Raw genomic sequence first — 219,753 nt, forward strand, 5'->3', positions numbered from 1 at the left:
CGTGGACGAGATTCTCGACCTGCAGCAGAGCTGGCAGCGGGCCGCCGAAGCGACGCCGCATGGCCACCCGATCGAACTCGCCAACGATCCGCTGCGCTGATCCTCACGACGGGAACTGCCTATAGCATTCCTCGGCCACGGCGCGCAGCGACTCGCGCGAGATTTCGCCGGTGACGGCATAACCGAGTTCGCCGTCGATCCAGTAGAAGGTTTCGAGGTTGCCCGACGAGGCGAAGCGGAAGCTCGTCGTGCGGTTTTCCTTGTTGCGGCCGACAACGACGGTCAGGCGCTCGCCGGCCTGGTTCTCGTACATGAACATCGCGCCCGGCCTGCCGTCGACCGGCAGCAGTCGGCCGCCGACCAGCTTGAAGCCGAGCGGCTGCAGGTTGGGGATCTTGAGGTTCTGGATCGCCAGCCGCTTGCCAAGCCAGGTGGCGAGATGGGCTTCTTCGTCGGCGAAGACTTCGACGGGATGGCGGACTTCGGCGGCATAGACGGTGAAGGCGGTCTCGGCCTGTTTCGGCAGCGTCTCGGAACCGGCAAGCTGCAGGTCCGGCTTTTGAACAAGGGCCGGGCCATAATGGCCGGTGACGGCACCGAGGGCGAAGACGAGGAGGGCGGCGGCGGCGACGGCGAAGCGCTTCGCCGCCGGCGAGGCGGTGCGCGCCGGGGATACGAGCAGGGGATCGCTATCCCTGGCCATTTCGTAGCTGGCAAAGAGCGAGCGGATGCCTGCGTTCTGCACCTGCCATTCCGCGACCATCGCCGCCTCGTCGGGATTGTCGGCGAGGTAGGTCGCGATGCGGGCGCGCGCCGTTTCGGGCAGCTGGCCGTCGGCATAGGCGTGGAGATCGGCTTCGGTGACGATCGGGTTGGCGTCGTTCATTTCGGTCTCCGAAGCGTAATGATGTTATCGGCCTTCAGGTGTTCGGCGACACGTTGGCGGGCGCGCGACAGGCGGGACATGACCGTACCGATCGGGATGTCGAGCGCGGCGGCGACCTCGCTATAGCTATATCCCTCGATGACGATCAGCATCAGCACGGCGCGGTGTTCCTCCGAAAGGCTGTTCAGCGCATCGTTGAGCCGGGCGCGCTCCAGCGGATCGGCGACCGGTTCGGGGGCGGCCATATCCTCGGCGGCATCGAGCTCGACCAGGCCGCCGCGCGCCTTGCCGCGCCGTCCGTTGCGGTAGAGATTGGTCATGATCGTCAGGACCCAGCCGCGCAGATTGAGGCCGCGCCATTGGCCGCGGCGCGTCAATATCTTCTCGACACAGTCCTGCAGCAGATCCTCGCCGTCGGCATCCGAGCGCGTCAGGCTGCGCGAATAGCGCCTGAGCGAGGGGAGGAGGGCCAGGATCTGGCCCTCGAAACTTTCGGGTGCGGGTGTCTTCACGCCGGCTCTCTTGATGTCAGGGCCGCTAAGATCAAGGCTTGGCGAGATCCCAGTTGCCGCCGACGCCGTCGCCGGTGATGTCGCCGGCCTTCTTGTCCTTGACCCAGTAATAGAGCGGCATGCCGTCCTTGGCCCATTGCTTCGTGCCATCCTTGCGATCGATGATCGAATATGCACCATCGGCCTTGGCATCGGAAGCGGCCATCAGCGGCGGCCAGTTCTTGGCGCAATCGTCGTAGCAGTTGGAAACGCCCTTGGCGTCCTTCTTGAAGGTGTAGAGGGTCATGCCGTTTTCGCCGGCCAGAACCTTGCCCTTGGCGGAATCGACTTCCGTGACGGGGGCGGCGGCGAAGGCAGCGGTCGCGGCAAAGGCGCCGGCCGCTACGGCGGACAGGAATTTCACGGACTTCATGATGTTTCTCCTCGGGTTGGGCACGCGATTTCGCGCTACCTGAGATGAGACACCAGGCGAGGCGGTTTTATTCCCGAGGCGGGACAGTTTATGCCGGGCGGACGATCATTCGCCACAAGACCCTGCTTTGCAGGTCATTTACATCATGCCGGTTTGCGGATAATATATATCCTTAATTCCGTTCGCAGAACCAGCCATCACGCGAGTTGCTGAATGATCCTGAAAAGCCAGGTCGAGTGGGCGCTCCATTGCTGCGCCATTCTCGCGGGCCTGCCCGAAGGCAGGTATCTCTCCACCAAGGCGCTCGCCGAGCTTCATGGCCTGCCGAAGGAATATCTTTCCAAGGCGCTGCAGAGCCTTTCGCAGGCTTCCTTGGTCGATACCACCCTCGGCCCGAGCGGCGGCTACAGGCTTGCCAGGTCCTCGTCGGAGATCAATTTCCTCGACATCGTCGAGGCGGTCGAAGGCAAGGCGCGCAGTTTCATCTGCACGAATATTCGCGAGAACAACCCCTGCCGGCCGGCCGGCTATTGCGACAGCAAGCCCTGCGCGGTCGCCCGCGTCATGTGGGAAGCCGACGAAGCCTGGCGCAATACGCTGCGACGCGTCCGCCTCTCCGATCTCGTCGGAACCCTGTCCGAGGAGGTTCCGCCCGATATCTGGCGGGACACGTTCGAATGGGTGCTGAAGCGCGCCGGCTGAACTATGCTCTGAAAATGGTCCTGATGGTCTTCAGGATGGCATGGGCGCTGCGGATCTGTTCCGGCGGCAGGGCGGCGCCGTCGCGGAAGCGCTCGGCGCGGCCGGCGAGGTGTTCGGCGATTTCCTCGGCCAGGCCTGAGCGTTCGGCAAGCAGCGGCGCGAAGGCCTCCTGGTCGATTTCATAGGCCGTCACCGGCGTCAGCGCCTCCAGGGTGCAGACTTCCTGCAGGCCGGTCTCGCCGAAGAAATCGCCGGGCGCCAAGCGTCCGCGCTCCTCGCCCGCATGCCGGGCGGCGATGATACCGGCGCGCACCATCATCAGCGAGGGCAGCATTTCGCCCTCGCGCACGATGATATCGCCCTTGCGGAACTGCCGGGCAGCGGTGGTTTCGGCGAGCTTTGCCTTTTCCTCCGCCGTCAGCGTCGCAAAGACCGGAATGGCGTCGATCAGCGCAAGCGGCGTCACGCTCGGCGGCTGGGCGTTTTCCTCGGTCGGCAGGTTGGCCGTCAACACCGTTGCCGACGGCGGAATGGCGAGCAGCAGTCCGGCTGATTTGCAATGGCGATAGACGAGATCGAGCACCTCGTTTCGCGCCGGCACGCGCTGGCTCGGGCTCGTCACCCGGAACTGCAGCTCGACTTCGAGCGCGGTGGCGTCCAGCGCCTTCAGGGCGACCGCCGGCGGCGGGTCGCGCACGATCAAATTGCAGCTCGTCAGCGCCGTCAGCATGACCTGGCGGATCGATGCCGGCATGCGCGTCGGCGCAATGCGGATGGTGAGGATCAGCAGATGGGTCTCGTCCGGCCGGCTGACATTGGTCAGGCCGAGCTTGGCGAGAAAGCTGTTCGGCAGCACGACGATATTGTTGCCGGGGGTCAAGATGTGCGTCGCACGCCAGTTGCTCTCGACGACGCGCCCTTCCGTGCCGTCGCTCAAAAGGATCCAGTCGCCGATGACATAGGGCCGGCCGAGCGTCAGCGCGATGCCGGAGAAGACGTCGGCGAGCGTGTTCTGCAGCGCGAGACCGAGAATGATGGCGACGACGCCTGACGTGGCGACGAGGGTTCCGATCGGCACGCCGAAGACGAAGGCGAGGATCGAGAGCATCATGCCGATATAGACAATGCCGATGACGAGATCCTGGAGCAGGCGGGCCTCGCGCGGGCTGCCCTCCAGCACCAGATAGAGCCTGATGAAGCCGATGACGGCCCATGCCAGGTGAACCCACCAGAGCGATTTGGCGAGGATGACGAGCAGGGCCTGCGGGTCCTGCGTCTCATATCCCTGGAAGCGATGGGGCTCGATGCCGCTGCCGACGAGGATGAGCGTCATTGCGGCAAAGAAGAGGATCTGTACCACCAGCCGCGTCGTCGGCCGCTGGCTGGAGAGAAAGTACCAGACGACGATGCCGGCGAAGCCGACCGCTATGAGAGATATCAGAGGCTTGCCGAAGAGCGCGTCGTAGATCATCTCACTCTTTCTCCGGGAGGGGCGGGCGGCACATGATTGAGCATGTCGGCCAGCCGCGCAAGCTTGGAGCCCGCACGGCTGGCCTTTGGCGGATCGTCAGTTCTGCAGCGGGAACGTCAGCTCTTTCTGGTCGGTGTCGACAACGAAGACGGCGAGCAGGCGGGCGGGCTGCGTCTCGCTGCCATTGGCGCTGACGCCATGGCGGTCGCCCGGCATTTCCGAGAAGCTCTCGCCGGCCTGATAGGTCTTGACCGGGCCGTCATTGACCTGGCTGCGGATCGATCCCTCCAGCACCGTGGCGTAGATGAAGGCCGAGTCCGGATGGGTGTGGCCTTCGGAAAAGCCGCCGGGGCCGTATTCGACCAGCACGCCCTTGATGCTCTTGCCGGGCACGTTCGGCAGTTCGTGCTCATAGACGAGCGTCACCTTGGCGGACTTGCTGCTGTCATGGGCAGAAGCGCCGGTGGCCGCCAGAAGGGTGAGGGCGGCGGCGAGGAATGAGGACTTGATCATGGGAATCTCCTTGTTGGCAGGGGAGGAGGCCGGTCACTTCGGCCGGGCGGATGTGGCGAACCACTGTTCGAAGGTGATCGAGCCGAGGCGCGGATCGTCGTCGGACACGAGCGATTGGTCGTTCAGCCTGGCGCCGAAATATTTCGCCTCGGCGTCGGCCTCGACGGTCCTCGGATCCTTCATCGCCTTGAGATAGCGGGCGACGAGCTCGCTGAGACGGACGCGTTCCGGGCCGGATATTTCGATCGTCTTGTTGGCCGGGGCGGAGAGCGCCACGTCGGCCATGGCGTCGGCGACATCGTCGGAAGCGATCGGCTGCACATAGGCAGGCGACAGGCGAACCGTCTGGCCGACCGTGCCGGACTGGGCGATGCCGTTCAGGAATTCCATGAACTGCGTCGAATGCACTATCGTATAGGGAATGCCCGACGCCCTGATCAGCTGCTCCTGGGCGAGCTTGCCGCGGAAATAGCCGCTTTCCTGCAGCCGTTCGGTGCCGACGACGGAAAGCGCGATATGGTGCTTCACGCCGGCGGCCTTTTCAGCGGCGAGGAGATTGCGTCCCGACGTCTCGAAGAATTCGAGCACGGCCTTGTCCTCGAAGGAGGGCGAATTGGCGAGGTCGAGCACGACGTCGGCGCCTGTCAGCGCTTCTGCCAGACCTTCCCCGGTGAGCGTGTTGACGCCTGTGTTCGGCGAGGCGGCGATCACCTCGTGCCCGCGCTTGCGCAGGCGTTCGACAGTCTTCGAACCGATGAGGCCGGTTCCGCCGATGACGACGATTTTCATAACGGATCTCCTTTCGCCGCCGGGATGCCGACGGCGTCAAAGTTGAATCTTTTCAATGAATTTCGGAGTTTAGTTCAGGCCAGCTTTATCGAGGCCATAGGCCTTGTCGGCCGTGCCGGGCACCGTCTTGAAGCCGACATTGACGCGGTTCCAGGCATTGATCGCCATGACGACGAAGGTCAGGTCGGAGATTTCCTTTTCGGAAAGCTGGCCGCGCACGCGCTCATAGATTTCGTCGGAGATGCCGCCTTCGGGAAGCTTGGTCAGCGCTTCGGTCCAGGCAAGCGCTGCACGCTCGCGGGGGATGAACAGGTTCGATTCCCGCCAGATGGCGACGTGGTAGAGCCTGAGTTCGCTCTCGCCATGGATCTTTGCCTGCTTCACATGCATGTCGAGGCAAAAGCCGCATCCGTTGATCTGCGAGGCGCGGATCTCGACGAGCGCCTGCAGCTTCTCGTCGATGACACTGCTCTTCAGCGCCATGCTGAATTCCATGAATTTCTTGAAAAGCTCGGGGGACTGCTGGGCGTAGTTCAATCGCTGAGTCATGTGTTTCTCCTTCAATTAAGGATATTATGTATCCTTATGGATAAAAGATATCTGTAATAGCTGGACTGTAAAGCCATTCTCGCTTAGTCTGCCCGCATAAGGCCTATGCGCAAAAGTATGAGGGGGCAGGGATGGATATCGTTTCGGCATTGCGGACCTTCCAGCGCGTCGTGGAGACGGGGTCCTTCTCGGCGGCGGCGCACGATCTCGACGTGACGCAGCCGGCGGTCTCGCGGCAGGTCGCAGCGCTTGAAGGCCATTTCAACACGCGCCTTCTGCACCGCACGACGAGCGGCCTGTCGCTGACGGCGGAGGGGGAGCGGATGCTGCCGATGGCGCTCAGGATCCTTGAGGCAGTGGAGGAGCTTGGCGATGCGGCCGGTTCCGAGGGCGCGATGGCTTCAGGGAAGGTCAGGCTCAGCGTTCCAGCACCGCTCGGCCTCTATCTCAGCGAGCGGCTCGGCGATTTTCTCGCCGCCCATCCGAAACTCTCGGTCGAGCTGCTCTTTAGGGAGCAAAGCTCCGACATGATCGAGGAGCGCCTGGATCTCGAAGTGCGTCTGGGCCCGGTCGCCGACAGCAGCCTCGTCTGTCGGCGGATCGGCTGGACGACCGCCTTCCTCGTCGCGTCTCCCGCCTATCTCGCGCGCAAGGCCGCCCCGCGCACGCCCCGGGATATCAAGGACCATGAATGCCTGTGCTACAACAGGGCAGGCGAGGCCAACAGCTGGTCCTTCTCGAGTGGCTCGGAAGACATATCGATCCGGATTTCGCCGCGGCTGACCGCCTGCAATGCGGTGGCCATTCACCGCGCGGCCCTTGCCGGAGCGGGTCTTGCGGTGCTCTCGCACATCATCGCCAGGCCTGATATCGCCTGCGGCCGGCTGATCCCCGTGATGGAGAACTACCAGCCGAGCCGCCTGCCGGTCACCGTCGTCTATCCCTCGCGGCGCAACATGCCGCTGCGCGTCAAGACGGTTCTGGATTTTCTCATCGGCGCCATGGCGCAGGACCCGTCCATGTGCGCAAGTGGCTGAGCCTGCGCCGGAGAAAGGCCCGATCAAATTGCCTTCGTATTGAGGCGGATGGATTGGCCTATTGCCCGACTCGCGTGTCGAGTGAAGAAGCAACTTGAGCCTTATTGCGCATAGCAGTCAGCGAGGCCAGCAGCCTGTCGCGCTTATAGCCTCTGTACCAGTCGGCGCTGTCTCGGCGCACTTCGACGGTGTCGTGCACAAGCTCGGCGGCGAATTTGCCGTATCCGTCGAGAGTGAAAATAAACGGAATGCCAGGACCGAGATGTTCGGCGGCATCCGTCAGGTCGAGCACATCCATGCCATTCGCATATTGCTGATCGATGTGAAGCACGACGAAATTATCCGCCACATAGGCGTTGAGCCGTTCGGCGCTTTTTGAGATATCGGAAGGCGGACGTTCGTAAAGTGTTGCAGTATGGCTGGGTACAGGCTGGCTCGGGCTGCCAAAGCGATAGGTGAACTTATCCGTCTCTCCATGAATGTAAGCGTCGAAGACGTGGCACCATATGCACCATTCAGCACCGTAGGAGACCAGCACGGTTTTGTGCTCCGCAACTGCCTTCGCCATCGCCATTCGATAAATCTCAACCTGATCAGAACACTGATCATACAGCGTGGCACCGCCATCCCGGCACGTTTCACTTGTCTCCCTTGGAAAAGTTTCGATGGGTTTTCGCGCGAAAGAGGGTTCAGCGGCAACCAACGCAGCGGCAATCCCGATCGCACCAACCAAGGCAGCGCACGCAAAGGCAGTCTTCTTTGGCGATATCATGTTATTCTACATCACAACCATGGGGAGACTTCTTTGCAGGATTTTGCAACGCTTGTCACTGGTGCCACCTTGGATGAAGTTAATGAAGCATGTCATTCCTCCGTCACTCCGGTCGTTCCGCGTTAGTTTCCGCCTTGCCTAAATCAGGCGAATCCTGCCAAGTCGCCGATCATGCAATTTGCGCCGCAACAAGACGAAGCCCTGAAGGCTGTTTCGAAATGGCTGAACGAAGGGCGCTCGCCGCTCTTTCGCCTGTTCGGCTATGCCGGAACGGGCAAGACAACGCTTGCCCGGCATTTCGCCGAAAATGTCGATGGCGACGTGCTGTTTGCCGCCTTCACCGGCAAGGCCGCGCAGGTGCTGCGCTCGCGCGGCGCCTCCAATGCCAAAACCATCCATTCACTGATCTACCGTCCGCGCGGCGAAGAAGCGGTGGAGGACGAGGAGACCGGCAAGACCTCGATCGCGCCGATGTTTTCGATTAACCGGCAGAGCCCGGTCGCGAAAGCGGCGCTGATCATCGTCGACGAATGCTCGATGGTGGACGAGGCGCTCGGCAAGGACCTGATGAGCTTCGGCACGCCGATCCTGGTGCTCGGCGATCCCGGCCAGCTGCCGCCGGTTTCGGGCGGCGGCTACTTCACCAATCAGGAGCCGGATTACCTGCTGACCGATATCCATCGGCAGGCGCGCGACAACCCGATCATCAAGCTCGCCATGCAGGTGCGCGAAGGCAATGAGATCATGTACGGCGACTACGGCACCGCCAAGGTGATCTCGAAGAACGAGGTGACGCAGCAGCTGGTGCTCGATGCCGACCAGGTGCTCGTCGGCACCAACAGGACGCGGCGGCGCTACAATCAGCGTCTGCGCGAGCTGAAAGGTTTTAACGCCGATTATCCGCAGACCGGCGACAAGCTCGTCTGCCTCAGGAACGATCCGGCCAAGGGCCTGCTCAACGGCTCGCTCTGGCAGGTGATGACTTCGTCGAAGGAAACGACGAAACCCGGCATCAATCTCCTCGTCCGTCCCGAGGACGACGACATGGACCGGGGTGCTGCCAAGATCAAGCTGCTCAAGCAGGCCTTCGAGGATGTCGAAGGCGAGATTCCGTGGAACACCCGCAAGCGCTATGACGAGTTCGACTACGGCTATGCCCTGACCGTCCATAAGGCGCAGGGCTCGCAATGGAACGATGTCGTGCTCTTCGACGAGAGCTGGGCCTTTCGCGACACGCGGGAGCGCTGGCTCTATACGGCGATCACCCGCGCGGCGGAGACGCTGACGATCGTGCGCTGATTGTGATCGTGCCGCGATCCCGGTCGAACGGCTCGGTTGTCCGCCTAGGAAAGGCCCGCCTTTATCCGGCTGCCACTAACCCCTCCCCAACCCCTCCCTACAAGGGGGAGGGACTAACGCGGTGCGCCGGCTGCGCCAACCGTGAATGGAAGGCAACGGGCGCGGCAGGTTAGCCCTTCCCCCTTGTGGGGAGGGGTTGGGGAGGGGTCTTGTCATGCTCAAACGGGGAAGGGGACAGTGGCGGCCGTCGGACGGATTACGCCTGGACGATGCCGAGCAGGACTGCCTTGGCGATCGCCTGGAAGCGGTTGTTGGCGCGGAATTTCAGGATGATTCCGGCCTCGAGATCCCTGGTCTCGTCATGCTTCAGGTCGAGCGCCCGGGCGATGCGCTGGGTGGAGTAGCCTTCGGCCATCAGTTCCAGGCAATGCTTCTCCTGCGGGGTCAGGCTGGAATTGTCCTGATTGTCGTTGAGCGGCTGCGTCCCGATGCCCTCGTCGAAATCCAGGAGGTCGCCGACCTGCTGGAGCTGGCGGTGCAGCGTCGACATTTCGGCCGTCAGCTCGCGTTTGCGCACTTGCAGGGCCTCGCGGAACATCGCCTCGGCCGATTCCTGCGAATCGGCGGCGCGAAGCTCGTGCATCAATTCCTGGATGACGGCGATCGGCATGCCCGTCTCGCGGCAGACGGTGATGACGGCCATGCGCATCACGTCGTCTTCGCCATAGACCCGCATCAGGCCGATGCGATTGGCCGAAATCAATCCCTTTTCTTCGTAGAAATGCAGTGTCCTGTGCGTGACCCCGAATGCGTTTGCCATATCGGCAATCGGCACGGGGCCATCAGGCAAATCCGGCGGCAGCGCGGCCGAAGGCAGAAACCGGTATTTGGACCGGGCCTCCGAAGCGATACCGGCGGTAGCAAACAGGCGTTTGGAACCGTCTGGCATGAACCCTCCTAGGGCATCGTGTTGCACCTCATGCGGTCTTGCCAGTTGCTTCCCGGTCGCGGCGAGTGGGGTTTCCTCTAGGCGTTCTTCTATGGGAAAAGAAGCAGTACGCGGCCTACGTTTACGCGATACAATGTCCACGTTATGCGTGAACGATCTTTTTTATAAGTGCTAAAAATAATCTCTTTTAAATGGGATAGCAACGTGACGGCGTGTTCTGCGCGCTCCGGCCCCCATGCTGCGGAAAAAACACGCGCTGCGCCGCCGCAGCCGCCGACCTTCTTCGGAGGCGACGGAAACTACTATTTACGGTACGCGGTCGGTACTGCAAATGCGGATCCATCAGCGATCGGCATTGCATTCATCTGCGATTCTCGTTGGCCATTGCGAGACACTTGGCTTAAAAGCGGGGCCTCCCGTTTCCGAGACCGATGGATAATCCGCCATGCCAGCCAAGCTCTCCGTCAACCTGAATGCCATCGCCATGCTGCGCAACCGGCGCGATCTGCCCTGGCCGAGCGTCGAAGCGCTCGGGCGCATCGCGCTCGCCGCGGGCGCCAGCGGCCTGACGGTGCATCCGCGCCCCGACCAGCGCCACATAAGATTTTCCGACCTGCCCGTCATCCGCAATCTGATCGACGACGAATTTCCGCAAGCGGAGTTCAACATCGAGGGCTATCCCACCGAGGAATTCCTCGAACTCTGCGCCGGCGCCGCACCCGAGCAGGTGACGCTGGTGCCCGACGATCCCGCGCAGGCAACCTCCGATCACGGCTGGGATTTCCGCAAGCACCAGGCGCTCCTGACCGATGTCGTCGCGCGGCTGAAGACGATGGGATGCCGGGTCTCGCTGTTTGCCGATGGCGACGGCGATGCCGAAGCGGTGAAGCTGGCGAAGGCGACCGGCGCCGACCGGATCGAGCTCTATACCGGCCCTTATGGCGGCTGCTATGACGCGCCGGAGCGGGCAGCGCCGATCCTCGAAGCGCTCGGCAAGACTGCGGATGCGGCACTCGCCATCGGCCTTGCCGTCAATGCCGGGCATGATCTCACGGTGGCCAACCTGCCGGATCTGGTGAAGCGGATTCCGGCACTGGCCGAAGTCTCGATCGGCCATGGGCTAACGGCCGATGCGCTGGAGTACGGGATGGCCGAGACGGTGCGGCGGTTCTGCCGGGCTTGCGGGCAGGCGGTTTGATAGGACGCTGTTTCCCTCTACACTTTGGTGGGGGAAGAGGCCCGGCATTTCTGGCCGTGAGGGATATAACGCGTTTTGAGTCTCCTGCGCCCAAGGACTTGGGCGCGCTGGATTCCTATGACGAGCACAGGAATGAGGGTGGAGAGGTCGTGCTTCCCATCAACCGCTGCCTCAATGGACACGGCAAATTCGGGCAAGGCGTTCAATTTACCCTCCTCATTCCTGTGCTTGTCACAGGAATCCAGCCACGGCGCGTCTGCGCTGTGAGTGACTCACCGCACGTGATGAGATTTTCAGCGTCCAAATCAGAGCGCGCTCTTCCCGGCGGCAACGCAGGGATGAGCGGAAAGCTCAATGGCCTCCGGCGTTGCCAGCCGTCGTCAGCGCCGTCTTATGCGCCACGAAGAAATCCTTCAGCGGCTGCGGTTGTCTGCCGGTCAGCTTGGTGAAATCTCCGGTGACGATGTCGAAGTTGCCGGCGCGGATGTTGGCGTCGGCGGAGACCAGCATGTCGGCGACGAAGCCGGGGAGGCCGGCGCCGCGCATGCCCTGGCCGAGCTGTTCGTCATTGACGTCGACCACTTCGAGCGGCTTGCCTGATGCTTCGGCGACGATCGCCGCGATCTCGCGGTTGTTGAGCGATACCGCGCCGGTCAGCGTGTAGGTGGCGCTTTCGGAGGTGCCGGAGGCCAGGGCTGCGGCGATCGCGAGCGCGCAGTCGTCGCGCGAAATGGTCGAAACCTTGCCGTTGCCGGTGGCGCTGTACCATTTGCCGCCCTGCAGGTTGTGCGGCATGCTGTGCAGGTAATTGTCGTGATACCAGGCGTCGCGGATGATCGTATAGGCGATGCCGCTTGCCTTGATGGCGTTTTCGCTGCCGAGATGGTCGGGCGCGAAGGTGACGAGCGAGTTGTCCGGCGCCGGCATCGAGGTATAGGCGATGTGCTTGACGCCTGCCTTGGCGGCAGCGGCGACGGCGGCCTTGTGCTGGGCGAGGCGCTTGCCGGGGGTATCCAGCGCATCGGTGCTGATGATCAGCAGCCGGTCGATGCCGGTGAAGGCCTGTTCCAGGCCGGCGGCATCATCGAAATCGGCCTTGCGGGTGACGACACCCTTTCTGGCGAGCCCGGCGAGCTTCTCCGGGCTGCGGGTCGCCGCGACGATCTGGCCGGGGGCGACATGATAGGTCTCGATGAGGTGATGGATGACGCGCTGGCCGAGCTGCCCGGCGGCGCCGGTGACCAGGATGGTTTCGCTCATAGGTCGTTTCCTTTTGCGTTTAGCTGGTCTCGAAAAGAGACTAACGCTAGATTGGGAATTGACCTCGCGGTGTAAAGAAGGCAGTTTTTCGGCTGTAAGTTACCAGAAGGGAACCAGCAGATGAGCGGCGCAGTCCTCAGTCTGAAGAACAGGATGCCGGGGGCGCGGCGCGAGATCGATCTTGCCGGCCTTGATTTTTCCAATTGCCCGGTCCGGGACATGATGCAGCAGATCGGTGGGAAATGGTCGACGCTGCTGCTGGAAGTGCTGGCGGCCGAGCCTCGCCGCTTCGGCGAACTCAGGCGGATGCTTCCCGATATTTCGCAACGCATGCTGACGCAGACGCTACGCGACCTGCAGCGGGACGGCTATATCGGCCGCGAGGTCTTCCCGACGAAGCCGCCGAGCGTCGAATATTCGATGACCGATTTGGGCCGTTCGCTCTACCAGCCGCTGTCGCAGCTGTTGAACTGGGCGGAAGCGAACCACGATGCCGTGCGCGCTGCCCGCTCGCGTTTCGATTCAGCCGAAAGCTAGAGCATGATGCCGAAAAGTGTGAGCGGTTTTCGGACGACATCATGCTCTAACTCTTTAATTTAGAACAGGATTCAGATTTTAGGCCAACCGGGCCTAAAATCATCCTGTTCTAGAGCCTCTGTCACTTCGCGCGCGTAAACAGCGCGCGAAACAATTCCTCTGACCGCTGCAATCCTTCATCACTCAGAACGACCGACTTGGCCTTGCCTGCGGGATTGGCGATTAGACCCTTCTTGTACAGACGATCCATGACGTCCCAGTCGAAGCCTTTCCAGGCGCGATCGCCGTCATGCAATGTCAGCCAGAGCAAAGCGAGCACGGCATCGTCGATCTTTTCTTCATCCATTTCCATGCCGGAAGCATCCCTGTAAAAATGAGTGAATCCTGTCACCTCTCATTTAACCCGCGAATCGCCCCGAAATCGAATCCGATTTGCAGGGCTTTGCGACAGGTCGGTCTACTTCCCGCGTCCTTCCGTGAGGAACAGTAGGAAGGCGAGCGCCGGGAAGGCGAAGCCGATCCAGGCGGTCATGGTCCAGCCGCCGGTCGCATAGGCCCAGCCGCCGAGCGCCGAACCGAGCGCGCCGCCGGCAAAGAAGGTGGCCATGAAGAGACCGTTCAGCCGGCTGCGATGTTCCGGATTCAAGCCATAGATGGCGCGCTGACCGCAGACGAGATTGGTCGTCACGCCGAAATCGAGCGCGATCGCCGCCACCGTCAGCAGGACCAGGGCGGTAAGCGAGCCATCGCTCGCGAAATGGCTGATCAGGAAGGAGGCCATGCCGAGCAGCATGGCGATCGTCGAGGCGATCTTCGTCATGCCGCGATCGGCAAGCCGGCCGGCGATCGGCGAGGCGATAGCGCCGGCCGCACCCGCCAGCGCGAAGAGGGCGATGCCGTTCTGCGTCAGTCCGAAGGCCGGGCTTGCGAGCAGCAGCGGCGTCGTCGTCCAGAACAGGCTGAAGGCGCCGAACATGCCGGCCTGATAGAGGGCGCGGCGCTGCAGCACGCGCGAGGTCAGCGCCAGATGCGCCATGGAGGCAAGCAGTTCGCCGTAGCCGAGCTTCGTCTTCGGCACGCGGACCGGCAGGTTGGCGCGCAGGACGATGGCGAGCACGAGCATCAGTGCGGCGGTGACGTAATAGACCATGTGCCAGGAAGAGGCCTCGGCGACGAAGCTCGCGAAGGGGCGGGCCAGCATGATGCCGCAGAGCAGGCCGCTCATGACATTGCCGACGACCTGGCCGCGCGTCGCATCCGGCGCCATGTTGGCGGCGAAAGGCACGAGCACCTGGACGGCGACCGAGGCAAGGCCGATCGACAGCGAGGCGGTGAGGAACATGGCAGGCGTCGAAGACAGCGCGGCGCCGATCAGGGCGAGGGCCGAGACGGAAATCAGCAGCAGCACCAGGCGGCGGTTTTCGGTGAGGTCGCCGAGCGGCACGATCAGCAGCAGGCCGAGGCCATAACCGATCTGCGTCAGCGTGACGATCAGCCCGGTTGCGGCAGGCGTGAAGCCGAGATCGGCGCTGATCGGGCCGGCCAGCGGCTGGCCGTAATAAAGATTGGCGGCCACCAGCCCGCAGGCGGCGGCGAAAAGGAAAGTGAGCCAGGGGGATAGCGCTCGTGGAATGGCATTATCCGGGGTGGTGGCTGAAATGCTCATCAGAAACTCCGGTATGATTGAAAGGATTAGTCGCAAATCGTCTTACCGCCGCCACCCGTTTCCTGCCGCGGCGCTGGGGGCTAACTCCCGGGAGCGCCGGTCATCACCGGGGGAGTGTCATGTCACCAGTTTCATCGCGGCTTCGGCGGCGGTCGCCATTTCTTCGCCGCTGCGGCCCGTCTTGCCGATGACGCGCATGCCCTTGGTGAGGCAGAGAAGCGCCAAAGAGGTTGCGGAGACATCGACATCCGAAGAAATCGAGCCGTCGGCTTGGCCAAGGCGGATCAGGGCGGCCAAAAGCGTCTCGTCGGTCATGAAGGCGGTGGCGACGCGTTCGGCCGCCTCTTCGTCGAAGAGAGCGAGGTCGCCGGCGCTGCCGACGACGAGGCAGCCCTGCCTGCCGATTTCGCCATGGGACGAGCCGGCAAAGAAGGTGATCAGCGCATGAAGCTTGTCGCGGCCGGTCTCGACGCTTGCGAGGTCGGCGTCGAGCAGGCCGCGGCGCACGGCACGGTAACGATCGAAGGCGGCAAGGAAGACGCCGCGCTTGTCCTTGAACGCCTTGTAGATGCTCCCGGAGGCAAGGCCCATCGCCTCGGTCAGATCGCTGATCGAGGTGGCGTGGTAGCCGCGCTCGGAAAAGACCTGCAGGGCCGCATCCAATGCGGCGTCCATATCGAACGCGCGCGGGCGGCCGCGGCTGCGGGTTGTTTCATCCAATTTGAGGCTGGCGTCGGTCATGACGCCTAATTAGGAAATGATCGTTTCCAAATCAAGCGAAACTTTTGAGACGCAGCAAATTCAGAGGTTGAGCACCCAGGTCTGGCCGTTCGCCTCGGGGCCGAACATCCTATGTCTCTCCTCGGAGACAAGGCGGAATCCGGATTTGATGTAGATGGCGCGGGCGGTCTCCAGCATGTCGTTGGTCCAGAGCGAAAGCTCGCGATAACCCTTCTGCCGGCAAAAGCGGATGCATTCATCGACCAGCAGCTTGCCGAGCCCGAGGCCGCGGGCCGCCTTGTCGACATAGAGCAGCCGCAGCTTGGCGATGCCGTCGCCGCCATTGGCGACGAGGACCGAGCCGACATTGACGCCGCCGCGTTCGGCGATCCAGCAATATTCCATGGCGGGATCGAAGTTGGCGAGGAACTTGCCAGCGACCTCGGCGACCAGCGCCTCGAAGCGCAGATCCCAGCCATATTCCTCGGCATAGAACCGCCCCTGGCTCTGCACGATCCAGCCGATATCGCCGGCGCGGTGAGGGCGAATGATCGCGGGAGCGGGCTTGGCGGCCGGGTCGAGCAGGGCGCGGATCGTGTCCATGGCCGAGACGACCGCCTGCGGCTCGCCGGCGGCGAGAGTGTCGAAACGGGCGGCGATCTGGGCATTGGCGCGCCGGCCGAGTTCCTCGAATTCTCCACGTCCCCGCTCGGTGACAGCGATAATCTGGCTGCGCAGATCGGCCGGATCGGGGTTCGTTTCGATCAGCCCTTCGGCGCGGAAACGCTTGAGGATGCGGCTGAGATAGGCCGGGTCGAGATGCAGGTCGCGGACAAGAGGGGCGGCGCTGATCCCCTGATGCGAGCCGATCTCGAAGAGGATGCGGGCATCCGTCAGCGTATAGGGCGAGTCGAGATAGGCCTTGTTCAGCAGGCCGAGGAAATTCGTGTAGAAGCGGTTGAAGTCGCGAGCGGTTTCGATGAGGGCGGTGTCGGACATGGTGATCTCCGGATGGAGATCTCGCGAGCTGCTGACGAGGCTCGCTCCTCGATCGACGTCATCCTCGGCCTTGTGCCGAGGATCTGCTGCCCTATCAAACGGAAGCAGATGCTTGGGGCACAAGCCCGAGCATGACGGAAGAGAGGTTGGCGACTTATCCGAACAAGCTGACGAAAATCTCCTGACGGAAATATTTGTCATGCATTTAATTGACTGAGTCAACTAAATTATAGGCGCCTTAGGCAGCCTCCTCTGCCTCTTCTTCCTCCGCGCGAAGCGCGAAATCGACGGCCGCCCGGGCATGGATCGTCGTGGTGTCGAAGCCCGGCAGCGGCAGGCGGTCGGGGTCGAGGATCAGGCAGATCTCGGTGCAGCCGAGGATGATGCTGTCGGCGCCGCTTGCCGCGGCGCGATCGATGATATCGATCAGCTTTTCGCGCGAGCTGTCGTGGACCCGGCCGGCGCAGAGTTCGTTGAAGATGATGTCGTGTACGGTGGTGCGGTCGGCGGCTTCGGGCACCATGACGTCGACGCCGAGGCTCTTCATGCGGTCGGTATAGAAGCCATGCTCCATGGTGTAGCGCGTGGCGAGCAGCAGCGGCCGCTTGCGGCCAGCCGCATGCAGCGATTTCGCCGTTTCGTCGATGATGTGGAGCAGCGGCACGGAGATCCTCGCGGCAACCTCGTCGGCAATCAGGTGCATGGTGTTGGTGCAGATCAGGACGCAGCCGGCGCCGCCGGCCTGCAGGCGCTCCGCCACATCGCCGAGGCGGCGGGCGGCTCCGGCCCAGTCTCCGGCCTTCTGAAGAGCGACGATCTCCTCGAAATTGACCGAATGCAGGATGAGCTCGGCCGAGGCGAGGCCGCCTCTGCGGGCGCGCACCATCTCGTTGACCAGGCGGTAATAGACCGCAGAACTTTCGAAACTCATGCCGCCGATCAGACCGATCGTTTCCATCTCTTCATGCTCCCATGCTGCGAGTTTCGAAAATGATGCCGCAATGGCCGCGCGGCGTGTTTGCGTTGTTTGCCCTTGATGAGGAGGGCGTGCTATTATTTTGCACGGTTTGGCGAAATGGCGCAAATTTCGGGCGCGAGGTTCATTTCACACAATGCTTGACGATCGCGACAGACGCATTCTCGACATGCTGCAAAGAGATGCCGGCATATCCGTGACGGACCTCGCCGAGCGGGTGGCGCTTTCGGTCTCGGCCTGCTCCCGGCGCATCCAGCGGCTGGAGGAGAGCGGCCATATCCTGCGGCGCATCATCGTGCTCGATCGCGAAAAGATGGGCGTGCCGACGACGGTCTTCGCGCTCGTCAAGACGGCGCACCATTCCGACGAATGGACGGAAACCTTCCGCCGGATCATCAGCGACATCCCTGAAATTGTCGAGGCGCACCGGCTGACCGGCAATCACGATTACATCCTGAAGATCGTGCTGCCGCGCGTGGAGCATTACGATGTCATCTATAAGCAGATCGTGCGCAAGCTGGAACTCTTCGACGTCTCGGCGTCGATCTCGATGGAAGAATTGAAACACGGATTGGGCATACCCGTGGGTTATGTGCGCTGAGCCATCGCCTGGGGGAAGAGCTGTCAATCCTCGGCGCCATCGACAGCAAATAATTTGTTCCGATACGGAACGATTTTCGGCAAATTGCGTTCACCTTTGGTTCAAGAGGGGGAAGATGTGTCCTCCTCCTGAGGAGTAGAGGAGGACAGTCATGAGAAAGCTAACCGTTGCCGCGTTATGCTTGATCATGGGGATTTCCGGCATCACCCCGGCCCAGGCGTTTCCGGCTATCAATCCACCCAGGATCGAAGCTCAGCAGCAGATAGAGCATGTGCAATGGCGTGGCCGAGGCGGCTACTACCGCGGCGGATATCACGGGGGGCATCACCATAATGGATCGGGCTGGGGCTGGGCCTTGGGTGGTCTGGCCGTCGGCACGATCATCGGCGGCGCATTGGCCCAGCCCTATTACGGCTCGTATTACGGTTCGCCCTACGGCTATTATGGCTCGCCGTACCGTTACTATGGCTCGCCCTACCGCTATGGTCCGCCATACCGGTATTACGGCCGCTATTATGGCCGGCCCTATCGCACCTATGCGGCGCCCGCCTATTATGGAAGGGGAGGCCATGAGGCCTGGTGCTACTCGCGCTATCGTTCGTACAGGGCTTATGACAATACCTTCCAGCCCTATAACGGACCGCGCCGCCAGTGCATCGGTCCCTATTGATCGAGTTCCGCATCCGCGCTGTGAACTGGTTCCAGGCTGACTGAAGCGCGCCGCATCATGCGACGCGCTCTAAGCTATTTGTTTTGACGCCTGGCGTTATCCCGCACGTTCCCGATGACATGAATAAACATCTCGCGACCACCGAAGCTCGGCCCCGGCGGCGAAAACTGCGCCTGACATCCGCTCTAGAGACTTCGCTTGACTGCCGGGGGCGCAGGGCAGGCATGCCGAAACGGCGCTTGCAACCTTCTCCGCGAAGGCCAAATTGACGTTCAGCAAAATGGCGCAAAAGGGTAGGTCATGAGCGATCATCATGTCGTCGTTGTCGGCGGCGGTTTCGGCGGGCTGCAGCTCGTCAACGGGTTGAAGGGCGCGGGCGTGAGGATCACGCTCGTCGACCGGCGCAACCATCATCTCTTCCAGCCGCTGCTCTATCAGGTGGCGACGACCATTCTCTCCACCTCGGAGATCGCCTGGCCGATCCGCCGCCTCTATGCCGATCGGCCCGATGTGACGGTGCTGCTCGGCGAAGTCACGGATGTCGACAGCGCCGCAAAGACCGTGTCGCTGCGTAACGGCATGACTCTGGGTTACGACACGCTGGTGCTGGCGACCGGGGCGACCCATGCCTATTTCGGCCATGACGAATGGGAGCCGGTGGCGCCCGGCCTGAAGACGCTGGAAGACGCGACGACCATCCGCCGGCGCGTGCTGCTCGCCTTCGAAAAGGCCGAGATGGAGGCCGATCCCGCCGTGCGGGACGCGCTTTTGACCTTCACCATCGTCGGCGCCGGGCCGACCGGCGTCGAGCTTGCCGGCATCATCGCCGAGCTTGCGCATTTCACCCTGCCGAAGGAATTCCGCAACATCGATACGCGCAAGACCCGCGTCGTGCTCGTCGAGGCCGGTCCGCGCGTGCTGCCGGCCTTCGCCGAGGAGCTTTCGGCCTATGCTCAAAAGGCGCTGGAGAAGCTTGGGGTGGAGGTTCATCTCGGCAAGCCGGTGACCGAGTGCAGCGCCGACGGCGTGCGGATCGGCGAGACCTTCGTCGCCAGCCGGACGATCGTCTGGGCGGCCGGCGTCACCGCCTCGCCGGCGGCCCGCTGGCTTGACGTGCCGGCCGACCGGGCAGGGCGCGTCGTTGTCGAAAAGGACCTGAGCGCACCCGGCCTGCCCGATGTCTTCGTCGTCGGCGACACGGCCTCCGTCATGCGCGAGGACGGCAAGCCGGTGCCGGGCATCGCGCCGGCGGCCAAGCAGCAGGGCGGCTACGTCGCCAAGGTCATCCGCGCGCGTCTCTCGGGCAAACCAGCGCCGGCACCTTTCAAATATTGGCACCAGGGCAGCCTGGCGACGATCGGCAAAAGCGCGGCGATCATCGATTTCGGCAAGGTCAAGCTGAAAGGCTGGATCGCCTGGTGGATCTGGGGCATCGCCCACATCTACTTCCTCATCGGCACCCGCTCCCGCTTCTCCGTCGCCTGGAGCTGGCTATGGATCTATCTGAGCGGCCAGCACAGCGCACGGCTGATCACGCAGCGGGAGACGATGCGGGAGGAGGGGTAGGCTCAAGTTGGAGGACGGCGGGAGAGGATGTGCCGTGTGGCCCCCCTCTGTCCTGCCGGACATCTCCCCACAGGTGGTGAGATTGGCTGGGCGCGACGTCTTCCCCAACAACGAGAGTCACAGCCTGACGAAACGGTAGATAGGCGCAGAGTTTAGGCCACTTGCCGATCTCCCCCTTGTGGGGGAGATGTCCGGTAGGACAGAGGGGGTGCAACACGACATACCCTCTCCTCCGTCGTTCCTGTGCCTGTCACAGGAATCCAGCCACGGCGCGTCCGCGCCGTGAATGACTTTTATGAACGAAGGGTCTTTCGCGCCCAAGGACTTGGGCTTGCTGGATCCCTGTGACGAGCACAGGGATGAGGGTGAGTGGGGTGACGTCTGCGCTAGATTTACCGCCGAAATGACACTTGGTTTTCGCGAGGCTACGCCCAACCTTGACACATCTCCCCACCCGCCCTTAGCATCCCACCCGCGTCTGACCACCACGGTGGGATGCCGCATCCAGCCGTAACAACGGACAGAGGTTCCAATGCGCCGAGTCACTTCTCACGAAAATCACATCCGAATTTCTGAGAAGATGGTGGTTCATGCGCACTATGAATCTGGGCATCCTCGCCCATGTGGATGCAGGCAAGACTAGCCTTACCGAAAGACTGCTTTTTAACGCCGGCGTCATCGACAAGCCCGGCAGCGTCGATAGCGGCGATACGCAGACGGATACGCTCGAACTCGAACGGCAGCGCGGCATCACGATCCGGGCCGCGGTGGTATCGTTTGCGATCGGCGGCAGGACCGTCAATCTGATCGACACACCCGGCCACCCGGATTTCATCGCCGAGGTGGAGCGGGTGTTGGGATTGCTGGATGCGGCGGTGGTCGTCGTCTCCGCGGTCGAAGGCGTGCAGGCGCAGACACGCGTGCTGGTGCGGGCGCTGCGGCGGCTCGGCGTTCCCTTCGTCTTCTTCGTCAACAAGGTCGATCGCCTCGGCACCCGCTATGGGGAGTTGATGGAGGCGCTTGCCGCGCAGCTTTCGGTCCGGCCGATCGCCATGTCTTCGGTCAGCGATGCCGGCAGCAAGCTCGCGCGGGTGGAGGCGCTGGACCCGGGAAACGAACCGCTTTTTTCGGCGCTCTGCGAGGCGCTCGGAGAAAACGACGACGCGCTGCTCGACGACTATGTGCTCGCCCCCGAGCGCGTGACGCGGGAAAGGCTCGGCAGCGCCCTGGCCGATCAGGCGGCGCGCGGTCTGGTGCATCCGGTCTTTGCGGGCGCGGCCATGACCGGAGCCGGCGTGCCGGCGCTCGCCTCGGCCATCGCGGCGATCTTGCCCGAGCGGCATCCCGATCCGGATGGGCCGGTCGCGGGCAAGATCTTCAAGATCGAGCGCGGCTGGGGCGGCGAGAAGCTGTGTTATGTGTCTCTGACGGCGGGCACGGTGCGGCTGCGGCAATATCTCGATCTGCCGAATGGCCCGGAGAGAGTAACCGCTATCCAGCTCTTCGAGGCTGGGCGCAGTCATGGCGCCGAGAGCTTTGGCGCCGGGCAGATCGCGCGCGTCAGCGGGCTTGCCGGCGCCCGGATCGGCGATGCGGTCGGCGGCGATCCGGGTACGGCCGGAAGGGTTCATTTCGCGCCGCCCACGCTCGAAACCCGCGTCCTTGCGCGGCGGCCTTCGGAGAGGGCGGCGCTGTGGCTGGCGCTGAGCCAGATGGCAGAACACGATCCGCTGATCAACCTGCACCGGAACGAAGAGGCCGACGAGGTTTTCGTATCGCTCTACGGCGAGGTGCAGAAGGAGGTGATCCAAGCGACCCTGCTGACGGATTTCGGCCTCGATGCCAGCTTCGAGGAAAGCACGGTCATCCTGGCCGAGAGGCCGGCGGCAACGGGAAGCGGCCTGCAGATCCTCTTCAAGGAGCCCAATCCGTTTCTTGCTACCGTCGGCTTGCGGGTCGAACCGCGTCCGGCCGGGGCGGGCAACAGCTTCGTGCTCGAAGTGGATGTCGGCCAGATGCCGGTCGCCTTTTACCGGGCGGTCGAGGAAACCGTCTTCGAAACGCTGAAGCAGGGCATCTTCGGCTGGCAGGTCACCGATTGCCACGTGGCGATGACGGCGGCACGCCACAGCTCCCCAGCCAGCACCGCCGCCGATTTCCGGCAGCTGACGCCCTGGGTGCTGGCATCGGCGCTTTCTGCCGCGCAAACCGTCCTCTGCGAGCCGGTCGACCGCTTTCATCTCGAAACGCCGGCCGAGAGCCTCAGCGGCGTGCTGGCATTGCTGGCGAAATCCGCCGCGATGACGACGGATTCGGTGATCGCCGATGGCATCGCCCGGCTCGAAGGCACGCTGGCGTCTCAGATGGTCCAGAGCGTTCAGCAGCAATTGCCGGGGCTGACGAGCGGGGCAGGGACGATGGAGACGGGTTTCGATCACTATGCCCCGCTATCAGGGCCACCGCGCCGGCGCCCGCGTTCGGGGCCGGATCCGTTCAACCCGGCGGAGTATTTGCTGTGGTTGCGGGGAAGCGGGGAGCGCGGGTCGCGAGACGGTTGAAGCGGTTCGGGTGAATGACTCACCTCAAGAGAGATGATGAAGGGAGTGACAGTCTCTTCTCGCACTCATGCGGGGGGTCATTCACCGCGCAGACGCGCGGTGGCTGGATTCCTGTGACGAGCACAGGAATGAGGGAGGAAAAGTGGCGCCCCGACAACGGATGCAGCAACTCCTTGCCATTCCATCGAGTCATCCAACGCCCTTATATCGAGAGCAGATTTGATGCGAAGCGCTTACCCCAACCTCCCTCATTCCTGTGCTCGTCACAGGAATCCAGCCACGGCGCGTCCGCGCCGTGAATGACTCTTAAGCTTCCCGTAAAAGGCGGAGCCTCGTGCTTCGAGGCTCCGCCCTGCGGGCTACCCACCTCAGCATGAGGAAGCTCGAGAGTGCTGTCACAAAAAAAGCGGCTCCCGAAGGAGCCGCCCTGCATTCCTCAAGCCGCCAGCGAGGCGATGTCGATGACGAAGCGGTAGCGGACGTCGCTCTTGACCACCCGCTCGTAGGCTTCGTTGATATTCTGGATATCGATCTTCTCGATCTCCGAGACGATGTTGTGCTTGCCGCAGAAGTCGAGCATCTCCTGGGTTTCCTTGATCGAGCCGATCATCGACCCCGCCAGGCTCTTGCGCCCGCCGATGACCGAGAAGGCGTGGACCGGAACCGGGTGCTCGGGAACGCCGACCAGAACCATTGTGCCGTCAGACTTCAACAGGTTGAGATAGGCATTCCAATCGATTGCCGTGCCAACCGTGTTGATGATCAGGTCGAAGGTGCCGGCGAGCTTGGTGAAGGTCTCGGCGTCGCTCGTTGCATAATAGTCCTTGGCGCCGAGCTTGAGACCGTCTTCCTTCTTCGACAGCGACTGGGAAAGGACGGTGATGTCGGCACCCATAGCAGCACCGATCTTCACGCCCATATGGCCGAGACCGCCCATGCCGACAATCGCAATTTTCTTGCCAGGACCGGCTTTCCAATGCGCGAGTGGCGAGTAGAGCGTGATACCGGCGCAAAGCAGCGGGGCGCCGGAATCGAGCGGAATATTGTCGGGGAAGCGCAGCACATAGCCTTCCTTGACGACGATCGAGTCGGAGTAGCCGCCGAAGGTCGGGGTCGTGCCATCGGCTTCATAGCCGTTATAGGTCGGGACGAGGCCCGGCAGGTAGTGTTCGTAATCCAGATCACGCGTGGCGCAGCCGACGCAGGAATCGACGAAGCAGCCGACGCCGACGCGGTCGCCGACCTTGAATTTCGTGACCTTGGAGCCTACGGCGGAAACGACGCCGGCAACCTCGTGGCCCGGTACCATCGGGAATATCGAGTTGCCCCACTCGTTGCGGGCCTGATGAATGTCGGAGTGGCAGACGCCGCAATATTGAACCGCGATGACGACGTCGTCATCATTGGGTTCGCGGCGCTCGAAGGTGAAGGGGGTCAGCGGTTGCGACGCGTCGGTTGCGGCATAGCCTTTTGCAATAGCCATTTGAAGCTTCCTGTGGGTTGGGAGGGGTTGAACGGGATGGCGCACTATTGCCCGCAACATGGCGAGGGCGTTAGAGCGATCCTCTCGGCTTCTTGCACGATCCTGCAAAAGTGAGGCGCCCGGCTGTTTGCGAAATGGCAAAGACACTCTAGATAAGGGCGGTATCGCCCGCGCCAGACAGCTGACAGTCAGACAGCTGACAGAGAGAGTTGCCGCATGACCTTGCCCTTCAGCCCCTATCAGGAAATCGTCGATATCGCGATGCGCTTCGCGCCAGATGACGGCGAGTTCTCGACTAATATCGGCAATCTCCACATCAGCCGCCGGTCCAGGCCCAGCGATCCCTTGCACAGCAGCTACCGGCCCTGCTTCGCCTTCGTGCTGCAGGGGGCCAAGAGCCTGCAGCTCGGCACGGAACTCATCAGCTATGGGACCGGGGACTATCTGCTGACCTCGCTCGACCTGCCGGTCGCCTGGCGGGTCACGGAGGCCAGTCCCGAGGTTCCGCATCTCTGCCTGGGGCTGGCGATCGATTCGGAGAAGCTCCTGGAGCTGCTCAGCCGCATCGATATTCCGCGTCCGGCCGCCGATACCGACGGGCAGCGCGGCATGGTGGTGAACGTCGCGCCGCCGGAGCTGATGGATGCCGCTGTCCGCCTGCTGCGCTTGCTCGATCGTCCAGGCGACATTCCCGCCATGGCGCCGCTGATCGAGCAGGAGATCCTCTACCGCGTGCTGACCGGGCCGCACGGCGCGCGCCTGATCAACATCGCCACGGCGGACAGCCACAGCAACAGGATCGCGCGGGCCGTCGCCTGGCTGAAGGAGAATTTCGCGCGGCCGCTGCGCATCGAGGACCTTGCCGAGCGCGTCAATATGAGCGTCTCGTCCTTCCATCACCATTTCAAGTCGGTGACGGCGATGACGCCGGTGCAATACCAGAAGCAGCTTCGCCTGCACGAGGCGCGCCGGCTGATGCTGGTGGAGCGACTGGATGCCGGCACCGCCGGCCACCGCGTCGGCTATCAGAGCCCGTCGCAGTTCAGCCGCGAATATAGCCGCCTCTACGGGGCGTCGCCGGCCCGCGACATCGACGGCGTGCGCGAGATGATGGCGGCGGAATAGGTGCCGGCGGCGCCGGCCAAACGCGGTATTAAAGGATGCTTGACGTTTCCCGGCTAGGCTGGCGCCATCCATCAAGCAGGCACCGCCGTCCGCATGACGCAAGCACCGTTTCTTTCCATCGTCGCGCCTTGTCACAACGAGGAAGAGGGGCTGCGCGAATTTTGCCGCCGCGCCTCTGCCGCCGCGCAGAGCGTTGCCGGCGATGCCTTTGAGCTCATTCTCGTCGATGACGGCTCGTCCGACGGCACCTGGGAGATTATTTCGGAATTGGCGGCGAAAGTGCCGCAGGTGCTCGGCGTGCGTCTGTTGCGCAATCACGGCCACCAGCTGGCGTCGACGGCGGGTCTTTCCGCCTCGCGCGGCGAGCGCGTTCTCCTGATCGACGCCGATCTTCAGGACCCGCCCGAACTGCTTTTGATGATGATGCCGATCATGGAGCGCGGCGCCGACGTCGTCTACGGCCAGCGCACCCGCCGCGAAGGCGAAACCTGGTTCAAGCTCGCCACCGCTTCGCTCTTCTACCGCACGCTTTCCAGGCTCGCTTCCGTGACCATCCCGCGCGATACCGGCGATTTCCGTCTGATGCGCCGGCGCGTCGTCGATATCCTGCTGGCGATGCCGGAGCGCGACCGCTTCATCCGCGGCATGGTCAGCTGGATCGGCGGCCGGCAGGTGGCGCTGCCCTATGAGCGCGACGCCCGCTTTGCGGGGACGACGAAATATCCGCTGCGCAAGATGATCAATTTCGCGCTCGACGCGATCACCAGCTTTTCGACGACACCGCTGCGCATCGCCACATGGCTCGGCATGATCAGTGCCGGTGTCGCGGTGGCGCTGCTCGTCTATACCTTCGTGCGCTGGCTGCAGGGCGAAACGGTCACCGGCTGGTCGTCGATCATGGCTGCCGTCAGCGCCTTCAGCGCCATCCAGCTGATCTGCATCGGCATCATCGGCGAATATCTCGGCCGTCTCGTGCAAGAGAGCAAGAGGCGGCCGATGTTCATGATCGAGACGATCCTGCGCGGCGGCGAACATGCCGAGCTGCCGACGGCCTTTTCGGAAATGGGCGCCGCTGACAAGCGCGCCGCGCTGGATGCGGCCTTTGCCTCGGGCGAACCGCGCTCGAAAAAGAACAGCCGGACAGGATGATGGACCGGATTGCTGCGCCTGTTCATGCGGCAGCCGAGCTTGAGGATCTCACGGCCGGGCAGGATTCCACGGTTGCGATCATTGCTTTCGTGGCGCTTGCCGCGGCCCTGGTGGTGCTGTTCCGCTTTCCGCCCATTCTCGATTACGCGAACCACTACGCCCGTATCTGGCTTCTATCCGGCGGCATCGGCGAGCAGCCGTTTCCCGAGATCTATGCGATCGATTGGAACCGCACCTTCACCAATGTCGGGATCGATCTTCTGGCGGCCTGGATAGGGCCGCTCGTCGGCGCCGACCGGCTGGCGCGGGCCTTGCTTTTCCTGGCGATCGTGCTGCCGCCGCTCGGCGCGATTGCGCTGCACCGGACGCTCTTCGGCGGCCGGCACTATTGGCAGATCGCCATGCTGTCGCTCGGCTGGTGCGCGACAATGGTCGGCGGCTTCATCAATTTCCAGATCGGCCTCGGCATGGCCTTGTTCTTCGCCTGCGCCGACCTGCGGCTGCAGCGTGGAAATCCGGCATTGCTATTTGCCTGGCGGCTTGCCGCCGCGCTGATGCTGACGGTGATGCACATCTTCTCGCTCGGCTTCTATATGGCTGTTGTCTGCGGCCTCGAATTTTCCTGGCGTTTCGACATCTTGCGGTCGAAGGCGGGGCTGATGCGGCTCGCCGGCCGTTTGGCGCTGGCGATCGGCGCCTGCGCCCTGCCACCGCTCGCGCTCTATCTGCGCACCACCGCCTTGCCGAATGCCGGCGGCGATGGCCTTGGGCTGGTCTGGAACGATGGCATCGTTCTGATCGTCATGAACCTGCTTTCCGCCATCACCACCTATGTCCCGGCCGTCGATGTCCTGCTGGTTTTGCCGCTGATCCTCATCTGCACGCGCGCCGTTCGGGCAGAGGACATCCGTATTCATGCGGGCCTTGCCGTCACCGCCTGCGGGTTGCTGCTTTTCTCCTGCGTCGCCCCGCTCCACATGCTCGGCACCGGATGGATCAGCTGGCGCTTTCCGATCATGGCGACGCTCGTCGCCATGGCGATGGTGTGCCCTTTTGCCAATCTGACGCGCCGGCAGGCGTTGTCGCTGGCGCTGATGATCAATCTCGCGGTCTTCGGCCGGACCGGCTGGATCGGTTGGAACTGGTGGCTGGCGCAGAAGGACGTCGCTGCCGTCGAGATCGTGCTCAAAAAGGTGCCGGCCGGTGCGGCCATTCTGCCCCTGGGGCACGAAGCCGAGATCGTCGGCGGCTTTGCCCATTCCAACCGGCATTTCGCCTGGGGACTGGACACTTTCCGGCATCTGCCGACGCTCGCCGTGCCCTTTTCGCATGCTTTCGTGCCGACGCTCTTTACCGCTGGAGGCAAGCAGCCGCTCACCGTTCTGCCGCCCTGGTCGGAGATCGCGGTTCCCGAGGGCAATCTCGTGTCGATCGGCGTGCTTTCCTGCCCTGAGATGATGCAGGTATACAAAGCCTACGCGCCTTATCTTTCCGACTGGCGCGAACGTTTCGATTTCATCCTTGTCGCCAATGCCGATATTCCCGACCGTTATGTCGGCACCGCGATGCCGGGCGGACTGACTCTGGTCGAGGATGCCGGTTTCGCCAAGCTCTACGCGATCGACAAGGCGGCGCCGGCGGAACCTCTTTCGGCTCCCGCCGGTTGCGCGGCCGTTCTATGAACCGCTGCCTGCCCTGAGATCGAGTGCCAGCTGTCGCGCCTGGCGAGCCGTGTCTTCGTCGCAGATCAGCACGTTGCCCAGACCGGACAGCAGCACGGCGGCGATGGCCTGCGCCTTGTTCAGCCCGCCAGAGGCGAAGATGACGTTCGGAATGGCGCGCAGGGCTTCGAGCTCGGGCGCGATCGCGCATCTGTTGATCGCATGTTCGATCGGCCGCCCTGTCTTGTCGACGAACTGGCCGAGAACATCGCCGCAGGCGCCGGCTGCGACCAGTTCCTCGATATTGACGTTGCTCGGCAGGCCGTAGCGCATCAGCAGCGAGCGTTCGGTCATATCGCCGATGCTGAGCACGATGACGTCATTGGCCTCGATCTGGCGAAAGGCCGTTTCAAAAACGTCCTGCTTGATGATCGCGGTGCGCGACTCCGGGCTGCCGGCATAGATCGGCGCTGCCAGATAGGCGCATTCGGCATTGAGCTGGCGGGCGAGATCGCTCGCAATGTCGAACGTATTGATCTCGATGCCGTGCGTCAGCCCGCCCATGACCGAATTGACGCAGAGATCGGGCCGTCTCAGCGACGGCATGTGGCGCACCATTTCGCGCAGCGTCGCCCCCCAGCCGACGCCGACGCCGCGGATGTTGCCGCCGTTCAGCAATTGCACGAGATAATCGGCGGCCGCCTGGCCGAGCAGGACGGGGATCAGTTCCGCATCCTCCGGCGTCGGAACGATGATTGCCCGATTGAGGTTGAATTCCGCGGCCAGCTGCTGCTCCAGGGCGACGCAGGAGGTTAGCCGGGAATTGAGGGTGATCGTCACGAGGCCGGAGCGGCGCGCCTCGGCGATGATCTTGTTGACGCGAAGCCGGTTGGTCGACAGCGCTTCGGCGATCTCGCCCTGCGTGCGTCCCTCCATGTAATAGAGCCAGACCACGCGCACCTGCATCTGCTCGTCGGGCAGCGCTACGGGCGCGATAGAAGCACTTCTGTTCTGTGACATGCGATAAACTGCGCCTCCGCTTCGACGCCATGGATCTCAAATCCCCGGCGCTTGTCAATCGCAGGGGCCGGCCGTCAGCCGGTCAATCGGTTCGCCGCCCCGTCGTCCGGTTGAAGGGATGCAGATCATCCCTTCGCACATGACAGGACATGCGCTCGCCTTCCCGCAGGTGCCGATCGGTGGGGACGCTCGCGACGATGCGTCTATCGCTGCCGTCGATGCGCAGATGCACGTTGTTCTCGTCGCCGACGGTCTCGATCAATTCGACATAAGCGTCGAAGCGAAGATCGTGCGCCGATCCGGCGCCGAGATCGACCGCACCCGGCCTGATGCCGACGAGATCGGTATCCCTCGGCAGCGGGAGGTCGCAGGGGCCGAGCTCGTCGAGATCGATCAGGTTCATCGGCGGAGAACCGATGAAGCCGGCAACGAACACGGTCTCGGGGCGGCGATAGACCTCGATCGGCGTGCCGATCTGCTCGATCCGGCCGCCATTCATGACGACCAGCCGGTCGGCTAGCGTCATAGCCTCGAGCTGGTCGTGCGTGACATAGAGGCTCGTCGTCTTCAGCTGCCGCTGCAGCCTGCGGATTTCGACGCGCATCTGCACGCGAAGCTTGGCATCGAGATTGGACAGAGGCTCGTCGAACAGGAAGGCGGCGGGATCGCGGACGATGGCGCGGCCCATGGCGACGCGCTGGCGCTGGCCGCCGGAGAGCTGGCGGGGGCGCCGCTCGAGGAACTCGCCGATCTCCAGAATGCCGGCGGCGTTGGCGATTCGCCGGTCGATCTCGCCGCGCGGCACGCGGCGGTTCTTGAGCCCGTATTCGAGGTTTTGCCGGACGGTCATGTGGGGATAGAGCGCGTAGTTCTGGAAGACCATGGCGATGTTGCGATCGGCCGGATCGACATGGCCGATGTCGTTTCCTGCGATTCTCAAGTGCCCGGAGCTTATGGCTTCAAGGCCGGCAATCATCCGCAGCAGGGTCGACTTCCCGCATCCCGAAGGCCCGACCAGCACGATCATTTCGCCGTCGGCGACGCTGAGATTGATCCCTTTCACCGCGGGAACCGCGCCGTAATTCTTCTTCAAGTCGATGAGTTCGATCGCTGCCATGGCATCCTCCTTCGCCGTCGTCATACATTTGTAACACGCTATTGACATTTGTAACAAGTAACCCCAACCTTGTTTTATCGCCACTCTGGGAGGGGTTGATCGGCGCTAAGTGCGCTGGTCGGCGAACAACGGCTATGGAGAGGAAAACGAAATGACGGCAAAATCTTCGATAGGCGCCAGCATAGGGCGGACAATCCGCTCGTTCGCGGCGGGTGCAGCACTGGTGACGCTCGGATTGGCAGCTGCGGGTGACGCCGGCGCGGCCGATCGCGTCAAGGTCGAATGGTGGAATGCGGCAGGCGGGCGCCTCGCCGAGATCACCAACAAGCTGATTGCCGACTTCAACGCCTCGCAGGACAAATACGAGGTCGTCGGCATCGGCAAAGGCAATTACGAGGAGACCATGGCGGCGATGGTGGCAGCCTACCGCGTCCACCAGCAGCCGGTGCTGATCCAGGCGGCCGAGCGGGGATTCCTGACCATGTACAATTCCGGCGCCATCATTCCGGTGCCGCAGCTGATGGAAAAGGAAGGCTACAAGATCGACTGGAACGATTTCGTCGCGCCGGTCGCCGGTTTCTGTCTGGTCGACGGCAAGCCGGCGGCGATGCCCTTCAACAGCTCGACGCCGATCTTCTGGTATAATGCCGATCACTTCAAGGCAGCCGGCTTCGACAAGCCGGGCGAGACGTGGCAGGAGCTCGACAAGCAGCTGCGGGCCATCAAGGAGAAGGGCGTTTCGAAGTGCCAGATGGCGCTTGCGAACGACTTCTACTGGAGCCTGATCGAGAATTACGCGGCGATCCAGGACCAGCCTTACGGCACCAAGGCGAACGGCTTCGGCGGCCTCGACACCGAATTCATCTTCAACAAGAGCCCGCTCGTCGTCGGCCAGGTGACGCGTCTCAAGACGTGGCTCGACGCCGGCATCCTGCAGATCGCCGGGCAGGGACTCTCGCCCGACCAGCTTTTCACCTCGGGCACCTGCTCAACCTATGTGGCCTCCACCGCGGCGCATGCTGCCGTCGAAAGCGGTGCGAAATTCAATTGGAGCGCAACCTTCCTGCCGCATGAGGAAGGCATCGAGCCGAAGAACAGCACCATCGGCGGCGGCGCGCTCTGGGTCCTGAAAGGCAAGTCGGAGGAAGAATATGCCGGCGCTGCCGCCTTCCTGAACTTCCTCGCCTCACCGAAGACGCAGGTCTGGTGGAGCAAGCAGACCGGCTATGTGCCCGTCACCAACGCCGCCTATGAACAGGCCAAGTCCGAAGGCTATTTCAAGGATCACCCGACCCGCGAGATCGCCATTCTCCAGCTGACGCGCGGCACGCCGAGCGATAATTCGCGCGGTTTCCGCTTCGGCAATCATAACCAGTCGATGGCGCTTCTGGTGGAAGAGATCCAGGGCGTGTGGACCGGTCAGAAGACCCCGCAGCAGGCGCTGGATGCGGCGGCAGCGCGCGGCAACCAGATTCTTCGCCAGTACGAGCAGCTTCATGCAGCAAAGTAGAACCTTGGGAAAGATGGAAGGCGCCGCCCGGCGCCTTCGCATCCCGGATCTTCTGTCGACGGGGCGCTCGGTCGCGCAGCCGTCGGAGGCCGGGTTGAAGTCCGCCCATTTCAACAGGCCGTGGCTTGCCTTCGGCCTGGTCGCGCCGCAGCTGCTGATCCTGCTATTCTTCTTTTTCATCCCGTCCTACAAGGCGCTGTCGCTCGCCTTCGTTCAGGTCGATCCCTTCGGCGGCACTGAGATTTTCGTCGGGCTCACGAATTTCTACAATCTGTTCGCAAGCCCGGAATATCGCGGCAGCGCGCTGTTCACGCTCTGGTTCACCGTTGCCCAGAACGCCGCAACGCTTCTGCTTGCCGGTCTCTTTGCCTTCGCGACCGATTTCGTGATCAGGGGCAGGGGGATCTACAAGAGCATCATCCTGCTTCCCTATGCGATCGCGCCTGTCATATCGGGGGTGATCTGGGCCTTCCTGTTCAATCCGGCGGTGGGGCCGATCGCGCAGCTTCTGCATGGGTTCGGCTTCGAATGGGACCCGAACCGGCGGCCTTTCGATGCGCAGCTTCTGGTGACGATCGCCTCGGTCTGGAAGAATGTCTGCTACGACTACATCTTCCTTGTCGCCGCCTTGCTGGCCGTGCCTGCCTCGCTGCTGGAAGCGGCAAAGCTCGACGGCGCAAGGCCCGTGCGGCGCTTCTTCACCATTTCACTTCCCTTGATCTCGCCGACGATCTTCTTCCTCGTGGTGATGAACTTCGTCTACGGCCTGTTCGAAACCTTCGGCATCATCGACGCGGTCACCCGCGGCGGTCCGGCGGGCGCGACGAACAGCCTGGTCTACAAGGTCTATCAGGATGGTTTCGTGCAGCTCGACCTCGGCTCGTCGGCCGCCCAGTCGGTGCTTTTGATGCTGATCGCCATCCTCTTCACCATCGTTCAATTCCGTGCGCTCGAGCGCAAGGTCAATTACCAGGTGTAGCCATGCCCGAACGCCATCTCGGCCTTTCGATCTTCTGCCACGCCATATTGCTGATCGGCGCGGTTTTCGTCTGCCTGCCGCTCTATTTCGCCTTCGTCGCCGGCTCGCTGACCTTGCAGGAGGTTCAGCAGGCGCCGTTTCCGGTGCTGCCGGGCTCGCATTTCTTTGAAAACCTGGCCGCCGCCTGGCAGCAGGGCGAGTTCTCGCAGCTGTTCCTGAATTCGATCATCGTTACCGCCGGGATCGTCGTCGGCAAGCTGGCGATCTCGCTGATCGCCGCATTCGGCGTCACCTATTTCCGCTTCCCGTTCCGCATGACGGCGTTCTGGCTGATCTTCGTGTCACTGATGCTTCCGGTCGAGGTCCGCATCATCCCGACCTATGAGGCGGTCGCCGATGCCGCCGGGCCGCTTCGCTGGCTGGCCGGGACGATCGGCCTTTCCGGTATCGTCGAGCGGCTGACGGGATACAGCATCGAAGCCTCGTTGAAATGGAACATGGTCAACAGCTATGCCGGCCTGATCCTGCCGCTGATCGCCTCCGCCTCGGCGACCTTCCTGTTCCGGCAGTTCTTCCTGACTGTTCCCGACGAGCTTTGCGAGGCGGCCAAGCTCGATGGCGCCGGCCCCTTGAAGTTCTTCAAGGATATCCTGCTGCCGCTGTCGAGCGCCAATATCGCGGCGCTGTCGATCATCCTGTTTCTCTATGGCTGGAACCAGTATTTGTGGCCGCTGCTCTTCACCACCGACAAGGAAATGGGAACGGCGGTGCTCGGGCTGAAGCAGCTCGTTCCGGTCTCGGACTCCGCGCCCGCCTGGAACATTGCGATGAGCGCCGCCCTGCTCGTCATGCTGCCGCCGGCTGCCGTCATTCTCTTCATGCAACGCTGGTTCACCAAGGGGCTGGTGGACTCGGGAAAGTAACACGCCGAATTTCAAGGATATTCAGACGATGGTGCATATTATCGGCCACCGCGGTGGCCGCAATCTCTGGCCCGAAAACAGTCTCTCGGGCTTCCGCAACCTTGCGCAAATGCCGGTCGAGGGCGTGGAATTCGACATCCACCTGACGCGCTCGGGCGAAATGCTCGTCATTCACGACCCGACGCTCGAACGCACGACGGATGCGCGCGGCCCGGTCACCGATCTCGGCCCCGAAAAACATCGTGAAATCAACCTCAAGGACAGCGACGGGGAGGCGATCCCGACCTTGGAAGAGGTGCTTGCCGTCTTCCAGAACACGCCGCTCGAGCTTCATATCGAACTGAAGACCCATGCCGATGGCACGCCTTACGAGGGGCTGGCCGCCAAGGCATTCGCCGCCGTCGAGCGGCTTGGTCTGACGGAGCGCTCGATCCTGACGAGCTTTCATCCCGACGTGCTTGCCGATATCCGCAAGGCCGCGCCCGGAATTCGCACCCTGTCATCCTTCGACGCCAAGTCGGCCGAGCGTCTCGGCCTTGCGAGCGGCCTCAGCCTGATGAAGCAATGCTCGGATATCATCGCCGTCGAGAAGTCGCTGCTTCAGGCGCAGTGGGAGGAGATCACCCGTCTCGTGCCGCTCGACCGGCTCGGCGCCTGGGTTCCGAACGAGACGAGCGATCTCGAATACTGGCTCGCCAAACCGATCCGGCAGATCACCACGGACCGGCCGGATCTCGCCCTGCAGGCGCGGAGGTGAGGCATGCTCGATAGCCGCATCGACCAATCCGGCACGCGAGGCGCCATGGACAGCATCGACCTCGTGATCTTCGATTGTGACGGCGTGTTGATCGACAGCGAGCCGATCGCCAGCCGTACGCTGGCCGAAACGCTGCAAGGCGCGGGCATTGCGATCAGCGCGGCGGAGGCCCATGTCAAATTCACCGGCAATTCAGAAAGCATCATCGCCGAAATGTGCCGGCTTGAATACGGCATCGCCGACGTCGCCGCGCTGTTCGAGCAGTGGCATCGTCATCTGTTCGAGGAGTTCGCCCGTTCGCTGAAGCCGATTGCCGGCATTGCCGAGGTCGTCAACAGCCTCGACCGCCCGAAATGCGTCGCCTCGAACAGCACGATGCGGCGGCTGCGCAACAGCCTGGGCAAGCTCGATCTCTGGGGCGCCTTCGGCGAAGACGTGTTCAGCGCCGAAGTTGTCTCGCGGCCGAAGCCGGCTCCCGATCTGCTGCTGCATTGCGCCGAGCGTTTCCGGGCCCGCCCGGGCAAATGTGTGATGATCGACGACAGCGTCCACGGCGTGGCGTCGGCAATTGCCGCCGGCATGACGGCCATCGGATTCGTCGATCCTGCCGATCCGAGGCCCGGTCGCCGCGCGGTGCTCGATGCCGCCGGCGCCGCCGCCGTCGCGACGGGGGCAGGGGAACTCACCGCCATTCTGGAAAATGTCGGAGGGAGGCTGTGACGGCGAGCTCGCCAGCGCGTGCTCGCCTTGCCATGTCGCCGCGACCGCGTAATGTCAGCGTCCCCGGCCACGGCTGCCCATCAACCCGATCCCTGGCGATCTGAAACGAGAGACCATGAGCGACACATCCCACACCCCGGAAGCCGGCGCCAACTATGTCATCGGCGTCGATGTCGGCACCGGCAGCGCCCGGGCGGGCCTGTTCGATATGGCCGGCAGCATGCTTGCCTCCGCCAAGCGCAATATCAGCCTGTTTCATGAAGCCGGTTCCATTGTCGAGCAGTCGAGCGGCGAGATCTGGCGCGCCGTTTGCGCGGCCGTGCGGGAGACGGTTGCCGCAGCCGGCGTCGATCCGGCCTCCGTGGTCGGGCTCGGCTTCGACGCCACTTGTTCGCTCGTCGTCCTCGGCCAAGGCGGCAAGCCACTGCCCGTCGGGCCTTCGGAAGATCCGGACCGGGATATCATCGTGTGGATGGACCACCGCGCCGTCCCGCAGGCGGAGCGCATCAACGCCTTCGGGCATGACGTGCTGCGTTATGTCGGCGGCCGCATCTCGCCCGAGATGGAAACGCCGAAGCTTCTCTGGCTCAGGGAAAACCGCCCCCAGGTGTTCGATGCCGCCTGGCAATTCTTCGATCTTGCGGATTTCCTGACCTGGCGGGCGACCGGCGACCTCTCGCGCTCGACCTGCACGGTCACCTGCAAGTGGACCTATCTCGCCCATGAAAAGCGTTGGGATAGCAGCTATTTCCACCAGATCGGCCTCGGCGTGCTGGCAGACGAAGGTTTTGCCCGCATCGGCACGTCCATCGTCGAGCCCGGTTCGGCGCTTGGTCAGGGACTGACCGCTGCGGCGGCGGAAGAGCTCGGACTGGTGCCGGGCACGGCCGTCGCGGCCGGGCTGATCGATGCCCATGCCGGCGGCGTCGGCACCGTCGGCGCCGATCCGCAGGCCAATCTTGCCTATGTTTTCGGGACGTCCTCCTGCACGATGACCTCGACGGCGGAACCGTCTTTCGTTTCCGGCGTCTGGGGTCCTTACTATTCGGCGATGGTGCCGGGCCTCTGGCTGAACGAGGGCGGCCAGAGTGCCGCCGGCGCGGCGATCGACCAGCTTCTCTCCTCCCATCTGGCGGCCGGCGAGGCGAGGGAGCTTGCGACGAGCGCCGGCACTGCGCTGCCGGTCCTGCTTGCCGATATGGCCGCCGGCAAGGCGGGCCGTGCTTCCGATGCGGTCAAGCTGGCAGCCGGGCTGCATGTCGTTCCCGAGTTCCTCGGCAACCGGGCGCCCTTTGCCGATCCGCATGCCCGGGCTGTTATCGCCGGCCTCGGCATGGAGCGGGATGTCGACAGCCTGGTTTCGCTCTACATCGCCGGGCTTTGCGGCATCGGCTACGGCCTCAGGCAGATCATCGAAACGCAGGCCGAGGCGGGCGTCAGCGTCGAAAACATCGTCATCAGCGGCGGCGCCGGCCAGCACGATTTCGTCCGCCAAGTGCTCGCCGATGCGAGCGGCAAGCCGGTGGTCGCCACGACCGCCGAGGAGCCGGTGCTGCTCGGGGCGGCCATCCTCGGGGCCGTCGCCGGCCGCCAATTTGCCGATGTGCGCGCGGCGATGAGCGAACTCACCAAGGTGGAAACACGCTTTCAGCCGTCAGAGGGCGAGGTTTCCGATCTGCACCGCAGGCGTTACGAAGCCTTCAAGGAGCTGCAGACGCTGGCGCGCAAGCTTCGCAGCTGACATGGCTGCGCGAGGCTAATTGTTGATGGCGATGATCGCCCAATGGCTCTCGTCGCAGGCGTTGTCGTCGCAGACCGCGCCCATCCAGACGGCGCCGTTTGCGAGCATCACGCCCTCGCTGCTGACGAAGAGATCCTGATATCGCTGGCGGCCGACGGCGCGGCGGGTGTCGGGCGTCACCAGATCGTCGAAATTCTCGACGAAATCCTCGGCGTTCTCGACATCGTAGGTTTCGCCGTTCGCCTTCACGGTCAGCGGGTATTCGGCAAGGCCGGCAATGGTCTCGGCGTCGCCGGAGCGCATGGCGAGAACGAGCTGGCGCAGCGGCCGGTCGAAGCCCGCGGCATCGTCGTGCAATTCCTCGATCCGGTCATAGACCTCGTTGTCCGATTGCGCAGCGGCGCGGCCGGTGAAGGGCGCCGCTGCCAGGAGCATCGCTCCGGCCAGGAAAAAGGCGGCAGAAAGGCGAGACATGACTGGCTCCCAAATGACGTTCGACAAGCATTATGCAATCGCCAGCAGTGTCCGCCTATCCAATTCTGGTGCTGCGCCCGCCTTTCCCGTATAAAAATCTGCCGGGCCTGCTTGACGGCCCGATCGGTTTGACGCATAAAGCTCACGAACCGTACCGTACGGTACGTATATGGGAGCCATGACCGTGTCCGTCGATACTGCAGAGCCGAGCGAATTTTCGCCGCGCCAGAACGCCGTTCTGGAGCAGGCGCTGCGGCTGCTCGTCGATGGCGGCGAGAAGGCGCTGACGACCTCGGGGGTCGCGCGCGCCGCCAATTGCTCCAAGGAAAGCCTCTACAAGTGGTTCGGCGACCGTGACGGCCTGCTGTCTGCGATGATCGCCTATCAGGCAAGCAAGGTGCGCACCTTCGAGCGCAACGGCGAGCGGCTGACGGCGGCGAGCCTGCACGACCATGTGGTCATCTTCGCGCGCGACCTGCTCGAGGTGCTGGCCGGCGATGTCTCGCTGGCGCTGAACCGGCTGGCGATCGGCCAGTCCCATCGCGACGGCTCGAAGCTCGGCAAGCTGTTGCTGGAGCGCGGCCGCCGCCAGATCGACCGGCGCGCCATGGCGCTGATCGATGCCGGCAAGAGGGCGGGGCTGCTGCGCTTTGCCGATGCCGACGAGGCTTATCATACGCTATACGGCCTTGTCGTTTCCGACCTGCATGTGCGCATGCTGCTCGGGGAGCCCGGCCTCAAGGATACCGCGCGCCAGGCGGAGAAGGCGGTGACCGCCTTCCTCCGGCTCTACGGCACGGAAAAGGTACTGGCGGAGATGCCGGCTCTCGGCTGATTTCGCTGTAATGACAATCAACAGGACAAGCACAAGGGAAGGAACTTCAAATGCGCGTCTATTACGATCGTGATGCCGATCTCAACCTCATCAAGGCCAAGAAGGTCGCCGTCATCGGCTATGGTTCGCAGGGCCGCGCCCATGCGCTGAACCTGAAGGACAGCGGCGCCCAGAACCTCGTCATCGCTCTCAAGGCCGGTTCGCCCACAGTCAAGAAGGCCGAAGCCGACGGCTTCAAGGTCATGACGGTTGCCGAAGCCGCCGGCTGGGCAGACCTGATGATGATGGCGACGCCGGACGAGCTGCAGGCCGACATCTACAAGGCCGACATCGCTCCGAACATCCGCGACGGCGCAGCCATCGCCTTCGCTCACGGCCTCAACGTTCACTTCGGCCTGATCGAACCGAAGGCTTCGGTCGACGTCGTCATGATCGCGCCGAAGGGCCCGGGCCACACGGTTCGCGGCGAATACCAGAAGGGCGGCGGCGTTCCCTGCCTCGTTGCCGTGCATCAGAACGCGTCCGGCAACGCGCTTGAACTCGCTCTCTCCTACGCCTGCGGCGTCGGCGGCGGCCGTTCGGGCATCATCGAAACCAACTTCCGCGAAGAGTGCGAAACCGACCTCTTCGGCGAACAGGTCGTTCTCTGCGGCGGTCTCGTCGAGCTCATCCGCGCCGGTTTCGAAACGCTGACCGAAGCCGGTTACGCGCCCGAAATGGCCTATTTCGAGTGCCTGCACGAAGTGAAGCTGATCGTCGACCTGATCTATGAAGGCGGCATCGCCAACATGAACTACTCGATCTCCAATACGGCCGAGTGGGGCGAATACGTCACCGGTCCGCGCATCATCACCGAAGAAACCAAGGCCGAGATGAAGCGCGTCCTCAAGGACATCCAGACCGGCAAGTTCACCTCCGAATGGATGCAGGAATACCGCTCCGGTGCCGCCCGCTTCAAGGGCATCCGCCGCAACAACGACAGCCACCAGATCGAGGAAGTCGGCGCCAAGCTGCGCGGCATGATGCCCTGGATCGGCAAGAACAAGCTGGTCGACAAGAGCGTGAACTAAGCGATTTCGCTGATATTGAACGGGAGGCCGGGGTGAAAGCTCCGGCCTCTTTTTTTGGCTTAGCTCTTTTACTCAACGTCATCCTCGGCCTTGTGCCGAGGATCTGCTGCCCTATCGAACGGAGGCAGATGGCTCGGGACAAGCCCGAGCATGACGAAGGGTTGGTGGGCCGGCCTGCCAGCAATCCAATGTCGGGGCTGCGGCGTCCGCAGCAATCAGACCTTTCCGACAGAGACAGCCTCCTCGACCGCAAGCTCGGCCATGGCGAGGGCTGCCTCGCGGGTTTTGGCGGCGGCGATGAAGCGGCCGTTGTGGCAGAAGCTGGCGCCGGGCACGCCGCAGACGGCCTCCAGCTCGCCATTGGTCAGGCCCGCCCAGGCGGCGGGAAGATCGGCTCTCAGTTCGAAGCCTTCGTCGGCGCGGCGGATGCCGGTCACGCACCAATCCTTCTCGCGCGGGTGGACGACGAAGAGCAGGTGATCGGCGCCCGCCTTCACGATCGCGGGGCGGAAGGGCATTCCCATCGGCAATTCGAGAACGCGGCGCTCGGCGGTATTGCGTATGGCCTGATGCACGATGGCCTCTGCCCGCAATTTCGCGGCGCTCTGGGCGATCTTCGCTTCGACGAAGCTGCGGGCGACGGCAAGTGCGGCGTGGAAAGCGCGGCCGTCGGCCTCGGGATCGCGATCGTCGAAAACCGGTTTCAAGGTTTCCAGCAGGGCGGGCAGGGTGAGCCCGGCGAGCGGCCCGGAGGGGCTGAGCGCGCCATTGTCGGTCAGGTCGATCGGCAGGACGAAGCTCGCATCGAAGGAGGCGTGGAGTTCGGCGACATGTTCTTCGGGAATGCCGGCGGCGGCAAGATAATCATGGCCGTAATGCTTCCAGATCAGTCCGAAGGAGCTGAAGGGCTGGCCATCTCTCCGCAACGGCGCGCCACGCTGATGGTGATCGAAAATCCCAGCCTCGGCGTCATAGGCGCCGCCGACATCATAGATGATGCGGTCTGGCCCCGGCGTGATCCATTCCGGTGCGCGGCTGCGGACGATGCGGGCCTGTGGGAACAGCCGGGTCAGGATGACGCTCGACAGCAGTTCGTCGGCATGGAAGCCACCGGAATGGGTGACGAGGAAATCTGGGATCATGGAAGCCGTAGCCTTGTCGTTTGCGGAGGAACCCGCCTGAGTTTTGCCTGAGATAGCCGTTGCCGGAGACCATCTCAACCCATCATTCGCGCATCGAGGTGCTGCCCGGATGCCTGCGATCGGCGAAAGGCGGGCGTGCTTTACGAATTTGTATAGTTCGGGCGAAGTCCCGGTGAGTTTTCGGGCGCAGCTTGGTGCCGTCGTCACATCCAAGTCGAGGCCAGCTCTCATGAACATGCGCGCCGCAACCGCCGCCATCGCCACGGCAGTCCATCCGGTCAGCCTGCGGATCAATACCTATCTCATCAATCTCGACCGGGCGGAACTTCGCCGGTTTCGCATGGAGCGCCTGCTGTCGGAGATCGGCATAGGCTTCGAGCGCGTGGCGGCCGTCGACGGCGTCGGCATAACCTTGCCGCGCCGCGATTTCGACGGGCAATCCTATCTGCGCCGGCATGGCCGCAGGCCGAATCCTTTCGAGATCGGCTGCTATCTCAGCCATGTCGAGTGCGCAAGGCGCTTCCTTGCCGGCAACGGCGAATTTGCTCTCATTCTCGAAGACGATCTCGATTTCGACGACGACTTCGCCGAGGTGCTCGCCGCCGCGCTCGATCACCACGCATCCTGGGATATCCTGCGGCTTTCGACGGTGAGTACGGGACGCAAGCACAGCGTAGGGCCGCTGACGGCATCCCGCTCGCTGGCGATCGCGCTCACCCGCGAGAAGGGTTCGGGCGCCTATCTGATCAATCGCAAGGCCGCCGGCTGGATTGCCGATAGGCTGGTTCCGATGCGGCTGCCCTATGATCTCGCGTTCGATCTGGAATTCGACGAGGGGCTGCAAGCCTGTTTCGTCGATCCGGTTCCGGTCAGCCAGCGGGCCGATCGGCATTCCCAGATACAGGCGGGGCTCTCGACCTACCGGCTTGGCCGCCGCCGGCCGTGGAGCGTCCTGCCGTATCGCGCGGCGGCGGAAGTGCGCCGGTTCGCGGCGCGTTTTGTCAGGCTTGCGGCGCTACGGATGCGAGGCTGGAAAGAGGAGCCGGCGGCAGCGGAAAGCCTATCGAAACGGTGAGGCCGGGATGGTTGTCGCCCATGGCGATCTCCGCCGAATGCAGGTCGGCAACCGCCTTGACCAGGCTGAGGCCAAGGCCGCTTCCTTCCGTCGTGCGGCTCTTGTCGAGGCGGTAGAGACGGCGGAACACCTTGTCCCGCTCCTCGGCGGGAATGCCCGGCCCGCTGTCGGCGACCGCCAATATGGCGCGATTGTCCTGCCGCCGCAGCGACAGCGTGATGAAAGTTCCGGCTGGGCAGTGGTTGATGGCGTTCTCCACCAGATTGGCGATCATCTGCGTCAGCAGATCCCGGTCGCCCCAGACGAGTGCGGAACAGCGCTCAGCGATTGCCAGAGACTGGCCGGCGTCTTCGGCGACATCGGCATAGACCTCGGAAATGACGGCCAGCACATCGTCGATATCGGTTGCCTGGAAACGCTCCCTGCGGGCGCCGGCTTCGATCTGGGAAATGCGCAGAAGTGCGGCGAAGGTCGTGTTGATCCGGTCGCTCTCGCTTCTCGCCTCGTCGAGAAGAGCCGAAACGTCGAGCTGCCGGTCGTTTCGCGCCACGGCGGCGTCCAGCGTCAGGCGCAGCCTGTTGAGAGGCGTCTTGAGATCGTGGGCGATGTCGGCGCTCACCTGCCGCATGCTCTCGACCAATGTCTGGAGCCGTTCCAGGGCCGCATTGATCTGGATGGCCACCGTATCGAGATCGTCGCCGTTTCCGGTGATCGGAATGCGGGCCTGCAGCGCGCCATGGGCGACGTCGTTCATGGTGTTGGCAACCCTGTCCAGTCTCGCCTGGGCGCGGAACGCCAGGAAGACGCCGCCGCCGATGGCTGTCGCCACGGCAATGGCGGCAGCCCATTCGAAGCTCACAAGCACGATCCTCAGCATTTCGTCGACATCGTTGAAGTTTTCGGCGACCACCAGCGTATAGGGGCCGATCGCCGAGACCTGCATGCGGTAGCGTTCGTGCCCCTTCAGACCGACGTCGCGCGAGGTGACGGTATAGACGCCGTTCGGGATTCGGGGCGCGGCGAAATTGCCGGCCAGTTTGCGCCCGCCCGCATCCATCAGCGAGTAGAGCCCGTCGGAGGTCGATTGGAAGCTCGCATAGTTGTTCAGCGTGTTGATCAGATCTTCGGTATCGTGCGGCTGGTAGGCCGAGGCGATCAGCGAATTCATCTCGTGGAGCGATTGTTCCAGGTCGCGTTCAAGGCCGGCGCGCAGCATGTGGTACATGATGGCGCCGCTGAAGATGAAGGTGGCGACGAAGAGGACGCCGAAGGTGACGGCAAGCCGGAACGGCGTGCTCCGGCGCAGATTAGCGAGGCGCATGCAGGCTGTATCCGGTGTTGCGGACCGTGTGCAGAAGCTGCGTTTCGAACGGCTTGTCGACCTTTGCCCTGAGCCGGCTGATATGGGTTTCGACGACGCTGGTCTTCGGGTCGAAGTGAAAGTCCCAGACCCGCTCCAGCAGCATCGTCTTGGTGATGACCCGGCCTTCGCCGCGCATCAGCACTTCGAGCAGGGTGAATTCGCGCGGCTGCAGCTCGATGGCCTGGCCGGCGCGGCGGGCCTCGCGCCGGATGAGATCGAGCTCGAGATCGGCGACCTTCAGAACGGCCTTCTGCTCCTGCACCGGCGGCCGGCGGCCGAGGGCATTCACGCGGGCGAGAAGCTCGGAAAAGGCGAAGGGCTTGACGAGATAGTCGTCGCCGCCCGCTTCCAGCCCCTCGACCCGATCGTCCACGCCGCCGATCGATGTCAGAAACAGTGCCGGCGTGCCGATTTTGGCAGCGCGCAGCGAGCGGACGATCGCAAGGCCGTCGAGGCCCGGCAGCATGCGATCGACGACGATGACGTCATAGGCTTCCCGCTGCGCCTGAAAGAGGCTGTCGCGGCCATCGGCGAACACGTCGCAAACGTGGCCCGCCTCGGAGAAGCCCTTGGAGACATAATCCGACGTCTTGGCGTCGTCCTCGATAAGCAGGATTTTCATGAACCCGATCATTCCCGCATGTGTGAGGGTAAAACCTAGCCGAGGGCATGCCCCTGCCACAACATACGGATTGGTAAGGTTGGAGACCGCCGCCGCAGACAGGCGATGCATCACAATCCACCTTGGCGGACCGGATCGGCGCGCTACCTCTGCGTGAGGCAAGGAGGCAGATGATGAAAATGCGCAAGTTCACAATCGCCGACGCATCGCTCGAGCGTTCCCCGGGGCAGGAGGCCGACATATCCGTCGGCAATCTGGTCGACGAGCGGCACGGCGGGCCGATCACCATCGGCTATGGACGCTACGCCCCCGGCCAGAACCTCAGCGAGACGATGGCGGTCGACGACGTGATGATCGTTCTGGAGGGACGGCTCTCGGTCTCGACCGACGCCGGCACCGTCACCGCGGGCCCGGGCGAGATCGTCTACATGCCCAAGGGCGAGACGGTGACCATCCGCTCGCACGAGGAGGGCGCCTTGACCGCCTATGTCACCTATCCGCATTGGCGGCCGGCGCATAGCTGAGCCCGCATCAGCAACCTCGTTCGACGAGGCGGTATGGCCTTCACGAGATCCTTTCACTGCCTCGCACTGGCCGTCAGCCAGCGGGTCGGTTTGCCGTCATAGCCGCCGCCATCGTGCTCGGCGATGGCGATGTCGCGCCAGCCGCCTTTCGTCAGCAGGTCCGACAGCCAGTCGGCGGAAGGATAGTTGTAGTAGCGGCCAAGGCCGTCATGGCCTTCGGCTTCGCCGGCCTTCAAGCTTGCGTGGAGGAGGCCTCCGGGCCTGAGCGCGCGGCGGATGCGGGCGAAGACGTCTGGCAGCTCGGGGCGGGGGACATGGAGCAGGCTCGCATGCGCCCAGACGCCGTCATAGGCGTTTTCGGCGTCGAGGTCCTGGAACAGCATGACGCGGACAGGTCTGCCGATCCGTGCCTCCGCCTGTCTTGCGAGTTCGGCCGAACCGTCGGTCGGGGTGACGTCGAAGCCTTGCTGGAGCATGTAGGCGCTGTCCTGCCCGGCGCCGCAGCCGAGTTCGAGGATCGAGGCGCCCGGCGCTAACCCGGCGAGGAAGGCGTCCAGCTCGAGCTTCGGCAGGCTGCGGGCGCGGTTGGCATAAATCTCGGCGTTTTCCGCGTAGAAGGCGGCGGTGCTGTCATTGGGCATGCGGGCCGGTCGATCCTGAGCGTCGGGTGGATTGAAGGTGCCTTTCGGGAAGCCGGTCGGCGCCGATGATGTCGAGGACGAGGATGCCGTCCGGTATTTGGCGGTAGAACGCGACATGGCGCATGTGGAGGAGGCGGCGCAGGCCGGCGCCGAGCTCGTCGCACTGGTCCCCCATGGATGGCACGCGCGAGAGAAGCACGAAAATCCTGTCCCAATCGAGGAGGTAGGCATCGGCCTGCGCCTCGCCGAAATGCAGGCTGGCATATTCGTCGATGCCTGAAAGGACCGCATCGGCGGTTCGGGTCAGCCTATAGGTAGTTGTCACGCAGCTTCGCCTTCGTTTCCAACAATATATCGGGAATGCGCCGGTCGCTGATGCCGCTCTCCTCGGCCTGCCTCAGAATGTCGCGCAGTTCGTCGTCGTCGAGCTTGCGATGGTCCTGGTCCTTCACGATGAGTTCCGCCAAGAAGGCGTCGGCACTGTCGTATCTGCCGCTTGCGACACGGCGCGCGACATAATCCGCCAGACTATCCGGAAGCGAGATCGTCATTTTCGCCATCGAATTCGGTACCGCCCGCACATGCCGGCCTCAGTTGTCCCTGATGCCAGGCTACCATCCCCGTCTTGTGATAGAGGCGTGGCGGCCCGCCGTCGAGCACTTGGGTCACATGCGGGGCGGTCTTTTTATCGATGTGGACGACCGGCCCGACGGGTTTTGCGGGCGAGGCGGAGAGCGACGCCCACCATGCCGGTGTTGGCGCCGCCATTCGCCTGGAAGGTCTGACGTTTAGGCCGGGATGAGGCGTGTCCAGCCGCGCTCGTCATTCGTGGCACCTTTCTGCAGGCTGACGAGCTGCTGGCGCAGCTCGCTGGTCAGCTTGCCCGTCTGTCCGTCTCCGACCTTGAACTCGCCGCCTGCATGCCGAACCAGGCCGATGCCCGCCAGCACCGCGGCAGTGCCGCAAGCAAAGGCTTCGACGAGCTTGCCGCTGGCTGCGTCGGCCTGCCATTCCTCGAAGGAGTAGGGACGCTGCTCGACGCGAAGGCCCTTTTCTCCGGCGAGCGCGATCACCGAAGCCCGGGTGATGCCCGGCAGGATGGTACCGCCAAGAGGCGGGGTCACCACCGATCCGTCATTCATGACGAAGAAGACGTTCATGCCGCCGAGCTCCTCGACCCAGCGATGCTCCGCTGCATCAAGGAAGACGACCTGATCGCAATCCCTCTTGGCCGCTTCCGCTTGCGCCACGAGGCTGGCTGCATAGTTTCCGCCGCATTTTGCAGCACCCGTGCCGCCGGCGGCTGCGCGGGTGTATTCGGTCTCGACCCATAGGGAAACTGCCTTCGCTCCACCTTTGAAGTAGGCGCCGACCGGAGAGGCGATGATGCAGAAGATGTATTCTTGAGCCGGACGAACGCCGAGAAATGCCTCGTTAGCGAACATGAAAGGGCGAAGGTAGAGGCTGGCGTCGCCTGACGGTATCCAGTTCCTGTCGACCCGGACCAGCTCTTCGACGGCCTTCAGGAAAAGTTCTTCCGGGACTTCCGGCATTGCCATGCGGGCCGCAGACTGGGCGAAGCGGCGGGCGTTTTCTTCCGGCCGGAAGAGCAGTATGCGGCCGTCGTCGGCCTTATAGGCCTTCATGCCTTCGAAGATTTCCTGGGCGTAGTGCAGCACGGCGCTTGCCGGGTCGAGTTCCAGGGCGCGGCGCGGCGTCACCTTTGCGTCGTGCCAACCCTTGTCGGGCGTCCAGCGTGCCAGGACCATATGATCCGTAAAGACTTTACCGAAGCCGGGTGTTTCCAGTGCCTTGATGCGGTCGGCGTCGGAGACGGGGGACTTGTGGAATTCGATTGTGATTTCAGGAGAGGTCGACGTCGCGGTCATTGCTGGCACCTTGGGTAGTCCAATGGATAATGGCGCGCACACTACTGCCGCCAGACCGGTTTTGGAAAGGTCTGAATGCGGCAATTTTGTCTCGTGATCGGAGGAATAATCGTGCGATGCGGCGTCGCCGCGCATATCTCCGATGTCCACGCGGACAGTGCCAGGACACTCGCAGACTCGTCACTCGAAACTTGTCAGGGGGACAAGAAAATAGGTCAGTATTGTTGACATAAATTTGCCTGCGTGGTCTGGTGGCAAGGCTAAGAAAATACGAGGAAACCCCATGCTGAACTGGGACACCATGTTTGCGTCGCGCTCTTCGCGCATGCGTGCATCCGAAATCCGCGAACTGCTGAAGCTGCTCGACCGGCCCGAGATCATCTCCTTTGCCGGCGGTATTCCGGACCCGGCACTGTTTCCGGATCAGGAATTCAAGCAGGCCTATGCTGATATCTTTTCGAGCGCTGCGGTCAGTTCGGCGCTGCAATATTCGGTCAGCGAAGGCTATAAGCCGCTGCGCGAATGGCTGGTCGGGCAGATGGCGGCGCTCGGCATTGCCTGCGGGCTCGACAATGTCTTCATCGTTTCCGGCTCGCAGCAGGGGCTCGATTATCTCGGGAAGCTGTTCCTGTCGCCCAATGATACGGCGGTGGTGACCTGGCCGACCTATCTCGGCGCGCTGCAGGCCTTCAACGCCTATGAGCCGGCCTACGACCAGCTGACGCCGGGCGGCAACCGGACGCCGGAATCCTATCGTGCCGCGGCTGCTGCTGCCGGCGGCAAGGTGAAGTTCGCCTATCTCTCCGCCGAATTTTCCAATCCGACCGGCGAAGCGGTCGATCTCGCCGGCCGTAAGCGGGTGCTGGCGCTCGCCGAAGAGCTCGATATCGCCGTCATCGAGGATGCGGCTTATCAGTCGCTGCGCTACGACGGCGATCCGATCCCGCCGATCCTGGCGCTCGAAATCGCCGAGAAGGGCCATATCGACGACACCCGCACGATCTATTGCGGCAGCTTCTCCAAGACGCTGGCGCCCGGCCTCCGCGTCGGCTTCATCGTCGCCAATGCGCCCGTCATCCGCAAGCTGGTGCTGATGAAGCAGGCCGCCGACCTGCATTCCTCGACGATCAATCAGATCGCGATCACCCATGTCGCCGAGCGCGGCTTCGACGCGCAGGTCGTCAAGATCAAGGCCGTCTACAGCAAGCGGCGCGACTGCATGCTGGCGGCGCTCGAGAAATACATGCCCAAGGGCACCAACTGGACGAAGCCGGAAGGCGGCATGTTCATCTGGATCACGCTGCCGGAAGGCATGGACGGCGCCAAGCTGCTGGCGAAATCGCTCGAAACCGCCAAGGTCGCCTTCGTGCCCGGCAAAGCCTTCTTCGCCGACGGCTCCGGCGCCAACACCTTCCGCGTCAGCTTCTCCTGCGCCAACGAGCAGATGATCGAGGATGGGATCGGCCGGTTGGGCAAGCTGATTACCGACGAGATCGGCGGGTGATTGTTTGAGAGGGGCTGTGCCGTGTGGCCCCCTCATCCGACCCTTCGGGCCACCAACCGGGGTTGAGCCGCTGGTCTGAACCCGTCCTTCGGACCCCCGCTGGGGAGAAGAGAGGGAGCAAGCCGCTTGCTCCTCCTTTCGATTAACGCGAGACCTTGCCACAACCCCTTCTCCACTGCGGGGAGAAGGTGGCGGCAGCCGGATGAGGGGGCTGCACGGCACGCCCTCTCATCCTCATTCCTGTGCTCGTCACAGGAATCCAGCCACGGCGCGTCCGCGCCGTGAATGACTTCTCCCGCAAAAGAGTTTCCCGCGCCCAAGGACTTGGGCGCACTGGATTCCTGTGACGAGCACAGGAATGAGGCAGGCGAGAGAAGTGCTTCCGCCTTCTTATCTCAGAGAGAGGGTAAGCGTTATCCTTCCATTGTCACACTTTTCGGCAAGCCGGGGAGGCACGCCCAAGTCAAAAGATCGTCGTCCAGCCCTCGTTTGCCGTTTCGCTCCTGCCGTAGCCGACGCGGTCGGCGACCGCTCCGTCGGTGTTGCGCAGGATGATGTCTCCGCCGCGGTTGGCGAGCTGGGGGCCGCCGGCTGCGGCGTTGAGTGCGATGGTGCGGATCTCGCCTGCGGCAAGCGTTCCCGACAGCGTCTGCGTCCGGCCGTTTTCGTCTTCCAGCTTCCAGCCGTCTAGGGATGCCGACATGTCGGAGCGGTTGATCAGCGTCACCGTTTCGGCTTCCGTGCCGCCTGCGCCGTTCACCGGGTTGATCAGCGCGGCGATGATGCGCAGCGACGAGGCGACCACCGGCTGCGGGCGGCGCGTGCCTTCGCCGCGGCCCTGGCCGCCGCGGTTTTCGGAGACGGGATGGCCGGTCTCGGCATCGGTGTTCCAGTTCTGCGACTGGAAGCAGAGGAAGATCGCCGCCCATTCGTCGGTGTCGGTGAAATGGACGAGCAGCGCGCCGTCCTGGTTCGGGCCGTTGGTGGCCTTGAAGCTGCCGCCGTCGCCCTGGTTCATGTGGATGTCGTGGATGCCGTTGCCCGGCTCGAAATGGAAATATTGATCGCGTTTGCCGTGCTCCGGCCCCCAGGCCTCGCCGAAGGCATAGAAATGGATGTCGGGATCGGCGATGCCTTCCTCGACGATCGGCTCGATGAATTCTCTGAGATCGTTCTTCGGGCCGGAGAGCTGGAAGGGCGCGACATCCATATCCTCGCGCTCGATCAGGCCGCCGCGGACATAGTCGATCGCAAGCTCCGGGCGGTCCTTGCGAATGTCGGTCAGGCCCATCGGCAGGGCTTCGAGCGCCTCGGTCAGCGCCTGGTGCTTGAAATCGACGATATTGGCGTAGAGCAGGTCGTGCGGCGACGTCTTCGAGCGGACGTTGAGCGCGATGCGGTAGCTGACGCCTGCCGCCTCGATGCGGATTTCGATATGCGGATCGTTGTCGTCATCGAGGGCGAGCGCGCTCGCCGTACCTTTCAGGACCTTGTAATTCTTCAGCATGAGAACCTCCCTGGCGGTGGCGGGATCTCATGCTAGCACTGATAAAGTGCATCTTTTGTGACGCGTATCCTCCGCCGTGCAATGCCTCGGGGCTATGGCTGGAGATGCGGGCCGAAAAGCTCGAGGTCGGCTTCGCCGAGCCTGTCGCTCGCCGTGTTCAACTGGTGCCAATAAGGGTAGAGGATCGGCGGCAGGCTGACGGCGTCAAGGCGCTTGCGCTCCTCCTCCGTGAGCTTCAGTTCGGCGGCGGCGATGTTGTCGCGGAACTGGGCCTCGGTGCGCCCGCCGATGATGACCGAGGTGACCGCCTTGCGGCCGATCAGCCAGGCGAGCGCCACCTGCGCGGCCGAGACGCCGCGTTCCTCACCGATCGCGACCAAGGTCTCGACGATGTTCCAGAGGCGGTTTTCGTCGCGGATCGGCGGCTCGGTCCAGCCGGCGAACTGGCGGGTGCCTTCGGGGGCTGCCTGATTGCGGCGGTGCTTGCCGGAGAGCAGGCCGCCGGCGAGCGGGCTCCAGACCAGCACGCCGAGGCCCTGGTCGATCGAGATCGGCAGCAGCTCGTATTCGGCGTCGCGGGCTTCGAGCGTATAGTGGATCTGCTGGCTGACGAAGCGCCGGTAGCGGTGCTCGTTGGCGATGCCGAGCGCCTTCATGATGTGCCAGCCGGAATAGTTCGAGCAGCCGACATAACGCACCTTGCCCTGCCGGATCAGCGTGTCGAGCGCTTCCATCGTTTCTTCGAGCGGCGTCTGGCCGTCCCATTCATGCACCTGGTAGAGGTCGATGACATCGGTCCTCAGGCGCTTCAGGCTCGCCTCGCATTCGCGGATCAGGTGGTAGCGCGAGAGGCCGCGGTCGTTCGGGCCGTCGCCCATGCCGAAGCGGGCCTTGGTGGCGAGCAGCACGCCCTGCGGCCGCGTGCCGGCGAGCGCCTCGCCGACGATGTTTTCGCATTCGCCTGACGAATAGACATTGGCGGTGTCGATCAGATTGATGCCGGCGTCGATGCACATGTCGATCATCTTCTTGGCTTCGGAGACGCCGAGATCGCCGACCATCTTCGCCCAGCCGACGCCGCCGAAGGTCATCGTGCCCATGGTCAATGTTGAGATTTTCAGGCCGGAGCGGCCGAGCAGACGATATTCCATAAAAACTCCTCCTTCATCGAAACAGGATTGACGTACCTCAGCGCGGCCGAATGGCAATGGCGGCGTGGTCACGCCTGCGTGAGGCTTAGGCAAGAGTGCGGGCGCCGGCAGTTCGGGCCGCGTTGCGGTGTTGACCAATTGGCGCGTGCCGACAGCAACGGATCGTACAATATGCCAGCGGCTTGTCGACGAAAATCGTCCTGGCGCAGCCTCGCGTCAGGCCTCGTCCTTGTCCTTGCCGTGAATGTTGTCGCGGATCGACGCGATCGTGTCCCGGATCTTGCCGACGGTCTCGGCGTCGAGACCGACGGCTTTGCCGATGCAGTCGAACACATGGGCGGCGCGGCTCTTCAGGGCCAGGCCCTTGCTTGTCAGGCGCAGGAGCACCTGGCGTTCATCGGCGGGATTTCGGTTGCGGGTGACGAGGCCGACATTTTCCAGCCGCTTCAGCAGCGGGGTGAGGGTGCTGGAATCGAGGAAAAGCGTTTCGCCGAGATCCTTCACTGTGCGGTCGTCACGCGCCCACAAAGCGGTCATGACGAGGAACTGCGGATAGGTGAGTTCCATTTCGTCGAGCAAGGGGCGGTAAAGCTGGTTGAAGGCGTGGCCGGCCGAATAGATTGAAAAGCAAAGCATTTCATCGATCTGGGGCACGCCGGCGAGATCATTCGATAGGGTATTTTTCATCACGCTCTCCTATGGCTCCAATATAATTTGTGCGCGATCTGTTTGCAAGCTATTGACGCCGCGGGCGAGACGGATTAATTAGATCGTGTACAAAGAAATCGCCTACAAATTACACGAACACGAGAGCTCGTGAACGCGAACCCGGTTCGGCTCCTGTGACACTCAACCGACGAAAGGAAATGACCAATGTTCAAATTTGCTGCTGCCGTCGCCCTGGCGGGCGCTCTGTTCTCCGGTGCTGCCGCTGCCGAGCCGGCCAAGCCGACCGTCGTCCTCGTCCATGGCGCCTTTGCCGATTCCTCCAGCTGGAACGGCGTCGTCGAGATCCTGCGCAAGGACGGCTTCCCGGTCGTGGCGGCCGCCAATCCGCTGCGCAGCGTTTCCAGCGATGCCGCCTATGTCTCCGACGTCGTCGGCAGCATCGCCGGCCCCGTGGTCCTCGTCGGCCATTCCTATGGAGGGCAGGTGATCTCGGCCGCCGCGAACGGCCACGACAACGTCAAGTCGCTGGTCTATGTCGCGGCCTTCGCGCCCGATGCCGGGGAATCGGTTGCGGATCTCGCCGGCAAGTTTCCGGGCGGAACGCTGAGCGGCGCGCTGGCGGCCCCGGTGAAACTCGCCAGCGGCGGCGTCGAGCTCTATATCGATCAGGCGAAATTCCATGATCAGTTCGCAACCGACGTGCCGGCCGAACAGGCCGCGCTGATGGCGGCCGCCCAACGCCCGGTCACCGAAGCGGCGCTCACCGAAAAATCCGGCGAACCCGCCTGGAAGAAGCTGCCGTCCTGGTTCGTCTACGGCACCGGCGACAAGAACATCCCGGCCGCAGCCCTCGGCTTCATGGCCGAGCGGGCAGGATCGAAGCGCACCGTCGTCGTCGACGGCGCCTCCCACGTCGTGATGGTGTCGCATCCTGACAAGGTTGCCGAACTGATCGAAGAGGCCGCCAAGTAACCTTCTCCGACGGGCCGCGGCGCGCAAGTGCCGCGGCCCGATGCCGGCAAGCGGAGCCTGTCGCCGTCTGTCACATCTCTGTCAACGACCCCTAATAAGGGAGGGGTGACGCAATCCCGAGGACCCCTCCCAATGAAAACGATCGTTTCCGCCGCAGCCCTTCTCGCCGCGAGCCTGCTTGCCATTCCGGCTTCGGCCGCAAACCTCGTTCTCTACACCAGCCAGCCGAACGAAGACGCGCAGGCGACGGTCGACGGCTTCATGGCCGCCAATCCCGATATCAAGGTCGACTGGGTGCGTGACGGCACGCCGAAGATCATCGCCAAGCTGCAGGCCGAGATCCAGGCCGGCAACCCGGTCGCCGACGTGCTCCTGATCGCCGACATGGTGACGCTGGAGCGCCTGAAGGAAGAGGGCAAGCTGCTCGCCTACAAGTCGCCGGAAGCCGCCCAATACGACGCCACGCTCTATGACGCCGACGGCTACTATTATTCGACGAAGCTGATCACCACCGGCATCATGTACAACACCTCGGCCGGCATGAAGCCTGCGAGCTGGAAGGATCTGACCAAGCCGGAAGCCAAGGGCCTCGTCACCATGCCGAGCCCGCTTGCTTCGGGTGCGGCGCTTATCCACGCCCAGACGCTGGCCGCCGTGCCCGGCCTCGGCTGGGATTTCTACAAGTCGCTCGCCGAAAACGGCGCGATCGCCGCAGGCGGCAACGGTGCCGTGCTGAAGTCGGTCGCCTCGGGCGAGAAGGCTTACGGCATGGTCGTCGATTACCTGCCGATCCGCGAGAAGGCCAAGGGCGCGCCCGTCGAATTCGTCTTCCCGAGCGAAGGCGTTTCGGCCGTCACCGAGCCGGTCGGCATCCTCGCCAGCAGCAAAAATGCCGAGGCCGCCAAGAAGTTCGTCGATTACGTGCTCTCCGAAAAGGGCCAGGAAGGTTTCGTCAAGCTCGGCTATATCCCGGCCCGCAACGGCATGAAGCTGCCGGAAGGTTTTCCGGCGCGCGAGACCATCAAGGTCCTGCCGGTCAATGCCGCTGAAGCCCTGAAGAATACCGACCAGGATCTGAAGACCTTCTCGGGCATCTACGGCTCGAACTGATCTCTTCATGCCAGGCTATGTCAGAGCAAGAAACAGCCAGCCCGCCTGGCTGTTTCCCTTTATCGTCATCACCGTGCTCGTCCTCAGCGTGCTGCCGCTCGCCCGCCTTGCCATGGCAGGGATTGCGGCCTTTGCCAGCGGCGGCGTCATCGATGTGCTCGCCGAGCCGTCGCTCTGGCAGGCGACCTATTACACCGTCGTCACCTCCGTTCTCGGCACGATCGTCTCACTTCTCATCGGCTGCCTCTTCGCCTTCCTGCTGACGTTGACGGACATTCCGGGCAAGGGGCCGCTCAGCTTCTTCTTCGTGCTGCCGATGATGATCCCGCCACAGGTGACGGCGCTTGCCTGGGTGCAGATGTCGGGACCATCGAGCCCGCTCTTGAAGGCGCTCGCGATCGCTCCGCCGCTCGGCTCGCCGCAGCCGCTCTATTCGGTCGGCGGCATCGCGCTGCTCTACGGGGTCCAGCACGCGCCGCTCGTCTATCTCGCGCTCCGGGCCGGGCTGATGACGCTGCCGCGCGACGGCGTCGAGGCCGCACGGCTTTCCGGCGCCTCCAGCTTTCGGGTGTTCCGCGACATCATCCTGCCTCTGTCGCTGCCCGGCGTCATCGCAGGCGCGGCGATCTCCTTCGTTTCCTGCACCGGCAATTTCGGCATTCCCGCCATTCTCGGCATTCCGGCCTCGATCTTCACGCTGCCGACGCTCATCTTCACCAAGTTTTCCGCCTTCACCAGCCGCACCTTCGGTGATGTCGCCGTGCTCTCAGGCATCATCGCGATGATTTCGGTGGCGGGCTTGATGATCCAGGACCGGGCGCTCAGAGGCCGCGATTACCGCGTCGTCGGCCTATCGGGGGCGAGTGCGGCCTTCGAGCTCGGCGCCTGGCGGTTCGCGTTCACGCCGCTCCTCTGGGCAATCCTGTTCTTCATGCTCGCCGCTCCCTTCTTCGCGCTCGTCGCCGGCGCGCTGGTGCCGGCCTATGGCGTGCCGCTCACCTTCAAGACCATGTCGCTGCATGCCTTTCAGGAGATCCTGTTCCGGCAGGCGATAACGCGCACCGCCTTCGTCAATTCGCTGTCGCTCGCCGGCGCCACCGCCTTATGTCTCCTGGTGGTGACCGTGCTTACGGCCTATGCGCTGACGCGGCGGAAGGATGCGGTGTCCCGCATCGTCGCCAGCCTGATCGAGATACCCTATTCGCTGCCCGGCATCGTCATGGCGGTCGCCTTCATCCTGGTCTTCGCGGCACCTATCCCCTTCCTCCACATCTCGCTCTACGGCACGATCTGGATCATCCTCATCGCCTATTTCTCCTCCTTCTTCGCCGTCAGCCTGAAACCTGTCGTCAGCGCCTTCCACCACCTCGATCCGGCGCTGGAGGAGGCGGCACGTCTTTCCGGCGCCGGCTTCTTCCGAAGGCTTTCCGATATCATCGTGCCGCTGATTGCGCCTGCCGCCGGCGCTTCCGTCATTCTCGTCTTCCTGATCGCCTGCAACGAGCTGACGATCTCGGCACTGCTCTGGTCGGCGGGCACGCAGACGCTCGGCGTCGCTATCTACAATCTCGACGACAGCGGCAGCTCCGATCTTGCCTCGGCGCTGTCGGTGCTCGTCGTCCTCATGGTCGTGGTCATGATGCTGCTCTTGGAACTCCTGGCGAAACACCTGCCGAAAGGGGTGGTCCCATGGCGAAGCTGATCCTCAACCGGGTGGCCAAGGATTTCGGCACCGGGCGCGCCGCCGTTAGCGATTTCTCGCTCGATGTGCGCGAGGGCGGCTTTCTGGCGCTGCTTGGGCCTTCCGGCTGCGGCAAGACCACGGTTCTGCGCATGATCGCCGGTTTCGAAACGCCCTCCGACGGCTCGATCCATCTCGGCGAGCGGCTGCTGGCCGATGCCGCCCAGTCGCTGCCGCCGGAAAAGCGCAACATGGCGATGGTCTTCCAGTCCTATGCGCTTTGGCCGCATATGAGCGTCGCCGACAATGTCGGCTATCCCCTGAAGGTGCGCGGCATCTCCGGCGACGCCTACCGGGCGAAGGTCGGCGAGGCGCTTTCCACCGTGCGGCTTGCCGATTATGCCGGGCGGCGGCCGGCCGATCTCTCCGGCGGCCAGCGCCAGCGCGTGGCGCTCGCCCGCTGCCTGGTGACTTCGCCCGACGTCGTGCTGCTCGACGAGCCGCTCGCCAATCTCGACCGGCACCTGAAGCAGGAGATGGAAGAGACCTTCCGCGAGTTCCACCAGCGCTCGGGCGCCACGATGATCTATGTCACCCACGACCAGAGCGAAGCGATGGCGCTCGCGACCGACGTCGCCGTCATGTCGGAAGGCCGCCTGCTGCAGGTGGCGCCGCCGGCCGAGATCTATGCCCGGCCGGAAGGCCGCGTTGTCGGCGGCCTGATCGGGCGCGGCGCGATCCTGACGCTGCCTGTCATGGGCGGCGAACGCCAGCTGGAATGGGATGAGTTGCAGGACGCGCTCCAGGCCGCCAACACCGACGGCGCCGATATTCTCGTGCGGCCGGAAGATGTGATCATCGGCGGCGAGGGGGCTCCTGCAACCGTCGAATCCGTGCTGTTCGAGGGCGAGCGTTACGCCGTGAAGCTGATCCTCGGCAACGGCCAGACGCTGCGCGCCTACAGCCGCGTGGCCGTCGTGCCTGGTGAAGCCGTGCGCGCCGTCATCCGCGCGGGCTGGCGGCTTTGATGCTGGGTTACGGCTTCAACGGGCAAACGGGCGGTTATTCGCATTTTTCTTGGGTCCGCCGTCTTTCCCTGCCGCGATTGCCGGTTAAGGTACTGCCCTTAACCGGACTCCCGCCATGTCGCTTCGCCTCGCCACCTTCAACGTCGAAAACCTGCTGACCCGTTTCGATTTCACCGGCTTCCGCAACCAGCTGCGCCAGGACCGCGTCATCAAGCTTTTCGAGGTCAATAGCGAGGGCACCTATCAGCAGCTCGAGCAGGCGCGGGTGATCGCCGCCGCTGATGATACCAGGCAGATGACGGCGCTCGCGATCGCCGATGCGGATGCCGATATCCTCTGCCTGCAGGAAATCGACAATATGGCCGCCCTGCACGCCTTCGAATACGGCTATCTCTTCCGCATGGTCGGCAACGGCTATCGCCAGAAATTCCTGGTCGAGGGCAATGACAGCCGCGGCATCGATGTCGCCGTCCTGATGCGCGAGGAAACGCGCGATGGCCAGAAGATCGAAGTCAGGGACATCAGAAGCCATGCGATGACGACCTATCGCGACTTCGATCTGTTCGGCGAGGACCTGGCGCTGACCAACCGCATCGACGACAAGATCTTCAAGCGCGATTGCCTGGAGCTCGATCTTCTGATCGGCGGCCGGCCGTTCTCGCTCTATGTCGTGCATTTCAAATCGATGGGCAATCCGCGCGACGGGCTCGACGGGCGCCAGTCGACCATGCCGATCCGCCGCGCCGAGGCGCGCGCCGTGCGCCGTATCATCGAGGACCGCTTCGGGGCCGAACATACGGCCAAGAAGAGTTTCGCCATCTGCGGCGACATGAACGATTACCAGGAGCGCGTCGACGTCATCGGCCGGCGCGGCACCGAGTATCGCTTCGAACATCATGACGAGGCCGAAAGCGCCCTCGACGTCTTCAGCCATGACGGCTTTGCCGAAAACGTCGTGCGCCGCCGCAGCCCGCTCGACCGCTGGACGCTCTATCACAGCCGCGGGCCGCAGGAGCAGTGGCTCTGCCAGCTCGATTATCTCTGGCTTTCGCCCGCACTTGCCGCCCATAATGCCGGACGCCTGCCCGAAATCATCCGCAGCGGCCAACCCTATCGCACCATCTTTCCGCCGGGCCAGGAGGTGGAGCGTTATCCCCGCACCGGCTGGGACCGGCCGAAGGCCTCCGACCATTGCCCTGTCGTCATGACACTGGATCTTCCCTGAAAGCGAACATGAAAACCAATTTGAGCATGAATTTCGAAAGCAGCGATTTTTCCGACGAGTTCGCCGGCTGGCCGCCGGAAGCGACCGTCTTCCCGATCGCCGGCGTCGATTTGCGGGTGCTGCCCGGCACCCATCCCTTCGTCGCCGCCGAGGAGGCGGCGATCCGCGAGAACTGGGCGAGGGAGACTGCCGCCAACCCGGCGCTGTTCGATGGCCGCCTGATCTTCCAGCAGCGGCTGACACTGGACGAAAAGGGCATATCCGGCGAAGGCTACGTCACGCCGTTCTCGGCCTTCATGTATTGGCGCCGCCAGCCGCAGCGCCAGGGCGGCATTCACATCTTCGCCTATCCCGTGCTCGAAAGCTCCGACGGCGCGCTGGTGGCGATCCGCATGGGCGCCCACACCGCCAATCCCGGCCAGGTCTATTTCGCCGCCGGCTCGCTGGAGCCGGAAGATATCGTCGACGGCCGCTGCGACATCGAAGCCAATATGCGTCGCGAGGTTCTCGAGGAGACCGGCCTCGACCTTGCCAATTCCGTGGCCGGGCAGGGGCTCTATGCCGCCCACGCCAGGCGCACGGTAACGCTCATGCGCCTCTTCCGCTTCGACATGACGGCCGACGAGATGGTGGAACGGATCGAAGCGCACATGCTGGTCGCCGAAGACAAGGAAATCGCTGGCGCCGCCGCGATCCGCTCGGCCGATCCCTCCGCCCATCCGTATAATGTCGCCATGCTGCCGGTGATTAGTTGGTATTTCGGGAAGAGGGGTGCGTGAGAGACGGCAGCGGGAGTTCAGCGTCCTTCGAGGCGGCTGCGAGGTGCGGGAATTGTGGATACGGGGTGCCGTGTGGTACCCCTCGGACTTGGTGAAGGAGGCGTGCGCTAAAGGTCTGACCTCGGGGGCGGCATCCTCCAAGGTCCCTCATCCTGAGGCGCGCAGGCCGAAGGCCGGAGCCTCGAAGGACACGTTCCAGCATCGCCTCTTGCGCCCATCGACTGCCGTGGCCGCCCTCGTCCTTCGAGGCCCCTGCGGGGCACCTCAGGATGAGGTCGGAGAGAGGTTGCGGCATCTTCGCCACCCATCATCATCAGCGCGCCGTCCTCCGCATCCCTCGTCCCGACGCCCGCAGGTCAAGGGCCGGAGCCTCGAAGGACAAGCTCCAGCTGCACTCCCTGCATCCATCCGACTTTAGCGCCTTGCACTCGGTCGCGCGGTCGGGCAGGTTGACGGCGCGATGACCGATTCAGGGAGGCCGATGTGGCGCGAAGCTACAGCGTCTATGACGTGTTCACCGATCGAAAGCTTGCGGGCAACCCGCTGGCGGTGATCTTCGACGGAGACGATCTCAGCGACGAGGCGATGCAGGCGATCACCCGGGAGATCAATCTCTCGGAGACGGTGTTCGTGCAGCCTGCGAGCAATCCAGCCTATGCGGCCAAAATCAGGATCTTCACGCCGGGGCGCGAACTGCCCTTTGCTGGACATCCCACAGTCGGCACGGCGATTGCGCTCGCCGAACGCACGCATGGCGCCACCAACCGCGATCTTGTCAGCGTGCTGGAGGAAAATGTCGGGCCGGTGCGCTGTGCCGTCAGGCTGAGGGAGGGCGAGGCGAGCTTTGCCGAATTCGACCTGCCGCGCAAATCGCAGCAGGCCGTCATGCCGCTCGACAAGCTCGGCATGGCCGACGCGCTGTCGCTGAAGGTGACCGAGATCGGCTTCGAAAATCACGTGCCGTCGGTCTGGAGTGCGGGCGTTCCCTTCCTGCTCATTCCGATACACGATGTGGGTGCTGCGCAGCGGGTCGATTTCGATCCGCAGCTCTGGGATAAGATCGTGCCTTTCGCCGATGGCGCGCTCGCCTCGGCTTATGTCTATTGCCGCGGCGGCGTCAATCACGTGGCGAAGTTCCATGCCCGCATGTTCGCAAGCGGCATGGGCATCGTCGAGGACCCGGCGACGGGTTCGGCGGCGGCCGCACTCTCCGGCGCCATCCACCATTTCGACCGGCTGACCGATGGCCATCATCCGATCATGATCGAGCAGGGCGTCGAAATGGGCCGGCCCTCCTTCATCCACCTGCATATCGATGTCGACGGCGGGGCAATCTCCAATGCCCGGATCGGCGGTCAGGCCGTGCGGCTGGCGAGCGGCACGCTCGACCTTTGATTCGACCAGTCGTCCCCGGCGCCTCCGTCAGCCGCCTGAGACGCACTATCACTTTGAATCGGCGCATAATCCCTTCGGAAAATCTCCCCGATTTCAGGCTTTCTGCGTCGCATATCAGCCATGCGCAAAAATCTTTGAGATTAACCAAAGAATTTTCGCCGATGCGCTGGACAAGCCTGCCGATCCTGTTTATACGCCCCGTCACACCGCGCAGCCAAGCGCGGACGGGTGATTAGCTCAGTTGGTAGAGCAGCTGACTCTTAATCAGCGGGTCGTAGGTTCGAGCCCTACATCACCCACCAAATCTCTTGAAAAGATTAATATATTAGAATTCAGGCCGAACCTTCGGCCTGTTGAAAGTCTTCGGCGACGAGCGGCTTATTTCGATTATCCGCCGCACTGGCCGCATCGAACCGCGCGCCCTATCTCCTTTCTGCAAAACCGGGGACTTCCATGAAAAGCGTCATCTTCGCGCTCGCCTTGTTGCTGCCGCTGCCGACTTTTGCCGCCGGGGTGAGGGAAGTCAAAGCCAACGAACATAGCTGCGGCGAGATTGCGCAGATCATTCGTGAGAACAAGAAGGTCTTCGTTCGGGTCGGTTTCGGCGGGCGCAGCTTTCGTTTTCCGCCGGCGCAGTGCGGCCCGGGCGACAAGCGCGTCACGACCAGTTTTCGCGATGCGGGCGGAAAGCAATGCGTTCTCGACTATGCCTGTGTCTACGATCCGGCGTCGCTCTATAATTTTCCATAGGAGGCTTCTCAGCACACTGCTCTATTGACTCTGCCGTGATATGGAACAAAATAGGAACAAGCTCCCGGTGAACCGGAACTTATTCCTAAGGAAGTCCAATGGCCGAGGAACTTGCCCTTCATGTCGAGATCCCGGAAACGGCCGGGTGTCCGCCTCTGGAGGTGGATCTGGCAGCCTCTGTCCTCAGGGCCCACAACGGCGATGCGCTCGCGGCTATCTGCAATCTTCTTGCCGACGCCGACTTCTTGCGAGATCAGCTTTTCATTGCGAGCAGCCTCATGTCCAAGGGTATCGGGCGTGGCTGGAAGCCGCGATACGAGCGCCTGGCGCCATGAAGCACCAAAAGGGCATAGATCTTGTCCGGGCGGGCGCCGATGCGGGCTATACGGTCAACGAAGGCAGCCGCCGGGGATCGTCCGCGTCCAAAGCCCTGGGGTCCGACGCCCGACGGACGGCGGTGATTGCAAGAGCAGAAGCGGCGGCGGCGTATCAAGGCCACTCAGGTGGCAGGCTGACCTTCGACCAGCTTCAAGAGCGGGACGGCCTCGGCGGCAGGTGTGCCGCATGCCGACATAGAGGTGCGCTCGATTGCCGGGCGCTCGCACGGCGGTTCGGAGGAGGGGCGGTGATTGATACGCTGGCGCCGAGGCTGCGCTGCTCATCGTGCGGCAATAAGGGCAACAACGGATGGCTGATGGTTAGGCGGCATGATGCAGTGAAAACTGACCGTGCTACGCTATAGCCAACGTACTGGGCGTTGAGACGTCGCCTCTCTGAATCCTGTGATTGAAAATTTTGTCCAGCCGACTTGACTCTCTAAGGATTTGGAACAAAATAAGAACACAACCGTGAAGCTAAGCAGGGTAAGGTTAAGATTGGAAAGCTGAGGAACATGTGGTTTAGGCGGCTGCCGGCAGAACCATGAGCAAGCCTTGTGCTCTCCCATCAGGAGTCGAGTATGAAAAGCGTTGTTCTGGCCGTTGCGTTGCTGTTTCCGTCGGCCGTCCTTGCTGCGGAGGCAGTGGAGGTCAATGCCAGGGATCACAGCTGCGAGGAGCTTTCGCAGATCATCCGTCAGGAGAAGAGGGTCTTCATCCGTATGGGCTTCGGCGGCCGCAGTTTCCGCTATCCGCCGGCGCGGTGCAATCTGGGGGACAAGTACGACATTGCGCGGGTGAGGGATGCCAGCCGCAAGCTCTGCGTCCTCGACTATCAGTGCGTCTACGACCCTCAGTCCTTCTATAACAGAATTCCCAAGTAGTCCTTTCGCGAGCCCAAAATCGCCAGTCTGTCGCGCCCGAGAGGGCGCGAACGGGATCGGCTTGTCCACGGTCTGAGGGCGAGTGGGCCGAAGGGATGGGAAAGAATGAGATCAACTTTGGCAGAGGTTGAATCGATCAACCTCCATTTTGGGAGACTATCATGCGTAAGTTGGTTTTTGTGGTAGCGATGCTGATGTCGGGCGAGACTTTTGCCGGCTGCGAGCTCATCTCCAGCCCGTGCTGGACGCAAGGGCGCGACACCTACACGATGGAGCGGAATTCCGGCGGCAGCTACAACACCTATCGCAACGGCGATCCCTATTCGCAGACGCAACAGACCCTCGGCGGCACCTACCGCGAGACCGTCTACGGCGGCGGCTCGCGCACCTATAATTACGATCCGTATAAGGGGACCGACGGCAAGAAGAGCAAAAGCGGCTGGTAACCCGCAGGCTCGGCATCGGTGTCGAGGGCAAGAAAAAAGGCCGGGCGAAACTCGCACCGACCTTCCTCGATTTGTCTCAATGACGGCTGCCAGTACCTCCGTGGTCAGCCGCCAGAGACAATCTCTATGAGCTGTAGATAAGCGCGGATTGCGGTTATTCAAGGGCTGGCCGCAGAAAAGAGGTGGCGCCGGTCGTGTGAGGCTGAAACCCCAGATCGCCGAAAACGACGAGCATGTTCAACGCATAGATCCTCCTTGGCGTGTCCCATCGGATACGCCAAGGAGGCATCTAACGCGGCTTCCCTCGACCGGGCAGCGGTTACTGCTGGGCAGGAGCAGCCGGCGGAGTGGCCGGTGCGGGTGCCGGAGCAGGCGTTGCGCTGTTATCGGCCGGAGCCATCGGCGTTGCCGGGGCGGGGGCCGGTGTGGACTGGGTCGTGGAGGCTGTCGTATCCGGCGAAGTGCCGGGAGGTGTGCTGCTCCACTGCGAATAGGCGAACGCAGCAACAGCGATCACGGCCAATGCAGCGACCCAGACAACCCACGTATTGCTGGTGCGCGTAGTCGGCGTGGTGCGCAGATCCAGATTCGGATTCAGCGGGCGGTTGGGATCGTTGGCATTATTGGGGTCGTACGTCATGGTACTTTCTCCTCTTTCGGTGATGAATAAATGAGCGAACGAGGTTTTTGTTCCATTCTGGGGCCGGAGGCCCTTGTTATCAGGGCTTTTCCGGCTGTTCTTGCCTCGCTTGGGCTGAGCAAAGTCAAGCAGCGACTATGTGCCGTGCAGCCCCCTCATCTGCCTGCCGGCATCGACCTGGGTCGAGCCACGCGTCTCGCCCCGTCCTTCGGACCCCCGCTGGGGAGAAGGGACTCGTGGCGGCGTCTTGCCCTTCTTGAAGGCATCGTTTGTGGACGCAGAGTTCTCGGCTTGTCCGCTTCTCCCCTCGGGGAGAAGATGCCGGCAGGCAGATGAGGGGGCCACACGGCACGTCCTCCGTTGCTTTTCGCTTCGCCTTGAGCGGCAAGCGAAAGGCGATTGACCAGATGATGCCAGAAGAGGTCGGTGGCCAGCATGCAGACAGTATCGTCGCATGCGCTTGACACAACGGAGGCAGTTTGCGCATGATTTTCTTCTGGGGTTGCGATCACCCCACGAGGCGACATGCTGAAGAATCGCGTCCGGTAAAACCCGATCAACGGAGGGACGCGTCATGCCGTCATTTCTCGAAATATCTCCCGACAAGCTCAGCCGCCTCATCGGCACTCCCGGTGCGCCCCGCATCATCGACGTCCGCACCGAGGAGGATTTTGCGCTCGATCCGCGCCTGGTGCCGGGCTCGATTCGGCGCGGCCATGCCGACGTCGCCTCCTGGGCGGGCGAAATCGATGCCAATGCCGTCGTCGTGGTCTGCCAGAGGGGCGCCAAGCTCAGCCATGGTGTCGCCGCCTATCTCAGACATGCCGGGATCGAGGCCGAAACGCTCGAAGGCGGTTTCGAAGCCTGGGTCGCGGCCGGGCCTGCGGTGCCGGAGAAGAAGCTGCCGCGCCGCGACGGGCAGGGGCGCACGGTCTGGGTGACGCGGGCACGGCCGAAGATCGACCGCATCGCCTGTCCCTGGCTGATCCGCCGCTTCGTCGATCCGAACGCCGTGTTCCTGTTCGTGCCGACGCCGGAGGTTCTGGCCGTCGGCGAGCGCTTCGCCGCCGAGCCGTTCGATATCGAGGACGTGTTCTGGAGCCATTGCGGCGAACTCTGCACCTTCGACGTCATGGTCGATGAGTTCGGACTGGCGTCCCAGCCGCTGCTGCGCCTGGCGACGATCGTCAGGGCTGCGGATACGGCAAGGCTCGATCTTGCGCCGGAGGCGGCAGGCCTGCTGGCGGCCTCGCTCGGCCTTTCCAGAATGTATTCCGACGATCTGGAGCAGCTCGAGGCTGGCATGCTTCTCTACGACGCCTTCTTCCGCTGGTGCCGCGATGCGACCGAGGAAACCCACAACTGGCCCGCACCGAAGAAGAGGGCATGAGATGGTCGAGATGACGGAAAATGCGCCCGCCGGGCAGGCGGGGAAGAAAGATGCGGGCAAGGGGCATCATCACGGGGTCCCGTTCGCAGAAGCGTTTCGCGTGTGGCTGCGCGTTGCCGCGCTCAGCTTCGGCGGCCCGGCCGGCCAGATCGCCGTCATGCACCGGATCATCGTCGACGAGAAGCGGTGGATCGGCGAGCACCGTTTCCTGCATGCCCTGAATTACTGCATGCTGCTTCCCGGGCCCGAGGCGCAGCAGCTCGCCGTCTATATCGGCTGGCTGATGCACCGGACATGGGGAGGGCTCGTCGCCGGCGTGCTCTTCGTGCTGCCGGGGTTCCTGTCGATCCTCGCCCTCAGCTATATCTATGCGGCCTATGGCAGCGTCGGCATCGTCGCCGGCCTGTTCTTCGGGCTGAAGGCGGCCGTGCTTGCCGTCGTCGTTCAGGCCGTCATCCGCATCGGCGGCCGGGCGCTGAGAAACCGCGTCATGCTTGCGCTTGCGGCCGCGGCCTTCATCGCCATCTTCTTCTTCCACGTGCCGTTCCCGCTGATCGTGCTTTCCGCGGCCATCGCCGGCTATCTCGGCGGCCGCCTCGGCCTCGAGGCCTTCAGCCCGGGCGGCGGCCACAAGGCAGCGGGTGGTCCGGTGCTGTCGGACGCTGACTCGGCGCTCGGCGAGGGCATCCCCGATCATGCGCGCCCCAACCTCGCCTGGTCGCTCGGCATCTCGGCAGCGCTGCTCGCCCTCTGGCTCGTGCCCGTCGCAGCGCTTTACTTAGTCCTCGGCCCGGGCGACGTCTTCAGCCAGATCGGCCTGTTCTTCAGCAAGATGGCGGTCGTCACCTTCGGCGGGGCCTATGCCGCGCTCGCCTATGTCGCGCAGGAGGCCGTGCAGCACTTCGGCTGGCTGAAGCCGGGCGAGATGCTCGATGGCCTCGGCATGGCCGAGACGACGCCGGGGCCGCTGATCATGGTGCTGCAGTTCGTCGGCTTCATGGGCGCCTTTCGCAATCCGGGTTCGCTCGATCCGATGCTTGCCGCCACGCTTGCGGCGGTCCTGACGACCTGGGTGACCTTCGTGCCCTGTTTCCTCTGGATCTTCCTCGGCGCGCCCTTCATCGAAAAACTGCGCGGCAATGTGGCGCTCGCCGGCGCCATGTCGGCGATCACGGCGGCGGTGGTCGGCGTCATCCTCAACCTCGCCATCTGGTTCGGCCTGCACACCTTGTTTGCCGAGGTCGCGTCGGTGAATTTCGGCAGCCTGCGGCTCGATATCCCGGTGCTGCAATCGGCCGTGCCGGCGGCAATGGCGCTCTCTGCCGCCGCCGCCATCGCGATCTTCCGCTTCAAGACCTCGGTCATCACGACGCTGATGGCCTGCGCGATCGCGGGAATGCTCTGGACGCTGGCAATGGGTTAGCTAACGGCCCCATCCGCCGGGACGCGCGTCGCCAGGATCTTGTCGATGCGCATGCCGTCCATGTCGATCACTTCGAAGCGCCAGTCTTCGAAGAGGAAGATTTCGCCGGTTTCGGGAATGTGCTGGAGCTGATGCAGCGCAAAGCCCGCCAGCGTGTGGAAATCGGCGTCGGGTCGGTCCTTGAGGCCGAGGCGCTCGAAGGCGTCGAAGGCCGGCATCATCGCGTCGATCAGCAGCGAGCCGTCGTCGCGGATGATGATGTCGGGTTCCTCGTCCGCCCCCGGCAGGTCGCCGGCGATGGCTTCCAGCAGGTCGGTCTGGGTGACGATGCCTTCGAGGCTGCCATATTCGTCGATGACGATGGCAAGGCGCACGGGCGAGGCCTTGAAGGCGTCGATCACGCGGACGACCTTGGTGCCCTCGTGCAGCACCAGCGGCTGCTTGATCACATCCATCGGCCGCACCCTGCCGCCGTCGAGCACCTGATCGAGAAGGTCTTTCTTCAGCACCATGCCGATCGGTTCGTCGATCGAGCCGCGGGCGACCAGCAGCTGCTCATGGCCGCATTCGCGGATGGTCTTCAGGATCTCGGCCTCGCTATCGTCGGCGTCGAACCATTCGATATCGAGGCGCGGCGTCATGATGTCGGAGATCGGCCGCTCGCCGATGTTGAAGACCCGCTCGACGAGCTGCTGCTGCACCGGGTTGAGAAGGCCGGCCTCCTGGCTCTCGGCGACGAGCAGTTTCAGCTCCTGCGGCGAGTGAAAGGAGGATTCCCCGGTTCCGGCGCGAAGCCCGACCGCCTTCAGCACGAGGTTGCCGAGACCGTTCAGCGTGAAGATCGCCGGCTTGAACAGCACGAGGAAAAGGCCGAGCGGGCGCACGACGGCAAGCGAAGTGGCTTCGCTGCGCTGAAGCGCCAGGCTTTTCGGCGCGAGTTCCCCGAGCACGATATGCAGCGCGGTGATGATGACGAAGGCGATGACGACGGCAACCGTATGCGCCCCGGTCGTCGCCCAGGGTTGAGGCAGGAAAGAGAGCAGGGGCTCGATCAGATGGGCAAGTGCCGGCTCGCCGACCCAGCCGAGCGCCAGCGAGGAGATGGTGATGCCGAGCTGGGTGGCTGCGAGGTTGGAGTCGAGATTGTCGACGGCGCGCTGCAAGGCGGTGGCATTCATCCGGCCTGCCGCGACAAGCTCTGCGACACGGCTGCGCCGGACGGAAACCAGCGCGAATTCAGCGGCGACGAAAAAGCCATTGGCGGCCACGAGAAAGAACACGGCGAATACCCCGACGAAGTCGAAGAGCCCACCCGCGGATTCGGACATGTTTTCCTTACCTCTGAATTGACGCGAGTCCGAAACTACACGCTCGCACACTGCTGACAAGGCGCAGCCGGTATTCTTTCCGGTAGGGAAGGGGTCGGCCTAGCCGTGTTTTGAGGCCTGCTGTTCCATTGGATATCGCTTCGGCGTGCCGCGCCACCGATCGCAGTTGCCGGAGCCCTGAGGTCTCCGGCGAACGAGGCTGTGACCTCTCTCCGACCACATCCTGAGGCGCCCCGCAGGGGCCTCGTAGGACGAGGCCGGCCACCGGCGCCTGCGGCAGGGATTGGGGCGTATAAGGCTAATCTAAAATATAAACCGCGACCCGCAGCCATCAGATTCCATTACGAAAGTTTAATTTAAATTTCAGTTTCGGTTCATCTTTTCGGCCCTAATTTGCTCCCGTGCCCCCACACAAGGAACCCCCACATGAAAAAGATCTTTGCAGCTCTTCTGTCCGCCTCCTTCCTTCTCTCGCCGATCGTCGCCTCGCAGGCGAGCGCCGATGATTTCCGCCGTCCGCCGGTCGTCGTCCAGAAGAAGGTGATCGTCGAGAAAACGGTCGTGAGGCCGCATTGGAAGAAGGGATACCGCGTCAACGCCGGCGAACGCCGCCGGTTTCACGACGTCAACGACTACCGCCGCTACCGGCTCGCACCTCCGCCGCGCGGCTATCGCTGGGTGCGCGCCGACAACGACTTCCTGCTGATCGGCGTCACCAGCGGCATCATCTCCAGCATCATCGCCGGGCGTTGATGCCAGGATGAGTGAGGGCGGCTTCGGCCGCCCTTTCCGGTTCTGGGAGGGGTGTAGAGACTTCCGCTGGTGACTTGTCTGAAGATACCGTCTGGTGCAGAACGCCGTCTCGATCCGCGTCGTCGCTCTCCCCACGCTCCCTCATTCCTGTGCCCGTCACAGGAATCCAGCCACCGCGCGTCCGCGCGGTGATTGACTCAATGTGATTTTGGAAAAGAGTCTTCCGCGCCCAAAGACTTGGGCGCGCTGGATCCCTGTGACGAGCACAGGGATGAGGGAGCGTGGGGAGCGGCCCGCGCCTAATTCTGCCGCCGTGCAGCCGTCATCCCCTTGGCAATAATACCAAGCAATCCCCTTGGTGTTCTGTGAACCTCACCATTCCCCTCATGCGTCAACGGATGCAGCCCCTCGATCGGCGGCAGGGGATCGCATTCCTCGCAGATGCAGCGGTAGCGCTTGATCGCCGTCGCCTTCATGCGGCCTGCCTGTTCCAGCTGGCGAAAGGATCGGGGAGGTTGCGCCAGCGCTCTGGTGTGAAGGCATCGCTTTCGATCAGACAGGCGTCGAGTTCCTTCCTAATCCAGGACTCGTCCATCGGATCGGCGCCGATGAAGACGATTTCCTGGCGGCGGTCGCCCCAGACGGCGTCGAGATAGGGGCCGATGGCATTGAGGAAGCCCGGTTCCCGCGGCCATTGTTCGCGCGGGACGGAAGCCCACCACAGGCCCATCTTGCCGGTGCGCACGATCGCGCCCGCCTGGCTGATCTCGCCGACATGGTGCGGGCGGGTCGCCAGCCAGAAGAAGCCCTTGGCGCGCACCACGCCCGGCCATGTCCTGTCGAGAAAGGCCTGCAGTTTCGCCGGATGGAAGGGCCGTTTCTCGCGATAGACAAAGGAGCGGATGCCGTATTCCTCGGTCTCCGGCACATGGTCGCGGAAGCCGTGCAGCTCCTTGTACCAGAGCGGATGGGTCTCGGCCTTGTCGATGTCGAAGCGGCCGGTGCCGAGCACCTCCGTCAGCGCCACCTTGCCGAAATCCGCCTCGATCATCTTCGCATCCGGGTTCAGGCCGATGATGATTTTCCGCGCGGCGTCGCGTTCCGCCTTGCTCGCCGTGCCGATCTTGTTCAGCACCACGACATCGGCGAATTCGATCTGCTCGACCAGCAGGTCGACGATCGTTCTGTTGTCGCCGTCACCTGCCGTTTCGCCGCGGTCGGCGAGGAAATCGGCCGAAGCGTAATCGGCAAGCAGATTGGCGGCGTCGACGACGGTCACCATCGTATCGAGCCTTGCGACGTCGGACAGGCTTTCGCCGTTCTCGTCGCGGAATTCGAAGGTGGTGGCGACGGGCAGGGGCTCGGCGATGCCGGTCGATTCGATCAGCAGGTAATCGAAGCGGCCCTGGGCCGCGAGATCGCGTACCTCCTTCAGAAGATCGTCGCGCAGCGTGCAGCAGATGCAGCCATTGGTCATCTCGACCAGCTGTTCCTCGGTGCGCGAAAGATTGGCGCCGCCATCGCGCACCAGCGCGGCGTCGATATTCACCTCGCTCATGTCGTTGACGATGACGGCGACGCGCATGCCCTCGCGATTGGCGAGCACGTGGTTGAGCAGCGTCGTCTTGCCGGCGCCGAGAAAGCCGGAGAGCACCGTGACCGGAAGTCTGTTGTCCATGGGAACCTCATTGATATTAATGTTATATCATTACTTTGATTATGCCGAAAAAGGCGGAACGGGGTCATCCGCCTCTTTCCGCCTCAGCTCTCTCCAGGAGATTGCACGGCAATCATGCGCTGGAGAGGCAGGCCTTCATGCTGTCGGCGATGCCGCGCATGAGGGTGAAGTAGAGATCGGGGCCTGCCGTCAGCGTCGCCGCTTCCGGATCGAGCACGCCCGATTTGGCGCTCGTGCCTTCGATGACGACCTTGACGAGGCGCGGCTCGAATTGCGGCTCGGCAAAGACGCAGGTTGCTCCGAGTTCGCCGACCTTGCGGTGAATTTCCGAGACGCGCTCGGCGCCCGGAATGGTCTCCGGGCTGACGGTGATCGAGCCGGCGACGCGGATGCCGTAGCGGTGCTCGAAATATTGGTAGGCGTCGTGGAAGACCACGAAGGGCTTGTCCTTGACCGGGGCGACTGTGGCGGCAATCTCCTTGTCCAGCGCCGTCAGCCTGTCGTCCAGCGCCTTGGCATTGGCCTGATAGGTCAGCGCATTGGCGGGATCGGCGGCGACCAGAGTCGTGGTGATCACGGCCGCCATCGCCTTGGCATTCATCGGGTCGAGCCAAAGATGCGTGTCGAAGGCGCCGTGCTCGTGCTCATGTTCCTCGTGATCGTCGTGATGGGCGTGCTTGTCCCCATGATCGTGACCATCGTGATGTCCGGAACCGGCGGCTTCATGGTCGCCGTCATCATGCGGCTCGAAGGCGCCGCCTTCGCGGAAGGGCAGCTTGACGAGGCCGGGGGCGTTGTCGAGCTCGACGACGCTCGCATCCGAGCCCAGCGCCTCAAGCGGCTTTTCGAGGAAGGCCTCGAGGCCGGGGCCGGTCCAGAAAACCACCTTGGCCTCCTGCAGCGCCCGCGCATTCGACGGCTTCAGGCTGTAGGTGTGTGGGGAGGCGGCGCCATCGACGATCAGCTCCGGTTCAACGACGCCCTGCATGATCGCCGAAACCAGCGAATGGATCGGCTTGATCGAGGTGACGACGATAGGCGCGTCGGCGGCCCGCATGCTGCCGGCAAAGAGCAGGGCGGGGAACGCCAGGGCTGGAATGGCGAGGACAGCCGGAATTCTGAGGGCCAGGGGTTTCAGGGCCAGTGTTTTGAGGGCAAGGCCCGGGGCGCGTTTCATCATATGCTCCGCTTGAATTGCAGATGTTATGTTATTACATCAATTGCGTTATGCTATAACGTGTGCAATAGCAGGATGCAACAGCGCTGTCGGAAAATTTGATGCTCTCTCCCGCAAATACGAAGGGCGAACGGTTGGTTTCGCTCGACAATGTCGGCGTTCTCAGGAACGGTCGCTGGCTGGTGCGCGGCGTCGAGTTTTCCGTTTCGCGCGGCGAGATCGTCACGCTGATCGGGCCGAACGGCTCCGGCAAATCGACGAGCGCCAAGGCCGCGATCGGCGTGTGGAAGCCGGATGAGGGCAGGGTGGAGCGGATGGCCGGGCTGAAGGTCGGCTATGTCCCGCAGAAGCTTTCGATCGACTGGACGCTGCCGCTGACGGTGCGCCGGCTGATGACGCTGACCGGCCCGCTGCCGCAGCGCGACATGCAGGCGGCGCTCGAAGCCGCCGGCATCGCCCATATGATCGATGCCGAGGTGCAGCATCTCTCCGGCGGCGAGTTCCAGCGGGCGCTGATGGCCCGGGCGATCGCCCGCAAGCCCGATCTGCTGGTGCTGGACGAGCCGGTGCAGGGCGTGGATTTCTCCGGCGAGATCGCGCTCTACGATCTGATCAAATCGATCCGCAACGCCAGCGGCTGCGGCATCCTGCTGATCTCGCACGATCTGCATGTCGTCATGGCCGAGACCGATACGGTGATCTGCCTCAACGGCCATGTCTGCTGCCGCGGCACGCCCGAGGCCGTCAGCCGCAGCCCGGAATATGTGCGCCTCTTCGGCAGCCGCGCGGCCCAGACGCTCGCCGTCTACAGCCACCACCACGACCACACGCATCTGCCGGACGGCCGCGTGCTGCATGCCGATGGCTCCGTGACGGATCATTGCCATCCCGAGGATGGCCATCACGCGCATGGCACCCATGAGCACGCGCATGCAGGCCATGAGCACGCGCATGACCATGCGCGTGATCACGCTCGCGCTCATGATCACGACGATCATCACGGGCATGACCATGCGCACGAACACGCCCATTCCCGCAGCGGGGAGGGCCGCCATGCTTGACGATTTCTTCGTGCGCGCGATCCTTGCCGGCGTCGGGCTGGCGCTGACGACGGGGCCGCTCGGCTGCTTCATCATCTGGCGGCGCATGGCCTATTTCGGCGATACGATCGCCCATTCGGCGCTGCTCGGCGTCGCATTGTCGCTGCTCTTCGAACTCAATCTGACGCTGGCGGTCTTCGCCGTCGCCGCGCTCGTCTCCGTGCTCTTGCTCTTCCTGCAGAAGCGCCAGGCGCTGTCGGCCGATGCGCTGCTCGGCATCCTCTCGCATGCGACGCTGGCGATCGGTCTCGTCATGGTCGCTTTCATGAGCTGGGTCCGGATCGATCTCATCGCCTTCCTGTTCGGCGATATCCTTGCCGTTTCCACCACCGATATCGCGCTGATCTGGGGCGGCGGGCTCTTCGTGCTGGCCGCGATCGCCTGGCTCTGGCGGCCGCTGCTGGCGGCCACCGTCAATGCCGAGCTTGCCGAGGCCGAGGGGCTGCGGCCCGAGCGGGCGCGGCTCTTCTTCATGCTGCTGATGGCCGTCGTCATCGCGATTGCCATGAAGATCGTCGGCATCATGCTGATCACCTCGCTGCTGATCATTCCGGCCGCCGCGGCCCGGCGCTTCTCGGTCACGCCGGAGATCATGGCGGTGCTCGCCTCGCTGATCGGGGCGGCCGCCGTCGTCGGCGGGCTGTTCGGCTCGCTCACCTACGACACGCCGTCCGGCCCCTCGATCGTGGTGGCGGCGCTCGTCCTCTTCATTCTCAGCCTGCTTCCCGTCAGGCGCCGCGCGGTCATGCAAGGACAAGGCTCATGACAACACCGCAACTCACCAAGAACCAGTCGCTTGTTTTCGACGTGCTCGAAAAGGCCGAAGGGCCGCTCAGCGCCTATACGATCCTCGACAAGCTGCGCGACCACGGTTTTCGCGCGCCGCTGCAGGTCTATCGGGCGCTGGAAAAGCTGCTCGAATATGGCGTCGTGCACCGGCTGGAAAGCATCAACTCCTTCGTCGCCTGCGCCCATCCCGGCGATAATTGCCACAGCCACGGCATCGTCGCCTTCGCCATCTGCGAAAGCTGCGGCCAGGTGATGGAATTCCACGACCACGAGGTCGACCACCGGCTGATGGGCTGGGTGCGCGGGCAGAAGTTCAAGCCGGAGAAGACGACGATCGAGATCCGCGGACTCTGCGAGGCCTGTGCTGCGTAGGTGGCCATATCCGATCGGCCGACGGGGTTTCGTTTGGGGGCGCCAACCTCACCGCCCTCATTCCTGTGCCTGTCACAGGAATCCAGCCACCGCGCGTCCGCGCGGTGAATGACTTCTCCCGTAGAAGAGTCTCTCGCGCCCAAGGACTTGGGCGCACTGGATTCCTGTGACGAGCACAGGAATGAGGGTGGGTGGGCTAAGGTCGCCGACAGATTTTCCGTCGGCGAATGGAGATGGTTCTTGCCCTTATAAACTAGACGATCGCCTCGCGCTCGGGCGTACTCGCCGCTGGTAGGCGCGAATTTCGGCGCTATCTCTGCCGCGACGCTGTCGGCAAGCCAGGAGCGCGCCCGTGACCAAGACCGAACTCGAAGACATCTACCGCGGCTACATCGCCTGCCTCAACCGGCAGGACTGGGCGGATCTCGGCCGGTTCGTCGATGACGGCGCTGTCCACAATGGCCGGCGGCTTGGGCTCGAAGGCTACGTCGCCATGCTGGAGCGGGACTTCGATGAGATTCCCGATCTTCGTTTCAATGTGCTGATGCTGGTCTGCGATCCGCCTTATGTTGCCTGCCGGCTCGGCTTTGACTGCCACCCGAAGGCAGGGTTTCTCGGCCTCGATGTCAATGGCAGGCGCATCTCCTTCGCCGAGAACGTGATCTACGAATTTCACGGCGGCAGGATCGTCGAGGTCTGGTCGGTGATCGACAAGACGGCGATTGAGGCCCAGTTGGTGGGTGGGAACTGATGGTCCGTCGCTGGATCAGATGATGGCGGTGCGCTCGCCGAAAGGCGTGTCGTCGTCGAAATTGCGGGTGCCGATCCGTTCGCTTTCGCCTGACAATAGGGGCCGCTCCGCTTGTTCGCCGGCCTGTTCGCCGTCTTCCGGCGCTGCCTGCCTGCGCCGCTTTTGCGCGTTCTCCTCGTCGCCGGCGATCAGATCGGCGTGCGGGATGAGATCGCTTGCGGTTTCCTTCTCCGCAGCCCGCTTCGACGCCAGCTGATCGGCAGTGATCTCTGACTGGCGGGCGGCGATCCAGGCATTGTCGGGTTCGGTTTCGATCGATGTACTGGTGCCGATCCTGGTCGGTTCGGATGCGGCGGTGGAGGTGATGGGGTTGATGGCGTCGACCATGAAATTCTCCTGCCGGCGGTTCGCGGCGACGGCGGTTTCGGCCGCCATGAAGACATATTGGGGCTGACGGGAAAACCGCAAGGGGAGGCGGCCGCCCCTCGATAAGAGCCAAAAACCGGGTGCGGCTGGCCTAAATTCGACGAAGAATTGCATGTCCGATTCGCTGCGTGACGCGTGCAAGATGTAAGAATCAGAAACACTTTGTGACTAAGTCCCTACAAAAGCAGCGTTTTTCGACTTGCGGCGCAAGAAGAGATGACAGATATTGCTCAAATGTTGAGGACCCTGTCATGATCCGAATGATAGAAAACCCGGCCGAGCTCGCCGGCGAAGACATCACTGGCAAATATATTCTCCGCAAGCTCAACTATCATTGGTTCGCTTACGGCAAGGCAGCCATCGTGACCGCCTGCAAGGGAACGATCCTCCATCTCGACCGGGAGGAAACGGTCTATTCCGAGCGCTGGGGCCGTCGCGCCTATACCGGTACCGGCAAGCGTTACCCAGGCGGCATTTGTCCCATTTCGGCGGTCGCCTGTGTCTGCGATACGCCCGACGACGTCAACGCCGTCATTCAGCTGGATGTCGAGGCGCAGGACGAATTCTATCAGCTGATCGCCAAGACCGAAGCCAGGGTTCGTGCACTCGCCGCCTCGTCGGGCGCTACCCAGTTTCTGGAAGCGGCCGAGTAAGCCTGTCATTTTCTGGCATGCTAGCGGCTTGCTGCGCGGCTTTCATCTCCTAAATCCGGCCTAGACTCCGGGCGGCATCTGCCGATAGCAGGGGTGCGTCCGCGGGTGCGGAGAACGGTCATGACGCAGCAGCAGACCCGGTTCGGCCAGGCCGTCGCGCCTTCGCTCGGCTCGCTCGCCATAACGGTCATCATCATGTTCGCCGCGCTGTTCTGGCCGGCCGGCAGGCTCGACTGGCCGCGCGGCTGGATGTTCCTCGGTCTCTTCATCGCGCTGACGGCAGTCGCGATCGTCTGGATCTGGCGTTCGAATCCGGAGCTGTTTGCGGCGCGCAGCCGATATCAGAAGGGCACCAAGCCCTGGGACGCCGTGGTGGCGACGCTGACGATCATCCTCTTCGCCGCCATCCTGCCAGTCGGCGCCTTCGACGACGGGCGCTTCCATTGGGCGCCGCAGCCGGGCTGGGTCGTGCTGGTCGGCTATCTCCTGATGACGGCGGGTTATCTCGGCCTCACCTGGGCGCAATCGGTCAACCGCCATTTCGAGCCGACGGTGCGCATTCAGACCGATCGCGACCATAAGGTGATCGATACCGGCCCCTATGCCGTCATCCGCCACCCGGGCTATGCCTTCGCCATCGTGCTCGCCGCCGGCATGGCGCTGTCGCTTGGCTCGCTCTACGCGCTGATCCCCGCGGGATTGATGGTCGTCGTGCTGGCCGGACGAACGCTCGGGGAGGAGATGGAATTGCGCCGGGGGCTCGAGGGATATGCGGAATATATGGATCGGGTGCGGTGGCGGTGGGTTCCGGGCGTGTGGTGAGGGGTGATTGTGGTATGTCTATGTTGCCCTTCGCTTGGGCTCAGGGCACTCGCTCCTCGCGTCGCTCACCCCCTCATCTGCCTGCCGGCATCGACCTGGGTCGAGCCACGGGTCTCGCCCCGTCCTTCGGACCCCCGCTGGGGAGAAGCGGAATCGCAGCGGCGTCTCGCCCTTCTCGAGCGGATCCTCTGTGACGCGAAGCCCTCGGCTTGCTGCCTCTTCTCCCCAACGGGGAGAAGGTGGCCCGAAGGGTCGGATGAGGGGGTGAGGAGCGAAAGCGACGAGCGCCTTGAGCGGCAAGCGAAAGGCAGATGGAGGATATATTCCCGGAGAGAAACCTCCGCCAGTTCACCCGATCTGCTTCAGATCCCGCGCGAACCGCTGCCAGTTCTTCACATAATTCTCCGCCGAGCGCCTGATGCCCTCGACGGCCTTCTCATCCAGCACCCGCACGACACGCGCCGGCGCCCCGACGATCAGCGAATTGTCGGGAAATTCCTTGCCCTCCGTCACCAGCGCATTGGCGCCGACGAGGCAGTTGTTGCCGATTTTCGCGCCGTTGAGGATGGTCGCGCCCATGCCGATCAGCACGTTGTCGCCGAGCGTGCAGCCGTGCAGGATGGCGTGGTGGCCGATGGTGCAGTTTTCTCCCGTCGTCAGCGGAAAGCCCATGTCGGTATGGGCCATGACGCCTTCCTGGATGTTGGTGCCGGCGCCGATGGTGATCTTCTCATTGTCGCCGCGCAGCACCGAGCCGAACCAGATGCCGACATTCTCGCCGAGTTCGATATCGCCGATGACATGCGCATCCGGCGCGATCCAGTGGAGGCCGGCGGGCGGCAGTTTCGGGGTCAGTCCGCCAAGCGCGTAGATGGGCATGGGCCTCTCCTCAGACGACGTCGACCGACAGCGTCGCCACGCCGTCGATGCCGCAGGTGATGCGGTCGCCCCTCGCAACCGCGCCGACGCCGGCCGGCGTGCCGGTCATGATGACATCGCCGGGCGCTAGCACGAAGAGCTTGGAGAGTTCGGCGATGATCTCCGGCACCTTCCAGATCATCTGGTTGAGGTTGCCGTCCTGCATGCGTTTGCCGTTCTGCTCCAGCCAGATGCGGCCGGCGGCGGGATGGCCGAGGCGGCTTGCCGGCATGATCGCCGAGACCGGGGCGGAATGTTCGAAGGCCTTGGCGAGCTCCCAGGGGCGGCCGAGCTTCTTTGCTTCGCCTTGCAGGTCGCGGCGGGTGAAATCGATGCCGACGGCATAGCCATAGATGCAGTCGAGCGCATTCTCGGCCTTGATGTTCGCGCCGCCCGCCTTCAGCGCCAGCACGCATTCGACCTCGTAATGCACGTCGCTCGACAGCGGCGGATAGGGAAAGCCATTGCCTGCCGGCAGCAGGTTGTCGGCATTCTTCTGGAAGAAGAAGGGCGGCTCGCGCGTCGGGTCATGGCCCATTTCGATCGCATGGTCGGCATAGTTGCGCCCGACGCAATAGACGCGGCGCACCGGAAAACGATCGTCCCGGCCATCCACCGGCAGCAGAACCGGGGCGGGAAGCGGGATGACGGTGGCGAGATCGGACATGGGCGAGCCTTCCTGTTGACGAGTCTTTGGCGCATCTTAGACGCAAAACGGCGGGGCGGGGAAGCATTCTTGCCGGATTGACGCTGCCGTCGCCGGGCGCTACGCTCACCTTCATGAGCCGGAATTTCGCAGTCTCCACGACGTCTACGACCACCGCCTGGCGGTGGGTTACGGACGCGTGAACTGAATTCCGTTCATTCTGCCGAGACCCAACCCGCCGGAAACGAGCGGGTTTTTTGTTGCCGCTCGTCTTCCCATTCGAGGACGAGATCGTGGACGACATCCAGAAACAGATCGTTGCCGAGCGGGCGTTTGCCGCCGCCCGCCGCGCCCTTGCCAGCCGCTATGCCGGGGCCGCCTTCGCCTATGTCTCCGGCTCGATCATGCGCGGCGAGGGCACCGTATTTTCGGACATCGACCTGGTCGTGGTGTTTCCGTCGCTGGAAAGAGCCTGGCGGGAATCCTTCACGGAAGAAGGTTTTCCGGTCGAGGCCTTCGTCCATGATGAAGAGACGCTGGCGCATTATCTTCATGCCGATGCCGAGAGCGGCTATCCCATCATGGTCAATATGGTCGCGACCGGCAGCATCGTCGGGCCGGAGAGCGGTCGCGCGCGCCTGATTCAGGCAAAGGCGGCTGAAGTGCTGGCCGCAGGGCCGAAGCCGCTTGCCGGCGCAAACTACGACATGCTGCGCTATCAGGTCACCGATCTTGCCGATGACCTGCGCGGCGACCGCCCGCCGGAAGAAATCGCCGCCATCGCCGCGGCTCTCCACCAGCAGCTTGCCGACCTGATACTGCTCGGGCGCGGCGCATGGACCGGCCGCGGCAAATGGGCACCGCGCCTGTTGCGCAGGCTCGATGTGCAATTGGCGGACGATTTCGACGCTGCGTTCAGGCTGGCGGCGCAGGGCGATGGCGGCCGGCTCCTCGCATTGGCCGACCGCGAGCTCGCTTCGCACGGCGGCCGCCGTTTCGACGGCTTCAGGCAGGAGGCTCCGCTGGAGGCGCGGCGACGGGAATAGCCAGGCCGCCAGGGCGCCGGCGCCCAAGGGAGCCTCAGAGGAGCGTTGGAGGATGCCGCGCCCATGCAGAGGCGTCGGAGAATGGCGCTGTACCTTTAGCGGGCGGACAAGACCTCGCATCTGGGCAAGCACAGGGCACCTGCCGCCGGATCACCCCGGACGGTCGGCGCCATTGCAATAAGCTGCCGGTTGGGTAAGGTGAATTGTAATATTATTAAAACCAAAGGATGAAAGAAGAATGCCGGGCTCGCGATTTTTCAGAGCAAACCATATTCTCATTTCCCTATTTTCCGTAGCTTGGTCTGTCCGGATGCGTGACTACCCAGGATGGTGTCCAAGTCTCCACGGATCATAGTCGCGCCGTGAGTGGAGAGCGGACAAAAATGGGCCAGTCTTACAATTTGAATGCAGACTGTACCGCTGCGACAATGCCGAGCATAAAGCTGGTGCAGCCCCCCGCGCATGGATCGGTGGAATTCGTCAGCGAAGAGATCTTCTCACATTATCCGACAGGCGCCCCTCAGATCAGGTGCAACTCCCGGAAATCGCCTGGCGTGTCCGAATATTATACTTCCAGTAGCGGATACTCCGGAAAGGATATGTATAAGGTGAGGGTGTCCTACGGCGAAGGAACGATCAAGGACGTGACGGTCAATATCAATGTAAGGAAGAAATAGAGTAGGCGGCCGTCGTCGAAATTATTTCCAGCCGGTCATTCCTTGATAAGCGAGGCGATAGCGCATCCGTGGCGCACTGTCGCCCTCCAGTCTAACCGAGAGCGCCTTGCTCGGCGCAAATCCTGTCGATCAGGGCATCGAGCTCGCCCCTCGGCGGCCGGCTTTTGGCTAGGCGCTGCTTGAGGTGCATGATCGAGTCGGCGAGGATTTCGTCGAGGCTTTCGGCGCAGGTGAAGTCGCCTGCGACGCGCTTGACCTTGGAATTGTCGAAGATGGCGGTCCAGGCCTTGTCGCCGAGGAGCGGGCCGATCCATTCCTCGTTGTAGCGGATCAGCGTGTCGGTCGGCACATGGACGATCTTCGCCTCGACGCCGAGCAGCCTTGCGATCGTCTTCTGGATATCGTCCCAGATATGGGCGCGGTCGGAGGTGATGTGGAAAATCTCCTTCAGCGCCGCCTGCTTGCCGAACAGGCCGACGAAAGGCACGGCGAAATCGACCGAGCGGGTGAGCGTCCAGGGCGTGTGGCCGTCGCCCGCCACGATGATGGGCTCGCCGTCCAGCATGCGCCTTGCCATGATATCGCTGTCGCCCATCATGATCGGCAGGCCGGTGCGCACGGTGTGGCTGGGGCGGACGATCGTCCAGGCAAGATTGCCGGACGTCTTCAGCAACTCCTCGCAGGCAATCTTGGCCTGGCTATAGGGCCAGTAGGGATTGATCGCCGGCGTCTCCTCGGTGATCACGTAGTGACGCGGCGGCTTTTCATAGACCGAGGCCGAGGAGATGAAGATGTACTGGCCACAATGGCTCGAAAAGACCTCGATATCGCGGGCGACCTGATCGGGCGTGAAGGCGATGAACTGGCAGACGACGTCATATCCGGCCCTGGCGAGATCGGCGTAGGCGCTCGATCCCAATTCGCCGACGATCGAGGTGACACCGGCGGGCAGGGCGGCATCTCTCAAGCCCCGATTGTAGACGCTGACATGGTGGCCCGCGGCGACGGCGCGTTCGACGCAAGGATAGGAAATCTGGCCGGTGCCGCCAATGAAAAGAACGTTCAAAGCCATGGGGGTGACCTCGGGGTCTATGGGCGGGGACTGAGATCACCCTTCATAGCGCGAAAGACTGTCATCGTCTTGCGCAAATCTTGCGCATCGCCGAGATCTTGAACGGCCCGCATGCAGGTCCGGCGGCGGCAAGTTTGCCGCCGCAAGAACCGGATAGCGCCTATGCATGTGCCTTGCGACGGGCTGCGACGGCAAGCCAGATCGAGGAGAGCAGGAAGTAGAATGCGCCGAAGCCCGCATAGGGCACGATGTCGAGGATCGTCGGCGTGGCGGAACCGAGCGATCGGCCGATCATGAAGCCGCCGGCAAGGGCGGATTGCGCGCCGCTCAGCATCATCACCCACTGGGCGCCTTCGGTGCGCCAGCGCCTCACGCCGGTATAGAGCTGCAACAGGCCCGAGAGGATGGCCCAGGCCCCGAAGACGGCGAGGACGGCATGGGTGCTCATACCAAGCGCGATGATGACGGCGAGCGCCGTGACCGTGCTGACCGCGACATTCAGCGTCTGCGACGGATTGGCCCGCAGGCCGCCATTGACCCGGGCGTCGACCAGATTGGCGAGCGCATCCCACAAGGGATAGATCACCAGCAGGAAGCCCGCGGCGCCCGCCTGCCCGGCAAGGAAAATGGCGGCGGCAATCCAGACGAGCGAGAATGCGGCGCGGGTGAAATAATAGGATCGCAGCCAGTCGGACTGATTTGAAGATTGATTTTGCATCAGCTGGTTCCTTGTTTTGGCTACCTACTAGTAGGAAGGCCAGGAGAAGGAGTCAATGCGTTTCCCGGACACCATCTTGTGACGGGAGAGCGAAGCGCCAGGACTTGACAATCTCCCTACCGGAAGGTAGGCGGCGCTATGAAATCAACGGCTTCGACCTCTGAGAAGATCCTCGATATCGCCCAGTCGCTCATCGTGGCGGGCGGTTATAACGGCTTCAGCTATGCCGACATCTCGGATGCGATCGGCATTCGCAAGGCGAGCATCCACCATCATTTCCCTGCCAAGGCCGAGCTGGTCGCGGTGCTGGTCGATCGCTACACCAAGCAGGCGCAGGCGGGTTTGCAGTCGCTGCGCGAACAGGCCGCAAGCCCTGCCGATCAGCTGCAATTCTACATCGACTACTGGCGTTCCTGCATCGAAAACGCCTCGCAGCCCTTCTGCGTCTGCGCCATGCTCGCCAGCGAAATGCAGATGCTGCCCGATGAGGTCGCATTGCGCGTGCGCGCCCATTTCCGCAATCTGGCGGCATGGCTGACCTCGGTGCTGCAGACCGGCCTGGAGCAGGGCCTGTTCCGGCTGGACAAGCGGCCGGAAGAGCAGGCCCAGATGCTGATGGCCTCGGTCCATGGGGCGATGCTGTCGGCCAGGGCTCTCGGCGATCCCGCATTGTTTATCGCGGTGGTTGGGCCCGAGATTGCGAGGCTGCGGGCCGCATAGCGATCTCCTCCCGACAATCTGGCGGATGCCGCGGCGAGGCCCAAGAGAGCCTCACCATGAGTAGGGGCTTCGAAGGACGAGGCTGGCGCGCTGTCGGTTGATGGATGCAAGGGGCAATGTTGCGGCGTGTCCTTCGAGGCTTCGGCCTATGGCCTGCGCACCTCAGGATGAGGGAGGTTAGAGTGTGCCGCGCGATAGTAGCGGCGTTGGAGGATGCTGCGCCGATGACAACGGGCGTTGTAGGATGCCGCCAGCGCTCAAGAGAGCCTCATCCTGAGGTGCCCCGCAGGGGCCTCGAAGGGCGAGGCGGGTGCGCTGGCGGTTTATGATTGCAAGGAGCAGCGGCTGCGGCGTGTCCTTCGAGGCTCCGGCCTTCGGCCTGCGCGCCTCTGGATGAGGAGCGTTGGAGCGTGCCGCGCTCAACTCATGTGGCGACAAATTGCTGCGCCGTCATTCCCCACCTTCTGTCAGTCCATCCCGCACAACGGCGTAATAGCCCCCAAGCTCGGGTATGTCAGCAGCCAGCCCGTCAAAGACCGGATCCGATGGCGCCAGCGTCCCGGCATATTTCGCCTCGATGAAGGCCTGGTGGGCGGCCAGCGCTGCGGCGTTGGCCTTGTGCACGACGGTGAAGATGGGCGAGGGGACGGTGCGGCCTTTGACGATGATGCGGTCGAGTTCGACGGTGGTGTAGTTGGCGGCCACCAGCCTTGCGGTTTCCTCGCCGAGCAGCAGCGCCACGCCGTAATTCTTCGAGGCGCCTTCGAGGCGGGAGGCGAGGTTGACGCTGTCGCCGAGGCAGGAATAGTCGAAGCGGCGGGTCGAGCCCATGTTGCCGACGATGCATTCGCCGGTGTTGATGCCGACGCCCATCTTCAGGACGTGCGGCTTGCGGCCGAGGGCTGCCGCCTCCCTTTCCAGCTGGGTGTTCAGCCTCGAAATCGCCGCCTGCATGGCAAGCGAGGCGCGCACGGCGTGGAGCGCGTGGTCGGGATCGTCGAGCGGCGCGTTCCAGAAGGCCATGATGCAGTCGCCCATATATTTGTCGATCGTGCCGCCGTGATCCATCACCACGTCGGAGAGCGGCGTCAGCAGCCGGTTGATCAGGCCGGTCAGCTGCTCCGGATCGTCCTTCAGCGTCTCGGCGATGGTGGTGAAGCCCCGCACATCAGAGAACAGCACCGAGAGCGTGCGCCGCTCGCCGCCGAGCTTCAGCTGCGAGGGGTCGTTCGACAGGCGCTTGACGAGATCGGGCGAGATATATTGGGCGAAGGCGCGGGTGATCTGGCGCTTGTTGCGGCGCTCTTCGGCAAAATCGAAAGCGGCCTGGCCGAAGACGACGGAGATATAGGCGACGGTCGGGCCGAGCGGCGAGACGAAGACATGGGCAAGCCGGATGCCGGCGGCACTGACGGCCGCAAACGCGAGGAGGGCCGCGGCGCTGGTGACGGTCGTCAGCCATCCCGTCGAGCGCCAGACGGTGGTGGCCGCCAGCAGCACCGATATCAGGATGCAGGCGGCGACCGTCGGCAGCCGGGCCTCGGCGATCGACAGGCCGCGGCGGATATTGTCGTAGATCGTGGCCTGGATTTCGACGCCGGAGACGAGCTTGCCGGTATGCACCGTATAGGGCGTCGCAAAGGCGTCGACGCCGCCCTTGTCGATCGCCGGCGCATTCTGCAGGCTGAGGCCGACGAGCACCACACGGTCCTTGAAATAATCCGGCGGCAGCAGGCCCTTCGGGTCGAGCGCCTGGTAATAGGAGACGGTGGGATAGCTGCGGGCCGGGCCGAAGGACTGGGTGAGCTGGCCGGCCGGCAGGGCTTCGGGAGCCACGCCGGCGGCCTTGGCTAGCATGGCGGCAAAGCCGTCCTCATAGCCTGGAATGCGCCGGAAGATGCCGTCGCCGCTGAGATCGATCGAGGCGATGCCGGTCACGGCGCCTGCTTCCGTCAGCTGCGGCAGCGGTGTCGCGCGGATCAGCTGCGAGGCCTGCGGCGTCTCGATCAGCGTTTCGTCGCCGGCCAGCACGATATCGGGGCCGACGGCCCTGGTGATCGCCGCGTCATTATCCGGGTTCGAGGGCTCGGCCATGATGATGTCGAGGCCGATGACGCGGGCGCCGGCGGCGCGCAGCTGGCTGATGAGCTCGGCATGCAGGCTGCGCGGCCAGGGCCATTGCGCGTTGATATCGGCCAGCGAGGGTTCGTCGATCGCAACGATGACGGGGCCGCCGGGCGGCGGGCGGGGGTCGTCGACGGTCGAGAGATAGTCGAAGCTTCTGAGCTCCAGCAGCGACCAGGCGGGCAGGCGCGACAGCAGCGAGATGGCGATCAGCGTCGTCAGCGACAGCACCAGGAGCCTGAGATGGCGGCTGCCGGTCTGCCTAACCTGCCGGGGTTTCTCCTGCGCCCGCATCAGAAGCGGACTTTGAGCGTGCCCTTGAACGCGCGGCCCCAGCCGGGCACGCCGGGCGTGATCTCGAACTCCTCGTCGAGCAGGTTGTAGGCGGCCGCCTCCAGCTCGATGCGCTTGTCGAACGGCTCCCAGACGAGGTGGGCGTCGAGGCTCCAGTAATCGTCGAGCTTGGTGCCGAGGTCGTCGCCGTCGCGCTCGCCGATGTAATTGGCCGCCACCGTCGCCTTGACCTTGGCTTCGTTGACCCAGGTCAGCGCGATCTGGCCGGAATTCTTCGGAATATAGGGAAGGGAGCCGCCGTAGTTCGGCTCCAGCGGATCCTTGTTCTCGGATTCCATATAGGCATAGGTGGCGGAAAGGCCGAAACCATGACCGAGCACGACGTTGGCGGTGATGGCGGCGCGATCGAGGCTGCCGCGCGACAGTGGCAGACTGTCCGATGAAGGCAGCGAGATCAGCGGCAGGTCGATCGAGAAATCATGCAGGTCCTGGTGCTGGTATTCGACCGAGGTGAAGAAGCGGTCGGTCCATTCAGCATCCCATTGCAATGCGACCGTATCGGTATAGCCGTCAATGCCGACCGCGAACTGGTTCGACTGCAGGCCGAGGATGCCGATCGGGGCAAGGGTGGGAACGCCGGTATCAACGCCCTGGCGCATGAAAGCGGCGCGCAGCCAGTGGTTTTCGACGGGCGACCAGGCAAGGCCGACGCGCGGCTCGAGCCGGTTGACATCGATGCCGCCACCGCTCATCTGCGTGCCGAACAGCGCATATTCGGCCTTCAGATCAGGCGTGATCTCGTGCAGCACGTCGATATAGGCACGGGCGATGTCGACGCGATTGTCGGCTTCCGTCGGCCCAAGAGTAACCCCCGGCAGGAGAACCGGAAAGATTTCTTCGAGATTGAAATAGCTGCTGTTCTGCGCGTCGATCCAGCCGCCCTCGATGCCGTAGCGGAAGGTCAAGGGCCCGGCAGCGATATTGTGGTTGAGCGCTGCGACATAGGTTTTCGAGCTTAGTTCCTCGACCGTTTGCCCGAAGGGACGGATGTCGGTGCCAGGACCACCGAGGATCGGGACTCTCTCCCAGTCGAATCGCAGGTCGGTCGTCGTCTCCGTTCTTGCTGCGGAATAGAGCAGTGCCGCGTTCAGTACATTTTCGTAGCCGAATGTATGGCTCCAGCCAATGCCGGCATTGGTTGTCGTGCCTATATCTCGCCGGTTCAGGTAAAGCGGCAAGTCATCAGGTGCCGCGAGACCGCCGGGGCCGAAAATGGGTCGGAACAGCCCGGCATTCAAAAGTGTGGACAGCTGAGAGTTCTCGCTCAGAGTATCCAGGTTGTAATCACGTCTGCCGCTGTTGACATAAGCGACGACGCGATCATCCGGCGTGATCGTCGCAGTGAGATAGCCGTTGCCGCCAAGGATCTTGTTGTCGGTGGAGAAGCCGCCGAAGTCCGTATAATTGCCGTCGCGGGCAATCTCCTCCCAATTGAGGTTGCCGTAAAAGCTGATCGGGATCGTCTCGTTGGAATAGCCCTGGATTTCGGCCTCGCCGATACGTCTCGTATGGCCGTCGACACTGTTGATGCCGCCGCCGAGCGAGCCTTCGATGAAGGGCACGTCGAACAGCGTTGCCGAACGCGAACGGCCCGACAGCATGTGCGGAGAGAGCAGCAGGCCCTGGATGAAGGATGAGTAGCTCGAGGCGTTGCCGCGGTTCTGGATGATATTGTCGTCGCTGAAGCTGGTCGCGTTGACGAAAGGAAAGATGCTGCCCTTGATCGATTGGTCGATATAACCGGTGCCCTTGAAGGGATCGAAGACGGCATCGCCGTAATAGCGGCCCCAGGCATCCAGACCCTGCAGGCGGAAGGCGTTGTTGAGCGTCGAACCGGCGCTCGCATTGGCGCCGAGCGAGCCGTAATCGCCGCCGCGGGCGCGCGAACGGCGCAGATATTCCTGAGCGTTGCGGATCGCGCCGTCGGCGTCGTAATCGTCGATATCGACCGCAGTACGGAAGGCCGAGATTGCCGGGTCGTTGTCGTCGAGCCGGTCGGCATTGTCGAGCGCCTGCTGGGAAGGGATGCGGTCGCCTTTTTCGTAATGGGCGGCGGCGAGCATCAACTGCGACTGCGAATGGCCGGGATTGGCGGTGCTGGCGGCCAGCAGGTCCTGCAGCGCCTTTTCGCGCTCGCCGGTTTGCAGGTAATAGCGGCCGCGGGCGAGCAGAGCGAGATCGAAGGAGGGATCGAGGGCAATCGCGGTGTCGATCTCGCGCTTGGCTTCCTTCATCCGCCCCTGGTCGAGATAGAGGATCGAGAGGTTTGCGCGCAGCAGCGGGTCCTGCGGATCGAGTTCGATCGCCTTCTTGAAGGCCTTTTCCGCTTCGCCATTGGCATCGCGCGAACTCTGCAGCAGGCCGAGCGAATTCAGCGTGCCCGATGCGCCGGGAGCAAGTGCGATGGCGCGGTTCAAATCGGCGAGCGCCCCGTCAATGTCGCTTTCATAGGTCGCCCTGTAGCCGGCACGGGCCGACAGAGCCATGGGATGATCCGGGTCGAGCGACAGCGAGCGCTCTATCGCTTCCTTCATCTGCTCGCGGTCATCGGTGAGTTCCGCCAGCTGGGCGCGAATCGCCGGCAGGGTCGGATCGTCGGGATAGCGCTGCTCGGCTTTCTTGATGATCTCGATCGCTGCGCGCGGGTCCTTCAGGAAGCCCGTCGTATAGGCCTGCATGATCGCGCCATAGGGGCCGGTGGTATTGGCCGGCGGCGGTTCGGCATGGGCGGGATCGGCGAGCGAGCGGGCGAAATAGCCGCCATATTGCGCCATGTTGCGACGTGTCGGGTCGAGATGCGGCAAAGCCTTCTGGAACAGCCTGGCGGCATCGGAATAGCGCTTCTCCGAGCCGGCGATGGTGGCGTCGATCAGATCGACGCGCGCCTGCTGGGCCGCCGTCAGTTTGCGACCGCGGATCTTCTGCAAGGTTGCGGCCGCGGCTTGGCGGCCGTCGAAGGCGCTCTGCACTTCGGCGAGCTCCAGCCAGTCCTCGGTCGTGCGCCTCTCCGGCGGCAGCGCCAGCAGGCGGCGGCGCTCCGTGGCCATGCGGTCGGCCCGCAGCGGCGAGGTCGGCATCAGGTCGAAGCCGTCGCGCAGGTCGAGATAGAACAGCATCTGTTCGCGGTCGTCGGGATTGACGCTGATGATCTTGGTCGGCGCCTGGCCGATGGTGGCGACGGCCCCTTCGCCTTCGCTCACCTCGACGCTGCCCTGCGGATTGGAGAGCGCCACGCGGCCTTCCAGCACGATCATCGAGGTCTTGGCGCCTTCGACCGTCATCGTCCAGTCGGTGCCGCGGATGGCGGCGGCCGCCGCAGGCGTCTCGATCGTCAGGCCCTGGCCGCCGCGCTCGGCGCGCGCCCAGATCGTGCCGGACTGCAGATTGAGGATCGTATCGCCGCTCGCCGCCATCTTCTTGACCTGCAGCGAGGAATTGCGCCCGAGGCGGACCTGGGTGTGATCGGAAAAGACGATGGCGAGCTGGCCGTTGGCATTGGTGCGCAGCACGTCGCCGGTCAGAAGATCCTGGTTGATGTCGACGACGCGCCAATCCGACACGTCGATGAAACGGACTTCCTCGCCGGTCTTGCGGGCGATGACGGAGCCGGCGACCGGCGTTGCGCGCGGCACGGGATCGGCCATCGCCGGCAGCCCGAAACCGGGCACTGCAAACGCCAGCGCCACCCCGACGCGACAGATGTTACTGGAATAACCGCGCATGACTCCGCCCCATACCCCGCTTCCCCTTTGTCCGTGTAGAGTGGAAAAGTCAAGCATGTTGCACACGTGTTCTTGCTTTCGTTCCAAAGTGTACTATCAGGGAAACACTTTAGGGGTGGAGTATTCAGGTGAGCGAATTCGAAAGTGCCACGGAGGTTATGCTGAGCAATCCGTCGAGCGGCGACGTCAGCACCGAGTATTTCGATCATATCAAGAAAATCAACGACATATTTTATGATCAGATCAAGATATCCGATCAAAAGGCCGCCTATATCTTTACTTTCATGCTCGCCTTTCTGGTCAGCTCCAGCGAGGTGAGGGCGGTCTTCAGCCTGGCGCGCTATACCGGCGGCACGTCGGGCAGCGTGCTGTTCTCCGGCCTGCTTGCGGCAGCCTCGGTCTTTTCGATCCTGTCGGCGATCCTCGTCGTGCTGCCGCGGCATCTCGGGACGTCCACCTCGCTGTTCTGGGGCGCCTGGCCGAAGCATCGCGACATGTTCTTCGACGCCGCCCTTCGCCGCGACGAGCGCTATCTGTTCGACCAGTATCTCGAAAACGCCAACATCCTCTCCGCCATCGCCCGCAACAAATACCGCTGCGTCACCTTCGCCTTTCGCGGGCTGATGGTGAGCGTGATCGCGTATGTCTTGCTGTTGATTGCGGGGTGAGGGAGCAGCGGCGGAAAAATTACAGGGCGCGCCGAGGCGCGCCCTGTGTATTCAGTCCTCGACCTCAAGAATGAGCTCGAGCTCGATCGGTACACCCAACGGCAGGCTGGCGACGCCGAGGACGACCCGGCCGGAGAGCCTTTCTTCGCCGAAGACTTGGAGCAGCAGTTCAGATGCGCCGTCGGCGACCTTCGGATGGTCGCGGAAGTCGCCTTCGGTGGCGATGTAGACACCGAGCTTGGCGACCTTTGCCACCCGGTCCAGCGAGCCGAGATATTCCCTGGCGGCGGCAAGGGCGCTCAGCGTCGCCGTCTCGGCCGCCTTGCGGCCGTCTTCGGCAGTCAGTGCGCCGCCGACGCGGCCGATATAGCGGGGCTTGCGGTCGACGACCGGCAGCATGCCGCTGAAGAAGACCAGCTTGCCGGTCCTGACCGCCTCGACATAGGCGCCGAAGGGCGTCGGCGGCGGGGGAAGGGCGATGCCGAGATCCTGCAACCGGCGTTCCGCGCCGGCTGCCTTCGTTTCGAGCGGGTTTACCATTTGCCGAGATGTGCGCCGCCGTCGACGTGCAGCACCTCCCCGGTGATCCGCGGCGCTTCGGTCAGGAAGACCACCGCATCGACGATCTCATCGACATTGGAAATGCCTGCCATCGGCGAGAGCGTCTTCAGAAAATCCTTCGGATTGTCCTTGTGCAGCGGCGTGTCGACGACGCCGGGAGCGACCGTGTTGACGCGGATTCCATCGCTTGCATATTCCATTGCGAGGTTCTTGGAGATGGCGTCGATGCCACCCTTGGTCATCATGGAAACCGAGGCGGAGAAGCCGGCGATCGGATGGTCGATCAGAGGCGTGGTGATGCTGACGATGCTGCCGCCCGTCTTCTGGGCCAGCATCTGCCGGATGACCTGCTGGGTCAGGTGGATGAAGCCTTCGAGATTGGTCGAGGAAAGCTTGCGGAAATCTGTCATCGTGTAGTCGATGAAGGGCTTGGTCAGGAAGATGCCGGCATTGTTGACGAGCGCGTCGATCGAGCCGAAGCGGTCGATCGCCGTTCTGGCAACGCGGGCCGCGGTCTCGGCATCGCCGATATCGCCGTCGACGAGGGCTAGCCTATCGGAAGCCTTGAGAGCATCCGAGGCGCTGACCTGACGCGAGGTGGCCACGACGTTGTAGCGGCGCTCGACAAAGGCGTTGACGAGGCCGGCTCCGATACCCTGGGAGGCGCCCGTGACGATGACTGTCTTTTGCTTGGTCATGTTGAACTCCATTGATCTGGTTCGGGCAACGCGGGCCATGCAAAGGCGGGGTCGCTCGAGATGGGGCCGCTGCGATCGCGCCGCCATCGGGTTGTGGTTGTTTCGCAAGGTGAATATGGCGAAAACCAGATTGCGCAATTAGATGGAAATATCTGGATTCTCTTTTGCATTAATGCAAAAGTCCCGACATGGCCGATCTCAACGACATCGCTGTTTTCGTGAAGGTGGCGCAGTATGACAGTTTCAGCCGTGCGGCTCGCTCGCTCGGCATGCCCGTTTCAACCGTCAGCCGGAAGGTGACGTCGCTCGAAGAGCAGCTTGGCGTCACGCTCATCCAGCGCACGACGCGTAAGCTCAGTCTTACTGGGCAGGGCCAAGCCTATTACGCCAGGTGCAGCGAGCCGCTCGCCCATCTGCTCAATGCCGAGCAGGCGCTCACGCAAACGCAGAGAAAGCCGGAAGGCTTGTTGAAGATCTCCGTTCCCGTCATCTTCGGACAGGAGGCCTTTTACGAATTCATCTCTTCCTTTCTGAAGGCCTATCCCGATATTCAGATCGATCTCTTCGTCACCAACCTGTTCCTCGATCTGGTGGCCGAGAATATCGATCTCGGCATCCGCTTCGGCGAATTGAAGGATTCCTCCATCGTCGCGCAGCGGCTCGGCAAGAGCGTCCGATATCTCGTCGCCGCCCCGGACTATCTGAAGGGCAGGGCACCTCCTTCGAAGCCCGAGGACCTCAGGGATCACGACTGCGTGCTCTTGAATGGCCGCAACGGTGAAGCGGAATGGCATCTGGTCAGCGGACGGAAATCGATCGACATCAGGGTATCGGGGCCGGTCTCCAGCCGGGATTTCGACGCGGTCAGCGCCTTCACCTATCGCGGCCACGGCATCGGGCTGCTGCCCTCGACCTATTGCGACGAAGAGATACGCAAAGGCGAGCTCGTCCGCCTGCTGCCGGACTGGTCGTCGGAGGAAATCTTCGTGCATGCCGTCTATCCCACCCGGCGGTTTTTGCCGCTGCGCCTGCAGGTCTTTCTCGAAGCGCTGAAGGCATGGAAAAGTCCCTTATGGCTGCCGCTGCATTGATGGGCGTGGGTTTGACGCTGAGGCAGGGAAGCTGCCAACTCAGAGGCACCGCGGTCATGACAGCCTCGAAATGGCGAGCCGAGCGCTTTTCCATCACCGAAAATTGAAGCGGCGCGCGTGCCGGTGCACCCTTCCCAGACCAAGCTGTGATAGAGTTGCGCGGCTTGAATGCGTGGGGATCTGCCGATGCTGACGACGCTTGCGGTGCTCATGAGTCTTTCCGGTGTCGCTCCGGCGGCGCAGGCGGCGGCAAACGAGGTCGATGTGACGCTGGTGCTTGCCGTCGACACCTCGCGGTCGATGGATTTCGAGGAGATCAGCATCCAGCGCGAGGGTTACGTCGAGGCGCTCAAGCACAAGGAATTCATCGCCGCGGTCCAGAGCGGGCTCACCGGGCGCATCGCCATCAGCTATTTCGAATGGGCGGGCTATGTCGTCCAGGATTCGATGATCGACTGGCAGGTGATCGAGACGGAAGCGGATGCGATCGCCTTTGCCGACAAGCTCGGCGCCCGGCCGATCGCTACCCAGCGGCGCACCTCGATCTCCACCGCCATCGACCAGGGCGCCAGCATGATCGTCACCAGCCCCTTCCAGGGCCGGCGCGAGGTGATCGACATCTCCGGCGACGGCCCGAACAATTCAGGCGATCCGGTGACACCCGCCCGGGACAAGGCGGTGGCAAGAGGCATGGTCATCAACGGCCTCGCCATCATGCTGCGCCCTTCCGATGCGCCGGGCGGGCTCGACAAATATTACGCCGATTGCGTGATCGGCGGCCCCGGCGCCTTCGTGCTGCCGGTCCATAAGATCGAGGATTTCGCCATCGCCGTGCGCCGCAAGCTGGTGCTTGAGATCAGCGGCCTTCCCCCGCCGGCAAAGGCGCGGAAGATCGCCGGCCTGCCGACGACGGATTGCCTGATCGGCGAGAAGCAGTGGCGGGATATATTCGAGCGGTGAGCGGTGGCGTGTGCCTCGCAAGGAGCGATGCCGGAGCGCGTCCTTCGAGGCTCCGGCCGTTGGCCTGCGCGCCTCAGGATGAGGGGCGTTGGAGCGTGCCGCGCCCTCAATTAGGGGCGTTGGGGCGTGCCGCGCCGTCGAACCAGGGGCGTTGGCGGCAGGCGCCTCAATGACGGGCTGCTGCGGGATCAAGGCGCTCGTGAGCAACCGACGCAAGATCCTCCGCCTGCTTTTATCAGCGCGGCATTCTCCAACGCTCCTCATCCTGAGGAGCGCAGGCCAGAGGCCGGAGCCTCGAAGGACGCGCCGCAACAGTGCGTCCTGCCGCAAATCTCAGCAGTGACGATCCTGCCGCTGCCTATAGCGGCAGCTCCCGGCCGGCCTGTTCGCTGACCATGTATTCGGCGTACCAGTCCGGCCAGTTCTCGTCGTATTTGCCGCCGTTGCGTTTCTCGTGTTCGCCGTGGGCGCTGGCTGCGCGGCGGAGCGCGGAGGCGAGGTCGCTCGAGGTCGAGAAGGCCGTTTCTTCGGCGTCGATGCGGCCGGGCAGGCGGGTGGTGACTTCCTGGAACAGCCAGCCGTTGCCGTCCGGATCTCTGAAGGAGGCGAAGGAGCGGTAGCTACGGTGCTCGGGATCGCGGCCGGCGATGCGCAGGCGCCCGAAGAGATAGGGTTCGTCCTTGCCGGCATAGACGCCGGATGCGTCGTGGAAGACCTCGCTCACCGCGACGCCGCGGGCGATGAGATCGCGGCGGGCGGCCTCGATGTCGGAGACGATGAGGTAGAGGCCCTGGGCGGAGCCGGGGGCGGCGGCGGTCACGTTCTTACCGAAGATGATGGCGCAGCCGGAGCCGGGCGGGGTGAACTGGATCACGCGGAAATCGGCGTCATTGGCGAAGTCGGCGTCGAGCCGCCAGCCGAGGCCGTCGTAAAAACGTTTGGCGCGGTCGACGTCGGAAACGGGGATGACCACCACTTCGAGCTTGGTGTCGGCGGGCCGTGTTCTGATGGATTCTGTGGGGGTTTCACTGCGCATTGCATTGCTCATCTTCAGCTCCCTCAAGGTTTGGACGCATTAAGAATGGCGATACATGTCGGGTCGAGTGGACCACAGCGCGGGCGAGGCGTCGAATCAATTCTTCCCTTCGCAAGGAGAAGACGGCGGGCTGGTCCCGCCGCCTGTTGCGCGGTTCCTTATGCCGCAAGAGCGGCGCGCGTCTTGCCGATCATCAGGGCGGCGCGGGCCGCCTCGCGGCCTTTCTCGACAAAATGCGCGCGGTAGATCTGCGTGTGGTGCTCGGTTTCCTGATAGTGATGCGGCGTCAGCGAGACCGACAGGACCGGGACGCCGGTATCCATGCCGGCGCGCATCAGGCCATCGACGACGGCCTGGGCGACGAATTCGTGGCGGTAGATCCCGCCATCGACGACGAAGGCGGCGGCGATGACGGCGCCATAGCGCCCGGACGCGGCAAGATCGCGCGACAGCAGCGGCATTTCGAATGCGCCGGGAACGTCGAACACGTCGATCTGCTCAGCGGGAATAAGCTGCTGGAAACCTTCGAGCGCACGGTCGACGATATCGGCGTGCCAGCCGGCTTTGACGAAGGCATAACGGGTGGGTGTCATGGTAATCTCCTTTGGCGTACAGACACGTCACCCAAGGCGATCACGAACGTTCACCGGCTGCCGGCAAGGGCAGCAGGAACGCGCGTTCTCTTTCATCCGGACTATGACCGTCGGCTCAGGCATCTCACCTGATCTGCTGACCCTTCCCTAGAGAAGGCGCTCGCGGGCTCGCAATCGAAACTGCATACCGCCGGTAGGGACTTTCACCCCGCCCTGAGAACGGCGCGACAATAGGGGCAAGGCGGCGCGCTGGCAATAGGGGGGAATTGGTTCTGAGGCGGTGTGGGCCGCAATCTCAGGGGGCGTCATGCTTCGGCTGATCGTCCTCTACCTACCTATCCACAGGCGTGATGGAAGCCACTTGCCTTTCGCTTGCGCTCAAGGCGCTCGTCGCTTTCGCTCCTCACCCCCCTCATCTGCCCTAACGGGCATCTTCTCCCCGCTGGGGAGAAGGGGGAGCAAGCCGCACGGGTTTTCATTCCATTGCGAACGTTCCAAAGGGAGCGAGACGTTGCGGCGATTCCGCTTCTCCCCGGCGGGGAGAAGATGCCGGCAGGCAGATGAGGGGGTGAGCGGCCGAGCCGCGAATGCACGGAGCGGAAGCGAAGGCACAATGGCGAGTGGCGTTGCAGCGGTTTAGTAGCGGCACCGGTGCCGACGATGCGAGGAGCGGCTTCCATCGCCCTTGCTCAGCGCGCGCCTCCGCCTACATCCTTCCATGAGGACATTCACGCCGAAACAGCATCACGCGCCGTCCCGCATCAGGCGGGGCCAGCCGCCACTATTATGGGAGGGAGGCATGCCAGAGTCTTTCGTCGTGCGCCGCGAGGCGCATATTGCGGCGCCGCCGGCGGCGGTGTTTGCGCTGATGACCGATCCGGAGAAGATTCTGCGCTGGATGGGAACGGAGGCCGAGATCGAGCCGGAGCCGGGCGGGCTCTATCTCGTCAACGTCACCGGCGCGCGCTTCGCCAGAGGTTCGTTTCGCGAGGTCGTGCCGGTGCATCGGCTTGCCTACAGCTTCGGGTGGGACGGCAGCGAGGTGGTGCCGCCGGGCTCCAGCCTGGTCGAGATCGACCTGATCGAGCAGCCGGACGGGACGTTGCTCCGACTCACCCATAGCGGCCTGCCGAGCGAGGAGCAGTGCGCCGGCCATGCCGAGGGCTGGGCGCATTATCTCGGACGGCTCACCGCGGTCGCTGCCGGCCGCGATCCGGGTCCTGATCCTTTTTACGGAAGGACATGAATGATTTTCCGCGGGCGCGGGGCGCTTCTCAAGCGCTTGCCGCTGCGGGAAAAACGGCCGGCCGGGCTCCGATCGGCCGTCAAAAAGCACGGTTTTTTCACCTGCAAACATGAATGCCCGGTTCATCTCCAGTTCAATTTGCCAACCCTAAGGTGGGTACGGCTGGATGAAATGGAGTTTTCGATGAAGGCACTTTCTATCGCGGCTGCCTTGCTTGCTGGCAGCCTCTCGATCGGCACAGCGCAGGCGATGCCGATGGGAACAATCAACGTCCCGAGCAAGGTCGCGAGCGATGTCACGAAGGGCGATGTCACCAAGGTCGACTACGCCTGCGGCCGCGGCTGGCACCTGACCCGCTGGGGCGAATGCCGCCGCAACTGGCGCCGCCCGCCGCCGGTGGCTTTCTATGGCGGTCCGCCCCGCTGGGGGTGGGAACGCCGCCACCGCGACTGGGATGGCCCGCGCTGGCGCCATGAACGCCGCTGGGACCGCGAGCGCCGCTGGCGGGACGACTACTAAAAGCCTCCACATGAGGCTGACGAACGAAGGCCGGTGCGATGTTTCGCCCGGCCTTTTCTTTTGGAAACTGTAATCACGCTCAGGTCAGATCCGGCTGACCAGCCAGTGCTTGCCGTCGATCAGCTCTTCGAGCTCGATCGGGTCCTTGACGCCGAACTCGAACCATTCGACGAGTTCCTTCGCCTTCCGCTTGCTCTCTTCCGCGGTGAACTCGATCTCATAGCGTGCGCACCACCGCCGAAGGATCGTCGTCAGCAGCGTCATGTCATTCCCATCAAGCGGATCTTTCGGCCAGAATGTCGTGCCCATAGCAACCCCTCAATCGCTAAGGACAGGCTGGCACATTATGAAACGAATGTCCCGCAATTCAAAGGTGTATATCTGGTTGTCTTCGACCGAAGAAGCGGGTTTTCAACAGGCTTTTTGAGCGGTGGGGTTGACAGGGGTGATGGGACGGCTCCGGCGGGAGATTCGTTGGGGATGCGCGAGCATCCGCACGCGGATGCCCTGGGGGAGATGGAGCCGAGAGGAGGCCCTTCCGGACAGCCCTTGGCTGTCCTGCCGGGCCGCGGGAGCATCCGCGGGCGGATGCCCCGGGCTTGCGGAGCCTTGGGGGCGGTGCCATTCTCGACTCATGGATCTGCCTTCCTCCCTTGCCTGGCTGGTTGACGAGGCTGCGGCGTCGCCCGGTCCCGAGCGGTTTCTGGCCGAGCTCGGGCGCCGGCTGCTTGCCGAAGGCTTGCCGGTTTCCGGCGGCGCCCTGACGCTTTCGGTGCCGCATCCGATCATTGCGCGGCGCACCTGGCTGTGGCGGGCCGAGACCGGGGCGGTCATCGAGGCGCTCGCCTTTGCCGCAGCACCACGCAGCGATGCCGGGCGCGAGTGGCTGGCCGGGCTCGGGCCGGTCTGGGAGGAAAGGATCGGGCCTTCGCAGGATGACCCGCTGCTCGGCTGGGCCGGCATTGCCAATGAGGCAGGGGCGGAGGCTTTCGCTCCCGAAGAAGCCGCCCGGCTGCGGGAGGTCGCGCGTTTTGCCGCCGCGCCGCTCGCCGCACTTGCGGCGCGGGAGGCGCGGACGGCGCTGCTCGAAGCCTATCTCGGCCGGCGCAGTGCGGCCCGGGTTCAATCGGGCGCGCTTGCCCGCGGCACCGGCGAAACCATCCGTGCCGCTCTTCTCTGCGCCGATCTGCGGGATTTCACCGCGCTTTCCGAAGTCACCGAGCCGCATGCGATGATCGCCGCGCTCGACGCCTATTTCGACCGCGTCGCCGGCGCCGTACATGCCTTCGGCGGCGAGGTGCTCAAATTCATCGGCGACGGCGTGCTGGCGATCTTTCCGGTCACGACAGGCGCGGAAGCCCGGGGCGACCGCGAAGCCTGCGAGGCGGCGCTGCGGGCGGTCGCGGCCATCCGCGCCGGCATGATCCATCTCGACCGGATGCGCGAGGCCGAGGGGCTGGCGCCGCTGCCCTTCGGCGCCGCGCTGCATTTCGGCGAGATCCTCTGGGGCAATATCGGCGCGGCCGACCGGCTGGATTTCACCGCCATCGGCCCGGCGGTCAATCTGGTCAGCCGGCTGGAAGGGCTCTGCAAGCCGCTCGGCCGAAGCGTGCTGATCTCGGGCGCCGTCGCAGAAAACACTGAAGCCACCCTGACGCCGCTCGGCGAGCATGCCCTGCGCGGGATTGCCGAGCCTTGTGCCGTCTTCACTCTGGCCGAGGGCTGAGCCAGCATCGTCTTCGAAGGAGACGCGCAAGAAAATCATGATTGTTAAACTCCGCTTTTTTGGCTAAAGCCTGCCGGCACGAGAGGGGAGTTTTCAGACATGACTCGATACGCACGTAAATTTTTCTCGGCGCTCAGCCTGTCCGCGGTGCTTATCGCGGGAGCCGCCCAGGCGGATGACGGCAAGAAGGTCTCGATCGTCGATGATCGCGGCGTGACCGTCGAAGTCCCGGCGCAGCCGAAGCGCATTGCCTCGATTTCCTATTTCGCCGATGACGTCGCACTCGCGCTCGGCATCAAGCCGGTCGCCAGCACGTATATGACGGCAGGCCGCGAGCCGGACTTCCTGCTCGGCCTGACCGCCGGGATGAAGCAGATCGGCCAGCGCGCCAAGCCCAATCTCGAGCTTCTCTCCGAAGCCAAGCCGGACCTGATCATCGCGATCCGCCGCTATACGGTCGGCAATGCGGCGCAGTTGCAGAACATCGCGCCTTACGTCGCCTATAATATGGAGCTGCTCGAAGAGAGCTACAGCGAAACCGCCGCCCTTTCGAAGCTGCTCGGCAAGCCCGAGCGCGGCGAGCAGCTGAACGCCGATTTCCGCAAGCATCTGGCGGAATTCGCCGCCAAGGCGCCGAAGGACAAGCATCCGCGCTTTTTGATCATGTGGGGCGGTGCGACACCTTTCGCCTTCCACACGGAAAACACTTCGGCCTCGATCGTCGCTGCGATCGGCGGCGACAATGTTCCCGGCCCGAAGACCCCGGTCGGCGAGTTCGGCATCGACCTCAGCCTCGAAACCATGCTGGAGAAGGACCCGGAAGTGATCTTCGTCTACGATTCCGGTCCGGATCGACCGCATGAGAGCAACCCGATCTGGTCGCAGCTTTCGGCGGTCAAGAACAACCGGGTCTTCTATGTCGGCGACCAGTGGGTCGAGACCAACGGGCCGATCGCCCGCGAAATCGTGCTGCGCGAGGCCGCGCACTACCTCTATCCCGACACGTTCCCGGCCGTCGACGTCAAGGCGGAAGCCGCCAAGCTGATCCCGGCCGAACTGCAGAACTAAGCCGGGGACGAGACCGGCGATGAGCCCCCGGCAATCATTCCTGACCATCGGGCTCATCGTCATCGCCACCATTCTGGCGGTGTTGATCGGCTTGCTGATCGGCGCCAAGACGCTGTCGGTTGAAACCGTCATTCGCGTGCTCCTGGCGCCCGACGGCAAGATCGAATCCATTCTCGTCTGGACGCTGCGGCTGCCGCGCAGCCTGACGGCTGCCGCCGGCGGGGCGGGGCTTGCCGTTTCCGGCTATGTGCTGCAGACGCTGACGCGCAATCCGCTGGCCGATCCCGGCATCACCGGCGTCACATCGGGGGCGGTCGCGCCGATCGTCTGCTGTTTCGTCTTCCTGCCCTTGGTATCGCCGGCCTATTATCCCTTCATAGGCCTTGCCGGCGGGCTTGCGGCAGCTTCGGTGACGTTCTGGGTGTCGCATGGCGGGCAGGGACGGCCGCTGCAGCTGGCGCTCGGCGGCGTCAGCGTCTCGCTCTTCCTGGGCGCGATCACCACCTATGTGCTGCTTTTGACCGGGCCGCAATCGGCATCGCTGCTCTTCTGGCTTGCCGGCGGTTTCCAGGGGCGCAGCTGGTCGCATCTCTTCTACATGCTGCCCTGGACGATCGCCGGCGTCGCCGGCGCGCTGCTGCTGCGGCGTGTCATCGCCATGTTCAGGCTGAGCGATCATGCGGCGGCCGGCATGGGCCTGCAGCTCGGCCTGTGGAAGCCGCTCATCCTCGTTCTCGCCGTCCTTCCAGTCGCGGGCGTCGCGCCGGTCGCCGGACCGGTCGCCTTCGTGGGGCTCGCCGCTCCTCAAATCGCCCGGCTGCTCAAACCGCGCGGCACGGGATGGGAGATTGGCCTTAGCGCTGCCCTCGGCGCGCTGATCGTCACCGTCGCCGACGTCTTGGCGCGCAGCATCGCCATCCCGCGCGAGCTGCCGGTCGGCATCGTCACCGCGCTGCTTGGCGGCCCTGTCTTCATCTATCTCGTCCAGCGCGGGCGGCTGAGCCTAGCGGGCGAGACCCGATGAGCGCCCCGGCATCGACATCGGCCGCTTCGCCAGGCTTCGGCATGGCCGCCGCACTGGCCATCCTGACGGTCCTGTCGCTGGCGGCGGCGATCTTCCTCGGCGTCGCCGATATTCCGATGGGCGATGTCGCGGCCGTCTTGACCGGCGGCGGCTCGGCGGAAGCGCGGCTGATCATTCTCGATATCCGGCTGCCGCGCATCGCCACCGGCATTCTGGCCGGCATCCATTTTTCGCTGGCGGGATATCTGCTGCAGACCATCACCCGCAATCCGCTGGCCGATCCGTCGCTGATGGGCGTGTCGCAGGGCGCGACGCTGTCGGTGACGGTCTTCCTGCTCTTCACCGTCTATATCTTCGAGCCGGGCTCGAACACGCTGGCCGAACTGCCGGTCGCCTGGCTGCCGGCGGCGGGGCTTGCCGGCGGCCTGCTCGCCGGCGGCGTCATCTATCTCCTGGCTTTTCGCCTCGGCCTCAGCGCGCTGCGCATCACGCTCTGCGGCGTCGCGGTCGGGGCGGTTCTGCATGCGGTGGCGATCGGCCTCATCGCCGGCTGGGGATCTGCCCGCATCGAGATCATCCTCGAATGGCTGTCGGGCAGCCTTTACGCCCGCAGCTGGGATCACGCGCTCTTCCTGCTGCCCTTCACCATCGCCGGGCTTGCCATGCTGCCGGTGATCTACCGGCCCTTGACGCTGCTGCAGTTCGATGCATCCGTCGCCCGTTCTTTCGGGCTCGGCTATAAGAGACAGTTCTCGATCGTGCTGATCGTATCTTCTGCGCTTGCGGCAAGCGCGGTCGGCGCGGTCGGCCCTGTCGTTTTCATCGGTCTTGTCGTGCCGCATCTCGCCCGTTTCCTGGCGGGACGGAATTTCATGCTGTCGCTTGTTCTGACGATCGTGCTCGGCGCCGTCATCGTCACGCTCGGCGATCTCATCGGCCGGCTGCTCGGCCAAGCCGAGGAAATCCCGATCGGCGTCGTCACGGCCGTCTTCGGCGTGCCGCTCCTGCTCGCGCTGCTGCGCAAAACCATGTGAGGCCGAAATGCCACTGTCCTGTTCCGACCTCTCGGTGATGTACGGCCAGCGAAAGGCGCTCAGCGCGTTCAGCCTTTCGCTCGAAAGGGGCGAGATCCGGGCGCTGATCGGCCCGAACGGCTCGGGCAAGAGCACGGCGCTTCATGCGCTGGCCGGGCTGATCCGGCCGGCCGGAGGCCGGGCGTCGCTCGGCGGCGTTGCCGTCGCCTCCATGTCGCGCCGCATGCTGGCGAAGAGGCTCGCCTTCCTGCCGCAGCAGCCGACCGCACCCGACGAAATGACCGTCGCCCAGCTCGTGCGCCAGGGCCGCTATCCGCATGTCGGCCTGTTCCGCTCCTATGACAGACGTGACGAAGACGCGATCGAATGGGCGCTCGAAAGCACCGGCCTGTCCGGGCTCGCCGACCGCAGCCTTCGGGAACTGTCCGGCGGCGAGCGGCAAAGAGCCTGGATTTCGGCCGCTCTCGCCCAGGAAGCGGAGATCCTGCTGCTCGATGAGCCGACCTCCTTCCTCGATATCGGCTACCAGGTGGAGGTGCTGGATCTCGTGCATCGGCTGAGCCGGGAAAAGGGCGTGACCGTCGTCATGGCGATCCATGACATCAACCAGGCCATCGCCGTCAGCGACCGCATCTCGCTGCTCGAAAAAGGCGAACTCCGATTCGACGGCGCGCCGCGCGAGCTTGCCGAACGCGGGCTCATCCAGGAAATCTTCCGCGTCAGGGGCCGCTTCGTCCAGGTCGCCCCCGACAGCCCGCCGCATTTCGATGTCGAGCTGATGAAACTTCAGCGAGCTTAGCGCTTCACCAGCCTGAAGACGATCTTGGTCTGGGTGTAGTAATTCAGCGCATCGGCGAAATCAGGCGTCCAGCCGTCGGCGACGAAGGGAATGAAGCCGTCATATTCGAGCTTGCGGGCGGAGACGTCGAAGCCCGCCTTTTCGAAGGCGCGGCCGTAATCGGTGATCGACCGGTCCTGGACGACGGTGTTGGTGCGGTTGGCGACGAGCTCGCGCCATTTCGGCCAGAGCGGGTTGTCCGTATGGCATCCGGTCACCGCATAATAGACGCCGCCGGACTTCAGCGCCCGCCAGATGTCGGCGGCGTGGGCGTTGATATCGGGAACGAGATAGATGACTTCGTGGCTGAGGGCGAGATCGAATTCTTCCCTCCAGCCGTCGAGCCTGCCGCCGACCTGATGCTGGATCGGCAGATTGCCCTTCAGCGTCTCGGCCTTGGCGATCGAAGTTTCGGCGATATCGATGCCGAGCGCCTTGCGGAAGGGGCGGATCGCATAGAGATGGCGCAGCAGGCCGCCCTGGTTGCAGCCGAAATCGAGCACGCTCTTGTCCGTCAGATCCCGCTCGAGGATGAGGCCGATCAGGTGGCGCCAGATGGGCGCATGCCCATCGGCCATACGATCTTCCGCATCGGGATCGATATACCACGTGCCGATGTTCTTCTGTGCGTCCTCGGTCATCCCATTGCCCCTTGCATCATGCCGATCATGGGGACGGTCTTAGGATGTGGGGTCATGCTTGGCTAGATCGGAAGGCGGTTTCCAAACGTCTTTCGACGTTCGTGATTTTTTACAAAGAAATCTTTGCAAAGATATGTTTGCGATTGTATGATTGAGGCATGAAACATCCGCACCCCCAACCTGCCCCAGATGCCCGCACCGTCAGCCGGGTCGTGCCCGAACCGACCGCGCTGAAAGCCTTGGCGCATCCTGTGCGGCTGCGCATGCTTGGCATGCTCAGGATCGACGGGCCCGCCACGGCGACGCAGCTTGCCGCGCGGCTCGGCCTGAACAGCGGCGCGACGAGCTATCATCTGCGCCAACTCGCCCAATATGGCTTCATCGAGGAGGCGCCGCATGCCTCGCGGCGTGACCGCTGGTGGCGCGCCAGCCATGAGCTGACCTCGGTGCCGGCGAGCGAGGCGGAAGGCGAGGCGCTCGATCTCGACATCGCCTTCAATCAGGCCGCACTCTCGCTGCAGGTCGGCCAGATGCAGCAGGCGCTAGAGGAATATGCCGAGCTGCCGGCCGAGTGGCGCAAGGCGACGGCCGCCGACGACATCATCATCCCGATGACGGCTGATCAGGCTGAGGCGCTGACGAAACGGCTGAGGGATGTCATCCTGGACGCGATGCAGGCCGCCCCCCGGCTAGGGGAGGCGGCGTCGCAGGAAGCCGGCATGGTTCCCTTCTATGTCATGTTGCACGCCTTTCCCTATCCCGGCCGCCTGCCGCATCGCGAAGGAGAGGACAAGCCGTGAGACGGGGCGGGCCGTTCCTGGCGCTCGCCGCCGCCGAGACATTCTCGCTTTCCGGCACGCGGCTTTCGACCATCGCCATTCCCTGGCTGGTGCTGAGCACGACGAGCAGCCCCGTGCTGACGGGGCTGACGGCGATGGTGGAGATGCTGCCCTATGTCGTCGCCAAGGCGCTCGGCGGACCGCTGATCGACCGCGTCGGCGCCAAGCGCATCGCCATCATCTCAGACACCGCCTCGGTGCTCGTCGTTGCTCTGGTGCCGCTTCTCGATCTCTTTGGCCTGCTCGGCATGCCGGTGCTGCTGCCGCTCGTCTTTGCGATGGGCGTGCTGCGCGGCCCCTCCGATGCGGCCAAGCAGGCGATGGTTCCCGATATCGCGACGCTCGCCGGCGTGCCGCTCGAACGGGTGACCGGTGTTGCCAGCGCCATCGAGCGGTTGGCCTCGACGGCGGGGGCGGCCGGCGCCGGAGCGTTGATCGGGCTGATCGGCCCGGGCCAGGCGCTGCTCGTCAATGCCGCCACCTTCGCCGCCGCGGCACTGATCGTTGCCGTGGGCATACCCGCGACGCGCCGCACGCCCGCGCTGGAAATTCCATCGGCCGAACGGGCTTCCTATCTCGACGACCTCCGCGAGGGCTGGCGGTTTCTCCGCGGCGATGCCGTGCTCGTCAGCATCGTCGCCATGGTGGCGGTCACCAATCTCTTCGACCAGGCCTATCATGCCGTGCTGCTGCCGGTCTGGACACGCGAGAGCGGCCACGGTCCCGAACTGCTCGGCGCGATGTTCGCCGCCTTCGCCGGCGCCTCGATCGCGGGTGCGGCGATTGCCGCGGCGATCGGCGAGCGCATGCCGCGCCTGACGGTCTATACGGTGGCTTTCCTGCTGACCGGCTTTCCGCGCTTTCTCGTTCCCGCGCTGGATGCGCCGATCGGCCTCGTCTTTGCGACGCTCGCCATCGCAGGCTTCGCGTCGGGCTTCCTCAACCCGATCCTGTCGGCGGTGATCTTCGAGCGCATCCCCAAGCCGCTGACCGGCCGGGTCACCGCCTTGAACACCGCCCTCTGCTTCGCCCTCATCCCCTTCGGCGGCCTCGCCGGCGGCGCGCTGATCAGCACACTCGGCCTTGCCGCCGCACTATTCCTGATGGGGATTGCCTATCTTGCGACCACGCTTGCGCCGCTGGCGCTGAAGAGTTTTCGCGGGTTTGACCGGGGCTCGCCTGAAGCATCCGGCTCTAGCTGCGCCCAAGCTCCTCAGCCATCAGGTCGATGAAGCCGCGCACGCGAGGTTCGAGCAGGCGCTTGTCGGGATAGAGCGCCACGATCCTGGCGTCGTCGGTTTCGAGGTCGGGCAGGATCTGGCGGAGGCGGCCGGCGGTAAGGTCGCCGGCGATGAGGAAGTCGGGGAGGAGGGCGATGCCGAGGCCGGCGAGAGCGGCGTCGCGGATCGCCTCGCCATTGTCGAGCCGCAGGCGGCTGCGGCCCTGCGCCTTGACCCAGGCGCCGCCTTCGCCGCGAAAGCGCCAGCCCTGCCTTTGATTGCGGCTCGCAAAGAACAGGCAGTCATGGGCGGCGAGATCGTCGAGATCGCGCGGTTCGCCGCGCTCCGCGAGATAGGCGGGCGAGGCGCAGAGCCGCGCCTTGTCGCTGGCGATCACGCGTGAGACCAGCCGGCTGTCTGTCGCCGCCGGGATCGCGCCGATCCGGATCGCCAGGTCGAAGCCCTCCTCGACGATATCGGCAAGGCGGTCGGTGAAGCTCACCTCGGCCTGCAGGTCTGGCCAGGCCCGAAGATATTTTTCGAGCAGCGGCAGTACGACGAGGCGGCCGAAGGCATCGGGAGCGGTGAGGCGCAGCACGCCGCGCGGCGCGCCGCTCTTGCCCGAGACACTCGCTTCGGCCTCGTCGACCGAGGCCAGGATCTGCAGCCCGCGCTCGTAAAACAGCCGCCCTTCCTCGGTCAGGCTCAGGCTTCTCGTCGTGCGGTTGAGCAGGCGGGCGCCGAGCCGGTCTTCCAGGCGAATGACGGCCTTTCCCGCCGCCGAGCGCGACAGCCCCATCGCCTGCCCGCCGCCGACGAAGCTCCCGGCATCGACGACGGCCATGAAGATCAGGATGTCATTCAGGTTCGTGCGCGGCATGAGGCAACTCGAGCGGTTCGGGCTACGGCCTTAATTCGGTCGTGCTGCGGCCGATTCAAGGTTCGCACCATCAACGCCCAGCGAGGCAGGAAGGTCCCGAGGCTTGGTTTATGCGGTGGATGTGATGGGAGATGCGCTCTGTTGGGGCGCCCGCGATTTACGTGGGGACAAGATAAGGAGAGAGGGCGTGCCGTGGGATGACCCCCCTCTGCCCTGCCGGGCATCTCCCCCACAAGGAGGGAGATCGGCTGGGGGCAATGGTTTCCCCAAACAACTGGCGTCACAACCCGGCGAAACGGTAGACGGACGCGAAGTTTGCGCCTCTTGCCGATCTCCCCCCTTGTGGGGGAGATGCCCGGCAGGGCAGAGGGGGGTGTCACACGGCACGCCCTCTCGTCATCGGCTGTGATGGCCAGCGCTCAGGGTCTAGGTCGTCGATCAACCCATCACAGCAACCGACGTCCTCACCGCCAGCCGAGCGCCGGCGCGACGTGGGTCAGGATCGCTTCGATGACATGGGCGTTGTATTCGACGCCGAGCTGGTTGGGCACGGTAAGCAGCAGCGTGTCGGCCTCGGCGATCGCTTCGTCTTCGGCGAGCTGCTTGATCAGTCGATCCGGCTCGGCGGCGTAGCTGCGGCCGAAGATTGCCCGGGTCTTCTCGTCGATGAAGCCGATCTTGTCGCCTTCGTCGCCGCCATAGCCGAAATAGGCGCGGTCGCGTTCGTCGACGAGGGCGAAGATACTGCGGCTGACGGAGACGCGCGGCTGGCGGGCATGGCCGGCTTCCTTCCAGGCGGCGCGGTAGGCGCGGATCTGGTCGGCCTGCTGGACGTGGAAAGGCTCGCCCGTTTCGTCGTCCTTCAGCGTCGAGCTCTGCAGGTTCATGCCGAGCTTGGCGGCCCAGACCGCGGTGGCGTTGGAGCTTGCGCCCCACCAGATCCGCTCGCGCAGGCCCTCCGAATGCGGCTCGAGGCGCAGCAGGCCCGGCGGGTTCGGAAACATCGGCCGTGGATTCGGCTTGGCAAAACCTTCGCCGCGCAGCACTTCGAGGAAGACTTCGGCGTGGCGCCGCGCCATGTCGGCATCGCTCTGGCCTTCCGGCGGGCCGTAGCCGAAATGCCGCCAGCCGTCGATCACCTGCTCGGGCGAGCCGCGGCTGATGCCGAGCTGCAGCCGCCCGCCGGCGATGAGATCGGCCGCACCGGCATCCTCGGCCATATAGAGCGGGTTCTCATAGCGCATGTCGATGACGGCGGTGCCGATCTCGATCCGTTTCGTCCGCGCGCCGACAGCCGCAAGCAGCGGGAAGGGCGCTGCGAGCTGGCGGGCAAAATGGTGCACGCGAAAATACGCCCCGTCGGCGCCGAGCTCCTCGGCCGCGACGGCAAGGTCGATCGACTGCAGCAGCGCATCGGTCGCCGAGCGCGTCTGCGATTGGGGCGAGGGCGTCCAGTGCCCGAACGAGAGAAATCCGATCTTCTTCATGCTGTGCCGCACCTTGGGTTGTCGTGGCTGGGGTCGAGAGGTCATGGCACAGTTTCAGGCGGGAAGACAATCGGGATCGGACGGAGCGGCGGCTTCGCCCGATGTGTCCGCTGAAGCGGGATGCGAAGCAATCTCCGTAAGCGGCCGAAAACGAGTCGTTTTTCCCCCGTGCTGCCGGCCGCCGACGGGCATAGCCAGCGATTGCCCGGGAACTCGGGTTTCGCAGATGGGTTTAATGGCTGCGTTGCCGCGGAGCTGCGTTTCCCCCAGGACAGAAAGGCGGAACAATGTCTATCAAGCTCGAAAATGCAGTCGTGGTCATTACGGGAGCGTCGAGCGGCATCGGCCAGGCCACCGCCGAGGCCTTTGCCCGGCGCGGCAGCAGGCTGGTGCTGGCGGCGCGCAACGGCGAGGCGCTGGAAAAGGTTGCCGAGACGTGCAGAGGGCTCGGGGCGGAGGCGATCTCCGTCGTGACCGACGTGACCGAGCCTGCCGCCGTCAAGGCGCTCGCCGACAAGGCTGGGGATCTCGGCGGGATCGACGTCTGGGTCAGCAATGCCGGCGTCGGCGCGGTCGGCCGGTTCGAGGAAACGCCGATCGAGGCGCATGAGCAGATCATCCGCACCAACCTGATCGGCCACATCAACGATGCCCATGCCGTGGTGCCGATCTTCCTGACACAGGGCAGAGGTACCTTCATCAACATGATCTCGCTCGGCGGCTTTGCCGCGGCACCGTTTGCGGCGGCCTACAGCGCCAGCAAGTTCGGCCTTCGCGGTTTCTCCGAGGCGCTGAGGGCGGAGCTCGCCGACAAGCCCCGCATCCACATCTGCGACATCTACCCCGCCTTCGTCGATACGCCGGGCCTGCGGCACGGGGCGAATTTCGTCGGGCGGCAGGTTTCCGCGCCGCCGCCGGTGCTCGATGCGCGCCGCGTGGCCGAGGCGATCGTCGGCGTCGCCCGATCGCCGCGCGCCACCACCACGGTCGGCATGGTCACCACTGCGACGAGGCTCGCCCATCTGCTGGCGCCCAATCTCGCCGCCAGAACGCTCGGCCGGCTGATGGCCGCCTATTTCAAGCGGGCGCCGCGCGCCGTCGAAAGCGACGGCAATCTCTACCGACCCTCCACGGATGCTGCCCGCATCGACGGCGGGCTGCGATCGCCGCACCGATATACGGCGCCGCTGCTTCTCGGCCTTGTCGCCGTCGCTGTGCTGGCGCTGGGTGCTGCCGCGAGGACGCCGCCGCGCCGGCGGCCGGCTCTGGGCAACCGGCATCGGTTTTGGTAGGTGGTTGCGGGGTCTGCGGTGCTGGATTTTTTGTGCCGAGTGCGCGACACCCCCTCTGCCCTGCCGGGCATCTCCCCCACAAGGAGGGAGATTGGCTGGGCGCAATGGTTTCCCCAAACAACGAGCGTGACGATCCTGCGAAACGGTAGACGGACGCGAAGTTTGCGCCACTTGCCGATCTCCCCCCTTGTGGGGGAGATGCCCTGCAGGGCAGAGGGGGTGCCATGCGGCACGTAAGCCGATTTGGCGGAAGTAATCACCGCCGGCCCACACCCGGCCTTCCAGCCAGCCTCAGCCACGGCGCCAGGTGAAAGCCGCTCATCAGCAGGTACATCGGCACCATCCCTCCGATCGGGAAGGCATCGGGCGTCGTCATGCAGATCATCTCATGGCTGCCGGTTGCGGCCGTCAGCAGGGCCATGAGGGCGAAGGTCGGGGCGGCGGCGAGCGACAGGTAATCGGCGGCGGCGAGCGGCATCGGCCTCACTCCTTGCCGTAGCGGTCGTGGTGGCGCCACCAGATGCCGGTTTCGTTGCGGCCCTTCGGCGCGCGGTCGAGCCATTGGTATACGCCCCAGAGCCCGTCCAGCCCGCGCGCATAGCTGGAATAGCTGTGGTAGACGGCGCCGTCGATCAGTTCGAAGGCGCTGACGCCGGGGCGGTCGCGGGTGTAGGTGGCGACGTCGGTGCCGGTCATGGACGCGATCTGGACGATCGGCGCTTCGCTGCCGCGCAGTTGCCATTCCTGCACGGTGCTGCCGGGCGCCGGCTCGGGGGCGGGCGGCTCGCGGCGGTAGTTGTATTCGATGCCGCCCGAGCGCTGCTCTTCGGCGCTGAACCAGACGCTGAAATCGCCGTTGAAGTCGCTGCCGGCCGAGGAGGCCCAGGGGAAGCTCCAGTCCATCCGCCGCTTGAAGGCGTCGAGCTTGGCAAGCGGCGCCCGCGAGAGCGCCCAGAAGGCGACGTCATGGTTTTGCAGATGGACGAAGACGCCGTCGAAGCCGTCGGCGATCGAGGAGCAGGAGGGGCAGCCGGCGCTGTAATCCGGCCCGAACATGAAGTGATAGATCAGAAGCTGCGAACGCCCGCCGAAGAGATCCTTCAGCGAGACGCTGCCGCCGTCGGTATCGAAGCGGTATTCCTTGTCGATCCTGACGCGCGGCAATTGCTGGCGCTTGGCCGCCAGCGCATCGCTCTGCCGCGTCAGTTCCTTCTCTTCCTCGAGCAGATCGAGTCTTGCCGCCAGCCATTGCTCGCGGGTTGCGTTCAGCATTGCCGTCATGGTCTTCTCCTTTGCCTGTCTCTTGTCTAGCATCCGGCGCGGTGGCCTGAGATCGAGTGAAGATTACGGCCGGGCGGGCGAATGGCGGGAGTGACAAGTGTGACGGGATTTGAATGGACTCGCTGATCACGGCCGCGGCGCGGGCGCTGGCATCGGGCGATGTGCTGGGCGCCCTGAAACGGGTGGCGCTGCGCGAGGATGCGGCGGCGCTGGCGCTGCGCGGCATCGCCATGGCGCAGCTCGGCGATCTCATGCGCGCCAAGGCGCTGTTGAAGAGCGCCGCGCGCGCCTTCGGCCCGCGCGAGGCGGTGGCACGCGCCCGCTGCGTGGTCGCCGAGGCCGAGATCGCGCTCGTCTCGCGCGATCTCGGATGGCCGGTCAAGGCGCTGGATGGTGCGCGCAAGGTTCTGGAAGCGCATGGCGACCGGGTCAATTCAGCCCATGCCGGCAATATCGCCGTGCGCCGGCTGGTGCTGATCGGCCGCCTGGATGAAGCCGAGCAGGCGATGGCAGCGCTCGATCCGGCGCCGCTGCCGCCGCCATTGCGGGCGGCCCACGAGCTGGTCGCGGCCGGCATCGCCATCCGGCGGCTGCGAACGGAGGCGGCGCGCGCCGCACTCGACCGGGCAGGGCTTGCGGCGCGCCATGCCGATATGCCGGTGCTGACGGCAGAGGTCGATGCCGCCGCCCGCGTGCTCGATCTCCCGGCGGCGCGGCTGGTTTCGCTTGGGAACGAGCGCCCGCTGCTGCTTGCCGAGGTGGAGGCGCTGTTTGCATCCGGCGCGCTCGTCGTCGATGCCTGCCGCCATGTCGTGCGCGCGGCCGGCGCGGCGGTGCCGCTGGCAAGCCGGCCGGTGCTTTTTGCGCTTGCCCGCGCGCTTGCCGAGGCCTGGCCGGCGGATGTGGCGCGCGGCGTGCTGATTGCGCGCGCCTTTCGCGGCAAGCATGCCGACGAATCCCACCGCGCGCGGCTGCGCGTCGAGATCGGTCGGCTGCGCGCCGAACTTGCCGGGCTGGCGGAGGTCTCGGCGACCAAGCGCGGCTTTGCGCTTTCGCCGCGAGGGACCGGCGAGATCGCGGTCTTGGCGCCGCTCGTCGAAGGGCCGCATGCGGCGGTGCTCGCCTTGCTCGCCGATGGCGAGGCGTGGTCGAGCTCGGCGCTGGCGATCGCTCTTGGGGCGAGCCCGCGCACCGTGCAGCGGGCGCTCGATACGCTTGCCGGCGAGGGCCGGGTGCGAGCGCTCGGGCGCGGGCGGGCGCGCCGCTGGATGAGCCCGCCGCTCTCCTCATTCCCGACGATCTTGTTACTCCCCGGGCCGCTGCCGAGCGACTAGTATGGTTCCATCCACAAGGAGGAAGAGATGAAGAATTCGGCTGCTCAGATCCTGCGCGAATATGGGCCTTTTCCGGATGCCGAGCGCGTCCACGGCGTCACCTTCGACGGCCGGCATGTCTGGTTCGCCTCGGGCGACAGGCTGAACGCGCTCGATCCCGACAGCGGCGAGGTGGTGCGCGTCATCGAGGTCGCCTCCCATGCCGGCACGGCCTTCGACGGCGAATTCCTCTATCAGATCGCCGAAGACGTCATCCACAAGATCGACCCGAAGAGCGGCCGGATCCTCACCACCATCCCGGCCCCCGGCAATGGCGGCGATTCCGGCCTCGCCTGGGCCGAGGGCACGCTCTGGGTCGGCCAGCATCGCGGCCGCCGGATCCACCAGATCGATCCCGAGACCGGCAAGATCCTGCGCACGATCGAATCCAACCGCGTCGTCACAGGCGTGACCTGGGTCGACGGCCAGCTCTGGCACGGCACCTGGGAAGGCGACGACAGCGACGTCAGGCGCATCGACCCCGAGACCGGCGAGGTGCTGGAGCGGCTCGATATGCCCGAGGGCACCGGCGTTTCCGGCCTCGAATCCGATGGCGGCAACTGCTTCTTCTGCGGCGGCGGCAGCAGCGGCAAGATCCGCGCGGTGCGCCGGCCGTGAGTGCTGGCGGGTGAGTTATTGCATCCGGCGATCGCCGGAGCACCCGCCTCGTCCTTCGAGGCCCCTGCGGGGCACCTCAGGATGAGGCTCTCTCGGGATGCGGCAATCTCCAACGGTCCCTCATGCTGAGGTGCGCAGCCCGGAGGGCGAAGCCTCGAAGCACGCGCTCGGCGTTGCTTCTTGCTTTCTCCGGGGCAGGGCGTCCGGCTTGCCTTTAGCGATGTGCCCGTGGCCCCCTCATCCGACCCTTCGGGCTACCGACCTGGGTCGAGCCACGGGTCTCGACCCGTCCTTCGGACCCCCGCTGGGGAGAAGGGGATGGGGCGCTGCTCCGAGTCTCTTCTCCCCTCGGGGAGAAGGTGCCGGCAGGCGGATGAGGGGGCTGCTCGGCGAAACGGCGAATGCAAGCACGCCGGCAATGACGAAGGATGGGCAATTTCTCTCCGAGAGTAGTTCATCGTCCGTCAACTTTTGCGTGTCAATTTCTCCGGTAGCGAAAGCCGTCAAAAGGTTGCGGGGATTGAAGGTCGGGCTCACATCGCACATTACGTTCGTCCTGGTGGCGCTCACCTCTGCGGCGGCGGTGTTGCTTTGCGGCTTTGCCTGGCTTGCCTCCGTCAAGGTCGATGACATCTCGCTGCGCCGACAGTCCGATTTCGTCGGCCAGGGGCTGGAAGAGCAGATCAACGCGCTTCCGCGCGAGCAGGAAAGCATCACCAAGTGGGACGATGCCTTCCTTTACGCCAAGCAGCGCAACCATGATTGGCTGGTCGACAATATCGGCCGGTGGACGAGCCGGTATTTCGGGCACGACCGGACCTATATTTTCGACGAGACCAACCGGCTGATGTTCGCCTTCCGCAACGGGGCCGACACCATGCCGCCGCGGCTTGGCAGCGACGACGCAAACGAGATGACCGCCCTTGCCGGGGAGATGCGCGCCGCACTCGTCGACGGGGCCGGAAAGCCCGGGGCCTTACCGCTCGGCCGGCTGGCGCATGTGCGCACAGTGATGATCGGCAACCGGCCGGCGATCGCCAGCGCCCGGCCCATCCTGCCGAGCTCGGCCAGGATGCAGATCGAACCGGGCCAGGAATTCATCGCCGTCTCGGTGAAGTTCATCGAGGGCAAAGTCGCCGAAAACATCGCCCATTACGCCAGGCTCGAAGGCCTGCGCTTTACACGTTCGAAAAGTCTGGACGCGCGGGCGCAGGTGGCGGTGGCCTCGCATGACGGCGGCACGATCGGCTATCTCGTCTGGCCGCCGATCCGCCCCGGCTTCATGCTGCTGAAGCAGATCGCGCCGGCAGGCATCGGTTGCCTGGCGATACTGATCACCGCGGTGTTCTGGCTCGGACGCGGCCTGCACCGGACGTCGATGACCCTGCTCGACAGCCAGGCCGAACTGACCCATCACCGCAATCATCTGGAAGAGATGGTGGCCGACCGCACCGCCGAAATCGACAGGCAGAGGGAGGAGCTGGACCGGCTTCTCGCGCATGAGCGCCACGTCAATGCGCTACAGCGCCAGTTCGTCGCCATGGCCTCGCACGAGTTCCGCACGCCGCTCGCCATCATCGATGCCGCCGCCCAGCGGCTCTGCCGCTCGACCGCCAATGTCAGCGGCGATTACGTGCTGGAAAAGGCCGGCGTGATCCGCAGCGCGGTCGTGCGCATGGTCGGCCTCATGGAAAGCATCCTCGCGAGCGGCAGGCTGGAAACCGGGCAGATCATCCTGAAGCCCAGCGAAGGCGATCTGAAAGCGTTGCTCGTCGAGTGTTGCGAGCGGCAGCGGCCGCTGAGCCGCGCGCATGTGTTCCACCTCGATCTCGCGCCGATCCCCGACCGCCTGACCTTCGACCGCAGCGCGATGGAGCAGGTGTTTACCAACCTGATCTCGAACGCCGTCAAATATTCGCCAAATGCGGGAGATATCCATATCCGCGCGCGAGTAGACGAAAAGACGGTGGAGATTTCGGTCGCCGACGGCGGCATCGGCATGGATGCCGAGGATCTGCCGAAACTGTTCCAGCCCTATTACCGCGCCCGCAGCGCCACCGGCATCGCCGGAACCGGCATCGGCCTCAACGTCGTCAAGCAGGTTGTCGAACTGCATGGCGGCAAGGTCGAGGTGGCGAGCGAGCTCGGCAAGGGCACCACTTTCACCATTCTCCTGCCGATAGAGCGTCTATCGCAGGATCAACATTTTGCAGCTTGAGGAATAGCTTATGGTCACCGTCCTGTGCATTGAAGATGAAGTCGAGATCCGCAACCTCCTCGTCGAGGAGCTGAACGAAGCCGGATACAGGACGCTCGAAGCCGCAAACGGCGCCGAGGGCCTGGAAATGATCCTGTCGAAATGGCCCGACATCGTCATCAGCGATATCTCGATGCCCGTCATGGACGGCCACCAGCTGCTGGCGGAAATCCAGATCAACCACCCGCAATTCTCCAACATCCCCTTCATCCTGCTGACGGCGCTGACCGACCGCGAAAACACGCTGGCCGGCCTGCGCGCCGGGGCCGCGGACTATCTGACGAAGCCGCTCGATTTCGATCTGTTGCTTGCGAAGCTGGAGGGATGCGTGACGCGGCTGGAGAATGACAAGGTGGTCAACCGGTCGTTTTGATGGGATGGTGGCTGGGAAGGGTGAGTGTGTGCCGTGCGGCCCCCTCATCCGGCTACCGCCACCTTCTCCCCGCTGGGGAGAAGGGGATGTGGCGAGGCCTCGCCCAGCTTGAGACTCGTGCTGTGGGACGGTGGCCGCGCGGCCTGCTCTGTCTTCTCCCCAGCGGGGAGAAGGTGGCCCGAAGGGTCGGATGAGGGGGCCTCACGGCACACCTTCCATTGCCCTTCGCTTTCGCCCCATGCATTTTTGGCGTTGCCGCTCATCTTTCTTCCGGCCGCTTTCGCAACACATCCCCCAACACCTCGAACACCCGTCCATCCAGCGTCTGCGACACATTGAACCGCATGAAACCCGTCGCCGTCTGCGACAGGCTGAAGGCATTGCCCGGGGCGAGCACGATCCGTCTTTCCAGGGCCGCCCGCGCGACGTTCGCCGCGTCGATGCCCTCCGGCAGGCGGCACCAGAGGAACATGCCGGCCTGGGGGTCCAGCCAGGGGGTTACGCCGAGGCCCTTCAGCCGGGCCGAGACCTCGGTCATCGCCCGGGCGAGGCGCTGCCGCAGCGTCTCCATGTGCTTGCGGTAGCCGCCGTCGCTCAGGACGGCGAGCACCAGCTCGGCGGTCATCCGGCCGCCGCCGAAGGAGGTGGCGATCTTGAGGTCGGTGAGGCCGTCGATCCATTCGGGTTTGGCGGCGACGAAGCCGCAGCGGGCCGACGCCGAGAGCGTCTTCGAGAAGCTGCCGATGTGGATGACGCGGTCGAGCCCGTCGAATGCTGCGAGGCGAGGGGCCGCCGCATATTCGAAGTCGGCGAAGATATCGTCCTCGATGATGGTGAGATCGAACTGGTCGGCAAGTTTCAGGACACGGTGAGCGGTGACCGGGGAAAGTGTGGCGCCGGTCGGGTTGTGGATGGCGGAATTGGTGATGTAGAGCCGCGGCCGGTGTTCGGCGACGACGTGGGCGAACTGCTCGATATCGGGGCCGGAGGGCGTGTAGGGCACGCCGACGATCTTGGCGCGGTGGGCGCGCAGCAGCGCATGGAAGTTGAAATAGCAGGGGTCGTCGACCAGCACGGTGTCGCCGGGTTCGAGCAGGAAGCGGCAGATGAGGTCGATCGCCTGCGTGCCCGACTCGGCGAGCATGATCTGATCCGGCGAGGCTTCGATGCCGTGTTCGCCCATGCGCCGCGAAATCAGCTGGCGCAGCGGCGGCAGGCCGAGCGGCGAACCGTAATCGGCAAGGGCCGCCCCATCGGTGCGGGCAAGCGTTCGGAGCGCCCGGCGCATGCCATCGCCCGGCAGCCAGGAGGGCGGCAGCCAGCCGCAGCCGGGCTTGAGATCGGCTTCGCCGGCTTCCAGTGACTGCCGCGAGATCCAGAAAGGATCGACGGCGCGGTCGAGCTTCGGACCGGCCTCGGCAAGCGCGAAGGGTGCCGCCTGGTTGGCGACATAAAAGCCCGAGCCCGGCCGCGACAGGATCGCGCCCTCGGCGACCAAGCGCTCATAGGCGTCGACGACGGTCGAGGTCGAGAGCTTCATGCTCGCCGCCAGGCCGCGCACCGAGGGCAGCTTCGCGCCGGGCGTCAGGCTGCGCCCGGCGATGCGCTGGCGGATCGTCGCAATCACCATCTCGACGCGTGTGCGTCCCGCCAGTTCTTCGTCCATCCGTACTGCTTCCGCACCATAACAGTTTTGCGAAATCGTATCAGACCGTCACTGTCATGACCATCCGTACAGGCCGATAAAGGTGAGCAGCGCGCCGCCTGCCAATTTGATTCAAGGGGCGCGCTTAGCTCGTTGTTTTTATGCATGTCGTTCTTCTCAAGACCGGCATGGACTCTGGAAGGAATACATGATGGAACGGATGACGGCGGGATGGATCAATGGGCTGATCGGCGTGGTGATCTTCAGCGGCTCGCTGCCGGCGACCCGTGTTGCGGTGGCGCAGTTCGATCCCGTCTTCCTGACCGTCGCGCGCGCGGCGATCGCCGGGGCCTTGGCGCTCTGCCTGCTGATCATCTTTCGCGAGAAGCGGCCGTCGGGGCGCGATATCCTGTCGCTCGTCGTGGTCGCGCTCGGCGTGGTCGTGGGCTTCCCGCTGCTGACGGCGCTGGCGCTGCAGCATGTCACGTCAGCCCATTCGATCGTCTTCGTCGGGCTGCTGCCGCTCGCGACCGCGACCTTTGCCGTGATCCGCGGCGGCGAGCGGCCGAAGCCGGCCTTCTGGCTCTTCTCCGTTCTCGGCAGCGCGCTGGTGGCGGGTTTTGCCCTGGCGCAGGGGCTGACGGCATCGCCGGTCGGCGATCTCCTGATGCTGGCGGCGATCCTCGCCTGCGGCCTCGGCTATGCCGAAGGCGGCCGGCTGTCGCGCACGCTCGGCGGCTGGCAGGTGATTTCCTGGGCGCTGGTGCTGTCGCTGCCGCTGATGGTCGCGGTCGCATTTCTCTATCGCCCGGCCAGTTTTTCCGGCATCGAAACGCCGGCGCTCGTCGGCCTTGCCTATGTTTCGCTGTTTTCCATGCTGATCGGTTTCATCTTCTGGTATCGCGGCCTCTCCCAGGGCGGCATCGCCGCCGTCGGCCAGCTGCAGCTGCTCCAGCCCTTCTTCGGCCTGGCGCTCGCCGCCACCCTGCTGCACGAGCCGGTGACCTGGGCGATGCTCGGCGTAACGGTCGGTGTGATCGTCTGCGTGGCCGGGGCGAGGCGGTTTGCGCGGTAGCGGCTGAACCTCCCCGCCGGTCACAAAGCAGCCGCTCAATCGTCAGCAAATGGCCCCGTTACCGCCGCATCGTGCCCTTTTCAGGCTTCATCGTCGCGACCTCGCCAGCCTTTTCAGTGGCTGAGCGATCGACCGAAATCACCGGAAAAGGAATGAAGATGATCACTCGTTACACATCCCTTGCAACGATGACGGCTGCGGTTTTCAGCCTGCTTGCTCTCAGCCCGGCATCTGCCGTGGAGATGGCCCAGGCGCAGCAGCAGCCCGCACAGGGCGAGGCGCCGATGCAAGGACAGGGTGGGGGCAGCGGTGCGGCCGCTCCTGTCAGCGATCAGAAACTCGAAGCCTTTGCCGTTGCCTATGTGCAGGTCGATAAGGTCCGGCAGGAATATTCGGCCAAGATCGACGCGACGAAGGATCAGGCCGCAAAGCAGAAGCTGCAGGAGCAGGCCAAGAAAGAGATGGTCGACACCGTGCAGGCCTCCAAGGATATTTCCGTCGAGGAATATTCCTCGATCCTGACGGCGGCGCAGAGCGACCCGGCTCTTGCCAAGAAGGTCCTGGAAAAGGTCGGCAGTTCGTCGCCGGCGCAGCCGCAGCAGCAGCAATAGGCAGCGCGCCCAGGCGCCGCGAATGCGGCGGAGCGGACGCGATACGTTCGCTCCGGCAATGCTCGCCCTTTGGCAGGGCATTGCCGGAGCGTGCGGTCTTCCCTCAGAGCCGGTCGAAAACCTCGGGGCTCAGTTTCCCGATCCTCAGCAAATGCTGCAGCGTGTAAGTCACTGAAAGCGCATCCTCGAGGCCGTCGTGGCCCCTCAGCGGCGGATGTTCGACGCTGTAGTAGTCGGCCAGTTTGCTGCTCGGCGTCTTTGCCAGATCCTCGATCGGCATGCCGGCGGCCAGCAGAAGCTTGACGGCGTTATCGAACCTTTGGGCCGGAATGGGGGGCTGGATGCCGGCGACATAGCAGCTGATCGCCATCATGTTCATCTCGTCCTTGCCCCAGGACCAGAACCGGGTGCCCTCCGAGAAGCTGTCCATACTCGACAGGGCATCCTCCAGCGCCACGCCACGAGCGTCGATATCCGCTTCGGTAATACCCGTGAGATCGGTGAAGTAAGGATCGATCGGATATCGCCTGCCGAAACGGTCGACGGGCGTGATGTAGATCCTGCGCGTATCGAGGATCGGAAATTCGCCTTCGAGGCTGAGCTTGACGGCGCCGATCTGCGCTATGACGGGGTCGGGGTCGTGTGCTGCGCACCAGAACCGGCGTTGTGAGCCTTCGCGGCAGAGATATTCGCAGTCGAATATGATGGCGGTCTTCATCCCAGTTCTCCGAGGACTTGTCCGAAGCGACCGTTGCGGGCTGTCCTTATCGCTGCTCACTCCGTATCGAATTTGAAGATCGGCCGGCCGCTGAGCGTGAAGGCTTCGCCAGGATGGTAGAGATAGGCGGCGCAGGTGCGATCGAGGCGCATGGCGAAATCATTGGCGACGGCGAGGCGGGCTTCACCGCTCGACGCCTGCTGGACGAAGGCCCGCAGAGCCACGTGATCGCCCTTGGCGAAGAGCAGTTCCGTGACGATGCCGAAGGTTTCGAGATCGGCGGCGAGGATCGGCGAGACGGCGCCATCGCGCACCTTGGTCGCCATTTCGGTCCAGCGTGGCCAATCGATCTTGTCGGATAGATCCTCGGGTTTGGACGGCATGGCGTCCGTCTTGCCTATCACGTAAGGCTGCAGCGCCTCGACGGCGAGCAGGCGGTCAATGACGTCGCCGACGGTAAAGACGTCGGATGTCCTGACATAACGGTCGCCGGAGTAGGCCCTAGTCAGATCCTCTTCCAGAGCCGGTCGCCCGGCCAACTTTACGGCAGCTCGATAGGAAAACAGCCAGGCGACGTCCATCGTGCCGCTTCTGTTGATCGCACCGCTCTTGACCTGCTGCGTCAGTTGTTGGGCAACGAGATCGCCGATCTCGAAACCACTTTCGACCATCAGAATATGCTCCAGAAAACTCTGCTCCGGTTCGAAAGACGTGCCGATAACGTTGCTGTGGAGTTGCGCGTTTTTAGGCGATCCGCCCCCCTTTACTCTGGGTTGGCCCACCATGGCTCGCGCAAAATCAGCGTTGAACTCCGGCCGAAGTTTGCTGCCTTTCGTACTGCCGCGCTGAATGAAGCGATCCCATGCCGCCTGGTCGTTTTCGCTGGCTGCCACATAGTTTGCGATATCGGGCAAGCCATTGGCTTCCGCGGCGCGGACGATCCGTTCCTTGAATTCGTCCGACTGGTCGACGATCGATGCCGAAATCACGCCGCCGGCATTGGTGAACGGGCCGGCGGTATTGTCGAGCGGCACGAAGGGAAAAGCGGCGAACCGCGTCATCAGCAGGTCCTCCCACCATCCAGCAGCAGTGCGCGGATGCCGGATATGCGAAGCCCCGACATTATCTCATCGAACTTTTCGGCGCCGGCCGCGCCACGGAGCGCCTTATGACCCAGGCGGTGGAGATACCAGGCTGACACAAGGTCGCTCGCAGCCTGAGACCTGGGACTCCGTTTAAGCACCGTCGCCAGCAGAATGCGGGTTTCGTCATCGCCGAGCCCCGCATAGCGGATCTTGAGATAGGCTGCCTCAGGCCCGAACTTATCGGCAACCGACGGCGTCAAGGCGTCGTGGCCGTCAAGCACGATATCGCTGAAGGCGAGGATCGTTTGCCTTTGCGGGCAGAACTTATCTGCGGCAAAGGCCGGTGAGGCGAGGCAGGACAAGAGAAGAAGGCTGAAGAATCCGGTCACTCTGCGAAGCATCGTCATTCCTTTGCGATGCATAGCATCGTCAAATCCTCGGCGGCCCCCCAACGCAGCCCCTGACTCGGAGCGCGGTCGCGGCGGGAGGATAGGTGGCGGCCGGGTGCGCGGCAAGGGGATGACACGGGGAGGTGGTGGGTTTCTTGAGGTTCAATAAGCCTTTGCCGGAGGCGGTGGCTCTTTCAGCAAAGGGTATCGCTACGATAGGGAAGCGGCTTCAAATTTTCTGTTCCAGGCGGATTTCGCCGCAGCAAAAACACAAAGACTTCTATGAGTTGGAGAGGGCAATGCGGCGCTGGCCGGCGGCCAGTGGGATGAGTTCTGACGGTGTGGTTTGGGCCGGATGTGTTTGGGCTAGGTTCTCATTCGCGGACCGTTAGGCAGGGTGATAGCAATGGGGTGCCGTGCAGCCCCCTCATCCGCCTGCCGGCACCTTCTCCCCGTCGGGGAGAAGAGACTCGCGGCAGCGCCGAACGCATATCCAAGCAACGGCGTTGATAAAAAGGCGGGGCGCCGCCACGAGTCTCTTCTCCCCTCGGGGAGAAGGTGCCGGCAGGCGGATGAGGGGGCTGCACGGCACCCCTTTGCGGATGATATTCGGTCGCGGCCGCGTCACGGCAGCTCTCAGCCGATGGCGCATTTGTGGATATTCGGCTAACCTGCCGCAAGGCGATGTCGGACGCAGCTCCGCTCGCCGGGCAATACATTTGGTCGAGGGTAGTTCAGTGCAGATCGCGAGATTTTGCTTCTGTTTTGCCATTTGTCTCGGCATCGTGCCGCAGGCCGGCCCGGTGCATGCCGAGGAGTTGGTGCGCTTCGAAAGCGCCCCGGTAAAGCTCAGCCCCTTTCGGATACGCAAGGCGAAAGAACAGGCGGAAACGCTCCCTCAACCGCAAGGGATGCCATTGCTCGGATATTTGTCTCGCCCGCGAGGGGACGGCCCATTCCCGGCAGTCGTCCTCCTGCATGGATGCGAGGGCATGCGGTCGAGCGTCAAGGACCTTTGGCCGAAACGGCTGGTTTCCTGGGGTTACGTCGTGCTCGTCGTCGACAGTTTCACCACCCGCAACATCACGGACGCGTGCCAGAGCTTTCTTCCCGATCGTGTCTTCGACGCCTATGGAGCCCTGGATTATCTGGCGAAATCGCGCTTCGTCGATATCGGGCGGGTCGCCTTGATGGGTTTTTCGACGGGCGGCACCGTCACGCTGGACGGGACGAAAATCCAAGGCAACGAACAGTTGATGGACCGGAAATTCAAGGCGGCGGTTGCCTACTATCCGCGCTGCGCGGCAACTCAGGGCGAGGCGACGGTGCCGACCCTGATCTTGGCCGGCGATCGGGACAATTGGAGCCCGGCCGACCAATGCCGCAAGAGGCTCGCCTCGCTTGGCGACGACGGCGCGCCAATCGAGCTCGAGATCTATCGGGGCACCTACCACAATTTCGACGCGCCGGAATTCAGGGCCGGAAAGAGAGTGCTGGGCCATATCGAAAAATACAATCCGAACGCCGCCATAAAATCCATCGGCAGCGTTCGCACGTTTCTGCGAAAATACCTCTAGCACGCCGCCCAAGGCTCACTTGGCGGGCACGACCAGCGCCTCGTCCTTGCGCACGATATAAGTCGCCAACTCGGACGCCTTGCCGCTGCCGACGTTTTTGGCCGAGTGGACCACGCCGGAAGGAATGAACAAGGATTGACCGGCCTGAAGCGTCACCGGCTCCCTGCCGTCGAGCCGGTATTCCAGCGTGCCTTCGAGAACGTAGGCGATCTCTTCGCCCGGATGCGAGTGGTTCGGCGCAAGAACGCCGGGCGCGAAATCGACGCGCACCTGCACGGCCTCGTGGCCGGGCACATCGATGTCGCTCTTGACGAGATCGGTTCGCTGCAGCGGCTGCTCCGCATGCGCTGCCGCGGCAGTGCCGAGAGCAAGGGCGAGCGCCATAGCATGGATCATTTTCATCGTGTCATCCTTCCTGAACTGACCATTCCGGCTCGTTGGCCGCGATGACATTTCAGTCGATGATTGAACCAGGGATGTGTCGGAAAACCTGCGTTTTTGTAAGCGAGTGTATCTGCGGGTTACGCGAACCGCATCGCGCTTTTGGCGCGCGCCTTCGCCGCCTCTTCCTCGCGATCGCGCGGCGGCTGGGTTGTCTCCAGCGAATCGATCAGTTCGCGGGCGCAGGCGGCGATCGAAATGACCGCGCGCTCGAAGGCGGCCTCGTTGCGTTTCGATGGCTTGTTCGTTCCGCTGAGCTTGCGCACGAACTGAAGTGCGGCATCATGAATCTCGTCGTCGGTTGCCGGCGGATCGAAATTGAACAGAGGTTTGATGTTTCGGCACATGGCTTGCTCACGGTCGTTTCTGTTTGCCACGAGGGGAAAGTGGCCTCGCAAGAAAAGGTAGTCGGGCGGGCGCGAAATGCAACGGGGGCCACGGAAATGGGCGGCCCTGCCGCTCAGGGTAGCGGGGCCGGCGTGTCGCTCAGCGTTCTGAGATAGGCGATGACGTTCAGTCGGTCGGTTTCGTCGGGTGCTCCGCGGACGTCCATGTTGACGCCGGGCGTCGTGAGGGTGGGGCCGGCGATGAAGATATTGAGGTCCTCGTAGGTCCATGTGCCGTCCCACGCCAGCAAGGTCTTGGAATAGCCGCCGTATTTGGTCGATGCCTTGTCTCGTCCGACCACGTTCCACAGGTTGGGGCCCTTGGAAGAGGGGATGTCCTGCGGGCGTTTGCCGTGACAGCTGGCGCATTTGGAGGCAAAGAAGGCTGCGCCTTTTGCTGGATCACCGTTTGCCAATTTGGCGGAAATCGGCTCGGGCTTTTCAATGATAACGCCGTGGGCCAGCAGATAGTCGGCGATATCGGCATGATCGTCGTGTTTCGCAAGATGATAGGGCGTGATGATGGCGGCGTTGCGGGCGGGATCACCGCGCACCCAGATGGCGTTGACGTCGGCGCCGGCTTCCACGAACAGCTTGACACAGTCGAGACAGTTGCCGGCGACCGCGAAGTGCAGCATGTGCTCGCCCCTTACAACGGTATTGGGGTCGGCGCCATGCGCCAACAGCAACCGGATGAGATCGGCGGAATTGTTCAGGACGGCCGCCGTCAGCGGCAGGCCGAGGCCCGATTGCTTGTTCACGTCTGCCCCGCGCGCGATCAGCAATTCCGCCGCTTCGGGATGGCCGCTGCGGACTGCGAGCAGGAGAGCGGTGGCTCCCTTGTCCTGCTCCTCGATATCAGCGCCTTGATCGAGCGCCGCCGCAAGCGCGGTCAGGTCGCCGCTCTTGGCCGCCTCGTGAAGCTGACCGGCGTGCGAAATCGCAAGAACGCTCAAATAGACGAATATGCCCCCTATCAGCCCGCGCATCTCGCTCTCCCCCGGCTAATTTGGCGGGAGAATTATATACCCGTTCCCTTTGGCTGGACAGTCCGCAGCGTGTCCGACCGCGTTCCGCGAGGAGGCTGAGCAACACACATCCCTCAAGCCGCCGACGTCGAACCTCTCACCCCAAGCGTCGCAACATCCGTCACCCCGCCGGATGACTCGAAATCAAATATCTTCTGCGTCACCAGCGCGGCCGCACCCCGGGCCCAGGAATTGTCTTCCCAGTCGGGCAGCAGCGGCGGGGCGGTGCGGAAGGTGCGGGCGGTGAGGGCTTCGCGCAGGGGGGTGAGGAAATGGTCGCCGAGGGAGACAGCTTCGCCGCCGGCGACGATGACTTCGGGGTCGGTGATGTTGACGAGGTTGGCCAGCGCGGTGCCGATGCCGCGGCCGGAATCTCCGACGAGGGTAAGGGCGGTGGCATCGCCCGAGGCGAGGGCGGTGCGCAGTTCGGGCAGGCCGAGGTCCTCGCGGCCGGTCGTCTCGCGCCAGCGGCGCAGCATCGAGAGTTCGGAGTGGTAGGCCATCAGGCAGCCGCGCTTGCCGCATTCGCAGAGCCGGCCGCCTTCCTCGAACAGCGTGTGGCCGAACTTGCCGGCCGCGCCATTGGCGCCGCGATAGAGCTTGCCGTCGATGACGAGGGCGCAGCTGATGCCGACGCCGACGGCGAGCACGGCCATGTTGCGGTGCTGGCGGCCGAGGCCGAAGAGCTGCTGGGCGATGGCATAGGCGTTGGTATCGTCCTCCAGCCAGACCGGCACGTGGACGCGGGCCGCCACCAGCGAGGCGAGCGGCACGTTGTCCCATTGGAAGCGGTGGCTGCGCACGCAGGCGGTCTGTTCGTGGTTGATGACGCCGGGCATGGAGATGCCGATGCCGGCGAGTCTGGCCTTCGGACGGCCGGCGAGCTTGACGAGCTCGGGCACCGTGGCTGCAAGGAGGTCGGCGACATAATCAGGATCATGGCCCTCCAGGCCGACGCGCATAGCGGCGACGGGATTGGTGGCGAGATCGGTCGCCACGCACTCCACCGAATCCACCATCAGCTTGAAGCCGAGCGCGAGCGAGTGCTCGTAATTGATCTCGACGGGGATCGGCCGGCGGCCGGCGGGGCCGGGCACCGCCTTGCCCTCGGTGACGATGCCTTCCTCTAGGAGGTCTGAAACAACGAAGGTGACGGCGGCCGGGGAGAGGCCGATGACGGTGGCGATATCGGCGCGGCTCCTCGGCCCTTCGCGTCTGAGAAGGTTGAGGATGAGGCGTCGGTTCATGGCTCTCGCCGTGGTCTGGTCGCCTTTCAGCTTCACGATGCATTCCTTAATTTTGTAAATTAATTATTGCGGGCTCGGTCAATCTATGCATAAGTTCGCCCGCCGATCAACTGAAGCCGGGGCGATTGTACGCCAGGCCTCGCAGGGCGAACGGCGCGTTGAATGCCTGATCGAGCGCGTTCCAAGGAGGGGGCGGCTTGGGCCGGGCGGTGTTGATCGATCAACTGGGAGGAATTCAATGGCATTTTCGAAGCAATTTCCCGAGACCACCCGCAGAAGCTTCCTGAAAGGGGCGGGCGCCGTTTCCGCGGCCGCGGTCACCGGTGTGGCCACCGGCGGCTTTCCGATCCCGGCGATCGCGCAGGCGCAGGAGGTCACGATGATCTCCGCCGAAAACAACGGCGCCGCACTCGACGCGCTGAAGGCGATCGCGGCGGGCTTCACCAAGGAGACCGGCGTCAACGTCGTGATCAACAATATGGATCACGAGGCGCATAAGACGGCGATCCGCAACTATCTCGTCGCCGGCGCGCCGGATGTCTGCTCGTGGTTTTCGGGCAACCGCATGCGTGCCTTCGTCAAGCGCGGCCTGTTCGACGATATTTCCGACCTGTTCGAGAAGGAAAAATACAAGGACGTGCTGGGGGCGACGGCCGGCGCCGTCACCGAGGACGGCAAGCAATACGGCCTTCCCACCGGCGGCACGCTCTGGGGCATGTTCTACCGCAAGGATGTGTTCGAGCAGTACGGCCTGACGGTGCCGAAGACCGCCGAGGACTTCATGGCCTATGGCGACAAGTGCAAGGCGGCGGGCATCACGCCGATCGCGATCGGCACCAAGGAATTGTGGCCGGCGGCCGGCTGGTTCGACCAGATGAACCTGCGCATCAACGGCCTCGACAAGCACATGGCGCTGATGAACGGCGAGATGAGCTATCTCGATCCGTCTCTGACTGATGTCTTCGACCAGTGGGAGGCGATGATATCAAAGGGCTTCTTCACGCCGAACCACACCTCCTTCGGCTGGCAGGAGGCCGCAGCCCTTCTGGCCCAGAAGAAGGCCGGCATGATGAACCTCGGCGCCTTCCTGCGCTCGGCCTTCACCGAAGCGGACCTGCCGCAGCTCGCCTACGCCACCTTCCCGGTGCTCGACGCCAAGGTCGGTCATTTCGAGGAGTTCTCGGTCAATTCGATCCACATTCCCGCCAAGGCGAAGAACAAGCAGGGCGCGCGCGATTTCCTCGCCTATTTCTACAAGCCGGAGAACCTCGCGGCCTATCTGGAGCCGGGCGGCAACGTGCCGCCGCGCCACGACCTGCCGCCGAGCAAGGATCCGCTCGTCAACGTCGCCGTCGAGACGATGAAGACGGTTCAGGGCACCTCGCAATATTACGACCGCGACAGCGACCCCGACATGGCCCAGGCCGGCCTCGTCGGCTTCCAGGAGTTCATGGCCAAGCCCGACCGGCGCAAGGCCATCCTGACGCGGCTCGAGGGGACGCGGAAGCGGATTTATAAGATTTGATGGGTGTGCCAGTTTGCTGACGAAGCACGCCCTTTACGCGACGTCATCATCGGCCTTGTGCCGAGGATCTGCTGCCTATCGGTCCGGAGTTAGATGCTCGGGACAAGCCCGAGCATGACGAAAGAGAGGTTGGCGGGCTTTGTCGGCAGACCGAGGGCGTCGCTTTACTCCCGGCGACGCCCGCCCTCCACTCGACGTCATCCTCGGCCTTGTGCCGAGGATCTGCTGCCCTATCGGTTCGGGATTAGATGCTCGGGACAAGCCCGAGCATGACGAAAGAGAGGTTGGCGGGCTTTGTCGGCAGACCGAGGGCGTCGCTTTACTCCCGGCGACGCCCGCCCTTCACTCGACGTCATCCTCGGCCTTGTGCCGAGGATCTGCTGCCTTATCGAACGGGGTAGATGCTCGGGACAAGCCCGAGCATGACGAAGGAGCGAGTGGCCCGATCTTGTTAGCGGTGTTGGCTGGCATCAGCCCGCTCCCGAAATAATTTGAGGCTCCAGAGATGCAGACATTATGGCGCCGCCAGCGTTGGTGGCTTACCCCGACTTTGCTTATCGCGCCCGGTATCCTGCTGTTCTTCACCGTCATCCTGCTCTCGGCGGTCAGGAGCGTGTGGATCAGTTTTCACGAGTGGGACGGGTTCGGGCCGATGGTGTGGATCGGGCTCGGCAATTACGTCGAGCTCTACAGCGATCCGCAATTCTACGTGTCGCTGAAGAACAACCTGATCTGGCTTGTCATGTTCATGGCCGCGCCGCCGATCGGGCTCGCGATTGCGCTGCTGGTCAACCAGAAGATCGCGGGCATGCGCTTCCTGAAGTCGCTGTTCTTCATTCCGCTGGTGCTGGCGTCGGTGACCGTCGGGGTCGTCTTCACCTGGGTCTATACGCCGGAGTTCGGGCTGCTGGCGCTGATCTTCCGGGCCTTCGGGGCGGTGGCGCCGGCGGTGCTGTCGGACGAGCATTTCGTCACCTTCGCGATCGTCATCGCCGCCCTCTGGCCGCAGATCACCTTCTGCATGGTGCTCTATCTCGCCGGTCTCAACAATCTCAGCGAAGAGCTGATCGGGGCCGGCCGCGTCGATGGGGCGAGGGGCTGGAACATGCTGCGCCATATCGTGCTGCCGCAGCTGACGCAGGTCACCTTCATCGCCATCGCCGTGACGGTCGTCGGCGCGCTGCGCTCCTTCGACATGATCTCGGTGATGACGTCGGGCGGGCCGTTCGGCTCCTCCTCGGTGCTCGCTTACCAGATGTACGAGCAGTCGATCTTCTCCTACCGCTTCGGCTATGGCGCGGCGATCGCCTCGGTGCTTTTCGTGATCATGGCCGTCTTCATCGCCTGGTATCTCACTCACATCATCCGCAGCGAAGAGAGGGGAGGCTGATGTATCCTCGTCCCATTCCCGAAAGCGCGATCTGGCAGCGCCGGCTCTATGTCTTGACCGTCGTCATCGTGCTCATCCTCTGGCTCTGCCCGCTCTTTGCCATCATCCTCACCTCCTTCCGCTCGACGGCTGATGTGATGGGCGGCAATCTCTGGGGCTGGCCGACCGAGATCGGCCTCATCGACAATTACCGGGCCGTCTTCACCGACACGCCGATGGCGCGCTATTTCCTGAACAGCCTGATCATCACCATCCCGTCCGTGCTCGGCGTGCTGGTGCTGTCGACGCTCGCCGGCTTCGTGCTGTCGCGCTACCGCTTTCCCGGCAACATGCTGATCTTCGCGCTCTTCGTCGGCGGTAATTTCCTGCCGCACCAGATCATGATGATCCCGGTGCGCGACCTGATGGTGCGGCTCGACCTGATCGATACCACCGTGGCGCTGATCATCTTCCACGTCGCCTTCCAGACCGGCTTTGCGACGCTCTTCATGCGCAATTTCATCGCGGCCCTGCCGGACGAGCTGTTCCAGGCGGCGCGCGCCGAAGGGGCCTCGCCCTTCCAGACGCTGATCCATGTGGTGATCCCGCTGGTGCGGCCGGCGCTTGCGGCGCTAGCCATCCTGATCTTCACCTTCGTCTGGAACGATTATTTCTGGGCCGTGGTGCTGACCGTCAGCGACAGCGTCAAGCCTGTGACGGCGGGCCTTGCCAATCTGCGTGGCGAGTGGGTCTCGGCCTGGAACCTGGTTTCGGCGGGCACGATCGTCGTCGCCGTGCCGCCCGTCGTGATGTTCTTCCTGATGCAGCGGCATTTCATCGCCGGCCTCACCATGGGCGCGGTGAAGGGATGAGCCGGCGTCTTCCGTTTCAACAAGAGAGGGCCAGGACATGACCAGTCTCGAACTTCGTCAGATTAACAAGAATTACGGCGCCTATCATGCGCTGCGCGGCATCGACCTTTCCGTCGCGCAAGGCGAGTTCATCGTCATGGTCGGCCCGTCCGGCTGCGGCAAGTCCACGCTGCTGAAATCCATCGCCGGGCTGGAGACGATCTCGTCGGGCCAGATCGTGATCAACGGCCGCGATGTCAGCCGGCAGGAGCCGGGCGATCGCGGCATCGCCATGGTGTTCCAGTCCTATGCGCTTTATCCGCATATGACGGTGGCGGAAAATATGGGCTTCGGCCTGCGCATGGCGAAGCGCCCGAAGGCCGAGATCGATGCGGCGGTGGCGCGCGCCGCCAAGATCCTGCGCATCACAGACCAGCTCGACAAGCGGCCGAAGCAGCTTTCCGGCGGCCAGCGGCAGCGCGTGGCGATCGGCCGGGCGATCACCCGCTCGCCGGAGGTTTTCCTGTTCGACGAGCCGCTGTCGAACCTCGATGCGGCGCTGCGCACGCAGATGCGCGTCGAATTGAGCAGCCTGCATGCCGAGCTCGGCGCCACCATGGTCTACGTCACCCACGACCAGGTGGAGGCGATGACCATGGCAAGCCGGATCGTCGTGCTGAACCAGGGCATCATCGAGCAGGTCGGCTCGCCGCTGGAGCTTTACCGCAACCCCGACAATCTCTTCGTCGCCGGCTTTCTCGGCGCGCCGCGCATGAATTTCCTCGGCGTCACCATCGATGCCGTCTCCGGCCGCCATGTCACGGTTTCCGCGCCCGGCCTCTCGCCGCTGACGGTGGAGCTGTCGCAGCCGGCGACGCTTTCGAAAGGCACCGGGCTGACGCTCGGCGTGCGGCCGGAGGCGATCTCGGTGGTCGCCGAGGGCAGCGAGAGCGGGGCTGTTCACGGCGAGGTGCGCCTCGTCGAGCATCTCGGCCGCGAGACCATTCTCTATGTCGATGCCGGCAATCTCCAGACCATCGCGTCGGAAAGCGGCACCGGCAACATCACCGCGCAGCTGAGCTATGTCGCGCCCTTCGCCGCCGGGCAGAAGGTGGCGCTGAAGCTCGATGCCGGCGAGCTCTATCTCTTCTCTCCCGACGGCGGCCGCACGATCAGCGCCCGCAAGACCATTCTCGACAAATAGGAAAGACCAGCCCCGTGTCCGACAAGACCCTCTCCGTATGGAACACCGTCAAGACCGATCGCTTTCTCGTCGGCGTCCCGCATTATCCCGAGCATGTCGACGAAAGCTATTGGGAGCGCGATGCCGAGCGCATGGCGAAAGCCGGCTTCAACGTGGTGCGCATGGCCGAATTCGCCTGGCACATTCTCGAGCCGAAGCTCGGCACCTATGATTTCGATCTCTTCGACCGCGCCATAGCAATCCTCGGCCGCCACGGCATCGATACGATCATGTGCACGCCGACGGCCACCCCGCCGCGCTGGCTGACCGCTGCCCACCCTGAAATTTTAAGGGTGGACGGCAAGGGCCGGCCGATGAGCCACGGCTCGCGCCAGCATTGCGATACGGCAAGCCCTGTTTTCCGCGAGCACAGCAAGCGCATCACCCGGGCGATGGCCGAGCACTACCGCGACAATCCTTATGTTGTCGGCTGGCAGACAGACAATGAGCTCAACACCAGCATGCCGGAGAGCTTTTCCCAAGCGACGCTCAGCGAATTCCAGCTGTTCCTCGCCGACAAATACCGCGAGATCGCCGAGCTCAACCGCGCCTGGGGCGGCGATTTCTGGGCGACGGCCTATGACAGTTTCGATCAGGTCGTGCTGCCGATCGAATTCGGCCCAACCTTCCCGAGCCCCGGCCACCTGCAGGATTACCACCGCTTCCTCGCCTTCTCGACGGCGCGCTTCCAGCACGACCAGGTGGAGATCTTGCGCGCGGTGAAACCCGCCTGGTTCGTCTTCCACAATCTCGGCGGCTTGAGGGATATCGATTTCCGCGGCCAGTTCAGCAAGGATCTCGATTTCGTCGGCTACGACATCTATCCCATGCTCTATGACGAGTTCATGCGGCTCGGCAACCATGCCAAGGTGCAGGCGCTGCATCTCGATATCTGCCGCGGCTTTTCCGGCAATTACATCGTACCCGAGCAGCAATCGGGCTTCGGCAGCCAGCCGGGCTTCTGCACGCTGACGCCGGAGCCGGGGGAACTGCGCCGCATGGCGCTCTCCTCCGTTGCTCACGGCGCTGACGGCCTGATGTTCTTCCGCTGGCGGCCGGCCCATTTCGGCGCCGAGATCTACTGGATGGGCATCATCGACCATGACGATATCGGCCGCCACCGCTATGAGGAGGCCAGCCGCTTCGCAAGCGAGATGATCGCGCTGCAGCCGAAGATCCTCGGCACCTATGTGCGCATGGATGTCGGCATCGCCGGCTCCGATTTCGACAATCAGGAAGCCCACAAGACCTATCCGATCGGCCTGCCGAGCCCGCAGGACGATGCGATCCTCATGCATCAATATTGCTATGATCGCGGCATCGCCTGCGGCTTCATCCATCCCGAGGACGATCTTTCCAGGCTGAAGCTCTTCTATGTCCCCCACTGGGTGATGTGGAAGGACGAATGGACGGCCAAGCTCGAAGCCTTCGCGGCCGCCGGCGGCACCGTCGTCATCGGCGCCCGCACCGGCACCCGCACGCAGGACAACCACGTCATCCGCGAAACCGCGCCGGGCACCGCGCTCTCGAAGCTGACCGGCGTGCGCGTCGAGGATTTCGGCCGCTTGGCCGCCCCCGGCGCCAACGGCCTCTTCGACGTGATGGAACGCTCCGGCGGCCTCGTCATCCCGCCGAACAGACCGGCCGAAAGCAACCGCCGCCAGCGCCGCTTCAAGCTCGGCAACCGCGAACTGACCGCCGGCCACTTCTACGAAAACCTGACCGTCGACCCCGACGTCGAGGTGATCGCCGCCTGGTCCAACCGCTACGCCGAAGGCCAGGCGATGGCGACCTCCCGCAAGGTCGGCAAGGGGCAGGTGGTCTATCTCGGCACCTACCTCACGCCTGAACTGACCGAAGCGCTGACCGAACGCCTGTTTACGCCCGCCGGCGTGGAGCCGCTGGTCGGCGGGCTGCCGGAGGGCGTGGAGGTGACGATGCGGATGAACGAGGAACGGCGGCTGCTGTTCGTGCAGAATTATACGGATCAGGTTGTGATGGTGGGTGGTGTGCCGGCCGGGCGGGATCTGTTGGATGGGGAGAAGGCGGTGCGGGGGACGCTGGAGCTTGCGGGGTATGGGTGTGCGATTGTGGAGGTGGAGGGGTGAGCCTGAGGCGCTGAAGGACGATGAGGAAGAGGTTCCGCGCGCCTTCTCGATGCGCGGGGCTTTTACGATAGGCTCTGCTACTCGAACAGCGTTTTAAGCCAAGTAGTTTTGTTAGATGATCAGCACGTTGCCGACTTAGAGCCGTGGCCACAGTCGGGCTATCGAATTGCTCTCAGAGATCGCGGTTCTAGTCGTGACTGCGTCAACCCTATTGCAATCGCGGATTAGTTTCCTATAACCTCAAGGTTGAAGATAGGGCGCATACAAGTGGCGGGCCGGTGGAGCTCAGTGAGTTAAAAAAGCAATTGCAGGAACACCTTGGCGATGGGCTCGTTCTAATCGTCGGTTCGGGTCTTTCTTGTGCTGAGGGTGTGCCCGGCATGGGAGCGCTAGGCGGCCATCTCGTTACGCATATTCCCGCTAGTCTTTCCCCTGACGATAACAAGCTATGGGAGCAAATTCACCCGCTCATCGAAACTGAGGGACTTGAGGCAGCACTGTTAAAGCATGCGCCTACGCCATCACTGGAAGCCGCTATTGTGCAGAGCACAGGTGAATTCATTGCCGCGGCCGAGGCAAGTATTATCGCGGAAATCTTCAGTAACGCCAGAACGCTCCGTCTCGCAAAGCTCATTCCTCATTTGCTCAAGCCGGATACCGGCATTCCAATCGTGACGACAAATTATGACCGGCTTGTAGAGCTTGCGTGCGAGGAAGCTGGGCTGGGTGTCGATACCATGTTTAGCGGCCAATTTGCAGCGAAGCTGAATCCCCAGGAAAGCTTTTGGAGCTTTTGTCGTGGTACGAAATTAGTGGGCAGGAATGTCCGCTATAAATTCGCAGCAAGGGCAAACGTGTTCAAACCACACGGAAGTCTTGATTGGTATCATCGGGAAGGCAACCCCGTCCGGTATGCCGGAGCTTTGCCATTGCCACGGCTCATCATCACGCCGGGATTGAACAAGTTCAGAAACGGCTACGAAAGCCCTTTCGATAAGCATCGTGAGAAAGCGAATGACGCTATCGACAAGGCAAGAAGATTCCTCATTGTCGGCTATGGGTTCAATGACGATCACCTTGAGACGCATCTCACACCCCGTATCAAATCGGGCGTTAAAACTGTCATCTTGACCTACGCCCTTTCACCGAAGGCTAAAAAAATGTCGGTGGAAAACAAGAATGTCGTCGCCATCGAATTTCACGAGGCGGCAGGTGTGAAAGGCGCGAATATTATAGTTGATGGAACTGAGGTATTTCATCCTGATATCAATTATTGGGATTTGGATGGTTTTGTGGAAGGAGTTTTGTCGGCATGACAGGTGTAGCGCTCGAATTCACTGAGAATGAACAGATCGGTCGCGTAGCCGGTGTTGATACCAGTCGCGTCGCAATCGACGTTACAAACTCCGAGATGCTGACCCGCGTCGGGATTGGACAGCTAATTGCTATCAAGGGTGCGACGCAGGCGGAATTCCTGATCGCGATGACCGATCGGGTGACCCGTTCACTTCGTGAGGAGCTTCCCGATCCAGAGGGTGGCGAATTTGCGCCACTCACCGTTTCGCCAGCAGATCACATGCAGGCCTTCGTCATTGGTACGTATCGTACGGTGGATGGAGACAAGGCGGACACGTTCAAACGTGGTGCAGACAGCTTTCCCCAGATTGACCGGGGCTGTTTCGTCATTGAGGGCGGGAATCTCCAACGTTTCATGGGTATCCTCGGAGCCGGTTTTCCGGAGGAGGAAAGATTAAAACTCGGCACGTTTGTCGCAGACCGAAGTGCGGACGCAATTGCGAGCGGCGATCGGTTCTTTCAGCGGCATGCGGCCATTTTAGGAAGTACCGGTTCCGGAAAGAGTTGGGCGGTCGCCCTCATTCTTGAAAGAGCGGCCAAGCTCAAATATCCGAACATCGTCGTTTTCGACATGCATGGTGAATATGAGCCACTCGCGGATAAGAGCAACGGCGGGTTCGCGCAACGCTTCCGCATCGCCGGCCCTGGGGACCTTGCCGCGCCGAAGGATGACACGCTGTTCTTGCCATACTGGCTATTAAACCGCGATGAAATGCTGTCTATGATTTTGGATCGCAGCGATCAGAACGCTCCCAACCAAGCCTCCCGCTTTACTCTGCATGTCCGTGATTTGAAGGGAGCGACGCTGGACGTTGCCGGCAAAGCCAAGGTGAAAGAGACCTTCACCGTTGACTCTCCGATTCCATACAAGATTGCCGAACTTGTCGACAAGCTTAAGGAGGACAACGCCGCCAAAGGTATATCTGCGGCTACTGGTAAGCCTGTTGCCGGCGAATGGGAGAACAAGCTTACGCGTTTCATCTCTCGACTTGAGGCTAAGTTGGACGATCGGCGCTATGGCTTCATGTTTACACCTCCGACGGAGGCCCTGAACTACGACTGGCTCGCTAAACAAATAATCAAGCTTTTGCGCGCGAATTCTGGAAACGGGATAAAGGTAATCGATTTTTCAGAGGTTCCTGCCGATGTGCTCCCAGTCGTTACAGGAACGCTCGCTCGCCTTCTCTATGACATCCAATTCTGGATGAACACAGATGCTCGGACGCCGGTCACGCTTCTGTGCGATGAAGCGCATTTATATCTTCCGGTTAAGGACGACGCTGATTCAGTTCAAAGACAGGCGCTGTGGTCATTCGAGCGTATTGCGAAAGAGGGAAGAAAATATGGATTTTCATTGCTTGTGGTGAGCCAAAGGCCTTCCGACGTCAGCAGAACTATCCTTTCTCAGTGTAATAACTTTCTCGCCCTGAGGTTGACCAACGACAGTGACCAGAACGTCATCAAGAGATTAATGCCGGATTCTCTTGTGGGCCTCACTGCCATGCTGCCATTGCTCGATACCGGTGAGGCACTACTATTGGGCGACGCGGTCCTGTTGCCGACCAGGATCAAACTCGATCGACCAGAGGTGAAACCTAACAGCGCTACTCGTGATTTTTGGAAGGAATGGGGTTCAGTAATGCCCACGGAGACGTTGCTTGAAGCGGCGGTCGAATGCCTGCGCAGTCAATCCCGGACTAGCTGATCCGTAGATTGGGAATGGTCGCCACCGAAGGCCTCTTTTTCAGAGATAAACTCGCCATTAGGCCACCTACGGCTGCTACTTAAGCCTGCGTGCAACGGCCGCCAGCGGCAAAGGAAATAATCTACGGCGCTGATCGTCCGCGATCATTGCGTCGTTCCCTTGCCGACTTCTGCGGCCTCGACTTGAGGTAATTGGTGCGAGCCAGCTTTCGTGCTGGCAAAGGGATCTCAAGATCAATCAGTTCCCCCAGCCAATTTCAAACCGATCAAATCGAACCTCGCTCAACGGCTGGCCGGAGGGGCTCAGCCTTACTGAACGAAGAACGAGACGAAGCTTGGGGGAATAGTAGTGTTCAAAAATAATCGGAGGCAATTCCGTCAGTTCCAGACGGCTGTTGATGGCCCAAACTTTGTAGGAACAAGATGCAATCGTTTCCTCTCCCAAGCCGTCGAACCGAATAAAAGTGGTGCCCGAAACGGATTTTTTGCCATTGAGGAAAAGCGTGGTGTCGGATTGCCACGTCTTCTTCTGTGGCAGATCATCCAACGCAATCGCATTCGCGTATTTCAGCTCATGCGTCCCGTTGGGACCAACTCTCCTTTCGACGAGCAAGGGGTGCAAATAGACAGCCGACACCGGCTGCAGTGAGCGGTTACGCTCCACCAGCTTCTGTTCGGTGAGGCCCGGACCGTCCGGCTTGTAGAATACGGAAAAGAAGGGCACTTCTCTGGTCAGCAGCACGCCCTGTTTGGTCTCGTTGGCGGTCAGGCAATTGCCGAAGGCCGGCGCCGCTGAAGTTATTCCGACCAGCAGCAATAAACTTCTCAGCAAGGGCGACATTCCAGATCCCCCATCTAAATCCGCTACCTCGGATGAAATTGCTCCATCTTGGTCAAAGTCGTCCATCCGCTCGAGATCATGAACTGGCAGTACGTATTCTTCTCCAATAATCCGCCGACTGCTAGCGTCCACAACCGACGCGATGTTTGATAATTCACATCAGATCCAAAGCAAAAATATTGTCAAAAAAGAGCTTATCGCCACCATAAAAGATATCAGGACCTCAACCTCAACCACACAAATCCATTCACCATACCCAAACACCGCCCATAAACCCTAATCCCACAACCCACCCCAACCACCACATTTCCCAGCCCACACACCCCGCCCATTTCAACCTTCCTTAAGCGACCGCTGATTAGCGTGGCCCCGAAATCGAGGGCCTTACCATGTACACCGTTCTGACGTGCATCACCGAGCAGCATGATCTTACGCTGGTCGGGCTTGCGGGTTTGATCTGCTTTCTCGCCAGCCATTGCGCGATGGTTCTGCTCGATCGGGCGATGTCTTCGGATGGGGCGGTGCGGTGGATATGGCTTACGACGGCCGGGGCGGCTGGCGGGTTTGGGATCTGGGCCACGCATTTCATCGCCATGCTCGCCTATGACCCCGGCGTCGTCGTCGGTTATCATGCCGGGCTGACGCTGGTTTCGCTGTTGATCGCGATCGTGGCGACGACGGCGGCGATTGCGGCGAAGATCGTCTATGAGAGGTGGGTGGCGAATGTTCTGGCGGGCGCGTTTTTCGGCGCCGGCATCGGCCTCATGCATTTCAGCGGCATGCTGGCGATCGAATTTCCCGGCGAGATCTCGTGGGATGCGCGGTTCCTGGTGGCCTCGGTCGCGCTCGGCATCGGCTTTTCGGTCGCCGCCTTCCGCTTTGCCGGCCGCAGCGGCCGCTCGACGCTCGGCAGGTTCACAGCGACGGTGCTCCTGACGCTCGGCGTCGTGGCGCTGCATTTCACGGCGACGGCGGGCGTCACCCTCTTGCCCGATGCCTCGGCGTTCAACCCTTCCATGCTGCTTTCGCCGGCGATGATGGTGGTGACGATCGTCGCCGTCACCTTCTCGCTGCTGACGGCGGGCTTTGCGGCGGCGATCTTCGCCGTGCGCTCCGGCGCCAAGACCGAAAGGGCCGAGCGCAATTTCAAGCTGCTGGTGCAGGGCGTGACCGACTACGCGATCTACATGCTCGATCCGGACGGCAAGGTCAGCAACTGGAATGCGGGGGCCGAGCGGGCCAAGGGCTATACGGCAGATGAGATCGTCGGCAAGGATTTCTCGCTGTTCTATTCCGCGGAAGACCGGCGCAAGGGCCTGCCGCAGCGGGCGCTTCAGGCCGCCCGCACCGAGGGCAAGTTCGAAGCCCAGGGCTGGCGCTACCGCAAGGACGGCTCCTCCTTCTGGGCCCATGTCGTCATCGATCCGATCTATGACGAGACGGGCGAGCTCATCGGCTATGCCAAGATCACCAAGGACAGCAGCAAGCAGAAGGCGGATGCCGACCGGATCGAGGAGGTCACTCGCAATCTCGATGTCGCGCTCGAAAACATCGGGCAGGGCATCTGCATGTTCGACAGGGAAGAGCGGCTGGTGCTCTGCAACAAGCGCTATCTCGAAATCTTCCGCTTTCCCGAGGGCTCGGTGCGCCCGGGCATGGCCTATCGCGAGATCGTCGACATCGGCTATGCCGCCAATACCGACGATGCGGCTGAGGCCGCGGCCCTCGCCGAGGCGCATTATGTCAGGAACATGGCGCTGATCCGCGCCGGCTCCGGCAGCGCCGTCCATAAATATGCCAGCGGCAATTCGATCCAGCAGCATGTCAACATGCTCGCCGATGGCGGCTGGGTCGTCACCTTCGAAGACATCACCGACCGGCTGAAATCCGAAGAGCAGGTGGCCTTCCTCGCCAAGCATGACGGGCTGACCGGCCTGCCGAACCGGCTGCAATTCGGCGACAACGTCTCGGAGGAGATGATGATCGCCGAGCGGGTGAGCGGCCATGTCGCCGTCATCGGCATCGATCTCGACAAGTTCAAGGAGGTCAACGACCAGCACGGCCACGCCACCGGCGACAAGGTGCTCGTCGAGCTTGCGGCGCGGCTCGATGCGGCGCGGCAGGAGGGCGAGTTCATCGCCCGCTTCGGCGGCGACGAATTCGCCGCCAGCAAGCGCTTCGACGATCTGAGCGCCCTGCATGATTTCATCGCGCGGCTGGAAGGCGCGCTTGCCGGCACCGTTGCGATCGACGGCTTCGAGATCAAGACGGGCGCGAGCCTCGGCGTGGCGATCTATCCGAGCGATGCGGCAAGCGTCGACGGGCTGCTTGCCAATGCCGATCTTGCCATGTACCGCGCCAAGCAATCGCTGCTGCAGCGGGTCTGCTTCTACGAGGCTGCGATGGACGAGACGGCGCGCCGCCGCCGCGCGCTCGCCAACGATCTCTGGGCCTCGATCGAACGCAAGGAACTGCATCTGCATTACCAGGTGCAGAAATCGGTGAGGACGGGCGAGATCACCGGCTACGAGGTGCTGCTGCGCTGGCGCCATCCCGAGCGCGGCAACATCCCGCCGATGGATTTCATCGGCCTTGCCGAGGAATGCGGCGCGATCCTGCCGATCGGCGAATGGGTGCTGCGGGAAGCCTGCCGGGAGGCGGCGAGCTGGAACAACGGCTACAAGATCGCCGTCAACCTCTCGCCGATCCAGCTCGGCCATGCCGACATGGCGGCGGTGATCGCGGGCATTCTTTTGGAAACCGGCTTGAACCCGCGCCGCCTCGAAATCGAGATCACCGAAAGCTCCATCATCGTCGACAAGGAGAAGGCGCTGCGCACCATGCGCGAGATCAAGGCGCTCGGCGTCTCGATCGCCATCGACGATTTCGGCACCGGCTATTCCTCGCTGGAAACGCTGCGCTCCTTCCCCTTCGACAAGATCAAGCTCGACAAGAGCTTCATGGCCGAGGTCGAGACCAGCCCGCAATCCAAGGCGATCGTGCGCGCCATCCTGGCCCTCGGCCGCAGTCTTGAAGTGCCGGTGCTGGCCGAAGGCGTGGAGACGCAGGCGCAGCTCGATACGCTCTCGGAAGAGCAATGCGACGAGGCGCAGGGATACCTGCTCGGCAAGCCGCAGGCGATGGGCGAGCCGGTGGTTGGGAAGGCGGCTTGAAGGTTTCCGAGGGCGGAGAGGGGGTGGGCGGTAAAAACCCCTCCCCAACCCCTCCCCACAAGGGGGAGGGGCTTAACTCTGGGCACCGCCTCATGCCAAAGCGAGCGTTGTTGCGGACGGAAGGCTGCGGCGAAAGCGGAGAGGGTCCGGCAGGTTAGTCCCTCCCACTTGTGGGGAGGGGAACCTCTGGCACGACCCCAGTCGTGCGGCAGCTTAGTGAGGGGCCGCGCCCAAATCGCCAAACCACCCGCGACATTCAGCTCTCGCCATTGATGTAGCCCGCATGCGGGCCGGCGAGGAAGCCGCCTTCAGCCGGCGCGCTGCAGACGGATGGCTCGCTCGGGACAGGCCGAAACGCAGAGGCCGCAGGCTTCGCAGGCAGCCGCGTTGGGGGTCGATGCCGTCTTCATGCCATGCGTCCAGATCCTGAATTTGGCGAGGCGCGACAGACCTCTGTAGGTCTCGTCAGGGATGCGCACGATCTCGAAGACATCGACCGGGCAGACGGCGACACAGGCGGCCTTGCCTTCGCATCGGGCGGGATCGACCACCGGGCGGATGACGCCCGCAGCCTGCCGGTGCCTGTCCTTCGTTTGCTTCTCCATGAAAACCCTTTCGATGCGCGGGATGGGTGCGGATGGCGGCGCTTTCAGAATGCCAGCACCGTTTTGCCGGAGGTCCGCCGCCCGGTTTCCGTGTCGGCGATGACGGAGAGGGCATCGGTGAAGGGCGCTTCCAGGCCGATCGCCGGCCGCAGCGTGCCGCTGCCGGCGAGTGCGGCGATCTCAGGCAGGCGCTTGATGCCCATCGTGGCGAAGGCGAGCTTGTAGCGGCGCGACAGCATTCCGCGCAGCAGCCTTACCGGCGTCGGATTGATGTCGACGAACACGCCCCCGGGGTTGAGCATCGAAAAGCCGCGGCCGACGTCGAGCGTGCCGAGCGTGTCGAAGACGGCGTCGTAGCTTCCCGGCCGCGCATAGGCTTGGCTGTCGGAATAGTCAAAGAGAGGATCGACACCGGCGGCTCTTGCGTGGTCCCGTGATGCCGGTCCGCACGTGCCGGTGACAACGGCGCCGCGGGAGATCGCCAGTTGAACGGCGAAAGCGCCGACCGCGCCGCTGCAGCCGTTGATGAAGATGCGGGCGCCGGGACGGGCCTTGGCCCTGTCGATGATCGCCACCCATGCCGTCATCGCGGCAATGGGAAGCGAGGCTGCCTCAGCGAAGGAAAGCTGCGGCGGCTTCTTCGCCAAATGGCTGGCCTCCACCACTACTTCTTCGGCGAAGGCGCCGGATTTCTTGAAGTCCACCGTGCCGAAGACTTCGTCGCCGACGCTGACATTGCCGACATTGCTGCCGGTCGCCTGGACGATCCCGGCAAAGTCGGTGCCCATCGCTTTCGGAAAGCGCCTGCCGGTCACCAGCTTCATGGCGCCCTGGCGCAGCTTCCAATCGAACGGGTTGATTGCCGCGGCCTTCACCGAAACGCGCACCTCGTTCTCGCCGATCTCCGGCAGCTCGTATTCGCCGAAGTACATTTTCTCCGGACCGCCGTAGCGGTCATACTGAACCCTTTTCATATCGATCCTCACGACGGTCTGATGCGACGACAAATATTACACTCGATGTAATTTTACAAGAGGTGCGATATCGGATTTCGGAAGGGCCGCAGCCTATCGCGGTGTCTCGGCGAGCGCCGATGCCGCGCCCTGCACCGCTTCATCATGTTGCTTCGGCTGATAAATTCTTGTCTCGCCCTCCTGGAGGGTGATGAAGCTGTCCCTGCCGAGGCCCTCTCTTTCCAGGGCCTCCCGCAGTTGCGCCTGAGGCTGTTCAAAGGGCTCGGCCGCCAGCTGGAAGGTTCCGAAATGCATGCCGATGCTCAGCTTCGCCCCGAGGTCCTGATGGGCGCGCACGGCTTCGGCCGGGTCCATGTGGACCGCTTTCATGAACCAGCGCGGCGCATAGGCGCCGATTCCGAGAAGCGCGATATCGGGAGCGCCGAGGCGTTTTCCGATCTCGGCAAAATGGGTCGAATATCCTCCATCGCCGCCGAAATAGATGCTTCGGCTGCGATTGCGGATGTAATAGCTTCCCCAGAGGCTTCGATCGCGATCGAAAAGGCCGCGCGCCGAGGAATGCTGCGTCGGGGCGAAAGTGATCTCCGTGCCGGCGGCGATCTCGGCGCCCTCCCACCAATCGAGTTCCCTGACGTTTCCGATCCCGATCGATTTCATCAATGCTCCATCCCCGACCGGAACGAAGAATGCGGGCGAAAACCGCGCATCGAGCTTCTTCAGCGTCTCGATGTCGAGATGGTCGTAATGGTTGTGGCTGATGAGGATCACGCCGATTTCGGGAAGCTCCTCCAGCGTCACGCCGGGCGCCCTGATCCGCTTCGGGCCGACCCACCGCATCGGGCTGACACGCGTCGACCAGACGGGATCGGTGAGGATGTTCAGCCCCGGCATCTGAATGAGGAAGGTCGCGTGATTGACGAAAGTCAGCGCCGCGCCATCCGGCCCCAGCGCTTCGCCGAGCCTGGGAACCGCAACGTTTTCGGCGGATCGAGGCCATTTGGCGCGACCCTCCCGGATCATGCCGAATACATCCGAGAAGCCCGGGGAAAACTGCGCGGAAAGGGTAGGGTTGAAGAATTTCCTGCCATCGAAGTGATCAGACATTTTTTGCTCCGGCGCCGACGCGCAGCCAAGGAAAGACAGAAGGCAAAGCCCTGGGATTATCGTCCGGCCTGTCGCTTTCATCCCGTCTCCGCGCGATTGAATCCCGAGTTCGCCACGATGCGGCATGTTTCGGATGATCGTCACAAATATTGCACAAAGTGCGATTTTACAAGCGATGCGATTTCTGATAGGGGTGCCGGGATGGAACAGGAACGATCAAAACAGGAAGGCTGGCGTGAGAAGAAGCGGCGCGAAACCCTTCTTCGCATTACGGATTCCGCGCTCAAGCTGTTCGCCTCCGACGGCTACGAGGCGACGACGCTGGATGCGATCGCCGAGGCCGCCGGAATCTCGCGGCGGACCTTCTTCTATTATTTCACCTCGAAGGAAGAGATCCTGGCCGCCTGGCAGAAGGGCCTGCCGGAGGCGTTTCGCGTGGCGGCCCTGGCGGAGCGGACGGATCAGCCGCCGCTCGATATCGTGCGCAACGCGCATCTGAAGCTGATGGCGGGCTTCGACGCCGCGCAGGCGATGATGATCGACCGGATCCTTCGCTCCAATGAGCAGCTGCGGGCGAGCAACCAGAGCAAATATCTGCAGATGGAGCAGACCACCTTCGAAGTCCTGCGCGATATTCTGCCGGAGATTTCGCCGCGCAAGGCGCGCATTGTGGCAATGACATCCGTCGGAGCCCTGCGCCTTGCCATCGACACCTGGGCGGAAGAGCACGGCGAGAAACCGATCGCCGACTATGTCACGGAAGCCTTTAACGATCTCAGAACCGGCCTCTCCGAACGATAAAATCGATGGCCGAGGGTCAAGCCGGACAGGGCTCACGGCGCCGCTGACAGGCCGTTCACCATCCGGCATCATCCAGATCAGCTAAGTCTCTCAATCGTATCGACATCAGACTAACGTCTGACGACAGCCCGCGCCGATACTATTATTGTCGCGCCAAGGTAAGCAGTTTCCCGTTTGTCTGATTTTATCTTGCATCGGTTGCAGGTATCTCTGAAGAAAATATGTCAGAATGGATATTATACCGTATTAAAGCTAATCCATCAGGCGTATGACTGCTTAATTCGGCATTGTTTTATATTTGCACGAGGTTCGGCAAATGAAGAAACAGGGGCATGGAATGAAAAAAGTTCTGGTGGCAGGCGGAGCCGGGTTCATTGGCTCGCATATGTGCGACAAGTTGTTGCTGCGCGGCAATATCAGCAAGCTCGTCGTCGTCGACAATCTCTGGACCGGCCGGGCGGAGAATCTGGCCCACATCAAGGATCCGCGTCTGCATTTCGTGCGCTCCGACGTCGAAACACTTCAGACTTCCGACACGTTCGACGAAATATACCACTTCGCTTCTCCGGCCTCGCCGCCTTGGTACATGAAAGAACCGAAGCGGACGATCTCGGCCAACCTGCTCGGCGCCTTCCGCCTGCTCGACCTGCTGAAGAAGGGCGGCCGCTTCTGCTTCACCTCGTCATCGGAAGTCTATGGCGATCCGCTGGTGTCGCCGCAGCCGGAAAGCTATAAGGGCCAGGTCGACTGCACCGGGCCGCGCTCTTCCTATGACGAAAGCAAGCGCTGCACCGAATCGCTGCTGTTCGAATTGCAGCGCACCCAGGGGCTGGACGTTCGGGTCGTGCGTCCCTTCAACTGTTATGGGCCGCGGACGCGGCCGGATGACGGCCGGGCGGTCTCCAACTTCATCACCCAGGCGCTGACCGGCCGCTCGATCACCGTCTTCGGCGACGGGCTGCAATCGCGCAGCTGGGGTTATGTTGATGACATCACCGAGGGCTTCGCCCGCTATTTCTGGATGAACGAGACCGATTACCGGGGACCGCTCAATGTCGGCAACGACCGCGAGATCTCGGTGCTCGACGTCGCCAAATATGTCTCCAGCCTGATGGGCGGGGTGCCGATCGTCTTCAAGCCGTCGCCGCCGCAGGATCCGACCAACCGGCGCCCGGATCTGACCAACGCCAAGCACGTGATGCCGGAATGGTCCTGCAAGGTCAGCTATGAGGAAGGCGTGCTGAAGACGCTCGACTGGTTCAGGGCGGAGATGGAACGCGCCGCCGCCAAGCCGCGCAAAGCCGTGGCGCGGCCGCGCCCGCAGAAGAATACGGATATCGGCAGCTTCTCCGGTCTATGAGGAAAGAGTGGCGATAGAGGAGAGGGTTCCAGCGTGCTGTGTTGTGGGTGGCGACACGACGTTCGCCCCTCGGCATAACCGCCCATGCCCGCCGAACCCGCGCCCTTGGTATCAGTCGTCATCCCGGCCTACACAGCCAGCACGCCGCTGATGCCGCGGGCCGAAGTGCTTGCCTGCGGCGGCTACGATCCGTCGCTGCGCGACCGCGGCGCCGCTTCTCGCCGGGGACCGCGACCAGATCAGAAAAATGGCGCTGTTGATCGCCGCCCGCTTCCGATGGCGCTCGCCGCCTTCGGCGCCGACCGGCTTTGGCGGTTGCTGGGGTCATCCTTTAGGTGCAAGGGGCCTTCGCCCTGCTTGCCGAATGGCGGGACTTCGGCGAGTGTAGAGATTCCCGAAAGCGGCACGCCGTTTGCCGATCGTTTCGCGGCGATGCCGGCCGGCATCATCGAGCCGCGAACGGCCGGCTGATCGGGAGACATGGAGACCGGCTGAGCATGTCGCCGGTCGGTGACATGGCGTTGCTCTGGGAAAAAACGGAAATGCGCTGACGGGCGGCTTGGCCGTGCCTTTTGGGAGGTAGTCGTGGAGTCGATCGGAGCAACGCCGCATTTGCAGCCGCTGGTCTCGGTGGTCGTTCCGGCGTTCAATGCTTCGCCTTTCATCGAGCGCACGCTTGCCTCCGCCACGTCTCAGACCTATCGGGCCCTGGAGATCATCGTCGTCGATGACGGTTCGACCGACGATACGGCGCGTCTCGTCGAGCGGGTGGCTGCGAACGATCAGAGGATCCGCCTGCTTCGCACGGCAAACCGCGGCGTCGCCGCCGCGCGCAACACCGGCATCGAGGCCGCCTCGGGGGCCTATGTCGCCTTTCTCGATGCGGACGATCTCTGGCATCCCGCCAAAATCGAAAAACAGGTGGGGGCTCTCGACCGCCTGCCGGATCAATGGGCCGCGGTCTATGTGCTGCACCATTTCATCAATCGGGACGACGAGCTCAACGGTCTGGGACCGTCTTTTTTCGCGCGCGGCTATATCTATGCCAGGCATCTCACCTTCAAATATGTCGGCAATGGCAGCTCGCTTTTGGTGCGCCGGCAGGCGGCGCTGGAGATCGGCGGTTTCGACAGCTCCTATGCCGCGGCCGGCATCGGCGGCTGCGAGGATCTCGATTTCGAGCTGAGGCTGGCGGCGCGCTATTGCATCGAATATGTGCCGGAGCGGCTGCTCGGCTACCGAAAATATCCCGGAAACATGTCTTCCAACTATGTCAGGATGGCGAGCGCGCTCTCCGAAGTGACGCGGCGTTCGCTCGCCGCCGGCCCGCAGCTGTCTTCCTATGCGATCCGCAGCGCCATTCTCGCCGCCCATAAATATGCGGTGAACCAATATATTCTCGCAGGCAATTACCGCCTGGCCGCCGCGTCGGCCCGGGCGGTCCTCAAGGCCGATCCGGGGTTCCTCTTCAGGCTGATCCTGCGCAGCTCGGCGGGCTATGCGAAGCGCAAGCTGCTGCTGGCGATCATCGGCCGGGAACGCCTGGCCCGGCCATGCAGCAAGCCGCGCTTTCAGGATCTGGCGTCTGCGTCGCGGCCGGAAATGCCGAAGAGCCCGAGGATGCGCCGCCGCGCCGCCCGCCTGGCCGAAACCGACGCGGCGCTGAGTTCCGCCCATGCCGTCCCTGTCAGGGAGAAAGCGGCGCTTGAAAGCAGCGTCTGATCGCTTGTACGGCACGGATGACGGGTCTATGGTCTCTCTCGTTCTAGCATGAGATCTGCAGGCAGTATTCACCGTAAAACCGGACGCCGACGGCTTGTCCGCGATCCGGGACGAAGGAGCTGAGCAATGAAAATTCTCATGGTTCTCACATCGCATGATCAACTGGGCGACACCGGCCGGAAGACGGGTTTCTGGCTGGAGGAATTCGCTGCCCCTTACTTCGTCTTCCGCGACGCAGGCGTCGACATCAGCCTTGCCTCGCCGAAAGGCGGCCAGCCGCCGCTCGATCCGAAGAGCAACGAGGCTGGCTTCCAGACGGATGATACGCACCGTTTCGAGGCCGATCCGGCGGCAAAATCGGCGCTCGCCAATACGATGAAACTCTCCGAGGTCCGCGCAGGCGACTACGACAGCGTCTTCTTCCCCGGCGGGCACGGCCCGCTCTGGGACCTGACGAACGACCGCAACGCACTGTCGCTCATCGAGACGATGCTCGCTGCCGGAAAGCCGGTGGCGCTCGTCTGCCACGCGCCGGGCATCCTCATGAATGTCAAGGCGCCTGATGGAACGCCGATCGCCAAAGGCCGCACCGTGACCGGCTTCACCAATTCCGAAGAGGATGCCGTGCACCTGATCGATGTCGTTCCCTATCTGCTGGAGGACGAACTGAGAGACCAGGGCGCGAAGTTTTCCTCGACGGCGGACTGGGGCGTGCATGTCGTCCAGGACGGGCTGCTGATCACCGGCCAGAACCCGGCCTCCTCGAAGGAGGGCGCCCGCACACTGCTCAACGCCTTGAAGAAGAAGGCCGCGGCTTAGAGAACCAAAGGCTCCGGCTGCCGCCGCGGCGTCCGTCATTAACGGGCCTTGGCCTGCGCGCAGAGCTTCTCGCTCAGCGCCCACAGATCTTTCGCCAGCTGCGCATCCATTGCTTGTTTTTGCGGGGTCAGCGGACGGCGATTGGCGATGTACTGCCCCTTGAGCGAGGCCGCTTCCGGGGCGGTCGCCAGCCAGACGAGGGAATCGGCGCCTTGTTCCGGAGACTTGGCGAAGGGTTTGGCGAGCGTGAATGCCAGGCCGATCCAGAAGCCGACATCGGCGCCGAAGCCACCGAACTGGCTGCGGATCGTGCCAGGATGGAAACAATTCGCCGTTGCGCCGGTGTCATCCAGACGGCGCTGCAATTCTTTGGTGAAGAGGACGTTGGCAAGCTTGGATGTCGCATAGGCGCGCATGCCCGATCCCTCCGTCGAAGTCGGCGTCTTCCCGAGATCCAATGCTCCCCGGGCCTGCATGGCGCTCGATGTCGAGACCACGCGTGCGCCCGGTGTCTTGCGGATCAGGTCGAGCAGGGAGGTGGTGAGCTGGAAATAGGCGAGGTGGTTCAGCGCGAAGGTCAGCTCGATGCCATCGGGGCCGATCAGCGGCGTCTTGAACATGGCGCCGGCATTGTTGACGAGCACATCGAGACGGTCGTGCCTCGCCTTGAACTCTTCCGCCGCGCGGCTGATCTCCGCCATGCGGGAGAGGTCGCAGATGAGGTAATCCAGATGCGGGTTGCCGGTGGCGGCCGTCAAATCCGCGATCGTCCGTTCCGTCTTTGCCCTGTTGCGGCCGACGAGGGTGAGGGATGCGCCGCGCCTTGCGAATTCTGTTGCGGCCGCCTTGCCGATCCCGTCCGTTCCTCCCGTTACGAGAAAGGTTTTGCCGAGAAGATCATGTGTCATCGTCTGTCTTTCTGTTCTAATGAGTGAGTGCTCACGCATTTAATTGGCGCGAGAAGATCAGCCATGGCTGATGGCATTCCAGAAGGCGGAGAAGCCGTCCCGGCAGGTGATGTCGCCATCGGCTGGGGAATTGCGGATGAAATCGACGGTCGTGTCGGCCATGCCGGACATCAGCGCGCCGACGAAGCCCGGCGATTGCTGACGCAGCGCGCCGAGCCCCATTGCCTGCCGCAGCACGTCGGCGACGTCGCCGAAGGCGTCGAGCGCCTGCGCTTGGGCGGCTTCGGTGATCCGGCCGGAGAGCGCGAGGACCGTGAGCAATTGATGTTCCCTCGGGTGGGCCACCCCCCAGCTCACATAGCCATGCCATGCTTTCCAGAGGCATTCCCGGAGATCCGCCGTATCGGGCGGCAGGACCACGGCGGCGCGCAGCTGGCCTTTGAGTTCCAGGTAAAGCTCATTGATCAGCTCGTCCTTGCTGGCGAAATAGGTGAAGATGCTTCCTTCGGCGACGCCCGCCGCCTTGGCGATGCGTACGGTCGGCGCGTTCAGTCCCTCATCGGCGAAGAGTTGTCCCGCCGCTTTGAGGATGACGTCCCGCTTGTCTGGGCTGCGCGGCCGGGCCATGTTCGCTTTCTTAATGACTGAGTACTCACTCATTTAATAATGGCTGCACTTTCTGTCAAGCAGGCCGGGATCGCAGCAATTTTTCTTGAAGAAAAGATCGATCCGGTGTCGGATCGGCAAGGTTCCGCCCGTCCTAGGCTCGTCTATTCCAACAGGTCAAAAGGATCACGACCATGCCAAGCACCATTCGCCTGCACCGCGTTTTCGCAACCAGCCCGGAGAAGGTCTATCGCGCGTTCATCGAAGGGGATGCGCTTGCCAAGTGGCTGCCGCCGAACGGCTTCCTTTGCACCGTGCATCATATCGAGCCGAGCGTCGGCGGCACGTTCAGAATGTCGTTCCGCAACTTCACCACCGGCAACAGCCACGCCTTCGGCGGCGAATTCCTCGAACTCGTGCCCGGCGAACGCGTGCGCTACACCGACAAGTTCGAGGACCCGAACCTGCCCGGCGAAATGGAAGTCACCGTCGAGCTGAAGAAGGTCTTGGTCGGCACCGAGGTCAATATCACCCAGGCCGGCGTGCCCGACATGATCCCCGCCGAAGCCTGCTATCTCGGCTGGCAGGAATCGCTGCGCAACCTTGCCAAGGTGGTCGAGCCTGAGATTAACGAGTAGGGGCCTCAACGCCGGCGCGAGTCGCCGCAGCATCCCGCCTCATCCTGAGGGCCCCCCTAGGGGCCTCGAAGGGCGAGGCGGGTGTGCCGGCGGCTGAAGATGCAAGAAGCAATGTTGTGCGCGTGCTTCGAGGCTCCGCCCTTCGGGCTGCGCACCTCAGCATGAGGGAGCGTTGGAGGATGCCGCGCGCCTATGGCAAACGCCGAGAGGATGCCGCCGCACTATCCACTAGAGTCACCGCAGCATCCACGAGAGCCTCATCCTGAGGTGCCCCGCAGGGGCCTCGAAGGGCGAGGCGGGTGCGCCGCTCCGGCCGCATATACATTTCGATACATTTCGGCCGGCTGCCGACATCTGCCGGATACAATCCCGAACGATCCTGCCGCGGACCATCAGCCCGGCAGGAGTCATTCATGAAATTCGCTCTCCTCGGCATCTTCGCCGCTTCCGGTCTCGCCCTCGGCGTCGCCGTTTCCCATTCCGCCGCCGAGGAGGCGCCGGCGGAAAATGCCTCGCCGATCTATGGCGTCACCATCCCCGAGGGCTACCGCGACTGGAAGTTCATCGCTCCGGCGCAGGAAGCGCCGCCGCTCGATGAGCTGCGCGCCGTGCTCGGCAACGATATCGCGGTCGACGCCTACAAGAAGGGTATCCTGCCTTTTCCCGATGGATCGATCCTCGTGAAGCTTGCCTACAAGCGCAAGCAATCGACGGAATTTGCGCCGGCGACGGTGCCGGGCGCGCCGACCACGGTGCAGGTCATGTTCAAGGACTCGAAGAAATATCCCGACAGCCATGGCTGGGGTTTCGGACGGTTCGTCGATGGCAAGCCGGTCGATATCGCGCAGCATCAGACCTGTCTTTCCTGCCATATCAGCAATGTGAAAGACCATGACTACGTCTTCACCCGCTACGCGCCCTGAGCTCGACCGCTCACAGCTCGATCCCGCGTTTGACCAGCGCCTGGCGCGCTGCCGTCGCACCCCAGTCCTCGTCGGGATCGCGGCCATCAATCTCGGCTTCGGCGATTGCCGTCGCCCGGATCAGCGGCACGGCGCCGAAAGGCATGCCGTCGATCCGGGCCGGATCGCGGCTGAGGATGATGCGGGTCAGCGGCGCGTAATCCTCCGTCAGCCGGCAGAACAGGACGGCGCCGTGTTTTTCGACATCGCGGGCGACGCGGTGGCCGTCGGCGACGAGATCGCCGAGGTTGATCAACAGGTTTCCCCAGTCGCCGATCGTCGTCGCATCGAGCGTCGCGGCGCCGAACTCCATGAAAAGCTCGCATTCGACGCCGTTTTCGGGCTCGGAAATGCCGGCCCAGGGGGTCGAGAGACCGTCGGTGCCGAGGATCATCCGACCGGGCGCATCGATGGCGAGGATGCGGCGGTGCGGGCCGAACCATTTGGTCTGGGCGTAGCTATTGGCCGAGGCGCGCTCGGCGGCAAAACCTTCGCGCACCGTGCCGCGGCCCTGCCAGAAGGCGCGGCGGGCGCTTGCGGCGCGCTCATAGATCGGGTCGTCGGGGCCGCGCGGCACGATTGATGGGTCGAAGCTGGTTTCGATCGTCACCTGCGCCCGCATGAAGGGCAGGGCCGGCTTCCTCCAGCGGACCACCACCCGGTTGAAGCGCTCGCTCGAAGCCGCATCGAGCTTTTCGACCACAGCGCCGATGGCGCGCAGCGGATCGCGTGAATCGTCCGGCACCTGCTTTCCCGCCGCATCGCGATAGCCGCCGGTGCTCGAGGAATGGCCGGCCTGCATGGTCGTGGCGCTCCATTCGCCGCTGACGGCGCCCGCCGGCGCCTTGGAAAGAACCGGCACAAGCTCCCGGATCGCATCGTCAATCGAATAGGATGCCACGTCGCCCCTCGCTGTCGGATGATGCCCCACGGCGGCCGGCCGGCCGCGAGCATAAGCTAGGGCAGCGACGTTGCCGTTCAATGACGGTGGTGGGAGGGTTTCCCCGGGGCGTTTCGGCGTGGAGCGTGCCGCGCCCTGAGGAGGGACCGTGGAGGATGCTTATGGCAAGGAAGCGCGCTGACCGGGTGTGACACCCCCCTCTGCCCTGCCGGGCATCTCCCCCACAAGGAGGGAGATCGGCAAGAGGTTGGATCACCTGTTCCTTTCTACCGTATCGGAATAAGGACGCACTCGTTGTTTGGGCAGGCCATCGCGCCCAGCCGATCTCCCCCCTTGTGGGGGAGATGCCCGGCAGGGCAGAGGGGGTGTCCCACGGCACGCCTCTCGTGGATCTTCTAGAAGCCCGCCGCTCAGTTGCTGCCGTCGTTCGGCCGGGCCTTGGCGCTGTCGTTGGTGGTGTCCGAGGCGGTTTTTCCGTCCGGCTGCTGGCCGAAATAGGTGCCGCCGAGGTGGCCGCCGGCGCTGGTGTTCTTCACCTGCTGTTCGGCGCGTTTCTGGATTTCACGAACGTTGGTCTTGCTCATTTTCGGCTCCCTGTTTGAGGTTCAGGACCTTTGAGCAACCGATTGAACCCGGGAGGGTTCCATATTTTCTGCCGGAACACTTCCCGGCCTTGGTGGTTTTTCTTAACTCAACCAAGGAGAAACGACGATGGGCATGACGACACCCAGGGACGGCGCCCCCGGCACCACCGACCAGTCCCCCCGCTGGGAAGGGCCGAAGGGCAACCGGCCGCGCGGCTACCTGAAACCCAAGGACGATCCGGACAAGGACCGTGACGCCAACGCCGAAAACAACCGCGATCCGGAGACGAGCGACATTTCCGACGCGATGAAGCAGAAGGGCGAATGACATGGCCGACCCCAAGAAGGACGCAGCCGGCCAGTTCGCCAAATCCCGCGCCGACCGAAAGGCAAGCGGCGTTGCCAGCGCCAAGCCGACCGTCATCACCGGCTCGGAGGACGCGACGGTGCACAAGCACCCGCCGGGGAAGAAGAAGCCCGAAAAGGACTGGGATATCAATTATGATCCTGCGGAGATGAACGAGGGGCGGATGCGGTAGGAAGACGTGATATTGCGAGGTAGCCGGTCTCCGGCTGCCGATCAGCACTCATCCCGAGGTGCGAAGGCTGAGAGCCGGAGCCTCGAAGAACGAGGGCGGGTGGCTGGGTGTCAAGGCAGCATCCGCGCTTGTCAAAGGGTGGCCAGCGCCGTCCTTCGAGGGGCACCTCAGAATGAGGCTGGAGAGAAGGAGCGGGCCTCCCGGTTTACCGGACCTACGCAATAAAAGATGTGCCGTGTAGCCCCCTCATCTGCCTGCCGGCATCTTCTCCCCGAGGGGAGAAGCGGGCAAGTGGCAAGCTTCCCCGTCCCCACGGAGCGTTCAAGATGGGCGAGACGTCGTCGCGACTCCTCTTCTCCCCAGCGGGGAGAAGATGCCGGCAGGCAGATGAGGGGGCCATACGGCAGGACCTCCATCGCTCTTCGGCGGCATTCCTACCCGCCAAAATACGCCGGATGATCCATATCGGCGAGCAACCCTGGCTCAGCCGGCTCCCAGCCGAGCAGCGCCCGCGTATGCGCGCTCGAGGTCGGCACGTCGAAGCCGGCGAACATCGCGAACCAGCCGAAATGCCCCGCCGCCTCTTCCCGCGACAGCGAGGCGGCCGGCAGGTTGAGCCGCCGGGCGATCACGTCGGCGATCTGGCGGAAAATCACGCCCTCTTCGGCGACCGCCAGGAACGGGCCGCCGGTGGCGCCGCGTTCGATTGCCAGGCGGTAGAGGCGGGCGGCGTCCAGCCGGTGGACGGCGGGCCAGCGGTTTTGTCCTTCGCCGATATAGGCGGAGATGCCGGTGCGCCGCGCTGTCTCGATCAGGATCGGCACGAAGCCGTGATCGCCATGGCCGTGCACCGAGGGTGGGAGGCGGACGGTGGCGGCGCGCACGCCGCGGGCGACGAGCGATATCGCGGTGATTTCGGAGGCGCGGGGATAGGTCTCGCTGGTCGGCATCGGCGGGTCCTTCTCGGTGCCGATGCGGCCCGGCGCATGGCCGAGTCCTGCCGTCACCAGAAGCGGGCGGCCGGAGCCCCGGAGGGCTTCGCCGAGCGCCTCGATGGCGCGCCGGTCGAGGGCGCAGTTTTCGGCAAATTTCGAGAAATCATGGTTGAAGCCGGTGTGGATGACGGCGTCGGCTTCGGCCGCGCCGCGCGTCAGCCCCTCCAGATCTTCGAGCGTGCCGCGCTGGACGGCGGCGCCCGCGGCCTCCAGCTCCGCTGCTCCCTTCTCCGAGCGGGCAAGGCCCAGCACCTCGTGGCCGGCGGCGAGCAACTCCCTGACGACGGCGGAGCCGACCCAGCCGGTGGCTCCGGTGACGAATACGCGCATGTCGATATCTCCTGGTAAACTGGAGACAGATATCGGCGAGAGTGCTATCATGGTAAAGTAGTGATCTTATCATGGTATAAAAGCTAACAGGATGAGCGAATTCGTCAGCACCGAAAACCGGCTCGGCGCCTATCTCAAGGACCGCCGCGCCAAGCTCGATCCGGCAGCGCTGGGCTTTGCCGCAGAGCGGCGGCGCACGCCGGGGCTTCGCCGTGAGGAGGTGGCAAGCCGCGCCAATATCAGCCCCACCTGGTATACATGGCTGGAGCAGGGCCGCGGCGGCGCGCCCTCCGCCGACGTGCTCGACCGGATCTCGCGGGCGCTTATGCTGACCGATATCGAGCGCGAGCACCTCTTCCTCATCGGCCTCGGCCGCCCGCCGGAGGTGCGCTACCGCAGCGAACAGGGTGTGACGCCGCGCCTGCAGGGCGTGCTCGATGCGCTCGACCCGAGCCCGGCGCTGATCCGCAACGCCATCTGGGACGTGGTCGCCTGGAACCGGGCGGCGACCGTGCTGCTGACCGATTACGGCGCGCTGCCGCCGGAAGAGCGCAACGTGCTGCGCTTCATCTTCCTCGATCCGCGCGTGCGCGCCGCCCAATATGACTGGGAAAGTGTCGCCCGCTTCGTCGTCGCCGCCTTCCGCGTCGATGCCGCCCGCGCCGGTGCTGCGGCCGAAGTCGAGCCGCTGGTCGACGAACTCTGCCGCAGGAGCCCGGAATTTCTCGCCATGTGGCGCGACAACGACGTGCGCAGCCACGGCGAGGGCGCCAAGCACATCAAGCACCCGGTGCTGGGCCTGCTCTCCTTCGAATATTCCGCCTTCCAGGTGGACGGGCGGCCGGACCTCAGCATGGTTGTGTATAATCCGGCGACGGCGGAGGATGCGGAGAAGATCAGGCGGGTGGTGGGGTAAAGTGGGTGGCCTTCGTCTGTTGTGCGTATTGAAAGCGCACGGTAATTGACACGCGTTACCATCGGCAGTACGCTTTCAATAAGTACAGATGGAGCGTTCCATGCCGAGAGTGGCTGTCGAAGACAATGAGCGCATGAGCCTGCGGGTTGCTGCATCAGCGAAAGCCAAGCTGGTGCGGGCGGCGGCCCTCCGCAATACCGATCTCACCAATTTCGTGACGCAATCCGCATTGCGCGAGGCGGAGGCCGTCATCGCCGAAGCGGAGGTCATCAAGGCATCCGAACGCGATTACGGGCGCATTCTCGAACTCCTGGAAAATCCGCCTCAGCCGAATGAGAGGCTGCTGGCGGCTGCCCGAGCGCTGCCGAAATCGATATGATCGCCTGGCACGAAGAGCCGATCGGCAAACATCATGATCGCAAATCCTTCGACTGCGGCGATGCCGGCCTCAATGATTTTCTGCAGCGCTATGCACGTCAGAGCCATGAGCAGGGCGGTTCCAAGACCTTCCTTGCGATAGACGATGCCGATGGAAAAACGGTTCTCGGCTTTTACAGCCTCGCCCCAACATCCATCAGAGCTGAGATCGTCCCTGATGACGTCAAGCGCGGTCTTGCCCGGCATGAGGTGCCGGGTTTCCGGCTGACGCGTCTGGCTGTCGATACACGGCTGCAAGGGCAGGGGATGGGCGGCCAATTGCTGCTGGCTGCCGGCAAGCGATGCCTGCGCGTTACCGCCGAAGTCGGCGGCGTTGTGATGGCGATCGACGCCAAGAACGGTAGGGTGGCCGACTGGTACAAGACATATAGCGCGATTCCGCTGCTCGACGCGCCTCTCTCGCTGGTCATCCCGCTCGCCACGATCGCGGCGGCGTTGCAGGCGGTTGGCGGTCGTTCCTAAAGGTGCGTTTCGGCGCACCGGCTCCAGCGGTCCGCCGCCTTTCGTTCTCGTCTTGAGGGCGATATAACCACAGCTCCAATGCATGCCGCTGCAAACAGCCACGGGGGAGGCCAGCAGACATGAAGGATGTCGTCGCGTTGGTGACGGGTGCGAGCAGCGGTGTCGGCCGTGGGATTGCGCTTGCTCTGCTCGCCGAGGGAGCCACGGTGCATGTGACCGGGCGGACCCTTTCCGAGGCGAAGGCAAGTCAGGGAGGCAAGAGCGCGGGATCGCTGGAGGGGCTCGCGCGAGAGGCTGCGGCGCTCCCCGGAACCGTCGTCCTGCATCAATGCGACCACGGCAGCGACGCCGAAACCGAGCGCGTGGCTGAAGAAATCAGAGCCGGCAACAGGCTGGATATTCTGGTGAACAACGCCTGGCCCGGTTATGAAAACATGGTCGAGGATGGCGATTTTACCTGGCCCCGGCCTTTCTGGGACCAGCCCGTCTGGCGGTGGGACGCGATGATCGGCACGGCGCTGAGGGCTGCTTTCATGACCTCGCGCGCCGTCGCCCCAATGATGATCCCGGCGCGGCGCGGCCTGATCGTCAATATTTCCTTCTGGGCGGCGCAGCTCTACGAGGGCAACGCCATCTACGGCATCGGCAAGGCTGCCACGGACAAGATGGCCGCCGATTTCGCCCATGAGCTGCGTCCGCACAATGTCGCCGCCGTCTCGCTCTATCCCGGCCTGGTCCGCACCGAAGCGGTGATGGAGAATGCCGAATATTTCGACCTGTCCAACTCCGAATCTCCTCAGTTCATCGGCCATGTCATTGCCGGACTTTGGCGAGATCCCGCGCTGATGTCGAAATCCGGACGGGTTCTGGTGGCGGCAGAGCTCGGCCGGGAATACGACATCGCCGATGTCAACGGCTACAGGCCCGTTCCCCTGACCGCGGGGGACTTTGCGAAAAGCTGAAATTCTGCAGGGCTGATCTTCGTGATAGCCACATCGTATGGCTTCTTTCCACCATCGCGAGAAATCGGCCACCCCTTCGCCTCAATCCCGACAAATCTCCGGTGATGCTGTCGATTGACCGCGCAAGATTTCAGCCGCGCGGGAGGGGGATTTCAATGAATTCATATCGTGCCGCGGCCTTCGTCGCCGCGTCGGTCCTGATGGCGCTGCCGGCTTCGGAGGCATCCGCCTGCAGTTGCCAAAAAATGTCCGACAAGGAGCTGTTTGCCAGCTCCGATTTTGTCGTCAGGGGCCGGATGAAATCGGTTACGGTCGGTGTCGACGTGGAGGATCCGAAAGCGAAAAGCGAAATCTTCCGGATGATACGTGGCGAGTTCGAAGTTGAGAAAGTGCTGAAGGGGAGCCTCAAAGGCAAAACCCTGCTGCTCCATACGGGATTCGGTATGGGAGATTGCGGACGCTTGGCTGAATTCATCGGCGCAGCCTATTGGTATCGCGATAAGAAAAACGGCGTCCTAGAATTCGGCATGTCAAAGACCGAAATTGCAGGACAGCCGTTCTATCATACCGGGATTTGCGACTATGCGAAGTTTCCGAACGGCCAGGACTAACAACGCTGCGGCCTCGGACCGTTCGTAAGGACATTTTATGCGCCGATGAATGCCCGGCTCTGTTTGGCAGCTGCTTCCAAAAATTCGGAGTGACGTTCGTGAAAAGACGTATTGCGACCTGTCTCTTCATGCTCGCTGCCGGCTTCGGCAATGCCGGCGAAGTTCCTTTTGCGCCCACACGCAATGTTCCGGACTACACCGCGTCGATGATCGTTCGGAACTTTTATGGTGAGCCGAAGGAAATGTCGCGTTCGGTCGTTCATCACAAGGGCTGGACGCGGGTTGAATCGGTCAATGGCGACCAAACAACCGTCTCCTACGGGAATTTCTTCGACAACACCGTGTTGCGGACGACCAAGACCGGCAACGAAGACTTTACGTGGATGAGCATTGAAAGGACCGAACGGAGCCTGGACCTCAGCGTGAAGCAAACAAATGAAACCGGCGAGACTGACAATCAAGCTGGAGAAGCTTGCAACTGGCGGCAACTCATCCGCACAAGTGACGCGATGTCGCCGCTTTGGTTCAGTTGTCTGTCGGCCGACGGCATTGAAGTTGCGGAAAAGGTTCTGTTCCGCGTCGGGAAGCCGATGAGCGACACGCAATTGGTCCGGCTCGACCGAACAGCCGTCGCGGAATCCGAGGTTGCGCCGCCGAAGAGGTTGTTCGATCCATGGTTCTGGCTGAAGCCGCTACGGGATTATCCCGAGCCTGAAGCTCTTGTCGATTTTGAAGCTAAAATGGTCGGAGGATGGTCGGAAGTCAGAATATTACGACACTATCCCTGGCGCTCGGAAGAGCGCCGCGAAAAGGGCGGTGCTTTAAAACTGACGATTTGGAACGAACTGGAAAACCAGGGGATCCACATCACGTACTCCAAGGGCAGACATAGCCTTCATGCCGGTCGTGCACCGCTCGATCCTAAGCAGCCATACAATATTTTCCAGCTCAAGCTCGGCGAGGTCGACTTAAAACGGAACGGCGACGCGCTCGGAGAAGCCTGCGCCTGGTTCGACATGAAGCCTGGGCTTGCCGATGCGGGCAGACACGAATGCCTGACGCCGGATGGCGTATCTCTCAAAATCAACATTCACTCGGGATGGGGACGCGGGGAAAGCTACACCGCCGTCGAGATCAAACGCCGCCCGGTCGAGCTCAAGGAAATGCTCCCGCCGCCGGAATTGATCGATCCGTCCTCATGGGGATTTTCTGTCAGCGATTGATCGGCCGGATGGCCGTCTACTTCACCACCGTCACGTTCAGCACGCCTTCTTCCGTCTTGCCCTCTTCATAGGGCGAGCGGATGACGAGGCGGTCTTTGCCGATGTAGCCGGGGTCGGACGTGTAATAGCCGACGACGCCGTTGACCCTCGTCTTTTCGCATTTCGAGGCTTTTCCGTCGAGCTTGGGGAAGAGCGGTTCGTGGACGATTTCCAGGCGGCCGTGTTGGGGCTGTTCGACGATGTCAATGGCGGGGTAGTCGATATGGCGGCAGTCGTCGTCGATATGCCAGTTCTTGGCCACCAGCATTTTGACGCCGCTGCGGGCGGTGATCGACTCCGACTGCCGGCGGAGGCCTTCGGAGGTCGTCGTGCAGGCCGACAGCGGAATCAATGACGTTGCTAAGAGCAAGAAATATAAAGGCGTTTTCATATAAATCCTCAACTTCGGCTTGAATGAATATTGATTTTCTCTTCAAGTCAATCAGAGTGGCAAGAGGGATTGCCGTTGCCCGGCATTTGGAGATCGGCGAGGATTTTATCGTGACAAACCTCGTCGCACCGCGGAGAAGATTGCGCCTGGTTCGATTTGAAGCCCGATATTCTGAGGCCGGCCGTCAAGAATGTCTTGAGAGCCGAATGCGTCACCCGGGATGGCATGCCGCTGAAACTCATCGGCCGCGATGCATCCGGCGCCATCGAGATCTTCGCCGCCGTCGAGACGAAACGCCGGCCGGTCGATATCAAGGAGATGATCCCGCCGCGCGAGTTGATCGATCCGTCGTCGTGGGGATTTACGGTCGGCGATTGACGGGAGGAGGGGCGGTGCGCCCGCCTCGTCCTTCGAGGCGATCCTGCGGATCGCACCTCAGGACAGGCTCTCTTGAGGGTTGGCGGCATCCATGGCAGCGTTTGAAAACCCGTGGCGCGATGATGTCAGCAACACGTCGCTGAGAATTTGATTCAGCCGATGCGCCTTAAGTCGCTGTTTCCAGGGCAGATCATCCAAGCGCTGCGATATGATCTTCAAGCCTGATCGTGCCGCGATGCGGCGCCGGCGGCAATTCGGGGCCGTCGAGCGTCGCTTCGGTCATGCGGGCATAGGAGCGGGCGGCGGCGGGTGAAAAACCGAGCGCGCGGAAGCTCTCCTCCAGATCGCTGCGCGGCGTCGTCGCGACGCGGACGGGTTTTGCCACGAGCGAGGAGAAGGCAGCCGCGACATCCGCGAAATCATATCGCTCGGGCCCTTCCACATAGTGAATGCCGCTGTCGCTCACCGGGCTTGCCAGGCGCGCGGCGGCGGCCTTGCCGAGATCGGCGGGCGAGACCATCGGCAGGGTGAGGTCTTCGGGAAAGGCGGTCGGGATGGAGCCCTGCCGGGCCGGTTCCAGCAGCATGTCGAGATTGGTGTAGTAATAGGCGCCGCGGTTGATGGCCGTGGCAATGCCGCTCGCCTCAGCCAGCCGTTCGAATTCGTAAAGCACGGAGAGATCGCCGATGCCATCGCCCTGCCTGGCGCCATAGGTCGATTGCACCACGAGTTTTTCGAGGCCGGAATTCTCGAGCGCGGCGCCAATGCTGCGTGCGGTCTTCAGCTCTTCCCTGTTGGTATCGGTCTCGGGATCGGCCGGCGGATTGAGGAGAAAGGCACGCCTGCCGCGCCGGAAGACGGCCCGCAACCCCGCCGCATCCGAGACATCCTGCACCACCGCCTCGACATTGCCGCCGCTGATCGCGCGCGCCTTTTCCGCGCTGTGGACGACCGCGATGACGCTTTCGCCGGACGCTCGCAGCGCCCCCAGGAGGCCGGAGCCGACATTGCCTGTTGCACCGAGAACCACATACATGTTTCACCTCGCTGTTTTCCGGGAAACGAAGCGGGTCACGGCTGGTTCCTGTGGTGGCGCAAGCTTCGCGCCAGCCTGGCCTGGCAGAAGGCAGGCATTGATTCTCCCAGGATCTATAGCGAAGCGATTTTCAGCAAGAACAGCCCCGTCAATGATTGGCGGGGCTTTTTGCTTTCTGGCGGTATAAGAGAACTTTGACGGCCAGCGCCTCAGTCGCGCCGGGCCGCTTCGATGGCGGCGATGTCGATCTTGTGCATGGTCATCATCGCGTCGAAGGCGCGCTTGGCCTCGGCGGGCTCGGCCTTCAGCGCTTCGCTCAGCGCCCGTGGGGTGATCTGCCAGGAGACGCCCCACTTGTCCTTGCACCAGCCGCAGGCGCTTTCCTGGCCGCCATTGCCGATAATGGCGTTCCAGTAGCGGTCGGTTTCCTCCTGATCTTCGGTGGCGATCTGGAAGGAGAAGCATTCATTGTGCTTGATCGACGCGCCGCCGTTCAGCCCGATGCAGGGCACACCGGCGACGGTGAATTCGACCACCAGCACCTCTCCCTGCTTGCCCTCGGGATAATCTCCGGGCGCCCGGATGACCGCGCCCATGGCGCTGCCTGGAAAGACCTCGGTGTAAAAGCGGGCGGCCGCCTCGGCGTCCTTGTCGTACCAGAGGCAGATGGTGTTCTTGTTCAGCATGGCATCGGTTCCTTCGTTCGTCGTTTCCGATCTCATGCTTGACATAAGGGGCGAGGCGGCTTTCTCCAGCCCATCCGGGCTATTTCGACCAAGCGCGCTTGCCTGCCGATGTTATGCAATCTTAAGGTTGAATAATTCTATTTGCGTTTGCGGGATTTATATAGTAAACATTTCTAATATAAAATAAGTCTAGCTGTATCAGAAAGACGTCTTGCGTGAAGTTCTGGGCCTTCATTGCAGCTTTTTTTCTCAGCGTGCTGCTGTGGGCCAGCTTTTATTACGGCGGCCGTGGAATTTACGGCGCGATTAATACTTTGCAGCTCCTTGCCGACCGCGCAGTCGGCAGCGTGTTTTAGAGGGGAGGCAGCCTCCAACGGACCTCATCCTGAGGTGCGGAAGCCGAAGGCTGGAGCCTCGAAGGATCGTGCCGCAGCGCTGCTTCTTGCATCCATTCTGCCTCCATCGGCAACTTACCTTTCCTCCGTCATTCCTGTGCTTGTCACAGGAATCCAGCCACCGCGCGTCTGCGCGGTGAATGAATCTTATCCAAAGAGAGTCTCCCGCGCCCAAGGACTTGGGCGCACTGGATTCCTGTGACAAGCACAGGAATGACGGAGGAGAGATTAGGCGTCCGCGGAGGTTGGATCCTCGAAGGATCATGCCATAGCGCTGCTGCTCGCATCCATTCAACGCCGGCGCGCCCGCCTCGTCCTTCGAGGCCCGTCGGGCACCTTAGGATGAGGCTCTCGTGGGTGCTGCAGCGTGGCATTCTCCAACGGTCCCTCATGCTGAGGTGCGCAGCCCGAGAGGGCGGAGCCTCGAAGCAGGCGCTCCGGCGGTGCGGCTTGCATTTCAGATGCCACTGCTAACTCCGCGCCGCCGCCCGCCACGCGGCAGGCGGCGTGCCGAAGGCACGGGAAAACGCGCGGTTGAAGGCGGCTTCGGTGGCGTAGCCGGCGTCGTAGGCGATGGCTGCGATCGGCTGGGTGGAAGTCGTCAGCGCCATGCTGGCGAGCGTCAGGCGCCAGTCCCTGATGTAGCGGATCGGCGAGGTGGCGAGGATCGACTGGAAGCGGTCGGCAAGGGCGCTACGCGAGAGGCCGGCGCAGGCGGCGAGCTCATCCAGCGACCAGTCACGGTGGGGATCGTCGTGGATCAGCGAGAGGCAGCGGGAAAGGGCGGGGTCGGCCAGGGCCGCCAGCCAGCCCGTCGCATGCGGCGCGGCCATCATGATCTGATGGCGCAGGATCTCGATGAAGATGATTTCCGTCAGCCGCGGCAGCATGGAGACGCCGCCGGCGCGCGGCCGGTCGACCTCGTCGGTCATCTGGCGGATGGTGGCGCGCAGCCAGTCGCCGTCCCAGTCGCTCTCATTGGCGGCCCGCGTCCTGACATGGATGAGTTTCGGCAGCGCCTGGCGCAGCGGGCCGAAGCTCAGGCCCTCCCACTGCAGGTAGCCGCAGAGCAGGCGCACGCCCTCGCTTTCCGCGCCATAGCGCAGCACGGGGATCTCCCGCCAGGGTTTCTGAGGCAAGTCGCGCGTCGGCAGCACCAGCATGCCGTCCCGGCCGGCGCCCAGCTGATGGCCGGTGCCGAAGGGGAAGACCAGCACGTCGCCGGCTTCGAGATCGGTCACTTCGGCTTCCACCTTCAGCCAGCAGCGGCCGGCGACGACGATATGGAAAGGCATGGTGCCGGAGGCTCTCGCCGAAAGGGCGGCCAGCGAAGGTGCTGCATCGGTCTGCCAGTCGCCGGTCGGCATGAAGCAGAATTGCAGCGAGCCGGACAGGCGGATGTTGGCGAGCAGCGCCGAGAGCACGTCGTCGCGCGCCACGCCCATCACCCCAGGATTTTCGGACAAGGCTTCCCGCATTCCGGCCAAATACGCGTCCCGCGCGCCCTCCTATGGTGGAGCCGTTCAGGTCCATTCCAAGGAGAATACTATGCAAACGCAAAGCGACAAGCTGGTCGTGCTGATCACCAAGGGCATCGAATCCGAAATCTCTTCCGTCGCCTTCACCATCGCCAACGGCGGGATCACGGCCGGGCTGAAGGTTTCGGTCTTCCTCACTAGCACGGGGATCGATCTCGTGCGGAAGGGCGGCCAGCGGATGACGCATGTGCCGCCGCTCGATCCGCTGTCGAGCCTGATCGAAAATTTCCTTCAGCGCGGCGGCACGATCTGGGCCTGCCCGCCCTGCGTCACCGCGCGCGGCTATACGGAGGCGGATATGCTCGACGGCGTCGTCATCGTCGGCGCCAGCGCCATGCATGCCGAGATCAAGCAGGGCGCGGCGACGCTCTCCTTTTGATGGGAGCGCGGTTCACAACTTCGTGCTTCCCGGCGAAGGCGGCAAAGCGGCATGAACCAAAGCCCGGGCTGCGGGGTTTAGGAAACGCCCGACACTTCCAGCAGAGGAACGATCGCCATGCAAAGATTTTTGCTCACCGGCCTTGCGCTTGCCGCACTCACCGGCGCCGCCTTCGCCCAGGAATCATCCGCCCCGCCGCCATCAGGCGCAGCCCCGCCGCCGCCAGCCGCCGATGCCGGCTCGCCGCCGCCGTCTCCGCCCGGCGAGGACGTCATGCGGGACGGGCCGTCGAGAGACCGCCTGGCTTTCTCGCCGCACGGCCGGAGAGGCGACATGGGCTTCTACCGCGGCTACCACCGCGGACCGTCGCCCTCCAAGGCCGCCCGCTTCCGCATCGAGGACGGCGACACCAGGATCGATCTGAAATGCGCGGAAGATGAGCCGATGAAGGCCTGCGCCGATCTCCTGCTTCAGGTCATGGACCGCCTGCAGGGGCCGATGCGGCCGTGATTGGCTGGGTGTGAGACTGCTTTACGCGCCCGCGGGGGCGCCCGCCTCGTCCTTCGAGGCCCCTGCGGGGCACCTCAGGATGAGGCTCTCGTGAGCGTTGCCGCGGCATCCACCAACCGACCTCATCCTGAGGTGTGGAAGCCGAAGGCTGGAGCCTCGAAGGATCGCGCCGCAGCGCTGCTTCTTGCATCATTCTACCTTTCTACGGGGTCACTTACGTCTCCTCCGTCATTCCTGTGCTCGTCACAGGAATCCAGCCACCGCGCGTCGGCGCGGTGAATAACTCACGCCAGAAGGAAAAGTCTTCTGCGCCCAAGGACTTGGGCGCACTGGATTCCTGTGACAAGCACAGGAATGACGGAGGAGGGGGTGTGCCTCGTCCTTCGAGGCCCCTGGCGGGGGCACCTCAGGATGAGGCTCTCGTGAGCGTTGCCGCGGCATCCACCAACCGACCTCATCCTGAGGTGTGGAAGCCGAAGGCTGGAGCCTCGAAGGATCGGCCGCAGCGCTGCGCGCCGCCTCCCACCATTGACCTCGGGTGGATTTCCTTGACCGCGAGCCCCATCCATATGAGATTATCCGCATAGGGGGCTTCGATGACGTCCGTGAGGGTCAATGAGCTGATATCGGTGGCGGGGCAGCCCGATGCAGCGGACTTTGCCGATTTTGCGGCGCGCGGTTTTGCCGGCGTCATCAATGCCCGGCCGGATGGCGAGGAGCCCGGGCAGCCCGGCAATGCGGCGGAAAAAGCCGCCGCTGCCGCCGCCGGGCTTTCCTACAGTTTCGTGCCGGTGAAGGGCGCCGACATTACCGAGGCCGATATCCGCGCCTTTCAGGCGGCGATGGCCGAGGCCAAGGGGCCGGTGCTTGCCCATTGCAAGAGCGGCACACGGGCGCTGACGCTTTTTGCGCTGGGCGAGGTGCTGGACGGGCGGATGAAATCAGGCGACGTCGAAGCCTTCGGCCAGGGCCACGGCTTCGATCTTGCCGGCGCGCGGCGTTTTCTCGAAAAGCGGGCGAGGCAGGCGCCTGATGTGAAGGCCTTCTTCCATCCCGCCACCTCGAGCGTGCAATATGTCGTGACTGATCCGGCGACGCGGCGGTGCGCCATCATCGACCCGGTGCTCGATTTCGACGAAACGTCAGGCGCGACAGGCACGGCGAGCGCCGATGCCATCCTCGCCTATATCGCTGCCGAGCACCTCGCGCTCGAATGGATCCTCGACACCCATCCGCATGCCGACCATTTCTCCGCCGCCCATTATCTGAAAGGCCGGACCGGCGCGCCGACGGCAATCGGCGAGCATGTGACCGACGTGCAGGCGCTGTGGAAGGACATCTATCATTTTCCGGCGCTTGAAACCGACGGCTCGCAATGGGACCGGTTGTTTGCCGACGGCGAGACCTTCAAGATCGGCGCGATGGAGGCGCGGGTGATGTTTTCGCCGGGCCATACGCTGGCCTCGATCACCTATGTCGTCGGCGACGCCGCCTTCGTGCACGACACGGTGTTCACGCCGGATTCCGGCACGGCGCGCACGGATTTTCCCGGCGGCAGCGCGGCCGCCCTCTGGCGCTCGATCCAGGCGATCCTGTTGCTGCCCGAGGAAACCCGCCTGTTTTCCGGCCATGACTACCAGCCGAACGGCCGCCACCCCCGCTGTGAAAGCACGGTCGCCGCCCAGAAACGCGACAATCCGCACATATCAGGCAAGGACGAGGCCGCCTACGTGGCGCTCCGGCAGGCGCGCGATCGCACACTCGCGAAACCGAAGCTGATGCTGCACGCCCTGCAGGTCAACATTCGGGGCGGGAGACTGCCGGAGCCGGAGGAGAACGGGCGGCGGTATTTGAAGATACCGTTGGATGGGTTGTAGGAACGCAGGGAGTAGCGTTGCGGCGCGTGCTTCGAGGCTCCGCCCTACGGGCTGCGCACCTCAGCATGAGGGAGGTGGGAGAATGCCGCGCCCCATAACAGTTGGCGGAATGCCGGCGAGGCTCAAGAGAGCCTCATCCTGAGGTGCCCCGCAGGGGCCTCGAAGGACGGGGCGGGTGCTCCGAGATGGCGGCAACGTCCATCACCGATACCCCATCGACCGCAGCATCATATCCATGCCGAAGAAGCCGGCCAGAGCGACGATGCCGATCACCACGCATAGCGTCCAGCCGACGGGCGTCAGCGTCTGCCGTTCCACGTCGCGATAGGGATAGCGATTGCCCGTCGCCAGGAAATAGACGCCGAACACCAGGCACAACCCGACGACGACGGTGGCGCGCGGCATCCAGGCGATCATCTCGGCGCCGAGGCTCGCATCATGCAGCGGCAGCCAGATCGCCTGCCAGGCGATCGCACCGGCCAGCAGCAGGCAGAAGATGCCGCCGATCCTGTATCTTGATTGCATGAAGATCTCCCGGAACGGCCGGTGTTCTGCTGCTTGTTGTAGGCAGGTTTTTGCAAGGAACGGTAGTGTGAATGCGGAGTCTCGCGAGCGAACCTATAGAGGATCGGGGATGTCGGCGCGGGAATCAATTCTCGTATTAGGATAAACTCGTACACATTCGAGCGCCTGGCTGTCCAACAGGTCCTGTGCCAACAATTCGGATCCTCCGACGAGCGTGAAGGTCAGATCGTAGTCGCTGCAAACAAGCCAGCTGCGATCTTCAGGGAACCAATGCGTTGGCGTCAGGCGGGCGTCGGGAACTTCATCCGGGAAAGCAGCTGCCTCGGCGAGTGTCGCTCGAAATACCAGATCCTCCATAATCTCGGTTGCCAGCAACCAGAGATGAAAAAAGCAATGAGCTGAGGGCGTATGACGACGGAGAATAGAGATGAGTGCGTCGCGCTCAGGTGGCGCAAGATTTCCCTCGTCCGGCCCGATCAATCGTTTTGGCCAGCTGCCGCCAGCGAAGCGCCGGGTGAACGACCATACCGATAGGGTCGGTGCATAGGGCATGCCAAGGGCGTCGCAAAGCGCGCGCCAGCGAAGTGGGACGAGCTGAGCATCTGGCCCTGGTCCGCCATAAACCATCGTGCAACTGTTCAGGATCGTCGCCAAGGTATCTCCCGGCTTTGCTGAAGCGAATTCGTCAGCAAGCTTTGCGTGGTCTTGCCAGGAGAGTTGTGCGTCCTCGACCGTCAGATCTTCGTAAATCGGATGAAACACTTTCACGTAGGCGGGGAAGATCGGCGGGATGAGGCGCGATACCGTGCCGAGCGTCTCCGGCGTTGCCTTCGCAATGCCATTTTTGATCCATTCGATTTCGGAGAGGTCTGTGAAACGCTGCATGATTTACCGCTGTCCGAGAATAGAGTGAGGTGTCGGGACGATCATGGGATACCAGGTATTCACGCAGTATACATCGCTTTCCACTTCAACCAGTCATTGGACCATATCCAGGGGTAATTGCCGCGGCGGCGTCGAAGGCGCCGGGATTGGCGGCCCACCAACCGATCCGCGCAATAATCATTGACGCCGGCCGGGGTGGCGACGTAACTGGGGGTGACGGTTTCCTGAGGATGACTCCGAGGGGATTAATAGGGAACACGGTGAGGACGACCCCAAGAGGGACCGAGACCGTGGCTGCCCCCGCAACTGTAAGCGGATTGTCGTTCATATCGGGAGAGCCGGCGCGCCGGCATTTCCTGGGGCCTGGAGGCCCGGCCACTGCGAGCTATCGCGGGAAGGCGGATGAGCGGCGGATATTCGTGAGCCAGGAGACCTGCCGTCAATCACGATCCAATCAACCGGGCGGGGATGCCCGGACAAGGAGCAGACATGATTGACCTTCTGACCCTTCGCCGAATTGCGGCATGCATCCGTCTCGATTGGGCCGCCTGCGGCTAGGTTTTGCGCGTCCGCGTGCCCCTTTGGCCGCGCGGCAGAGCCTTTGCTTTTCCCTATCAATCGAGGTTTTCATGCGCCAGTTTCTCGCCACCATGACATTCGCCTTCGGGCTGATTGGCCTTGCGGCACCGGGCCTTGCCGCCACCCAATATCCGCTCACCATCGCCAATTGCGGCAAGGAGGTGACCTTCCGCAAAGCGCCGTCGAAGATCGTTTCGATCGGCCAGGGCATGACCGAAATTCTCTTCTCGCTCGGCCTTGCCGAAAAGATCGCCGGCACGGCGGTCTGGGTCGGCCCTGTCCTGCCGCAATATGCCGAGGCCAACAAGGGGATCAAGCGGCTTGCAGACAACGATCCGAGCTTCGAATCCGTCGTCGGCCGGGAGCCGGATCTGGTGGCGGCCGAGTTCGAATGGCATGTCGGCGCGCAGGGCTCGGTCGGCAAGCGCGAGCAGTTCGAGGACCTCGGCATCAACACCTATCTTTCGCCGGCCGATTGCGTCGCCAAGGTCAATGCCGATGGCGGCGACGGGGTGCGCAAGGAGCTGTTCACGATGGAGCTGATCTATCGGGAAATCGCCGAGCTTTCCGAGATCTTCGACGTGAAGGAGCGCGGCGATGCGCTGATCACTGAATTGAAGAAGCGCGAGGCCGATGCGGTGGCTTCGATATCGGGTGCGGCGGGCAAGAACCTGCCCGTCGTCTTCTGGTTCTCCAGCAAGGAGGTCAATGGCGACGCCTTCATCGCCGGCAAGAACGGTGCGCCGGCCTACATTCTGAAGGCGATCGGCGCGAGGAATGTCGTGACCACCGAAGAGGAATGGCCGCTGGTCGGCTGGGAAACCATCTCCGAGGCGAACCCCGCCGTCATCGTGCTCGCCACCATGGACCGGCGCCGTTATGCCGCCGACGATCCCGCGGTGAAGATCGATTTCCTCAAGAAGGATCCCGTCACCAGGGAGTTGGATGCGGTCAAGAACCGGCGCTTCGTGATGATGGACGCGCAATCGATGAACCCGACGATCCGCACGATCGACGGCATCGAGACATTGGCGAAGGGCATCAAGTCCTTCGGCCTGACCCAGTGACGGCAGCCTCGGCCAGGCAGCCGGGATGGTGGGCGCTTGCCGCGCTCACCATTGCCGCCGTCCTTCTTCTCGGGCTGATGATCAGCCTTGCCGTCTCGATCGGCGAGATCGCGATACCGCTCACGACCACGGCGGAGGCGGTGTCGAACCGGCTGTTCGGCACCGCGTTCGAGCTCAGCCGCATTCACCAGGGCATCGTCTGGGATTATCGTCTCAGTCGGGCGCTGGTTGCGGCGAGCGCCGGCGCCTCGCTGTCGCTGTCGGGCGCCATCCTGCAGGCGCTGCTGCGCAATCCGCTGGCCGAACCCTATGTGCTCGGTATTTCCGCCGGGGCTTCGACGGGGGCGGTCTCGGTGATGATCCTCGGTTTCGGCTATGGCGTTCTCGGGCTTTCGAGCGGCGCCTTTCTCGGCGCGGTCGTCGCCTTCCTGCTGGTCGGCTTTCTCGCCACCGGGTCGGGCGGCACCGGCGAGCGCATCATCCTCTGCGGTGTCGCCGGCTCGCAGCTCTTCAATGCGCTCACCTCCTATATCGTCACGACCTCGGCCAATGCCGAGCAGGCGCGCGGCGTGCTGTTCTGGCTGCTGGGCTCGCTCAGCGGCGTGCGCTGGCCGGATGTCTATCTCTCGGTGCCGATCGCGCTTGCCGGTTTCCTCGTCTGCATGGCGCATGTCCGGGCGCTCGATGCCTTCGCCTTCGGCACGGATGCGGCCGCCTCGCTCGGCATTGCTGTCCGCCGCGTCCAGATCCTGCTCTTTGCCCTGACGGCGGCGATGACGGCGAGCGTCGTCAGCATGGTGGGCTCGATCGGCTTCGTCGGTCTCGTCATTCCGCATGCCGCCCGCTTCCTCGTCGGGCCGGGGCATCGGCGGCTGCTGCCGGCAACGGCGCTCGGCGGCGCGATCTACATGGTCGGCGCCGACATCGTCTCGCGCATCATCATCCCGCAGCAGGTGCTGCCGATCGGCGTCGTCACCGCGCTCTTCGGAGCGCCGGCCTTCGCCGTCATCCTCTATCGCGTGCGGAGGAGCGCATGAGCATCTCGATCGACGCGGTAAGTTTCGCCGCCGGCGACACCGTCATCGTCAACGGCGTCAGCCTGACGGTCGAAAAGGGCAAGGTACTCGGCCTCCTCGGGCCGAACGGCTCGGGCAAATCAAGCCTGCTCAGGCTGATCTGCCGGCTGCGCAAGGTCCGCAGCGGCGTCATCCGGCTGGGCGACGAGGATATCGCCTCGCTGTCGCGCGCAGCCCTTGCGCGGCGCATCGCCTTCGTCGAGCAGCAATCGACGACCGAGACGCAGCTGACCGTGCGCGACGTGGTGCGGCTCGGCCGCACGCCGCATCGCGGGCTGCTTGCGCCCTGGGGCGCCGAGGATGATGCCGCCGTCGAGGAGGCGCTTGTCAGGGTCGGCATGCGGGCGAGGGCGGGTCAGCTCTGGCAGACGCTGTCTGGCGGCGAGCGCCAGCGCGTGCATATCGCCCGGTCGCTGGCGCAGGCGCCGAGCGAATTGCTGCTCGACGAACCGACCAACCATCTCGATATCCAGCACCAGCTCGACATTCTCGCGCTGATCTCCAGGCTCGGCATCACCGCGATCGTGGCGCTGCACGATCTCAATCTGGCGGCGATGTTCTGCGACAGCCTGGCGGTGCTGGAGAAGGGCGCGGTGGTGGCGGCCGGCGCGCCGGAAGCGGTGCTGACGGAGGATCTAATCGCGCGCGTGTTCGGCGTGCGCGCCCATGTGCAGAAATCGGCCGTGCACGGCCGGCATCACATTCAGTACCGGATGGATTGATCGCGGCTAGAACAGGACGATTTTAGGCCCGTTCGGCCTAAAATCTGAATCCTGTTCTAAATTAAAGAGTTAGAGCATGATGTCGCCCGAAAACCGCCTACACTTTTCGGCATCATGCTCTAACCGCGATCAGAAATCCTCCCAGCCCGCTTCCGCGACGGCGGCCGAGCCGTGCGATTTGACCGGGCGGGGGCGGTGGAGCTGGGCGGGCTTCGGCGCCGGCTGCCGGGCCGGGGCGAGCGTCGCGACATTCGCCGATTTCGGCGCGTCATCGAAGCGGAACTGGCTCAGCAGCTCGAAGAGGGCGGCCGCCTCGTGGGCGAGACTGTGGCTTGCCGCCGTCTGTTCCTCGACCATGGCGGCATTCTGCTGGGTGCTCTGATCGACGGAGTTGACGGCATTGTTGACTTCGGCGAGTGCGGTGGACTGCTCGCGCGAGGCTTTGACGATCGCGACCACGTTGCTGTTGATGTGGTGGAACTGTTCGGCGATCTCCTCGAGCGCGCTGCCCGTCTTGCTGACGAGGGTGACGCCGGTGGCGACATGGCCGCTGGAGGCGGTGATCAGCGCCTTGATTTCCTTGGCGGCGTCGGCGGAGCGCTGGGCAAGTTCGCGCACTTCCATGGCGACGACGGCAAACCCCTTGCCGGCCTCGCCGGCGCGGGCCGCCTCGATGCCGGCGTTCAGCGCCAGCAGGTTGGTCTGGAAGGCGATCTCGTCGATGACGCCGATGATGTTGGAGATCTCGCGCGAGGAATTTTCGATCTGGTCCATGGCCGCGATCGCATCCTTCACCACCTTGGCGGAATGCTCGGCATGGGCCTTGGTGTGGGTCACCAGCTCACCGGCCTCGCCGGCGCGCTTGCTGGCGTCCTTCACCGTGGTGGTGATCTCTTCCAGGGTCGCGGCTGTCTCTTCGACGGAGGCCGCCTGCTGCTCCGTGCGCTTGGCCAGATCGTCGGCGGCGCTGCCGATCTCCTCCGAGCTCGCGGAGATCGCCTTGGCATTGTCGGCGACGGTCGCCATGGCGTGCTTCAGCTTGTCGGAGGCGCTGTTGAAATCGGTGCGCAGCCGCTCCAGCGACGGAATGAAGGGGGAGGCGATCTTCTGCGAGAGGTCGCCGTTGGAAAGATTCGTCAGGCAGGTCGCCAGCGCCTCGACGTTTTCGACGCGCGGCGTCACGTCGGTCGCGAATTTCACGACCTTGAAGACCTTGCCGTTCATGTCGAAGATCGGATTGTACGAGGCCTGGATGAAGACCTTGCGGCCGCCCTTGCCGATGCGCATGAATTCGTCGGCGAAGAGCTGGCCGGCGGCAAGCTTCGGCCAGAAGCTCTTATAGTCCGCCGATGCGGCATAGGCCGGCTCGCAGAACATCGAATGGTGCCTGCCCTTGATTTCCGCCAGCGAATAGCCGAGGGCGGCGAGGAAATTCTCGTTAGCGGCCAGGATCTCGCCCTCGGGGGTGAATTCGATGATCGCCTGGGCGCGCGAGAGCGCCTCCAGCTTGCCGGCATCTTCGGCGGCGACCAGCTTCTGGCGGGTGATGTCGGTGGCGATCTTGATCACCTTGACCGGCTTGCCGCGGCGCATGACCGGATTGTAGGAGGCCTCGATCCAGACTTCGCGCCCGCCTTTGCCGATCCGCTTGTACTGCTGCTGATCGAAATTGCCGGCGGCGAGCTTGGCCCAGAAAGCCTTGTATTCAGCCGAGGCGGCATAGTCCTTCTCGACGAACATGCTGTGACGCTGGCCGACGATTTCGGAGAGGCTGTAACCCATCGCGCGGCAGAAATTCTCGTTGGCCGTCAGAATCCTGCCCGTCAGGTCGAATTCGATCATCGCCTGGGATTTCGTGAGCGACTCCAGAACCGCAACAGCATTCGCACCACGACCAAGAATATCCACGCCAAGCCCCCAGGTTAAGAAGAGGTAATCTCTCCACATTGGGCGAATATTCGCATTCACTGATTAATTCGGATTTAACGATAATTTTTAGTTGTCGCATGGCGGCGGCGAGGGCGGCTTTCAAGCCACTGGCCTTGCGGCGCTGCTTTATCCCTTTGTTTTTGTTTGGTTTTCGGTAAAAACTGCTGCGCTTATGCTCTGCGGCCGGTGCGGGGATCAACCGCCAGGTAGACGGGCCGAGAGAGCCTCATCCTGAGGCGCGTAGCCCGCAGGGCGAAGCCTCGAAGGACGAGGCGGGTGTTGTGGCGGGGCGGCAGGAGCGATGTCGATGAGGATCTTTCGAGGCTCCGGCCTTTGGCCTGCACGCCTGAGGATGCGGTGAGGTTGAGGATGACGCAGATCACTGGCCTTTGCGCGTGGTTTTGCTATCATTTCCATCGGCGCCTGCGCGCGCCTTGCCGAACGGAGTATTCGAGATGCTCGCACGAGATCAGCTTCCCCTGCGCCCCGTCGCTGCCGGTTTTGCCGCCCTCTGGGTGGCCGTCATTGCGGGCGCAAGCGTCGGGCTCAGCCTGCTTCTTGCCTGTGTGACGCCCTTCGTGGCGCTGGCGGCGGTCTCGGCTGTGGTGCTTCCCTGGCGGATGGCGGTGACGGCGGTTCTGCTCGCCTGGCTCGCCAATCAGTCGGTCGGCTATCTCGTGCTCGGCTATCCCCAGACGTGGGACAGCTATGCCTGGGGTCTTGCCATCGGCATCGCGGCCTTCGCCGCGCTTGCCGCAGCCCTTGCGGCGCTGCGCCTGACGGCCGATCTCACCCTGACCATGGCCGGCGCGTTCCTGGCCGGTTTCGTCGCCTATGAAGGCGTGCTCTATGCCGCAACGGCGGTGCTGCCATCGGGCGAGGGCGCCTTTTCGCTCTCCGTCGTCGCGGAGGTGCTGGCAATCAATGCGCTGGCGGCGGCCGGGCTGATCTGCCTCCACGCCGCCGCAGCTGTGGGCCGCGGGTTTGTGGTGGGCGGCCAGGTGGTGGGGCAGGCGCGGTAGAAGCAGGGCGAAGCCTCGAAGGACGAGGCGGCAAAATGGTAATGGAAGGGTGTGCCGTGTGGCCCCCTCATCCGACCCTTCGGGCCACCTTCTCCCCGCTGCGGAGAAGAGGAGGCAAGCCGTAGGCTTCGCGTCCAATAGGATGCCTTCGAGAAGGGCGAGACGTTGCCACGATTCCGCTTCTCCCCAGCGGGGAGAAGATGCCGGCAGGCAGATGAGGGGGCCGCGCGGCACGCCCTTCATTGCTCTTCAGTACAATCCCTACCACCCATCCCCCGCCTCGATCGCCGCGACGAACGCATCGAAATTCCCGCCCAGCACCCGCACCTCATCCTGCCATGGGCCTGCGAACACGAAGGGGATGGCGATGTAGTTGCCGGCGATGATGCCGTAGGCGGTGGGGCCGCCGTTGGAGCCGATGAGGAAGCGGTCGGGCTCGCGGTCGAAGATCTCGTAGCCGTCGGCCATGGCGAGGTCTTCGACGCTCCAGAGGATCAGGTAGCCCTGGCCGAGATCGTCGTTGAAGCCGTTCGAGGTGCGCAGGAATGCCTTGTAGTCCTCGGGCAGCGCAATGCCGAGCGAGGCCTCGCGCGCCGCGATCTCGGCGGGGCTGGCGCCCGGCAGCTGAAATCCGTGCCGCAGTTTTTCGAACATGGAAGAACCCTCGATCGCATGGCCGGCTTGCCGGCAACAGAAGGATAGGGCGCGTGGCGGCGCCGGCAACGGCGCAGTTTCCCGATGTCGCTTCCGCCTCGTCAGCCTTGCGCATGCAGGAGCGGCGAGGCCTTCAGCGTTTCGGCCATATGGTCGATGAAGGCGCGGACGCGGTGGGGCACGGGGCCGCCGGGCACGTGGATGGCGTGGACCATCTCCAGGTCGCCGGGATTGCAATCCTCCAGCAGGGCGACGAGCTTTCCCTCGGCGATTTCGGCGGCGACATGGAAGAGGCCGAGGCGGGCGATGCCGGCGCCGGCGAGCGCCATCTGCTTCATCGTCTCGCCATTGTTGACGACAAGGCTTCCGGTCACGGGCTGTTCGACCTCGCGGCCCTCGCAGCGGAAGGGCCAGGAAGGCCGGGCGCGACGGAAGCTGAAGGTCAGGCAATCGTGGCGTTCGAGATCGGCAGGCGTTTCGGGTCGGCCCTTGCGGGCGAGATAGGCGGGCGAAGCGCAGACGACGCGCCTGGACTGGCCGAGCTTGCGGGCGATCAGGCCGCTGTCCGGCAGGTTGCCCATGCGGATCGCAACATCGGTCTTTTCGGCGACCAGATCGACGATGCCGTCGCTGAGGCTGAGATCGACGACGAGATCCGGATTGCGGGCGACGAAACCCGGTATGGCGGGCACGACGAACATGGTGCCGAGCGGCACGGTGACGCTGACGCGCAGCCGGCCGCGCACGGCGCCGCCGGCCGCTTGCTGATCGGCATCGTTCATCTCCTGCAGGATGCGCAGCGCGGCATGATGATAGGCCTCGCCTTCCTCGGTCAGCGTCAGCGCCCGGGTGGTGCGCAGCAGAAGCCGGACGCCGAGCCGGCTTTCCAGCCGGGCGATCAGCTTGCTGACGGCAGACGGCGTCAGATCGAGGCTGCGGGCGGCGGCGGAAAAGCCGCCCTCCTGCACCACGCGGGTGAAGACCTCCATCTCGCCGGAGCGCTCCATCAGAATACGCGGCATTGATGATCCCTATTCACAGGGTGCTTGTCTTTCCCAGGCAATAGTCTGGCTCCGGTTCAGATCATAGATTGGTGCCAGACACAATCTGGAGATCCGTCATGGACCTGAAACTGACTGACAAGACTGCACTCGTCACCGGCGGCACGGCCGGGATCGGCCTCGAAATCGCCCGCGCGCTCGCCCGTGAAGGTGCCGATGTCCTGATCACCGGCCGCGACCAGAGCAAGCTCGACGCCGCCATTGCCGATATCAAGGCATCGGGCGCGGGCAAGGTGCGTGGCATCGTCGCCGATGCCGGCAGCAGCGACGGCGCTGCCGATATCGCCAGGGCCGCGCCCTCCGTCGATATTCTTGTCAACAATCTCGGCATCTACGAGAGCAAGGCCTTCGGCGATATCAGCGACGAGGACTGGGCTCGGCTCTTCGACGTCAACGTGATGAGCGGCGTGCGCCTATCGCGCGCCTATCTGCCCGGCATGCTGGAGCGCAACTGGGGCCGGATCATCTTCATTTCAAGCGAATCCGCCATCGCCATCCCGCAGGATATGATCCACTACGCCACGACGAAGACCGCGCAGCTTTCCATCTCGCGCGGCCTGGCGCAGCTGACGCGCGGCACCAATGTCACCGTCAACTCGGTGCTTCCAGGCCCGACCCGCTCGGAGGGCATCGAAGCCTTTCTGCGCAGCCAGGCGGCCGATCCTTCCGCGCCGATCAAGACGATCGAGGCCGAATTCTTCGCCACCGCGCGCTCCTCCTCCATCCTGCAGCGGATGATCGAGGCGCAGGAGATCGCCGACCTCGTCACCTATCTCGCCAGCCCGCGCTCGGCGGCGACGAATGGTGCGGCGCTCAGGGCCGAAGGCGGTCTCGTCAATTCGATCGCCTGAGGGACAGGGAACTGGCACGCCGCTGACGTGATCGCCATGACGACCGCCACGTCACGACTGTCCGGGAAGCTGCCCCTCAGCCTAACCCTCTCCCCGTAAACGGGGCGAGGGGACGTGCCCGCGAGAGGCTGGAGGGAGATGGAGAGGCTGCGGCATGTTCCCTTCTCCCCGCGAGCGGGGGTCGGCAGGACGGGTCGAGACCCGTGGCTCGACCCCGGTAGTGGCGGCAGCCGGATGAGGGGCAGCCCTCGCCGATCTCCTGGGCTGGGATGGATGTAGAGCAGGTATCGACCTCCTGTTTGTATCCAGGCCAATGAAAAACGCCGCGGCGCTTCCGCTTTCCCAGGATGCCGACGGGAGCGAGGCCGGACCAAAGGCCGCGCGGCGCCCGGACCTTCGACCGATGTGCCGAGGGCGACACTCCTTTAGGGTCAATCGTGGAATCGATGGCAATCAGGAGAAAGTCATGCGTATCGCAACAATCGCAACAATGGTGGCCTTTTCATTCGCAGTCGCGGCCAGCCCGCTGGCATCCATGGGAAGCAGCGCAGTCGCTTTCGCCAAGGGCGGAGAAGGCGGCGGTAACGGAGGAGGCAATGGTGGCGGCAACGGCGGTGGCAATGGCGGCGGCAATTCCGGCCATGGCAGCGGCAATTCCGGCCACGGCAGCAGCAATTCCGGCAAGGGTTCCGGCAGCCTGAAGTCATCCTCCGGCGGCAAGAAATCCGACACGGCGCGCGGCAACGGCAAATCGACCGATGCCAAGACGAAGACCGTCAGCACCAGGGAAAAGAACCTCGCCGCCCAGATGGCCGGCCTGAACTCGCTGAAGCGCAACTACCGGGCGCTGATGAACACCTCCGATCCGCGCATGACGGCGATCCGCGCCTATGCGACCGCCTATGCCCAGTATGAGCTGGACAATGGCATCGAGCCGGCGGCCGACGACCCGCTGCTCGGCGACGCAGCGCTGGAGGAAGCGCTGGCATCCGCCAGCAAGACCGGCACGGTCAGCCCCGCCGTTCTCGCCGAGGCAAAGAGCATTCTCGGCGTCGGCGAAGAGGTCGGCAAGATCGACCAAATCCGCGACTCGCTCGAGGATCAGGCCACCGACGACGATACCGCCGAATAAAGAGCGCTATCGCCTGGTCGGGCCGTTCCGCCGGCCGCGCAACACTTCCAGGTAAAGGCGAGCGGGCCGGCGATCGTTTCGCCGGCCTTTCCGGGTTACCTCAGGCCGCCAGAAAATGATCGTGGCTTTCCTCGATGTGCCGTTCGATCAGCTCGTATTCGGCATCGGTAAGATCGACGGTCGCGCCGCCGAGGAGGGCGGTCAGCCGCTCGACCTCGCCGCCGGAGGCGGGCGCGCAGAATTCGGGCGGCGCGTGGCGGTTGCCGGGGTGATAGGGCGTCAGCGAATATTCGATCAGCAGATCGACCTCGTCTTCGCCGCGCGTCAGCGTGAAGCGCGTTTCGAACATGATCAGAAGCCGATCGCCTCGATGCCCGCGGCAAGCTCCGCCTCCAGCGCCTCATCCTCGCCGTCCTCGTCACTTGGCGGCCGGCTGAACTCCTCGTTCATAACAGCGGCGATGCGATCCAGCCCCCGCCTGCGCCCCGCCGGTGCAAAGATGACGACCATGACCCCGTCGGCCTCCATATGGAGCGACAGATACCCCTTGCCATGGCCGCCGGAGACGCTGGCCTTGAAGGCGGTGTTGTCGGTGAAAAGCGAGACCTGTCCGCGCATGGTGTGATCCTGGGTTGGTGTGGTGTGAATATCGCAACGATATGGGCGTGCGGAGGTGATGGCCGGTGAGGGCGGCTAGGTTGGATTGATGGTGCTGTCAGTCGTGGTGACGACGCGACGATGGTGTCGATTTAACGGGGCAATGGTTGTGATGTTGAATCGCGACGTCTCGGGGTGATTTAGGAGAGTTCGTTATCAGTCTTCGGACTGGGCTTGCTGCGCTCTTTGCAAAGTGAGCAGCAATGAGACTTGTGCCGTGTGGCCCCCTCATCTGCCTGCCGGCATCTTCTCCCCGCTGGGGAGAAGCGGACTCGTGGCGACGTTTCGCCCTTCTCGAACGCATCTTGGTGGATGCCAAGCCTACGGCTTGCTCCCCTCTTCTCCCCAGCGGGGAGAAGGTGGCCCGAAGGGTCGGATGAGGGCCACACGGCACACCTTCCATTGCCTTTCGCTTCGCCCTGAGCCGCAAGCGAAAGGCACATGCCCCCGATCTTCAACCCTTCCGTCTCTTCCGCGTCGTCGGCCGCTGCGCCAGGCCGGCAGCGCGGATTTCGGCGATGCTGACGGGATCGTCGTCGAGGTAATATTCGCTGGCCCAGGCGATCCTGCCGCCGCGCCACGCCCGCCGCCATGTCACCATCTTCAGCCGGCCGAGCGGCGTGTCGAGGCCGGCGACCGCATCGCATTCGGGGCCGATGCTGCCGGGGGAATATTGGTCGTTCCAGGCGGCGCGGGCGCTCCTCTGCAGTGTTTCCAGGTAATCGATGCGCTCGAGGCTCGCGACATGCGGCGCGCTGTCGGCGCGCAGGGCCTTGATGGCCGCGACGATGCGGAAGACCTGCTCGCCCGGCGCCTCCTCGCCGATCGCCTCGTCGATGGCGCGCAGCGCATCGGCAATCGCGGCTTCGCGGGCGAGGGCGGTGGTGAGGTTCATGGTGGTAGGCCTGTTGTATGATGTTGCCAAAATCACAATTTTGTAGCATGGCGGGGAGCCCGTTGCAAACGTGTTTTAGGGTCGCGGCAGGCGGTCTGCACCGATCAGCCCTCATCCTGAGGCGCGCAGGCCATAGGCCGGAGCCTCGAAGGACGAGGGCGAGTGGCTGGGCGCTTATTCGCTAGACCCGTTGGGGGAGAAGGCGCAGTGGCCGACCTCGTCCTTCGAGGCCCCTGCGGGGCACCTCAGAGCCTGTGAATGTTTGGTGGCGGCGGCGATTGTATTGTGATTCTGTTGGGTGGTTGATTTGCTTGGGGGCTGATGGTGGGCGACGAGCTGTTCGAAGGATTGCCGGCATATGGATCGCGGCGCAGTGTTCAGGTGGGGGGCGGCGCGGCGCGGATGCGCGAGCCGGTGCGCGATCAGATCGAGTTGCGTGCCGTGGATATCGACAGCTTGATCGGCCAGGATCACCCGGTGCGCGTTATTTGGAGCTATGTCGAGGGACTGGATCTGAGCGCGCTCGAAGATCGGATCAAGGCGCGTGAGCACAGGCCGGGCCATCCGCCGATTTCGCCACGGCTTTTGCTGGCGCTATGGCTTTATGCCAGCAGCGACGGCGTCGGCAGCGCGCGGGCGCTGGAACGGCTGTGCGGGAGCCACGACGTCTATCGCTGGCTGTGCGGCGGTGTCTCGGTGAACTATCACACGCTTTCGGATTTTCGGGTTGGCTGCGCCGATCTGCTCGACCGGCTGCTTTGCGAGCATCTGGCGGCGCTTGCCGATGCCGGCCTCGTCACCCTCGACAGTCTGGCGCAGGATGGCGTGCGGGTCCGGGCGAGCGCGGGTGCCGCCTCGTTCGGCCGCAAGGCAATGCTTGATCGGCATCTTTCCAATGCCGAGGCCATTGTGGATCAGCTCAAGCGCGAGGTCGATGCGCGTTCGGATGCCAGCACTCGGCGCACATGGCGCGGATTGGCAAGCGCGCAGGCGATCCCCAACTCCCACAACAACAGGAAGGCCGTCCGCTCATAGCCGCCCGACGCCTCCATGACGACGAGCTCGACATTCCCGGCCCGGCAAAGATCGGCCAGCGCGCCAGTGCCGGTGGCGTCATTGCGGAAACGTTCAAACGTCCCGGACGGGCGGATATGCGCATCCAGCCAGTCCTTCGAAACATCCACTCCACATATAACTCTGTTCACGGTAACCTGCCTTGTGCGTGCGATTGGAGCCAAGCGACTATTCGGTCGTACGTGACGATGACGAAGATCCCAGGCTCATTCACGGTTGTAACCGGAGGGAGGGCGGGCGACTTCGTCACGCCTCTGGCCGGGTGGCCACCCGGCCAGAGGCGCAATCGCTTCCATCGCACAAAATCTCTAACGTGCAGATACAAGGGAGGGTGGGGTCGGCCACCCGCCCCTCGTTGGGGAAGCATGGAAAGCGGCGCCCGCGGGCACCGAAAACCCGGCACCCTCACTCCCGAAGCGCTCCGCGCGGCGGGGCCTCCTGCATGAAGCGAGCTCTGCGAAATCACGCGTTTCGAGGGACGAATCACCTGCCGCACAGGCCGAAGGCGGGAATGTACGAAAGCGTACAACCCGGATTTGTTCGCCTTGAAGTCGATGGTTCCAGAGCCGGGGTTGCAGCTTTTTTGCGGCTGAGCGGAGCTCGGCCCGCTGCCTGTGGAATAAGACCCGCAAACCGGCCAGCTGCCGCATTGACACCATCTTCTCGCCTTTTTGCCATGGAGGTTTGCCCCCCGCCGCATTCGGAGGGCCGGTCCCGGTCGATTCCAGTGGCGATGTAGCGATCCGACGAACAGGGCAACATTGGCGATATGACAATCTACTATGTGAACTCAGCGACTGGCTCCGACCGCAACAGCGGCACGGGCCAGACCTCGGCTTTTGCGACTTTGTCCAAAGTGGAATCTCTGAAACTGAAACCGGGCGACAGCGTGCTGCTCGCCAAGGGCAGCGTGTTCAACGAGCAGTTCGATATCAAATATTCCGGCACCGAAAGCGCGCCGATCAAGATCGGCAGTTACGGCACGGGGGCAGCCCCCGTCATTCACAGCAACGGCGATGGCATTCACAGCCTCTATGCTTCCAACATCGTCATCGAGAATTTGAAGATCTCCAATACCGGAAGTGCGGGCATCTATGGCGGCAGCGTCACCAACTGGACGGTGCGCAATGTCGAGATCGCCAAGACGGGGCAGTCGGAAAGCGCCGGCGCCGTCACCTTCCGCAACAGCAAGAACATCACGGTCGAAAACACCAAGGTATCCGACGTCAAGGGCGACGGCTTCTGGATCGAAAAGGTCGCCGGCGTCAAGCTGCTCGACAACACGGTGACCAGCGCCAACGGCTCGACGGCCGATGCCGTGCAAGTCAACGACAGCAGCAATATCCTGATCAAAGGCAACCATCTCGACCAGACCGATGCCAGCAGCCCGAAGGGCGTGATCGCGCTGGTGCGGGGCACCAATGCGGTGATCGAGGACAATGTGCTGACCGGCGGCGGCTTCGGCATCAGCGCGCCGGCGGGCAAGACCGTCGCCATCCGCGACAACGACATCTCAGGCTTTCACGGCTACGACTGGTCGTTCGCCGTCGGCCTCGGCGATCAGGGCAGTGCGCGGGATTACGACATATCCGGCAACCACATCCATGACGGCGCCTGGGGTGTGGCCGTCAGCGGCCCACTCGGCGCGAGCTATACCCGCACCAATATCAAGGTGCACGACAACACCTTCGACGACCTCAGCCAGGCGGCGCTGAAGGTCGACCGGCCGGCCTCCGGCTCCTTCTACAACAATACGATCGAGAGCGGCACCAAGGCCACCAGCATATCGCCCTCGATCGTCGATGCGCATACCTTCACCGTCACGGGCAACCAGACGGTCGCCAATGTCTCGACGACGCTTGCCGCCACCGAGACCAAGGTTCCTGCCACGACGGAAGCGGCGGTCGCCGACCCGGCGGTCGTCGCCGTCCATGACAATCTGAAGATCTTCACCGACAACGGCGAAGCCCATCGCGGCAATCTTCTGGAAAACGACAGCTCCGACACCGATACGTTGGTGCTGCGCCGCTTCGACGGCGAAAGCGTCGGCAAGCACGGCCTGACGCTGACCGGCGAGTACGGCTCCATCCACGTCGAACGGGACGGCAGCTATGCCTATACGCTCGACGAGACGAAGCTGCCGGCCGCCCATGACGGCCATGTGAGCGAGACTTTCGGCTATGGGATCGATGATGGGAATTCCCAGCATACCGACGGGGATACGCTGACGGTGTTCATCCATATGGATGATTTGTTGCGGTGAGGATTGGGGTGGGGGCATGACCTCCACCCTCTGCCACTGTGGGATATGTGCCCTTCGCAGCGCTTCATGTGAAGGGCAATGAAAGATGTGCCGCGTATCCCCCTCATCCGCCTGCCGGCACCTTCTCCCCGCTGGAGAGAAGAGGAATCGCAGCAGCGTCTTGCCCTTCTCGAAGGCATCGTTTGTGGACGGGGAGCTCTCGGCTTGCCCGCTTCTTCCCAGCGGGGGTCCGAAGGACGGGGCGAGACGCGTGGCTCGACCCAGGTCGATGCCGGCAGGCAGATGAGGGGGCCACACGGCACACCTGCCATTGCCTGGCTCTGATGACACAAGCCGCAATCTCTCTCCGGCCTCATCCTGAGGCTCTCGAAGGAGGAGGGCGGCCATCGGTGATGGCAGCTTACCTAACGTAAACCATCAAACCGTACGTTACCGTCCATTCGCCCTTCGGTCGTTGTTTCCTCGCTAATTTTCCCTTAAGTTGTATTCTCGTAGATGCAGCCTCCGCCAGGCGCTTCTCGGGAGCAAGGCAGGCCCACTCAGGCCCGCCGCCGCCGTAACGGCAAATCGAACGCCATCCTGACATGGCCTTCAGCCCCCGACCGCATCCGATCCACTCGCTGCAGCCGTTCATGACGGCTGGGCGATAATGCGAGAATAGGCGAGATGACAATCTATTATGTGAATTCAGCGACGGGCTCCAACACGAACGCCGGCACCAGCGAGGACGCGCCTTTCAAGTCCTTCTGGGCGGTGGAAAACCTGAAACTGCAGCCGGGCGACAGCGTGCTGCTGGCCGCCGGCAGCGTCTATAACGACCAGCTCGACCTGAAATACTCCGGCACAGTCGATGCGCCGATCACCATCGGCAGCTACGGCGTCGGCGATGCGCCTGTCATCCACAGCCCGAATGACGGCATTCACAGCCTCTATGCCTCGAACATCGTCATCGAGAACATCGCGATCTCCGATACCGGGGGCGCGGCCATCTATGGCGGTTATGTCTCAAATTGGACCGTCCGCAATGTCGAAGTGGATCATACCGGGCTTTCCAAATCGGGCTCCATCACCTTCCGGACCGGCTCGAACATCACCATCGAGAACAGCACGATCAACGACGTCAACGGCGACGGCGTGTGGATCGAGAAGGTCAACGGCGTCAATTTCATCAACAACACCGTCACCAACGCCCATGGCACGGCGGCCGACGCCGTGCAGATGAACGACAGCAGCAACATCGTCATCTCAGGCAATACTCTCGACCAGACAGGCGCGGTGACGCCGAAGGGCGTGATCGCGCTGGTGCGGCCGGTCGATGCCGTCGTCGAGGACAATACGATCATCGGCGGCGGCTTCGGGATCGGCGCGCAGGCCGGCACCAACGTCGCCATCCACGGCAACGATATTTCAGGCTATGGCGGTTACAGCTGGTCCTATGCCATCGGCCTCGGCGACCAGGGCGATACGCGCGACTACGACATTTCGGGCAACTACATCCATGACGGCGTCTGGGGCGTGGCGATCAGCGCCGCCGGCACGACCAGCTATGTCCGCGAGGGCATCGATATCTATGGCAACTTGTTCGACGATCTGACGCAGGCGGCGCTGAAGGTCGACCGGCCTGCCTCCGGCTCGTTCCACGACAATTTCATCGCCAGTGACGTGACGCCCTACAACATATCGCCAACGATCATCGCCGCCGGCACTTTTCCCGTCTACGACAACACGACGGTCGACGAGAGCCCGACCGCGCTTGCCAGCGCCGACAGCCTTGTCGCCACCGAGGCAAGCCTCAGCCTGATGGCCGACAGCGCCTATGCCGGGCAGGACAGCGTAACGAAGATGAAAGCCGAGGCGGACCACGGCCATCACGGCGATCCCTTCGGCGAGGACGGCGTCTCCGCCGAAAGCCTGCTGCTTCGCCGCTTCGGCCATGATGGCTTCGACAAAGGCAGTGATGTGGCGGACAAGGGCAATCATTTCGGCCCGTTCGACGCGGCCGATCTCTTCGGCGCCGGCGAAACCGGCAACGCCTTCTGGCATCCCGACATCCCGGCGCCGCCGGCGGAGGGTTCGCATTATCAGGATGGGCTGGTGCTGAGCGTCATCCTCCATCCCGAGGATGCGCTGACCTAGTTTTCGCCGAGCAGGGTCAGCAGGACTTCGGCTTCGATCTCCGTGCAGATGCTCTCATATTCGGCGACGATCGCGGGATCAGACGCCCTATCCCTGCGCATGCGGTCGAGCACGGCGCAGACCTCGCCATAGGCGCTGCACATCTCGCCGAGATCGGGATCGCTCGCCGCAGCCGCCCGGATCGTTCCCCGCGTCGCGGGCAACCGCATCATCAGCCGGGCCAGCCCCTGCTCGGCGGCGCGTCCGGCGATGCGGGCGACGCCTTCTTTCCTGGCCATGCCACCACCCCTTGCTGCTTCTTTCCGCTGTCGAGAGAAATACGCAGGAATGCTGCATCTGGTTCAGAGAAGAGGAGAAAATTGCCCGCCTAAAAACCTCCTTGCCACTCAATTTCAATGAATCCAATGAGTTATAATTGACAAAGAGGTTTTTAAGAGAGGTCAACATTTTAAAAAATGGGTTGGGTGAGATGGGGAAGCGTATTTTTAAAAAATGTTGAGGCCTCTTAAAAACGTCCTTCCAAACCTCTTTGGCGGTTAAAGTCCGTGATATTGGAGGTGTGCCGTGTGGCCCCCTCATCCGGCCCTTCGGGCCACCGACCGGGGTCGAGCCGCAGGTCTCGACCCGTCCTTCGGACCCCCGCTGGGGAGAAGGGGAGTCGAGAGCTCCACGTCCTCAAATGATGTCTTCAAGAAGGGCAAGACGTTGCTGCGATTCCGCTTCTCCCCAGCGGGGGTCCGAAGGACGGGGCGAGACGCGTGGCTCGACCCAGGTCGATGCCGGCAGGCAGATGAGGGGGCCACACGGCACAGCTCCATGGCCTTTCGCTTCACCCCGGGCGGCAAGCGAAAGGCAGATGGAAATCGCCGCTTACGCCGCAAGACCGATAGTAATCGTCGCCGAAAGCACGCCGCCATCGAGCTTTTCGAAGTCGAAGATGTGGTCGGCGGCGTCGTCGGGGATGAGGTTGTCGGCTTCGTTGCGGGTGTCGCGGGCAGGGCGGCCGGCATAGTCGGGGTGCTCGCCGTAGACGATGTCGCTCAGCGCGTCGTCGAAATAGATCTGGCTGACGAGCAGCTCCCTGCCGTCGACGAGGATGCGGCAGTGGACATGCGGCGTGCGGCCGCTGTACCAGCCGGGATAGGCGGTGAGAAAGCTCGCCCGGCCCTGCGCATCGGTCAGCTGGCGGCCGCGGAAGGCGAGGCCGCTGATCGCCTCGGCATCGCCGAAGGTGCACATTTCGGCGGCCTCGCGGCCGGAATAGATGCCGCGGTGATCGGTGTGCCAGATCTCGATATCGACCTTTCCCACCGGCCGGCAATCGGCGGCATGGACGATGCGGACGGCAAGGCGCAGCGGCAGTCCGGGTCTACCCTCCGAAACATCCCGGCGGGCGGGGACATCGTTGACATGACAGGGGCCGAGGGTCTGGGCGAGCATCGCAACGCAGTTCGGGCGGGCGCGGAAGAGCGGCTCCGGCAGCGTCTCCCAGGCGACCGCCTTGGTGCCGCCGCTCTGGAAATCGCTTGCCTTCCAGTCGAATGTCCTGGCGGCGATGGCGACGTGGCGCCGCGGCCAGATGGCTGCCGCGATCACTGATGACGCCGCGATGGCCGCGCCGCCGAGCACAAGGGTCCGCCTCTTCATCCGTCTTCCTTTCGTTGGCGCCAGCGTGGAGGAGGATGGCCGGAAAAGCCAGTTAAATCCCGGCAATGGTCGGTGAAGCTCGGTTCGGCGCGGCAATGTATTGTCAGTGCCTCCCAAGTATTCTGAGGATCCCTCATGGAATATCGGTTAAGCAGGGTGGAGGCCGCGGGCGTCTCGCGAGGCAGGCTTTTCCCATCTCCGCGCCGGGCCGACAGAGCCTGCCGCGCTAAGACTATCTTCAGATTATCCTCGAAAATACACGAATAAATTGCTTCTCATTCGCGCCATGATTCATCTTTACGTTTCCGCCCGCATTTTATTCTTCGTCACAATTGAGATCATCATGATCTTCGCAACAATGGTGGGAAACCATGAGGGTTATTCTCGTCATCGTCCTCACGGCGCTTGCCGTGCCCTGTGAGGCAGACATGCTCGGCACGGCGTCCCGATACAAAAGCATGCATGAACGCTCCATCTCCTTCCTCAGCGTCAATCCGAGGCGCACTTCCTGGTGCGGGGCGTTCCTGGCCTATGTCGCCAAGCGATCTTCAAGGGAGCCGCCCGACAACCCCAATATGGCGCGCTCCTGGATGAAGTTCGGCAAGCCGGTCTTCGCCCGCTCGGCCAAGCGCGGCGACGTGGTGGTGATCCGCAGCGGAAGGCGTTTCCACGTCAGCCTGTTCGACCATTTCGACCAGCGGCGCCAATACGTCTATCTCTTCGGCGGCAACCAGTCCAACCGGGTCCAGCTGTCGCGCTACCGCGCCAGCTCCGTCGTCGCCGTTCGACGATGAAGCCCGACATCCTCTCCGTTAAAAACCTCATTGCCACTGAATTCCCATGAATCCAATAGCTTAGGATTGACAAAGAGGTTTTTAAGAGAGGTCAACATTTTAAAAAATGGGTGCAGCCTGGATCTGCAGGCCCTAGCTTGGGCATTTTTAAAAATGTTCAGCCTCCTTAAAAACGTCCTTCCAAACCTCCTTGGCGGGGTTGGGGCGTATCTTCCGGCACCTATTTGACGGATCCTGACCTCGGCGAGGCTTCAGGCCTTGCCCAGATGCTTCGGCCAGAATTGCTGATGGACTTCGGCGGCTTCGTCTTCGAGGCTCGTCGGGCCGACCACGGTGACGACGCGTGCGCCGGTTTGCAGCACCGCCCGGCTCGGCACGTTCAATCCGATCCCGGCAATCTCGCCAAGCCGCGTTTCGGAGCAGGCAAACACCATGCTTCCGATGCCCGACCAGTAGATCGCTCCGGCGCACATCGCGCAGGGTTCCGTGCTGGTGTAGAGCGTGCAGCCGGCGAGAAAAGCCGGGTCGTAATGCTGCGCCGCCAGTTTCACCAGGTTCATCTCGGCGTGGTTCGTCATGTCGCGGCCGCTGAAGACGGTGTTTTCGGCGCGCAGGATCACTTCGCCGTCCCTCACCAGCACCGAGCCAAACGGTTCGCCGCCGCCGTGTTCTATCGCGGATCTCGAGAGCGCAATCGCCTCGCGCAAAAACGGCTCATGGTTTTCCATCAGAGTCCTCCCCGAAAAAGCTAGAGCGGGATGATCTTGTCTTGAATCCGGGGGATTTCCAAGGCATTGCAAACGGATTCGAGCCGGCGCCCGAAAGGATAAGGGCAGGCGGGCTCGGCACCCGGCCGTCAATCGACAGCGTCGAGTTCGCACAGCACGCCGTCGATGGGGATGGCGGCCAGCCTTTCGCGTTTGATATCGAACCGCCAGGCCTTGACGATATTCTCCGATCGATGCGTGCCATCCGGCTGCTCGGCCATTCTGCCGAGCGCGAAGACGGCGTCCCCGGGGAAGCGGTTCGATGAGCAATAGACCGGCTGCAGAAGTTCGTGGCGGGGGCTGGGCCTGGTGATCGTCACCTGATCGACATCGGCCCAGACGGGAAGGTTGCCGTTCCTGCCGGTCTGGCGGCGAAGCACCAGCGAGAGCTTTGCGCCGCATTTCAGCTCGGCCGCCCCATAGGCCGGGCCTCCGGCCGCTCCCGGCAAGGCCGTTCCGCTGACCTCCACACAGCCTGTCGGAGACGGCGGCGCCGATTTTCCCCGCGCCTCGCTGGCATGGCCGGCGGCCGGGATCAGCGTGAGAAGGGCGGCAATCGCGGGGAGATATCGGGACATGGGGAAACCGTAAAGGCGAGCAAAGGGAAGCTTGGCAAATTCTCAATCCAGAGGAGTGGACGGTAGCTTTGCTTGGGGACGAGTCAATAGGCGATCCGGTTGGTGGAATGTCGGCAGCAGTGGCCGGTGGCCGACCTCGTCCTTCGAGGCCCCTTGCGGGGCACCTCAGGATGAGGTCGGAGAGAGCGAGCGGCTTGTCTCGCCGGAAACATAGCGGCACGGCACACCGATCCGGGAAGCCATGCGGCGCAACAATCACCCTCAGCTACGCGGCACAACGGTCAGCCTCAGTCACACGGCACACCGACTAGCCCTCATCCTGAGCTGCGCAGGCCGACCGCCGCTGCCTCGAAGGGCGGAGGCGGATGGTTGTGCATCTTCGCACGCCCGTGAACTGGCGTGGCCGATCAGCCTGGCCGGGAATTTTCGCCGACACTCCTGTAAGCGGCAATAATACTGTCGGCCGCCAGGCGGGCCTCGTCCGCGGTCGTCTGGAAGTTGGTGACGGAGAGGCGCAGGACGTCGCGGTTGCGCCATTTGGCGCCGCCGGCGAAGAGGGTGGCTTCGGCGCGGATCCTTTCGATGGTCTTGCGGGTGATGGCGTCGCTTTCTTCGTCCGGCCGGTCGGTGGCGAAGCGCAGGATGAGCTGGTTCAGCGTCACCTCGTTGAGGATGGTGATGCCGGGTTCGCGCGCCAGATGCTCGGCGAGCAGGCGGGCCGAGGCGCAGCACTGGTCGATGAGGGCGGCGATGCCGTCGCGGCCGAGATGTTTCAGCATCGCCCAGGTGGCAAAGCCGCGGGCGCGCCTGGAAAGCTCCGGCACGTAATGGGAAGGGTCGCGCTCGCCTTCGGTGGCGAGCGGCAGGTAGCTTGCGGCGATCGTCATGGCGCGGCGATGGGCAAGCTCGTCGCGGACGATCGCATAACCGCAGTCATAGGGCGTCTGCAGCCATTTGTGGCCGTCCGTCGCCCAGCTGTCGGCCGCCTCGACGCCGCGGCTGAGATGCCTGAACTTCTCCGATGCCTGCGCCCAGAGGCCGAAGGCGCCGTCGATATGCACCCAGGCGCCCTTTTGCTTCAGCGCCGGGATGAGGCTGACAAAATCGTCGAAGCCGCCGGTATTGATCTGGCCGGCCTGGAGAACGGCGATGCAGGGGCCGGTGAACGAGGCAAGCGCGCCGGGGAGCGCGGCCGGATCGATCCGGCCCATCGCGTCGGTCGGCAGGCGCAGCACGCGGTCATGGCCGAGGCCGAGGAATTGCAGCGCGGAGAAGACGGTCGTATGGGCGTCGTCGCCGATCACGACCGTGATCTCGGGCGCGCCGAACAGGCCCTTGGCATCGCCATCCCAGCCGGCCCGGCGCAGCACCTCGCCCCGGGCGGCGGCAAGACAGGTGAAATTGGCGACCGTGGCGCCGGTGACGAAGCCGACCGAGCATTCGGCCGGCAGCTTCAGGAGATCGAGAAGCCATCTCGCCGAAATGGTTTCGACGGCGGCCGCGGCCGGCGCGGCGGTGTGGTTTCCGGCATTTTGGCCCCAGGCGCTGGTCAGGAAATCGGCCGCGACGCCGACCGGATGCGAGCCGCCGATGACCCAGCCGAAGAAGCGCGGGCCGGTGGTGAAATGCAGCCCGGGCGCGGCGCTTTCGGCGAGCTCCCGGATCACATCGCCCATATCGGCGCCTGCCGCCGGCAGCGGCTCGTCGAAGGTGGCGAGCGACGCGGCGTAATCATGGCGCGGCACATGACGGGCGGGAGCGGATTGGCGAAAGGCGGCCGCAAGCCGGGCGGCTTCCTGAAACAGAGATGCGATTGCCGACATATGATCCCCCATGCCGGCTGCCCGCCGGTGCTGACGGACCCTCCTCGAAGCTTCATTGCCGGCAGCAGGCAATCTAGCCGATCTTGCCGGCGCTGTCTCGGCAGCGAAAGGGTTAGAGCGGCCGTCGTCCGGTGCGCACGCTTACGGCAAAGGCGGCTGCGCTTCCTCGAGAACGGCGAGCAGCCAGGCGACACCTGTATCCATCAGCGCGACCTTGGGGATGACAGCATTGATGCGAAACCGCGTCAATTCCAGCGGCGCATCGACGCTTTCAAGGCCAAAGCGTGCCGCATGCATGGCGGCAAAGCGCCTCGGCAGGGCGCAGACGAGATCGGTTTCGGCAAGGATGGCGAGGGCGAACATGAAGTTCGGCACGGTGAGCGCCACCCGGCGGCTGCAGCCGCGGCGGGCCAGCGCCTCGTCGACGAAGCCATGCGGATCGCCGCCGAGCGAGACGACCAGGTGCTGCTGATCGCAATAGCGCTCAAGCGTCGGCTCGCCGGCGAAGGCATGGCCGGCGCGCATCGCGACGACGAAATCCTCGTCATAGAGGCCGCTGACATGGAAGCGCTCCGGAATGTGCCCGGTGGGAAGGACGGCGATATCGGTCAGCCGGTCTTCGAGATCGGTGAAGGCGCCGCGCCATGCGCGTTCGGGCGCGCTTTCGCCCTGCGCCGGCAGCAACTGGCGGATGGCGATATCGATGCCGGGCGCCCTGCGGCGAAGCTCGGCGAGAAGCGGCGCCAGCAGCACGGCCGAAATGCCGTCCGGGGCGGCGACGGTGAAGCGGCGCCCGGAGGTGGCGGGATCGAAGGGCTCGGCCGACGACAGCACGTTGCGCAGGCGCGCCAGCACATCGGCGATCGGGGCGGCGAGCTCCAGCGCGCGCGCCGTCGGCACCACGCCCTTCGGCGTGCGCAGGAACAGGGGATCGTTCATGAGCCGCCGCAGCCGGCCGAGGCCGTGGCTGACGGCCGACGAGGTGAGGTTCAGCCGCTCGGCCGCGCGGCCGACATGACGCTCCTCCAGCACCGCCTCGAAGAGGACGAGGAGGTTGAGATCGGTGCGGGAAAGATCAATCTGGTTCAGCATATCGCTGAAATCATATCATTGGATTCAGTACTGACGAAATGGGAGTGTCCGGCGGCGGCGCAATAGGTGTTCGTATTGTTGAAGGAGCAGGCCCATGTCATCCGCATCCCATCTCAAACTTGCCGAAGCGGGCGCGCCCGACGCCCGATGCGCCGAACTCTTCTGCCGCACCGCGGAAGCGAATGCGGCGCTGATGCGCGGCGATGTCGACACCTACCGCGCTCTCAACCCGCTTGCGGCCGATTTCATCCTCATGTCTCCCTTCGGCGGCCGGCCGACGCGTGGGGCGGAGCTGACGGAGGAGCGCTGGCAGTCGGTCGGCCGGTTCTTTGCCAATGGCGACTTCGAGCAGGAACTCGTGCAGGCCTATGGCTCGGCCGAGATGGTGGTCCTCGCCGTCATCGAGCGCGCCCGCGTCGAGGTCGGCGGCCTGCCGATGCAGGACTGGGCTCTGCGCGTCACCCTGGTCTATCGCCGCGAGGGCGGAGAATGGCGGCTCGCCCACCGCCATGCCGATCCACTTGCCAACGGCATCAGCCTGGAACAGGCGGCGACACTGGGGCAGGGGCCGGCTTCATAAGTAGGACGTTCACACGTCTCAATGCCTGTTTTTCATTTCCTGTCGGCGAGCAGGCGGGCGATTTCTGCCTTCACTTTCGCGTCGGGCTCGATTTCTCGCGCCGCCGAGAGGCGCGCTTCGGCATCGGCCGGCCAGTTTTCGCGGCCCCAGGCGTCAAGCGCCTTCAGCGCCATGTGGCGGTTGCGGATCACCGGGCTCTGGAGGCTGGCCTCGATGAAGTCCCAGCCCTTGCCGGGGAATCTGCGCAGATCCTGGACGATGAAATCGAACGCGGCATGGGTTTGGTATTTCTCGCCGTAGCCGACGCCTTCCAGTTGCGGCCCTGTCGCCACATCGCGAAAGTCGAATGTCGAGCGGGCAAGATCCAGCACTCGGTCGATCCGCTCCGGATCGTTCGTCTGCATGAGAAAATACCAGGAATTGTGGCCTGCCAACTGCCGCGTGAGGTAGATCTGCCAAATATCCATCTCGAGAAACCTGGCAATCGTTATGGCGTCATAGAAGCGAAGATGATCGCCCGTTGCCAGCCAGGGTTCGGCCAGGTCCGCCAGCGGCTGCTGTTTCAGGATGGCCGCTACCTGCTGCCTGACGGTCTGGCGTTCCTGCGGCGACCAGCCCGGCTGCCGTTCCCAGGCGGGATCCTCGTCGGCGAGAAACTCGCCCATGCGCACGAGCGCGCCGCATTGCGCGAGGCTCAGCCCGTCGCGATCCAGGTGGCCGACGAACAGGCGAACGGCCTCGGCGCCATCGCTATAATCGAACATATCCTGCGCCGGGCCACCCGAAAAAAGCGCGCCTATAATGTCGGAAGCGCCCGACAGCAGCTCTTCGTCAACGGTTTGGGCGCGCAGGGCCTCGATCAGATTGCCCGCCGTGGCGCAGGTATAGGCGAGATACTCATACATGATCGAATTGGCGCAGCCGTGCCGCAGCATCCAGGATTTGATCTCGGCATTTTTCGTATTCGAGAGTCGCGAGACAGCGTCGATCTTGCCCCAGCCGTCGAGGCGTTTTGCGAGGTCCCAGATTTCCATCTCCGGGTCGTCGAGCGTATTGATCAGCGCGACATTGGCAAACATAGCGAACTCATCGTGCCGGCCGAGCGTCCGGAACAGGTCGATATTGTCAGGGTTGCGCTTGGCTCCGAGCAACGCGATCGCCGCCTTCACCACCTCGCGGTCCGGCGCGTTCGACGCCAGCCAGCGCATGAGGTCCTGAAGCTTGCCGCTGTCGAGTTCTCCTGCCGAAAAGCCGACCAGGCTGTCGATATATTCGATTGCCGCGTCCCGGTTCATGGCGTCGTAAAGCCGCTTCAGGCTTTCGGCCGACGGTCTGGCGAGCGCAGCCTTGAGGGCGGGATAGACGGCCCAGGCTTTCGCCCGCGCCGGCTCGTTGCCAGGCGCTACAATGTGGTCCATGGCGCCGCCGACCCATGAAACCTCGGTTTTGGAAAAATAGATTTCCTGGTCGGGCAGGTTGGCATCGCTGCCGTTCTCCCTGACGAAGCGGTAGAGGGACGGCCGACCGGCATCCCATGGCGTCGGGAATGTGTCGGGATTCCAGGCAAGCCTTTTGTTTCGAAGAAGCGAGAGGATTTTCATCGATGATCTATTGCAGTCTCGGCTGCGGCAGGTGAACAACCTATTGGATAAGGCGGTTGCGCGGCGCGAACAAGTCCATCAAAGGATGAAATTACCTCGCGCTTCCTCGCGTGCCGTCTCCCCACCCCTACAGCATATCCCCCAGGCTCCAATGGTTGCTCCAGCGGGCGTCGATTTCGTCGTCGACGTTTTGGAAGCGGATGTCGGTGGAGAGGCGCAGGCGCCCGGCGCGGTCCTGGTTGGTCGTGGCGGCGTGGATCATGTAGGGGGAGTGCAGCACGACGTCGCCGGCTTCGTAATCGGCGGCGAGCCAGCGGGCGTCGAAACGTTCGGCCATGGCGGGCAGATCCTTGGAGACCCAGCCGCCTTCGGCCATGTGGCTGTTATAGGCGCTGATCCGCTCTTCCGGCGTAAGATCGCCGCTGCGGAGGCGGAATTCGGCCTCCATGCCGCGCCCGATGGCGTGCGAGCCTTCGAGATAGACGAGGCCGCCCATTTCGGCGGGCGTGTCGCCGATCGGGATCCAGGCGGTGACGAGCCGGCTCGTGCCGCCGCGGAGGTAGACGAGATCGTAATGGGCGGGCGTCGCCGCCGGCGTGCCGGGCTTGACGTAGCGCATCAGCTTGCGCTTGTGCAGGTAGGAAATGCCTTCGAGAAAGGCGTCCATGAAGCGCACGAGCGGCGGCTGGGCGCAGAAGCCTTCATAGGCGGCCGAACGGACGAGCGACATCAGGCGGCGGTCGGCCAGACGCCAGTCGACGCCTTCGGCAGCGGCGATGCCGAGCGCGAAATCATGGCCCGGCGCCAAAAGGCCGGTTTCGGCGAGGCGAGTAAAGACCCAGCGGCGGAAATCGATCACCTCGGCGCGCGGCAGCAGGCCCTTCAGCCAGACATAGCCATGTTCCTCGTAACGGCGCCGGATGGCCTCGACGCCGATGGCGGGATCGGTCGGCTGAAGCAGGCCGATCCTTTGCGCGGGGATCGTCCTGCCATGGGCGGCGAGGGGCGTTTCAAGCGTTCTCATCCCGGCAATTGACATTTCATGCATCCATGGCTTGATTTCCTCTGCCTCCAGATTGCTGCGTACCTGCGCCAATCGCCATGGAGGAAAGCTGCAGCTGGACTTTTCGCTCATGAGAGAAGCCGAAGCCATCTATCGTTCGCCGTCTGCCGCGGCCGGCGGGCTTGCCGTCACTGGCAGCGGCCGGCAGCATGCGCGCCATGCGGTGAAGGACAGGAAGCTGCCGAGCTTCGCGGCCGTGCTGGTGGAGCGCGGGCAGGGTTTTCTCGAAACCGCCGCCGGCGGCCGCCAGGCCGTGGAAGGGCCGGCGCTCTTCTGGCTGTTTCCGAACCGCCTCCATTCCTATGGGCCCGATGAATACGGCTGGGAAGAGCGCTGGGCGCTGTTCGAAGGCTCGTTCGCGCGCGATTTCGTGCGCATGCGGCTGATAGCCGAGCGGCATCCGCTGGTGAGGCTGCGCCATGGCGAAGACATGGCGCGGCTCTTCGGCCGGCTGCATGCCGATCTCGCCGACGACAGCCATCTCGGCCAGGCTTCGGCAGCCTTGGCGCTGCATCGCATCGTCATCGCCGCCGCGCAGCAGGCGGGCACTGCTGCCGACCGCGGCAGCGAGGCGGCGACGGGCGATCTCGTCGAGGCGCTGCGGGGCAGGGCGCTGCGTCCGCTCGATCTTGCCGCTTTTGCCGCCGAGCACGGCGTCTCGCCCGCCACGCTGCGGCGACGATTCATCACTGAGACCGGCCTGCCGCCCAAGGCCTTTCAGCTTCGCGTCCGCATGGACCAGGCCAAGCAGCTGCTCGTCACCACCGACGAGACGATCGAAGCCGTCGCAGCCGCGGTCGGCATCGAAGACCCCTTCTATTTCTCGCGGGTGTTTCACGCGCGGGAAGGCTGCAGCCCGCGCGAATTCCGGGCGCGATACAGGCGAGGCTAAAGGATTTCGGCCGGCGTTCGCCTTTGCCGCGATGCCTAAGATAAATCGAGCATAAGGCGAGATGCTTCGTAAGCTTCTCCAATAACGGCGTTATTCAATGCTGTGCAATTCTGAAATTTCCTTAGAGCGCTTAAAATCTATTGCCTTCTCGCGAAGTATCATTCAAAGATGCGGAAATATCATTCGCGCCGCTGTCAAGGCCGCTCTGCCAATCAGCGAGGGATATGCACTGAAATATTTCGTTGTCTATGCGTTGGTGTGTATGGTCGTCGGGCTAGTTCTTCTCGTCGTCATCCGTCAGATCGCGCCGTTCAACATGGAGAGGCGGGACGACCAGACGGCCGCCGGGCCGAGCGAGCAGGCGGATGACATCATCGTGCGATCGACCCCCGAGCCGACCGCCGACCAACCCGCCCGCCCGCCCGCGCAATGGGAACTCAGGCCGACGAGCCCGCCGGACGCCGACCCGTCGGGCGTACGCAAGGGCGGCCGGGTGGGGACGCCGTCGCAGTGAATGGCTTTATTGGCTCTTGCGCCCGAGGATTTGGGCGCAGTCGGTTGTCTATGAAACAAAACTTTTGATAGGGGTGCGCGGGCACCCCCTCTGGCCTGCCGGCCATCTCCCCCACAGGTGGGGAGATCGGCAAGTGGCGCAAACTTCGTGCCCAATTACCGTTTCGCCGGGCTATGAGGCCTGTTGTTTGGGGAAACCATCGCGCCCAGCCAATCTCCCCACCTGTGGGGCAGATGCCCGGCAGGGCAGAGGGGGTGTGCCCTCTTCACATAAGCTGGCTTGGTGGAAGGCACGCGCCGAACGCTACTTCTCTTCTGGGTAGGGCACCCGCCTCGTCCTTCGAGGCCCCTTGCGGGGCACCTCAGGATGAGGCTCTCTTGAGCGTTGGCGCAAAGGCCTCCGACGCCAACTATCAGGGTGCGGCATCCTCCAACGCTCCTCATGCTGAGGTGCGCAGCCCAAAGGGCGGAGCCTCGAAGCATGCGTCGCAGCGTTGCTTCTGCATCCGCCGCTCGCCCATGCGGCCGCGCCAAGCAATAGAAGCACACATCTTCCGGGTTGCATCGGCCGGAGCCGCCTGCAATGACAGTGTCTCATATCCCGGGAGGCGGTGATGGATGCAGGCGGCGTGACGATCAGGCTGGTGGGGCCGGACGATGTGGAGGCTTTCCGGCAGATCCGGCTGGAAGCGCTGCGCACCAATCCGTCCGCCTTCGCCAGCCGCTACGAAGACTGGGAGGTGCTGTCGCTCGAGGAGTGGCGCAACCGGCTGAGCGAGCCGGTTTTCATCGCCTTTCAGGACGGCCAGCCCGTCGGTATCATGGGCCTGTTCCGGCAGCGGTCGAGCAAGATGGCGCACCGCGCCACGATCGTCATGGTCTATGTCCGCGCCGGCCTGCGCGGCACGGGGCTTGCCGTCAGGCTTCTCGAGGCGATTTCCGATCATGCGCGGTCGATCGGCCTCCGGCAGTTGGAGCTGTTCGTCAACGCCGAAAACCCGGCGGCGATGCGGTTTTATCAGCGGCGGGGCTTTGCCGAAATCGGCCGCATTCCCGGCGCCGTGCTGGAGGATGTCAGGGAGATCGACGATGTGATGATGGCGCGGCGGCTGGAGGGGTAGGGCGGGATTCAGAATTGGACGCGCTCGCCTTGCTCTCAAGGTCTCTCCGAGTATCCACCTCTCCTCATGCTGAGGTGCGCAGGCCGAGAGGCACCGACTTCTCCTCCCTCATTCCTGTGCCCGTCACAGGAATCCAGCCACGGCGCGTCCGCGCCGTGAATGACTCTATTGAAAGGAAACGAGTTTCTCGCGCCCAAGGACCTGGGCGCACTGGATTCCTGTGACGAGCACAGGAATGAGGGAGGAGAGGTAGTGCTTCGCCATCGAGCATCTGGCGTGAAGCGCGCCGTTTTCCAACGCTCCTCATGCTGAGGTGCGCAGGCCATAGGCCGGAGCCTCGAAGCGCGCGCCGCAATGCTGCTTCCTGCACCCGCCTCGGTCCTTCGAGGCCCCTGGGGCGCCTCAGTGTGAGGCTCTCTTGAGCGTGAGCGAAAAGGTCCCGATGCCCGCTGCCGGCGATACCCGATCGGTCACGGCAGGCTGCTTAGAATTTGATTCAGGCGGACACTTCAAGCCGCTGTATTCACTCGGCTTATCCGCCGGCGTCCGCAGCCAGGCCCAGCACATCCGTCATGGTGTATTCGCCGGCGCTGCGGCCGGCGATCCAGCGGGCGGCGGCGAGGGCGCCGCGGGCGAACATGGCGCGGTCGAGGGCCGAATGCGAGAGGGTGATCACTTCCTCGGCGGCGGCGAAGAGCACGCTGTGTTCTCCGGTGATGCCGCCGGCGCGCAGGACGGCGAAGCCGACTTCTCCGGGTGGGCGTTCGCCGCTCAAGCCGTCGCGCCCGCGCCGCTCGACAGAGGCGAGCGAGACGCCGCGGCCGGCCGCCGCCGCCTCGCCGAGCATCAGCGCGGTGCCGGAAGGCGCGTCGATCTTCCTGGCGTGATGGGCTTCGAGGATTTCGATATCCCATGCATGGGCGGGAAGGGCGCGCGCGGCCTGGGAGACGAGGCCGAGCAGCAGGTTGAGGCCGATCGAGAAATTGCCCGAGCGCAGGATGGGAATGCTGCGGGCGGCCTCCGCGATCCGCTCCAGCTCATCCGGCTCGAAACCGGTCGCCCCGATCACCAGCGCCGGCCCGCCCGATGCCGCGCACAATCCGGCAAGCTCGGCGGCGGCGCTGCCCGTGGTGAAGTCGAGGATGACATCGGCCGCCGCAATCGCCCCCGCATGGTCGATCAGCCCTTCGCCTGACGCGCCGGGACGCCCGATGCCGCCGATGAAGGCGAAAGCCGGATCGGCCTGAAGCAGCGGCAGGATGGCCCGGCCCATACGGCCGTTTATGCCGGCGACGGCTATTTTGATGGGTGGGGTCACGTTGTTTCCTTGGCGTGGACTATCCGCATGCGGCATTTTCAGCGGGATCGGATTGGGCAACTACCGCACTTCGGGAGCGGCGCAAAGACGGACGTTAGGAATGCGGTTAAGGCTCGTATTCATGCCGTTGCATTCGCCGAGGCAATCGCATCCGCCTCCGCCTTGCTCTTGGGGTAGGCACCTACCTCTCCACCCTCATTCCTGTGCCTGTCACAGGAATCCAGCCACGGCGCGTCCGCGCCGTGAATGACTCATAGAAAAAAGTGTCTCCCGCGCCCAAGGACTTGGGCGCACTGGATTCCTGTGACGAGCACAGGAATGAGGGAGGAGAGGTGGTGCTTCGCCATCGCGCATCCGGTGTCAGGTGCGGCATCCTCCAACGTCCCTCATGCTGAGGCGCGCAGCCCAAAGGGCGGAGCCTCGAAGCGCGCCGCAACGCTGCTTCTTGCATTCGCTGAGGCGGGCGCGTTCCCTTCGTTCTTCATGCATGTTCGCCTTTTACCAATTGCCCGGATCGGCGGTGTGGTCGATGCTGGCGAATTCATCGGCCTTGTCGCGGTCGAGCTTCAGTTCCGCCGTCACCTTGGCCTCGTCGGTGACGGTGTAGCGGTCGGGCACCGGTCCCTTCGCCAGTTCCTGATACATGAGCAGGGCGGCCTCCTCGGCGGTGTCGGCTTCGATCTCGCGGGCGATGGATACGGTGAACTTGTGCATGGTTCCGGCCTTCTCGATGATCTCTTGGCCGGGACAGTCTGCCACGAGTTTCGGAGCCAGTAAAAGCGCTCCGCTTGAGAATTTGATTCAGGCGATGGCGGCAGGTGGTTGTTTTGATGGGCTTCGCCGTCTCTATTTGGCGCGGGCGCGGGCGCGGGCGTGGCTTTCTTTCTTGATCGGCCGGCCGATCGGGCAGACCTCCTGCACGAAACCGTTGAGCACGTTGACGAGATTGTTTTCGATCAGGGAATAGTGGACGAACTGGCCCTGTTTCTTGCGCTTGATCAGCCCCGCGGCTTCAAGCACCGACAGATGCTGCGAAACGGCGGGCTTCGACATGCTGAAGCGGTCGGCGATTTCACCGGCGGTCAGGCCCGATGCCGAGAGATAGGCGAGGATCTTGCGCCTGGGCGCGCTGGAAAGCGCGTGGAATACCCGCTGGGCGCCGGCCGAGCCGCCTTCCGCAGCATCGTCGAAAGTCTCGTCTTCCAAATTCATCTCCTGGCCGGCGGCATTGATCCCAATAATTAAGCAATTAGCTTATTGCTTAATTATCTCGGCTCGTGCAAAGTAATTAGGTAATTCCTTAATTAATGAATTGGCGGGCGACGTTCAAGCAGAGAATGCGCCCGATGGGAAGGAGTTTGCCATGAGCAGCATTTCAACAGGGCGCATGATCGACGACAGCAGCGATCCGGTGAAGGGCAGGGTGGCCTGGGCGCCTGCGAAGTCGATCTGGATCACCGCCATGACGCTGATTGCCGTCATCGGCGGGACCTTGACCTTCAGCTGGAGCGCCCTTGCCGTCTTCGTCCTGTCGACCGGCATCACCATCTGCCTCGGCCATTCGGTCGGCATGCACCGGTTGCTGATCCACCGCTCGTTCAACACGCCTCTCTGGATTGAGCACGTCCTCGTCTATCTCGGCGCGCTGGTCGGCATGGCCGGCCCCTTCGGCATGATCTACGCGCATGACATTCGCGACTGGGCGCAACGGCAGCGGGATTGCCATGATCTCTACGCCCATCGGCGGTCTTTCCTCGTCGACGCCTACTGGCAGATGCATTGCGTCGTGGCGCTCGATCATCCGCCGCGTTTCGTCCTCGAGGAGCGCGTGCGGAATGATCGCTTCTATCGCTTTCTCGAGGCGACATGGATGGCGCAGCAGCTTCCGCTCGCGCTCGCGCTCCTGGCTCTCGGCGGGCTGCCGTGGCTGGTCTGGGGGATCGCCGTGCGGATATCGGTGTCGCTCACCGGGCACTGGCTGGTCGGCCATTTCGCCCATCGTGGCGGCCATCAGGGCTGGAGCGTCGATCATGTCGCGGTACAGGGCTATAACCTGCCGCGTTTCGGGCTCGTAACCTTCGGCGAGAGCTTCCACGGCAATCATCACGCCTTTCCGGAATCGGCGCGGCTCGGCATCGAACCGGGCCAGATGGACCTCGGCTGGCATTTCATCCGGCTGCTGGCAGGGCTCCGCCTGGCCTCGGCGATCAAGCTGCCGCACATGATCGCGCCGAGGGAGGGGCTGAGGCGTGTTGACATGTCGGGAGATGCTGGTGGGGGGCATCTTGTGGGGCAGCGTTGAGGGTGCCGTGGAATATAGCGCCGGCATTTAAGAGAGCCTCACCCTGAGGTGCCCCGTGAGGGGTCTCGAAGGGCGGGGCGGGTGCGCTGGGGTCGATGGATGCAAGGAGCGGCGTGGGCGCGTGTCCTTCGAGGCTTCGGCCTTCGGCCTACGCGCCTCAGGATGAGGGAGGTCGGTGGGTGCCGCGCGCCCCTAAGGGAGGTCGGAGGGTGCCGCGCCCATGAGGAGCGTTGGAGGGTGCCGCGCCTATAAGCGCCGCGGTGCGGCTGCCAGCGAGAAAGGCTGGAGGATGCCGCGGCGGCGCAAGGGGTGTTGGAGGGTCGGGCGGGGTGCGGTAGCGGTGTTGGCGGGCCGGGCTATGGGGCTCAGCGGAGGATATGGACATGCGCCTCAATCAAGTGACCGTCACGATGCCTGATCTCGATGCGGGGTGGGATTTCTATCGAGCTCTTGGTCTTTTCCCCATCGTCGATGCGCGTCCGCGTTATGCGCGCTTCGTCTGCCCGGATGGGGACAGCACCTTTTCGCTGCATCAGGGAGAGAAAGGCGGCGGCGGGACGACGGTTTTTAGTGAGGGTTCGGCCGGCATCGACTGATTGCGCGCGAAAACCGCTCAAGCGGCAATATCCGGCCCGACAGGTCGCAAATCGTACAACGAAGCCTTGGCAAGATTTCGAATCGTGCATTAGGTTGCGGCCCGAAAACTTGAACGGGTCGAGCAAAGAGATGCGCCTTACAGACTGCTATAACTTCCACGACTTCCGGCGCATGGCCAAGCAGCGTCTTCCCGGGCCGATCTTCGACTATATCGACGGCGCCGCCGATGACGAGGTGACCTATCGGCGCAATACGGCGGCCTTCGAAAATTGCGATCTGGTGCCGGATGTTCTCCGTGGCGTCGCCGATGTCGATATGTCGGTGACTGTCATGGGGCAGAAGCTTAAGATGCCGGTCTATTGCTCGCCGACGGCGCTTCAGCGGCTTTTCCACCATCAGGGGGAGCGGGCGGTGGCGGCCGCGGCGGGAAAGCACGGCACGATGTTCGGCGTCTCCTCGCTCGGCACGATCAGCCTGGAGGAGGCGCGGCAGATCAGCGACGGGCCGCAGGTCTATCAGTTCTATTTCCACAAGGACCGCGGGCTGAACCGCGAGATGATGGCGCGGGCGAAGACGGCGGGCGTGCAGGCGATGATGCTGACGGTCGACAGCATCACCGGCGGCAACCGCGAGCGCGACAAGCGCACCGGTTTTGCCATCCCTTTCAAGCTCAATCTTGCCGGCATGACGCAATTTGCGATCAAACCCTCCTGGGCGATCGACTGGCTGACGCATGAACGCTTCCGCCTGCCGCAGCTCGAAAACCACGTGAAGATGGATGGCGGCGCCCTGTCGATCAGCCGCTATTTCACCGAGATGCTCGACCCCTCCATGTCGTGGAACGACGTGGCCGAGATGGTGCAGGCCTGGGGCGGGCAATTCTGCCTGAAGGGCATCATGTCGGTGGAGGACGCCAAGCGCGCGGTCGAGATCGGCTGCACCGGCATCGTGCTTTCCAACCATGGCGGACGCCAGCTCGACGGCTCGCGCAGCGCTTTCGACCAGCTCGCCGAGATCGTCGATGCGGTCGGCGACCGGATCGACGTGATGATGGATGGCGGCGTGCAGCGCGGAACGCATGTGCTGAAGGCGCTGTCGCTCGGCGCCAAGGCCGTCGGGCTCGGCCGCTACTATCTCTTCCCGCTCGCCGCCGCCGGCCAGCCCGGCGTCGAGCGCGCGCTGGAGACGATGCGCACCGAGATCGAGCGCGGCATGAAGCTGATGGGCTGCACCTCCGTCAGCCAGCTGACGCGACGGAACCTGCGCTTCCGTTCGTGATGTTCGCGCGGCCGCGCCACGCCCGAGGGCTGATCGTTGTGCCGCTGCGGCGGATTGCCCCGGCCGCCGCGGCCTCTTGACGAAAGCTGTGGCGCTGCTTCCTACTAGTGCAGGGCAAGGGGAGCAGGGGCGTGGCCAATCCATCGAGCGAGCTGTCGAGAGGCGTGCGGAACAGGCCGGGCGGGCGTAACCCCGATATCACCGTCCGCCGCATTCTGAAGGTCAACCATGCCGGCGAGTTTGGCGCGATCAGGATCTATGGCGCCCAGATTGCGGTGGCGCGGCGGCTGTTTCCCGAAATCGTGCCTGATCTCGACGAGATGCGCGAGGACGAGATCGAGCATTGCCGGCTGTTTTGCCAAGCGATGCCGGCAAGGCGGGCGAGACCCTGCCGCGTGATGGCATTCTGGAGCCTCGGCGGCTATGTGCTCGGCCTGCTGACGGCGCTTTGCGGGCGCAACATGATCTGGATCTGCACCGAGGCGGTCGAAAGCACGGTGCACCGCCATCTCGAAGACCAGCTGGCCTTCCTTGAAAGTCGCGATCCCGAGCTTCATGCGCTGATCGAATCGATCCAGGAAGAGGAGCTGGCGCATCTGCGCCAGGCGGAAGACCGCCAGGAAGAGCGGGGCCTCGGCCGCGCGCTGCTGCTGCCCGTCATCGGCGCGCTGACCGACCTGATGATCTGGCTCTCCACCTGGGGAGATTCGAGCTGGATGCGCGCCGAAATGGCGCGTGCGCGGTGATTTATCTCGCGCAGAGTGTCGGATCGGCCTTCGGCCAGGCGTCTTCAAGGCAGGCCAGCATGGAGAACGACAATGACCATTACCATCACCGCCTTTGAAAAATCGCCCGATCGCGGCAGGGGGCTGGCGCGGGACATGCGCGTGCGCTGGGCGCTGGAGGAGGCCGGGCAGGCTTATGAGGTTCGTCTCGTCACGTTCAAGACGATGCGGGAGGCTCAGCATTTGGCGCTTCAGCCTTTCGGGCAGATCCCGACCTATGAGGAAGGCGATCTCGCGCTCTTCGAGTCCGGGGCGATCGTCTTTCATATCGCCGAGCGCCATCCGGGCCTGCTGCCGGCGGAGGCGAATGCCCGGGCGCGGGCGATCGCCTGGATGTTTGCCGCCCTCAACACGATAGAGCCGCCGATCTTCGACCGCGCGCTTGCCACGATCTTGGAACGCGGCGAGCCCTGGTACGAGCAGCGCCTGCAGGCGCTGGAGACCACGATCCGCAAGCGGCTCACCGATCTCTCCCGCCGCCTCGGCGATGCCGACTGGCTGGACGGTGCTTTCAGCGCCGGCGACCTGCTGATGGTGACGGTGCTGCTGAGGCTGAAAGGATCGCAACTGCTGGCGGACTATCCGAACCTTTCCGCCTATGTCGCCCGCGGTGAGGCGCGGCCTGCCTACAAGCGCGCTTTTGCCGCGCAGCTGGCGGTGTTTACGGCGGCGTCGGGCGGGTGAAGGGAGAGACAGGTCAGGCTTTGGTCGCTCCGGTGAAAAAACCTTCCAGCTCGGCGAAACCCATTGCGCGCTCGGCAAAGCGGAATGTTCCGTCCGTTCTCATTTCCCGCGCGGCGCTGACAAAGGCACCGTAGGCCAGCCGCGCCAGCGCCGAGCCGACACTGATCCGCTTGACGCCGGCGGCGGCGAGTTCGTCCACCGTAAATGTGGCGCCGGGCAGACCCATGACGACGTTGACCGGCTTGGAAATGGCCTCGCAGAGGATGCGGATCGTCTCCAGATCTTTCAAGCCCGGTGCATAAAGCACATCGGCGCCGGCCGCTTCGAAGGCTTTGAGCCGCTCGACGGTGTCGTCGAGATCGGGCCGGCCCCACATGAAATTCTCGCACCGCGCCGTCAGCACGAAATCATGGGCAAGGGCAGAGCGCGCTTCGGCGGCGGCCGCGATGCGCTCGACGGCGAGGGAGAAATCGTAGATCGGCTCATCCGGATCGCCGGTATGGTCTTCGAGGGAGCATCCCGACAAACCTATTTCGGCAGCGGCATGAATGGTCTCGGCAGCGCTTTCCGGACTATCGCCGAAGCCCTTTTCCAGATCGGCCGAAACGGGAAGCGGCGTGGCCGATACCAGGGCGCGGCAATGGGCCAATGTATCTTCGCGAGACGTGCGCCCTTCGGCCACGCCATAGGAGAAAGCCATGCCGGCGCTCGTCGTCGCCAAGGCCTGGAAACCCATTGCGGCAAGGATCCGCGCTGTTCCAACATCCCAGGGGTTCGGAATGATGAACGCCCCCGGCGCCTCATGCAGCAATCGAAATGCCGATTTCTTGTCGCTCACCGGTTCCTCGCTCCAAACATTGCATTTTACAGGTCTGATTCACAGCTTCGAAGAGATTGTGTGATGTGTTCCCCTTAAGCAGGGGGTCGCAATGCTGGAGAGTTTATTCACGTTTCGCGGGCGTTTGAAGAGGCTGCAATATTTCGGCGCCTGCGTGGCCACATCCTTCGTCATCGGCTGCATCCTCGCCGGCGGCTTCTGGATCATGAAGCCGTTGTTCGGAAGCGGGCAAGGGATAGGGGCAGGCGCGATGCTGCTTATGCTGGTGGGGATTGCGCTATTGCCTGGCTTCTGGGTGAGCTTCAGCATCCAGGCGGCGCGAGTCCGCGACATAGGCTGGGACCCGCGTATATTCGTAACGGCCTCCATCGTGATCAATGCCGCCTATCTTGCCCTGCTGGTGATCCCCGAAGGGACCACGGCAGACATCATCTCCAAGCTGGTGAAGGCCACGAACCTCGGCTATGGGCTCACTCTGCTTCTGCTGCCGAGCAATTTTCACGTCCCCGACTCTCCTTCCTTCGATCCGCCACGCGTTTCGAAGCCTACGGGCAGGGTTGAAATCCCTGCGGCGCCTCGCCCGCAGGGCCGCGGCGGGGCCACCTTCGGCCGCCGGGGTCTGTAGCGCTCTTCATTTGCGCCGCCCGAGTGCAAACGAAAAAGGCGAAGACCCATGTGCCGCCTGGCAAGCCGACATATCCATGGCGGCCCCGGCTGCGGAGTGATATCGAGACGGAAACTTTTCGCATTCCATTTCGTTCGGGACCAGCATGGCGAACGCTTCGACTTTTCTCACCTTTCTCCTTGCGCTGACGGTGCTGCAGATCACGCCGGGGCCGGACATGATGCTGATCATGGCGCGGGGCGTCGGGCAGGGGCGCAGGACCCCGCTGCTGGCGGTGTTCGGCATGATATTCGTGTCCGGCGCCGTGCAGGTCGGGTTGCTGGTGCTCGGGCTTGCCTCGCTGCTCGGCGCCTATCCCGCCGCGCTGATGGTGCTGCAATGGGCGGGCGCGGTCTACCTCATCTATCTCGGCGGCAGGATGATATGGGCGAGCTTCGGCAAGCATGCCGGCGCGGTCAAGGTCAGGCCGGCATCGGGATGGTCGGCGGTGCGCGAGGGCGCGATCAACAATCTGACCAATCCCAAATCGCTGCTCTTCATGTTCGCCTTCCTGCCGCAGTTCGTCGATCCCTCGGCGGGGCCGGTGTGGCTGCAGCTTCTTATCCTCGGCTCGATCCAGAAGCTGATGGGGCTGCTGTCGCTGGGATCTGTCGCGCTGGCGGCCGGGTCGGTCGGGCATTTTCTCTATCGCTGGCCGCGGCTGCTGGCCTGGCAGGAGCGGTTCACCGGCCTGGTGATGATCGGGCTCGGCATCCGGCTTCTGCTGTCCGGGCATTCCGGCCCGGCTCCGGCGGCGGCCAGATAGGGCAGGTCAGGTGCTTCAAGCGGGGCAGTGTGACCGCAGCTGATTGACGCCGGATCGCTTGGCGATCTTTCAATCCGGATTGGATATTTGCGGCTGTCGGACATATTGTGCGGCTGGTGTTCGTGGGATTGGAGCCTTCGGTGGAGAATGAGCGCAAAGAGGTGCAGCGGAATTCCGAAGAGGAATGGCTGAAGTTTGCGTGCCCCAGGCTCTATCTCTGGCGGCAATCCTGGAAAGAGCTTCGATATACCTGGCCCGATAAGGGTAAGCCGTCTGTTTCCGAGGATGGCGAAGGCGAGACCAAGGGGCTGAAATAAGTCGAGCAGTTCCGAGTGAGCCTCATCCTGAGGTGCCCCGCAGGGGCCTCGAAGGACGAGGCGGGCTTGGCGGCGGTATGGATGCAAGGAGCGGTGTTGGCGCGTGTCCTTCGAGGCTCCGGCCTATCGGCCTGCGCGCCTCAGGATGAGGAGCGTTGGAGGATGCCGCGCTGTGGTGGGCGTCGCGGCGTGTCGCGCAAGGCCCAGAGAGCCTTATCCTGAGGTGCCCCGCAGGGGCCTCGAAGGACGGGGCGGGTGCGCGGGCGGGAACCTATCGGGCCGCCGCTGCTTTAACCTGCATTCCCACAGAACAGGTTCGAAGCCATGCGTGTGCGTGTCGTCACGTTGAATGTCTGGAATGTCGAAGGTGATATCAGGCGGCATGAGGTCATCAATCGGGAGCTTCGCCGGCTGAAGCCCGATCTCTTGGCCTTGCAGGAAGTCATTCAGACGCCGGAGAGGAAGAGCCTCGATACGATCGTCGAGGGGCTTGGCATGCAGGTGACGCATCAGCAGGAGCTGCAGGCTTTCCAGCCGCCTTTTTCCGATCGCTATGGTGGCACGGCGATTGCGACGCGTTTGCCGCATCGCGTCGTCGAAGTGCTCGATCCGAGAATTCCGCACGCGCCCGACGTGCCCTGGGCAAGCCTTGCCGCGATCGTCGATCTCGGCGAAGTCGGCCGCCTGCTTTTCATCGCCACGACGGCGGCCTGGCGCCCGTCGGCAGAGGCTGCGCGCGAGCGGCATGCGGTGGCGCTCAGCGAACTCGACGCCAGGCACCGGCAGGCGCTGCCGACAGTGATCGCCGGCGATCTCAATGCCGGGCCGGAGGCCGCATCGATACGCTTCCTCACCGGCCGGCAGTCGCTCGCGGGCCAGAGCGTCTGTTACCACGACGCCTGGGAGAGGGCCGGCAGCGGCGCCGGCGAAACCTGGACGGATGAGAACCCCAATGCCCGGGCCGGCGCCGAACGGATCATCGGCCAGAAGAATTATGGCAAGCGGTTCGACTATGTGCTGGTCGGATCGTGGGATGCGCATCCGAAGGGCCGGGCGGAGATCCTGTCGGCCGAGCGCGTCTTCGACCGGCCGGTGGAGGGGCTATGGCCGAGCGACCACTATGGGGTGATGGCCGATATCGATGTCGGGTTGAATGCGTGAGGCGGCTTTGCCCGTCGGCGAAAGATTGCTGCAACCTGAGGAACAAACTCGCCGGACCGCAACCGTCAAAATCGGGGGGAAGCCCGGCATACGCAAACGCACAACTCTAATTGCCAGGCTTCCTCCGCGCCCTTTCGAGAGGGCAGCCCGATCTTAAATCATTCTGAGATTAGAGCTAGTTGGACCAAAGTCCCAACAGGCAGTTGCAGAACGGTGGCATCGGGGTCGCGATGCGCGGTTGGCGGGTGGAGAGATCACGGGTTGTAGCGCGCGGTAACATTTCGTATGGGCGGCGGAAGGGTGGAAATGGCGTGTCAGCTGCTGCCGGCATCGGCCTTGAGTTCATTCACCGCGCGGACGCGCGGTGGCTGGATTCCTGTGACGAGCACAGGAATGAGGAGGAGAGGACGTGCCGTGGTCGCACGGCAGGTCGCTGGAGGTACCACTGGTCCCGAGTTCACTCACTGTGCAGACGTCAGTTGTGTGAAACAGGCATTCGTGCGGAGAAACGAAACTTGTTCTTCGCGATCTCTGATACAAGCACGAGCGAAGCAGTTTTCCGACAGCAGGAGCGGCGTCATGAAGGGGTACTGGCTTATCATCGGAACGGAAATTTCCGACCAGGAAGCGCAACGCGAATATGGCAAGCTGTGGAAGCCGATCGGCGAAAAATACAATGCGCGCATCAATCCTCTTGAAGTTCCGCCTGCGCTGAAGGAAGCGCGGGATGCACATCGGGTAACGATCGTCGAATTTCCCTCATACGAGCTTGCCACAGCTTGTTACGATGACCCCGCCTATCAGGAAGCCTGCCGCTTTGCCCTGCGGGCTTCCAATCGCGAACTTCTTATCCTGAAGGGGGAGCTGGCTTAAAGCGTGTCACGCAAAAGTGTGCGCGGTTTTGCGACAATGACACGCGAGAAAATAAAGACTTAAAGCACGGCAAGCGAATCTGGAAGATCGCGACGTGCTTTAGGCATCAGAGGTCGGCAAGCCCATGTCAGTAGAAGTCCGACCGGAGGGACCAGCCGGTCGGGGTTCGGAACAGGTAAACCGATCCGGCATCGCCGACATAGAGGCGGCCTTTGTCGGTGCTGTCGATCTGGAGGCAGAACGCGCTGTCGGCGGGGCGGTTTTCGCCCTGGATCCAGGTCGGCCAGCCGCCGAGTTTGACGGGGCATGTCTGGCGGTGCTTGCCGGTCTCCGTCGCGTAGCGGCTTTCGAAGAACCATTCGTCACGGTTGGATCGCGCCACGCGGTCCGGGAGTTCGAAGGCGATGTCGTCCCAGCTCGGCTGCTCCAAGGCGCTTGCGCGCCATAGAACCGGGAAGGTCGGCAGGGCGGCGCTTTCCCGGTAGCCGGGGCCGACCGGCACGAGGCCGGCGATGGCGGGATAGGTGCGGACGGCGAAGCCCCGGCCGTTCTCGGCATCGTGAAGCGGGACGTCGTCAGGGTCGATCCAGATGGTGATGAGGGCGATGCCGGAAAAGGCGGGCAAAGCCTCGGGAAGCTCATCCAGCCGGATCTGCAGCAGCGGATGCAAAGGCCGGCCCGAGGTTTGGCAGACGGGCACCGTCTCGCCTTCCGCGCCGAGGAAGTTTCCGCCCCACCAGCTCATGGCGCGGTTGTCTTCCTCGGGACGCTCGCCGCCGATTTCGCCGAAGACGGCGGGGCGGAGCATCTGCTGGAGCGTCAGAAGGGCGGACTGCATCTCCGCCTCGCTCGGCGCGCCGTCATCGTCGGTGCGGTCCGGTTCGTCCCGGCGCTTGCGAATGCCCAGCATCGATTTCAGCGAGTTCAGCAGATTCATGTCACGCGGCTTTCATCTGTCATCCGCCGGCGCCCTGGTATTTGCTGTTGGCGTAGCGCCAATAGGCCATGGCGAGCAGTGCCCAGAGCGGGCCGGCGAGGAGGGAGGCGGGGGCGGCCAGGGGGCCGAGGATGGGGATGGGTTTGCCGAGCAGGGCGCCGACCGGCACCGAGCTGGTCAGCGCCAGCGGCACGGCGGTGAGCAGGGTGAGCTGGATGGGGCCGGGGAAGATGTTCAGGGGGTAGCGCATCAACTCCCAGAAGCCGAAGAAGATCGAGAAGAGATGGTTGGAGCGCACCCAGATCAGCGCCGTGGCGCCGATCATGGTGATGAGGGCGGCGGTCAGCAGTGTGGCGCTCAAAAGCGCGGCGATGAAGAAGAGGGCGGCGGGGAGCGTCCAGGCGAAATCGACCGAGAGGATGGCCCAGGCCATCAGCGGCAGGGCGAGGATGATGTGGCCGGCATAGCCGATGTTGAGGCCGGAAAAGATCAGATAGACCCAGGGGCTGAAGGGCTTGACCAGCAAGGCATCGTAAGTGCCGAGGCGCACCTGCTCCTCGAGGTCGCGCAGCTGGGTGAAGCTCATCGCCGCACCGAGCGAATAGGCGAGCAGCTGGAAGCTGTAGAGCAAGGCGAGCTCGGACCAGGTCCAGCCGCCCAGCGTATCGAAGCGGGAAAGCAGGATGCTGATGGTGGCGAAGACGCTGCCATAGGAGAGGATCTGGGCGAAGCGATCGAGCCAGAAGGCGCCGCGATATTCCATCTGCGAGCGGATGAACATGCGCACCAGGAGCGGAATGACGCGGATGTGGTGGAGGATCACGGCTCAGCCTCCCTGCACGGTGATGCGGGTGGAAGCGCAGCGCCAGAGCCAGAGCACGCCCGCGAGGAAAAGGCCGGCCCAGGCGAGGCCGAGGCCGAAATGCAGCCAGATCTCGGCTGGGGAGAGACGACCGAGATAGACGGCGTTGGGATAATAGACCACCCAGGCGAAGGGCAGGTGGCGGGCGATCGTGGCGAGTGGCTCGGGGAAGAACCAGAAGGGCACCAAAAGGCCGGAGAACAATTGCAGCAGGGCGCCGAGGATCCAGTCCAGCGAGAAGCTCGTCATCAGCCAGAAGGCGATGAGCCCGCACAGCGCCGACATCAGGAAGATCAGCATGAAGGAGAGCGCCCAGAAGGCTAGGAACATGACGCCGTCGAACAGGCTGGCGGGCGGCAGCATGCCGTAGAACAGCGCGGTGACGGCGATGGTCGGGATCACCTGGGTCAGCAAGCGATAGGAGAAGGAGCCGCTTTCATTGGCGAAGAGATAGAGCGGATAGGAAATGGGCTTCAGCAGCCAGACTGCGATATCGCCCGATTTCAGCGAGCGGCCGATCTCGTTGATCACCCGCTCCGGCCGGGTGGCGCCCATCACCGCGCCGCCGAGCAGGGCATAGGTCACCATCTGCTGCAGCGAGACGCCGTCGACGACGCTGCTGCCGATGCCGGCGAAGGCGGCGAGCCAGATGGCGACGCGGGCGAAGACCTGCACGAGCTTGCCGAAGATATTGGCCCAGACCTCGTTGCGGTAGGCGAGCTGCGCATGGAAAGAACTGCGTGCGAAGGCGAGATAGGCGCTCATAGTGGCCGCGCCTGAGAGTTGCGTGCAAAGACGAAATAGGCGCTCATGACACCCGGACCTTGGCGCTCTGGCGCTGCTCGGCATTGCGGCGCTGGTAGAAGGTGCGGATGACCTCTTCGATATCGGGCTCGTGCAGCGCCACGTCCTTCAGGCCGCGATCGCCGCCGACTTCGGAGAGGATGCGGACCAGCGATACGTCTTCGCGCTCGATCAGGTAATTCTTGCGCAGGCCCTCGTCGCTGACGAGCGAGGCGGTGGTGAGGTGCAGCGGACCGGGATCGGCCGCGAATTCCAGCGTCAGCCGGCGGGCCGAGCCGAGGGCGGCGCGCAGGCTCTTCAACTCGCCGTCGAAGATCAGCCTGGAATGATCGACCATGATCAGGCGCGGGCAGATGGTCTCGATATCCTGCAGGTCGTGGGTGGTGAGGATGATGGTGACGCCGCGCTCGCGGTTGATCTCGGCGAGGAACCGGCGCACCGCATCCTTGGCGACGACATCGAGGCCGATGGTGGGTTCGTCGAGGAACAGGATCTTCGGATCGTGCAGCAGCGACATGACGATCTCGGCGCGCATGCGCTGGCCGAGGCTGAGCTGGCGCACGGCGCGATCGAGAAAGGGCGTGAGATCGAGCAACTCGCTGAAGTGGCGGAGATTATCGGCGTAGCGGGCGGCCGGGATGTCGTAGATGCGCTGGTGCAGGGTGAAGCTGTCGATCAGCGGCAGATCCCACCAGAGCTGGCTGCGCTGGCCGAAGACGACGCCGATCTCCCGGGCGTTGGCCATGCGGGAGAGATGCGGCGTGCGGCCGAGCACGGAAACCGAGCCCTCGCTCGGCACCAGAATGCCGGTCATCATCTTGATCATGGTGGATTTGCCGGCGCCGTTCGGCCCGAGATAGCCGACGGCCTCGCCGGCGCCGATATCGAAGCCGATGTCGGAAACGGCCAGCACCTCGGTATATTCGCTGGTCACCAGCGTCTTGAAGGCGCCGAGAAGACCCGGAAATCGCTTATGCTGCCGGAAGCGCTTGCTGACGCCCCGGGCCTCGATCACAGCCGTCATGCGCATTGCCTCGCGTGTTCAAGCCGACTCGGCTGTAGCAGGGAGAAGCAGGCTAGCGCGCCCTTCGATCCTTTCAAGCCCAAGTTGCGCTTTCCCGGTTCTCTATTCAGGGAATGACTGCCTGAATGCCGGCAGAGCGCGACGAACTGTCATGCCTGCCGCCGCGCTCCGTCCACGGCCTTGAACTGCCGCACCTCGTCGGCGATCCAGTCCCTGATGGCGCAGACCTTGGGATGGCTTCGGTTTCCCGAGGGATAGACGAGATCGTATCCATGCTCGACGTCGATCGTGTTCTCGGGAAAGAGCGCGACGAGGCGGCCGGCGGCGATATCTTCGGCGACCAGCACGCTGCGCCCCAGCGCCACGCCTTCGCCTCGGATGGCGGCCTCTATCGACATGCTGCCGTGGCTGTATCCCGGCCCCCGCGCCGGCAGGGCGGCAATGCCCATCATCTCGAACCAGCGCGGCCAGTCGGCCTTCATGCCGTTCTCATGGATCAGCCGGCACGACGCCAGATCGCCGGCGGAGCCGAGCCCGCCCATCCGCTGGCGATAATCCGGCGAGCAGACGGGACTGACGGTTTCGTTCATGATCCGCTCCGCATCCGCATAAGGGTATCGACCGTCCCCATAACGCATGGCGACATCGGCCTGCGATTTCGAGAAGTCGATATCGGCATCGGTCACTTCGAGCTGGACATCATAATCGGGATAGCGCGCCATCAACCGGTGCAGGCGCGGCGTCAGCCATTTGCTGGCGAAGGAGACGCCGGAGCTGAGGACGAGCCTTGCCGTATCATTGCTGCGGCGAATGCTTTCCGCTTCCCGAGCAAGTTCGGAGAGCAGGCGCGTCACGGCGGCGAAAAAGGCCGAACCCTCTCTGGTGAACTCGATGCGGCGGGTCATGCGGCGAAAGAGAGGAACGCCGAGATAATCCTCCAGCGCCCTGACCTGGCGGCTGACCGCGCCATGGGTGAGGTGCAGCTCCTCGGCCGCCAGTGTCATGCTCAATCTTCTCCCGGTCGCCTCGAAGGCGCGAAGCGTCTGCAGGGGTGGAAGACGGTCGGCCATGGCGCACCTATGTGTGAAATTTCCTCACGCATCATGTGACAACAAATGGTTTGTCTGCAAGGGGTTCCGGGTTTTAGATGCCGGCTGAATTCACCAGCATTGACCAGTTGTCAGCACCCATGAGCCAGATCGTCACCGAACCCGCTTCCCTTGCCCCGGCCGCCATGCGTCCGGTCACGCTCCCCAGCCTCGGCGCGATGCTGCTGCTGGCCTTGATGTGGGGCCTGTCGATCCCCGTGACGAAGCTCGGGCTGGCGACGATGCCGCCGCTGACGCTGACGGCTCTCCGCTTCGCTTTCGCCCTTCCGCTCATGCTGTTGCTGCTCATCGGCAGGAAGCCGCTGCCGTTGAAGGCTCTGCCTGCGGTTGCGAGCCTCGGCGTTCTCGGCATCGGCATCGGCCAGGTCACGCAGACATTCGGCGTCGCCGGGACTTCGGCCTCGGTCGGCACCATCCTGTCCGCCACCATCCCGCTGTTCATCGTGTTCTTCGCGGCGATCCGGCTCGGGCAGCCGGTTTCGCGCCTGCAACTGATCGGCGTGTCGGCGGCCTTCGCCGGCATCGTCGTCGTGGCGCTGGAAAATGCGGGCGGCTCGGGATCAGCCGCCACGACCATGCTCGGCCCGATCTGGATGCTCGTCTCGGCGCTGGCGGTCGCTTTCTATTACGTCTGGAGCGTCGAGCTTTCGCACCGGCACGGCACGGTGGTGGTGGCGACCTGGAGCACCTTCTTCGGCTTTCTCGCGCTTGCGCCATGGGCGGGCCTGGAAGCCTACCGGACACCTTTCGAGATGACGGAGCAGGCATTGGGAGCAGCCGCCTATCTCGGCCTGATCGTGACCGCCGCCGGCCTGTTCCTGTGGCTGCGCATCCTGCGCGAGGTGCCTGCGCCGGTGGCGGCCAGCATCCAGTATCTTCAGCCCGTCTTCGGGATCGCCGCCTCCGCACTGATGTTCGGCGACAGGATCGGCCCCCAGTTCATGACAGGCGTCGCTCTCATCCTGGTGGGCGTCGCCCTGGCGATGAGGACTGGCAGACGGCGGGCATGACGGAACAATGACGCTTGGGTGTGGCTGCCACGGGTCAGGAGATAGCGGAACGTGCGATCCAAATGGCAGTCAGTTCGGATGCTGCCAGTCCAGGACGAAGAAATAGGAGAAGCTGTCCATTTGCTCCTCGATGGGGTTGATGGCCAAAGCCGCCTCATCGAAATCCCTGGAGCCACGCAAACTATAGACCCTTTTGCATCTTCCGAGGGAGTCGGTCCTTATGTGGCAAGTTGGTATTTCGGCCTCTATTTGAAATTCTTCATGTATAATATCGCGCACATCCAGCAAGATTTGTCTGGCGTGAGTTTCTGGATCCTTGATGTAGGAACGGCCGTCGAACGTCAGGACCTTTACCATTCTCAAAGAACGTTCGTCCTTATCGCACGTAAAAATCAGTGACGCGTCGGGTGCATTCTTTGCGAATTCCGGACATTTGGTCTCGATCGCACCGAGCGATTTTATGGAAAAGCTCTCGGGCAGATCGGGAGCGTTCGGGAACATGGAAATCAAGATCGGCGCAATATAAAGAATAGAATCCATCAAATCGCCTTTGAGAATGCGGTGTCGATCTCCCGCAGTTCGCTACAATTGCCAGCCGCGATTGAACCGGTCAATTGCCGGTATATGCCTTCCATGACTGGGATCGCGCTTCTTTGACCTCGCTTTTTCAGCGAGGCGGGCCGAACCAGCGGTTCAACGCCTGAGGAAGACCGTCCTCCGTGCCGTCGCCCACCCAGGCGACGTATCCGTCGGGGCGGATCAGGACCGACGATGGCGCGGGGACGGGGCCGAGCGCCGGCAGTTCCCATGGCCCGTCATATGAGGCGTCAACCGATTTGACGCGGTCCGCCCAGGGCGTGATGCCGAGGCTGCCTGGTGCGCCGAGGTTCAGCAACACCGGCCGGGCATCGTGCAGCAGTGTGAAGAGGCGCGTCGGGCCGTCCGCCGTGGCCAGATCGAGGTCGGGCATGCGGCGGCCGAGGAGGGGATGGCCTTCGCCGAAATCATAGCGGATGGCGAGGCCGGACATTTCGGCGGCGATCCGTCTGCGGGGCTCGTCCATGCCGAGGAGCTCGGTGACGATGTCGCGCAGCGCCTCCGTGCGTTCGTCGGTGCGCTGCAGGGCGACCTGCGCCATCGTCGCGCGCAGCACGCGGGCGGCGACCGGGTGGCGCTCGGTGTGATAGGTGTCGAGCAGGGCATCCGGCGATATTCCCTTCACCACCTGGGCGAGCTTCCAGCCGAGATTGACGGCATCCTGCACGCCGGTATTGAGGCCTTGGCCACCAACCGGGGAATGCACATGGGCGGCATCGCCGGCAAGCAATATCCGGCCCTTGCGATAGGCCGCCGCCTGCCGCGACATGTCGGTAAACCGGGAGATCCACTTGAGGTTATGGATGCCGTAATCGGTTCCGAAGGCGGCGACGAGCGCCTGGCTGAGATCGTCGAGCGTCGGTTCGGCGGCGGCGCCGGCATTGCCGTCGGGCACCATGACGCCGACCGGGCCTTCGCTGGCGAAGATGATTTTGCCGTCGCGGATCTCGTATTCCTCGCGGCCGAAGGCGTAGAGGCCGAGGGCGGTGCGGTGGATGCCGAGCGGCGGTTCCTCGGTCATCTCCACCTCGGCGAGGATATTGCCTGTTGTCGCATCCCATCCTTCGAAGGCGATGCCGGCCGCCTTGCGGATGAGGCTGCGGCCGCCGTCGCAGCCGGCGAGATAGGCCGCCCGCAGCGCGGCGCCATCTGAGAGCTCGATGGTGACGCCGGCATCGTCCTCGGCGAAAGCGATGATGTCGCGGCCGCGATAGACCGGCACGCCGAGTTCGCCGACCCAGGCGGCGAGAATGCGCTCGATATGCCTCTGCCGCAGCGCCAGCCCGTAATTATGCCGGGTCGGAAAGTCGCTGATATCGAGACGGGTGACGGCAAAGCCGGTGAGCTGGGCGATCTGTCCCGCCGCAAGGAAACGATCGGCGATGCCGCGCTGATCGAAGACCTCGAGCGAGCGGGCGCTGAGGCCGCCCGCCCGTGTGCCGAAAAGCTGCTGGTCGGGCCGGCGCTCGACGATCGCCACATCGACGCCGGCGAGCGCCAATTCGGCTGCGAGCGTCAGGCCCGTGGGGCCGGCGCCGGCGATGACGACTGCATGTTCTTTCATCGGAGAAATCCTTCCTGGCGGCCCTATGACTTAGGGCTCAGGACGACTGCGGCAATGGGCCGGTCAAAATGCAAAATGACTTCGATAGCGGGTGATCTTTTCGCGATTCCCGCAAATCCGCATGTTGCACCAGCGGCGCTTCCCCCCTCGCGAAGTGTCCACAAAAAGCCAGCCACATCGGGGGCAGGCATGCATCCTGGCGCGCGGCAAGGTATAAAAAGCTTCGATCGACAGCTGTGCAAAAAATGCGCTCACCGCGGCAGGATTTTTCCATTGAGCGGAAGAGAGATGCAGGAGCGTCCCGTCCCAACCGACCTGCCGGGTTTGCAGCAGGCGGGCTGCGCTTGAGAATAAAAGACCAAGCGACTGTGATGGCGGCTCCTCACTTGCGGCAATCGCGTTGAAGAGTTCATAGGACGACTCACGGATCTCACGAACTTCGTCGAGGAAGCGGTGATCTCGCAATTCCGCTACCGCACCTGCTTCATCCTCTTTCGCCAACCCTGCAGCGAGCAGCCAGGTCCCGACATCCCGAGCCGAGTTGAAAAGCTCATTGTGCGCCGGTGGGTTGCGCCGGTCAAAGACGGCGTTCGAAAAATCCAGTGCGGGGTGGCCGCCGATAAAATGTTCCGCCACCCAGATCGTGTGATCGCTCGACACGGAACTTAACCCCTTATGGCTCGTTGAACGGTTACATGCGTAACCGGATAAATCATACTAACAGGTTTCATTTTAGAATGTAAGCAGGAGGACTCACATGTTGGACGTTCAAAAAGCCCATCATCGCACGGTCGTCGTGGATGGGGTGGAGCTGTTCTATCGCGAGGCGGGGCCGAGAGACGCGCCCGGCGTTCTGCTTCTCCACGGTCAACCCAGCTCATCATATAGCTTCCGTGACGTCATCAGCCCATTGGCCGAGGTGGCATGGGTCGTTGCGCCCGATCTGCCCGGGTTCGGATTCACGGAGGCACCCGACGATTACGAGTACACATTCGAGGCGATGGCGCGGACCATCGACGCTCTGATGCGAGAGATCGGGATGGAGCAATTCTTCCTCTATATCCATGATTTCGGTGCGCCTGTCGCTTACTCTCTGGCACTTGCCCGTCCCGACCGCGTGCTGGGGCTCATCATCCAGAATGGCAATGCCCATCAGGAAGGCCTGGGTCCGGACTGGGACGCCAACAAGGCCTACTGGTCCGATCCCACTCCGGAGAACCGAGAAAAACTCCCCAAATGGCTAAACTTCGAGGGGGTGCGGCATACCTATGTTGGCGACATCCCGGAAAGACTCAAACCGCAGTTCGCTCCAGAGGGCTGGCATCTCGATTGGGAGCGGATGAGCCGGCCAGGTCTCGTCGATATACAATTCCGCATCTTCGAAGATTATGGGCGATACGTCACCCGCTTTCCCGATATCTCGGCCTATCATTGCGAATATCAGCCCTTGGCGCTGCTGCTTTGGGGCAGGCATGACCCATATTTCGAGATCGAAGAGGTTCTTGCCTACGCCCGCGAACTCGACCGCATCGACATGCACATCTACCATGGGGCGCACCTCCTGCTGGAGACGCACCATCAAGAATGCGCAGCACTCATGCGTGAGTTCGTTGTGAACGCGCAATCAGGCTGATCCTGATCTGGAGTGCCGCAGATGCTATAGGTGTTCAGACCGCGCGCCCGTTCAGCCGTGACTTCGAACGGCAGGTCCAGGAGGAGATATGACGAAGCATCGCATCTATTCAGTCGGCGTCGCCAGCGTCTATCCCCATTATGTCGCCAAGGCCGAGAAGAAGGGACGGGCGAAGGCGGAGGTCGATGAGATCATCTGCTGGCTGACCGGACACAGCCCGGAGACGCTGGCAGAAGAGCTGGCGCGCAATACCAGCTTCGAGGATTTCTTTGCGCGGGCGCCGCGGATGAACCCGGCCCGCGCAGCGATCACGGGCCTGATCTGCGGTGTGCGGGTGGAAGAGATCGAAGAGCCGACCATGCGCGAAATCCGCTATCTCGACAAGCTGATCGACGAACTGGCCAAAGGCAAGGCGATGGCGAAAATCTTGCGGACATAGCCGGTCGGGCGCGCCGGGCTGCTCGTCTCTGTGCAGCGCCTAGGAATTGTGGCATAACTGGGCCATGGCGATACATGTCTTGGCGGTCCATCGCGATACGGTCGGGACGGAACAGGCGGCGGGCGGTTCGCTTGCAGGGGCCTATTCCGTGGGGGTTTTCTGCTGGCTGCTGTCGGCCGGCGTCTATATCGCCGCGAAATGGGTTTCTTCGGAGATGCCGCCCTGGGCGCTTTGCTTCTGGCGCGTGCTGATCGCCTGGGCGATCCTGATGTCGATCGTGCACCGGCATTTCGGCGCCATGGTCGCGCTCATGCGGGCTCGCGGCCTCGAGCTACTCGCCATCGGCGGCATGGGGCTTGCGATCTGCCAGGGCCTGATCTTCGTCGGCCTCGAACATGCCGATGCCACGACCGCCGGCATCATTATCGCCCTGATCCCGATCCTCACCATGATTCTCGCCCGTTTCATTCTGGCCGAGCCGATGGGACGCTGGCAGGTGATCGGATCGATCCTCGCCTTTCTCGGCATCGTGGTCATCATCGTCAAGGGCAGCCCGGCTGCGCTGTTGCGGCTCGACCTCAATCCCGGAGAGCTGTGGATTGTTGCCGGCGCGTTCTGCTTCAGCCTCTATACGGTCCTGCTCCGCCGGGCGAAATTCGATCTGAATCGCCTTGCGCTTCTGGTGCTCCTCCTCGGGGCGGCGGTGCTGACGGCGCTGCCCTTCTACCTGTTCGAGCTTGTCTTGGACGAGCGCTCGACGCTGAATACCAGCGGCCTCATCGCGCTCGGCTATGTCGCGATCCCGGGCGGCGCGATCATGTACTATCTCTTCAATCGCAGCATCGAGGCCCTGGGCGCGGCGCGGGCGGGCGTGCTGCTTTACATCCAGACGATCTTTATCGCCGTGCTCGCCTACCTGTTCCTCGGCGAACAGTTGCAACGCTATCATCTCGAAGGCGCGGCGCTTATCGTCGCCGGCCTGCTTCTCATCATCCTGCTGAAGCCGGCGGCCAGAGCCGGGGAGACCAAGGCCTGAGGACGAGCGCAATGCGCTCAGACGCGAGCCAGGAACTCGAGCACGCGGGCGGTGAGGAGTGCTGCCGCTTCCGCGTCGTAGGACGGGAGGGAGCTGTCGGCGAAATAGTGGCGGTCGCCGGGGTAGAGGAAAAGCTCCGCGTCCTCGACCTTGCCGACGATCTCGCGGGCGGCGTCGATATCGCCTTCGCCTGCGAAGATCGGGTCGTTGTCCATGCCGTGAATCTGGACCGGAACACCCTTCGGCCAGGGGCCGAAGGCCCACTCGCCGCTGATCGGCAGGCAGGAATGAAAGAGCAGGGCGCCGCGGGCGCCGGGCCGCGTCTGCGCCAGCTTCTGCGCCGGCAGCACGCCGAAGGAGAAGCCGGCATAGACCAGCGCAGGCGGCAGGTCGTCGGCGATGCGGACGCCGCGCTCCCGCATGTCGTCGAATCCGATCTCGCCGATATAGGCGAGCCCCTCGTCGATGCTCGGGAAGGTGCGTCCGCCGAAGAGATCAGGCGTGTGCACGGTATGACCGGCGGCCCTGATGTCATCGGCGAAGGCGCGCACACCCGGGGTCAGCCCCTGGGCGTGGTGGAACAGCAAGACCTCGGCCATATGGGGTGTCTCCGTGGGATGATCGGCCGCCTTACCCTAAGGTGTCATTGTCTTGCCGGGAAGGGTGCGGATCGAGCCTGCATTGGTTTAACGGGTGATGGCCGTCGCCTGCGACCAGACGACGAGCCAACGGTCGCGGTGCTCATAGGTGTCCGTGTGCCAATATTCCGCTGACGGAACATGATGGCCGTTGAAGATGACTTCGAGCCGCGCGCGGTAGCGTATGACAGCGGTGCGGCCATCGAGGCGCACGGCGATGTCGCCCGGCTCCCAGCTGAGGTATTTGATGCTCCCCGACGCAATCGCACCCAGATATTCGTCCCGCGACAGGGCCAGGCCGATCGGCGTGATCAACTGAAAATCCTCGGCATGAAGAGGTTTGGCCGTGGCCATATCGGCTTCGACGAGGGCGCGCAGCCGGGCACGCTCGGTTTCGCGGATGCGGTCTTCTTCCGTCTGGGCACTGCCTGTCATTCTCTTCTCCTGAGGGGTTATCGTTGGACGCCGCGACCAAGTCGGCGGCGGCCGGCGTGCAGTCTCACCAGCCCGTTGTCGATCAGGCTTTGGCCGCAATCGCGGATCGTTTCCTCTTCGGACCGTCCTTGCCATTGCAGAATGGCGCTTGCCTTTGCAGTGTTGATCGACAGATCCCTGCCAAGCTCATGCACGATCGTGCGGGCATCGGCATCGAAGAGCGCCAGAAGCCGTACGACTATGTTCGGAAGTTCTGACGACGGCAATTGTAATGCATAGTCCGGGAAGAATTGCCCCAGGACCCGCGCCAGATCTTTCATCCAGAACACGCGTCCGCCGACGATGAAACGGTGCCCGGCGGCTTCAGGCTGAATCATCGCGCGAATATGGGCGTCGGCGACATCGCGAACGTCGGCGATTGCGCAGCCGTAACGCGGCAAGCGCGTGAACCTGCCGTTCATCAAATGCCTGATCAATCCGACCGACGTGCCGCAGGCACTGCTCAGCAAAGGCCCAAGTATAAGGCCCGGGTTGATCACGGCAAGAGACAGGCCGTGCTGCTTGGCAAACGCCCACGCTGCCCGCTCGGCCAGCGTCTTGGATTTGTAGTAGGGCGTGGCGCGTTTGCTGCTGGTGTCGGTCCAATCCTTCTCGCTGAATGGGGCGGATCCGCTACCGTGATTGGTCGCAGCGATCGACGATGTAAGCACGACCCGCCGCACCTCGGCAGCATGGGCTGCGCGCAACACGCGCAGGGCACCTTCGCATGCGGTGCGGATCAATCCCGTTTCATCGCGCACCGCCCGACCAGGGAATGGAGAGGCCGTATGGATGACGAAGTCGCAGCCGGAAACGGCTTGCATCCAGCCGCCGTCCCGATTCAGATCGGCTTCGACGATTTCAAGCTTTTCGACGACCGTCTGAAAGCGAGACAATATCGCGGGGGGAGCTGCGGCATTTCTCAAGCTCCCGCGAACGCGATAACCCTGTTGCAGCAGCTGGAGAGCGACATGGCCGCCCAGGAAGCCATTGACACCGGTTACGAGGACGGTGGTGCCTTGCCGCGATTGCGCCTGTTTCATGAGATGCTCCCATGGATGATTTTGGACAATTAGACTCAATTTGTCTAACTGTCTTTTGACAGCCGAGACACGATGTGTCAATGCGTCCAGATGGACAATGAAGATCGCAAAGTTGCGCATATCCTGGACGCCGCCTTGCCGGTGTTTGCCAGGTACGGCTTCCAGAAGACCACGATGGCGGATATCGCGCGGGCGGCGGGCATTTCGCGCGCTTCGCTCTATCTCGCCTTCAATAGCAAGGAAGATCTTTTTCGGGCCGGCTCGGCGCGTGCCCATGAACGCACGATGGCAGAGGTTGAGGCCGTGCTGGATCGCCCGGGAGATGTGGTGGACCATATCGCGGCGGCCATCTCCGTTTTCCAGGAAGGCCTGATCGCTCCCTTCAGCAGAAGCGAGAACGCCAAGGAGCTCTTCGATGCGAATATGGAACTCTCAAAGGACATAACGCTGGCCGCACGGTCGAAGCTGCTCGACCTGCTGGCAAGTGCCCTTGCGGAAGCGGAGGCTCGGGGAGAAATCGATCTGGGCGCGATAGAGGCCCGCGCCGCCGACCTTGCCGCGCTTATTGCGGCGGCAATGGATGGCATCAAGCACCATTTCGGCGCTGACGAGCCGTCGGACAAGGCCTTGGACCTATTGATGCGCGTTCTTAGATCGGCGCTGAAAACGCAGATCAGGAGGTAACCGGTCGTTCGTTGAACGGCCGGACACGGCGCCAGGGGCTGACCGATTTCGTCGATTGCCTTGCCGACCCGCGGCAGTGGCGCCGGAAACGCCGGAGCCTCAGCCCCGGCGTCTCGGATTAAGCCACCAGCCCCTTGGTCAGTTCCAGCGCCTGGCGTTCGAACAGGCGGCGGTAGATACCGTTGTTGAGGCGGATCAGTGCCTGGTGGTCGCCTTCCTCGACGATTCTGCCCTTGTCGAAGACGAGCAGGCGGTCGAGGGCGCGCACCGTCGACAGGCGGTGGGCGATGACCAGCGTGGTGCGGCCGTCCATCAGGCGTTCCATCGCCTCTTGGATCTGCACCTCGCTCTCGCTGTCGAGGCTCGAGGTCGCTTCGTCGAGGATCAGCACCGGCGCATCGGCCAGGAAGGCGCGGGCGATGGCGACGCGCTGACGCTCGCCGCCCGAGAGCTTGACGCCGCGCTCGCCCACCATCGTCTCATAGCCCTTGGGAAGCTCCATGATGAAGCCGTGGGCATTGGCCTGTCTCGCCGCCTGCTCGATCTCCCGCCGCGAGGCGTTCGGCCTGCCATAGGCGATGTTTTCGGCCAGCGTGCGGTGGAACAGGATCGGCTCCTGCTGGACGATGGCGATCTGGCCGCGCAGGCTCGCCTGCCTGACCTCGGCGATATCCTGCCCGTCGATGCGGATCGA

The 219,753-nt window shown here is 63.5% G+C and carries 225 protein-coding genes, 1 tRNA gene, 5 pseudogenes and 2 riboswitches (2 of these 233 running past the window's edge); of the genes and pseudogenes, 126 read left to right on the forward strand and 105 right to left on the reverse strand.

Going from position 1 to position 219,753, the window contains the following annotated elements; all coding sequences use genetic code 11:
* Window positions 1–100, forward strand: partial view of a nitrile hydratase accessory protein gene (locus ATY76_RS03245; RefSeq protein ID WP_088673318.1) — the 3' portion only. The gene continues 269 nt to the left of window position 1, outside the view; the window shows 100 of its 369 coding nt (coding positions 270–369); its start codon lies off the left edge, out of view; the stop codon is at window positions 98–100.
* 3 nt (window positions 101–103) lie between these two features.
* Here the strand turns inward: ATY76_RS03245 and ATY76_RS03250 are convergent, their stop codons facing one another.
* The 3 genes from ATY76_RS03250 to ATY76_RS03260 are packed head-to-tail and all read right to left on the reverse strand — an operon-like array spanning window position 104 to window position 1,810.
* The gene (locus ATY76_RS03250) at window positions 104–886 is read right to left on the reverse strand and encodes an anti-sigma factor (RefSeq protein ID WP_088673319.1); all 783 of its coding nucleotides are present in this window, start codon (window positions 884–886) and stop codon (window positions 104–106) included.
* A complete protein-coding gene (locus tag ATY76_RS03255; RefSeq protein WP_088673320.1) occupies window positions 883–1,398 on the reverse strand; it encodes an RNA polymerase sigma factor in 516 nt (171 codons plus the stop codon). Before ATY76_RS03255 ends, ATY76_RS03250 begins: the two co-directional genes overlap by 4 nt.
* 31 nt (window positions 1,399–1,429) lie before the next feature.
* The gene (locus ATY76_RS03260; protein WP_088673321.1) at window positions 1,430–1,810 is read right to left on the reverse strand and encodes a hypothetical protein; all 381 of its coding nucleotides are present in this window, start codon (window positions 1,808–1,810) and stop codon (window positions 1,430–1,432) included.
* A 213-nt stretch (window positions 1,811–2,023) separates the two neighbouring features.
* Between ATY76_RS03260 and ATY76_RS03265 the strand changes: the two genes are divergently transcribed.
* The gene (locus tag ATY76_RS03265; protein ID WP_088673322.1) at window positions 2,024–2,512 is read left to right on the forward strand and encodes an Rrf2 family transcriptional regulator; all 489 of its coding nucleotides are present in this window, start codon (window positions 2,024–2,026) and stop codon (window positions 2,510–2,512) included.
* A gap of 1 nt (window position 2,513) precedes the next feature.
* Here the strand turns inward: ATY76_RS03265 and ATY76_RS03270 are convergent, their stop codons facing one another.
* The 4 genes from ATY76_RS03270 to ATY76_RS03285 form a co-directional block, all read right to left on the reverse strand.
* On the reverse strand, window positions 2,514–3,983 hold the full coding sequence (locus ATY76_RS03270; protein ID WP_088673323.1) for a mechanosensitive ion channel family protein: 1,470 nt from the start codon (window positions 3,981–3,983) through the stop codon (window positions 2,514–2,516).
* Window positions 3,984–4,079: 96 nt separating this feature from the next.
* The gene (locus ATY76_RS03275) at window positions 4,080–4,496 is read right to left on the reverse strand and encodes a cupin domain-containing protein (protein ID WP_088673324.1); all 417 of its coding nucleotides are present in this window, start codon (window positions 4,494–4,496) and stop codon (window positions 4,080–4,082) included.
* Between the two features lie 33 nt (window positions 4,497–4,529).
* Window positions 4,530–5,285 carry an SDR family oxidoreductase gene (locus tag ATY76_RS03280; protein WP_088673325.1) on the reverse strand — a complete coding sequence of 252 codons (756 nt, stop codon included), beginning with the start codon at window positions 5,283–5,285 and terminating at the stop codon, window positions 4,530–4,532.
* A 69-nt stretch (window positions 5,286–5,354) separates the two neighbouring features.
* On the reverse strand, window positions 5,355–5,834 hold the full coding sequence (locus ATY76_RS03285; protein WP_088673326.1) for a carboxymuconolactone decarboxylase family protein: 480 nt from the start codon (window positions 5,832–5,834) through the stop codon (window positions 5,355–5,357).
* A gap of 131 nt (window positions 5,835–5,965) precedes the next feature.
* Between ATY76_RS03285 and ATY76_RS03290 the strand changes: the two genes are divergently transcribed.
* Complete coding sequence (locus ATY76_RS03290; protein ID WP_088673327.1) at window positions 5,966–6,871, forward strand: LysR family transcriptional regulator; 906 nt, start codon at window positions 5,966–5,968, stop codon at window positions 6,869–6,871.
* Between the two features lie 58 nt (window positions 6,872–6,929).
* Here ATY76_RS03290 and ATY76_RS03295 read toward each other — a convergent pair whose 3' ends face one another.
* Window positions 6,930–7,643, reverse strand: a complete 714-nt coding sequence (locus ATY76_RS03295; RefSeq protein ID WP_141104973.1) for a DUF255 domain-containing protein — start codon at window positions 7,641–7,643, stop codon at window positions 6,930–6,932.
* A gap of 171 nt (window positions 7,644–7,814) precedes the next feature.
* On the opposite strand from ATY76_RS03295, the gene ATY76_RS03305 reads away from it, so the two are divergent.
* Entirely contained in the window at window positions 7,815–8,942 is a 1,128-nt protein-coding gene (locus ATY76_RS03305; protein WP_088673330.1) for an ATP-dependent RecD-like DNA helicase, read from the forward strand.
* Window positions 8,943–9,198: 256 nt separating this feature from the next.
* Here the strand turns inward: ATY76_RS03305 and ATY76_RS03310 are convergent, their stop codons facing one another.
* Window positions 9,199–9,891, reverse strand: coding sequence for a MerR family transcriptional regulator (locus tag ATY76_RS03310; protein ID WP_088673331.1), 693 nt, complete (start codon window positions 9,889–9,891; stop codon window positions 9,199–9,201).
* 445 nt (window positions 9,892–10,336) lie between these two features.
* Here ATY76_RS03310 and ATY76_RS03315 point away from each other — a divergent pair, with 445 nt between their 5' ends.
* Entirely contained in the window at window positions 10,337–11,089 is a 753-nt protein-coding gene (locus tag ATY76_RS03315) for a pyridoxine 5'-phosphate synthase (protein ID WP_088673332.1), read from the forward strand.
* Between the two features lie 351 nt (window positions 11,090–11,440).
* On the opposite strand, the gene ATY76_RS03325 is transcribed toward ATY76_RS03315, so the two are convergent.
* Window positions 11,441–12,349 (reverse strand): SDR family oxidoreductase, encoded by a 909-nt coding sequence (locus ATY76_RS03325; RefSeq protein ID WP_088673334.1) that lies wholly within the window; start codon window positions 12,347–12,349, stop codon window positions 11,441–11,443.
* Between the two features lie 120 nt (window positions 12,350–12,469).
* Between ATY76_RS03325 and ATY76_RS03330 the strand changes: the two genes are divergently transcribed.
* Window positions 12,470–12,886 (forward strand): helix-turn-helix domain-containing protein, encoded by a 417-nt coding sequence (locus tag ATY76_RS03330; protein WP_088673335.1) that lies wholly within the window; start codon window positions 12,470–12,472, stop codon window positions 12,884–12,886.
* Window positions 12,887–13,007: 121 nt separating this feature from the next.
* On the opposite strand, the gene ATY76_RS03335 is transcribed toward ATY76_RS03330, so the two are convergent.
* From ATY76_RS03335 to ATY76_RS03355, 5 genes are all read right to left on the reverse strand, one after another.
* Window positions 13,008–13,238 (reverse strand): DUF6429 family protein, encoded by a 231-nt coding sequence (locus ATY76_RS03335; protein ID WP_088673336.1) that lies wholly within the window; start codon window positions 13,236–13,238, stop codon window positions 13,008–13,010.
* Window positions 13,239–13,343: 105 nt separating this feature from the next.
* Window positions 13,344–14,552, reverse strand: a complete 1,209-nt coding sequence (locus ATY76_RS03340; RefSeq protein ID WP_088673337.1) for an MFS transporter — start codon at window positions 14,550–14,552, stop codon at window positions 13,344–13,346.
* A gap of 117 nt (window positions 14,553–14,669) precedes the next feature.
* A complete protein-coding gene (locus ATY76_RS03345; RefSeq protein WP_088673338.1) occupies window positions 14,670–15,293 on the reverse strand; it encodes a TetR/AcrR family transcriptional regulator in 624 nt (207 codons plus the stop codon).
* A gap of 60 nt (window positions 15,294–15,353) precedes the next feature.
* Window positions 15,354–16,271: a bifunctional helix-turn-helix transcriptional regulator/GNAT family N-acetyltransferase gene (locus ATY76_RS03350; protein WP_088673339.1), complete on the reverse strand. Its 918-nt coding sequence runs from the start codon at window positions 16,269–16,271 to the stop codon at window positions 15,354–15,356.
* 238 nt (window positions 16,272–16,509) lie between these two features.
* Complete coding sequence (locus ATY76_RS03355) at window positions 16,510–17,229, reverse strand: aspartate/glutamate racemase family protein (protein ID WP_088673340.1); 720 nt, start codon at window positions 17,227–17,229, stop codon at window positions 16,510–16,512.
* 154 nt (window positions 17,230–17,383) lie between these two features.
* Here ATY76_RS03355 and ATY76_RS03360 point away from each other — a divergent pair, with 154 nt between their 5' ends.
* The 4 genes from ATY76_RS03360 to ATY76_RS03375 all read left to right on the forward strand — a co-directional run bounded on the left by ATY76_RS03360 (window position 17,384) and on the right by ATY76_RS03375 (window position 22,642).
* Window positions 17,384–17,848, forward strand: a complete 465-nt coding sequence (locus ATY76_RS03360) for an Lrp/AsnC family transcriptional regulator (RefSeq protein ID WP_088673341.1) — start codon at window positions 17,384–17,386, stop codon at window positions 17,846–17,848.
* Between the two features lie 151 nt (window positions 17,849–17,999).
* A complete protein-coding gene (locus ATY76_RS03365; protein ID WP_088673342.1) occupies window positions 18,000–18,518 on the forward strand; it encodes a BA14K family protein in 519 nt (172 codons plus the stop codon).
* Window positions 18,519–18,818: 300 nt separating this feature from the next.
* Complete coding sequence (locus tag ATY76_RS03370) at window positions 18,819–20,084, forward strand: NAD(P)/FAD-dependent oxidoreductase (protein WP_088673343.1); 1,266 nt, start codon at window positions 18,819–18,821, stop codon at window positions 20,082–20,084.
* A gap of 590 nt (window positions 20,085–20,674) precedes the next feature.
* Window positions 20,675–22,642 (forward strand): TetM/TetW/TetO/TetS family tetracycline resistance ribosomal protection protein, encoded by a 1,968-nt coding sequence (locus ATY76_RS03375; RefSeq protein WP_088673344.1) that lies wholly within the window; start codon window positions 20,675–20,677, stop codon window positions 22,640–22,642.
* Between the two features lie 436 nt (window positions 22,643–23,078).
* Here the strand turns inward: ATY76_RS03375 and ATY76_RS03385 are convergent, their stop codons facing one another.
* Entirely contained in the window at window positions 23,079–24,125 is a 1,047-nt protein-coding gene (locus ATY76_RS03385; protein WP_004674733.1) for an NAD(P)-dependent alcohol dehydrogenase, read from the reverse strand.
* A gap of 216 nt (window positions 24,126–24,341) precedes the next feature.
* On the opposite strand from ATY76_RS03385, the gene ATY76_RS03390 reads away from it, so the two are divergent.
* The 3 genes from ATY76_RS03390 (at window position 24,342) to ATY76_RS03400 (ending at window position 28,081) form a co-directional block, all read left to right on the forward strand.
* Window positions 24,342–25,250 (forward strand): AraC family transcriptional regulator, encoded by a 909-nt coding sequence (locus ATY76_RS03390; RefSeq protein ID WP_088673346.1) that lies wholly within the window; start codon window positions 24,342–24,344, stop codon window positions 25,248–25,250.
* 93 nt (window positions 25,251–25,343) lie between these two features.
* A complete protein-coding gene (locus ATY76_RS03395) occupies window positions 25,344–26,399 on the forward strand; it encodes a glycosyltransferase family 2 protein (RefSeq protein ID WP_088673347.1) in 1,056 nt (351 codons plus the stop codon).
* Window positions 26,399–28,081, forward strand: a complete 1,683-nt coding sequence (locus ATY76_RS03400) for a hypothetical protein (protein ID WP_088673348.1) — start codon at window positions 26,399–26,401, stop codon at window positions 28,079–28,081. The genes ATY76_RS03395 and ATY76_RS03400 overlap by 1 nt, the downstream gene beginning before the upstream one ends.
* On the opposite strand, the gene ATY76_RS03405 is transcribed toward ATY76_RS03400, so the two are convergent.
* Together ATY76_RS03405 and ATY76_RS03410 are read right to left on the reverse strand one after the other, a co-directional pair.
* A complete protein-coding gene (locus ATY76_RS03405; RefSeq protein WP_088673349.1) occupies window positions 28,076–29,080 on the reverse strand; it encodes a sugar-binding transcriptional regulator in 1,005 nt (334 codons plus the stop codon). The two genes, ATY76_RS03400 and ATY76_RS03405, sit on opposite strands and share 6 nt — an antisense overlap.
* 82 nt (window positions 29,081–29,162) lie before the next feature.
* Window positions 29,163–30,197, reverse strand: coding sequence for a sn-glycerol-3-phosphate import ATP-binding protein UgpC (locus ATY76_RS03410; RefSeq protein WP_088673350.1), 1,035 nt, complete (start codon window positions 30,195–30,197; stop codon window positions 29,163–29,165).
* A 151-nt stretch (window positions 30,198–30,348) separates the two neighbouring features.
* On the opposite strand from ATY76_RS03410, the gene ATY76_RS03415 reads away from it, so the two are divergent.
* The 6 genes from ATY76_RS03415 (at window position 30,349) to ATY76_RS03440 (ending at window position 36,827) form a co-directional block, all read left to right on the forward strand.
* A complete protein-coding gene (locus ATY76_RS03415) occupies window positions 30,349–31,707 on the forward strand; it encodes an extracellular solute-binding protein (RefSeq protein ID WP_088673351.1) in 1,359 nt (452 codons plus the stop codon).
* Window positions 31,708–31,720: 13 nt separating this feature from the next.
* Window positions 31,721–32,686 carry an ABC transporter permease subunit gene (locus ATY76_RS03420; protein WP_190233596.1) on the forward strand — a complete coding sequence of 322 codons (966 nt, stop codon included), beginning with the start codon at window positions 31,721–31,723 and terminating at the stop codon, window positions 32,684–32,686.
* A 2-nt stretch (window positions 32,687–32,688) separates the two neighbouring features.
* Window positions 32,689–33,609, forward strand: a complete 921-nt coding sequence (locus tag ATY76_RS03425; RefSeq protein WP_088673353.1) for an ABC transporter permease subunit — start codon at window positions 32,689–32,691, stop codon at window positions 33,607–33,609.
* Between the two features lie 28 nt (window positions 33,610–33,637).
* On the forward strand, window positions 33,638–34,366 hold the full coding sequence (locus tag ATY76_RS03430; RefSeq protein WP_088673354.1) for a glycerophosphodiester phosphodiesterase family protein: 729 nt from the start codon (window positions 33,638–33,640) through the stop codon (window positions 34,364–34,366).
* Window positions 34,367–34,369: 3 nt separating this feature from the next.
* Window positions 34,370–35,086: an HAD family hydrolase gene (locus ATY76_RS03435; protein WP_088673355.1), complete on the forward strand. Its 717-nt coding sequence runs from the start codon at window positions 34,370–34,372 to the stop codon at window positions 35,084–35,086.
* 115 nt (window positions 35,087–35,201) lie between these two features.
* The gene (locus ATY76_RS03440; protein ID WP_088673356.1) at window positions 35,202–36,827 is read left to right on the forward strand and encodes an FGGY-family carbohydrate kinase; all 1,626 of its coding nucleotides are present in this window, start codon (window positions 35,202–35,204) and stop codon (window positions 36,825–36,827) included.
* Between the two features lie 15 nt (window positions 36,828–36,842).
* Here the strand turns inward: ATY76_RS03440 and ATY76_RS03445 are convergent, their stop codons facing one another.
* On the reverse strand, window positions 36,843–37,301 hold the full coding sequence (locus tag ATY76_RS03445) for a hypothetical protein (RefSeq protein WP_088673357.1): 459 nt from the start codon (window positions 37,299–37,301) through the stop codon (window positions 36,843–36,845).
* Window positions 37,302–37,470: 169 nt separating this feature from the next.
* Between ATY76_RS03445 and ATY76_RS03450 the strand changes: the two genes are divergently transcribed.
* Together ATY76_RS03450 and ilvC are read left to right on the forward strand one after the other, a co-directional pair.
* Window positions 37,471–38,136 (forward strand): TetR/AcrR family transcriptional regulator C-terminal domain-containing protein, encoded by a 666-nt coding sequence (locus ATY76_RS03450; protein WP_004668554.1) that lies wholly within the window; start codon window positions 37,471–37,473, stop codon window positions 38,134–38,136.
* Window positions 38,137–38,186: 50 nt separating this feature from the next.
* Window positions 38,187–39,206, forward strand: a complete 1,020-nt coding sequence (gene ilvC / locus ATY76_RS03455) for a ketol-acid reductoisomerase (RefSeq protein WP_004668557.1) — start codon at window positions 38,187–38,189, stop codon at window positions 39,204–39,206.
* Window positions 39,207–39,421: 215 nt separating this feature from the next.
* Here ilvC and ATY76_RS03460 read toward each other — a convergent pair whose 3' ends face one another.
* Window positions 39,422–40,348 carry an MYG1 family protein gene (locus ATY76_RS03460; protein ID WP_088673358.1) on the reverse strand — a complete coding sequence of 309 codons (927 nt, stop codon included), beginning with the start codon at window positions 40,346–40,348 and terminating at the stop codon, window positions 39,422–39,424.
* 229 nt (window positions 40,349–40,577) lie between these two features.
* Between ATY76_RS03460 and ATY76_RS03465 the strand changes: the two genes are divergently transcribed.
* On the forward strand, window positions 40,578–41,423 hold the full coding sequence (locus ATY76_RS03465) for a glycosyltransferase family 25 protein (protein ID WP_088673359.1): 846 nt from the start codon (window positions 40,578–40,580) through the stop codon (window positions 41,421–41,423).
* Here ATY76_RS03465 and ATY76_RS03470 read toward each other — a convergent pair.
* On the reverse strand, window positions 41,350–42,744 hold the full coding sequence (locus ATY76_RS03470; RefSeq protein ID WP_088673360.1) for a HAMP domain-containing sensor histidine kinase: 1,395 nt from the start codon (window positions 42,742–42,744) through the stop codon (window positions 41,350–41,352). The two genes, ATY76_RS03465 and ATY76_RS03470, sit on opposite strands and share 74 nt — an antisense overlap.
* The gene (locus ATY76_RS03475) at window positions 42,731–43,408 is read right to left on the reverse strand and encodes a winged helix-turn-helix domain-containing protein (RefSeq protein ID WP_088673744.1); all 678 of its coding nucleotides are present in this window, start codon (window positions 43,406–43,408) and stop codon (window positions 42,731–42,733) included. Before ATY76_RS03475 ends, ATY76_RS03470 begins: the two co-directional genes overlap by 14 nt.
* A gap of 173 nt (window positions 43,409–43,581) precedes the next feature.
* Here ATY76_RS03475 and ATY76_RS03480 point away from each other — a divergent pair, with 173 nt between their 5' ends.
* Window positions 43,582–43,932, forward strand: coding sequence for an AraC family ligand binding domain-containing protein (locus tag ATY76_RS03480; RefSeq protein ID WP_088673745.1), 351 nt, complete (start codon window positions 43,582–43,584; stop codon window positions 43,930–43,932).
* Between the two features lie 53 nt (window positions 43,933–43,985).
* Here the strand turns inward: ATY76_RS03480 and ATY76_RS03485 are convergent, their stop codons facing one another.
* From ATY76_RS03485 to ATY76_RS03500, 4 genes are all read right to left on the reverse strand, one after another.
* A complete protein-coding gene (locus ATY76_RS03485) occupies window positions 43,986–44,573 on the reverse strand; it encodes a class I SAM-dependent methyltransferase (protein WP_088673361.1) in 588 nt (195 codons plus the stop codon).
* Window positions 44,563–44,898: a type II toxin-antitoxin system RelE/ParE family toxin gene (locus ATY76_RS03490; protein WP_088673362.1), complete on the reverse strand. Its 336-nt coding sequence runs from the start codon at window positions 44,896–44,898 to the stop codon at window positions 44,563–44,565. The genes ATY76_RS03485 and ATY76_RS03490 overlap by 11 nt, the downstream gene beginning before the upstream one ends.
* Window positions 44,882–45,124: a transcriptional regulator gene (locus ATY76_RS03495; protein WP_245309655.1), complete on the reverse strand. Its 243-nt coding sequence runs from the start codon at window positions 45,122–45,124 to the stop codon at window positions 44,882–44,884. Before ATY76_RS03495 ends, ATY76_RS03490 begins: the two co-directional genes overlap by 17 nt.
* Before the next feature lie 237 nt (window positions 45,125–45,361).
* Complete coding sequence (locus ATY76_RS03500; protein ID WP_088673364.1) at window positions 45,362–46,462, reverse strand: branched-chain amino acid aminotransferase; 1,101 nt, start codon at window positions 46,460–46,462, stop codon at window positions 45,362–45,364.
* Between the two features lie 283 nt (window positions 46,463–46,745).
* Here ATY76_RS03500 and ATY76_RS03505 point away from each other — a divergent pair, with 283 nt between their 5' ends.
* Window positions 46,746–47,966: a PLP-dependent aminotransferase family protein gene (locus ATY76_RS03505; RefSeq protein ID WP_088673365.1), complete on the forward strand. Its 1,221-nt coding sequence runs from the start codon at window positions 46,746–46,748 to the stop codon at window positions 47,964–47,966.
* Between the two features lie 463 nt (window positions 47,967–48,429).
* Here the strand turns inward: ATY76_RS03505 and ATY76_RS03510 are convergent, their stop codons facing one another.
* The 3 genes from ATY76_RS03510 to ATY76_RS03520 all read right to left on the reverse strand — a co-directional run bounded on the left by ATY76_RS03510 (window position 48,430) and on the right by ATY76_RS03520 (window position 51,311).
* Window positions 48,430–49,473: a DUF2278 family protein gene (locus ATY76_RS03510; RefSeq protein WP_088673366.1), complete on the reverse strand. Its 1,044-nt coding sequence runs from the start codon at window positions 49,471–49,473 to the stop codon at window positions 48,430–48,432.
* A 92-nt stretch (window positions 49,474–49,565) separates the two neighbouring features.
* Window positions 49,566–50,624, reverse strand: coding sequence for an aldo/keto reductase (locus ATY76_RS03515; protein WP_088673367.1), 1,059 nt, complete (start codon window positions 50,622–50,624; stop codon window positions 49,566–49,568).
* Window positions 50,625–50,840: 216 nt separating this feature from the next.
* Window positions 50,841–51,311: a MarR family winged helix-turn-helix transcriptional regulator gene (locus ATY76_RS03520; protein WP_088673368.1), complete on the reverse strand. Its 471-nt coding sequence runs from the start codon at window positions 51,309–51,311 to the stop codon at window positions 50,841–50,843.
* A gap of 186 nt (window positions 51,312–51,497) precedes the next feature.
* Here ATY76_RS03520 and ATY76_RS03525 point away from each other — a divergent pair, with 186 nt between their 5' ends.
* The 12 genes from ATY76_RS03525 (at window position 51,498) to ATY76_RS03580 (ending at window position 61,940) form a co-directional block, all read left to right on the forward strand.
* Window positions 51,498–52,265 carry an alpha/beta hydrolase gene (locus ATY76_RS03525; RefSeq protein WP_088673369.1) on the forward strand — a complete coding sequence of 256 codons (768 nt, stop codon included), beginning with the start codon at window positions 51,498–51,500 and terminating at the stop codon, window positions 52,263–52,265.
* A gap of 132 nt (window positions 52,266–52,397) precedes the next feature.
* Window positions 52,398–53,375 carry an ABC transporter substrate-binding protein gene (locus ATY76_RS03530; protein WP_088673370.1) on the forward strand — a complete coding sequence of 326 codons (978 nt, stop codon included), beginning with the start codon at window positions 52,398–52,400 and terminating at the stop codon, window positions 53,373–53,375.
* A gap of 7 nt (window positions 53,376–53,382) precedes the next feature.
* On the forward strand, window positions 53,383–55,077 hold the full coding sequence (locus ATY76_RS03535) for an iron ABC transporter permease (RefSeq protein ID WP_088673371.1): 1,695 nt from the start codon (window positions 53,383–53,385) through the stop codon (window positions 55,075–55,077).
* Window positions 55,065–56,084: an ABC transporter ATP-binding protein gene (locus ATY76_RS03540; protein ID WP_088673372.1), complete on the forward strand. Its 1,020-nt coding sequence runs from the start codon at window positions 55,065–55,067 to the stop codon at window positions 56,082–56,084. The genes ATY76_RS03535 and ATY76_RS03540 overlap by 13 nt, the downstream gene beginning before the upstream one ends.
* A gap of 115 nt (window positions 56,085–56,199) precedes the next feature.
* Window positions 56,200–57,309: an endonuclease/exonuclease/phosphatase family protein gene (locus ATY76_RS03545; RefSeq protein ID WP_088673373.1), complete on the forward strand. Its 1,110-nt coding sequence runs from the start codon at window positions 56,200–56,202 to the stop codon at window positions 57,307–57,309.
* 8 nt (window positions 57,310–57,317) lie between these two features.
* A complete protein-coding gene (locus ATY76_RS03550) occupies window positions 57,318–58,088 on the forward strand; it encodes an NUDIX hydrolase (RefSeq protein ID WP_088673374.1) in 771 nt (256 codons plus the stop codon).
* 483 nt (window positions 58,089–58,571) lie between these two features.
* Window positions 58,572–59,483, forward strand: a complete 912-nt coding sequence (locus ATY76_RS03555) for a PhzF family phenazine biosynthesis protein (protein ID WP_088673375.1) — start codon at window positions 58,572–58,574, stop codon at window positions 59,481–59,483.
* Between the two features lie 226 nt (window positions 59,484–59,709).
* Window positions 59,710–59,785 (forward strand) — tRNA-Lys (locus ATY76_RS03560).
* 151 nt (window positions 59,786–59,936) lie between these two features.
* The gene (locus ATY76_RS03565; RefSeq protein ID WP_088673376.1) at window positions 59,937–60,233 is read left to right on the forward strand and encodes a hypothetical protein; all 297 of its coding nucleotides are present in this window, start codon (window positions 59,937–59,939) and stop codon (window positions 60,231–60,233) included.
* A 98-nt stretch (window positions 60,234–60,331) separates the two neighbouring features.
* Window positions 60,332–60,568 carry a hypothetical protein gene (locus ATY76_RS03570; RefSeq protein ID WP_245309656.1) on the forward strand — a complete coding sequence of 79 codons (237 nt, stop codon included), beginning with the start codon at window positions 60,332–60,334 and terminating at the stop codon, window positions 60,566–60,568.
* A gap of 623 nt (window positions 60,569–61,191) precedes the next feature.
* Window positions 61,192–61,494, forward strand: a complete 303-nt coding sequence (locus ATY76_RS03575) for a hypothetical protein (RefSeq protein ID WP_088673377.1) — start codon at window positions 61,192–61,194, stop codon at window positions 61,492–61,494.
* Window positions 61,495–61,655: 161 nt separating this feature from the next.
* Window positions 61,656–61,940, forward strand: coding sequence for a hypothetical protein (locus ATY76_RS03580; protein WP_141104976.1), 285 nt, complete (start codon window positions 61,656–61,658; stop codon window positions 61,938–61,940).
* 319 nt (window positions 61,941–62,259) lie between these two features.
* Here the strand turns inward: ATY76_RS03580 and ATY76_RS03585 are convergent, their stop codons facing one another.
* Window positions 62,260–62,580: a hypothetical protein gene (locus ATY76_RS03585; protein WP_088673379.1), complete on the reverse strand. Its 321-nt coding sequence runs from the start codon at window positions 62,578–62,580 to the stop codon at window positions 62,260–62,262.
* 574 nt (window positions 62,581–63,154) lie between these two features.
* Between ATY76_RS03585 and ATY76_RS03590 the strand changes: the two genes are divergently transcribed.
* Window positions 63,155–63,970, forward strand: a complete 816-nt coding sequence (locus ATY76_RS03590; protein ID WP_088673380.1) for a sulfurtransferase/chromate resistance protein — start codon at window positions 63,155–63,157, stop codon at window positions 63,968–63,970.
* Between the two features lies 1 nt (window position 63,971).
* Entirely contained in the window at window positions 63,972–65,393 is a 1,422-nt protein-coding gene (chrA, locus tag ATY76_RS03595) for a chromate efflux transporter (protein WP_088673381.1), read from the forward strand.
* On the opposite strand, the gene ATY76_RS03600 is transcribed toward chrA, so the two are convergent.
* Window positions 65,390–66,721: a hemolysin family protein gene (locus ATY76_RS03600; RefSeq protein WP_088673382.1), complete on the reverse strand. Its 1,332-nt coding sequence runs from the start codon at window positions 66,719–66,721 to the stop codon at window positions 65,390–65,392. The two genes, chrA and ATY76_RS03600, sit on opposite strands and share 4 nt — an antisense overlap.
* A 426-nt stretch (window positions 66,722–67,147) precedes the next feature.
* Here ATY76_RS03600 and ATY76_RS03605 point away from each other — a divergent pair, with 426 nt between their 5' ends.
* Window positions 67,148–67,474 carry an RcnB family protein gene (locus ATY76_RS03605; RefSeq protein WP_088673383.1) on the forward strand — a complete coding sequence of 109 codons (327 nt, stop codon included), beginning with the start codon at window positions 67,148–67,150 and terminating at the stop codon, window positions 67,472–67,474.
* Window positions 67,475–67,773: 299 nt separating this feature from the next.
* On the opposite strand, the gene ATY76_RS33580 is transcribed toward ATY76_RS03605, so the two are convergent.
* The 3 genes from ATY76_RS33580 to znuA all read right to left on the reverse strand — a co-directional run bounded on the left by ATY76_RS33580 (window position 67,774) and on the right by znuA (window position 70,329).
* A complete protein-coding gene (locus ATY76_RS33580) occupies window positions 67,774–67,950 on the reverse strand; it encodes a hypothetical protein (RefSeq protein WP_190233576.1) in 177 nt (58 codons plus the stop codon).
* Complete coding sequence (gene zigA / locus ATY76_RS03610) at window positions 67,947–69,152, reverse strand: zinc metallochaperone GTPase ZigA (RefSeq protein WP_088673384.1); 1,206 nt, start codon at window positions 69,150–69,152, stop codon at window positions 67,947–67,949. The genes ATY76_RS33580 and zigA overlap by 4 nt, the downstream gene beginning before the upstream one ends.
* 112 nt (window positions 69,153–69,264) lie before the next feature.
* The gene (gene znuA, locus ATY76_RS03615) at window positions 69,265–70,329 is read right to left on the reverse strand and encodes a zinc ABC transporter substrate-binding protein ZnuA (protein WP_088673385.1); all 1,065 of its coding nucleotides are present in this window, start codon (window positions 70,327–70,329) and stop codon (window positions 69,265–69,267) included.
* 101 nt (window positions 70,330–70,430) lie between these two features.
* On the opposite strand from znuA, the gene ATY76_RS03620 reads away from it, so the two are divergent.
* The 4 genes from ATY76_RS03620 (at window position 70,431) to ATY76_RS03635 (ending at window position 73,341) form a co-directional block, all read left to right on the forward strand.
* Window positions 70,431–71,390: a metal ABC transporter ATP-binding protein gene (locus ATY76_RS03620; RefSeq protein WP_088673386.1), complete on the forward strand. Its 960-nt coding sequence runs from the start codon at window positions 70,431–70,433 to the stop codon at window positions 71,388–71,390.
* Window positions 71,383–72,195: a zinc ABC transporter permease subunit ZnuB gene (znuB, locus tag ATY76_RS03625; RefSeq protein WP_088673387.1), complete on the forward strand. Its 813-nt coding sequence runs from the start codon at window positions 71,383–71,385 to the stop codon at window positions 72,193–72,195. Before ATY76_RS03620 ends, znuB begins: the two co-directional genes overlap by 8 nt.
* Window positions 72,192–72,590: a Fur family transcriptional regulator gene (locus tag ATY76_RS03630; RefSeq protein ID WP_088673388.1), complete on the forward strand. Its 399-nt coding sequence runs from the start codon at window positions 72,192–72,194 to the stop codon at window positions 72,588–72,590. Before znuB ends, ATY76_RS03630 begins: the two co-directional genes overlap by 4 nt.
* Window positions 72,591–72,942: 352 nt before the next feature.
* A complete protein-coding gene (locus tag ATY76_RS03635) occupies window positions 72,943–73,341 on the forward strand; it encodes an ester cyclase (RefSeq protein WP_088673389.1) in 399 nt (132 codons plus the stop codon).
* Window positions 73,342–73,356: 15 nt separating this feature from the next.
* Here ATY76_RS03635 and ATY76_RS03640 read toward each other — a convergent pair whose 3' ends face one another.
* On the reverse strand, window positions 73,357–73,728 hold the full coding sequence (locus ATY76_RS03640; protein WP_088673747.1) for a hypothetical protein: 372 nt from the start codon (window positions 73,726–73,728) through the stop codon (window positions 73,357–73,359).
* 290 nt (window positions 73,729–74,018) lie between these two features.
* On the opposite strand from ATY76_RS03640, the gene ATY76_RS03645 reads away from it, so the two are divergent.
* Together ATY76_RS03645 and ATY76_RS03650 are read left to right on the forward strand one after the other, a co-directional pair.
* Window positions 74,019–74,420, forward strand: a complete 402-nt coding sequence (locus ATY76_RS03645) for a hypothetical protein (RefSeq protein ID WP_088673390.1) — start codon at window positions 74,019–74,021, stop codon at window positions 74,418–74,420.
* A 120-nt stretch (window positions 74,421–74,540) separates the two neighbouring features.
* Window positions 74,541–75,242, forward strand: coding sequence for an isoprenylcysteine carboxylmethyltransferase family protein (locus tag ATY76_RS03650; RefSeq protein WP_088673391.1), 702 nt, complete (start codon window positions 74,541–74,543; stop codon window positions 75,240–75,242).
* 348 nt (window positions 75,243–75,590) lie between these two features.
* Here the strand turns inward: ATY76_RS03650 and ATY76_RS03655 are convergent, their stop codons facing one another.
* Both ATY76_RS03655 and ATY76_RS03660 read right to left on the reverse strand, forming a co-directional pair.
* Complete coding sequence (locus ATY76_RS03655) at window positions 75,591–76,121, reverse strand: gamma carbonic anhydrase family protein (protein WP_088673392.1); 531 nt, start codon at window positions 76,119–76,121, stop codon at window positions 75,591–75,593.
* Window positions 76,122–76,131: 10 nt separating this feature from the next.
* A complete protein-coding gene (locus ATY76_RS03660) occupies window positions 76,132–76,827 on the reverse strand; it encodes a fumarylacetoacetate hydrolase family protein (protein WP_088673393.1) in 696 nt (231 codons plus the stop codon).
* A 272-nt stretch (window positions 76,828–77,099) separates the two neighbouring features.
* Here ATY76_RS03660 and ATY76_RS03665 point away from each other — a divergent pair, with 272 nt between their 5' ends.
* Complete coding sequence (locus ATY76_RS03665; RefSeq protein ID WP_088673748.1) at window positions 77,100–77,852, forward strand: nucleotidyltransferase domain-containing protein; 753 nt, start codon at window positions 77,100–77,102, stop codon at window positions 77,850–77,852.
* Between the two features lie 768 nt (window positions 77,853–78,620).
* Here ATY76_RS03665 and ATY76_RS03675 read toward each other — a convergent pair.
* Both ATY76_RS03675 and ATY76_RS03680 read right to left on the reverse strand, forming a co-directional pair.
* Window positions 78,621–79,601, reverse strand: coding sequence for an SDR family oxidoreductase (locus tag ATY76_RS03675; RefSeq protein ID WP_088673395.1), 981 nt, complete (start codon window positions 79,599–79,601; stop codon window positions 78,621–78,623).
* A 160-nt stretch (window positions 79,602–79,761) separates the two neighbouring features.
* A complete protein-coding gene (locus ATY76_RS03680; RefSeq protein ID WP_088673396.1) occupies window positions 79,762–80,319 on the reverse strand; it encodes a DUF308 domain-containing protein in 558 nt (185 codons plus the stop codon).
* Between the two features lie 138 nt (window positions 80,320–80,457).
* Between ATY76_RS03680 and ATY76_RS03685 the strand changes: the two genes are divergently transcribed.
* Window positions 80,458–81,039 carry a TetR/AcrR family transcriptional regulator gene (locus tag ATY76_RS03685; protein WP_088673397.1) on the forward strand — a complete coding sequence of 194 codons (582 nt, stop codon included), beginning with the start codon at window positions 80,458–80,460 and terminating at the stop codon, window positions 81,037–81,039.
* Between the two features lie 450 nt (window positions 81,040–81,489).
* Here ATY76_RS03685 and ATY76_RS03690 read toward each other — a convergent pair whose 3' ends face one another.
* Both ATY76_RS03690 and ATY76_RS03695 read right to left on the reverse strand, forming a co-directional pair.
* On the reverse strand, window positions 81,490–83,457 hold the full coding sequence (locus ATY76_RS03690; RefSeq protein WP_088673398.1) for an adenylate/guanylate cyclase domain-containing protein: 1,968 nt from the start codon (window positions 83,455–83,457) through the stop codon (window positions 81,490–81,492).
* Window positions 83,457–87,239, reverse strand: coding sequence for a FecR domain-containing protein (locus ATY76_RS03695; RefSeq protein WP_088673399.1), 3,783 nt, complete (start codon window positions 87,237–87,239; stop codon window positions 83,457–83,459). Before ATY76_RS03695 ends, ATY76_RS03690 begins: the two co-directional genes overlap by 1 nt.
* Before the next feature lie 128 nt (window positions 87,240–87,367).
* Here ATY76_RS03695 and ATY76_RS03700 point away from each other — a divergent pair, with 128 nt between their 5' ends.
* Window positions 87,368–87,907, forward strand: a complete 540-nt coding sequence (locus ATY76_RS03700) for a Pycsar system effector family protein (protein WP_088673400.1) — start codon at window positions 87,368–87,370, stop codon at window positions 87,905–87,907.
* Between the two features lie 51 nt (window positions 87,908–87,958).
* On the opposite strand, the gene ATY76_RS03705 is transcribed toward ATY76_RS03700, so the two are convergent.
* Both ATY76_RS03705 and ATY76_RS03710 read right to left on the reverse strand, forming a co-directional pair.
* Complete coding sequence (locus ATY76_RS03705) at window positions 87,959–88,447, reverse strand: RidA family protein (protein ID WP_088673401.1); 489 nt, start codon at window positions 88,445–88,447, stop codon at window positions 87,959–87,961.
* A complete protein-coding gene (locus tag ATY76_RS03710) occupies window positions 88,441–89,166 on the reverse strand; it encodes an SDR family oxidoreductase (protein ID WP_088673749.1) in 726 nt (241 codons plus the stop codon). Before ATY76_RS03710 ends, ATY76_RS03705 begins: the two co-directional genes overlap by 7 nt.
* Window positions 89,167–89,354: 188 nt before the next feature.
* Between ATY76_RS03710 and ATY76_RS03715 the strand changes: the two genes are divergently transcribed.
* The gene (locus ATY76_RS03715; RefSeq protein WP_088673402.1) at window positions 89,355–90,257 is read left to right on the forward strand and encodes a LysR family transcriptional regulator; all 903 of its coding nucleotides are present in this window, start codon (window positions 89,355–89,357) and stop codon (window positions 90,255–90,257) included.
* A gap of 186 nt (window positions 90,258–90,443) precedes the next feature.
* Window positions 90,444–91,217: a DUF1194 domain-containing protein gene (locus ATY76_RS03720; RefSeq protein ID WP_088673403.1), complete on the forward strand. Its 774-nt coding sequence runs from the start codon at window positions 90,444–90,446 to the stop codon at window positions 91,215–91,217.
* Between the two features lie 358 nt (window positions 91,218–91,575).
* On the opposite strand, the gene ATY76_RS03725 is transcribed toward ATY76_RS03720, so the two are convergent.
* Both ATY76_RS03725 and ATY76_RS03730 read right to left on the reverse strand, forming a co-directional pair.
* Window positions 91,576–92,265, reverse strand: coding sequence for a VOC family protein (locus ATY76_RS03725; RefSeq protein ID WP_088673404.1), 690 nt, complete (start codon window positions 92,263–92,265; stop codon window positions 91,576–91,578).
* Window positions 92,266–92,411: 146 nt separating this feature from the next.
* A complete protein-coding gene (locus ATY76_RS03730; RefSeq protein WP_088673405.1) occupies window positions 92,412–92,846 on the reverse strand; it encodes a 6,7-dimethyl-8-ribityllumazine synthase in 435 nt (144 codons plus the stop codon).
* An 80-nt stretch (window positions 92,847–92,926) separates the two neighbouring features.
* A riboswitch (FMN riboswitch) is annotated at window positions 92,927–93,071 on the reverse strand.
* A 574-nt stretch (window positions 93,072–93,645) separates the two neighbouring features.
* Here ATY76_RS03730 and ATY76_RS03735 point away from each other — a divergent pair.
* Window positions 93,646–94,092 carry an SRPBCC family protein gene (locus ATY76_RS03735; RefSeq protein WP_088673406.1) on the forward strand — a complete coding sequence of 149 codons (447 nt, stop codon included), beginning with the start codon at window positions 93,646–93,648 and terminating at the stop codon, window positions 94,090–94,092.
* 183 nt (window positions 94,093–94,275) lie between these two features.
* The gene (locus ATY76_RS03740) at window positions 94,276–94,611 is read left to right on the forward strand and encodes a hypothetical protein (protein ID WP_088673750.1); all 336 of its coding nucleotides are present in this window, start codon (window positions 94,276–94,278) and stop codon (window positions 94,609–94,611) included.
* 84 nt (window positions 94,612–94,695) lie between these two features.
* Here the strand turns inward: ATY76_RS03740 and ATY76_RS03745 are convergent, their stop codons facing one another.
* Window positions 94,696–94,920: a hypothetical protein gene (locus ATY76_RS03745; protein ID WP_088673407.1), complete on the reverse strand. Its 225-nt coding sequence runs from the start codon at window positions 94,918–94,920 to the stop codon at window positions 94,696–94,698.
* Between the two features lie 325 nt (window positions 94,921–95,245).
* Between ATY76_RS03745 and ATY76_RS03750 the strand changes: the two genes are divergently transcribed.
* From ATY76_RS03750 to ATY76_RS03770, 5 genes are all read left to right on the forward strand, one after another.
* Complete coding sequence (locus ATY76_RS03750) at window positions 95,246–96,337, forward strand: adenylate/guanylate cyclase domain-containing protein (protein WP_088673408.1); 1,092 nt, start codon at window positions 95,246–95,248, stop codon at window positions 96,335–96,337.
* Window positions 96,338–96,436: 99 nt separating this feature from the next.
* Window positions 96,437–97,405 carry an ABC transporter substrate-binding protein gene (locus ATY76_RS03755; RefSeq protein ID WP_088673409.1) on the forward strand — a complete coding sequence of 323 codons (969 nt, stop codon included), beginning with the start codon at window positions 96,437–96,439 and terminating at the stop codon, window positions 97,403–97,405.
* 19 nt (window positions 97,406–97,424) lie between these two features.
* Window positions 97,425–98,429, forward strand: coding sequence for an iron ABC transporter permease (locus tag ATY76_RS03760; RefSeq protein WP_088673410.1), 1,005 nt, complete (start codon window positions 97,425–97,427; stop codon window positions 98,427–98,429).
* A 41-nt stretch (window positions 98,430–98,470) separates the two neighbouring features.
* A complete protein-coding gene (locus tag ATY76_RS03765; protein WP_088673751.1) occupies window positions 98,471–99,463 on the forward strand; it encodes an iron ABC transporter permease in 993 nt (330 codons plus the stop codon).
* A gap of 7 nt (window positions 99,464–99,470) precedes the next feature.
* Window positions 99,471–100,262, forward strand: a complete 792-nt coding sequence (locus ATY76_RS03770; protein ID WP_088673411.1) for an ABC transporter ATP-binding protein — start codon at window positions 99,471–99,473, stop codon at window positions 100,260–100,262.
* Here ATY76_RS03770 and ATY76_RS03775 read toward each other — a convergent pair.
* The gene (locus ATY76_RS03775; RefSeq protein ID WP_088673412.1) at window positions 100,259–100,942 is read right to left on the reverse strand and encodes a class I SAM-dependent methyltransferase; all 684 of its coding nucleotides are present in this window, start codon (window positions 100,940–100,942) and stop codon (window positions 100,259–100,261) included. The two genes, ATY76_RS03770 and ATY76_RS03775, sit on opposite strands and share 4 nt — an antisense overlap.
* A 158-nt stretch (window positions 100,943–101,100) precedes the next feature.
* On the opposite strand from ATY76_RS03775, the gene ATY76_RS03780 reads away from it, so the two are divergent.
* Window positions 101,101–101,742 carry a helix-turn-helix domain-containing protein gene (locus ATY76_RS03780; RefSeq protein ID WP_088673413.1) on the forward strand — a complete coding sequence of 214 codons (642 nt, stop codon included), beginning with the start codon at window positions 101,101–101,103 and terminating at the stop codon, window positions 101,740–101,742.
* On the forward strand, window positions 101,739–103,013 hold the full coding sequence (locus ATY76_RS03785; RefSeq protein ID WP_088673414.1) for an MFS transporter: 1,275 nt from the start codon (window positions 101,739–101,741) through the stop codon (window positions 103,011–103,013). Before ATY76_RS03780 ends, ATY76_RS03785 begins: the two co-directional genes overlap by 4 nt.
* Here ATY76_RS03785 and ATY76_RS03790 read toward each other — a convergent pair.
* Both ATY76_RS03790 and ATY76_RS03800 read right to left on the reverse strand, forming a co-directional pair.
* Window positions 102,976–103,881 (reverse strand): LysR family transcriptional regulator, encoded by a 906-nt coding sequence (locus tag ATY76_RS03790; RefSeq protein WP_088673415.1) that lies wholly within the window; start codon window positions 103,879–103,881, stop codon window positions 102,976–102,978. The genes ATY76_RS03785 and ATY76_RS03790 overlap by 38 nt on opposite strands.
* A 464-nt stretch (window positions 103,882–104,345) precedes the next feature.
* Window positions 104,346–105,368, reverse strand: a complete 1,023-nt coding sequence (locus ATY76_RS03800) for an LLM class flavin-dependent oxidoreductase (protein ID WP_088673416.1) — start codon at window positions 105,366–105,368, stop codon at window positions 104,346–104,348.
* 287 nt (window positions 105,369–105,655) lie between these two features.
* On the opposite strand from ATY76_RS03800, the gene ATY76_RS03805 reads away from it, so the two are divergent.
* Complete coding sequence (locus ATY76_RS03805) at window positions 105,656–106,660, forward strand: SDR family oxidoreductase (protein ID WP_088673417.1); 1,005 nt, start codon at window positions 105,656–105,658, stop codon at window positions 106,658–106,660.
* 256 nt (window positions 106,661–106,916) lie between these two features.
* Here ATY76_RS03805 and ATY76_RS03810 read toward each other — a convergent pair.
* A pseudogene (locus ATY76_RS03810) lies at window positions 106,917–107,123 on the reverse strand (hypothetical protein); the annotation flags it as partial.
* A 20-nt stretch (window positions 107,124–107,143) separates the two neighbouring features.
* Window positions 107,144–107,941 carry a DUF899 family protein gene (locus tag ATY76_RS03815; protein ID WP_088673418.1) on the reverse strand — a complete coding sequence of 266 codons (798 nt, stop codon included), beginning with the start codon at window positions 107,939–107,941 and terminating at the stop codon, window positions 107,144–107,146.
* Window positions 107,942–108,054: 113 nt separating this feature from the next.
* Between ATY76_RS03815 and ATY76_RS03820 the strand changes: the two genes are divergently transcribed.
* From ATY76_RS03820 to ATY76_RS03835, 4 genes are all read left to right on the forward strand, one after another.
* Window positions 108,055–109,275: a helix-turn-helix domain-containing protein gene (locus ATY76_RS03820; protein ID WP_088673419.1), complete on the forward strand. Its 1,221-nt coding sequence runs from the start codon at window positions 108,055–108,057 to the stop codon at window positions 109,273–109,275.
* 27 nt (window positions 109,276–109,302) lie between these two features.
* Window positions 109,303–109,932 carry a PQQ-binding-like beta-propeller repeat protein gene (locus tag ATY76_RS03825; RefSeq protein WP_088673420.1) on the forward strand — a complete coding sequence of 210 codons (630 nt, stop codon included), beginning with the start codon at window positions 109,303–109,305 and terminating at the stop codon, window positions 109,930–109,932.
* 520 nt (window positions 109,933–110,452) lie between these two features.
* Window positions 110,453–112,150, forward strand: coding sequence for an ATP-binding protein (locus tag ATY76_RS03830; protein WP_088673421.1), 1,698 nt, complete (start codon window positions 110,453–110,455; stop codon window positions 112,148–112,150).
* 10 nt (window positions 112,151–112,160) lie between these two features.
* On the forward strand, window positions 112,161–112,562 hold the full coding sequence (locus ATY76_RS03835; protein ID WP_088673422.1) for a response regulator: 402 nt from the start codon (window positions 112,161–112,163) through the stop codon (window positions 112,560–112,562).
* A gap of 259 nt (window positions 112,563–112,821) precedes the next feature.
* Here ATY76_RS03835 and ATY76_RS03845 read toward each other — a convergent pair whose 3' ends face one another.
* The gene (locus ATY76_RS03845) at window positions 112,822–114,228 is read right to left on the reverse strand and encodes a PLP-dependent aminotransferase family protein (RefSeq protein ID WP_088673424.1); all 1,407 of its coding nucleotides are present in this window, start codon (window positions 114,226–114,228) and stop codon (window positions 112,822–112,824) included.
* Between the two features lie 190 nt (window positions 114,229–114,418).
* On the opposite strand from ATY76_RS03845, the gene ATY76_RS03850 reads away from it, so the two are divergent.
* Window positions 114,419–115,282, forward strand: coding sequence for a DMT family transporter (locus tag ATY76_RS03850; protein WP_088673752.1), 864 nt, complete (start codon window positions 114,419–114,421; stop codon window positions 115,280–115,282).
* Between the two features lie 158 nt (window positions 115,283–115,440).
* Window positions 115,441–115,893 carry a DUF4168 domain-containing protein gene (locus ATY76_RS03855; protein WP_088673753.1) on the forward strand — a complete coding sequence of 151 codons (453 nt, stop codon included), beginning with the start codon at window positions 115,441–115,443 and terminating at the stop codon, window positions 115,891–115,893.
* A 103-nt stretch (window positions 115,894–115,996) separates the two neighbouring features.
* On the opposite strand, the gene ATY76_RS03860 is transcribed toward ATY76_RS03855, so the two are convergent.
* From ATY76_RS03860 to ATY76_RS03870, 3 genes are read right to left on the reverse strand one after another with little or no spacing between them, the layout of a single operon-like run.
* Window positions 115,997–116,611 carry a 3'-5' exonuclease gene (locus ATY76_RS03860; protein WP_088673425.1) on the reverse strand — a complete coding sequence of 205 codons (615 nt, stop codon included), beginning with the start codon at window positions 116,609–116,611 and terminating at the stop codon, window positions 115,997–115,999.
* Window positions 116,612–116,667: 56 nt separating this feature from the next.
* Window positions 116,668–117,672, reverse strand: coding sequence for a hypothetical protein (locus ATY76_RS03865; protein ID WP_088673426.1), 1,005 nt, complete (start codon window positions 117,670–117,672; stop codon window positions 116,668–116,670).
* Complete coding sequence (locus tag ATY76_RS03870; RefSeq protein WP_141104978.1) at window positions 117,672–118,097, reverse strand: hypothetical protein; 426 nt, start codon at window positions 118,095–118,097, stop codon at window positions 117,672–117,674. Before ATY76_RS03870 ends, ATY76_RS03865 begins: the two co-directional genes overlap by 1 nt.
* A 758-nt stretch (window positions 118,098–118,855) precedes the next feature.
* Here ATY76_RS03870 and ATY76_RS03875 point away from each other — a divergent pair.
* Window positions 118,856–119,662: a dienelactone hydrolase family protein gene (locus tag ATY76_RS03875; protein WP_245309716.1), complete on the forward strand. Its 807-nt coding sequence runs from the start codon at window positions 118,856–118,858 to the stop codon at window positions 119,660–119,662.
* A gap of 15 nt (window positions 119,663–119,677) precedes the next feature.
* On the opposite strand, the gene ATY76_RS03880 is transcribed toward ATY76_RS03875, so the two are convergent.
* From ATY76_RS03880 to ATY76_RS03895, 4 genes are all read right to left on the reverse strand, one after another.
* Window positions 119,678–120,064, reverse strand: coding sequence for a cupin domain-containing protein (locus ATY76_RS03880; RefSeq protein ID WP_088673429.1), 387 nt, complete (start codon window positions 120,062–120,064; stop codon window positions 119,678–119,680).
* A 119-nt stretch (window positions 120,065–120,183) separates the two neighbouring features.
* On the reverse strand, window positions 120,184–120,450 hold the full coding sequence (locus tag ATY76_RS03885; protein ID WP_088673430.1) for a DUF2277 domain-containing protein: 267 nt from the start codon (window positions 120,448–120,450) through the stop codon (window positions 120,184–120,186).
* A 113-nt stretch (window positions 120,451–120,563) separates the two neighbouring features.
* The gene (locus ATY76_RS03890; protein ID WP_088673431.1) at window positions 120,564–121,478 is read right to left on the reverse strand and encodes an ankyrin repeat domain-containing protein; all 915 of its coding nucleotides are present in this window, start codon (window positions 121,476–121,478) and stop codon (window positions 120,564–120,566) included.
* Between the two features lie 113 nt (window positions 121,479–121,591).
* The gene (locus tag ATY76_RS03895) at window positions 121,592–122,800 is read right to left on the reverse strand and encodes an ROK family protein (RefSeq protein WP_088673432.1); all 1,209 of its coding nucleotides are present in this window, start codon (window positions 122,798–122,800) and stop codon (window positions 121,592–121,594) included.
* Window positions 122,801–123,002: 202 nt separating this feature from the next.
* On the opposite strand from ATY76_RS03895, the gene ATY76_RS03900 reads away from it, so the two are divergent.
* From ATY76_RS03900 to ATY76_RS03930, 7 genes are all read left to right on the forward strand, one after another.
* Window positions 123,003–124,289 carry an ABC transporter substrate-binding protein gene (locus ATY76_RS03900; protein WP_088673433.1) on the forward strand — a complete coding sequence of 429 codons (1,287 nt, stop codon included), beginning with the start codon at window positions 123,003–123,005 and terminating at the stop codon, window positions 124,287–124,289.
* Between the two features lie 505 nt (window positions 124,290–124,794).
* Window positions 124,795–125,679, forward strand: coding sequence for a sugar ABC transporter permease (locus ATY76_RS03905; RefSeq protein ID WP_088673434.1), 885 nt, complete (start codon window positions 124,795–124,797; stop codon window positions 125,677–125,679).
* Entirely contained in the window at window positions 125,679–126,530 is an 852-nt protein-coding gene (locus ATY76_RS03910) for a carbohydrate ABC transporter permease (protein WP_088673435.1), read from the forward strand. The genes ATY76_RS03905 and ATY76_RS03910 overlap by 1 nt, the downstream gene beginning before the upstream one ends.
* A gap of 37 nt (window positions 126,531–126,567) precedes the next feature.
* Entirely contained in the window at window positions 126,568–127,713 is a 1,146-nt protein-coding gene (gene ugpC, locus ATY76_RS03915) for a sn-glycerol-3-phosphate ABC transporter ATP-binding protein UgpC (protein WP_088673436.1), read from the forward strand.
* A 14-nt stretch (window positions 127,714–127,727) separates the two neighbouring features.
* A complete protein-coding gene (locus tag ATY76_RS03920; protein ID WP_088673437.1) occupies window positions 127,728–129,860 on the forward strand; it encodes a beta-galactosidase in 2,133 nt (710 codons plus the stop codon).
* A 278-nt stretch (window positions 129,861–130,138) separates the two neighbouring features.
* Window positions 130,139–131,176: an SIR2 family protein gene (locus ATY76_RS03925; RefSeq protein WP_088673438.1), complete on the forward strand. Its 1,038-nt coding sequence runs from the start codon at window positions 130,139–130,141 to the stop codon at window positions 131,174–131,176.
* Window positions 131,173–132,921: an ATP-binding protein gene (locus ATY76_RS03930; RefSeq protein ID WP_088673439.1), complete on the forward strand. Its 1,749-nt coding sequence runs from the start codon at window positions 131,173–131,175 to the stop codon at window positions 132,919–132,921. Before ATY76_RS03925 ends, ATY76_RS03930 begins: the two co-directional genes overlap by 4 nt.
* Window positions 132,922–133,158: 237 nt before the next feature.
* Here ATY76_RS03930 and ATY76_RS03935 read toward each other — a convergent pair whose 3' ends face one another.
* Window positions 133,159–133,761 (reverse strand): hypothetical protein, encoded by a 603-nt coding sequence (locus ATY76_RS03935; RefSeq protein ID WP_088673754.1) that lies wholly within the window; start codon window positions 133,759–133,761, stop codon window positions 133,159–133,161.
* Between the two features lie 389 nt (window positions 133,762–134,150).
* On the opposite strand from ATY76_RS03935, the gene ATY76_RS03940 reads away from it, so the two are divergent.
* On the forward strand, window positions 134,151–136,934 hold the full coding sequence (locus ATY76_RS03940; RefSeq protein ID WP_088673440.1) for an EAL domain-containing protein: 2,784 nt from the start codon (window positions 134,151–134,153) through the stop codon (window positions 136,932–136,934).
* A gap of 308 nt (window positions 136,935–137,242) precedes the next feature.
* Here the strand turns inward: ATY76_RS03940 and ATY76_RS03945 are convergent, their stop codons facing one another.
* The 3 genes from ATY76_RS03945 to ATY76_RS03955 form a co-directional block, all read right to left on the reverse strand.
* On the reverse strand, window positions 137,243–137,539 hold the full coding sequence (locus ATY76_RS03945; protein WP_088673441.1) for a 4Fe-4S binding protein: 297 nt from the start codon (window positions 137,537–137,539) through the stop codon (window positions 137,243–137,245).
* 44 nt (window positions 137,540–137,583) lie between these two features.
* The gene (locus ATY76_RS03950) at window positions 137,584–138,513 is read right to left on the reverse strand and encodes an NAD(P)-dependent alcohol dehydrogenase (protein ID WP_088673442.1); all 930 of its coding nucleotides are present in this window, start codon (window positions 138,511–138,513) and stop codon (window positions 137,584–137,586) included.
* A 93-nt stretch (window positions 138,514–138,606) separates the two neighbouring features.
* On the reverse strand, window positions 138,607–139,617 hold the full coding sequence (locus ATY76_RS03955) for an MBL fold metallo-hydrolase (RefSeq protein ID WP_088673443.1): 1,011 nt from the start codon (window positions 139,615–139,617) through the stop codon (window positions 138,607–138,609).
* 201 nt (window positions 139,618–139,818) lie between these two features.
* On the opposite strand from ATY76_RS03955, the gene ATY76_RS03960 reads away from it, so the two are divergent.
* From ATY76_RS03960 to ATY76_RS03980, 5 genes are all read left to right on the forward strand, one after another.
* Window positions 139,819–140,418, forward strand: a complete 600-nt coding sequence (locus ATY76_RS03960; RefSeq protein ID WP_088673444.1) for a TetR/AcrR family transcriptional regulator — start codon at window positions 139,819–139,821, stop codon at window positions 140,416–140,418.
* Between the two features lie 337 nt (window positions 140,419–140,755).
* Entirely contained in the window at window positions 140,756–141,778 is a 1,023-nt protein-coding gene (locus ATY76_RS03965) for an NAD-dependent epimerase/dehydratase family protein (RefSeq protein WP_088673445.1), read from the forward strand.
* Window positions 141,779–141,862: 84 nt separating this feature from the next.
* Window positions 141,863–142,249, forward strand: coding sequence for a hypothetical protein (locus ATY76_RS03970; protein ID WP_088673446.1), 387 nt, complete (start codon window positions 141,863–141,865; stop codon window positions 142,247–142,249).
* A 114-nt stretch (window positions 142,250–142,363) separates the two neighbouring features.
* Window positions 142,364–143,500 carry a glycosyltransferase family 2 protein gene (locus ATY76_RS03975; protein ID WP_088673447.1) on the forward strand — a complete coding sequence of 379 codons (1,137 nt, stop codon included), beginning with the start codon at window positions 142,364–142,366 and terminating at the stop codon, window positions 143,498–143,500.
* Window positions 143,501–143,626: 126 nt separating this feature from the next.
* Window positions 143,627–144,319 carry a type 1 glutamine amidotransferase domain-containing protein gene (locus ATY76_RS03980; protein ID WP_088673448.1) on the forward strand — a complete coding sequence of 231 codons (693 nt, stop codon included), beginning with the start codon at window positions 143,627–143,629 and terminating at the stop codon, window positions 144,317–144,319.
* 38 nt (window positions 144,320–144,357) lie between these two features.
* Here the strand turns inward: ATY76_RS03980 and ATY76_RS03985 are convergent, their stop codons facing one another.
* A complete protein-coding gene (locus ATY76_RS03985; protein ID WP_088673449.1) occupies window positions 144,358–145,227 on the reverse strand; it encodes an SDR family oxidoreductase in 870 nt (289 codons plus the stop codon).
* Between the two features lie 57 nt (window positions 145,228–145,284).
* Entirely contained in the window at window positions 145,285–145,854 is a 570-nt protein-coding gene (locus ATY76_RS03990; RefSeq protein ID WP_088673450.1) for a TetR/AcrR family transcriptional regulator, read from the reverse strand.
* A gap of 173 nt (window positions 145,855–146,027) precedes the next feature.
* Between ATY76_RS03990 and ATY76_RS03995 the strand changes: the two genes are divergently transcribed.
* Window positions 146,028–146,471 (forward strand): SRPBCC family protein, encoded by a 444-nt coding sequence (locus tag ATY76_RS03995; protein WP_088673451.1) that lies wholly within the window; start codon window positions 146,028–146,030, stop codon window positions 146,469–146,471.
* Window positions 146,472–146,884: 413 nt separating this feature from the next.
* Window positions 146,885–147,394, forward strand: coding sequence for a cytochrome P460 family protein (locus ATY76_RS04000; protein WP_088673452.1), 510 nt, complete (start codon window positions 146,885–146,887; stop codon window positions 147,392–147,394).
* A 10-nt stretch (window positions 147,395–147,404) separates the two neighbouring features.
* Here the strand turns inward: ATY76_RS04000 and ATY76_RS04005 are convergent, their stop codons facing one another.
* Together ATY76_RS04005 and ATY76_RS33585 are read right to left on the reverse strand one after the other, a co-directional pair.
* Window positions 147,405–148,334 (reverse strand): hypothetical protein, encoded by a 930-nt coding sequence (locus ATY76_RS04005; protein WP_088673755.1) that lies wholly within the window; start codon window positions 148,332–148,334, stop codon window positions 147,405–147,407.
* Window positions 148,335–148,744: 410 nt separating this feature from the next.
* Complete coding sequence (locus ATY76_RS33585) at window positions 148,745–148,918, reverse strand: hypothetical protein (RefSeq protein WP_088673453.1); 174 nt, start codon at window positions 148,916–148,918, stop codon at window positions 148,745–148,747.
* Between the two features lie 127 nt (window positions 148,919–149,045).
* Between ATY76_RS33585 and ATY76_RS04020 the strand changes: the two genes are divergently transcribed.
* Window positions 149,046–149,246: a hypothetical protein gene (locus ATY76_RS04020; protein WP_088673454.1), complete on the forward strand. Its 201-nt coding sequence runs from the start codon at window positions 149,046–149,048 to the stop codon at window positions 149,244–149,246.
* 1 nt (window position 149,247) lies between these two features.
* Window positions 149,248–149,457 carry a hypothetical protein gene (locus ATY76_RS04025; protein ID WP_088673455.1) on the forward strand — a complete coding sequence of 70 codons (210 nt, stop codon included), beginning with the start codon at window positions 149,248–149,250 and terminating at the stop codon, window positions 149,455–149,457.
* 434 nt (window positions 149,458–149,891) lie between these two features.
* Here the strand turns inward: ATY76_RS04025 and ATY76_RS04030 are convergent, their stop codons facing one another.
* Window positions 149,892–150,782, reverse strand: coding sequence for an SDR family oxidoreductase (locus tag ATY76_RS04030; RefSeq protein ID WP_088673456.1), 891 nt, complete (start codon window positions 150,780–150,782; stop codon window positions 149,892–149,894).
* A 91-nt stretch (window positions 150,783–150,873) separates the two neighbouring features.
* Between ATY76_RS04030 and ATY76_RS04035 the strand changes: the two genes are divergently transcribed.
* The 6 genes from ATY76_RS04035 (at window position 150,874) to ATY76_RS04060 (ending at window position 155,394) form a co-directional block, all read left to right on the forward strand.
* On the forward strand, window positions 150,874–151,698 hold the full coding sequence (locus tag ATY76_RS04035) for a helix-turn-helix transcriptional regulator (protein WP_088673457.1): 825 nt from the start codon (window positions 150,874–150,876) through the stop codon (window positions 151,696–151,698).
* Between the two features lie 100 nt (window positions 151,699–151,798).
* Window positions 151,799–152,077, forward strand: a complete 279-nt coding sequence (locus tag ATY76_RS04040) for a DUF1778 domain-containing protein (protein ID WP_088673458.1) — start codon at window positions 151,799–151,801, stop codon at window positions 152,075–152,077.
* Window positions 152,074–152,598, forward strand: a complete 525-nt coding sequence (locus ATY76_RS04045) for a GNAT family N-acetyltransferase (protein WP_210199511.1) — start codon at window positions 152,074–152,076, stop codon at window positions 152,596–152,598. The genes ATY76_RS04040 and ATY76_RS04045 overlap by 4 nt, the downstream gene beginning before the upstream one ends.
* Window positions 152,599–152,717: 119 nt before the next feature.
* The gene (locus tag ATY76_RS04050; RefSeq protein ID WP_088673460.1) at window positions 152,718–153,560 is read left to right on the forward strand and encodes an SDR family NAD(P)-dependent oxidoreductase; all 843 of its coding nucleotides are present in this window, start codon (window positions 152,718–152,720) and stop codon (window positions 153,558–153,560) included.
* Window positions 153,561–153,715: 155 nt separating this feature from the next.
* Window positions 153,716–154,171 (forward strand): hypothetical protein, encoded by a 456-nt coding sequence (locus ATY76_RS04055; protein WP_190233577.1) that lies wholly within the window; start codon window positions 153,716–153,718, stop codon window positions 154,169–154,171.
* 98 nt (window positions 154,172–154,269) lie between these two features.
* Window positions 154,270–155,394, forward strand: a complete 1,125-nt coding sequence (locus ATY76_RS04060) for a hypothetical protein (RefSeq protein ID WP_245309671.1) — start codon at window positions 154,270–154,272, stop codon at window positions 155,392–155,394.
* Window positions 155,395–155,410: 16 nt separating this feature from the next.
* On the opposite strand, the gene ATY76_RS04065 is transcribed toward ATY76_RS04060, so the two are convergent.
* A complete protein-coding gene (locus tag ATY76_RS04065) occupies window positions 155,411–155,824 on the reverse strand; it encodes a hypothetical protein (protein WP_088673462.1) in 414 nt (137 codons plus the stop codon).
* Between the two features lie 225 nt (window positions 155,825–156,049).
* Between ATY76_RS04065 and ATY76_RS04070 the strand changes: the two genes are divergently transcribed.
* Entirely contained in the window at window positions 156,050–156,202 is a 153-nt protein-coding gene (locus ATY76_RS04070) for a hypothetical protein (protein WP_190233578.1), read from the forward strand.
* Window positions 156,203–156,392: 190 nt separating this feature from the next.
* On the opposite strand, the gene ATY76_RS04075 is transcribed toward ATY76_RS04070, so the two are convergent.
* Both ATY76_RS04075 and ATY76_RS04080 read right to left on the reverse strand, forming a co-directional pair.
* Window positions 156,393–157,238, reverse strand: coding sequence for an NAD(P)H-binding protein (locus ATY76_RS04075; protein ID WP_088673464.1), 846 nt, complete (start codon window positions 157,236–157,238; stop codon window positions 156,393–156,395).
* Between the two features lie 209 nt (window positions 157,239–157,447).
* Window positions 157,448–157,921, reverse strand: a complete 474-nt coding sequence (locus tag ATY76_RS04080) for a VOC family protein (protein WP_088673757.1) — start codon at window positions 157,919–157,921, stop codon at window positions 157,448–157,450.
* Between the two features lie 218 nt (window positions 157,922–158,139).
* Here ATY76_RS04080 and ATY76_RS33590 point away from each other — a divergent pair, with 218 nt between their 5' ends.
* Entirely contained in the window at window positions 158,140–158,280 is a 141-nt protein-coding gene (locus tag ATY76_RS33590) for a hypothetical protein (protein WP_190233579.1), read from the forward strand.
* A gap of 509 nt (window positions 158,281–158,789) precedes the next feature.
* On the opposite strand, the gene ATY76_RS04085 is transcribed toward ATY76_RS33590, so the two are convergent.
* Window positions 158,790–159,797 (reverse strand): AraC family transcriptional regulator, encoded by a 1,008-nt coding sequence (locus ATY76_RS04085; RefSeq protein WP_088673465.1) that lies wholly within the window; start codon window positions 159,795–159,797, stop codon window positions 158,790–158,792.
* A gap of 70 nt (window positions 159,798–159,867) precedes the next feature.
* On the opposite strand from ATY76_RS04085, the gene ATY76_RS04090 reads away from it, so the two are divergent.
* From ATY76_RS04090 to blh, 4 genes and pseudogenes are all read left to right on the forward strand, one after another.
* Window positions 159,868–160,236 (forward strand): DsrE family protein, encoded by a 369-nt coding sequence (locus tag ATY76_RS04090; protein ID WP_088673466.1) that lies wholly within the window; start codon window positions 159,868–159,870, stop codon window positions 160,234–160,236.
* A gap of 117 nt (window positions 160,237–160,353) precedes the next feature.
* Window positions 160,354–160,746, forward strand: a complete 393-nt coding sequence (locus ATY76_RS04095) for a hypothetical protein (RefSeq protein ID WP_088673467.1) — start codon at window positions 160,354–160,356, stop codon at window positions 160,744–160,746.
* A 224-nt stretch (window positions 160,747–160,970) separates the two neighbouring features.
* Window positions 160,971–161,117: pseudogene (locus tag ATY76_RS34035) on the forward strand (tRNA lysidine(34) synthetase TilS); the annotation flags it as partial.
* Between the two features lie 225 nt (window positions 161,118–161,342).
* Window positions 161,343–162,623, forward strand: a complete 1,281-nt coding sequence (gene blh, locus ATY76_RS04100) for a bifunctional sulfur transferase/dioxygenase Blh (RefSeq protein ID WP_088673468.1) — start codon at window positions 161,343–161,345, stop codon at window positions 162,621–162,623.
* 201 nt (window positions 162,624–162,824) lie between these two features.
* Here blh and ATY76_RS04105 read toward each other — a convergent pair whose 3' ends face one another.
* Complete coding sequence (locus ATY76_RS04105) at window positions 162,825–163,148, reverse strand: hypothetical protein (protein ID WP_088673469.1); 324 nt, start codon at window positions 163,146–163,148, stop codon at window positions 162,825–162,827.
* A 93-nt stretch (window positions 163,149–163,241) separates the two neighbouring features.
* Complete coding sequence (locus ATY76_RS04110) at window positions 163,242–164,033, reverse strand: hypothetical protein (protein WP_088673470.1); 792 nt, start codon at window positions 164,031–164,033, stop codon at window positions 163,242–163,244.
* A gap of 200 nt (window positions 164,034–164,233) precedes the next feature.
* Window positions 164,234–164,489, forward strand: a riboswitch (cobalamin riboswitch).
* Window positions 164,490–164,662: 173 nt separating this feature from the next.
* Between ATY76_RS04110 and ATY76_RS04115 the strand changes: the two genes are divergently transcribed.
* Genes ATY76_RS04115 through ATY76_RS04125 form a run of 3 tightly spaced genes read left to right on the forward strand, consistent with a single transcriptional unit; the run spans window position 164,663 to window position 167,477 of the window.
* Window positions 164,663–165,679 (forward strand): ABC transporter substrate-binding protein, encoded by a 1,017-nt coding sequence (locus tag ATY76_RS04115; protein ID WP_088673471.1) that lies wholly within the window; start codon window positions 164,663–164,665, stop codon window positions 165,677–165,679.
* On the forward strand, window positions 165,676–166,716 hold the full coding sequence (locus ATY76_RS04120) for an iron ABC transporter permease (RefSeq protein ID WP_088673472.1): 1,041 nt from the start codon (window positions 165,676–165,678) through the stop codon (window positions 166,714–166,716). The genes ATY76_RS04115 and ATY76_RS04120 overlap by 4 nt, the downstream gene beginning before the upstream one ends.
* On the forward strand, window positions 166,713–167,477 hold the full coding sequence (locus ATY76_RS04125) for an ABC transporter ATP-binding protein (RefSeq protein WP_088673473.1): 765 nt from the start codon (window positions 166,713–166,715) through the stop codon (window positions 167,475–167,477). The genes ATY76_RS04120 and ATY76_RS04125 overlap by 4 nt, the downstream gene beginning before the upstream one ends.
* 129 nt (window positions 167,478–167,606) lie before the next feature.
* Here the strand turns inward: ATY76_RS04125 and ATY76_RS04130 are convergent, their stop codons facing one another.
* Entirely contained in the window at window positions 167,607–169,385 is a 1,779-nt protein-coding gene (locus ATY76_RS04130) for a PAS domain-containing methyl-accepting chemotaxis protein (protein ID WP_088673474.1), read from the reverse strand.
* A gap of 476 nt (window positions 169,386–169,861) precedes the next feature.
* On the opposite strand from ATY76_RS04130, the gene ATY76_RS04135 reads away from it, so the two are divergent.
* On the forward strand, window positions 169,862–170,428 hold the full coding sequence (locus tag ATY76_RS04135) for a hypothetical protein (protein WP_088673475.1): 567 nt from the start codon (window positions 169,862–169,864) through the stop codon (window positions 170,426–170,428).
* A 261-nt stretch (window positions 170,429–170,689) separates the two neighbouring features.
* Here ATY76_RS04135 and ATY76_RS04140 read toward each other — a convergent pair whose 3' ends face one another.
* Together ATY76_RS04140 and ATY76_RS04145 are read right to left on the reverse strand one after the other, a co-directional pair.
* Entirely contained in the window at window positions 170,690–171,082 is a 393-nt protein-coding gene (locus ATY76_RS04140; RefSeq protein WP_088673476.1) for an SMI1/KNR4 family protein, read from the reverse strand.
* Between the two features lie 101 nt (window positions 171,083–171,183).
* Window positions 171,184–172,104: a LysR family transcriptional regulator gene (locus ATY76_RS04145; protein WP_088673477.1), complete on the reverse strand. Its 921-nt coding sequence runs from the start codon at window positions 172,102–172,104 to the stop codon at window positions 171,184–171,186.
* 98 nt (window positions 172,105–172,202) lie between these two features.
* Between ATY76_RS04145 and ATY76_RS04150 the strand changes: the two genes are divergently transcribed.
* On the forward strand, window positions 172,203–172,994 hold the full coding sequence (locus tag ATY76_RS04150) for an SDR family oxidoreductase (RefSeq protein WP_088673478.1): 792 nt from the start codon (window positions 172,203–172,205) through the stop codon (window positions 172,992–172,994).
* 466 nt (window positions 172,995–173,460) lie between these two features.
* Complete coding sequence (locus tag ATY76_RS33595; protein ID WP_088673479.1) at window positions 173,461–174,126, forward strand: hypothetical protein; 666 nt, start codon at window positions 173,461–173,463, stop codon at window positions 174,124–174,126.
* Between the two features lie 100 nt (window positions 174,127–174,226).
* On the opposite strand, the gene ATY76_RS04160 is transcribed toward ATY76_RS33595, so the two are convergent.
* From ATY76_RS04160 to ATY76_RS04170, 3 genes are all read right to left on the reverse strand, one after another.
* The gene (locus ATY76_RS04160; protein WP_088673480.1) at window positions 174,227–174,475 is read right to left on the reverse strand and encodes a hypothetical protein; all 249 of its coding nucleotides are present in this window, start codon (window positions 174,473–174,475) and stop codon (window positions 174,227–174,229) included.
* Between the two features lie 2 nt (window positions 174,476–174,477).
* Window positions 174,478–174,744: a hypothetical protein gene (locus ATY76_RS04165; RefSeq protein WP_088673481.1), complete on the reverse strand. Its 267-nt coding sequence runs from the start codon at window positions 174,742–174,744 to the stop codon at window positions 174,478–174,480.
* A gap of 493 nt (window positions 174,745–175,237) precedes the next feature.
* Window positions 175,238–175,678: a hypothetical protein gene (locus ATY76_RS04170; RefSeq protein WP_088673482.1), complete on the reverse strand. Its 441-nt coding sequence runs from the start codon at window positions 175,676–175,678 to the stop codon at window positions 175,238–175,240.
* A gap of 318 nt (window positions 175,679–175,996) precedes the next feature.
* Between ATY76_RS04170 and ATY76_RS04175 the strand changes: the two are divergent.
* A pseudogene (locus tag ATY76_RS04175) lies at window positions 175,997–176,641 on the forward strand (transposase); the annotation flags it as partial.
* On the opposite strand, the pseudogene ATY76_RS34040 reads toward ATY76_RS04175, so the two are convergent.
* A pseudogene (locus ATY76_RS34040) lies at window positions 176,638–176,862 on the reverse strand (IS110 family transposase); the annotation flags it as partial. The pseudogenes ATY76_RS04175 and ATY76_RS34040 overlap by 4 nt on opposite strands.
* A gap of 659 nt (window positions 176,863–177,521) precedes the next feature.
* Between ATY76_RS34040 and ATY76_RS04185 the strand changes: the two are divergent.
* Window positions 177,522–179,015, forward strand: coding sequence for a right-handed parallel beta-helix repeat-containing protein (locus ATY76_RS04185; protein WP_088673483.1), 1,494 nt, complete (start codon window positions 177,522–177,524; stop codon window positions 179,013–179,015).
* Window positions 179,016–179,681: 666 nt separating this feature from the next.
* Window positions 179,682–181,151 (forward strand): right-handed parallel beta-helix repeat-containing protein, encoded by a 1,470-nt coding sequence (locus ATY76_RS04190; protein ID WP_088673484.1) that lies wholly within the window; start codon window positions 179,682–179,684, stop codon window positions 181,149–181,151.
* Here the strand turns inward: ATY76_RS04190 and ATY76_RS04195 are convergent.
* Together ATY76_RS04195 and ATY76_RS04200 are read right to left on the reverse strand one after the other, a co-directional pair.
* Window positions 181,148–181,429 carry a nodulation protein gene (locus tag ATY76_RS04195; RefSeq protein WP_088673485.1) on the reverse strand — a complete coding sequence of 94 codons (282 nt, stop codon included), beginning with the start codon at window positions 181,427–181,429 and terminating at the stop codon, window positions 181,148–181,150. The genes ATY76_RS04190 and ATY76_RS04195 overlap by 4 nt on opposite strands.
* Before the next feature lie 592 nt (window positions 181,430–182,021).
* Window positions 182,022–182,798: a protocatechuate 3,4-dioxygenase gene (locus tag ATY76_RS04200; RefSeq protein ID WP_088673486.1), complete on the reverse strand. Its 777-nt coding sequence runs from the start codon at window positions 182,796–182,798 to the stop codon at window positions 182,022–182,024.
* A 371-nt stretch (window positions 182,799–183,169) separates the two neighbouring features.
* On the opposite strand from ATY76_RS04200, the gene ATY76_RS04205 reads away from it, so the two are divergent.
* Entirely contained in the window at window positions 183,170–183,592 is a 423-nt protein-coding gene (locus ATY76_RS04205) for a TIGR02594 family protein (RefSeq protein WP_088673487.1), read from the forward strand.
* A gap of 251 nt (window positions 183,593–183,843) precedes the next feature.
* On the opposite strand, the gene ATY76_RS04210 is transcribed toward ATY76_RS04205, so the two are convergent.
* The 4 genes from ATY76_RS04210 to ATY76_RS04225 form a co-directional block, all read right to left on the reverse strand.
* Window positions 183,844–184,320: a nucleoside deaminase gene (locus ATY76_RS04210; RefSeq protein WP_088673488.1), complete on the reverse strand. Its 477-nt coding sequence runs from the start codon at window positions 184,318–184,320 to the stop codon at window positions 183,844–183,846.
* A 128-nt stretch (window positions 184,321–184,448) separates the two neighbouring features.
* A complete protein-coding gene (locus tag ATY76_RS04215; RefSeq protein ID WP_245309673.1) occupies window positions 184,449–184,937 on the reverse strand; it encodes a hypothetical protein in 489 nt (162 codons plus the stop codon).
* Window positions 184,938–185,344: 407 nt separating this feature from the next.
* Window positions 185,345–186,760: an aspartate aminotransferase family protein gene (locus ATY76_RS04220; RefSeq protein WP_088673758.1), complete on the reverse strand. Its 1,416-nt coding sequence runs from the start codon at window positions 186,758–186,760 to the stop codon at window positions 185,345–185,347.
* A gap of 141 nt (window positions 186,761–186,901) precedes the next feature.
* Window positions 186,902–187,852 (reverse strand): LysR family transcriptional regulator, encoded by a 951-nt coding sequence (locus ATY76_RS04225; protein WP_088673490.1) that lies wholly within the window; start codon window positions 187,850–187,852, stop codon window positions 186,902–186,904.
* Between the two features lie 94 nt (window positions 187,853–187,946).
* Here ATY76_RS04225 and ATY76_RS04230 point away from each other — a divergent pair, with 94 nt between their 5' ends.
* Window positions 187,947–188,432 carry a nuclear transport factor 2 family protein gene (locus ATY76_RS04230; RefSeq protein ID WP_088673491.1) on the forward strand — a complete coding sequence of 162 codons (486 nt, stop codon included), beginning with the start codon at window positions 187,947–187,949 and terminating at the stop codon, window positions 188,430–188,432.
* A 32-nt stretch (window positions 188,433–188,464) separates the two neighbouring features.
* Here the strand turns inward: ATY76_RS04230 and ATY76_RS04235 are convergent, their stop codons facing one another.
* Both ATY76_RS04235 and ATY76_RS04240 read right to left on the reverse strand, forming a co-directional pair.
* The gene (locus ATY76_RS04235; protein WP_088673492.1) at window positions 188,465–190,033 is read right to left on the reverse strand and encodes a hypothetical protein; all 1,569 of its coding nucleotides are present in this window, start codon (window positions 190,031–190,033) and stop codon (window positions 188,465–188,467) included.
* A gap of 127 nt (window positions 190,034–190,160) precedes the next feature.
* A complete protein-coding gene (locus ATY76_RS04240) occupies window positions 190,161–191,072 on the reverse strand; it encodes a phytanoyl-CoA dioxygenase family protein (protein WP_088673759.1) in 912 nt (303 codons plus the stop codon).
* A 94-nt stretch (window positions 191,073–191,166) separates the two neighbouring features.
* On the opposite strand from ATY76_RS04240, the gene ATY76_RS04245 reads away from it, so the two are divergent.
* From ATY76_RS04245 to ATY76_RS04255, 3 genes are all read left to right on the forward strand, one after another.
* Window positions 191,167–191,988: an AraC family transcriptional regulator gene (locus ATY76_RS04245; protein WP_088673493.1), complete on the forward strand. Its 822-nt coding sequence runs from the start codon at window positions 191,167–191,169 to the stop codon at window positions 191,986–191,988.
* A 97-nt stretch (window positions 191,989–192,085) separates the two neighbouring features.
* Window positions 192,086–192,502: a hypothetical protein gene (locus tag ATY76_RS04250; protein WP_348627495.1), complete on the forward strand. Its 417-nt coding sequence runs from the start codon at window positions 192,086–192,088 to the stop codon at window positions 192,500–192,502.
* A gap of 613 nt (window positions 192,503–193,115) precedes the next feature.
* Window positions 193,116–193,622 (forward strand): GNAT family N-acetyltransferase, encoded by a 507-nt coding sequence (locus ATY76_RS04255; RefSeq protein WP_088673494.1) that lies wholly within the window; start codon window positions 193,116–193,118, stop codon window positions 193,620–193,622.
* A 532-nt stretch (window positions 193,623–194,154) separates the two neighbouring features.
* Here the strand turns inward: ATY76_RS04255 and dapB are convergent.
* The 3 genes from dapB to ATY76_RS04275 all read right to left on the reverse strand — a co-directional run bounded on the left by dapB (window position 194,155) and on the right by ATY76_RS04275 (window position 196,146).
* Window positions 194,155–194,940, reverse strand: coding sequence for a 4-hydroxy-tetrahydrodipicolinate reductase (gene dapB / locus ATY76_RS04260; RefSeq protein ID WP_088673495.1), 786 nt, complete (start codon window positions 194,938–194,940; stop codon window positions 194,155–194,157).
* 498 nt (window positions 194,941–195,438) lie between these two features.
* Window positions 195,439–195,654: a hypothetical protein gene (locus ATY76_RS04270; RefSeq protein WP_088673761.1), complete on the reverse strand. Its 216-nt coding sequence runs from the start codon at window positions 195,652–195,654 to the stop codon at window positions 195,439–195,441.
* 132 nt (window positions 195,655–195,786) lie between these two features.
* Window positions 195,787–196,146, reverse strand: a complete 360-nt coding sequence (locus ATY76_RS04275; RefSeq protein WP_088673496.1) for a metalloregulator ArsR/SmtB family transcription factor — start codon at window positions 196,144–196,146, stop codon at window positions 195,787–195,789.
* Between the two features lie 157 nt (window positions 196,147–196,303).
* On the opposite strand from ATY76_RS04275, the gene ATY76_RS04280 reads away from it, so the two are divergent.
* The 5 genes and pseudogenes from ATY76_RS04280 (at window position 196,304) to ATY76_RS04300 (ending at window position 200,586) form a co-directional block, all read left to right on the forward strand.
* Complete coding sequence (locus ATY76_RS04280) at window positions 196,304–197,242, forward strand: acyl-CoA desaturase (RefSeq protein WP_088673497.1); 939 nt, start codon at window positions 196,304–196,306, stop codon at window positions 197,240–197,242.
* A 383-nt stretch (window positions 197,243–197,625) separates the two neighbouring features.
* Window positions 197,626–197,811, forward strand: a pseudogene (locus ATY76_RS04285) (VOC family protein); the annotation flags it as partial.
* Window positions 197,812–197,968: 157 nt separating this feature from the next.
* Window positions 197,969–199,117 carry an alpha-hydroxy acid oxidase gene (locus ATY76_RS04290; RefSeq protein ID WP_088673498.1) on the forward strand — a complete coding sequence of 383 codons (1,149 nt, stop codon included), beginning with the start codon at window positions 197,969–197,971 and terminating at the stop codon, window positions 199,115–199,117.
* A 131-nt stretch (window positions 199,118–199,248) separates the two neighbouring features.
* Window positions 199,249–199,863: a demethoxyubiquinone hydroxylase family protein gene (locus tag ATY76_RS04295; protein WP_245309676.1), complete on the forward strand. Its 615-nt coding sequence runs from the start codon at window positions 199,249–199,251 to the stop codon at window positions 199,861–199,863.
* Between the two features lie 72 nt (window positions 199,864–199,935).
* The gene (locus ATY76_RS04300; protein WP_088673499.1) at window positions 199,936–200,586 is read left to right on the forward strand and encodes a glutathione S-transferase family protein; all 651 of its coding nucleotides are present in this window, start codon (window positions 199,936–199,938) and stop codon (window positions 200,584–200,586) included.
* 13 nt (window positions 200,587–200,599) lie between these two features.
* Here ATY76_RS04300 and ATY76_RS04305 read toward each other — a convergent pair whose 3' ends face one another.
* On the reverse strand, window positions 200,600–201,370 hold the full coding sequence (locus ATY76_RS04305) for an isocitrate lyase/phosphoenolpyruvate mutase family protein (RefSeq protein WP_245309726.1): 771 nt from the start codon (window positions 201,368–201,370) through the stop codon (window positions 200,600–200,602).
* Between ATY76_RS04305 and ATY76_RS34045 the strand changes: the two genes are divergently transcribed.
* From ATY76_RS34045 to ATY76_RS04325, 6 genes are all read left to right on the forward strand, one after another.
* Window positions 201,285–201,488 (forward strand): hypothetical protein, encoded by a 204-nt coding sequence (locus tag ATY76_RS34045; protein WP_245309729.1) that lies wholly within the window; start codon window positions 201,285–201,287, stop codon window positions 201,486–201,488. The genes ATY76_RS04305 and ATY76_RS34045 overlap by 86 nt on opposite strands.
* A gap of 90 nt (window positions 201,489–201,578) precedes the next feature.
* Window positions 201,579–202,049, forward strand: coding sequence for a hypothetical protein (locus ATY76_RS04310; protein ID WP_141104981.1), 471 nt, complete (start codon window positions 201,579–201,581; stop codon window positions 202,047–202,049).
* Window positions 202,050–202,194: 145 nt separating this feature from the next.
* Window positions 202,195–202,854 carry a LysE family translocator gene (locus ATY76_RS04315; protein ID WP_088673502.1) on the forward strand — a complete coding sequence of 220 codons (660 nt, stop codon included), beginning with the start codon at window positions 202,195–202,197 and terminating at the stop codon, window positions 202,852–202,854.
* 140 nt (window positions 202,855–202,994) lie between these two features.
* Entirely contained in the window at window positions 202,995–203,171 is a 177-nt protein-coding gene (locus tag ATY76_RS33600) for a hypothetical protein (RefSeq protein ID WP_190233581.1), read from the forward strand.
* A gap of 324 nt (window positions 203,172–203,495) precedes the next feature.
* On the forward strand, window positions 203,496–204,332 hold the full coding sequence (locus ATY76_RS04320; protein ID WP_088673503.1) for an endonuclease/exonuclease/phosphatase family protein: 837 nt from the start codon (window positions 203,496–203,498) through the stop codon (window positions 204,330–204,332).
* Window positions 204,333–204,911: 579 nt separating this feature from the next.
* A complete protein-coding gene (locus ATY76_RS04325; protein ID WP_088673504.1) occupies window positions 204,912–205,205 on the forward strand; it encodes a DUF1330 domain-containing protein in 294 nt (97 codons plus the stop codon).
* A gap of 127 nt (window positions 205,206–205,332) precedes the next feature.
* Here ATY76_RS04325 and ATY76_RS04330 read toward each other — a convergent pair whose 3' ends face one another.
* The 5 genes from ATY76_RS04330 to gcvA all read right to left on the reverse strand — a co-directional run bounded on the left by ATY76_RS04330 (window position 205,333) and on the right by gcvA (window position 209,902).
* Window positions 205,333–206,142 (reverse strand): DUF1963 domain-containing protein, encoded by an 810-nt coding sequence (locus ATY76_RS04330; protein WP_088673505.1) that lies wholly within the window; start codon window positions 206,140–206,142, stop codon window positions 205,333–205,335.
* Window positions 206,143–206,161: 19 nt separating this feature from the next.
* Window positions 206,162–206,965 carry an ABC-2 family transporter protein gene (locus ATY76_RS04335; protein ID WP_088673506.1) on the reverse strand — a complete coding sequence of 268 codons (804 nt, stop codon included), beginning with the start codon at window positions 206,963–206,965 and terminating at the stop codon, window positions 206,162–206,164.
* A gap of 3 nt (window positions 206,966–206,968) precedes the next feature.
* On the reverse strand, window positions 206,969–207,769 hold the full coding sequence (locus ATY76_RS04340; protein ID WP_088673507.1) for an ABC-2 family transporter protein: 801 nt from the start codon (window positions 207,767–207,769) through the stop codon (window positions 206,969–206,971).
* A 43-nt stretch (window positions 207,770–207,812) separates the two neighbouring features.
* Window positions 207,813–208,832: an ATP-binding cassette domain-containing protein gene (locus ATY76_RS04345; protein ID WP_088673763.1), complete on the reverse strand. Its 1,020-nt coding sequence runs from the start codon at window positions 208,830–208,832 to the stop codon at window positions 207,813–207,815.
* A 149-nt stretch (window positions 208,833–208,981) separates the two neighbouring features.
* Window positions 208,982–209,902, reverse strand: coding sequence for a transcriptional regulator GcvA (gene gcvA, locus ATY76_RS04350; protein WP_088673508.1), 921 nt, complete (start codon window positions 209,900–209,902; stop codon window positions 208,982–208,984).
* Window positions 209,903–209,979: 77 nt separating this feature from the next.
* Between gcvA and ATY76_RS04355 the strand changes: the two genes are divergently transcribed.
* Window positions 209,980–210,951, forward strand: coding sequence for a DMT family transporter (locus tag ATY76_RS04355; RefSeq protein WP_348627497.1), 972 nt, complete (start codon window positions 209,980–209,982; stop codon window positions 210,949–210,951).
* 69 nt (window positions 210,952–211,020) lie between these two features.
* On the opposite strand, the gene ATY76_RS04360 is transcribed toward ATY76_RS04355, so the two are convergent.
* The 3 genes from ATY76_RS04360 to ATY76_RS04370 form a co-directional block, all read right to left on the reverse strand.
* Window positions 211,021–211,491 carry a hypothetical protein gene (locus ATY76_RS04360; protein ID WP_088673509.1) on the reverse strand — a complete coding sequence of 157 codons (471 nt, stop codon included), beginning with the start codon at window positions 211,489–211,491 and terminating at the stop codon, window positions 211,021–211,023.
* Window positions 211,492–211,618: 127 nt separating this feature from the next.
* A complete protein-coding gene (locus ATY76_RS04365; RefSeq protein ID WP_088673510.1) occupies window positions 211,619–213,112 on the reverse strand; it encodes an FAD-dependent monooxygenase in 1,494 nt (497 codons plus the stop codon).
* A 63-nt stretch (window positions 213,113–213,175) separates the two neighbouring features.
* Window positions 213,176–213,772 carry an ABATE domain-containing protein gene (locus ATY76_RS04370; RefSeq protein ID WP_245309677.1) on the reverse strand — a complete coding sequence of 199 codons (597 nt, stop codon included), beginning with the start codon at window positions 213,770–213,772 and terminating at the stop codon, window positions 213,176–213,178.
* Window positions 213,773–213,869: 97 nt separating this feature from the next.
* Here ATY76_RS04370 and ATY76_RS04375 point away from each other — a divergent pair, with 97 nt between their 5' ends.
* From ATY76_RS04375 to ATY76_RS04385, 3 genes are all read left to right on the forward strand, one after another.
* On the forward strand, window positions 213,870–214,745 hold the full coding sequence (locus tag ATY76_RS04375) for an alpha/beta hydrolase (RefSeq protein ID WP_088673511.1): 876 nt from the start codon (window positions 213,870–213,872) through the stop codon (window positions 214,743–214,745).
* Between the two features lie 88 nt (window positions 214,746–214,833).
* A complete protein-coding gene (locus ATY76_RS04380) occupies window positions 214,834–215,184 on the forward strand; it encodes a DUF2200 domain-containing protein (RefSeq protein WP_088673512.1) in 351 nt (116 codons plus the stop codon).
* A gap of 64 nt (window positions 215,185–215,248) precedes the next feature.
* The gene (locus ATY76_RS04385; RefSeq protein WP_088673513.1) at window positions 215,249–216,220 is read left to right on the forward strand and encodes a DMT family transporter; all 972 of its coding nucleotides are present in this window, start codon (window positions 215,249–215,251) and stop codon (window positions 216,218–216,220) included.
* A gap of 17 nt (window positions 216,221–216,237) precedes the next feature.
* Here the strand turns inward: ATY76_RS04385 and ATY76_RS04390 are convergent, their stop codons facing one another.
* The 3 genes from ATY76_RS04390 to ATY76_RS04400 all read right to left on the reverse strand — a co-directional run bounded on the left by ATY76_RS04390 (window position 216,238) and on the right by ATY76_RS04400 (window position 218,375).
* Window positions 216,238–216,819, reverse strand: coding sequence for a dienelactone hydrolase family protein (locus ATY76_RS04390; RefSeq protein WP_088673514.1), 582 nt, complete (start codon window positions 216,817–216,819; stop codon window positions 216,238–216,240).
* A gap of 87 nt (window positions 216,820–216,906) precedes the next feature.
* Window positions 216,907–217,293 carry a nuclear transport factor 2 family protein gene (locus tag ATY76_RS04395; RefSeq protein ID WP_088673515.1) on the reverse strand — a complete coding sequence of 129 codons (387 nt, stop codon included), beginning with the start codon at window positions 217,291–217,293 and terminating at the stop codon, window positions 216,907–216,909.
* Between the two features lie 17 nt (window positions 217,294–217,310).
* A complete protein-coding gene (locus ATY76_RS04400) occupies window positions 217,311–218,375 on the reverse strand; it encodes an aldehyde reductase (protein ID WP_088673516.1) in 1,065 nt (354 codons plus the stop codon).
* Between the two features lie 90 nt (window positions 218,376–218,465).
* Between ATY76_RS04400 and ATY76_RS04405 the strand changes: the two genes are divergently transcribed.
* Window positions 218,466–219,059, forward strand: coding sequence for a TetR/AcrR family transcriptional regulator (locus ATY76_RS04405; protein ID WP_088673517.1), 594 nt, complete (start codon window positions 218,466–218,468; stop codon window positions 219,057–219,059).
* A gap of 118 nt (window positions 219,060–219,177) precedes the next feature.
* Here the strand turns inward: ATY76_RS04405 and ATY76_RS04410 are convergent, their stop codons facing one another.
* On the reverse strand, window positions 219,178–219,753 hold the final stretch of the coding sequence (locus ATY76_RS04410; protein WP_088673518.1) for an ABC transporter ATP-binding protein. It continues 1,215 nt past the right edge of the window; the window shows 576 of its 1,791 coding nt (coding positions 1,216–1,791); its start codon lies beyond the right edge, outside the window — the gene reads right to left on this strand; it ends in the stop codon at window positions 219,178–219,180.

It is taken from the genome of Rhizobium sp. R339 (assembly GCF_002211395.1).
Lineage (GTDB): Bacteria > Pseudomonadota > Alphaproteobacteria > Rhizobiales > Rhizobiaceae > Rhizobium.

Bases quoted from the DNA above. Each gene is read 5' to 3' on its own strand.
- ATY76_RS03250 (WP_088673319.1), bottom strand. From the start codon at position 886: ATGAACGACGCCAACCCGATCGTCACCGAAGCCGATCTCCACGCCTAT.
- ATY76_RS03260 (WP_088673321.1), bottom strand. From the start codon at position 1,810: ATGAAGTCCGTGAAATTCCTGTCCGCCGTAGCGGCCGGCGCCTTTGCC.
- ATY76_RS03265 (WP_088673322.1), top strand. From the start codon at position 2,024: ATGATCCTGAAAAGCCAGGTCGAGTGGGCGCTCCATTGCTGCGCCATT.
- ATY76_RS03270 (WP_088673323.1), bottom strand. From the start codon at position 3,983: ATGATCTACGACGCGCTCTTCGGCAAGCCTCTGATATCTCTCATAGCG.
- ATY76_RS03275 (WP_088673324.1), bottom strand. From the start codon at position 4,496: ATGATCAAGTCCTCATTCCTCGCCGCCGCCCTCACCCTTCTGGCGGCC.
- ATY76_RS03280 (WP_088673325.1), bottom strand. From the start codon at position 5,285: ATGAAAATCGTCGTCATCGGCGGAACCGGCCTCATCGGTTCGAAGACT.
- ATY76_RS03285 (WP_088673326.1), bottom strand. From the start codon at position 5,834: ATGACTCAGCGATTGAACTACGCCCAGCAGTCCCCCGAGCTTTTCAAG.
- ATY76_RS03290 (WP_088673327.1), top strand. From the start codon at position 5,966: ATGGATATCGTTTCGGCATTGCGGACCTTCCAGCGCGTCGTGGAGACG.
- ATY76_RS03295 (WP_141104973.1), bottom strand. From the start codon at position 7,643: ATGATATCGCCAAAGAAGACTGCCTTTGCGTGCGCTGCCTTGGTTGGT.
- ATY76_RS03305 (WP_088673330.1), top strand. From the start codon at position 7,815: ATGCAATTTGCGCCGCAACAAGACGAAGCCCTGAAGGCTGTTTCGAAA.
- ATY76_RS03310 (WP_088673331.1), bottom strand. From the start codon at position 9,891: ATGCCAGACGGTTCCAAACGCCTGTTTGCTACCGCCGGTATCGCTTCG.
- ATY76_RS03315 (WP_088673332.1), top strand. From the start codon at position 10,337: ATGCCAGCCAAGCTCTCCGTCAACCTGAATGCCATCGCCATGCTGCGC.
- ATY76_RS03325 (WP_088673334.1), bottom strand. From the start codon at position 12,349: ATGAGCGAAACCATCCTGGTCACCGGCGCCGCCGGGCAGCTCGGCCAG.
- ATY76_RS03330 (WP_088673335.1), top strand. From the start codon at position 12,470: ATGAGCGGCGCAGTCCTCAGTCTGAAGAACAGGATGCCGGGGGCGCGG.
- ATY76_RS03335 (WP_088673336.1), bottom strand. From the start codon at position 13,238: ATGGAAATGGATGAAGAAAAGATCGACGATGCCGTGCTCGCTTTGCTC.
- ATY76_RS03340 (WP_088673337.1), bottom strand. From the start codon at position 14,552: ATGAGCATTTCAGCCACCACCCCGGATAATGCCATTCCACGAGCGCTA.
- ATY76_RS03345 (WP_088673338.1), bottom strand. From the start codon at position 15,293: ATGACCGACGCCAGCCTCAAATTGGATGAAACAACCCGCAGCCGCGGC.
- ATY76_RS03350 (WP_088673339.1), bottom strand. From the start codon at position 16,271: ATGTCCGACACCGCCCTCATCGAAACCGCTCGCGACTTCAACCGCTTC.
- ATY76_RS03355 (WP_088673340.1), bottom strand. From the start codon at position 17,229: ATGGAAACGATCGGTCTGATCGGCGGCATGAGTTTCGAAAGTTCTGCG.
- ATY76_RS03360 (WP_088673341.1), top strand. From the start codon at position 17,384: ATGCTTGACGATCGCGACAGACGCATTCTCGACATGCTGCAAAGAGAT.
- ATY76_RS03365 (WP_088673342.1), top strand. From the start codon at position 18,000: ATGAGAAAGCTAACCGTTGCCGCGTTATGCTTGATCATGGGGATTTCC.
- ATY76_RS03370 (WP_088673343.1), top strand. From the start codon at position 18,819: ATGAGCGATCATCATGTCGTCGTTGTCGGCGGCGGTTTCGGCGGGCTG.
- ATY76_RS03375 (WP_088673344.1), top strand. From the start codon at position 20,675: ATGCGCACTATGAATCTGGGCATCCTCGCCCATGTGGATGCAGGCAAG.
- ATY76_RS03385 (WP_004674733.1), bottom strand. From the start codon at position 24,125: ATGGCTATTGCAAAAGGCTATGCCGCAACCGACGCGTCGCAACCGCTG.
- ATY76_RS03390 (WP_088673346.1), top strand. From the start codon at position 24,342: ATGACCTTGCCCTTCAGCCCCTATCAGGAAATCGTCGATATCGCGATG.
- ATY76_RS03395 (WP_088673347.1), top strand. From the start codon at position 25,344: ATGACGCAAGCACCGTTTCTTTCCATCGTCGCGCCTTGTCACAACGAG.
- ATY76_RS03400 (WP_088673348.1), top strand. From the start codon at position 26,399: ATGGACCGGATTGCTGCGCCTGTTCATGCGGCAGCCGAGCTTGAGGAT.
- ATY76_RS03405 (WP_088673349.1), bottom strand. From the start codon at position 29,080: ATGTCACAGAACAGAAGTGCTTCTATCGCGCCCGTAGCGCTGCCCGAC.
- ATY76_RS03410 (WP_088673350.1), bottom strand. From the start codon at position 30,197: ATGGCAGCGATCGAACTCATCGACTTGAAGAAGAATTACGGCGCGGTT.
- ATY76_RS03415 (WP_088673351.1), top strand. From the start codon at position 30,349: ATGACGGCAAAATCTTCGATAGGCGCCAGCATAGGGCGGACAATCCGC.
- ATY76_RS03420 (WP_190233596.1), top strand. From the start codon at position 31,721: ATGGAAGGCGCCGCCCGGCGCCTTCGCATCCCGGATCTTCTGTCGACG.
- ATY76_RS03425 (WP_088673353.1), top strand. From the start codon at position 32,689: ATGCCCGAACGCCATCTCGGCCTTTCGATCTTCTGCCACGCCATATTG.
- ATY76_RS03430 (WP_088673354.1), top strand. From the start codon at position 33,638: ATGGTGCATATTATCGGCCACCGCGGTGGCCGCAATCTCTGGCCCGAA.
- ATY76_RS03435 (WP_088673355.1), top strand. From the start codon at position 34,370: ATGCTCGATAGCCGCATCGACCAATCCGGCACGCGAGGCGCCATGGAC.
- ATY76_RS03440 (WP_088673356.1), top strand. From the start codon at position 35,202: ATGAGCGACACATCCCACACCCCGGAAGCCGGCGCCAACTATGTCATC.
- ATY76_RS03445 (WP_088673357.1), bottom strand. From the start codon at position 37,301: ATGTCTCGCCTTTCTGCCGCCTTTTTCCTGGCCGGAGCGATGCTCCTG.
- ATY76_RS03450 (WP_004668554.1), top strand. From the start codon at position 37,471: ATGGGAGCCATGACCGTGTCCGTCGATACTGCAGAGCCGAGCGAATTT.
- ilvC (WP_004668557.1), top strand. From the start codon at position 38,187: ATGCGCGTCTATTACGATCGTGATGCCGATCTCAACCTCATCAAGGCC.
- ATY76_RS03460 (WP_088673358.1), bottom strand. From the start codon at position 40,348: ATGATCCCAGATTTCCTCGTCACCCATTCCGGTGGCTTCCATGCCGAC.
- ATY76_RS03465 (WP_088673359.1), top strand. From the start codon at position 40,578: ATGAACATGCGCGCCGCAACCGCCGCCATCGCCACGGCAGTCCATCCG.
- ATY76_RS03470 (WP_088673360.1), bottom strand. From the start codon at position 42,744: ATGCGCCTCGCTAATCTGCGCCGGAGCACGCCGTTCCGGCTTGCCGTC.
- ATY76_RS03475 (WP_088673744.1), bottom strand. From the start codon at position 43,408: ATGAAAATCCTGCTTATCGAGGACGACGCCAAGACGTCGGATTATGTC.
- ATY76_RS03480 (WP_088673745.1), top strand. From the start codon at position 43,582: ATGAAAATGCGCAAGTTCACAATCGCCGACGCATCGCTCGAGCGTTCC.
- ATY76_RS03485 (WP_088673361.1), bottom strand. From the start codon at position 44,573: ATGCCCAATGACAGCACCGCCGCCTTCTACGCGGAAAACGCCGAGATT.
- ATY76_RS03495 (WP_245309655.1), bottom strand. From the start codon at position 45,124: ATGACGATCTCGCTTCCGGATAGTCTGGCGGATTATGTCGCGCGCCGT.
- ATY76_RS03500 (WP_088673364.1), bottom strand. From the start codon at position 46,462: ATGACCGCGACGTCGACCTCTCCTGAAATCACAATCGAATTCCACAAG.
- ATY76_RS03505 (WP_088673365.1), top strand. From the start codon at position 46,746: ATGCTGAACTGGGACACCATGTTTGCGTCGCGCTCTTCGCGCATGCGT.
- ATY76_RS03510 (WP_088673366.1), bottom strand. From the start codon at position 49,473: ATGCTGAAGAATTACAAGGTCCTGAAAGGTACGGCGAGCGCGCTCGCC.
- ATY76_RS03515 (WP_088673367.1), bottom strand. From the start codon at position 50,624: ATGGAATATCGTCTGCTCGGCCGCTCCGGCCTGAAAATCTCAACATTG.
- ATY76_RS03520 (WP_088673368.1), bottom strand. From the start codon at position 51,311: ATGAAAAATACCCTATCGAATGATCTCGCCGGCGTGCCCCAGATCGAT.
- ATY76_RS03525 (WP_088673369.1), top strand. From the start codon at position 51,498: ATGTTCAAATTTGCTGCTGCCGTCGCCCTGGCGGGCGCTCTGTTCTCC.
- ATY76_RS03530 (WP_088673370.1), top strand. From the start codon at position 52,398: ATGAAAACGATCGTTTCCGCCGCAGCCCTTCTCGCCGCGAGCCTGCTT.
- ATY76_RS03535 (WP_088673371.1), top strand. From the start codon at position 53,383: ATGCCAGGCTATGTCAGAGCAAGAAACAGCCAGCCCGCCTGGCTGTTT.
- ATY76_RS03540 (WP_088673372.1), top strand. From the start codon at position 55,065: ATGGCGAAGCTGATCCTCAACCGGGTGGCCAAGGATTTCGGCACCGGG.
- ATY76_RS03545 (WP_088673373.1), top strand. From the start codon at position 56,200: ATGTCGCTTCGCCTCGCCACCTTCAACGTCGAAAACCTGCTGACCCGT.
- ATY76_RS03550 (WP_088673374.1), top strand. From the start codon at position 57,318: ATGAAAACCAATTTGAGCATGAATTTCGAAAGCAGCGATTTTTCCGAC.
- ATY76_RS03565 (WP_088673376.1), top strand. From the start codon at position 59,937: ATGAAAAGCGTCATCTTCGCGCTCGCCTTGTTGCTGCCGCTGCCGACT.
- ATY76_RS03570 (WP_245309656.1), top strand. From the start codon at position 60,332: ATGGCCGAGGAACTTGCCCTTCATGTCGAGATCCCGGAAACGGCCGGG.
- ATY76_RS03575 (WP_088673377.1), top strand. From the start codon at position 61,192: ATGAAAAGCGTTGTTCTGGCCGTTGCGTTGCTGTTTCCGTCGGCCGTC.
- ATY76_RS03580 (WP_141104976.1), top strand. From the start codon at position 61,656: ATGCGTAAGTTGGTTTTTGTGGTAGCGATGCTGATGTCGGGCGAGACT.
- ATY76_RS03585 (WP_088673379.1), bottom strand. From the start codon at position 62,580: ATGACGTACGACCCCAATAATGCCAACGATCCCAACCGCCCGCTGAAT.
- ATY76_RS03590 (WP_088673380.1), top strand. From the start codon at position 63,155: ATGCCGTCATTTCTCGAAATATCTCCCGACAAGCTCAGCCGCCTCATC.
- chrA (WP_088673381.1), top strand. From the start codon at position 63,972: ATGGTCGAGATGACGGAAAATGCGCCCGCCGGGCAGGCGGGGAAGAAA.
- ATY76_RS03600 (WP_088673382.1), bottom strand. From the start codon at position 66,721: ATGTCCGAATCCGCGGGTGGGCTCTTCGACTTCGTCGGGGTATTCGCC.
- ATY76_RS03605 (WP_088673383.1), top strand. From the start codon at position 67,148: ATGAAAAAGATCTTTGCAGCTCTTCTGTCCGCCTCCTTCCTTCTCTCG.
- ATY76_RS33580 (WP_190233576.1), bottom strand. From the start codon at position 67,950: ATGAAGGCGACGGCGATCAAGCGCTACCGCTGCATCTGCGAGGAATGC.
- zigA (WP_088673384.1), bottom strand. From the start codon at position 69,152: ATGGACAACAGACTTCCGGTCACGGTGCTCTCCGGCTTTCTCGGCGCC.
- znuA (WP_088673385.1), bottom strand. From the start codon at position 70,329: ATGAAACGCGCCCCGGGCCTTGCCCTCAAAACACTGGCCCTGAAACCC.
- ATY76_RS03620 (WP_088673386.1), top strand. From the start codon at position 70,431: ATGCTCTCTCCCGCAAATACGAAGGGCGAACGGTTGGTTTCGCTCGAC.
- znuB (WP_088673387.1), top strand. From the start codon at position 71,383: ATGCTTGACGATTTCTTCGTGCGCGCGATCCTTGCCGGCGTCGGGCTG.
- ATY76_RS03630 (WP_088673388.1), top strand. From the start codon at position 72,192: ATGACAACACCGCAACTCACCAAGAACCAGTCGCTTGTTTTCGACGTG.
- ATY76_RS03640 (WP_088673747.1), bottom strand. From the start codon at position 73,728: ATGGTCGACGCCATCAACCCCATCACCTCCACCGCCGCATCCGAACCG.
- ATY76_RS03645 (WP_088673390.1), top strand. From the start codon at position 74,019: ATGATCCGAATGATAGAAAACCCGGCCGAGCTCGCCGGCGAAGACATC.
- ATY76_RS03650 (WP_088673391.1), top strand. From the start codon at position 74,541: ATGACGCAGCAGCAGACCCGGTTCGGCCAGGCCGTCGCGCCTTCGCTC.
- ATY76_RS03655 (WP_088673392.1), bottom strand. From the start codon at position 76,121: ATGCCCATCTACGCGCTTGGCGGACTGACCCCGAAACTGCCGCCCGCC.
- ATY76_RS03660 (WP_088673393.1), bottom strand. From the start codon at position 76,827: ATGTCCGATCTCGCCACCGTCATCCCGCTTCCCGCCCCGGTTCTGCTG.
- ATY76_RS03675 (WP_088673395.1), bottom strand. From the start codon at position 79,601: ATGGCTTTGAACGTTCTTTTCATTGGCGGCACCGGCCAGATTTCCTAT.
- ATY76_RS03680 (WP_088673396.1), bottom strand. From the start codon at position 80,319: ATGCAAAATCAATCTTCAAATCAGTCCGACTGGCTGCGATCCTATTAT.
- ATY76_RS03685 (WP_088673397.1), top strand. From the start codon at position 80,458: ATGAAATCAACGGCTTCGACCTCTGAGAAGATCCTCGATATCGCCCAG.
- ATY76_RS03690 (WP_088673398.1), bottom strand. From the start codon at position 83,457: ATGCGGGCGCAGGAGAAACCCCGGCAGGTTAGGCAGACCGGCAGCCGC.
- ATY76_RS03695 (WP_088673399.1), bottom strand. From the start codon at position 87,239: ATGCGCGGTTATTCCAGTAACATCTGTCGCGTCGGGGTGGCGCTGGCG.
- ATY76_RS03705 (WP_088673401.1), bottom strand. From the start codon at position 88,447: ATGGTAAACCCGCTCGAAACGAAGGCAGCCGGCGCGGAACGCCGGTTG.
- ATY76_RS03710 (WP_088673749.1), bottom strand. From the start codon at position 89,166: ATGACCAAGCAAAAGACAGTCATCGTCACGGGCGCCTCCCAGGGTATC.
- ATY76_RS03715 (WP_088673402.1), top strand. From the start codon at position 89,355: ATGGCCGATCTCAACGACATCGCTGTTTTCGTGAAGGTGGCGCAGTAT.
- ATY76_RS03720 (WP_088673403.1), top strand. From the start codon at position 90,444: ATGCTGACGACGCTTGCGGTGCTCATGAGTCTTTCCGGTGTCGCTCCG.
- ATY76_RS03725 (WP_088673404.1), bottom strand. From the start codon at position 92,265: ATGAGCAATGCAATGCGCAGTGAAACCCCCACAGAATCCATCAGAACA.
- ATY76_RS03730 (WP_088673405.1), bottom strand. From the start codon at position 92,846: ATGACACCCACCCGTTATGCCTTCGTCAAAGCCGGCTGGCACGCCGAT.
- ATY76_RS03735 (WP_088673406.1), top strand. From the start codon at position 93,646: ATGCCAGAGTCTTTCGTCGTGCGCCGCGAGGCGCATATTGCGGCGCCG.
- ATY76_RS03740 (WP_088673750.1), top strand. From the start codon at position 94,276: ATGAAGGCACTTTCTATCGCGGCTGCCTTGCTTGCTGGCAGCCTCTCG.
- ATY76_RS03745 (WP_088673407.1), bottom strand. From the start codon at position 94,920: ATGGGCACGACATTCTGGCCGAAAGATCCGCTTGATGGGAATGACATG.
- ATY76_RS03750 (WP_088673408.1), top strand. From the start codon at position 95,246: ATGGATCTGCCTTCCTCCCTTGCCTGGCTGGTTGACGAGGCTGCGGCG.
- ATY76_RS03755 (WP_088673409.1), top strand. From the start codon at position 96,437: ATGACTCGATACGCACGTAAATTTTTCTCGGCGCTCAGCCTGTCCGCG.
- ATY76_RS03760 (WP_088673410.1), top strand. From the start codon at position 97,425: ATGAGCCCCCGGCAATCATTCCTGACCATCGGGCTCATCGTCATCGCC.
- ATY76_RS03765 (WP_088673751.1), top strand. From the start codon at position 98,471: ATGGCCGCCGCACTGGCCATCCTGACGGTCCTGTCGCTGGCGGCGGCG.
- ATY76_RS03770 (WP_088673411.1), top strand. From the start codon at position 99,471: ATGCCACTGTCCTGTTCCGACCTCTCGGTGATGTACGGCCAGCGAAAG.
- ATY76_RS03775 (WP_088673412.1), bottom strand. From the start codon at position 100,942: ATGACCGAGGACGCACAGAAGAACATCGGCACGTGGTATATCGATCCC.
- ATY76_RS03780 (WP_088673413.1), top strand. From the start codon at position 101,101: ATGAAACATCCGCACCCCCAACCTGCCCCAGATGCCCGCACCGTCAGC.
- ATY76_RS03790 (WP_088673415.1), bottom strand. From the start codon at position 103,881: ATGCCGCGCACGAACCTGAATGACATCCTGATCTTCATGGCCGTCGTC.
- ATY76_RS03800 (WP_088673416.1), bottom strand. From the start codon at position 105,368: ATGAAGAAGATCGGATTTCTCTCGTTCGGGCACTGGACGCCCTCGCCC.
- ATY76_RS03805 (WP_088673417.1), top strand. From the start codon at position 105,656: ATGTCTATCAAGCTCGAAAATGCAGTCGTGGTCATTACGGGAGCGTCG.
- ATY76_RS03815 (WP_088673418.1), bottom strand. From the start codon at position 107,941: ATGACGGCAATGCTGAACGCAACCCGCGAGCAATGGCTGGCGGCAAGA.
- ATY76_RS03820 (WP_088673419.1), top strand. From the start codon at position 108,055: ATGGACTCGCTGATCACGGCCGCGGCGCGGGCGCTGGCATCGGGCGAT.
- ATY76_RS03825 (WP_088673420.1), top strand. From the start codon at position 109,303: ATGAAGAATTCGGCTGCTCAGATCCTGCGCGAATATGGGCCTTTTCCG.
- ATY76_RS03835 (WP_088673422.1), top strand. From the start codon at position 112,161: ATGGTCACCGTCCTGTGCATTGAAGATGAAGTCGAGATCCGCAACCTC.
- ATY76_RS03845 (WP_088673424.1), bottom strand. From the start codon at position 114,228: ATGGACGAAGAACTGGCGGGACGCACACGCGTCGAGATGGTGATTGCG.
- ATY76_RS03850 (WP_088673752.1), top strand. From the start codon at position 114,419: ATGGAACGGATGACGGCGGGATGGATCAATGGGCTGATCGGCGTGGTG.
- ATY76_RS03855 (WP_088673753.1), top strand. From the start codon at position 115,441: ATGATCACTCGTTACACATCCCTTGCAACGATGACGGCTGCGGTTTTC.
- ATY76_RS03860 (WP_088673425.1), bottom strand. From the start codon at position 116,611: ATGAAGACCGCCATCATATTCGACTGCGAATATCTCTGCCGCGAAGGC.
- ATY76_RS03865 (WP_088673426.1), bottom strand. From the start codon at position 117,672: ATGACGCGGTTCGCCGCTTTTCCCTTCGTGCCGCTCGACAATACCGCC.
- ATY76_RS03870 (WP_141104978.1), bottom strand. From the start codon at position 118,097: ATGCTTCGCAGAGTGACCGGATTCTTCAGCCTTCTTCTCTTGTCCTGC.
- ATY76_RS03880 (WP_088673429.1), bottom strand. From the start codon at position 120,064: ATGAAAATGATCCATGCTATGGCGCTCGCCCTTGCTCTCGGCACTGCC.
- ATY76_RS03885 (WP_088673430.1), bottom strand. From the start codon at position 120,450: ATGTGCCGAAACATCAAACCTCTGTTCAATTTCGATCCGCCGGCAACC.
- ATY76_RS03890 (WP_088673431.1), bottom strand. From the start codon at position 121,478: ATGCGCGGGCTGATAGGGGGCATATTCGTCTATTTGAGCGTTCTTGCG.
- ATY76_RS03900 (WP_088673433.1), top strand. From the start codon at position 123,003: ATGGCATTTTCGAAGCAATTTCCCGAGACCACCCGCAGAAGCTTCCTG.
- ATY76_RS03905 (WP_088673434.1), top strand. From the start codon at position 124,795: ATGCAGACATTATGGCGCCGCCAGCGTTGGTGGCTTACCCCGACTTTG.
- ATY76_RS03910 (WP_088673435.1), top strand. From the start codon at position 125,679: ATGTATCCTCGTCCCATTCCCGAAAGCGCGATCTGGCAGCGCCGGCTC.
- ugpC (WP_088673436.1), top strand. From the start codon at position 126,568: ATGACCAGTCTCGAACTTCGTCAGATTAACAAGAATTACGGCGCCTAT.
- ATY76_RS03930 (WP_088673439.1), top strand. From the start codon at position 131,173: ATGACAGGTGTAGCGCTCGAATTCACTGAGAATGAACAGATCGGTCGC.
- ATY76_RS03935 (WP_088673754.1), bottom strand. From the start codon at position 133,761: ATGTCGCCCTTGCTGAGAAGTTTATTGCTGCTGGTCGGAATAACTTCA.
- ATY76_RS03940 (WP_088673440.1), top strand. From the start codon at position 134,151: ATGTACACCGTTCTGACGTGCATCACCGAGCAGCATGATCTTACGCTG.
- ATY76_RS03945 (WP_088673441.1), bottom strand. From the start codon at position 137,539: ATGGAGAAGCAAACGAAGGACAGGCACCGGCAGGCTGCGGGCGTCATC.
- ATY76_RS03950 (WP_088673442.1), bottom strand. From the start codon at position 138,513: ATGAAAAGGGTTCAGTATGACCGCTACGGCGGTCCGGAGAAAATGTAC.
- ATY76_RS03955 (WP_088673443.1), bottom strand. From the start codon at position 139,617: ATGTCTGATCACTTCGATGGCAGGAAATTCTTCAACCCTACCCTTTCC.
- ATY76_RS03960 (WP_088673444.1), top strand. From the start codon at position 139,819: ATGGAACAGGAACGATCAAAACAGGAAGGCTGGCGTGAGAAGAAGCGG.
- ATY76_RS03965 (WP_088673445.1), top strand. From the start codon at position 140,756: ATGAAAAAAGTTCTGGTGGCAGGCGGAGCCGGGTTCATTGGCTCGCAT.
- ATY76_RS03970 (WP_088673446.1), top strand. From the start codon at position 141,863: ATGCCCGCCGAACCCGCGCCCTTGGTATCAGTCGTCATCCCGGCCTAC.
- ATY76_RS03980 (WP_088673448.1), top strand. From the start codon at position 143,627: ATGAAAATTCTCATGGTTCTCACATCGCATGATCAACTGGGCGACACC.
- ATY76_RS03985 (WP_088673449.1), bottom strand. From the start codon at position 145,227: ATGACACATGATCTTCTCGGCAAAACCTTTCTCGTAACGGGAGGAACG.
- ATY76_RS03990 (WP_088673450.1), bottom strand. From the start codon at position 145,854: ATGGCCCGGCCGCGCAGCCCAGACAAGCGGGACGTCATCCTCAAAGCG.
- ATY76_RS03995 (WP_088673451.1), top strand. From the start codon at position 146,028: ATGCCAAGCACCATTCGCCTGCACCGCGTTTTCGCAACCAGCCCGGAG.
- ATY76_RS04000 (WP_088673452.1), top strand. From the start codon at position 146,885: ATGAAATTCGCTCTCCTCGGCATCTTCGCCGCTTCCGGTCTCGCCCTC.
- ATY76_RS33585 (WP_088673453.1), bottom strand. From the start codon at position 148,918: ATGAGCAAGACCAACGTTCGTGAAATCCAGAAACGCGCCGAACAGCAG.
- ATY76_RS04020 (WP_088673454.1), top strand. From the start codon at position 149,046: ATGGGCATGACGACACCCAGGGACGGCGCCCCCGGCACCACCGACCAG.
- ATY76_RS04025 (WP_088673455.1), top strand. From the start codon at position 149,248: ATGGCCGACCCCAAGAAGGACGCAGCCGGCCAGTTCGCCAAATCCCGC.
- ATY76_RS04030 (WP_088673456.1), bottom strand. From the start codon at position 150,782: ATGCGCGTATTCGTCACCGGAGCCACCGGCTGGGTCGGCTCCGCCGTC.
- ATY76_RS04035 (WP_088673457.1), top strand. From the start codon at position 150,874: ATGAGCGAATTCGTCAGCACCGAAAACCGGCTCGGCGCCTATCTCAAG.
- ATY76_RS04040 (WP_088673458.1), top strand. From the start codon at position 151,799: ATGCCGAGAGTGGCTGTCGAAGACAATGAGCGCATGAGCCTGCGGGTT.
- ATY76_RS04045 (WP_210199511.1), top strand. From the start codon at position 152,074: ATGATCGCCTGGCACGAAGAGCCGATCGGCAAACATCATGATCGCAAA.
- ATY76_RS04050 (WP_088673460.1), top strand. From the start codon at position 152,718: ATGAAGGATGTCGTCGCGTTGGTGACGGGTGCGAGCAGCGGTGTCGGC.
- ATY76_RS04055 (WP_190233577.1), top strand. From the start codon at position 153,716: ATGAATTCATATCGTGCCGCGGCCTTCGTCGCCGCGTCGGTCCTGATG.
- ATY76_RS04065 (WP_088673462.1), bottom strand. From the start codon at position 155,824: ATGAAAACGCCTTTATATTTCTTGCTCTTAGCAACGTCATTGATTCCG.
- ATY76_RS04070 (WP_190233578.1), top strand. From the start codon at position 156,050: ATGCCGCTGAAACTCATCGGCCGCGATGCATCCGGCGCCATCGAGATC.
- ATY76_RS04075 (WP_088673464.1), bottom strand. From the start codon at position 157,238: ATGTATGTGGTTCTCGGTGCAACAGGCAATGTCGGCTCCGGCCTCCTG.
- ATY76_RS04085 (WP_088673465.1), bottom strand. From the start codon at position 159,797: ATGCGGGAAGCCTTGTCCGAAAATCCTGGGGTGATGGGCGTGGCGCGC.
- ATY76_RS04090 (WP_088673466.1), top strand. From the start codon at position 159,868: ATGCAAACGCAAAGCGACAAGCTGGTCGTGCTGATCACCAAGGGCATC.
- ATY76_RS04095 (WP_088673467.1), top strand. From the start codon at position 160,354: ATGCAAAGATTTTTGCTCACCGGCCTTGCGCTTGCCGCACTCACCGGC.
- blh (WP_088673468.1), top strand. From the start codon at position 161,343: ATGACGTCCGTGAGGGTCAATGAGCTGATATCGGTGGCGGGGCAGCCC.
- ATY76_RS04105 (WP_088673469.1), bottom strand. From the start codon at position 163,148: ATGCAATCAAGATACAGGATCGGCGGCATCTTCTGCCTGCTGCTGGCC.
- ATY76_RS04110 (WP_088673470.1), bottom strand. From the start codon at position 164,033: ATGCAGCGTTTCACAGACCTCTCCGAAATCGAATGGATCAAAAATGGC.
- ATY76_RS04115 (WP_088673471.1), top strand. From the start codon at position 164,663: ATGCGCCAGTTTCTCGCCACCATGACATTCGCCTTCGGGCTGATTGGC.
- ATY76_RS04125 (WP_088673473.1), top strand. From the start codon at position 166,713: ATGAGCATCTCGATCGACGCGGTAAGTTTCGCCGCCGGCGACACCGTC.
- ATY76_RS04135 (WP_088673475.1), top strand. From the start codon at position 169,862: ATGCTCGCACGAGATCAGCTTCCCCTGCGCCCCGTCGCTGCCGGTTTT.
- ATY76_RS04140 (WP_088673476.1), bottom strand. From the start codon at position 171,082: ATGTTCGAAAAACTGCGGCACGGATTTCAGCTGCCGGGCGCCAGCCCC.
- ATY76_RS04145 (WP_088673477.1), bottom strand. From the start codon at position 172,104: ATGCCGCGTATTCTGATGGAGCGCTCCGGCGAGATGGAGGTCTTCACC.
- ATY76_RS04150 (WP_088673478.1), top strand. From the start codon at position 172,203: ATGGACCTGAAACTGACTGACAAGACTGCACTCGTCACCGGCGGCACG.
- ATY76_RS33595 (WP_088673479.1), top strand. From the start codon at position 173,461: ATGCGTATCGCAACAATCGCAACAATGGTGGCCTTTTCATTCGCAGTC.
- ATY76_RS04160 (WP_088673480.1), bottom strand. From the start codon at position 174,475: ATGTTCGAAACGCGCTTCACGCTGACGCGCGGCGAAGACGAGGTCGAT.
- ATY76_RS04165 (WP_088673481.1), bottom strand. From the start codon at position 174,744: ATGCGCGGACAGGTCTCGCTTTTCACCGACAACACCGCCTTCAAGGCC.
- ATY76_RS04170 (WP_088673482.1), bottom strand. From the start codon at position 175,678: ATGAACCTCACCACCGCCCTCGCCCGCGAAGCCGCGATTGCCGATGCG.
- ATY76_RS04185 (WP_088673483.1), top strand. From the start codon at position 177,522: ATGACAATCTACTATGTGAACTCAGCGACTGGCTCCGACCGCAACAGC.
- ATY76_RS04190 (WP_088673484.1), top strand. From the start codon at position 179,682: ATGACAATCTATTATGTGAATTCAGCGACGGGCTCCAACACGAACGCC.
- ATY76_RS04195 (WP_088673485.1), bottom strand. From the start codon at position 181,429: ATGGCCAGGAAAGAAGGCGTCGCCCGCATCGCCGGACGCGCCGCCGAG.
- ATY76_RS04200 (WP_088673486.1), bottom strand. From the start codon at position 182,798: ATGAAGAGGCGGACCCTTGTGCTCGGCGGCGCGGCCATCGCGGCGTCA.
- ATY76_RS04205 (WP_088673487.1), top strand. From the start codon at position 183,170: ATGAGGGTTATTCTCGTCATCGTCCTCACGGCGCTTGCCGTGCCCTGT.
- ATY76_RS04210 (WP_088673488.1), bottom strand. From the start codon at position 184,320: ATGGAAAACCATGAGCCGTTTTTGCGCGAGGCGATTGCGCTCTCGAGA.
- ATY76_RS04215 (WP_245309673.1), bottom strand. From the start codon at position 184,937: ATGTCCCGATATCTCCCCGCGATTGCCGCCCTTCTCACGCTGATCCCG.
- ATY76_RS04220 (WP_088673758.1), bottom strand. From the start codon at position 186,760: ATGTCGGCAATCGCATCTCTGTTTCAGGAAGCCGCCCGGCTTGCGGCC.
- ATY76_RS04225 (WP_088673490.1), bottom strand. From the start codon at position 187,852: ATGCTGAACCAGATTGATCTTTCCCGCACCGATCTCAACCTCCTCGTC.
- ATY76_RS04230 (WP_088673491.1), top strand. From the start codon at position 187,947: ATGTCATCCGCATCCCATCTCAAACTTGCCGAAGCGGGCGCGCCCGAC.
- ATY76_RS04235 (WP_088673492.1), bottom strand. From the start codon at position 190,033: ATGAAAATCCTCTCGCTTCTTCGAAACAAAAGGCTTGCCTGGAATCCC.
- ATY76_RS04240 (WP_088673759.1), bottom strand. From the start codon at position 191,072: ATGTCAATTGCCGGGATGAGAACGCTTGAAACGCCCCTCGCCGCCCAT.
- ATY76_RS04245 (WP_088673493.1), top strand. From the start codon at position 191,167: ATGAGAGAAGCCGAAGCCATCTATCGTTCGCCGTCTGCCGCGGCCGGC.
- ATY76_RS04250 (WP_348627495.1), top strand. From the start codon at position 192,086: ATGCTGTGCAATTCTGAAATTTCCTTAGAGCGCTTAAAATCTATTGCC.
- ATY76_RS04255 (WP_088673494.1), top strand. From the start codon at position 193,116: ATGGATGCAGGCGGCGTGACGATCAGGCTGGTGGGGCCGGACGATGTG.
- ATY76_RS04270 (WP_088673761.1), bottom strand. From the start codon at position 195,654: ATGCACAAGTTCACCGTATCCATCGCCCGCGAGATCGAAGCCGACACC.
- ATY76_RS04280 (WP_088673497.1), top strand. From the start codon at position 196,304: ATGAGCAGCATTTCAACAGGGCGCATGATCGACGACAGCAGCGATCCG.
- ATY76_RS04290 (WP_088673498.1), top strand. From the start codon at position 197,969: ATGCGCCTTACAGACTGCTATAACTTCCACGACTTCCGGCGCATGGCC.
- ATY76_RS04300 (WP_088673499.1), top strand. From the start codon at position 199,936: ATGACCATTACCATCACCGCCTTTGAAAAATCGCCCGATCGCGGCAGG.
- ATY76_RS34045 (WP_245309729.1), top strand. From the start codon at position 201,285: ATGCCGGCGCTCGTCGTCGCCAAGGCCTGGAAACCCATTGCGGCAAGG.
- ATY76_RS04315 (WP_088673502.1), top strand. From the start codon at position 202,195: ATGGCGAACGCTTCGACTTTTCTCACCTTTCTCCTTGCGCTGACGGTG.
- ATY76_RS04320 (WP_088673503.1), top strand. From the start codon at position 203,496: ATGCGTGTGCGTGTCGTCACGTTGAATGTCTGGAATGTCGAAGGTGAT.
- ATY76_RS04325 (WP_088673504.1), top strand. From the start codon at position 204,912: ATGAAGGGGTACTGGCTTATCATCGGAACGGAAATTTCCGACCAGGAA.
- ATY76_RS04330 (WP_088673505.1), bottom strand. From the start codon at position 206,142: ATGAATCTGCTGAACTCGCTGAAATCGATGCTGGGCATTCGCAAGCGC.
- ATY76_RS04340 (WP_088673507.1), bottom strand. From the start codon at position 207,769: ATGAGCGCCTATCTCGCCTTCGCACGCAGTTCTTTCCATGCGCAGCTC.
- ATY76_RS04345 (WP_088673763.1), bottom strand. From the start codon at position 208,832: ATGACGGCTGTGATCGAGGCCCGGGGCGTCAGCAAGCGCTTCCGGCAG.
- gcvA (WP_088673508.1), bottom strand. From the start codon at position 209,902: ATGGCCGACCGTCTTCCACCCCTGCAGACGCTTCGCGCCTTCGAGGCG.
- ATY76_RS04355 (WP_348627497.1), top strand. From the start codon at position 209,980: ATGCCGGCTGAATTCACCAGCATTGACCAGTTGTCAGCACCCATGAGC.
- ATY76_RS04360 (WP_088673509.1), bottom strand. From the start codon at position 211,491: ATGGATTCTATTCTTTATATTGCGCCGATCTTGATTTCCATGTTCCCG.
- ATY76_RS04365 (WP_088673510.1), bottom strand. From the start codon at position 213,112: ATGAAAGAACATGCAGTCGTCATCGCCGGCGCCGGCCCCACGGGCCTG.
- ATY76_RS04375 (WP_088673511.1), top strand. From the start codon at position 213,870: ATGTTGGACGTTCAAAAAGCCCATCATCGCACGGTCGTCGTGGATGGG.
- ATY76_RS04380 (WP_088673512.1), top strand. From the start codon at position 214,834: ATGACGAAGCATCGCATCTATTCAGTCGGCGTCGCCAGCGTCTATCCC.
- ATY76_RS04385 (WP_088673513.1), top strand. From the start codon at position 215,249: ATGGCGATACATGTCTTGGCGGTCCATCGCGATACGGTCGGGACGGAA.
- ATY76_RS04390 (WP_088673514.1), bottom strand. From the start codon at position 216,819: ATGGCCGAGGTCTTGCTGTTCCACCACGCCCAGGGGCTGACCCCGGGT.
- ATY76_RS04395 (WP_088673515.1), bottom strand. From the start codon at position 217,293: ATGACAGGCAGTGCCCAGACGGAAGAAGACCGCATCCGCGAAACCGAG.
- ATY76_RS04400 (WP_088673516.1), bottom strand. From the start codon at position 218,375: ATGAAACAGGCGCAATCGCGGCAAGGCACCACCGTCCTCGTAACCGGT.
- ATY76_RS04405 (WP_088673517.1), top strand. From the start codon at position 218,466: ATGGACAATGAAGATCGCAAAGTTGCGCATATCCTGGACGCCGCCTTG.